The 218,034-nt window shown below is 65.5% G+C and carries 188 protein-coding genes and 3 pseudogenes (1 of these 191 cut by a window edge); 104 read left to right on the top strand and 87 right to left on the bottom strand.

The window, feature by feature from the left end; all coding sequences use genetic code 11:
• The 4 genes in view from GUI70_RS03440 to GUI70_RS03455 are tightly spaced (each overlapping or abutting the next) and all read left to right on the top strand, a layout consistent with a single transcriptional unit that may run on beyond the window.
• A protein-coding gene (locus tag GUI70_RS03440) for a branched-chain amino acid ABC transporter permease (RefSeq protein ID WP_161880912.1) crosses the window boundary here: on the top strand, positions 1-504 show its 3' portion. 381 nt of this gene lie to the left of the window's left edge; only the last 504 of its 885 coding nucleotides appear in the window; its start codon lies off the left edge, out of view; the stop codon is at positions 502-504.
• A complete protein-coding gene (locus tag GUI70_RS03445) occupies positions 501-1,508 on the top strand; it encodes a branched-chain amino acid ABC transporter permease (protein ID WP_161880913.1) in 1,008 nt (335 codons plus the stop codon). Before GUI70_RS03440 ends, GUI70_RS03445 begins: the two co-directional genes overlap by 4 nt.
• Entirely contained in the window at positions 1,505-2,263 is a 759-nt protein-coding gene (locus GUI70_RS03450) for an ABC transporter ATP-binding protein (RefSeq protein ID WP_161880914.1), read from the top strand. Before GUI70_RS03445 ends, GUI70_RS03450 begins: the two co-directional genes overlap by 4 nt.
• Positions 2,256-3,008, top strand: a complete 753-nt coding sequence (locus GUI70_RS03455; protein WP_161880915.1) for an ABC transporter ATP-binding protein — start codon at positions 2,256-2,258, stop codon at positions 3,006-3,008. Before GUI70_RS03450 ends, GUI70_RS03455 begins: the two co-directional genes overlap by 8 nt.
• Positions 3,009-3,114: 106 nt before the next feature.
• Here GUI70_RS03455 and GUI70_RS03460 read toward each other — a convergent pair whose 3' ends face one another.
• Positions 3,115-5,496, bottom strand: a complete 2,382-nt coding sequence (locus tag GUI70_RS03460; RefSeq protein WP_161880916.1) for a sensor domain-containing protein — start codon at positions 5,494-5,496, stop codon at positions 3,115-3,117.
• A 157-nt stretch (positions 5,497-5,653) separates the two neighbouring features.
• A complete protein-coding gene (locus GUI70_RS03465; RefSeq protein ID WP_202630387.1) occupies positions 5,654-7,138 on the bottom strand; it encodes an NADP-dependent isocitrate dehydrogenase in 1,485 nt (494 codons plus the stop codon).
• Between the two features lie 153 nt (positions 7,139-7,291).
• Here GUI70_RS03465 and GUI70_RS03470 point away from each other — a divergent pair, with 153 nt between their 5' ends.
• Positions 7,292-7,606 carry a helix-turn-helix transcriptional regulator gene (locus GUI70_RS03470; protein ID WP_161880917.1) on the top strand — a complete coding sequence of 105 codons (315 nt, stop codon included), beginning with the start codon at positions 7,292-7,294 and terminating at the stop codon, positions 7,604-7,606.
• A gap of 110 nt (positions 7,607-7,716) precedes the next feature.
• Here the strand turns inward: GUI70_RS03470 and GUI70_RS03475 are convergent, their stop codons facing one another.
• Genes GUI70_RS03475 through GUI70_RS03490 form a run of 4 tightly spaced genes read right to left on the bottom strand, consistent with a single transcriptional unit; the run spans position 7,717 to position 12,314 of the window.
• The gene (locus GUI70_RS03475; protein ID WP_237724671.1) at positions 7,717-9,138 is read right to left on the bottom strand and encodes a hypothetical protein; all 1,422 of its coding nucleotides are present in this window, start codon (positions 9,136-9,138) and stop codon (positions 7,717-7,719) included.
• Entirely contained in the window at positions 9,135-9,830 is a 696-nt protein-coding gene (locus tag GUI70_RS03480) for a VWA domain-containing protein (protein ID WP_161880918.1), read from the bottom strand. The genes GUI70_RS03475 and GUI70_RS03480 overlap by 4 nt, the downstream gene beginning before the upstream one ends.
• 13 nt (positions 9,831-9,843) lie before the next feature.
• Positions 9,844-11,955 carry a transglycosylase domain-containing protein gene (locus GUI70_RS03485; protein ID WP_237724672.1) on the bottom strand — a complete coding sequence of 704 codons (2,112 nt, stop codon included), beginning with the start codon at positions 11,953-11,955 and terminating at the stop codon, positions 9,844-9,846.
• On the bottom strand, positions 11,952-12,314 hold the full coding sequence (locus tag GUI70_RS03490) for a hypothetical protein (protein WP_161880919.1): 363 nt from the start codon (positions 12,312-12,314) through the stop codon (positions 11,952-11,954). The genes GUI70_RS03485 and GUI70_RS03490 overlap by 4 nt, the downstream gene beginning before the upstream one ends.
• Positions 12,315-12,614: 300 nt before the next feature.
• On the opposite strand from GUI70_RS03490, the gene GUI70_RS03495 reads away from it, so the two are divergent.
• The 10 genes from GUI70_RS03495 (at position 12,615) to GUI70_RS03540 (ending at position 26,172) form a co-directional block, all read left to right on the top strand.
• Entirely contained in the window at positions 12,615-13,598 is a 984-nt protein-coding gene (locus tag GUI70_RS03495) for an ABC transporter permease (RefSeq protein ID WP_161880920.1), read from the top strand.
• 58 nt (positions 13,599-13,656) lie between these two features.
• The gene (locus GUI70_RS03500; RefSeq protein WP_161880921.1) at positions 13,657-15,606 is read left to right on the top strand and encodes a dipeptide/oligopeptide/nickel ABC transporter permease/ATP-binding protein; all 1,950 of its coding nucleotides are present in this window, start codon (positions 13,657-13,659) and stop codon (positions 15,604-15,606) included.
• A complete protein-coding gene (locus GUI70_RS03505) occupies positions 15,587-16,645 on the top strand; it encodes an ABC transporter ATP-binding protein (RefSeq protein ID WP_161880922.1) in 1,059 nt (352 codons plus the stop codon). Before GUI70_RS03500 ends, GUI70_RS03505 begins: the two co-directional genes overlap by 20 nt.
• An 84-nt stretch (positions 16,646-16,729) precedes the next feature.
• Positions 16,730-19,216, top strand: a complete 2,487-nt coding sequence (locus GUI70_RS03510) for a glycoside hydrolase family 3 C-terminal domain-containing protein (RefSeq protein WP_161880923.1) — start codon at positions 16,730-16,732, stop codon at positions 19,214-19,216.
• Between the two features lie 187 nt (positions 19,217-19,403).
• A complete protein-coding gene (locus tag GUI70_RS03515) occupies positions 19,404-20,435 on the top strand; it encodes a LacI family DNA-binding transcriptional regulator (protein ID WP_161880924.1) in 1,032 nt (343 codons plus the stop codon).
• A 47-nt stretch (positions 20,436-20,482) separates the two neighbouring features.
• Complete coding sequence (locus GUI70_RS03520) at positions 20,483-22,126, top strand: ABC transporter substrate-binding protein (protein WP_161880925.1); 1,644 nt, start codon at positions 20,483-20,485, stop codon at positions 22,124-22,126.
• 141 nt (positions 22,127-22,267) lie between these two features.
• On the top strand, positions 22,268-23,566 hold the full coding sequence (locus GUI70_RS03525) for a family 4 glycosyl hydrolase (RefSeq protein WP_161880926.1): 1,299 nt from the start codon (positions 22,268-22,270) through the stop codon (positions 23,564-23,566).
• A complete protein-coding gene (locus GUI70_RS03530) occupies positions 23,560-24,255 on the top strand; it encodes a glucosamine-6-phosphate deaminase (RefSeq protein ID WP_161880927.1) in 696 nt (231 codons plus the stop codon). Before GUI70_RS03525 ends, GUI70_RS03530 begins: the two co-directional genes overlap by 7 nt.
• Positions 24,252-25,274 carry an N-acetylglucosamine kinase gene (locus GUI70_RS03535; protein WP_237724673.1) on the top strand — a complete coding sequence of 341 codons (1,023 nt, stop codon included), beginning with the start codon at positions 24,252-24,254 and terminating at the stop codon, positions 25,272-25,274. Before GUI70_RS03530 ends, GUI70_RS03535 begins: the two co-directional genes overlap by 4 nt.
• 49 nt (positions 25,275-25,323) lie before the next feature.
• A complete protein-coding gene (locus tag GUI70_RS03540; RefSeq protein WP_161880928.1) occupies positions 25,324-26,172 on the top strand; it encodes an MOSC domain-containing protein in 849 nt (282 codons plus the stop codon).
• Between the two features lie 19 nt (positions 26,173-26,191).
• On the opposite strand, the pseudogene GUI70_RS23930 reads toward GUI70_RS03540, so the two are convergent.
• The 5 genes and pseudogenes from GUI70_RS23930 to GUI70_RS03560 all read right to left on the bottom strand — a co-directional run bounded on the left by GUI70_RS23930 (position 26,192) and on the right by GUI70_RS03560 (position 28,517).
• Positions 26,192-27,103 (bottom strand): annotated as a pseudogene (locus GUI70_RS23930) (nicotinate-nucleotide--dimethylbenzimidazole phosphoribosyltransferase).
• A 48-nt stretch (positions 27,104-27,151) separates the two neighbouring features.
• Positions 27,152-27,325 (bottom strand): adenosylcobinamide-GDP ribazoletransferase, encoded by a 174-nt coding sequence (locus GUI70_RS24205; RefSeq protein WP_237724674.1) that lies wholly within the window; start codon positions 27,323-27,325, stop codon positions 27,152-27,154.
• Entirely contained in the window at positions 27,301-27,573 is a 273-nt protein-coding gene (locus GUI70_RS24210) for an adenosylcobinamide-GDP ribazoletransferase (protein ID WP_237724675.1), read from the bottom strand. Before GUI70_RS24210 ends, GUI70_RS24205 begins: the two co-directional genes overlap by 25 nt.
• Positions 27,574-27,601: 28 nt before the next feature.
• Positions 27,602-27,769, bottom strand: a complete 168-nt coding sequence (locus tag GUI70_RS03555) for a hypothetical protein (RefSeq protein ID WP_161880930.1) — start codon at positions 27,767-27,769, stop codon at positions 27,602-27,604.
• A 115-nt stretch (positions 27,770-27,884) separates the two neighbouring features.
• Positions 27,885-28,517, bottom strand: a complete 633-nt coding sequence (locus tag GUI70_RS03560) for a ParA family protein (RefSeq protein ID WP_161880931.1) — start codon at positions 28,515-28,517, stop codon at positions 27,885-27,887.
• Positions 28,518-28,931: 414 nt separating this feature from the next.
• Here GUI70_RS03560 and GUI70_RS03565 point away from each other — a divergent pair, with 414 nt between their 5' ends.
• The 4 genes from GUI70_RS03565 to GUI70_RS03580 all read left to right on the top strand — a co-directional run bounded on the left by GUI70_RS03565 (position 28,932) and on the right by GUI70_RS03580 (position 31,286).
• Positions 28,932-29,471: a redoxin domain-containing protein gene (locus GUI70_RS03565; RefSeq protein WP_161880932.1), complete on the top strand. Its 540-nt coding sequence runs from the start codon at positions 28,932-28,934 to the stop codon at positions 29,469-29,471.
• A gap of 178 nt (positions 29,472-29,649) precedes the next feature.
• A complete protein-coding gene (locus tag GUI70_RS03570; RefSeq protein ID WP_161880933.1) occupies positions 29,650-30,078 on the top strand; it encodes a hypothetical protein in 429 nt (142 codons plus the stop codon).
• Between the two features lie 74 nt (positions 30,079-30,152).
• Positions 30,153-30,545 carry a thioredoxin family protein gene (locus tag GUI70_RS03575; protein WP_161880934.1) on the top strand — a complete coding sequence of 131 codons (393 nt, stop codon included), beginning with the start codon at positions 30,153-30,155 and terminating at the stop codon, positions 30,543-30,545.
• The gene (locus GUI70_RS03580; RefSeq protein WP_161880935.1) at positions 30,546-31,286 is read left to right on the top strand and encodes a cytochrome c biogenesis CcdA family protein; all 741 of its coding nucleotides are present in this window, start codon (positions 30,546-30,548) and stop codon (positions 31,284-31,286) included. It abuts the gene before it with no gap.
• A gap of 712 nt (positions 31,287-31,998) precedes the next feature.
• On the opposite strand, the gene GUI70_RS03585 is transcribed toward GUI70_RS03580, so the two are convergent.
• From GUI70_RS03585 to GUI70_RS03600, 4 genes are all read right to left on the bottom strand, one after another.
• Positions 31,999-32,409, bottom strand: a complete 411-nt coding sequence (locus GUI70_RS03585) for a hypothetical protein (protein WP_161880936.1) — start codon at positions 32,407-32,409, stop codon at positions 31,999-32,001.
• Positions 32,410-32,516: 107 nt separating this feature from the next.
• Positions 32,517-32,819 (bottom strand): hexameric tyrosine-coordinated heme protein, encoded by a 303-nt coding sequence (locus GUI70_RS03590; protein ID WP_161880937.1) that lies wholly within the window; start codon positions 32,817-32,819, stop codon positions 32,517-32,519.
• A gap of 48 nt (positions 32,820-32,867) precedes the next feature.
• On the bottom strand, positions 32,868-33,632 hold the full coding sequence (locus GUI70_RS03595) for an alpha/beta fold hydrolase (protein WP_161880938.1): 765 nt from the start codon (positions 33,630-33,632) through the stop codon (positions 32,868-32,870).
• A 51-nt stretch (positions 33,633-33,683) separates the two neighbouring features.
• Positions 33,684-34,181, bottom strand: a complete 498-nt coding sequence (locus GUI70_RS03600; RefSeq protein ID WP_161880939.1) for an alpha/beta fold hydrolase — start codon at positions 34,179-34,181, stop codon at positions 33,684-33,686.
• 170 nt (positions 34,182-34,351) lie between these two features.
• Between GUI70_RS03600 and GUI70_RS03605 the strand changes: the two genes are divergently transcribed.
• Positions 34,352-35,335 carry an IS4 family transposase gene (locus tag GUI70_RS03605; RefSeq protein ID WP_161880940.1) on the top strand — a complete coding sequence of 328 codons (984 nt, stop codon included), beginning with the start codon at positions 34,352-34,354 and terminating at the stop codon, positions 35,333-35,335.
• On the opposite strand, the gene GUI70_RS03610 is transcribed toward GUI70_RS03605, so the two are convergent.
• The 3 genes from GUI70_RS03610 to GUI70_RS03620 form a co-directional block, all read right to left on the bottom strand.
• Positions 35,332-35,682: an esterase/lipase family protein gene (locus tag GUI70_RS03610; protein ID WP_161880941.1), complete on the bottom strand. Its 351-nt coding sequence runs from the start codon at positions 35,680-35,682 to the stop codon at positions 35,332-35,334. The two genes, GUI70_RS03605 and GUI70_RS03610, sit on opposite strands and share 4 nt — an antisense overlap.
• A 30-nt stretch (positions 35,683-35,712) precedes the next feature.
• A complete protein-coding gene (locus tag GUI70_RS03615) occupies positions 35,713-36,423 on the bottom strand; it encodes an alpha/beta hydrolase (protein WP_161880942.1) in 711 nt (236 codons plus the stop codon).
• Between the two features lie 122 nt (positions 36,424-36,545).
• Positions 36,546-36,995 carry a carboxymuconolactone decarboxylase family protein gene (locus GUI70_RS03620; RefSeq protein WP_202630388.1) on the bottom strand — a complete coding sequence of 150 codons (450 nt, stop codon included), beginning with the start codon at positions 36,993-36,995 and terminating at the stop codon, positions 36,546-36,548.
• A gap of 188 nt (positions 36,996-37,183) precedes the next feature.
• On the opposite strand from GUI70_RS03620, the gene GUI70_RS03625 reads away from it, so the two are divergent.
• The 12 genes from GUI70_RS03625 to GUI70_RS03680 all read left to right on the top strand — a co-directional run bounded on the left by GUI70_RS03625 (position 37,184) and on the right by GUI70_RS03680 (position 58,687).
• Complete coding sequence (locus GUI70_RS03625; RefSeq protein ID WP_161880944.1) at positions 37,184-39,931, top strand: ATP-binding protein; 2,748 nt, start codon at positions 37,184-37,186, stop codon at positions 39,929-39,931.
• A 56-nt stretch (positions 39,932-39,987) separates the two neighbouring features.
• Complete coding sequence (locus GUI70_RS03630; RefSeq protein WP_161880945.1) at positions 39,988-41,334, top strand: LysR family substrate-binding domain-containing protein; 1,347 nt, start codon at positions 39,988-39,990, stop codon at positions 41,332-41,334.
• Between the two features lie 140 nt (positions 41,335-41,474).
• Entirely contained in the window at positions 41,475-42,068 is a 594-nt protein-coding gene (locus GUI70_RS03635) for a hypothetical protein (protein WP_161880946.1), read from the top strand.
• A complete protein-coding gene (locus GUI70_RS03640) occupies positions 42,040-42,417 on the top strand; it encodes a luciferase domain-containing protein (protein ID WP_161880947.1) in 378 nt (125 codons plus the stop codon). Before GUI70_RS03635 ends, GUI70_RS03640 begins: the two co-directional genes overlap by 29 nt.
• A gap of 57 nt (positions 42,418-42,474) precedes the next feature.
• Positions 42,475-43,074 carry an NADPH-dependent FMN reductase gene (locus tag GUI70_RS03645; RefSeq protein WP_161880948.1) on the top strand — a complete coding sequence of 200 codons (600 nt, stop codon included), beginning with the start codon at positions 42,475-42,477 and terminating at the stop codon, positions 43,072-43,074.
• Between the two features lie 243 nt (positions 43,075-43,317).
• Positions 43,318-43,476 carry a hypothetical protein gene (locus tag GUI70_RS03650; RefSeq protein WP_161880949.1) on the top strand — a complete coding sequence of 53 codons (159 nt, stop codon included), beginning with the start codon at positions 43,318-43,320 and terminating at the stop codon, positions 43,474-43,476.
• Between the two features lie 263 nt (positions 43,477-43,739).
• A complete protein-coding gene (locus GUI70_RS03655) occupies positions 43,740-44,612 on the top strand; it encodes an alkaline phosphatase family protein (protein ID WP_161880950.1) in 873 nt (290 codons plus the stop codon).
• A gap of 621 nt (positions 44,613-45,233) precedes the next feature.
• Positions 45,234-46,724, top strand: coding sequence for a hypothetical protein (locus GUI70_RS03660; protein WP_161880951.1), 1,491 nt, complete (start codon positions 45,234-45,236; stop codon positions 46,722-46,724).
• A gap of 44 nt (positions 46,725-46,768) precedes the next feature.
• Positions 46,769-52,231 carry a PKD domain-containing protein gene (locus GUI70_RS03665; protein WP_161880952.1) on the top strand — a complete coding sequence of 1,821 codons (5,463 nt, stop codon included), beginning with the start codon at positions 46,769-46,771 and terminating at the stop codon, positions 52,229-52,231.
• A gap of 54 nt (positions 52,232-52,285) precedes the next feature.
• Complete coding sequence (locus GUI70_RS03670) at positions 52,286-54,286, top strand: fibronectin type III domain-containing protein (protein WP_161880953.1); 2,001 nt, start codon at positions 52,286-52,288, stop codon at positions 54,284-54,286.
• Positions 54,287-54,402: 116 nt separating this feature from the next.
• Positions 54,403-57,960 carry an ATP-binding protein gene (locus GUI70_RS03675; protein ID WP_161880954.1) on the top strand — a complete coding sequence of 1,186 codons (3,558 nt, stop codon included), beginning with the start codon at positions 54,403-54,405 and terminating at the stop codon, positions 57,958-57,960.
• A gap of 277 nt (positions 57,961-58,237) precedes the next feature.
• Positions 58,238-58,687 (top strand): globin family protein, encoded by a 450-nt coding sequence (locus GUI70_RS03680; RefSeq protein ID WP_161880955.1) that lies wholly within the window; start codon positions 58,238-58,240, stop codon positions 58,685-58,687.
• A gap of 469 nt (positions 58,688-59,156) precedes the next feature.
• On the opposite strand, the gene GUI70_RS03685 is transcribed toward GUI70_RS03680, so the two are convergent.
• The gene (locus GUI70_RS03685) at positions 59,157-60,830 is read right to left on the bottom strand and encodes a sensor histidine kinase (RefSeq protein WP_161880956.1); all 1,674 of its coding nucleotides are present in this window, start codon (positions 60,828-60,830) and stop codon (positions 59,157-59,159) included.
• Positions 60,831-61,248: 418 nt separating this feature from the next.
• Between GUI70_RS03685 and GUI70_RS24215 the strand changes: the two genes are divergently transcribed.
• Positions 61,249-61,416, top strand: coding sequence for a hypothetical protein (locus GUI70_RS24215; protein WP_237724676.1), 168 nt, complete (start codon positions 61,249-61,251; stop codon positions 61,414-61,416).
• 94 nt (positions 61,417-61,510) lie between these two features.
• Here GUI70_RS24215 and GUI70_RS03690 read toward each other — a convergent pair whose 3' ends face one another.
• Positions 61,511-62,896 carry a serine hydrolase domain-containing protein gene (locus tag GUI70_RS03690; RefSeq protein WP_161880957.1) on the bottom strand — a complete coding sequence of 462 codons (1,386 nt, stop codon included), beginning with the start codon at positions 62,894-62,896 and terminating at the stop codon, positions 61,511-61,513.
• A 317-nt stretch (positions 62,897-63,213) separates the two neighbouring features.
• Here GUI70_RS03690 and GUI70_RS03695 point away from each other — a divergent pair, with 317 nt between their 5' ends.
• The 3 genes from GUI70_RS03695 to GUI70_RS03710 all read left to right on the top strand — a co-directional run bounded on the left by GUI70_RS03695 (position 63,214) and on the right by GUI70_RS03710 (position 67,936).
• A complete protein-coding gene (locus tag GUI70_RS03695) occupies positions 63,214-64,206 on the top strand; it encodes an asparaginase (protein WP_161880958.1) in 993 nt (330 codons plus the stop codon).
• A 358-nt stretch (positions 64,207-64,564) separates the two neighbouring features.
• Complete coding sequence (locus GUI70_RS03700) at positions 64,565-66,181, top strand: NAD(P)/FAD-dependent oxidoreductase (RefSeq protein WP_161880959.1); 1,617 nt, start codon at positions 64,565-64,567, stop codon at positions 66,179-66,181.
• Between the two features lie 789 nt (positions 66,182-66,970).
• Positions 66,971-67,936 carry an ArsR/SmtB family transcription factor gene (locus GUI70_RS03710; protein WP_161880961.1) on the top strand — a complete coding sequence of 322 codons (966 nt, stop codon included), beginning with the start codon at positions 66,971-66,973 and terminating at the stop codon, positions 67,934-67,936.
• Between the two features lie 37 nt (positions 67,937-67,973).
• On the opposite strand, the gene GUI70_RS03715 is transcribed toward GUI70_RS03710, so the two are convergent.
• Positions 67,974-69,830: a glycoside hydrolase family 2 TIM barrel-domain containing protein gene (locus tag GUI70_RS03715; protein ID WP_161880962.1), complete on the bottom strand. Its 1,857-nt coding sequence runs from the start codon at positions 69,828-69,830 to the stop codon at positions 67,974-67,976.
• 448 nt (positions 69,831-70,278) lie between these two features.
• On the opposite strand from GUI70_RS03715, the gene GUI70_RS03720 reads away from it, so the two are divergent.
• From GUI70_RS03720 to GUI70_RS03740, 5 genes are all read left to right on the top strand, one after another.
• On the top strand, positions 70,279-71,607 hold the full coding sequence (locus tag GUI70_RS03720) for an ABC transporter substrate-binding protein (protein WP_161880963.1): 1,329 nt from the start codon (positions 70,279-70,281) through the stop codon (positions 71,605-71,607).
• 116 nt (positions 71,608-71,723) lie between these two features.
• Positions 71,724-72,665: a carbohydrate ABC transporter permease gene (locus GUI70_RS03725; protein WP_161880964.1), complete on the top strand. Its 942-nt coding sequence runs from the start codon at positions 71,724-71,726 to the stop codon at positions 72,663-72,665.
• A gap of 2 nt (positions 72,666-72,667) precedes the next feature.
• Positions 72,668-73,534 carry a carbohydrate ABC transporter permease gene (locus tag GUI70_RS03730; protein WP_161880965.1) on the top strand — a complete coding sequence of 289 codons (867 nt, stop codon included), beginning with the start codon at positions 72,668-72,670 and terminating at the stop codon, positions 73,532-73,534.
• Between the two features lie 2 nt (positions 73,535-73,536).
• The gene (locus GUI70_RS03735; RefSeq protein ID WP_161880966.1) at positions 73,537-74,553 is read left to right on the top strand and encodes a glycoside hydrolase family 43 protein; all 1,017 of its coding nucleotides are present in this window, start codon (positions 73,537-73,539) and stop codon (positions 74,551-74,553) included.
• Positions 74,550-75,473 carry a glycoside hydrolase family 43 protein gene (locus GUI70_RS03740; RefSeq protein WP_161880967.1) on the top strand — a complete coding sequence of 308 codons (924 nt, stop codon included), beginning with the start codon at positions 74,550-74,552 and terminating at the stop codon, positions 75,471-75,473. Before GUI70_RS03735 ends, GUI70_RS03740 begins: the two co-directional genes overlap by 4 nt.
• Positions 75,474-76,449: 976 nt before the next feature.
• On the opposite strand, the gene GUI70_RS03745 is transcribed toward GUI70_RS03740, so the two are convergent.
• The 3 genes from GUI70_RS03745 to GUI70_RS03755 are packed head-to-tail and all read right to left on the bottom strand — an operon-like array spanning position 76,450 to position 79,377.
• Positions 76,450-77,559 (bottom strand): amidohydrolase family protein, encoded by a 1,110-nt coding sequence (locus tag GUI70_RS03745; protein ID WP_161880968.1) that lies wholly within the window; start codon positions 77,557-77,559, stop codon positions 76,450-76,452.
• Positions 77,560-77,590: 31 nt separating this feature from the next.
• Entirely contained in the window at positions 77,591-78,904 is a 1,314-nt protein-coding gene (locus tag GUI70_RS03750; RefSeq protein WP_161880969.1) for a glutamine synthetase family protein, read from the bottom strand.
• Positions 78,901-79,377 carry an Lrp/AsnC family transcriptional regulator gene (locus tag GUI70_RS03755; protein ID WP_237724677.1) on the bottom strand — a complete coding sequence of 159 codons (477 nt, stop codon included), beginning with the start codon at positions 79,375-79,377 and terminating at the stop codon, positions 78,901-78,903. The genes GUI70_RS03750 and GUI70_RS03755 overlap by 4 nt, the downstream gene beginning before the upstream one ends.
• 165 nt (positions 79,378-79,542) lie before the next feature.
• On the opposite strand from GUI70_RS03755, the gene GUI70_RS03760 reads away from it, so the two are divergent.
• The 7 genes from GUI70_RS03760 to GUI70_RS03790 all read left to right on the top strand — a co-directional run bounded on the left by GUI70_RS03760 (position 79,543) and on the right by GUI70_RS03790 (position 88,773).
• A complete protein-coding gene (locus GUI70_RS03760; RefSeq protein WP_161880971.1) occupies positions 79,543-80,454 on the top strand; it encodes a proline iminopeptidase-family hydrolase in 912 nt (303 codons plus the stop codon).
• A gap of 55 nt (positions 80,455-80,509) precedes the next feature.
• Positions 80,510-81,418 (top strand): ABC transporter permease, encoded by a 909-nt coding sequence (locus GUI70_RS03765; RefSeq protein ID WP_237724678.1) that lies wholly within the window; start codon positions 80,510-80,512, stop codon positions 81,416-81,418.
• Positions 81,419-82,339: an ABC transporter permease gene (locus GUI70_RS03770; RefSeq protein ID WP_161880972.1), complete on the top strand. Its 921-nt coding sequence runs from the start codon at positions 81,419-81,421 to the stop codon at positions 82,337-82,339.
• Positions 82,340-82,375: 36 nt separating this feature from the next.
• The gene (locus GUI70_RS03775; RefSeq protein WP_161880973.1) at positions 82,376-83,953 is read left to right on the top strand and encodes an ABC transporter substrate-binding protein; all 1,578 of its coding nucleotides are present in this window, start codon (positions 82,376-82,378) and stop codon (positions 83,951-83,953) included.
• A 43-nt stretch (positions 83,954-83,996) separates the two neighbouring features.
• Positions 83,997-85,571, top strand: coding sequence for an ABC transporter substrate-binding protein (locus GUI70_RS03780; protein ID WP_161880974.1), 1,575 nt, complete (start codon positions 83,997-83,999; stop codon positions 85,569-85,571).
• Positions 85,572-85,725: 154 nt separating this feature from the next.
• Positions 85,726-86,802, top strand: coding sequence for a M42 family metallopeptidase (locus GUI70_RS03785; RefSeq protein ID WP_237724679.1), 1,077 nt, complete (start codon positions 85,726-85,728; stop codon positions 86,800-86,802).
• Positions 86,803-86,823: 21 nt separating this feature from the next.
• On the top strand, positions 86,824-88,773 hold the full coding sequence (locus GUI70_RS03790) for a S9 family peptidase (RefSeq protein WP_161880976.1): 1,950 nt from the start codon (positions 86,824-86,826) through the stop codon (positions 88,771-88,773).
• Positions 88,774-88,835: 62 nt separating this feature from the next.
• On the opposite strand, the gene GUI70_RS03795 is transcribed toward GUI70_RS03790, so the two are convergent.
• The 3 genes from GUI70_RS03795 to GUI70_RS03805 all read right to left on the bottom strand — a co-directional run bounded on the left by GUI70_RS03795 (position 88,836) and on the right by GUI70_RS03805 (position 92,722).
• The gene (locus tag GUI70_RS03795; protein ID WP_161880977.1) at positions 88,836-89,945 is read right to left on the bottom strand and encodes an oxidoreductase; all 1,110 of its coding nucleotides are present in this window, start codon (positions 89,943-89,945) and stop codon (positions 88,836-88,838) included.
• 105 nt (positions 89,946-90,050) lie between these two features.
• Positions 90,051-91,565: a SulP family inorganic anion transporter gene (locus tag GUI70_RS03800; protein ID WP_161880978.1), complete on the bottom strand. Its 1,515-nt coding sequence runs from the start codon at positions 91,563-91,565 to the stop codon at positions 90,051-90,053.
• 239 nt (positions 91,566-91,804) lie between these two features.
• Entirely contained in the window at positions 91,805-92,722 is a 918-nt protein-coding gene (locus GUI70_RS03805) for an aldo/keto reductase (RefSeq protein WP_161880979.1), read from the bottom strand.
• A 206-nt stretch (positions 92,723-92,928) separates the two neighbouring features.
• Between GUI70_RS03805 and GUI70_RS03810 the strand changes: the two genes are divergently transcribed.
• A complete protein-coding gene (locus GUI70_RS03810; protein ID WP_161880980.1) occupies positions 92,929-96,084 on the top strand; it encodes an alpha-mannosidase in 3,156 nt (1,051 codons plus the stop codon).
• Positions 96,085-96,133: 49 nt separating this feature from the next.
• Positions 96,134-96,679, top strand: a complete 546-nt coding sequence (locus GUI70_RS03815) for a hypothetical protein (protein ID WP_161880981.1) — start codon at positions 96,134-96,136, stop codon at positions 96,677-96,679.
• A gap of 583 nt (positions 96,680-97,262) precedes the next feature.
• Here GUI70_RS03815 and GUI70_RS25135 read toward each other — a convergent pair.
• Positions 97,263-97,478, bottom strand: coding sequence for a response regulator transcription factor (locus GUI70_RS25135; RefSeq protein WP_306468257.1), 216 nt, complete (start codon positions 97,476-97,478; stop codon positions 97,263-97,265).
• Positions 97,435-97,926: a response regulator gene (locus GUI70_RS03820; protein ID WP_306468258.1), complete on the bottom strand. Its 492-nt coding sequence runs from the start codon at positions 97,924-97,926 to the stop codon at positions 97,435-97,437. Before GUI70_RS03820 ends, GUI70_RS25135 begins: the two co-directional genes overlap by 44 nt.
• Positions 97,927-98,000: 74 nt before the next feature.
• On the opposite strand from GUI70_RS03820, the gene GUI70_RS24220 reads away from it, so the two are divergent.
• Complete coding sequence (locus GUI70_RS24220; RefSeq protein WP_237724680.1) at positions 98,001-98,618, top strand: histidine kinase; 618 nt, start codon at positions 98,001-98,003, stop codon at positions 98,616-98,618.
• Positions 98,573-98,977, top strand: coding sequence for a universal stress protein (locus tag GUI70_RS24225; RefSeq protein ID WP_237724681.1), 405 nt, complete (start codon positions 98,573-98,575; stop codon positions 98,975-98,977). The genes GUI70_RS24220 and GUI70_RS24225 overlap by 46 nt, the downstream gene beginning before the upstream one ends.
• 6 nt (positions 98,978-98,983) lie before the next feature.
• Here the strand turns inward: GUI70_RS24225 and GUI70_RS03830 are convergent, their stop codons facing one another.
• Genes GUI70_RS03830 through GUI70_RS03845 form a run of 4 tightly spaced genes read right to left on the bottom strand, consistent with a single transcriptional unit; the run spans position 98,984 to position 103,295 of the window.
• On the bottom strand, positions 98,984-100,120 hold the full coding sequence (locus tag GUI70_RS03830; protein WP_202630389.1) for an NAD(P)/FAD-dependent oxidoreductase: 1,137 nt from the start codon (positions 100,118-100,120) through the stop codon (positions 98,984-98,986).
• On the bottom strand, positions 100,117-100,938 hold the full coding sequence (locus tag GUI70_RS03835) for an SDR family NAD(P)-dependent oxidoreductase (RefSeq protein ID WP_161880982.1): 822 nt from the start codon (positions 100,936-100,938) through the stop codon (positions 100,117-100,119). The genes GUI70_RS03830 and GUI70_RS03835 overlap by 4 nt, the downstream gene beginning before the upstream one ends.
• On the bottom strand, positions 100,935-102,500 hold the full coding sequence (pxpB, locus tag GUI70_RS03840; RefSeq protein ID WP_161880983.1) for a 5-oxoprolinase subunit PxpB: 1,566 nt from the start codon (positions 102,498-102,500) through the stop codon (positions 100,935-100,937). Before pxpB ends, GUI70_RS03835 begins: the two co-directional genes overlap by 4 nt.
• Entirely contained in the window at positions 102,501-103,295 is a 795-nt protein-coding gene (locus GUI70_RS03845) for a LamB/YcsF family protein (protein ID WP_161880984.1), read from the bottom strand.
• An 85-nt stretch (positions 103,296-103,380) separates the two neighbouring features.
• On the opposite strand from GUI70_RS03845, the gene GUI70_RS03850 reads away from it, so the two are divergent.
• Both GUI70_RS03850 and GUI70_RS03855 read left to right on the top strand, forming a co-directional pair.
• Entirely contained in the window at positions 103,381-106,095 is a 2,715-nt protein-coding gene (locus GUI70_RS03850) for a GAF domain-containing protein (protein WP_161880985.1), read from the top strand.
• A 441-nt stretch (positions 106,096-106,536) separates the two neighbouring features.
• The gene (locus tag GUI70_RS03855) at positions 106,537-107,913 is read left to right on the top strand and encodes a nucleobase:cation symporter-2 family protein (protein WP_161880986.1); all 1,377 of its coding nucleotides are present in this window, start codon (positions 106,537-106,539) and stop codon (positions 107,911-107,913) included.
• Positions 107,914-108,019: 106 nt separating this feature from the next.
• Here the strand turns inward: GUI70_RS03855 and GUI70_RS03860 are convergent, their stop codons facing one another.
• From GUI70_RS03860 to GUI70_RS03870, 3 genes are all read right to left on the bottom strand, one after another.
• Positions 108,020-109,369 carry a 3-oxoacid CoA-transferase gene (locus GUI70_RS03860; protein WP_161880987.1) on the bottom strand — a complete coding sequence of 450 codons (1,350 nt, stop codon included), beginning with the start codon at positions 109,367-109,369 and terminating at the stop codon, positions 108,020-108,022.
• Entirely contained in the window at positions 109,366-110,643 is a 1,278-nt protein-coding gene (locus GUI70_RS03865; RefSeq protein ID WP_161880988.1) for a thiolase family protein, read from the bottom strand. The genes GUI70_RS03860 and GUI70_RS03865 overlap by 4 nt, the downstream gene beginning before the upstream one ends.
• Before the next feature lie 250 nt (positions 110,644-110,893).
• Complete coding sequence (locus GUI70_RS03870; RefSeq protein WP_161880989.1) at positions 110,894-112,189, bottom strand: beta-N-acetylglucosaminidase domain-containing protein; 1,296 nt, start codon at positions 112,187-112,189, stop codon at positions 110,894-110,896.
• A gap of 162 nt (positions 112,190-112,351) precedes the next feature.
• Between GUI70_RS03870 and GUI70_RS03875 the strand changes: the two genes are divergently transcribed.
• Positions 112,352-113,512, top strand: coding sequence for an acyl-CoA dehydrogenase family protein (locus tag GUI70_RS03875; RefSeq protein ID WP_161880990.1), 1,161 nt, complete (start codon positions 112,352-112,354; stop codon positions 113,510-113,512).
• Positions 113,513-113,522: 10 nt separating this feature from the next.
• Here GUI70_RS03875 and GUI70_RS03880 read toward each other — a convergent pair whose 3' ends face one another.
• The 5 genes from GUI70_RS03880 to gcl form a co-directional block, all read right to left on the bottom strand.
• Complete coding sequence (locus GUI70_RS03880; RefSeq protein WP_237724682.1) at positions 113,523-114,329, bottom strand: IclR family transcriptional regulator; 807 nt, start codon at positions 114,327-114,329, stop codon at positions 113,523-113,525.
• Positions 114,330-114,475: 146 nt separating this feature from the next.
• A complete protein-coding gene (locus GUI70_RS03885) occupies positions 114,476-115,750 on the bottom strand; it encodes a glycerate kinase type-2 family protein (protein WP_161880991.1) in 1,275 nt (424 codons plus the stop codon).
• Between the two features lies 1 nt (position 115,751).
• The gene (locus tag GUI70_RS03890) at positions 115,752-116,663 is read right to left on the bottom strand and encodes a 2-hydroxy-3-oxopropionate reductase (RefSeq protein WP_161880992.1); all 912 of its coding nucleotides are present in this window, start codon (positions 116,661-116,663) and stop codon (positions 115,752-115,754) included.
• Entirely contained in the window at positions 116,660-117,475 is an 816-nt protein-coding gene (hyi, locus tag GUI70_RS03895; protein WP_161880993.1) for a hydroxypyruvate isomerase, read from the bottom strand. Before hyi ends, GUI70_RS03890 begins: the two co-directional genes overlap by 4 nt.
• Before the next feature lie 96 nt (positions 117,476-117,571).
• On the bottom strand, positions 117,572-119,350 hold the full coding sequence (gene gcl / locus GUI70_RS03900; protein ID WP_161880994.1) for a glyoxylate carboligase: 1,779 nt from the start codon (positions 119,348-119,350) through the stop codon (positions 117,572-117,574).
• Between the two features lie 340 nt (positions 119,351-119,690).
• Here gcl and GUI70_RS03905 point away from each other — a divergent pair, with 340 nt between their 5' ends.
• Genes GUI70_RS03905 through GUI70_RS03915 form a run of 3 tightly spaced genes read left to right on the top strand, consistent with a single transcriptional unit; the run spans position 119,691 to position 123,614 of the window.
• Positions 119,691-120,986, top strand: coding sequence for an allantoate amidohydrolase (locus GUI70_RS03905; RefSeq protein ID WP_161880995.1), 1,296 nt, complete (start codon positions 119,691-119,693; stop codon positions 120,984-120,986).
• Between the two features lie 59 nt (positions 120,987-121,045).
• The gene (gene allE, locus GUI70_RS03910) at positions 121,046-121,819 is read left to right on the top strand and encodes a (S)-ureidoglycine aminohydrolase (RefSeq protein ID WP_161880996.1); all 774 of its coding nucleotides are present in this window, start codon (positions 121,046-121,048) and stop codon (positions 121,817-121,819) included.
• A gap of 37 nt (positions 121,820-121,856) precedes the next feature.
• On the top strand, positions 121,857-123,614 hold the full coding sequence (locus tag GUI70_RS03915; RefSeq protein ID WP_161880997.1) for an NAD-dependent malic enzyme: 1,758 nt from the start codon (positions 121,857-121,859) through the stop codon (positions 123,612-123,614).
• A gap of 81 nt (positions 123,615-123,695) precedes the next feature.
• Here GUI70_RS03915 and GUI70_RS03920 read toward each other — a convergent pair whose 3' ends face one another.
• The 6 genes from GUI70_RS03920 to GUI70_RS03945 all read right to left on the bottom strand — a co-directional run bounded on the left by GUI70_RS03920 (position 123,696) and on the right by GUI70_RS03945 (position 130,654).
• Positions 123,696-124,295, bottom strand: a complete 600-nt coding sequence (locus GUI70_RS03920; protein ID WP_202630390.1) for a hypothetical protein — start codon at positions 124,293-124,295, stop codon at positions 123,696-123,698.
• A gap of 11 nt (positions 124,296-124,306) precedes the next feature.
• Positions 124,307-125,170 (bottom strand): CapA family protein, encoded by an 864-nt coding sequence (locus tag GUI70_RS03925; RefSeq protein WP_161880998.1) that lies wholly within the window; start codon positions 125,168-125,170, stop codon positions 124,307-124,309.
• Between the two features lie 2 nt (positions 125,171-125,172).
• Complete coding sequence (locus tag GUI70_RS03930; RefSeq protein ID WP_161880999.1) at positions 125,173-127,233, bottom strand: DUF3160 domain-containing protein; 2,061 nt, start codon at positions 127,231-127,233, stop codon at positions 125,173-125,175.
• A gap of 72 nt (positions 127,234-127,305) precedes the next feature.
• On the bottom strand, positions 127,306-128,556 hold the full coding sequence (locus tag GUI70_RS03935) for a M24 family metallopeptidase (protein ID WP_161881000.1): 1,251 nt from the start codon (positions 128,554-128,556) through the stop codon (positions 127,306-127,308).
• A gap of 43 nt (positions 128,557-128,599) precedes the next feature.
• Positions 128,600-129,388: an IclR family transcriptional regulator gene (locus tag GUI70_RS03940; RefSeq protein WP_161881001.1), complete on the bottom strand. Its 789-nt coding sequence runs from the start codon at positions 129,386-129,388 to the stop codon at positions 128,600-128,602.
• A 69-nt stretch (positions 129,389-129,457) separates the two neighbouring features.
• Entirely contained in the window at positions 129,458-130,654 is a 1,197-nt protein-coding gene (locus GUI70_RS03945) for a hypothetical protein (protein ID WP_161881002.1), read from the bottom strand.
• 286 nt (positions 130,655-130,940) lie between these two features.
• Here GUI70_RS03945 and GUI70_RS03950 point away from each other — a divergent pair, with 286 nt between their 5' ends.
• The 13 genes from GUI70_RS03950 to GUI70_RS04010 all read left to right on the top strand — a co-directional run bounded on the left by GUI70_RS03950 (position 130,941) and on the right by GUI70_RS04010 (position 144,060).
• Positions 130,941-132,476: a peptide ABC transporter substrate-binding protein gene (locus tag GUI70_RS03950; RefSeq protein ID WP_161881003.1), complete on the top strand. Its 1,536-nt coding sequence runs from the start codon at positions 130,941-130,943 to the stop codon at positions 132,474-132,476.
• A 66-nt stretch (positions 132,477-132,542) separates the two neighbouring features.
• Entirely contained in the window at positions 132,543-133,496 is a 954-nt protein-coding gene (locus GUI70_RS03955) for an ABC transporter permease (RefSeq protein WP_161881004.1), read from the top strand.
• Complete coding sequence (opp4C, locus tag GUI70_RS03960; protein ID WP_161881005.1) at positions 133,489-134,376, top strand: oligopeptide ABC transporter permease; 888 nt, start codon at positions 133,489-133,491, stop codon at positions 134,374-134,376. Before GUI70_RS03955 ends, opp4C begins: the two co-directional genes overlap by 8 nt.
• A gap of 23 nt (positions 134,377-134,399) precedes the next feature.
• Positions 134,400-135,479 carry a ketopantoate reductase family protein gene (locus tag GUI70_RS03965; RefSeq protein ID WP_161881006.1) on the top strand — a complete coding sequence of 360 codons (1,080 nt, stop codon included), beginning with the start codon at positions 134,400-134,402 and terminating at the stop codon, positions 135,477-135,479.
• Positions 135,476-136,600 carry a Gfo/Idh/MocA family protein gene (locus tag GUI70_RS03970; RefSeq protein ID WP_161881007.1) on the top strand — a complete coding sequence of 375 codons (1,125 nt, stop codon included), beginning with the start codon at positions 135,476-135,478 and terminating at the stop codon, positions 136,598-136,600. The genes GUI70_RS03965 and GUI70_RS03970 overlap by 4 nt, the downstream gene beginning before the upstream one ends.
• Positions 136,597-138,213, top strand: coding sequence for a DUF885 family protein (locus tag GUI70_RS03975; protein ID WP_237724683.1), 1,617 nt, complete (start codon positions 136,597-136,599; stop codon positions 138,211-138,213). Before GUI70_RS03970 ends, GUI70_RS03975 begins: the two co-directional genes overlap by 4 nt.
• On the top strand, positions 138,210-138,902 hold the full coding sequence (locus tag GUI70_RS03980) for an RraA family protein (protein ID WP_161881009.1): 693 nt from the start codon (positions 138,210-138,212) through the stop codon (positions 138,900-138,902). The genes GUI70_RS03975 and GUI70_RS03980 overlap by 4 nt, the downstream gene beginning before the upstream one ends.
• A 117-nt stretch (positions 138,903-139,019) precedes the next feature.
• Positions 139,020-139,808 carry an SDR family oxidoreductase gene (locus GUI70_RS03985; RefSeq protein ID WP_161881010.1) on the top strand — a complete coding sequence of 263 codons (789 nt, stop codon included), beginning with the start codon at positions 139,020-139,022 and terminating at the stop codon, positions 139,806-139,808.
• Positions 139,805-140,887 carry an aminopeptidase gene (locus tag GUI70_RS03990; RefSeq protein WP_161881011.1) on the top strand — a complete coding sequence of 361 codons (1,083 nt, stop codon included), beginning with the start codon at positions 139,805-139,807 and terminating at the stop codon, positions 140,885-140,887. The genes GUI70_RS03985 and GUI70_RS03990 overlap by 4 nt, the downstream gene beginning before the upstream one ends.
• Before the next feature lie 456 nt (positions 140,888-141,343).
• Positions 141,344-141,589, top strand: coding sequence for a 50S ribosomal protein L28 (rpmB, locus tag GUI70_RS03995; protein ID WP_161881012.1), 246 nt, complete (start codon positions 141,344-141,346; stop codon positions 141,587-141,589).
• The gene (locus GUI70_RS04000) at positions 141,586-142,437 is read left to right on the top strand and encodes a metal ABC transporter solute-binding protein, Zn/Mn family (protein WP_202630391.1); all 852 of its coding nucleotides are present in this window, start codon (positions 141,586-141,588) and stop codon (positions 142,435-142,437) included. Before rpmB ends, GUI70_RS04000 begins: the two co-directional genes overlap by 4 nt.
• Positions 142,438-142,448: 11 nt before the next feature.
• Positions 142,449-143,261 (top strand): metal ABC transporter ATP-binding protein, encoded by an 813-nt coding sequence (locus GUI70_RS04005; protein ID WP_237724694.1) that lies wholly within the window; start codon positions 142,449-142,451, stop codon positions 143,259-143,261.
• Positions 143,230-144,060, top strand: coding sequence for a metal ABC transporter permease (locus GUI70_RS04010; protein ID WP_202630393.1), 831 nt, complete (start codon positions 143,230-143,232; stop codon positions 144,058-144,060). Before GUI70_RS04005 ends, GUI70_RS04010 begins: the two co-directional genes overlap by 32 nt.
• 198 nt (positions 144,061-144,258) lie before the next feature.
• Here the strand turns inward: GUI70_RS04010 and GUI70_RS04015 are convergent, their stop codons facing one another.
• The 3 genes from GUI70_RS04015 to paaZ form a co-directional block, all read right to left on the bottom strand.
• Positions 144,259-145,080: an enoyl-CoA hydratase/isomerase family protein gene (locus tag GUI70_RS04015; protein ID WP_161881013.1), complete on the bottom strand. Its 822-nt coding sequence runs from the start codon at positions 145,078-145,080 to the stop codon at positions 144,259-144,261.
• Positions 145,077-146,357 carry an AMP-binding protein gene (locus GUI70_RS04020; protein ID WP_161881087.1) on the bottom strand — a complete coding sequence of 427 codons (1,281 nt, stop codon included), beginning with the start codon at positions 146,355-146,357 and terminating at the stop codon, positions 145,077-145,079. The genes GUI70_RS04015 and GUI70_RS04020 overlap by 4 nt, the downstream gene beginning before the upstream one ends.
• A gap of 67 nt (positions 146,358-146,424) precedes the next feature.
• Complete coding sequence (paaZ, locus tag GUI70_RS04025) at positions 146,425-148,503, bottom strand: phenylacetic acid degradation bifunctional protein PaaZ (RefSeq protein WP_161881014.1); 2,079 nt, start codon at positions 148,501-148,503, stop codon at positions 146,425-146,427.
• 63 nt (positions 148,504-148,566) lie between these two features.
• Between paaZ and GUI70_RS04030 the strand changes: the two genes are divergently transcribed.
• Complete coding sequence (locus GUI70_RS04030) at positions 148,567-149,136, top strand: YdeI/OmpD-associated family protein (protein ID WP_497747226.1); 570 nt, start codon at positions 148,567-148,569, stop codon at positions 149,134-149,136.
• Positions 149,137-149,295: 159 nt separating this feature from the next.
• On the opposite strand, the gene allB is transcribed toward GUI70_RS04030, so the two are convergent.
• The 7 genes from allB to urtA form a co-directional block, all read right to left on the bottom strand.
• Positions 149,296-150,657 carry an allantoinase AllB gene (gene allB, locus GUI70_RS04035; protein WP_161881015.1) on the bottom strand — a complete coding sequence of 454 codons (1,362 nt, stop codon included), beginning with the start codon at positions 150,655-150,657 and terminating at the stop codon, positions 149,296-149,298.
• Between the two features lie 99 nt (positions 150,658-150,756).
• The gene (locus tag GUI70_RS04040) at positions 150,757-152,292 is read right to left on the bottom strand and encodes an NCS1 family nucleobase:cation symporter-1 (protein ID WP_237724685.1); all 1,536 of its coding nucleotides are present in this window, start codon (positions 152,290-152,292) and stop codon (positions 150,757-150,759) included.
• Between the two features lie 93 nt (positions 152,293-152,385).
• Positions 152,386-153,090, bottom strand: a complete 705-nt coding sequence (urtE, locus tag GUI70_RS04045; RefSeq protein WP_161881016.1) for an urea ABC transporter ATP-binding subunit UrtE — start codon at positions 153,088-153,090, stop codon at positions 152,386-152,388.
• Positions 153,077-153,832, bottom strand: coding sequence for an urea ABC transporter ATP-binding protein UrtD (urtD, locus tag GUI70_RS04050; RefSeq protein WP_161881090.1), 756 nt, complete (start codon positions 153,830-153,832; stop codon positions 153,077-153,079). Before urtD ends, urtE begins: the two co-directional genes overlap by 14 nt.
• A 1-nt stretch (position 153,833) precedes the next feature.
• Positions 153,834-154,901, bottom strand: a complete 1,068-nt coding sequence (gene urtC, locus GUI70_RS04055) for an urea ABC transporter permease subunit UrtC (RefSeq protein ID WP_161881017.1) — start codon at positions 154,899-154,901, stop codon at positions 153,834-153,836.
• Positions 154,898-155,803 (bottom strand): urea ABC transporter permease subunit UrtB, encoded by a 906-nt coding sequence (gene urtB / locus GUI70_RS04060; protein WP_161881018.1) that lies wholly within the window; start codon positions 155,801-155,803, stop codon positions 154,898-154,900. Before urtB ends, urtC begins: the two co-directional genes overlap by 4 nt.
• Positions 155,804-155,937: 134 nt before the next feature.
• The gene (gene urtA, locus GUI70_RS04065) at positions 155,938-157,131 is read right to left on the bottom strand and encodes an urea ABC transporter substrate-binding protein (protein ID WP_161881019.1); all 1,194 of its coding nucleotides are present in this window, start codon (positions 157,129-157,131) and stop codon (positions 155,938-155,940) included.
• A gap of 241 nt (positions 157,132-157,372) precedes the next feature.
• Between urtA and GUI70_RS04070 the strand changes: the two genes are divergently transcribed.
• Genes GUI70_RS04070 through GUI70_RS04105 form a run of 8 tightly spaced genes read left to right on the top strand, consistent with a single transcriptional unit; the run spans position 157,373 to position 163,475 of the window.
• The gene (locus tag GUI70_RS04070; RefSeq protein WP_161881020.1) at positions 157,373-158,053 is read left to right on the top strand and encodes an urease subunit gamma; all 681 of its coding nucleotides are present in this window, start codon (positions 157,373-157,375) and stop codon (positions 158,051-158,053) included.
• Positions 158,050-159,756: an urease subunit alpha gene (gene ureC, locus GUI70_RS04075; protein WP_161881021.1), complete on the top strand. Its 1,707-nt coding sequence runs from the start codon at positions 158,050-158,052 to the stop codon at positions 159,754-159,756. Before GUI70_RS04070 ends, ureC begins: the two co-directional genes overlap by 4 nt.
• Before the next feature lie 10 nt (positions 159,757-159,766).
• Positions 159,767-160,168 (top strand): hydrogenase maturation nickel metallochaperone HypA/HybF, encoded by a 402-nt coding sequence (locus tag GUI70_RS04080; protein ID WP_161881022.1) that lies wholly within the window; start codon positions 159,767-159,769, stop codon positions 160,166-160,168.
• Positions 160,165-160,833: a hydrogenase nickel incorporation protein HypB gene (gene hypB, locus GUI70_RS04085; RefSeq protein WP_161881023.1), complete on the top strand. Its 669-nt coding sequence runs from the start codon at positions 160,165-160,167 to the stop codon at positions 160,831-160,833. Before GUI70_RS04080 ends, hypB begins: the two co-directional genes overlap by 4 nt.
• A 53-nt stretch (positions 160,834-160,886) precedes the next feature.
• Positions 160,887-161,294 (top strand): urease accessory protein UreE, encoded by a 408-nt coding sequence (locus GUI70_RS04090; protein WP_237724686.1) that lies wholly within the window; start codon positions 160,887-160,889, stop codon positions 161,292-161,294.
• Positions 161,291-161,935: an urease accessory protein UreF gene (locus GUI70_RS04095; protein WP_161881025.1), complete on the top strand. Its 645-nt coding sequence runs from the start codon at positions 161,291-161,293 to the stop codon at positions 161,933-161,935. Before GUI70_RS04090 ends, GUI70_RS04095 begins: the two co-directional genes overlap by 4 nt.
• A gap of 29 nt (positions 161,936-161,964) precedes the next feature.
• On the top strand, positions 161,965-162,660 hold the full coding sequence (gene ureG / locus GUI70_RS04100) for an urease accessory protein UreG (protein ID WP_161881026.1): 696 nt from the start codon (positions 161,965-161,967) through the stop codon (positions 162,658-162,660).
• Positions 162,657-163,475, top strand: coding sequence for an urease accessory protein UreD (locus GUI70_RS04105; RefSeq protein ID WP_237724687.1), 819 nt, complete (start codon positions 162,657-162,659; stop codon positions 163,473-163,475). The genes ureG and GUI70_RS04105 overlap by 4 nt, the downstream gene beginning before the upstream one ends.
• 44 nt (positions 163,476-163,519) lie before the next feature.
• Here the strand turns inward: GUI70_RS04105 and paaD are convergent, their stop codons facing one another.
• From paaD to GUI70_RS04135, 6 genes are all read right to left on the bottom strand, one after another.
• Positions 163,520-164,011, bottom strand: coding sequence for a 1,2-phenylacetyl-CoA epoxidase subunit PaaD (paaD, locus tag GUI70_RS04110; protein WP_161881027.1), 492 nt, complete (start codon positions 164,009-164,011; stop codon positions 163,520-163,522).
• Between the two features lie 11 nt (positions 164,012-164,022).
• On the bottom strand, positions 164,023-164,781 hold the full coding sequence (paaC, locus tag GUI70_RS04115; protein ID WP_161881028.1) for a 1,2-phenylacetyl-CoA epoxidase subunit PaaC: 759 nt from the start codon (positions 164,779-164,781) through the stop codon (positions 164,023-164,025).
• Positions 164,774-165,364, bottom strand: coding sequence for a phenylacetic acid degradation protein (locus tag GUI70_RS04120; RefSeq protein ID WP_161881029.1), 591 nt, complete (start codon positions 165,362-165,364; stop codon positions 164,774-164,776). Before GUI70_RS04120 ends, paaC begins: the two co-directional genes overlap by 8 nt.
• Positions 165,364-166,326, bottom strand: coding sequence for a 1,2-phenylacetyl-CoA epoxidase subunit PaaA (gene paaA / locus GUI70_RS04125; protein WP_161881030.1), 963 nt, complete (start codon positions 166,324-166,326; stop codon positions 165,364-165,366). The genes GUI70_RS04120 and paaA overlap by 1 nt, the downstream gene beginning before the upstream one ends.
• A gap of 110 nt (positions 166,327-166,436) precedes the next feature.
• A complete protein-coding gene (locus tag GUI70_RS04130; RefSeq protein ID WP_161881031.1) occupies positions 166,437-167,447 on the bottom strand; it encodes an amidohydrolase family protein in 1,011 nt (336 codons plus the stop codon).
• 12 nt (positions 167,448-167,459) lie between these two features.
• Positions 167,460-168,200, bottom strand: a complete 741-nt coding sequence (locus GUI70_RS04135; protein WP_161881032.1) for a sugar phosphate isomerase/epimerase family protein — start codon at positions 168,198-168,200, stop codon at positions 167,460-167,462.
• 198 nt (positions 168,201-168,398) lie between these two features.
• On the opposite strand from GUI70_RS04135, the gene GUI70_RS04140 reads away from it, so the two are divergent.
• Together GUI70_RS04140 and GUI70_RS04145 are read left to right on the top strand one after the other, a co-directional pair.
• Positions 168,399-169,406, top strand: coding sequence for a LacI family DNA-binding transcriptional regulator (locus GUI70_RS04140; protein WP_237724688.1), 1,008 nt, complete (start codon positions 168,399-168,401; stop codon positions 169,404-169,406).
• A complete protein-coding gene (locus GUI70_RS04145; RefSeq protein ID WP_161881033.1) occupies positions 169,403-170,533 on the top strand; it encodes a Gfo/Idh/MocA family protein in 1,131 nt (376 codons plus the stop codon). Before GUI70_RS04140 ends, GUI70_RS04145 begins: the two co-directional genes overlap by 4 nt.
• A gap of 13 nt (positions 170,534-170,546) precedes the next feature.
• Here GUI70_RS04145 and GUI70_RS04150 read toward each other — a convergent pair whose 3' ends face one another.
• Together GUI70_RS04150 and GUI70_RS04155 are read right to left on the bottom strand one after the other, a co-directional pair.
• On the bottom strand, positions 170,547-171,401 hold the full coding sequence (locus GUI70_RS04150; RefSeq protein ID WP_161881034.1) for an adenylyltransferase/cytidyltransferase family protein: 855 nt from the start codon (positions 171,399-171,401) through the stop codon (positions 170,547-170,549).
• Positions 171,402-171,413: 12 nt separating this feature from the next.
• Complete coding sequence (locus GUI70_RS04155) at positions 171,414-172,856, bottom strand: nicotinate phosphoribosyltransferase (RefSeq protein ID WP_161881035.1); 1,443 nt, start codon at positions 172,854-172,856, stop codon at positions 171,414-171,416.
• Positions 172,857-172,909: 53 nt separating this feature from the next.
• On the opposite strand from GUI70_RS04155, the gene nadE reads away from it, so the two are divergent.
• Positions 172,910-173,737 carry an NAD(+) synthase gene (gene nadE / locus GUI70_RS04160; protein WP_161881036.1) on the top strand — a complete coding sequence of 276 codons (828 nt, stop codon included), beginning with the start codon at positions 172,910-172,912 and terminating at the stop codon, positions 173,735-173,737.
• A gap of 25 nt (positions 173,738-173,762) precedes the next feature.
• Here the strand turns inward: nadE and GUI70_RS04165 are convergent, their stop codons facing one another.
• Positions 173,763-174,788: a Gfo/Idh/MocA family protein gene (locus tag GUI70_RS04165; RefSeq protein ID WP_161881037.1), complete on the bottom strand. Its 1,026-nt coding sequence runs from the start codon at positions 174,786-174,788 to the stop codon at positions 173,763-173,765.
• Positions 174,785-175,537, bottom strand: coding sequence for a ThuA domain-containing protein (locus tag GUI70_RS04170; protein ID WP_161881038.1), 753 nt, complete (start codon positions 175,535-175,537; stop codon positions 174,785-174,787). The genes GUI70_RS04165 and GUI70_RS04170 overlap by 4 nt, the downstream gene beginning before the upstream one ends.
• A 321-nt stretch (positions 175,538-175,858) precedes the next feature.
• Between GUI70_RS04170 and GUI70_RS04175 the strand changes: the two genes are divergently transcribed.
• The 11 genes from GUI70_RS04175 (at position 175,859) to GUI70_RS04225 (ending at position 185,046) form a co-directional block, all read left to right on the top strand.
• Positions 175,859-176,767: a carbohydrate ABC transporter permease gene (locus GUI70_RS04175; protein WP_237724689.1), complete on the top strand. Its 909-nt coding sequence runs from the start codon at positions 175,859-175,861 to the stop codon at positions 176,765-176,767.
• Positions 176,764-177,624, top strand: coding sequence for a carbohydrate ABC transporter permease (locus tag GUI70_RS04180; protein ID WP_161881039.1), 861 nt, complete (start codon positions 176,764-176,766; stop codon positions 177,622-177,624). Before GUI70_RS04175 ends, GUI70_RS04180 begins: the two co-directional genes overlap by 4 nt.
• An 83-nt stretch (positions 177,625-177,707) precedes the next feature.
• Complete coding sequence (locus GUI70_RS04185) at positions 177,708-179,009, top strand: ABC transporter substrate-binding protein (RefSeq protein ID WP_161881040.1); 1,302 nt, start codon at positions 177,708-177,710, stop codon at positions 179,007-179,009.
• Between the two features lie 86 nt (positions 179,010-179,095).
• The gene (locus tag GUI70_RS04190; protein WP_161881041.1) at positions 179,096-179,425 is read left to right on the top strand and encodes a hypothetical protein; all 330 of its coding nucleotides are present in this window, start codon (positions 179,096-179,098) and stop codon (positions 179,423-179,425) included.
• Between the two features lie 728 nt (positions 179,426-180,153).
• Positions 180,154-180,843 carry a type 1 periplasmic-binding domain-containing protein gene (locus GUI70_RS26050; protein WP_161881042.1) on the top strand — a complete coding sequence of 230 codons (690 nt, stop codon included), beginning with the start codon at positions 180,154-180,156 and terminating at the stop codon, positions 180,841-180,843.
• A gap of 1 nt (position 180,844) precedes the next feature.
• Positions 180,845-181,204: a cupin domain-containing protein gene (locus GUI70_RS04200; RefSeq protein ID WP_161881043.1), complete on the top strand. Its 360-nt coding sequence runs from the start codon at positions 180,845-180,847 to the stop codon at positions 181,202-181,204.
• A gap of 2 nt (positions 181,205-181,206) precedes the next feature.
• Entirely contained in the window at positions 181,207-182,130 is a 924-nt protein-coding gene (locus tag GUI70_RS04205) for an SMP-30/gluconolactonase/LRE family protein (RefSeq protein WP_161881044.1), read from the top strand.
• Positions 182,127-183,005: an NAD(P)-dependent oxidoreductase gene (locus GUI70_RS04210; protein WP_202630394.1), complete on the top strand. Its 879-nt coding sequence runs from the start codon at positions 182,127-182,129 to the stop codon at positions 183,003-183,005. Before GUI70_RS04205 ends, GUI70_RS04210 begins: the two co-directional genes overlap by 4 nt.
• Before the next feature lie 70 nt (positions 183,006-183,075).
• A complete protein-coding gene (locus GUI70_RS24240) occupies positions 183,076-183,537 on the top strand; it encodes an aldo/keto reductase (RefSeq protein ID WP_272952805.1) in 462 nt (153 codons plus the stop codon).
• Positions 183,443-183,646: a hypothetical protein gene (locus GUI70_RS04220; RefSeq protein ID WP_237724692.1), complete on the top strand. Its 204-nt coding sequence runs from the start codon at positions 183,443-183,445 to the stop codon at positions 183,644-183,646. The genes GUI70_RS24240 and GUI70_RS04220 overlap by 95 nt, the downstream gene beginning before the upstream one ends.
• Positions 183,643-185,046 carry an NAD-dependent succinate-semialdehyde dehydrogenase gene (locus GUI70_RS04225; RefSeq protein WP_161881046.1) on the top strand — a complete coding sequence of 468 codons (1,404 nt, stop codon included), beginning with the start codon at positions 183,643-183,645 and terminating at the stop codon, positions 185,044-185,046. Before GUI70_RS04220 ends, GUI70_RS04225 begins: the two co-directional genes overlap by 4 nt.
• Before the next feature lie 74 nt (positions 185,047-185,120).
• Here GUI70_RS04225 and GUI70_RS04230 read toward each other — a convergent pair whose 3' ends face one another.
• From GUI70_RS04230 to GUI70_RS04285, 12 genes are all read right to left on the bottom strand, one after another.
• The gene (locus GUI70_RS04230) at positions 185,121-185,633 is read right to left on the bottom strand and encodes a YciE/YciF ferroxidase family protein (RefSeq protein ID WP_161881047.1); all 513 of its coding nucleotides are present in this window, start codon (positions 185,631-185,633) and stop codon (positions 185,121-185,123) included.
• A 322-nt stretch (positions 185,634-185,955) separates the two neighbouring features.
• Positions 185,956-187,041 (bottom strand): zinc-dependent alcohol dehydrogenase, encoded by a 1,086-nt coding sequence (locus GUI70_RS04235; protein WP_202630395.1) that lies wholly within the window; start codon positions 187,039-187,041, stop codon positions 185,956-185,958.
• A gap of 322 nt (positions 187,042-187,363) precedes the next feature.
• Positions 187,364-188,215, bottom strand: a complete 852-nt coding sequence (gene iolB, locus GUI70_RS04240; RefSeq protein WP_161881048.1) for a 5-deoxy-glucuronate isomerase — start codon at positions 188,213-188,215, stop codon at positions 187,364-187,366.
• Positions 188,212-189,252: an inositol 2-dehydrogenase gene (gene iolG, locus GUI70_RS04245; protein ID WP_161881049.1), complete on the bottom strand. Its 1,041-nt coding sequence runs from the start codon at positions 189,250-189,252 to the stop codon at positions 188,212-188,214. Before iolG ends, iolB begins: the two co-directional genes overlap by 4 nt.
• 173 nt (positions 189,253-189,425) lie before the next feature.
• Positions 189,426-190,433 (bottom strand): 5-dehydro-2-deoxygluconokinase, encoded by a 1,008-nt coding sequence (gene iolC, locus GUI70_RS04250; protein ID WP_202630396.1) that lies wholly within the window; start codon positions 190,431-190,433, stop codon positions 189,426-189,428.
• A complete protein-coding gene (locus tag GUI70_RS04255; RefSeq protein ID WP_161881050.1) occupies positions 190,430-191,377 on the bottom strand; it encodes a TIM barrel protein in 948 nt (315 codons plus the stop codon). Before GUI70_RS04255 ends, iolC begins: the two co-directional genes overlap by 4 nt.
• A complete protein-coding gene (gene iolD, locus GUI70_RS04260; protein WP_161881051.1) occupies positions 191,374-193,308 on the bottom strand; it encodes a 3D-(3,5/4)-trihydroxycyclohexane-1,2-dione acylhydrolase (decyclizing) in 1,935 nt (644 codons plus the stop codon). Before iolD ends, GUI70_RS04255 begins: the two co-directional genes overlap by 4 nt.
• A complete protein-coding gene (locus GUI70_RS04265; RefSeq protein ID WP_161881052.1) occupies positions 193,305-193,448 on the bottom strand; it encodes a hypothetical protein in 144 nt (47 codons plus the stop codon). The genes iolD and GUI70_RS04265 overlap by 4 nt, the downstream gene beginning before the upstream one ends.
• 43 nt (positions 193,449-193,491) lie before the next feature.
• The gene (locus GUI70_RS04270) at positions 193,492-194,784 is read right to left on the bottom strand and encodes a hypothetical protein (protein WP_161881053.1); all 1,293 of its coding nucleotides are present in this window, start codon (positions 194,782-194,784) and stop codon (positions 193,492-193,494) included.
• Positions 194,785-194,855: 71 nt separating this feature from the next.
• Positions 194,856-195,017, bottom strand: coding sequence for a hypothetical protein (locus tag GUI70_RS04275; protein ID WP_161881054.1), 162 nt, complete (start codon positions 195,015-195,017; stop codon positions 194,856-194,858).
• A gap of 13 nt (positions 195,018-195,030) precedes the next feature.
• Positions 195,031-195,765 (bottom strand): hypothetical protein, encoded by a 735-nt coding sequence (locus GUI70_RS04280; protein ID WP_161881055.1) that lies wholly within the window; start codon positions 195,763-195,765, stop codon positions 195,031-195,033.
• A gap of 56 nt (positions 195,766-195,821) precedes the next feature.
• A complete protein-coding gene (locus tag GUI70_RS04285; protein WP_161881056.1) occupies positions 195,822-197,063 on the bottom strand; it encodes a virginiamycin B lyase family protein in 1,242 nt (413 codons plus the stop codon).
• Between the two features lie 317 nt (positions 197,064-197,380).
• Between GUI70_RS04285 and GUI70_RS04290 the strand changes: the two genes are divergently transcribed.
• The 3 genes from GUI70_RS04290 (at position 197,381) to GUI70_RS04300 (ending at position 199,501) form a co-directional block, all read left to right on the top strand.
• The gene (locus GUI70_RS04290; RefSeq protein WP_161881057.1) at positions 197,381-197,572 is read left to right on the top strand and encodes a hypothetical protein; all 192 of its coding nucleotides are present in this window, start codon (positions 197,381-197,383) and stop codon (positions 197,570-197,572) included.
• 20 nt (positions 197,573-197,592) lie between these two features.
• Positions 197,593-198,159 (top strand): hypothetical protein, encoded by a 567-nt coding sequence (locus GUI70_RS04295; RefSeq protein ID WP_161881058.1) that lies wholly within the window; start codon positions 197,593-197,595, stop codon positions 198,157-198,159.
• Between the two features lie 109 nt (positions 198,160-198,268).
• Positions 198,269-199,501 (top strand): hypothetical protein, encoded by a 1,233-nt coding sequence (locus GUI70_RS04300; RefSeq protein WP_161881059.1) that lies wholly within the window; start codon positions 198,269-198,271, stop codon positions 199,499-199,501.
• A 76-nt stretch (positions 199,502-199,577) separates the two neighbouring features.
• Here the strand turns inward: GUI70_RS04300 and GUI70_RS04305 are convergent, their stop codons facing one another.
• The 7 genes and pseudogenes from GUI70_RS04305 to GUI70_RS04335 all read right to left on the bottom strand — a co-directional run bounded on the left by GUI70_RS04305 (position 199,578) and on the right by GUI70_RS04335 (position 209,577).
• Positions 199,578-202,766, bottom strand: a complete 3,189-nt coding sequence (locus GUI70_RS04305; protein ID WP_161881060.1) for an ATP-binding protein — start codon at positions 202,764-202,766, stop codon at positions 199,578-199,580.
• Positions 202,767-203,042: 276 nt separating this feature from the next.
• A complete protein-coding gene (locus GUI70_RS04310; RefSeq protein ID WP_161881061.1) occupies positions 203,043-204,086 on the bottom strand; it encodes a M42 family metallopeptidase in 1,044 nt (347 codons plus the stop codon).
• A 512-nt stretch (positions 204,087-204,598) separates the two neighbouring features.
• Positions 204,599-204,731 (bottom strand): annotated as a pseudogene (locus GUI70_RS04315) (IS6 family transposase); the annotation flags it as partial.
• Between the two features lie 60 nt (positions 204,732-204,791).
• Positions 204,792-206,078 (bottom strand): beta-ketoacyl-ACP synthase II, encoded by a 1,287-nt coding sequence (gene fabF, locus GUI70_RS04320; RefSeq protein ID WP_161881062.1) that lies wholly within the window; start codon positions 206,076-206,078, stop codon positions 204,792-204,794.
• Between the two features lie 119 nt (positions 206,079-206,197).
• A complete protein-coding gene (locus GUI70_RS04325; protein ID WP_161881063.1) occupies positions 206,198-206,416 on the bottom strand; it encodes a hypothetical protein in 219 nt (72 codons plus the stop codon).
• An 803-nt stretch (positions 206,417-207,219) separates the two neighbouring features.
• Positions 207,220-208,632 carry an MFS transporter gene (locus GUI70_RS04330; RefSeq protein WP_161881064.1) on the bottom strand — a complete coding sequence of 471 codons (1,413 nt, stop codon included), beginning with the start codon at positions 208,630-208,632 and terminating at the stop codon, positions 207,220-207,222.
• Positions 208,633-208,878: 246 nt separating this feature from the next.
• Positions 208,879-209,577 carry an SDR family oxidoreductase gene (locus GUI70_RS04335; protein WP_161881065.1) on the bottom strand — a complete coding sequence of 233 codons (699 nt, stop codon included), beginning with the start codon at positions 209,575-209,577 and terminating at the stop codon, positions 208,879-208,881.
• 168 nt (positions 209,578-209,745) lie between these two features.
• Here GUI70_RS04335 and GUI70_RS04340 point away from each other — a divergent pair, with 168 nt between their 5' ends.
• Genes GUI70_RS04340 through GUI70_RS04350 form a run of 3 tightly spaced genes read left to right on the top strand, consistent with a single transcriptional unit; the run spans position 209,746 to position 212,796 of the window.
• Positions 209,746-210,300 (top strand): TetR/AcrR family transcriptional regulator, encoded by a 555-nt coding sequence (locus tag GUI70_RS04340; RefSeq protein ID WP_161881066.1) that lies wholly within the window; start codon positions 209,746-209,748, stop codon positions 210,298-210,300.
• Between the two features lie 43 nt (positions 210,301-210,343).
• Positions 210,344-211,117: an alpha/beta fold hydrolase gene (locus tag GUI70_RS04345; protein WP_161881067.1), complete on the top strand. Its 774-nt coding sequence runs from the start codon at positions 210,344-210,346 to the stop codon at positions 211,115-211,117.
• Positions 211,111-212,796, top strand: a complete 1,686-nt coding sequence (locus GUI70_RS04350; RefSeq protein WP_161881068.1) for a glycerol-3-phosphate acyltransferase — start codon at positions 211,111-211,113, stop codon at positions 212,794-212,796. The genes GUI70_RS04345 and GUI70_RS04350 overlap by 7 nt, the downstream gene beginning before the upstream one ends.
• 1,154 nt (positions 212,797-213,950) lie before the next feature.
• Here the strand turns inward: GUI70_RS04350 and GUI70_RS04355 are convergent.
• The gene (locus tag GUI70_RS04355; RefSeq protein ID WP_161881069.1) at positions 213,951-214,559 is read right to left on the bottom strand and encodes a hypothetical protein; all 609 of its coding nucleotides are present in this window, start codon (positions 214,557-214,559) and stop codon (positions 213,951-213,953) included.
• Positions 214,560-214,630: 71 nt separating this feature from the next.
• On the opposite strand from GUI70_RS04355, the pseudogene GUI70_RS04360 reads away from it, so the two are divergent.
• The 4 genes and pseudogenes from GUI70_RS04360 to GUI70_RS04375 all read left to right on the top strand — a co-directional run.
• A pseudogene (locus tag GUI70_RS04360) lies at positions 214,631-215,342 on the top strand (IS6 family transposase).
• Between the two features lie 32 nt (positions 215,343-215,374).
• Positions 215,375-216,955: a diguanylate cyclase gene (locus GUI70_RS04365; RefSeq protein WP_161881070.1), complete on the top strand. Its 1,581-nt coding sequence runs from the start codon at positions 215,375-215,377 to the stop codon at positions 216,953-216,955.
• 46 nt (positions 216,956-217,001) lie between these two features.
• Complete coding sequence (locus tag GUI70_RS04370) at positions 217,002-217,301, top strand: helix-turn-helix domain-containing protein (protein ID WP_272952803.1); 300 nt, start codon at positions 217,002-217,004, stop codon at positions 217,299-217,301.
• A 364-nt stretch (positions 217,302-217,665) separates the two neighbouring features.
• On the top strand, positions 217,666-218,034 hold a 369-nt coding region (locus tag GUI70_RS04375), incomplete at its 3' end, for an acetylxylan esterase (RefSeq protein WP_161881072.1).

A 218,034-nucleotide genomic window follows, 5' to 3' on the forward strand; every position in this document is an offset into this window, starting at 1 on the left:
GCCTACGCCACCCAGACCTTCAAGCTGGGCGGCGTGCAGATCAGCTTGCCGCTACTGGTGGCCGGGCTGGGCACCCTGCTGGCCATCGGCCTGCTCAATCTGTTCCTGTACCGCACCGAGTTGGGCCGGGCCGTGCGCGCCACCGCTCAGAACCCGCTGGGGGCCGAGCTTCAGGGCGTCAACACCACCTGGGTGCAGGCCGTCGTGTTCGGGCTGGGGGTGGCCTTCGCAGTGGTGGCGGGCGTGCTGCTGCTGCCCCTGCTCTACGCCTTCCCGACGGTGGGCGAGAACTACACCCTCAAGGCCTTCGTGGTCACGGTGCTGGGCGGCCTGGGCAATTTGCCAGGGGCCATCGTGGGCGGCCTGATCCTGGGCATCATCGAGTCGCTGGGCGCGTACTACCTCAGCAACAATTACCGCGACGCCTACGGCCTGGTGGTCTTTCTGGCCGTGCTGCTGCTGCGGCCCGAGGGCCTGTTCGGGCGCACGGTGAAACGGGTATGACGGCGGCTGCGGTCACTTCCCGCCCCCGTGCCCTCACCTACGGCAACGTCTGGCTGAGCGCCGTGTTGCTGGGTGTCATGGCCCTCTACCCCTTCGTGTTCGGCAAGAGCCTCAACTTCGGGGTCAGCACGCTGCTGCTGGCGGGCTTTGCCATGAGCTGGAACATTCTGGGTGGTTGGGCCGGGCAACTCAGCCTGGGCCACGCCGCGCTGCTGGGCATCGGGGCTTATACGGTGACGCTGTTCGCCATTCCCGAGCGTGCTCCGGCCTGGCTGGGGCTGGCCGGTCCCGTCGCGCCGTGGTGGGGTGCTCTCATCGGCATGGCGCTGGCCGCGCTGCTGGCGCTCGTGTGGGGAAGGCTCACCTTCGGCTTACGTGGCAGCTACTTCACCCTGTCGAGCATCGCCGTCGCCCTGATTATCCGGCTGGTGGTCATCAACGAGGACTTCGGCGGCGGTGCCGAAGGGCTGTTCATGCCGGATTTGCCCAAGCTGTTCGGCCTCGATCTGTTTGACCGCCACGTCGAGTACGGCCTGGCCTTCACCTTCGTGGCCCTAACCCTATTGGTGACCCACCTCCTGCGCCGCTCGCGGCTCGGCTACGCCCTCCAAGCGGTCCGTGAGGACGAGGACGGCGCGCGGGCGCTCGGCATCGATCCCACCCGCATGAAGCTGGCGGCCTTCGTTCTCTCGGCGGTGCTAACCGCGCTGGGCGGCTCGATCTACGCCATTTACCTTCAGGCGTTTGAGCCACATACCCTGCTGGAACTGCCGCTGAGCGTGCAGATCGCCTTGATGGCCATCATCGGTGGGCGCAGCAGCATCCAGGGGCCAATTCTGGGCGCGCTGCTGCTGGCGGTGTTCGGTGAAGTCTTCAGAAACGTGTTCGCCAACGCCAATCTGCTGATCTACGGCGTGCTGATCCTGGCGGTCACATTATTTGCCCCTGACGGCTTATCGGGCCTGTTCAAGCGCCGGGGCAGCAAGCTGGGGACCAACCGGTGACGGCTCCCACTGCCCACTCAGGGTCTGCCCAGAGCGCAACGCCCCTCTTCGAGGCCCAGAACGTCAGCGTCACCTTCGGCGGTCTCAAGGCTGTGCAGAACATCAGTCTGACGCTGCGTCCCGGCGAAATCCTGGGTTTGATCGGGCCGAACGGAGCCGGAAAAACCACCCTGTTCAACGCCCTGACCGGCTTCGTGACGCCCAGCAGCGGGCGGGTGCTGCTGTCGGGGCGCGATATCACCAGGCTCCAGCCGCAGGCCCGTGCCCGGCTCGGCATGGCCCGTACCTTTCAGGTCGAGCGACCCTTCGAGGACCTCAGCGTGCTGGAAAACGTGCTGGTGGCGGCTTTCCTCCACCACTCCGGCAAAAAGGCCGAGGACAAGGCCTACGCCGTGCTGGAGCGCGTCGGCCTCTCGGACCGGGCGGCCCAGCCCGCCGCGGAACTCAATTTGGCCCGCCGCCGCCGCCTGGAACTGGCCAAGGTGCTGGCGCTCGAACCCCGCGTGCTGTTTCTGGACGAATCGATTGCCGGACTCAACCCACCTGCCCAGGCCGAGATGGTGGGCCTCATCCGCGAACTGGCCGACTCGGGGCTGGGCATCGTGATGGTCGAGCACATCATGCACGTGATCATGGGCCTCTCGAACCACATCATCTGCATGGCCTTCGGTGAGCTGCTGGCCGAGGGCGATCCGCTGACCGTTGCCAACCATCCCGACGTGATCCGGGCCTACCTGGGAGAAGACGATGACTGAGCGGACGAAGGTGGCCCAGCCCGTGTCCGGCGACGCTGAGGTGCTGAGCGTGCGCGACCTGGACGTGGCCTACGGCGAGGTGCAGGTGGTGTTCGGCGTCTCGCTGCACGTGGCCAAGGGCGAACTCGTCGGACTGGTGGGCGGCAACGGCAGCGGCAAGAGCACCATCCTGCGGGTCTTGTCGGGCATGCTCAGGGCGCGGGGCGGCGCAGCCCAGTACCGCGACCACAACCTCAACGGTGTGCCGCCCTACCGGATCACCGAGCTGGGCGTGGCGCACGTGCCGATGGGCCGCCAGCTGTTCGGGCAGATGACGGTGGAGGAAAATCTGCTGATGGGCGCGTACCTGCCGCGCACCCGCGAGCGGCGGCCCCAGAACCTTCAGCGCGTCTACGACTTCTTTCCGCGCCTCAAGGAAAAACGGGCCAGCCCGGCGGCGGCCCTCTCCGGCGGTGAGCAGCAGATGGTCGCCATTGGCCGGGCGCTGATGAGCGAGCCGGAAGTGCTCCTGATGGACGAGCCGAGCCTGGGCCTCGCACCGCTGGTGGTCAAGGAAGTGATGCGGGTGATCGGCTCGCTGCGCCAGCTCGGCCTGACCGTGCTGCTGGTTGAGCAGAACGTGCGGCAGGTGCTCAAGGTGACCGACCGAGCCTACGTCCTCGAACTCGGGTCGCTGGTGCGTGAGGGGCCGAGTGCCGACCTTCTCGACGATCCTGAGATTCGGCGGGCCTACCTGGGCGTCTGATTTCGGCGCAGCTTTGGGCGTGACCCGGTCAGGGCAACTTGGCCGGGTCACGCTGTATGGGTTGAACTGCTTGAACTCCGGTCTCGTGAGCAGCCCTCAAATGCTGTCAGGAGCTGTCTGTTGGGTCCATGTATTGTCCGGGCTGCCCCCCAAAGTGCCAGGTCATGGCCCGGTCCAGCGGCATCGGTGCGGCGAAGAAGTAGCCCTGGAGCAAATCGCAACCCAGATCGACAAGCAGGTCGCGCTGCTGGGCCGTCTCGACACCTTCGGCGACCACCTGAAGCCCCAGCTCATGCGCCAGCGCGATGGTCGAGCGCACGATGGCCAGATTTTTTTGCCCGAATGTTTCCAGGCCCAGGCCCTGAATGAAGGCGCGGTCGATTTTGAGAATGTCCAGTGGAAAGCGGTTCAGGTAAGCCAGGCTCGAATACCCGGTGCCGAAATCGTCGAGGGCCAGTTGCACGCCCAAAGCGGCGAGCTGTTCGAGCACGTCGACCACGCCCCGGCCCGAGTTCATCAACACATTCTCGGTCAGTTCGAGTTCCAGCAGTGATGCGGGCAGGCCACTGATCTGCAAGGCGCTGAGCACATCACCAACGAAACGCGGCGATTCGAACTGCCGCGCCGAGACGTTGACGCCGATGCGCACCGGGCCGCCAGGCCACGCCGCCGCCCGCTGACAGGCTTCTTGCAGCACCCAGCGTCCGAGGTCGAGAATCAGGTCGCTCTGTTCGGCCAGCCCGATGAAAACCTGCGGCGAGACGGCTCCCCGCTCCGGGTGCCTCCAGCGCAGCAGCGCTTCCATGCCGTGCAGGCTGCCGGAACGGGCCTCGACCAGCGGCTGAAACGCCAGCGAGAGCTGCCGGTCTGCGAACGCCTGGCGCAACTCGGTCTCGAGCGTCAGGGCCGTCAGCTCCACGGCGTACTCCTCGGCGTCGTAGCGGCGAACCGTTTGCCCGAGCTGTTTGGCCCGGTAAACGGCGTGTTCGGCTTGCTGGAGAATGGCCTCGGCGGGCGTGTCTGGCTCAGCCTCAGGCGCGACCCCGATGGCGCCGCCCAGGTGAAGCGTCTCGCTGCGCAGCGCCAGGGGTTTGTTGATTGACGCGCTCAGATCGGCGACGACCTGCTCCGCCGCGTGCGCCGGGACCAGCAGCGCAAAACTGTTGCCGCCCACCCGCGCTACGCCGATGCTGCCCGGCAGATCGGTTTCGAGTCGGCGGGCCATAGCCACCAGCAGAGCGTCGCCTGCCGCGTGGCCGTGGCGGTTGTTGATCATTCTGAACTGTTTGAGATCAGCCATGATCACCGTCTGGTGCGGATTGCCCATCAGCGCTCGGTCCAGCGCCCGGACGAACGCGCTGCGGTTCATGAGTCCGGTCAGAGGATCGCTGTAGGCCAGGTGTTCGAGCTGCTGGAGGTGCAGATCGCGCTCGATGACCATGCCCGCCAGCCCAGCCAGATGGTCCAGGACCGCCCGGCCCTCGTCCGAATCTCCCGCTGGCGGCAGCTCAAGTTCGAGTGCGCCGACGAGGGTGGTCCCGGCCAGAATCGGTGATCTCAGGCCTGCTGCGGGGGACCCGTGCGGCGCGTCTTCGCCGAGTCGCAGCGTCGACCGGGCCTGCGGGAAATGCTCGCGCAGGCCCGTCAGCAGCTGCTGCAAGACAACCGGAAGCGACACGCCCTGGGCCGAGAGGTGCAGCACCTCGGCCTGACGGTCACTCAGGGTCATCTGACGGCGGCGCTCGGTGTCGTCGCGGCCGTAGCCGATCATCCGCTCCAGATGCCCGTCTACACCGAAGACCGGCAGGTAATGGCGTTGATGATAGCGCAGTTGCCCCTGGGGGTCGCGCATGGTTTCTTCCCAGCTGACCCGGCAGCGGCAGCGGGCCGCCTCGGCAAAGTGCCGCTGCCGGGCAGCGGCCACTTGAAGATCGTGACCGCGCCAGCGGCAGTATTCCTCGTCGGTCAGCCCGATGATGCCACGGCGCACCTCGGGATTGCCGACGGCCGCCGGGTTGACGTAAACGTAGCGGCCCCGGTGGTCGAGCACGGCCACCTGATACGGCAGGTCTTCGAGCACCACCTGATAAAACTGATGCTGCTCGGCCAGCGCCCGGCGCGCCTGCACCTCCTCAGTGACGTCGCGCGCCACCACCAGAAATCCGCCCACCGCCGGATCGCCGACGAAGTCCTGCCAGTTGACTTCCAGGTGCCGCCAGGTGCCGTCCTGGTGCCGAATCTGGTAGTGCCGCTGGTCGGGCCTGGGCGGTGCGGCGAGGTCGAGCTTCACCTCTGCGGCGTGCGGCGTAAGAAACTGCTCCACCGGCTGACCGATCAGCGACTCGGGTCGGTAGCCGAAGAGGTGCTGGACACTCTCGCTGGCGTAGAGAATTTTCCCATCGGGACCGATAATCACGACGAGGTCGCTGATCATCGCCATGACGCTACGCGAGATCTTTTCGAGGGTGTCCTGGTGCGCCGCCGTCACGGGCACCGCCCACCGGTTGGCCTGGGGCCGCACCCGGGCACGCGGCGGCAGACTCCAGTCGGGGACATGAGGAGAGTATAAAGAGAGCTTCTCTCCGGCTTCTTACGGACGGATACTTCTGGGTTTTGGCGCTCAGGCTGTCCGGCACTGATTTGACTTACTGGCCCTGCCCCAGCGAGTAGCCTGGCACGCCGTCGAAGGTGTAGAGGTGCTCAGTCTTGATGAAGTCCAGCCCCTTGTCGTGAACGCGGATCAGTAGGGCCAGCAGATCGCCGTGCGTCACTGGGGTGTCGGACTGAAAGCGGCAGCGCCAGTGATCGGACTTGAACGTTTCGGGCAGGCCGCCGGGCCAGACCTTGACGCCCCGGTTGGTGATCATCTTCAGCGGGATGTCGCGCAGTTGCGCTTCCTGCAAGGTGGCGGCCAGCACCTCGGGGTCGCGCGCCGAATCGGTCCACTCGAAGAAGACATCGGTACCGACGAGCTGCTTGTCGATGTGGGCTGGCGTGGAGGGCTTGCGGACGGGCATGGCCCTCGCTTTCACGTCTGCCTTGACAGCAGGTAGATGCTGCGGCGTGCGGCCCAGGCGCTCTATGACTGCGTCGGCAAAAGCGTGGGTACCCAGCACTTCCTTCGTGTGCGGACCGGTGATGTCGCGGGTGTGCAGGCCGTCTTCGAGCGCACACAGTAGGGCGTTCTGAATCCTGGCGGCCACCGCGTGCTGGCCCAGGTGCTCCAGCATCAGCGCCGCCGCCGAGATCAGACCGCCGGGGTTGGCCGCGTCCTGCCCGGCCAGGTCGGGGGCCGAGCCGTGAATGGCCTCGAACATGGCGAAGCTCTCGCCGATGTTGGCGCTGCCCGCCAGCCCCACCGAACCGGCCACCTCGGCGGCCACGTCCGAGAGGATGTCGCCGTAGAGGTTGAGGGTCACGATCACGTCGTACTGCTCGGGCCTGGCCGCCACCCGCGCCGTGCCGATGTCGATGATCTGGTGCTCGGCTTTAATCTCGGGGTACTCGTCGCTGATCTCGTCGAAGACCGTATGAAAGAGCCCGTCACACATCTTCATGATGTTGTCTTTACTCAGCGCCGTGACTTTGCTGCGGTGATTCGCACGGGCGTACTCGAAGGCGTAGCGCACGATCTTCTCGCAGCCGGGGCGGGTGATCAGTTTGAGGCACTGCATCACCTCGCGGGTCTGGCGGTGCTCGATGCCCGCGTACAGATCTTCCTCGTTCTCGCGGATGATGACCAGATTCATCTCGGGGTGGTGGGTCGGTACATACGGCGCGTAGGCGCGGCAGGGGCGCACGTTGGCGTACAGGCCCAGCGTCTTGCGCAGCGTCACGTTCAAGCTCTTGTAGCCGCCGCCCTGCGGGGTCGTGATCGGCGCTTTAAGCAGCACCCCGGTCCGGCGCAAGCTGTCCCAGGCGTCGGGCGCGAAGCCGGAGGTGAAGCCCTCCCTGTACAGCGCCTCGCCCATGCGGACTTCATGCGGCGCAACGGGCGCGCCCGCCGCTTCCAGAATGCTCAGCGTGGCTGCCATGATCTCCGGGCCGATGCCGTCGCCATACACAACGGAAACGGGAATGGAGGCGGGCGGGGTGTCGGTCATCTGGACAGGTTGTTCGGTGGTGAGCATGGCAGTCTCCTGGGGTTGAAGCAGTAATATACGAACTACGTTTCGCATATTAAAGTTCGTATATCAGGAACGCAAGTATGTCCCGTTCGCTCCCGGTGCGGAGATCCGGCCCTGTTCCTCCCGCTTCCTCGGCTACACTCGGCTCAACACACCATGACCCCGCCTCCATCACCGCATGAACCCTCGTGGACCTTCTTGTCGAACCACAGCCGCGTGCTGCTGTGCCTCAGCCGCCACCCCGACGCCACGCTGCGTCAGGTCGCCCTGGAGGTGGGCATCACCGAGCGCGCCGTGCAGCGCATCGTGCGTGACCTGGAAGACGCCGGAATCCTGATTCGCCAGCGCGTGGGCCGCCGCAACACCTACAAGATCGAGGCCAACCGCCCGTTGCGCCACCCGCTCGACGCCCACCGCAATGTCCAGGCGCTGCTGGACCTGATGCTCACGACAGAGGAGCCGAAAGGCTGATTCCAGTTGCTTAATCGAAAAATAGAAGGGGAGGTTCCTAGGTTCCCAGCTTTCTATTTTTCTGGGCGGTTGATGTCCAGTTGAAGCGGCTTCGTGGCCCGACCGGCGGCTCAGCGCCCTGTCTGCATGAACAATCCGGCCAGCCCGCGCCGCGCCTGCGGAAAGCGGGCCTGTTGCACGTCCTGCGCCAGCGTTTCGAGCTGCTTTTGCAGGGCGCGGGCACCCGTCACGGCGGCGCTGCTCAGCTCGGTGATCTGGCTGTCGCGCTCCTGCTCCCACCAGCCCAGCACCCGCTCGTTGAGCTTGGCGTGGCGCGGACTGCTGATGTCGCGCGGCGGCTGAATGCGGTCGCGCACGTCTTCAAGGAGGGCGGGCAACTCGGTGGCGCGGGCGACCTCGGCGAGCTGGCCACTGGCCTTGAGCTGCGCGACCCGGCCCAGCAGGCGCTCGGCTTCGAGCTGCTGGTGGGCGCGGTTGCGGCCCTGAATCAGCGCGGCCCCGATGGCCATGCTGACCAGCGCCACCGTGAAGGCCAGCAGCGACCAGTGCTGCGGGGTGATCGGCACGTCACTGCCCGCCACCGAGAGGTCTTGCAGGGTGCTGCTCTGGGCGGCGTTGGCGGCGAGCTGCTGTGTGACGCGCAGAATGCCGTCCCAGTTGAGATACCCCTCCACGCACAGGTACAGGGTCCCCACCAGCCCGATGGCGGCAATGCGCCCCGCCGCCCCGGCCCGCGTCCGGCTGAGTTTGGTGCGGTAGGTCAGTTCCTCGATCAACCACAGCAGCAGCACGCTGAACATCACCCCGGCGCTCAGGGCGATGATAGTCATGTACAGCAGGCTGTCGGGGTTGAACAGCAGATTGATGCTGATGCCACTGATCAGGCCCACGAAGAACTTGCTGAACACCGCGAAAAACGAGAAGGCCCGGGCGCTGAACGACTTCTCGGGTTCGGGGCGGTAGGGCACACTCTCGGCGGCCAGCGAACCCAGCGCCGCCTGCATGTACAGATCGTCGGCGTTGCGGACTTGTGGACTCAGGCCCTGACTGGTGAGCAGCTCAAATCGCCGCTCGCTGGCCCGCTCGGCGGCCTCGCTGGCCTGGGTGTAGGCCCGCTCGCTGGCGCTGCTGGCGTCGTTCATGAATTTCAGGTGCTCCTCCTGGCGCGACCACGACTGCCGCACACCCACCCCGGTCTCGGCCAGGGCGCGGGTCAAGGCCGCGTGCGTCACGGCGTAGTCGATCTCGTACTGGCGCACGCCCAGATCAAGCACGCGGGCCCGCCTGAGCAGCTCCGAGCGCTGCGCCTCGCCCTCAATGAACTGGATGTCGCGCTGGATGTCGCCGAGGTAGGCGGCCAGCTCGTGCGGCGGCAGCACCGGGAGAAACTGCTCGGCGCTCAGCGGCTGAGGCGTGGGGAGCGCGGCCAGGTGTGACTGATCGGGCGCCGAAGTTGTTTCCGGCTCGAACACCATATTCAGCGGACCGTAGGGCGGTGAGAGTTCGGTGTCGGGCGTTTCAGGTGTGGTCATTTGCGGTCCGCCTTCACGGCGGCGGCGAAGGTCGGGTAGACGTTGGCGAGGTCGTAGGCCCCGGCCAGAATGACCCGCTGATCATTCGCCGATTTGCCGAGCTGGGTGGTGAAGGTGTCACGGATGCTGCTGCCCGCTGCGTCGGCCTCGGGGCTGAGGCCCGCGACGAACACGGTGGCGGTGCTGCGGCCCAGCAATTTACTGAAGATGCCCGGCAGGGCCGCGCGCTGAGGGTCGTCGAGGAGCGCACCGTCGGTGAAGTACACCACCACTTCCCGGGCATCCTTGGTGCGTTGCCCCGCTGTGAGCGCGGCGCTGAAACCCGCCGTGATGGCGCTGCCCTTGCCCTTGCACGGCGTGGTGAGGGCGTTGGAGTAGCGCAGGATGTCACTTTTGCCCATCCGCGCGCCGCCAGCGCCCTGGTACTTGAAGTCGGCCACCGTCTTGACGCCGCTGCACACTTGCAGCAATGTCACCGTGTCGCCGCTGCGAACCTGATTGAGCAGCACGTTCTGGGCGATCAGCCGGGCCTGCGGTGCGTACTGGAAGGCCGGATTCTTGCTGCTGCCAGTCATGTCCACCGCGATGATGACGTGCAGCGGCGGCGAGCTGAGACCGAGCACCGAAGCTGCTGTGAGCGGAGTGGGCGTCAGCACGGAAGCGAGCAGGGGAAGCAGAAGGGGGCTGGACATCGGGGTGGTCTCCTTAATTGGGGGCAGTGGGGACGGGATTTTGCAGAATGACGCCCGGTGCGGGCACGGCAGCGCCGTCAGTGCGCGTGAGTCCGGCAGGCATCGGCAGGGTGGTCAGGGTGTGCGGCAACTGGCGCAGGAATCCGATCTCACGGCAGGCGGCCTGCTGGCGGTAGAGGTCGGTGGGCACTGCCGAGACGCCGCCGGGATCGCCCAGCCAGACGCCCATGGCGTACTCCGGCGTGACCCCGGCGCACCAGGTGTCGTTCACGTCGTCGCTGGTGCCGGACTTCGCGCCGAGCTGCACCGCGCTGCCGACGAGGCCGGAAAAAAACGAGGGACGCAGGAACTTGAGGTGCGAGGCGTCGCCCGACACCCCGCCGGTCAGCATGTCGAAGGTCTGGTAGGCCACCCGAGGGTCCCACAGCGGCGTACAGGTGGTGTCCGGCAGTGCCAGGCGTCGCCCAGAACTGTCGTAGACCGCTGCCAGCAGGTGCGGACGGCACAGCATCCCGCCGTTGGCGAAGCTGGCATACGCGCCCGCGACTTGCAGCGGCGACGCCTGCCAGGTCCCCAGCGCCGGGCTGGAGCGGTTGCCGGAGTCGGCGGTGTAGCCTGCGGCCCGCAGCACCTGTTCGAGCGGCTGCTGGGTTTGCAGGCCCACCTGCACCGCCACGGTGTTGAGCGAGCGGGTATCGGCCTCGCGGATGGTCACGGACTGGTTGAGGAAGGTGTTGGTGCTGTTACCGATGGCCTGCCCGTAATAGCTGGTCGACTGATCACGAAACCGGCTGAGCTGGGTCAGGCTGCCCGCCCCGCGCCCGAAGGCCGCCGAGTAGAGCAGCGGCTTGACGGTGCTGGCGACGCTGCGCCGGGCCGAGGCGGCCCACTGCGCTCCGGCGTCGCCGCTGAGGTTGCCTCCGGTGCTGCTGGCCAGCGCCAGGATGCCGCCGTCGGCGACATTCACCACCGCCGCGCCCTCACCCACGTTGGCGCGGTTCCGAGTCACGCGGTCGTTGAGGTCGCGCTGGGCCTGGGCGTCGATGGTCAGGGTGACAGTGGCGGCGCGGGCAGGCGAGATGCCGCTTTGCTGCAACTCGCGCTTGACCAGGGCCTGAAGGGTCCAGGCCGGGTCGGGGTCGCTGCGGTAATCGGGGTTGCGGCTGGCCCGCGCCACCATCAGCCCCGCGCCGCTTCCAGCGTACTCGACGCGCCACAAACTCGGTTGCACCGGCTCCGAGACGGCCTGCTGGTACTGGTCGTCGGTGATCAGCTGATGCTGGTGCAAGATGCCCAGCGTCAACAGTTGCTGCTGGCGCATATATCGGAATTTCTCGGTGGCGTCGGTCAGGGGGGTCTGCTCGCTCACCAGGTAGGTGCCGGGACGCGGCAGCAGGCCGACCAGAAAAGCGCTCTGGGCCAGGCTGAGATCGCTGGCCCGGACCCCGAAGATGATGCGGGCCGCGTCGTGAATGCCCCGGCGCTGCCCGATGCCCAGCCAGGGCAGGCTGTTGACACTCATGTCGAGCACCTCGGCTTTGCTGTAGTGCAGACTCAACAGCGGCGCGAGCACGTACTCGGTGGCCTTGCGCAGCAGGCCCGCCACGTCGCGGCTCAGGCCTGTGCGGCTGGTGTCGTAGTCGAAATACCCGGCCAGCACGTTGTTCTTGAGCAGCTGCATGGTGATGGTGCTCCCCCCGGCGCGGCTGAGCATTGATTTCGGAATGCGCCCCAGGTCGATGCCGGGGTGGCTAAAGTAGCGCACGTCCTCCTTGGCGACGTAGGCCAACAAGAAGCCCTGCGACACCTGCGAAAGCGGCAGCGTCAGGCTCTCGCGGCAGCGCACCGGGTTGCTGGGCTGGCGCGCGGCCTGCACGTCGTCGCAGTGGTCAATGACGCCCAGGTCCAGTCCCTTGTTGTCGAGCACCCGGATCGGTTCGATCTGCTCGCGCAAGTTCCAGGTGCGCGGCAACGCGCCGGTGAAGACGGCCCCGGCCAGCCCGGTCAGCAGCGTCAGGAGGGTCAGCAGGCCCACTGTCGCGAAGACGAGGCGCACGGCCAGCCACAGCCGGTTCGGGCGGCTCGGCGCGGCGAACGGCAGCGAGGCCTGACCGGGAGCGCTCAACGCGGCAAATCCGCAAGGTGGCTGGCCGCCGCCGTGAACTGGCTTTCACGGTTGAGCTGATTGAAGGCGGCAGACCCGCCGATAACCCCCACCACCAGTACGCCCAGCACCGCCAGCAAGCTGAGGGCAAGCTGGACCCGACTGGCCGCTGGACGCGCGGCCCGGCCGGGTGGGGCGGGCGGGTGCAACCTGGGTGCGGTCTGACCCAGCGAGCGGCTGGACGGGGACTTGAATGGGGACGGATTCAGCAGCGGCGGGTGCCGCCGGGGTCCGTTCTGGGCGCGGCGCTGGAAGGGAGGCCAGTTCAGGCCGCCCAGCAGCCCGCTGGTGTAGGGTTTCGGCTTCCGGACAAACCGCATACCCGACAGTCTAGAGAAGCGTTTCTGAGTTTCGCGTCCGCCTTTCTGATGAAGTTCCCATAAAGGCCGGGTCACGCGCTCAGCTTCACCGCAGCGGGGTCTTGTTGATCAGCGTACAGTCGAACACTGTTCCGAATGCGCGGCCAGGCGGCGATGACGCCGAGGTCAGCGCTTCCGGCGGCGCACGGGTTATGCTGCTGAGCGTTCACCCCCAAAGTCAGGCCACAGCTCCCGCTCTTCTCCTGCTTCCGTTCCGGTTTCTGGCCGGGTTCCGCTGACCTTCTCTTCGCCGGAGGCTTCATGAACTACCTGCTGCGCAAGTTCGGTTTGCTGCTCTTTACCCTGTGGATTGCGGCGACCCTCAACTTCATTTTGCCGCGCCTGGTGCCGGGCGACCCGGTGGGCGCGATGATGGCCAAGTACCAGGGCCAGCTCACCCCGGCTGCCGCCGACGCCCTGCGGGTGGCCTACGGTCTCAACGATCAAGGCAGTATGAGTCACCAGTACTTCATTTATCTGGGCAAGTTGCTGCGCGGCGATTTCGGCCTCTCGATCAGCCAGTTTCCCACCCCGGTCATCGACGTGATCGCGCTGGCAGCACCCTGGACGATCGGTCTGATCGGCGTGACCACCATCATCTCGTTTCTGCTCGGGAGCGGGTTGGGCCTCTACAGCGCCTGGAAGCGCGGCAGCCCACTGGCCGACTGGATGCCGCCGGTGGCGCTGTTTCTCAACTCGATGCCCTACTTCTGGTTCGCGCTGCTGCTGCTCTACCTGTTCGCGCTCAAGTCCAGCGTGTTTCCGCTCAGCGGCAATCTCGATCCGTTTATCGGCGAGGCGTGGACCGCCAAATGGTGGAGTTCGATGCTGAGGCACGCCGCCCTGCCCGCGCTGACCATCATCGTGACGGCGGCGGGCGGCTGGCTGATCACCATGCGCAACAACGTGATGGGCGTGATGGGCGAGGACTACCTGGCCTTCGCCCGCGCCAAGGGGTTGAGCGAGGGCCGCATCGTCAACCGCTACGTGCTCAAGAATGCCCTGCTGCCCAGCCTGACCTCGTTCGGCATGGCGCTGGGCTTCGTGGTGGGCGGATCGATTCTGGTCGAGACGGTGTTTTCTTATCCGGGGTTGGGCTTTTACCTCTACAGCGCGGTGGCCGCCGTGGACTATCCGCTGATGCAGGCCATCTTCCTGATCATCGCCGCCGCCGTACTGATCGCCAATTTCATCGTGGACATGCTGTATGCCGTGCTCGACCCGCGCGTGAGGGACGGCAAGTGAACAGCAAGCAGCACAAAACCAATCGGCACGCCACCAATCAAGACAGGAGGACCGCACCATGACCGCCATCCCGATTGCCCGTCTGACCCCACTGGCCTGGCTGCGGGCCGGTCCGCTCGGCGTGATCTGGCGCTCGCCGCGCGCCACCACCGGGGCCGTCATCATCCTGCTGATCGCCGTGCTGGCGCTGCTCGCGCCGCTAATTTCCAGTTACGACCCCAGCAGCGGCGCCTTCACGCCGTGGATCAAGCCGGGTGTGGGGCACCTGCTCGGCACCACCGCGCTGGGCCAGGACATCTTCACCCAGATGCTCTACGGCGCGCGCCTGACCCTGCTCATCGGCATCGCCTCCGGCCTGATCTCCACCGCTATCGGCACGGCGCTGGGCCTGACCGCCGCGTACTACGGGGGCCGCACCGGAGAGGTCATCAACACCGTCACCAATATCTTTCTGGTGCTGCCGGGGCTGCCGCTGCTGATCATCGTCAGCGCTTTTCTGCGCGGCGGCGGCGTGTGGGCCATCATCCTGGTGATCTCATTGACCGGCTGGGCCTGGGGTGCGCGGGTGCTGAGGTCGCAGGCGCTAACCCTGCGTAACCGCGATTTTATTCACGCCGCCGTCTCCACCGGGGAAAGCCCGGCACGCATCATCTTCAAGGAAATGCTGCCGAACTTAGCAGGTATCATCGCCGCCAACTTCTTCGGCACCGCTCTCTACGCTGTGCTGTCCGAGGCGGCGCTGTCGTTTATCGGCATCGGTGACGTTTCGAAAGTCACCTGGGGCACCATGCTCTACTGGGCGCAGGCCAAGAACGCCCTGCTGCAAGGGGCGTGGTGGTGGGTGGGCGCGCCGGGTCTGGGCATCGCCGTTCTGGGCATGGCCTTCGCCTTCCTGAATTTCGGCGTCGATGAGATCAGCAACCCGCGCTCCAACCATGCGGGCAAGGCGACCAGGGTGCTGCGGCGCAAGTCGGTGCCGAAGGTGGTGGACGCCGCCGGGTTGCCGTTGATGTCCATCCAGCACCTCGACGCCGGGTACGTGACGCCTAGCGGCCCGGTGCGGGCGGTGCGCGACGTGTCGCTGGACGTGGCCCCTGGTGAGTTTCTGGGGCTGGCGGGCGAGTCGGGCTGCGGCAAGAGCACCCTGGCTTTCGCCGCCACCCGCCTGCTCGACGCACCCGGCGCGGTGTTCGGCGGCGAGGCACGGCTCGCGGGCCAGGACCTGCTCTCACTGACGCCTGAGGAGCTGCGCCGTACCCGCTGGAAGGACTACAGCCTGGTGTTTCAGGCGTCCATGAACATTCTCAACCCGGTCATCAAGGTGCGCGAGCAGGTCTACGACGCCATGCAGGCGCACGGCGTTCACGACAAGACCAAGCTGGAGGCCCGCGCCCGCGAGCTGTTCGAACTCGTTGGCATTCGCCCGGATTACTTGGACGCCTTCCCGCACCAGCTCTCCGGCGGCATGAAGCAGCGCGTCGTCATCGCCATCGCGCTGGCCCTGGAGCCCAAGCTGGTGGTCATGGACGAGCCGACCACCGCGCTCGACGTGGTCGTGCAGCGCCAGATTCTGCAGGAAATCGACCAGGTGCGCCGGCGGCTGGGCATCAGCATCATCTTCATCACCCACGACCTGAGCTTGTTGGTCGAGATGAGTGACCGCATCGCCATCATGTACGCGGGCGAGGTGGTGGAAGAAGCGCCGGCGCAGCAGATCTACACCGCGCCCAAGCACCCCTACACCCAGCGCCTGATGACCGCCTTCCCGCCGCTGTCGGGCGCACGCGAGCGGCGCGAGGGCATTCCGGGCCGCCCGCCCTCACTGGCCCAGGAGATTGTCGGCTGTCCCTTTTACGAGCGCTGCGCGGTGCATCTCCCCGGAACGTGCGACGTGAAAAAGCCCGCCAACGTGGAAGTTGAGCCGGGCCACCGGGTCGCCTGCTTCTTGCAGTCGCCCGCCGTCAAGCCCGCCGTGTATCAGGAGGAACATGACCTCGCCAGCGACTGACGCCACAGCCCGCTCTCCCCAGGCAACCAGTCTTCCGGCGCTGGAACTCGGCGGCCTCACCAAGGTGTTCGTGGTGGGGCGCGGCGGCAAGAAGGTCACGGCCGTCAACAATGTCTCACTGCACATCGGGCGCGGCGAGGTGCTGGCACTGGTGGGTGAATCCGGCTCGGGCAAGAGCACCATCGCCCGCCTCATTGCCCACCTGCACGAACCCAGCAGCGGCAGCATGAAGCTCAGCGGGCAGGTGGTGCCCAACAACCTGCGCGGCGCGGCGCTGACCAAGTTTCGCAAGCACGTCCAGATGATCTTTCAGGACCCCTACGGCAGTCTCAACGGGTTGAACACCATCGGCTACATCCTGTCGCGCCCGCTGGTCATTCACGGCATCGCCAGGGGCAAGGACATTCCGGCGCAGGTCAACACGCTGCTGGAGCGCGTGGGCCTCGCGCCCGGCGCGACCTGGGCAGCCAAGAAGCCGCACGAGCTGTCGGGCGGTCAGCGTCAGCGCGTGGTGATCGCCCGCGCGCTGGCGGCCCGGCCCGAACTGATTCTGGCCGACGAGCCGACCTCGGCGCTCGACGTGTCGATCCGGCTCGACATCATGAACCTGCTGCTCGACCTCAAGGACCAGGAGGGGCTGAGCATGCTGTTCATCACCCACGATCTGGCCGGAGCGCGCTACATGGCCGACCGGGTCTCGGTGATGTATACCGGCTACATCGTGGAAATTGGGCCGTCGGATCAGGTCATCGATGCGCCCCAGCACCCCTACACCCAGCTGCTCAGGAGTGCCGCACCCAAGCCTGACGAGGCCATGCGGCCCGAACGGGTGGAAGCGCGCGGCGAAGTGCCGGACCTCTCCAACCTGCCGCCCGGCTGCCCCTTCGAGCCGCGTTGCCCTCAGGCCCGCGCCGCCTGCCGCGAGGGATTGCCGAGAATGTACGACGTGGGGCCGGGGCATCAGGCCCGCTGCATCCTGCATGACCCGGCGCTGGCCCAGCAACCTCTGCTGCACCCCGAGCGCGCGCCCACCGTCTGAGGGTTCTGTATGCTCCGCATCCAGCCGTCTTTCCTGGCGGCTGAATTCATTTCACCGCTCCCGATTCATTCTCCGAGGCCATTCATGACCGGTACATCCACTGCTGTTTCCCAAACGCCCGACCTGGACACTCTTCTCGATCAGCTCACCTTAGAGGAGCAGATCAGCTTGCTGGCTGGTGCCGACTTCTGGCGCACCGTGCCCATTGAGCGGCTCAACATTCCCGCCCTGAAAGTCAGTGATGGACCCGCCGGAGCGCGGGGCGGCGGGGCACTGGTGGGCGGCACACCCACGGCGGCGTTTCCGGTGGGCATCGCGCTGGGCGCGAGCTGGAACGTGGAACTGCTGCGCGAGGTGGGCGCCGCGCTGGCCCTTGAGGCGCAGGACAAGGGCGCGGGCGTGCTGCTGGCCCCCACCATCAATCTGTTCCGGTCAACCCTGAATGGCCGCAACTTCGAGAGCTACGCCGAGGACCCTTACCTGACCGGCCAGCTGGCGAGCGCCTACGTGCGCGGTTTGCAATCGGCGGGCGTGGCGGCCACCGTCAAGCACTTCGTCGGCAACGAGTCCGAATACCAGCGCAACTCCATCAGCTCCGACATTCCCGAACGCGCGCTGCGCGAACTCTACCTGCGCCCCTTCGAGATGGTGGTCAAGGACGCCCGGCCCTGGGCCGTCATGAGCAGCTACAACAAGGTCAACGGTACCTACGTCAGTGAGTCTCCGCGCCTCCTGACCGACATTCTGCGCGGCGAGTGGGGCTTCGACGGCCTGATCATGTCCGACTGGGGCGGAACCTACAGCTCCGGTCAGTCGCTGCGTGCGGGCCTCGATCTGGAAATGCCGGGGCCGAGCCGCGCCCGCACGGATCTGCTGGAGGAAGCGCGGACTGATCCGGCCACCCGTCAGGCCGTGCGCGAGTCGGTAAAACGGCTGCTGCACCTCATCGAGCGCACCGGCACCTTCGCTCAGCCGCGCGACGTGTCGAACGCTGCCGAGAAGGGCGAGGAACATCCGGAGACCCGCGCCCTGATTCGCCGCGCCGGAGCCGAGGGTGCGGTCTTGCTGAAAAACGAGGGCGGTCTGTTGCCGCTGCCCGCGGGCGCAACCGTCGCCGTGATCGGCCCCAACGCCGCGCAGGGAAGGGTTATGGGCGGCGGCAGCGCCCAGATGCAGGCCCACCGTCAGGTGTCGCCGCTGGATGGCCTGCGTGCCGCGCTGGGCGCAGACCGGGTGACGTACGCGCTGGGCTGCCGCAACGACCGCTTCTTGCCCGCGCTGGACCTGCCGGTTCAGGTGGATTACCTCGGCCCGGAGAATCAGGTCATCGCCAGCGAGACGAGGCGGGGCAGCGAGGTGATGTGGATGTCGTTTCCGGAGGGTGTGGACGGCGACGACTTCCGCGCCCGCCTGAGCCTGACGCTGAACATCCCTGAGGACGGCGAGTATGAGCTGAGCCTCTACAGTGCGGGGCTGAGCCGCCTGACCGTGGACGGCGCAGCAGTGATCGACAACTGGACGAACTGGCAAGCGGGCAGCACCTACTTCGCTTTTGGCAGCGACGAGCTGCGGGCGTCCCGGCACCTGAAGGCCGGAGCGCACCAGGCGGTCATCGAGTTTGTGCCCAAGAGCGTGCGGGGCAGTGTGGCTCCCTTCAGCGCCGTACGGCTGGGTTTTCAGACGCCGCTGCCGGAGAGTGCTCTTGCCGACGCGGCCCGGCTGGCGGCGCAGGCCGACTACGCCGTCGTTTGCGTCGGTACCAGCGGCGAGTGGGAAACCGAGGGCGTCGACCGCTGGGGCCTCGATCTGCCGGGTCAGCAAGATGAACTGGTGAGTACGGTGCGGGCTGCCAACCCGCGCACCGTCGTGCTGCTCCAGACTGGCGGTCCGGTGCTGATGCCCTGGCTCGGCACCGTGTCTGCCGTCTTGCAAGGCTGGTTTCCCGGTCAGGAAGCCGGGCACGCGCTGGCCGACGTGCTGACCGGGCAGGCCGATCCCGGGGGCCGGTTGCCGCAGATCTTCCCCGCCCGCCTCTCCGATGATCCGACCCACCCCGAAACGCCCGACCTCCAGTATCCCGGCGAGAGCGGCCATGTGGCGTACACCGAAGGGCTGTTCATCGGCTACCGCCATGCGGACCGGGCGGGGCTGACGCCGCTGTTTCCCTTCGGGTTTGGCCTCAGCTACACGACCTTTGAACTCTCGGACGCCCGGCTCAGCGCCGCCGAGATTGAGCCGGACGACCACCTCGAAATCAGCTTGACGGTTCGCAACACGGGGAAGCGCGCCGGGTCGGCGGTGGTGCAGCTTTACGTCCGTGACCTGGAGAGCGAGCTGGAGCGCCCCGACAAGGAACTTAAGGGCTTTGCCAAGGTGGGGCTGGCGCCGGGTGAGGCGCGCAGGGTGACCCTGCCGCTCGACATGCGCTCGCTGGCTTATTTCGACGAGGCCCGCCGCGCCTGGGTGGCTGACGCGGGCGACTTCGAGGCGTGCCTGGGCCGCAGCAGTGCCGACCTGCCGATCAAGCTGGCGTTCCGGCTGAAGAGCGAGTGGAGCGCCGCCGGGGTCTGAGAGGGGGCGCCTTCAGGACTGCATTCCAGACTCCAGACTCCGGCTTGACTTTCCAGGACCGGTATTCTAGGCTGGCCTCACTTCCCTATGTAACGTTTTCAGCAGCATGGTCCGCTGGACCTCTTTGCGTTCTGCTCTCGTCATTTCGTCTTCTCCCGCGCTGAGGTGGGCCGATGCCCGAGTTCCGATGACCAGGTCCAAGCCGCTCGGTTCGCCCGCGCTGACCTCCCCGGCGGTCCCGCTGCGGGCCGCCGGCATCCGCGAGGTGGCCCGGCAGGCGGGGGTCTCGATTGCCACGGTGTCGCGGGCGCTGGGCGGCGGCGGCGCCGTCAGTCCGCAGACCCGTGAGCGGGTGCTGGAGCAGGCCACCGCGCTCGGTTACGAGCCGAGTCCGCTGGGACGCAATCTGGTGCGTGGGCGCAGCGATCTGCTGGGCCTGATCGTGCCGAACGTTTCGTTTCCGCTGTACGGCGAGATGATCCGCGCGGTGGAAGACGTGCTCAGCCGCCACGGCATGAGCATTCTGCTGGCCTCCAGCCACGACGATGCGGCCACCGAGCGCAGCGCGGCCCAGCACATCATGCGCCATGCCGTGGACGGCGGCATCGTCATCAATTCGCGTCTGGGCGCGGCCCTGCCGGTGCGGCAGCGGCTCGGCTGGGTACAAGTCGCGTCCGAGGTGCCGGGGTTGCCCAACCGGGTCGAACTCGACAACGAGGCCGGGGGCGATGTGGCCGCCCACGAGTTGCTGGCGACCCGTCGCCGCCGTCTGGCCTTCGTGGGCGCACCGGGCCGCGAGAGCCAGGAGCGCGAGCGCGGCTTTGCCCGCACCCTGGCGGCGGCGGGCCTGACCTACCGCCGCTTCGAGGGCGATTACTCCGAATTGTCGGGCCTGCAGGCGGGCGAGACGCTGTTCGCCGGGCCTGATGAATGGCCCGACGGCGTGTTCGCGGCGGGCGATTTGATGGCGGCGGGCGTCCTGCGCGCCCTGCACCAGCGTGGTCTCAAGGTGCCGCAGCAGGTCGCCGTCATCGGTTTTGACGACGCCGTGATCGCCTCGCTGCTCTACCCGCGTCTCACCAGTATCCGCCAGCCCGCTTACCCGATGGGTGTAGCGGCGGTCGAGCTGGCGCTGCGGCTCATCGGTGGCCAGAGCGCCGAGCCGGTGATGTTCACGCCCGAACTGGTGCGGCGCGAGTCCACCGGCCCGCCCGACTGACTCACGCCCGCTCTACGCGCAGTCCACTCTTCTCCCGGAGGATTTCCATGAACAGAAACATGAAAACGCTCGCCAAGTTCGCCCTGATCCTGACGGCTGCCCTGGGCAGCGCCGCCCACGCCCAGGACCCCAAGAGCACCTTCACGGTGGTGCGCAGCGACCAGTGGGGCGCGCAGAACTTCAACCCCTTCACGCCCGGCAGCCAGCACCTCCTGCCCACCAACTCGGCCATCTACGAGACGCTGTTTTTCGTCAACAGCATCAACGGCAAGGTGACTCCGGTGCTGGGCACCAAGTACGCCTGGAGCAGCGACAACAAGACGCTGACCGTGTCCACCCGTCCCGGCGTCAAGTGGTCGGACGGCAAGGCCTTCGATTCGAGCGACGTGGTCTTTACCTTCAACTACATCAAGAAGTACCCGGTGCTCGACCTCACCGGCATCTGGAAAAACGGCCTGGACAATGTGAAGGCCCCCAACGCCACCACGGTGGTCTTTACCTTCAACAAGCCCAACACGCCCACCTTTCCCTTCATCGCCAACACGCCCATCGTGCCAGAGCATCTGTGGGCCTCCCAGACCAGTCCGGCCACCTTTACCAATGCCAAGCCGGTGGGCACCGGGCCGTTCGTCTTCGACAGCTACAGCCAGCAAGCGCTGCGGGTGCTGAAAAACCCCAACTACTGGCTGCCGGGCCGCCCCTACGTGGACGCGGTGGTGTGGCTTTCGACCAACAGCAACGATGCCGCCCTCTTCAAGCTGATCAAGGGTGACGCCGACTACGGCTACGTGGGCATCTCCGACCCCATCGCCTACGTCAAGCAGAACAAGAACACCTCCTACTGGTGGCCCACCAACAACAGCAATTTCTTGTACTTCAACACCACCAAGGCCCCCTTCAACGACGTGGCCTTCCGGCGGGCCATCGCCGGAGCCATCGACACCAAGGAAGTGGCCCTGAAGGCCTATGCGGGCGCGGTTCCGGCGTCCGAACCCAGCGCCATCATTCCGGCGCAGCAGGCCAAGTGGATGCCGAGCACGGCCAAGAGCATGGAAGTCAAGTACGACCCGGCGGCCGCCGACGCGGCCCTCACGGCGGCGGGCTACAAGAAGAATGCCCAGGGCGTGCGCCTCGGCAAGGACGGCAAGGCGCTGCCCAACTACCGCATTCTGGTGGGCGCGGGCTGGACCGACTACATCACCATGGCGCAGGTCATTGGGGACAACCTCAAGAAGCTCGGCATCAACACCCAGATCGACCAGCAGCAGTGGGCGGGCTACTCGGGCAGCATGCAGTCGGCCACCTACGACATGGGCATCAGCTGGGGCTGGGGCAACGGCTCGACCCCCTATTACCTGTTCTACCAGTCGTTCGCCCCTGAGCTGAGTGCCCCGGCAGGCAAGACGGCGCCCAGCAATCTGTCGCGCTACACCAACCCGGCCATCACCCAGGCGCTGCAGACGTTCCGCTCGACCAGCGACGCTTCGGCCCAGAAAAAAGCCGTCACGACGATGGTCAACACCGTCCTCAAAGACATGCCCTGGGTGCCGCTGACCGACCGGGTGCAGTTTGCCCTCTTCAACACCAGCCGATTCACCGGCTTCCCCAGCGCCCAGAATCCCTACAACGACGCCAGCCCCGACGACGGCACCGGCGCACGGTTGATGTACCTCAACGTCAAGCCCAAGTAAACAACCTCCGAGAGAACCGCCCAGCCCTGCCCCGTGCGGGCGGGCGGTTCTTAGTGTTCCAGGTTGGGCCGAGTCCCACTCGCCCTGTGCAAAAATGTAACGTTTACATTCCTCCCTGCTTCTCTCCAAAGGACAGCTTCTATGGCCCAGGTCAAACTCGCTTACATCGGCGGCGGCAGCACCCGCGCGCCCGGTACCGTCGCCTCGTTCATCCGTCAGGCCGCTAATTTTGCGGGCTCGGAAATCGTGCTGCAAGATCTCGATCCGGAAAAGCTCGATCTGGTTTGCTGCCTCTCGCGCAAGATGGCCGAGGCGCAGGGAGCCGACCTCAAGATCACGGCCACCACCGACCGGCTGCGGGCGCTGGACGGCTGCGACGGCGTGCTGTCGAGCTACCGCCCCGGCGGCTTCGCGGCGCGCTACCAAGATGAGCGCATTCCGCTCTCGCACGGTGTGGTGGGGCAGGAAACCCAGGGCGCGGGCGGATTCTTCATGGCGCTGCGGGCCATTCACGTGGCGCGTGGGCTGGTGGCCGACATGGAACGGGTCTGCCCCGACGCCACGCTGTTCAATTATACCAACCCCGTCAACATCGTCGCCCAGGCCGTGGCCGACCACTCGCCCATCAAGGTGGTGTCGCTGTGCGAGGGGCCGATTGTCTTCCCGCGCGAGATCGCCGAACTCGCTGGACTCGATCCCAATAAGGTGAGTGCCGTGATGCTCGGCCTCAATCACGCCTGCTGGAGCGCCCAGGACGACAGCGGCGGAGCCACTTACGACGGCCAGCCGATCATTCCGATGCTGGCCCGGAAGCTCGAAGAGGGCATCGCCGACGACTGGGCACGGCGCTGGATCACGCTGGCGGTCCAGATGAACAGCCTGCCCGCCTCCTATATGAAGTACTACTACTTCGAGCGGGAGATGCTGACCGAGTTGCAGACCAAGCCGACCACCCGCGCCCAGGACATCCTGGCGGATGTGCCGAGTTACTGGCAGCACTACCGAGAACAGCTCGACGCCGCGAATCCAGTGCTGGAACCGGCCCTCTCGCGCGGCGGCATCTTCGAGCTGGAAGTGGCGGTGGACGTGATGGACGCCGTGTTCAACGACAAGAATGAGATCTGGCCGACCAACGTGGTCAATGCCGGGGCCATCCGCGACTTTCCCGACTCGCGGGTGGTGGAGGTGCCGTGTCTGGTCAATGCCCAGGGGGTGCGGCCCATCGCGGGTGACCGGGTCCCGCCGGGCGTGCGCGGTCTGCTCTCGGCGCTTGGCGAGTACCAGCAGCTCGCTGCCGATGCCGCCTGGGACGGCAACCGTCAGGACGCGGTGCGAGCACTCATCAGCAACCCGCTGGTGCGGACGCTGCCGCTGGCCCAGACGCTCTACGACGAGCTGGCGCAGGCCCACCGCGACCACCTGCCGGAGCGGCTGTGGTAGCGTCCGTCACACTCAACGTTCAACCGGATTCGCACTCGCTGGCGCGGGCCGCTGCCGATTTCATCTGCGCTCAGGTGGTGGCCAGGCCCGATTTGAGTATTCTGGTCGCCACCGGCAACACCCCGATGCCGACCTACAGCGAACTGGCGCGGCGGGCCCAAGCGGGCGAGGCCGACTTCAGCCGGGTCACGGCCGTGCAGCTCGACGAGTACCTGGGCGTGCCGGAAGACGACCCGCGCAGCTTGTGGGCCTGGATGAAGCGCTCCTTCGTGGAGCCGCTGGGTACCGGGCGCACCGTCAGGCTGGACGACCCGGCCCAGTTCGAGAGCGAGATCAGCGAACTCGGCGGCATCGATCTGGCGATTCTGGGACTGGGGCCGAACGGACACCTGGGCTTCAACGAGCCGCCCAGCCCGCCGGATGCGCCGACCCGCCGACTCGCCTTGATGCCCGCGAGCCTGGAGAGCAACCGCGCTTACTGGGGCGACTTGCCGGTACCGACGCAGGCGGTCACGGCGGGTATGAACGTCATTCTGGCCGCCCGGCAAACGCTGCTGTTGGTCAGCGGCGCGCACAAACGCACGGTGCTGCGGGCTGCGCTGGAGGAACCCGAGACGCCCGATCTGCCCGCCTCGCTGCTGCGCCGCACGGCCCCCACCGTGATTGCGGACGCGGCGGCCTGGACGTGACCGACCCGGCATCCACCCGCCCGACGCCGGAGCTAATTTCAGGGGGATTGGTGCTGGGTATTGACGCGGGCAACACCAAGACCATCGCCCTGATCGCCGACACGTCCGGCAGGGTGCTGGGCTCGGGCCGCGCCGGGCCGAGCAACATTTACGTGGAACCGGAGCGTGCCCTGAGCGCCCTGGAGAACGCGGTGGGGGCCGCCAGGGCCAGCGCCGGGCTGAACGACACCCCGCTGTCCGCCGTGACCCTCAGCGCTGCCGGGGCTGACTGGCCCGAGGATTTTCAGGTGCTGGAGGCTGCGCTGGGCCGCTGGCAGTGGGCCGCCCGCACCCAGGTCGTCAACGACGCGGTGGGGGCGTTGCGGGCCGGGTCGCTCGGCGGTCTGGGGGTGGCGGTGGTCTGCGGCACCAGTGCGGGCACTGCCGCCCGCAGCCCGGCGGGACGGCTGTGGCACAGCAGTTACTGGCAGGAACCCGAGGGCGCGGAAGACCTCGCCCGCCAGGCCCTGCGCGCCGTCTACCGCACCGAACTCGGCATCACGCCGCCCACCAGCCTGACAGCGCGCCTGCTGGCGCATTTCGGGTGCGCCAGCGTGGAGGCGCTGCTGCATGCCTTCACCGCCCGCGACCGGCCCGCCCCGGCCCACCTGGGCCGCCTGGCCCGGCTGCTGCTCGATGAAGCTGGTGCGGGCGACCCGGTCAGCATTCAACTCGTGCAGCGCCACGGCGAGGCGTTGGGCGACTACGCGCTGGCGGCGGCCCGGCAGGTCGGGCTGGACGACGGCTACCTGCTGGTCACCTCCGGCGGCGTGATGCGTCACCCCTCTCCCCTGCTGCGCCAATCGCTGCTGGCGCGCGTCCACCTTGTTCACCCGCGGGTCACCTGGCAGGCCAGCCGCCACGAGCCGGTGTTCGGGGCACTGCTGCTGGCGCTCGAACTGGCCGGGCAGATCATCGGTCCCCAGCAGTTTCAACGCTTAGAAGAAACCTGCCCGGACGAAGCCCTGTTTCTGACCTGAAGACGATCTCCTTATTCGTTCTCTGCCCCCCTCCAAAAGGATGCCTGCCTTGATACCGACCCCGCTGGACCGCCTGACGCTGAGTGCTCTCTACATCTACCCGATCAAATCGGCAGGCGGCGTCTCGCTGCCCGCCTCCGACCTGGGGCCGACGGGCCTCACCCATGACCGCCGCTGGATGGTCGTGGACGCGGCAGGGCGGCCCGTGACCCAGCGCGAGCAGCCCCGCCTGAAGGTGGTGGAGGTGACACTGGGCATGGACAGCTTGCAAGTCAATGCGCCGCAGATGCCTGCCCTTCAGGTGCCGTTCGCGCCGCAGGGCGAGGCGCGGGCTGTGGACATGTGGGGTCAGCCGCTGCGCGGCGTCTGCGTGGAGGCAGCGGCGAACTGGTTCAGCACCTTTCTGGACGGCGACTTCGGTCTGGTCTGGATGCCGGCGGACGTGGAGCGCTTTCAGCCGGACGGACGCCCCTACCGCTCGCAGATCAGCTTCGTGGACGGCAATCCCTTTCATCTGATCACCGAGGCGTCGCTGGCCGACATCGATGCCCAGGTCAGCCGAGAGGTCGGCGCTGCCGAGATGCGGCCCAATCTGGTCATCAGCGGCGGCAGGGCCTACCAGGAGGATTTTTGGCGGCGCATCCGGGTGGGCGAGGTGGCCTTCGAGGTGGTCGAGAGCTGCGCGCGCTGCGCCGTCATCAACGTGACGGCTTCGGGGGAGCGCAGCGCCGAGCCGCTACGGACCCTGGCCCGCACCCGGCTGCGTAACCAGGCGGTGCCGTTTGGACAGCATCTGGTGCAGGACGCCCCGCCTGCCCAGCGCTTCGGGCATCTGCGGGTCGGTGACGTGCTGGAGGTGCTGGAAGTCGGCTCCACGCCCACCCCGATGTACGAATAAGCGAGATTCGTCCGGCTGTTTACCCCGCGCCGTCCGGCACCCTGGCCTCCTCGAAGGTCAGCATCTCGCGCAGCGTGGCCGCCGCCTTCAGCATCGGCGCGGCTAGTACGCTCCCGCTGCCCTCGCCCAGCTGCGAACAGAAAGCCGCGCAGATTGGGGGCGAGGGCCACACCACCAGCGCCGCCGATCCCGCCACGAAGCCGTCCACGATCACGGCTCGGCGCAGCGCCGCCGCCTGAAGCATCATGCCCAGCATGGCCGCGATCTCGTAGCTGCCCAGACCGGCCAGCGCGCCCAGCGGGTCGCTGACAACCTAGGCTTTGTGAATCAGACCAGCGTCGTCGATGCCGGTGCCGCGCCCGGTGACCTGCGCGGCCTCCAGACCGAGCAGCCGGGCAGTGAGGGGGCTGGCCGCCGTGGTGTTGGCGCTGCCCATCTCGCCGGGAAGCAGGTGGTCGGCCCCGGCGTCAATGGCCCGGCGGGCGGCAGCTGCGTCTGCCAAAATCAACTCGGCGGTTTCCTCCCGCGTCATAGCGCTCTCGGGCCGTAACTTACGGCTGCCGAGTCTGACGGCGGCGCGGATCAGGGCCGGATGGTCGGGCAATTCGGCGGCCACGCTCACGTCCATCACGTACACCCGCGCGCCAACGCTGCGGGTCAGGGCATTGGCGGCGCCGCCGGGTCCGGCAGGCGTGGACAGCAGGAAATTGCCGACCATCGCGGCCGTGACCGCCTGTGGAAAGGCGCTGACGCCCTCGGCGGCCACCCCGTGATCGCTCGCCGTCACGATGACGGCCACGCCCTGCGGATCGGGCCTGGGCGTGCCGAAGATGCCAGAGAGCCGCACCGAGAAGGCTTCGAGGTGGCCCAGCGCGCCGGGCGGTTTGGTGAGCCGGGCCTGGCGTTGGCTGGTGGCCGGGGAGCGGTTCATAGGCACCAGCAGCCTCAGCCGCGCCGCCACCGGGGTGACGAGCAGCGGCTAGGCGTTGTGCAGCTCCTGCAGCAACGAGAAGCGAATCAGCAGGGCGGTGACGCCGCTGGCCAGTCCCAAAGCGTCCACGTGAATCTCGCCCAGAATCTTCAGGCTCTCGGCGGTCGACTTCATGACGAACAGGGCGTCGGTGGTGTTCACCAGACCGTCGGAATGCAGCATCCCATCCCGGTAACGGCCAGCCAAGTGTCCACTCCCAGTGCCGCTCCCATGTCGGACGGCAGGTGCAGCCAATGCCCCAGCAGCCCCACTCGCGCCACCACCCCGCCCACCGCGTGGCCTGCCAGCGGATAAAAGCCGCTGGCCCGCGTGAATCCGCCTTCACGGACCTCTCCGATGTGTGGCAGCGGTAGGGTGGTCAGGGAGGTGAGCGCCAGATGGGCTGCCCGCCCGAGGTCTCTGCTCAGCAAGTGGGGATGTCCAGCCTCAAGTTCAGGGTCAAGGTTGGGCGCTCATCCGTTCCAGGTACTGTGTGAGCGCCTCGTCCACCACGTCCTTGATCTTGCGGCCCGCCATGCCCGCATACGCCTTGACCCGCCGCTTGGTCTGCGTCCGCACCTCGGTGCCCAGGGCCTCCCAGGGTTCCTCGGCAGGCGGTTCGGGCAAGACAGAGATTTCTAGCCTCCTAGTTTCCTCAATTTCTCGCTTATTGTTTTCCTCGAAAACTTGATTCGTTACGTCACCGAGTCGGCCCAGCGCGCTGAATTTCCCCTTCGCGGTATTAGTCAAGCTGCAACACCTCCTGACCCATCAGTTCGTAGTCCATTGCCACCAGCTTGGCGTAGCGGTCGGCCTTCACGTCACGCACGTACACGCCCTCGTCAGCGGCCTTGCCGATGGCGGCGGCGCGGCGGATCATGGTCTCGAATACCGGAATACCCTGCTCCTTGAGGGCATATTTCAGGTTGGCTCCGTCGAGGCTCGGTGCACTGGGCACATCGGTGATCAGGACACGGTAGTTGTGGACCTGCTGCTCGATCAGCGGCTCGAGTGTACGCACCAGCCCCTTGCTGCTGACGCCCTCGGGCTTGCACGGCACGATCAGCAGGCGGCTTTGCTCGGCGAGCTGTACCAAGGCGTCGCGGTCCTCGCCGCCTTTGGTATCGAGAACGACATAGGTGTAGGGCGCGACCAACGAGGCGTCGTTCTCAAAGTCCTCGTAGGCGTGGGCGTCGAAGCGCCAACCACCGTACCCACTCTGGCCGCCGAACCAGTCGAGAGCGCTGCGGAGTTCCTCGTCGGCGTCGAGCAGAACCGTCGGCCCGCGTTTGCCGAGGTATTGGGCCAGATGCAGGGCGGTAGTGGTCTTGCCGACCCCTCCCTTCTTGGCGGCGATCGTAAAGACGTGTGGCATTCCGACAGCATAGCAAGAAACCTGGAAAGATAGGCAGAAAGCGAGTTTCCCATCTTCCTAGAAGTCGAATTCATTCTCTAAATTTCTAAGTCGCAAGAAAAATATTTTTCTAGATTCTAAGAAAATTGATTTTCTACCCGTGTTGATAACACTCGTAAGAGTCTGACACGTTATCAGCTGGAAACAACGAAGATAGGGAAATAGAAATCTGCATATCTAGTCTTCTCATAATCTAGAAAAATTTTTACCTCGACAGCTGGATATTGAGAAAACTTTAAAGGGATAAAAATAATTCCTGATTTAACCTATTTCCTAGAAAAATTATTTTCTAGCTTTCTAGCAAGTTCCAAGACCGGTCGGAGCGGACTGAACTTTCCAGTGAGGCAATGCGTACCTTTGTGTAGGAGGCTTCTCATGACGACACGTCAATTGTTCGCGGCCCTGCTGCTGGCCACACTGGGGCTGGGCGCCCAGGCCAGCGCGGTGGGAGTGGGGCAGACGCCACCGAAGCTCCAAGGCGGTCCCTGGCTCAACACGCCGACGCCGGGTGGCTACAGCTTGGAGGGCCTGCATGGTCAGGTGGTGCTGGTCAATTTCTGGGTCTACTCGTGCATCAACTGCCACAACAGTCTGCCGACCCTCAGCGACTGGTACGGTAGATACCATTCGAAGGGCCTGGAAATCGTCGGTATTCACACGCCCGAGTTCGAGTCCGACAAGCCACTGCAAAACGTCAAAGACGCGCTGCTTCAGGACAAAGTCGTCTGGCCGGTGATACAGGACAATAACATGACGAACTGGCGGGCCTGGGACAACCATTACTGGCCCGCCTTCTACCTGATCGATCGTCAAGGCAAACTGCGGGCGGTGTACAGTGGCGAGATCTCCAGCCGCTACCCGCAGGCGATTCCGAAACTGGAAGCGACCATCAAGGCGCTGCTGGCCGAGAAGTGAGACGGACTGTGCTCAATTCCGAACCCTCCGGGCAAGTGCTGGATGGTTCTAGAGACCGTCTCAAACGGACGCGTCTCGGCACGCCACGCCTCTCCTGCGGAGCTTTGCACGTCCTGTATAGGTCCTGTCCACTTGTCGGAGTTCACTGGTGCGATCAATGGGTTCAAGCGAAGTCCGTATGAAAAGCGGGTTCAGTGCTCTGACGGGCCTCGCATTTCTGGTGGGCGGGGTCCGGGCGGTGGAGTCCGGCACCGCCTTACCTGTGACCATCCTGAAGGTGGAATTCAAGGCGGTGCCGGGCCTGATCTACAACAGACTGGGCGATTCGGTGCTCAATGTGAGCAGTCCGGCGGGTACCCAGAGTGTCAAGCTGAGCGGCACCCCCTATCCAGCAGACCGGCAGTACTGGGCGCAGCTCGTTCCGGTGCGACTCAAGCTCTCCCTGCCCACCGGGTCCTACAGCGTGATGCTGAGGGCCAAACTCTTCGTCTGCGACAAACGCAGGGGCCTGTGCAGCGTGCAGACGCGCGAGCAGCGCTTTCAGGTGAGTGCAGGCCGAGTCAACCGGGTCACACTGACTGCTCCGACGCTGCCCCTGAACCCCTGAGTCGAACAGACTGCACTCCGTTGTGCCCGCCAAGTGCCATCTTCTTCTGCCCACTTTCTTTGAGGTGACCTGAGATGAACAAAATCTTGCTGTCCTCCCTGATCCTGATAGCCGCTGCCGTCCCCGCCGCGCCGGCTGCGGCTGTCAAACCCAGCGGGTATGAGCCCTACACCCAGGCCGCCTTCGACGCCGCCGCAGGCCAGCAGCGTGTGCTGTTCTTCCACGCGACCTGGTGTCCCAACTGCAAGGCGGCCAACGCCGACATCACGGCCAACCTGGCCACGCTGCCCAAAAACATCGTGATCTTCAAGACCGACTACGACAGGGAAGTGGCGCTCAAGAAGAAGTACGGCATCACTGCCCAGCACACCTTCGTTCTGGTGAACGCGCAAGGCAACGCCGTTCGTAAGTGGGCCGGGGGCGGCCTCAAGCAGATCGTCGCCAACGTGACCAAAGCCAGCGAGTAAATGCTGCTGCTGCTGCTCGCCTTTCTGGGCGGTGTGCTGACGGTGGCCTCGCCCTGCGTGCTGCCGGTGCTGCCAGTGCTGCTCTCCGGCGCGGTGGGTGGGCGGGCGCGGCCCGGTGGGATCATCCTCGGCTTCATCGGCAGCTTCGTGCTGATCACGCTGTTTCTGGCGAGCGTCGTGGGGGCGCTGAATCTCAGCCCCGACGCGCTGCGCTGGGTGGCAGTAGCGCTGCTGTTCGTGTTTGGCCTGACGCTGGCCGTGCCCGCCGTACAGCGGCGCTTCGAGCTGCTGGCCGCCCACGCCGTGCCGCAGCGCCGGGGCACCCCGAGTGATGGCTTTCTCGGTGGGCTGATGGTTGGCGCGACCCTGGGGCTGGTCTGGACCCCCTGCGTCGGCCCGATTCTGGCGAGTGTGACGACCCTGGCCCTCAGCAACGCGGTGAGCGCTTTTGCTGCACTGGTCACGCTGGCCTACGCGCTGGGCGTGGCTGTGCCGATGCTGGCGATCATGCGCGGCGGACGTGCACTGCTGACCCGAATTCCAGCGCTGATGAACAACCTCTCCGGCATTCAGCGGGCCTTTGGGGCAGTGCTGGCCCTGTTCGCGGTGGGGATGGCGTTCGGGTTGGACAGAGCTGCTCAGACCTTCATTGTGGACCGGGTGCCGTATGTCCAGAACCTGACCTTTCTGGAGAATTCAGCCAAAGTGCAGCAGCAGCTCGACAAAGACCTGTCCCAGTGATTACGGACGCCGACTTGAACTGTCTCAGAGAACCGACGAATTCCGACCAAGCGGGCAGGCGTCCTCAAGGGCGTCCGCTGCGCCCAAGAAGCGCGCAGGCCCCGTACAGGTGCCGCTCATGACAAAATACAGAAAGGTCAGAGCGCTTTCCCGGATGTTGCGGAATGGAGCGAAATCCGTGACCGACTTTGACAGTCGGATACGCTTAGTCAGCGTGGGCACCGGCTAAAACAGTCAGAAGGATCGATGACTAAGTGTGCTTTGGCCCAGTCATCCGTTTGGGAAACTGCTTTAAGCGCTGACCTCAAGCCGCACCTAATAGTGATCGGTGGGAAAACCGTCGATCACTATTAGGTGCGGTCCGAGCTGTGTTTTTGCACCGTCTTGGCCGATACGGATTGCGTTCAAGTCCGAAACATCCGGGAAAGCGCTCTGACCTTTCTGCATCTCGTCGTGAACGGATCGTGGGCGTGAGGAGTGCCCGGATGGTGCGTGTCTGAGTTGCGGGGGGAGACAGGACGGTACGGGGTCGAATCGGTCCGAACGCAATCAGCGCAGCAATGACAGTGGCGGTAGGCCGCAACTTGGCCCTCTGCCAATACGGCAGGCGGTTGGTCGGGCCGGTCGGATCAAGCTGGGCGGCAGGATGCCGTCTGAAACACTGAATCTCAAGGGGTCCGGCATGGAACGCAGACTGACTTTCGCGGGACGCTTATTCCAGCTCCTCGATCACCGACGGCCCGAAGTAGCGCAGAAGACTAGCCCCGGCCCGCTGGTAGGCAGTCAGGGCGGCGCTATACACGGGACTCTGATGCGGAAGCTGTGTTGCCACCAGGAAGAGACCTGCCGCCACCGCTTCCTCGTACTGGCGCAGTTCCTCACGCTCGTCGGTCAGGAACTGGGTCCAGCGGACAAAATGGCCCAGCAGCCCATGGCGGCTGCCGTCGTCGTCCAGCCAGCGCAGGCCCGCGTTGCCGCATAGCACGCCCAGATCGCCCTCCTGAAGCTTCAGGGCCAGCAGGTCATTCAGTAAGCCCTGCACGGTGTCCGCGCCGTCAACCATACCGACGAGCCGGTTGCTGGGATAGAACGCGAAATGCTCACGGTTGAACTTGACGGTCATCAGTCTTCCCCCTGGGGGCCTGCCAGAAAGAGCAGGCTTGTGACAGGTTCACCCTGAATTCAAACCCGGAGACAGGTTCACGTCCTGCCCCCGGCGTGAAGTCCGGCTTAGCCCTGCGCTGTGGAGGTGGCCGGACGCCAGTAGTGGTTCGCGGCGGCGATGGTGGCGAATTCCAGTGCCACGGTGTGGGTGATGGCGATCAGGTCGGCGGCGTTGGTGGAGTAGCCGGGCCGGAGCAGCTCACGCACCTTCGTGTCCGGCTGGGTGAACTTGATGACCAGTTGGGCCATGCGGACGGCCAGCAGACGGCCCTCGTCAGGGGTGGCGGTGATCAGGCTGTTGCCGGGAATAAGTTGGGGGGCGGCGGGCACAACTGCGGCGTCGGGCTGGGTATGTTCGGCAGTGGTCATGGTGGATGCTCCTGTGGGCAGTAGGGGAGGGGCGAGAGGGGCGGGAACCTATTTTCCGCTGGCGACACCGACGGCCGCTGCCTCGATCACATCCGCGACGTCCTGGGGATGCGAGATGTAGGTGGCGTGGCTGCCCTTGATCTCGGTGACCACCGACTTGGCGCGGGCGTACATGGTCCGCTGGATGGACGGATTGATGCTCTTGTCGTCGCTGCTCAGCACGGCCCAACTGGGTTTGGTGTTCCAGGCGGCCTGCGTGAGCGGCGCACCCAGCGCCTTGATGGACACCGGAATCTGCGAGGCCGCGAGAAAGGCCGCCTGCTCGCCGCTCAGGTCGGCCGCGAAGCCCGCGTGGAACTTGGCCGCGTCGTAGGACGAGAACCCGGCGGCGTCCGGTGGCAGGATGCCGTTTTCCGGAGCGGGCGGCTCGGAGACGGCCCACTTCAGGGCCGACTCGCCCACATCGGGCTGGAAGGCCGAGACGTAGACCAGTCCCGCGACGTTGGGAGCTGTCCCTGCCTGGGTGATGACGGCCCCGCCGTAGGAATGGCCCACCAGAATCACCGGGCCGTCCTGCTGCGCCAGGGCACGGTTCACGGCGGCCACGTCGTCGTCGAGTGAGGTCAGCGGATTTTGTACCACGGTCACGTGGTAGCCATCTGCGCTGAGGATACGGTAGACCCCGGCCCAGCCGGAGGCGTCGGCATAGGCGCCGTGAACCAGCACGACGTTCTTGATTGTTCCGGCAGGGGCGGCCAGTGCAGAGGACAGCAGGGCGATCAGGGTCAGGGCGGCCAGAGGAGAGCAGTTCATGGGAAACCTCCTGAGAAGACAAGTGGGTCTTTGGGCTGGGCGTGCTGAAGATCAATGTGCCTGCGCGGCCTCAACTGCCCTGGCCTCCGGACCCAGCCCCTGTTCCGAGAGCCAGGTCAACACGCGTTCGGCCACATCCTGCCAGCCGTGATCGATAACCAGTGCATGTCCGCGTCCCTGAAACGTCTCCAGATTCGTCACCGCCAGCGAGTCGCGGTAAAGCCGGAAAGCCGCCCGCGTCGCCACGTCCGGCGCGGTGTGGTCGGCGGTGCCGGAAATCAGCAGCAGCGGTCCACGCGCGTCGTTGTGGGTGTTGACCTTCGATTCGGCGTGCGGGTTGAAGTTGGCGACGGCCACCTCGAACAGCGGGCGGGCTGGAGAGGGAATCGTCCAGCGGTCGAACAGGGCATCGGATTCGCTCTGCTCCAGCGCGTTGCCGAAGCTGAACTTGAATTCCTTGCCCGTCAGCGCCACCGCCCGCGAGATGTTGGCGGGATTGCCCAGGGCAGGCAACCCGGAGCGCAACTCGGCCAGCGGCAGCGGTAGCACGCCCCTGAGTAGGGGACAGTTTGGGTGGGATAAAAGGCTAGAGCAACTCTGGGATGGTGTTTCTGTCGATGAAAACACGCCCGAGCTGCTCGCCTCATTCTACGGTTCTCGCCCACCTCGCCAAGTACCCCTGGGGCTTACGTGCCCCGAGTCTGACGCTCTTGGCAGCCTTGATCCTCGCGCTGGTGCAGCGCGAGGACGTCCGGCTCACCAAGTTGGCTGCCCACCTGCCTGGGAAGGCTCTCCACAGCAGCAAGGTGAAGCAATTGCACCGCTTTTTCAAGAACATCCGGTTGTCCGAGGACGTGCTCGCGCGGTTCGTCCTGATCTTTGCCGATCCCATGGAGCGCCTTTGGCTGGTCATTGACCGGACGAACTGGCGTTTGGGCAAGATCGAAATCAACATCCTGCTCGTCGCCGTGATCCTCAATGGACAGGCCCTGCCGTTGATGTGGACGCTGCTCCCCCATGGGGGGAGCAGCAGTTCAACCGTCCGCAATGCGCTGATGGAGCGCGTGTTGCAGGTGCTGCCGGCGAAGCGGATCGCGGGACTCCTGGGAGACCGCGAATTCATTGGAAAGAAGTGGTTCAGCAGCCTCAACAAGGCAAAGGTGGCGCCGTGCATTCGTCTGAAGGGCAACACCAAGGTGGGCGGGATGCCCGTTTGGGCGCTGTTCAAGGGCATTCCTGCAGGGGGGGTCTTCTGGTGGTACCGACCGCTGATGGTGTACGGCGTCCCGCTTCGCGTGTGCGCCGTGCGGGATACGCACGGCCATGTGCTGTACGTCGCGACCCTGGAGCACGGCCGACACGCGCTGGAAACGTATTCCAAGCGGTGGAGTATTGAGTGCCTCTTCAAGCACTGGAAAGGGTCGGGCTTTGATCTGGAAGCCACGCATTTGAGCCACCCTGAACGGTTAAGCACCCTTCTCGCCCTCGCCACGCTGACCTCTGTGTGGGCCTGGAGGGTCGGAGAAGCTGAACACGAGCGAGCACCGATCCCGGTGCTCGCTCACGGACGCCTGGCCCTCTCGGTCGTGCGGTATGGGCTGAATACCTTGAAATCAGCGCTCATCAATTTGCTGTGGACACCATCTGAGATGTTGTTTGTCCAACACTTTCTTACCTGTGCCAGCAAACTGTCCCCTACTTAGAGCACGCCCTTGATCTGGGCCGGGTCAATCGCGACGCCCGCGATGCCCACGTCCTCACCCAGCAGCTTCTCGGCGATCAACCCGCCGAACGAGTGCCCGATCAGGATGGGCTTGGACGGCAATGAAGCAGCCACCTCTCGGAAATGCTCCACCACCGTTTTCAGGTTCTGGTTGGCGACCCGCTCGGGCTGCGCCCTGGCCTCCTCGACGGTGCTGGGTTCGTCGGGCCAGCCGGGGGCGACAGGTTCGTAGCCACGTGACCGGAAGAGGTCCACCCAGGGCTGCCAACTGCTGCGGTGCAGCCACAAGCCGTGAATAAAAAGAACGGGCGTTCTGAATGCGGTCATATGAGCCTCCTGGCGGAGTGGAACTGGAAATCAATGGAGGGCGGCGAGGGCCTTGAGAATGAACACGGTTACGGTTTCCGGCTGGCTCAGGAGAACGGCGTGTGAGGCGGCCACTTCCTCTGAGATTGCGCCCATGCGTCTGGCGGCGGCGCGCTGTATGTCGGGGTCAACCAGCTGGTCCTCGGTGGTGATCAGCACCCACGAGGGCAGCGACGTCCAGGCGGGTTCCACGGCCAGCGGCTCGGTGAGCGCAGCCGCGGCGATGGGCCGCTGACTGACGGCCAGCACATCCTGGCGGTGACGGGGCAAATCGGCGGCGAAGATGGCCCCGAAGCGGGTCGGTGGAATCAGCAGCTCAGCCGTTGCGCCCGAGGTGTCCGGCGTCCACGCCAGCGCAGCGGGCCAGGCGGCCACCGCCGCCGAGATGCTCTGACCCCGCTCCAGGCCGTAGGAGGAAACGAAGACCAGCCCCCGGGCATTCGTAACCCGGCCTCCCGCGTGGGTGATCACCGCTCCGCCGTAAGCGTGGCCCACCAACAGCACAGGGGCGGCGATCTGACGAACGGTGCGGGCGAGCGCCTCGCCGTCGTGGTGCACGCCCTTCAGGGGGTTGGCCGCAACCCACACGGCGACCCCGGCCCGCTGGAGCCGGTCGGTGACGGCAGCCCAGCTCGAACCGTCTGTGAAGGCCCCGTGAACCAGCACGGCGCTCAGCGCTTCACCCACGCGGCTTGCTGTCATGCCCGGCCACTCCTCCTCCTTTGCGCCGGGTGGGGTTGGTGTCTGCTGCCCCGCGCTCCTGAAGCCTGTGCCAGCGGGCGTGTCCTGGGCGTGTCCCTCGAACCCGGCAGCGGTTTCACGGCTCAGCCCTCGGCGTCCCGGCGTTTCGGTTGGCGGCTGGTGGCGATGGCCAGCCGGTTCCAGCCGTTGATGTCGATGACCGCGCCGAGAAGCTGAACGATCTCCTGGTCGCTGAACAGCCCTTTGAGCTGAGCGGAGTGTTCGTCGCTGCCCTTGTCCGTCGGGATTCGGGTGACGTGTTCGGCGAATCTCAGCGCGGCCTGCTCAGTCGGCGTGAACAGTTCGGTCTCCCACCACGCTGCCAGCACGTCCAGCCGCTGTTGCGATTCACCGTCCCGGCGGGCCTCCTGGCAGTGCAGATCGAGGCAGTACGCGCAGCCGTTGATCTGTGAAACCCGGATGTCGATCAGGTGCAGCAGGCGGGGATCGAGGGCCGTTTTGCGCACGTAGGTGTGAAGGCTCCCCAGGGCCTGGCCGATGCCCGGCTCGATGCGGACATAATCAATCGGCACGCCCATCGTCTATCGCCTCCTTCGAATGATCAGGGATCGCGGCTGAGGCAAGGCCCACGGCGGGCTGGGCGCGGTCTGGACGGTTCATGGCTGGCTCCTTGCTGAGGCGGGCGCGGGTGGTCAGAAGGTGGTTAAGGGGTCGCCTGCGCTCTCGCCTGTCAACCTGAACCTGGGGGCGTGTCCTGGGCGTGTCCGCTGCCCATGCCCTACCGGACGCCGGATTAAGCTGGGGGGTGTATCTCCGGACGCTGGGGAAACTCGAACTTCAGGGCGCGGCCTACTCGCGGCCCAAGTCGCTGCTGCTGCTGTGCTACCTGGCCCTGGAAGGAGCGCGTGACCGTCACCACCTGAGCCAGGTGCTGTTCGGTCAGGCCCAGGACCCGCACGGTAGCCTGCGCAGTACCCTGCGGCGGCTGAAGCAGGAAGCGCCGGGCAGCTTAGACCTGGACGGGGATTTCGTGCAGACGGCCCTGAGCTGCGACGCCAGGGAACTGCTGACCCGGCTGGAGGCGGGCAAACTGGCGCCGGGCGTAGCACTCTACAGCGGGCCTTTTCTGGCGGGCCTGCACAGTGCCGACTGGGGCGTGGAGCTCGAAGAGTGGGTGTACTCGACCCGCGAGTACCTGGCCTCGCGGGTTCGCAGCGCCCTGCTGGTCCTGGCTGAGGGGCAGGCCGCCAGCGGCAGGTTCGGCCCGGCGGCGGGGCTGGCCGAATCGGCCCTGAACCTGGACGGCGCCCCTGAACCCGAAGCCGAGACCTTCAAGCGGCTGGACTGTCTGCTGGTGGCCGGGCACAGCGCCCTGGTGGCGCGTTTGCGCCAGCGGGCCGGGGAGTTCGGCCTGGAGCTGCGTCACACGGTCGAGGACGCCCGCCAGTCGTTGCGGGCCAGCGCCGCCGTGGACCATCTGGGCACCGGCGGGCGTCTGCCGGAGCGGGCCACGGCGTTCGTGGGCCGGAGCGTGGAGCGCGGCGAGATCGTCCGGGCACTGGCCCGCCCCGAGGTTCGTCTGCTGACCCTGGTCGGCCCCGGCGGCATCGGCAAGACCCGGCTTGCCCTGGAAGTGGCCCGCACCGTTCAGGCGCATCAGGCGGTGGCTTTCGCCTCGCTGGAGCCGGTGGCGGCGCTGCGCGACCTGCCGCGCGTGATCGCCCAGGCGGCGGGCCTGAATCTGCCGGGCGACCAACCGCCGCTGCCCGCGCTGCAGGCCTGCTTGCAAGGGCCGCCGCTGCTACTCATCCTCGACGGCGTCGAGCATCTGCTGGGCGGCGCTGAGCAGTTGCAGACGCTTCTTCAGGGCTGCCCCAACCTGACGCTGCTGCTGACCTCACGCGAGCGGCTGAACCTCGACGAGGAGTGGGTGCTGACCATCGGCGGCCTGAACCTGCCGCCGCCGGGCGCGTCCACGGCACAGATCCGGGACGCGGACGCGGTGGACCTCTTCGTGCTGCGGGCCAGGCGGGCCTCACTGGCCTTTGCGCCGGGTGAAGCCGACTGGGCGGTGATCGTGCAGATCGCTGAGCTGGTCGGCGGATCGCCGCTGGGGGTCGAGCTGGCCGCCGCCTGGATCCGGCTGATGCCGCTGAGTGAAATCGCCCGCGAAACGCAGCGCAGTCTGGACTTTCTTCAAGCGGAAGGCCCCAGCGTGCCCCGGCGGCACCAGAGTGTGCGGGCGGTCTTCGAGCAGACCTGGGCGCGGCTCAGCGAGGGTGATCAGGCCGTGATGGCGCGGCTCTCGGTGTTCCACGGCGGCTTTACCCGCGAGGCGGCAGGCGAGGTGGCGGGGGCCACCCTGCCGGTGCTGGCCCGACTGCTCGACAAGTCTTTGATCCGCGTGATGGGTGCGGGCCGCTACGATCTGCACGCCCTGATCTTGCAATTTACCCGTGAGCGCCTGCGGCAAGACCTGCAGGACGAGCGCCGCGCCCAGCTCGCCCACGCCGGGTTTTACCGGACGCTGACCCAGCAGGCCAACGCGGCCTTTCTGAGCTTGCAGGGCGAGAAGCCGTGGATGGAGCGCCTCACGCTGGAACTCGACAACCTGCGCGTGGTGCTGAATGCCTGGCTCGAATGGGGTGAGCCGGAAGACGTCTTGTGCTGCGCGGCCCGGCTGCGGGTCTACTGGGGCCGAACGGGCCGGGCGCGGGAAGGCCGCCGCTGGCTGTCGCTGGGGCTGGCGGCCGGGCAGGACATCCCTCCCGAGGTCCGGGAACAGGCGCTCGCGGTTCAGGGCGAGCTGGCGATGGACATGGGCGACTACGCTGAAGCCCGGCGACTGCTCGAAGCGTCCCTGGCGCTGCGCGATCAGCTCGGCCTGGCCTCGCCGATCACCTGGCTGCACCTCGGCAACGTCGCCATGCGCTCAGGTGAACTGCCCACCGCCCGCCGCTGGTATGAGCAGGCGCTGACTGTCTTCCGGACCACCAATGAACAGCACGGCCTGGCTTCGAGCCTCAACAATCTCGGCAGGCTGATGCTTCTGGGGGGTGATCTTGCCGGAGCACAGGCGGCCTACGAGCAGTCGCTGCGCCACAAGCTCGAAATCGGTGGCGACATCGACGGGCTGCTCAAAAACCTCGGCGACCTCTCCCGCCAGCGCGGGGAGTTCGGGGCCGCCCGGAGCTATTTTGTCCGCGCGCTGGGTGGGCTACTGGAGCGCGGCTCCTCCCTGCTGATTCCGGACGTGCTCGAGGGCCTCGGACGCCTGGCCCTCGATCTGGGGCAGGGCCACCGGGGCATCGTGCTGCTGGGCGCGGCCACCGCCCTCGAGGAGCGCCTGGGCCGCCGCATCTCGCTGGACGCCGCTCACCTCGAGCAGTGCCGGGCGCTGGGCCTGGCAGCAAATTGCCAGGCCGCCGGGTTCGAGGTCGCCTGGACGACGGGACGGACGATGACGTTGGAGCAGGCCGTGTCCTGGGTCCAGGGCAACACGAATTGAAATTCAGGACACGATTAAAAATGAGCTGATCAGCGTCGGCGCTACCATAGGGTGTGGTGTTACAGACGCTCGGGAAACTGGAGTTGCGGGGGGGGAGCTGCTCACGTCCCAAGTCGCTGCTGCTGCTCAGTTATCTGGTGATGGAAGGACCCCAGGAGCGCCGCGTTCTCGCCGATCTGTTCTTCGGGCAGACCCGAAACCGCCTCGGCAGCCTGCGAACCACCCTGCAACGTCTGCGCCGCGAGGCCCCCGGAGCCGTGGTAGACGATGCGGGCCGCCTGCGCTCGGCGCTGCCCTGCGACGCCAGGTCGCTGCTGGGACTGCTGGATTCCGGCGATCTGGTCGGGGCGACCCGTGCGTACACCGGCGCGTTTCTGGCGGGAATCTACCGGCCCGACTGGAATGCCCACCTCGAACAGTGGGTGGACAACCGGCGTGAACAGATCGCCCGGCGGGTGCGCGGCGCGTTGCTGGATCTGGCCGAGGGCGCGGCGGCGCAGGGCGATTTCGCTGAGGCAGCCCAGCTGGCGGAGCGGGCCTGCTGGCTTCTCGGCGCACCGCTGCCCAGCCCGGAAGAAGCCGAGCGCTTGCTGCTGCTGCTCACGGCGGGTCAGAGCGCCCGGCTCGGCCAGTTCAAGCGGCCTGTGCCTACTGGTCCTGATTGGACGGTGGCCGAAGCGCAGCGGGCACTGGTCACGCGCTTGCACGAGCGGCCGCAGGCGAGCTGGGCCGCCTGGCCCACGTCTGCGGCTGGCCCGGAAACTGGAACGCTGGTGCTGGGCATCAACGGATTTCTCAATCATCCCCTGGTGCCACAGGCGCTTTCACGTTACGCCGCGCAGTATCCGCAGGCCAGGCTCTCGTTTCGTGAACTCTTCAGCAGCGCTCAGATCGAAGCGCTGACCCAGGGCACGCTCGATGTGGCCTTCGTGACCCTGCCCATCGAGAATGATCAAATCGCCTGGGAGCTGATCTGGCGCGAAGCCTACATCGCCCTGCTGCCTGCCCGGCATCCGCTGGCCCGGCGGCGCGAGGTGCCGCTCTCGGCACTGGCCGACGAGCCGCTGATCATGCACCCGCGCCGGGTTCATCCCCCGCTGTTTGAGCATGTGCTGGGCTTGCTGAGGAACAACGGCATCGTGCCGCCGCGCCTCCTGGAGGGAGCCATGCCCCAGACCCGCAACCAGTTCGTGGCGGGGGGCTTCGGGTACACCCTGGCGCTGCCCTCGTGGCCCGCTGAGCTGCCCGGCCTGGTCCGGCGGCCCATCCGCTACGCCCTCCACCAGCAGCCGATGGTCATGGACGGCGCGGTCGCCTGGCACCGCAGCCGCCTGTCTGCGCCCGCTGCTGCCTTCGTTGAGATCGTGCTGGCGCTGCGAACGGCGAGACCCTCTTCTCCCTGAAGCGGGGCGGGGAAACACTGCCCTCACCAGCAGACACGCTCAGGACACGGGGCCGCTGACATCCTCGTTTCAGCGCCGACCAATCGGGGTCGGAAGCGTGACCGTTGGCCCCACCTGCCGCACTTTTGCCGGAGGTTGAGATGAACCCGTCGCCGCTTCAGTTTCGCGCCCCCACTTCGCCGGGCAGATCGTCGGTCGGCTGCCCGTCACCGGAACCCTGGAGCGTCCGGGTCGGTCTGACCGACGATCTGCACCTCGTGGCCCGGGTGCAGGCTGAGGCGTATCTGTACCTGGACGTTCGCGGTGAGGCCGCCCGCCGACTCACGGCGCTGTGTGAACCCGGCGCGGCGCTGTTCGTGCTGGAGGGTGCTCACCGCTCACCGCTGGCCTTCGCCGTGCGGCGTGGCCAAGCCGCCTGCCCTGGCTCGGTGGTTTCGGTGGCGGCCTTGATTCCGCTCACGCCGGGCATGTTCGTGCGGGCGGCCTCACGGCTGCTGCGCTGCGCCGAAACGGTTCGGGGTGAGGCCGGTGGAGGCCGCCTCGTCGTGGACTTTCCCGAGCTGATTCTGGGAAGAGGCCGTTCTCCGAGCGCCGATCGGGAAGACGTTCCGGACAGCACCCTTGCCAGCACGCGGCTGCCGGACTGGCCCGGCGCGTTCACGGCGGCCCCGCTCGCCACCCCCTGGAGCGACCCGGAGGAAGACCATGCATTCGCACCCTACCGGACCGTGTGACGGGGCGCTCATAAGCTTGCGCGAGCGGATCGCCGCCCTGGAGGGGGTGCAGATCAGGCCCTATGCCCACGGTCAGGAAGGCGTGTTTCACCGGGACACGCTGATCGGGCATCTGCACCGCAGCGGTGTGGTCGGGATCGCCTGCGGCGGCGCACTGCGAGATGAGCTGATCGGCCGGGGACAGGCCCGCGTCCACCACGACGACCCGGACGCGCCGTGGATTGTCCTGACCCTCGACCACGCTGCCGACCTGAACCTGGCGGTGAGGCTGCTGCAGGAATTCTGGCTGGCCCACTGTGCCCGCAGCAGCCTCACCGCATGGCCCGTGCCGACCGAGCGTCCGGCCTGACCCCTTCCAGATGCTCTGGCGCTGCCCGAACTGGGAGTGCTTCAAAGGAGACATGACATGCCCCAGCCTGATTCCATCCGCATTCTCGGCGTCGCGGGGAGCCTGCGGCGCGCTTCATTCAACCGCGCTCTGCTGGCTGCTGCAGGGGAGCTGTGCCCCGACGGCGTGACGCTCGACCTCTTCGATCTCGCGCCGCTGCCACTGTACGACCAGGACCTCGATACCGAGGACGCTCCGCCCGCCGTTCAGGCGTTCCGGGACGCGCTGTGGGCCGCCGACGCCCTGCTGATCTCCACGCCCGAATACAACCACGGCGTTCCCGGCGTCCTCAAGAATGCGCTTGACTGGGCGCCGCGCCCGCCCCAGCATCAGCCGCTGAGCGGCCTGCCGGTGGCGGTCATGGGGGCCAGTCCGTACACCTGGGGCACCGCCCGCGCCCAAGCGCATCTGCGGCAGACCCTGGTGTTCCCGAGCGCCCTGGTCCTGTCTCAACCCGAGGTGCTCGTGGCCAACGCCGCTGGCAAATTCGACGCCGGGGGCCACCTCACCGACGACGCCACCCGAACCTTTGTTCACGAACTGCTGGTGGCGCTGGCCGTCTGGACCCGCCGGGTGGGCCGTCCCAGACGGGAGTCCGGGCCGTTGACCCACGCCTGAAGACCCACGTTCGCCTGCTCATCTCTGCTTTTCGGACATCTCCCAGATCGCGGCGGGGCTCAGCCAGCTGGCCGCCGATGCCGTAGGGGCGTACCTCAAGATCAGGAGCGACCGCTGACACCTGTTGGAGCCGCACCTTCGCGATCATCACCTGATGTTCGGCGAGCAGGCCGGGCAGCTGCTTGCCAGCGGGTGCGCCGTCTGAGCCGTACCCCACGCGCTCGACGGGTCACATTCCGCGTCTTGCAGCGGGTCACCGACGCCGCGGAATTCGTGGCCGCGCTCGACAGGCTGATTGGTCTGCTGGCTGAACATCAGAGGACGGCAGCCCGGCAGCGCGAGGTCCATCCGGTCTGTGACACCCAGCATGACGATGCCACGGTCAGTCTGCTGGAGGGGTGATGCTCCAACAGATCCTTCAGTCGCGCCTTCAACATGACCGTGCGGCGCGGCAAATTCATGGCGGTGGTGGGACCGACTGACTGCGGCACATTCATCACCCTCGGTTCGATCACCGGGCTGGCCCAGCCCACTTCGGGCGAGGTAAAACACTTCGGCTCCCCGGTTCACGGCATCAACCCGCGCCAAGGCGCAGGCGCTCGCCCACGGCTGGCTCAAGTCCTGAGCCACGCGCCGCTCTCATGCCCAGCCTCCACACTACGGGGGTGAAGCTTTTCCTTGCGCTGCTCACGCTTCTGAGCACGGCTCCGGCCACTGCGGTGAGCGCCGCGCCCACCCCACATGTTTTTCTGCTCGTTCTCGAAAATCACAGCTACAACCAGGTTATCGGCAACCCCAACCTGACCACCTTCAACGCCCTGATCAAGCGGGGCGCGCTGGCCCGGCATTACACCGGCGTGGCCCATCCCAGCTTGCCAAATTATGTTGCCCTGATCGCGGGCAGCACCCTGAAGCTGCACGGTGACGACCCCGCCCAGTCGTTCGCCGGGCCGACGCTGGCCTCGCAGCTGGAGGCCGAGGGGCTGAGCTGGAAAGGGTACATGCAGGGCCTGCCCATTGCCGGTTCCAGCGTGCCGTATGCGGGCGTGTATGCCAAGAAGCACAATCCGTTCATGCTGAATGCCGACATCGCCAACGACCCCACGCGGGCCGCCCATGTCGTGCCGTTTGAGCAGTTGCAAAGTGATCTGAAGGCTGGACACGCGCCCAACTTCGCGCTGCTGGTGCCGGACCTGTGCCATGACCTGCACGGTGATCTGCGCTGTCTGGGACGCGCCAATGTGGAGCGGCTGGGCGACGCTTTCCTCAAGACCTGGGCAGACCGGATCATGACTTCCAGCATCTGGACGCCGGGTGCGGCACTGATCGTCACTTTCGACGAGGGCGAGGACGCACAGGGCGGTGGGGGCCGGGTGCCCACCCTGATCCTGACCCCGGACGGGCAGCCGGGCATGGTGAGTGACCAGCCTTACAACCACTATTCGCTGCTGCGGAGCATAGAGGATCATCTCGGTGTGCCGCCGCTGAGGGAAGCGGCCCATGCTGCGCCTATGACCGACTTGTGGCCTTTCCACTGAAGATTGGGAGCTCTGTGAAACCGGATGGCTCATCGGACTTCCGCCGAAGGTCACGCGGCAGCAGCATTCGGGTGGTCGCACCGGACCGCGATGGAATTCACAGGTAAGGCAAAGGGCTGATCTCCAGCTGCGCAACACTGGGTCACCCTCAGCCCGGTCTTGAGATTGTCAAAGTGACTGGTAACGGCTCCGAACCCGTTGGTAGGGCTCTCCATATGGCCAGGAGACGCCAGCGGTTACGCAGCGGTTACGCAGCGGTTACGGTCCAGTTTCTAAGGTCAGTGCAGGAGGAACATTCTATGCACTGCACACTGCTTTGGACCGCCTCTAGCACTCACACCGCCTCGCTCGCACAGTTGTGAACATCCATCAGGCCACGGGTGCAGCCAGTCGCCGCAGTCTCCAGCGCTCTGTTTTATACCGGCCTGGTCGTGCCTGGCTCCAGCCTCAAGCCGCTTTTTCGGGACAGCGGGAACGCGCAGGGTCACGAACGGATGACGCTGAGCGTCTCGGGAAGGTGAACTTAGGAGCAGAAAATATAAACTGCCGGTCACAGCAAGACGGTGGGCTGCCGCTGCACAGTGGAGACAGAACTGCCCTCGTCATGTCGGCGGGCCGCGTATGACGGCCCGGCGACAGCGTGGGCGGTTGCGGGGAGGCCTGGGCCTGCTGCTGGCCTGCGCTCTGGGCAGTGCGGCGCAGGCGGAGGGCAACTTTCAGGTGAGGTACTTTCTGCCTGCCACGCCTTTATGGAACGGCCTGAGCTTCGACGCCGACTGGAGTGGCGAAGCGCTTGGCGGCCAACTTTCTGCCAGCGCCGCCTGGGCCGGGCCGGAACAACAGCGGTTCAGCGTGACCTCCACCCAGGGGCAGCGGACGTTCTACACTCAGTACGACGCCTCACGGACGCTGACCACCGCGTCACGCACGGCGGTGCTGCTGGCCCAGCAAGGTTTTACGGCACCCACACGGGGGCTTCGCAGCCTCACCTCGACGCTGGTGTATACCGACGGCGACTCGTCGGGCACCACTTACCGGGTGGTGAGCGGCGATCTGGCGGCCAGTGGGGCGTTCTCACCGACCTGGACGTGGACAGCGGGCACGGGGAGTACCCTCACCGACGTCAACGCCGATGTGGGCGGGGGCACTGCTTTCAGTTCGCGCACCCTGGCGGCGCGGGCCAGGGTGTCGGTAGCCGGGCAGTTCGGGGGACCGAAGCCGGGCAATGTCACGGTGGGGGCCAGTGCCGACCACACCGAAACGCTGCGGCTCTCGCTGGGGAAGGTGGCCCCAGCCAGCACCCGTTACGGCCTCAACGCCAGCGGCAGCGCCAGCCTGAGCGCCACTGAGAAGCTCTCGGCCACGGCGCGGCTGGACAACGAGGGCAGTTATTCGCTGGACACGGGCCTGAGCACCACCCGACTTCAGAACTGGACGGGCGACGCCGGAATCAACGTGGGGGGCCGGGCCGATTTCGGGGTGAAAGCGACCACCCCCGCCACCCTGGCCTGGCGGACCAGCATCAGCCGGGCGGGTCAGCCGTGGTCTGGAAAGCTGGGCTACAGCGGGAACGCTGGAGCCTCGGCGACGCACGCCCTGGAGTTCAGTGTGGCCTACGCGCCGCCACCAGTAACTCCAGGTCCGGATTCAGCGGGCACAACGCCGCCTGTCACGGCAACCCTGAGTGTGCAGGCCGGGGCGGGCGTAGCGTGGCAGCGGCAACCGGGCGTTTCGCCGGGCGGTGAGGTCACTCAGGACTGGCGCGTCAGCTACCGCTCCAGCGTAGGTCTGAACCTGAGCAATCAGACGTGGAACAGCCAGCTTCAATTCTCGCTCAGCGCCGCTCCCTTACCGGAGGCCGACGGAACGCAGCGGCTGGGCATAGGGGGCAGCTTGAGCGGCACCGTCGGTTACAAACGCGATCCGCTGACCCTGAGCCTGAGCAGCAACCTGAACTATGTTCCCTCCGGCACCGAGCGCTGGACTGGGGACATCGGTGCACAGGCGCTCTACAAGGTTTCAGGGCCGCTTCAGCTGTCGGGCAATCTGCGCTTCCGGCCCGGCACCGTCAACGCGTATCAGGCAGGCGTCGGCCTGCGCTTCAACTTTTAATGGGCGGGCCAGCAGGTGCTGGGTCCGTAGAAGGGAGGTCATTGATGAACGTTCTTATCCGGCTGCTCAGTCTTGTGGCAGCGTTACTCTGTCTGGCGGGGCTGGCCTCGGCCCAGGCCAGGGAAACCCTGATTCTGTCTCCACCCTCGGTCAGCGTGGGAGAACCCGTGAGTGCCAATGTGAGCGCTCCCAGAGGAGAAATTCTCTGGGGGGACGGCGTGTCGAGTCCAGCAACGAGCCTGACGGTCACTCACGTCTACACGGCGGCAGGAGACTACACCGTTCAGTGGTTGTGCGGCGGCTCCCTGGCCGGGCCATGTGCGCGCGCGACCGTCAAGGTCACCCCCGCATTGCCTACCCTGAACGTGACCCCCACCGCCGTCCTGGTGAATGAGAAAGTCACGGCAACGCTGACGAATTTCCAGCCCAGGGACAGTCTGGACTGGGGCGACGGCTCGGTGACTCCAGCAGGCGCCACCCTCCCTCACGTTTACAGCAAGGCGGGAACCTTCGCTGTGAAGCTGCTGCGGGCCGGACAGCCTGTTGCCGGCGTTGCGCCGGTTCCTGTGGTGGTCAGTCTGCCTACCACGACCCTCAGTGTCGCTCCCAATGCCGTGCTGGTGGGGGAGAACGTCACCGCTACTCTGACGAATGTCCAGCCGGGCGATCAGCTCGACTGGAGTGACGGCAGTGTGGTGCCAGCCGCGGCCAGCTTGACCCATACTTACAGCAAGGCGGGAACCTTCGCTGTGAAGCTGCTGCGGGCTGGACAGCCTGTTGCCGGTGTTGCGCCGGTTCCTGTGGTGGTCAGTCTGCCTACCACGACCCTCAGCGTCGCTCCCAATGCCGTGCTGGTGGGGGAGAACGTCACCGCTACTCTGACGAATGTCCAGCCGGGCGATCAGCTCGACTGGGGGGATAATTCGGTGGTCTCCGCAGTGTCCGGTCTCGATCACAGCTACAGCAATGCGGGGAGCTATCTCGTTCGCCTGCTCCGGGGCGGCGCACCGCTGGGGAGCGTTGCGCCCGTTCCTGTCACCGTCACGGTGCCGCCTGTCGTTTGCTCGGTGGACGTCCTGACCGATCTTCCCCTCCGCTGGAAGCCGGTGCAGCTCAAAGTCGACGGTCTGAGCACAGGCACGGCCTACACCCTGAACTGGGGTGACGGCACGGTGGTTTCTGGCGTGTCGCAGGCCACCACCACGCCCGGCGACGGGTCCAAGCAAAACGTCCAGCAACACACCTATGCCAAGGCGGCCAGTTTCGTCGTGCAGGTCAAGGTGGGCAATGCGCCGCCGTGTGTGCAGCCGATCACCGTGGGCGCGGGCCCGGTTCCGCTGGCCGTAGACCCGAACGACCCGGCAGTCGATCAGACGGTGACCCTCAGCGTGGGTGACGTGCCGACTGGAACCGCTCTGAAAGTGGAATGGGGCGACGGCAGTGTTCAGACCCTCGACGTGACGGGCAGCGGCGCGGCAACTTCCCCGCTGGGAACACACGCCTACGTCAAGGACAGCACCTTCATCATCAAGGTCAGTCTGGCGCAGACGGGTGAGCCGCTCGGGATTCTGCCTGTGGTGGTCGGCGTGCCGCTGCCCACCCTCTCGGTGATCCCGGCCCGCGCCGGAACGCCCAGCACCATCAGCGTGGGCAATCTCCAGAGTTATCCGCAGTACGTCTACACGCTCGATTTCGGCGACGGCACACCCAAACAGAGTGTCAAGACCAATGCCGATGTGCCGCATATCTTTGCCGTCAGCGGGGTGTACACCGTCAAGCTGACCATCAAGGCAGATCAGGCCTCCGAACGAACGGTGGTGGTGGTCGCCGTGATCGACGCCGCCGTGGGGATCGACGGGTTCAGCACCGAGGTCCGGCCCCAGGCAGGAGCCGCCGTTCCCGCTCCCACCCCTGCCGAAGTGCAGATCGGCACGCCCACGGATTCGGTAGCACTGCTCAATGTGACCGGCAGCGGCAGCGTGAATTTGCGCTGGACCTGGACGCCGCTGAACGTGGCAAACCAGTCTGAGGGCCAGCCGCTGACCCTGGAAACCCGGCAGGTGCTGCTGAAAGCGGGTCAGAACAGTGTCTCGCTGAAAATGCCCACCGGCAAGAGCGGGCGCTACCTGCTGCGCGTCGAGGTGCTGGGCGTGACCGGCGACAGCAAGGCCATCTTCCCCGGCCAGATCAGCCTTCAAACCGTCAATCTGACCGAACCCGGCCTGCCCAAGTTCCTGGTGGTGGGCGAGGGCGAGGATCAGTTCAAGTTCAAGATTCTCGGTGCGCCCAAACCGCAAAGCGGCCCGCTGTTCAATCCCAACGACTTCTGGCCCACCCTCCAGGTGGCCGATGACTCGCCGTTGCTGATCGGCCTGACGCCGGTGGCACTGCAACCCATTCATGCCCAGAGTCTCAAGGTCAAGGTGGACGGCGACACCGCCTACCTGGTCTCGGGCAGCTTCGAGGGCGTCACACAGCCGATTGAGCTCGATACTGGCCCGGTCTCGTTCGTGTACACCGAGTTTCCTGCCTTCGCGCCGATGCGGCTCAAGGTGCAGCAGATCGTGTTTTCGCCTTCAGGAGCGGTGCTGAGTCAGGCCGTCGTCACCTCGCCGGATTTCTCGCAGTCGAAGGTGTTCAAATACCTGCCCCCTCTCCTGGAGAAGCAGCTCCCCGGGCCCCGGCCTGAAGAGGTCATGCAGCTGATGATCAATCAGGTTTTCGCTCCCGTCTTTGACGTGAGTCTGAACCCGGCGGGCATGCCCATTGCGGTCCCGGCTCCCCAGCCGTTTGGCACGCAGCTTCACTCCATCCAGCAGGGGCAACTGCCTACCGGCACCGGCATGGGCATTGGCTACGCCACCCAGCAAGGCCAGACCCTGCTCGACCAGGCGGCCCAGCAGGGCGTCTACACAGGCGACGGAACTGCCGCTCAGGCGCGGCATGCGCCCATCCTGACCGTGGCAGGGCCGAAGACCGTCGAGCAGCTTCAAGAAATTCTGGGGGCCGGTCAAACCGACTTCCTGATCTTCCCACAGCTGTACCTCAGCAACAACGGCGATGTAGTGTCGGCGCGGATGGTTGACGGCAAGAGCGTGGCCTCGTTCCCGACAACGCCCGGTGCCATTTACCAAAACGGCGTGTTGCAACTGGGCGATTCCGGCGTTGCCATGAAGGCCCAGGGCCCCCAGACGGCTTACCTGGACCTGAGCAGCTCACGCAGTGTGGAGCCGGACAGCTACGTCGCCGGGCAAAAGTCGGGCGGCACACCCAAAGCGCCGACCCCGCCGATTTCTGCTGGGCAGGTTGATCCCAACGCTGTGACCGAATTTAACCAGGGAACTGTGCTGGGCCTGACGTCCGCGCCGTCTCAGGCCGAACTGCTGCGCCAGACCTACGGCGGCGCGCCCAGTGCAGTGCAGGTGCCCGACGTGGGGCCGCAGTGGCAGGGACTGCTGTGGCTTTCCAATCAGGTCACCATCGACACCGTGGCGCAGTACGACGCCACCAAAGGCGACGCCGAGCCGACCGCAGGCCAGAGCCTGTCGGTGGAACTGGTGAAAAAAGTCCCGGTCAGCTACGGCACACGCGGCTGGAACCTCAACATCGAAGGGCGGGACGGCAAGGTGGCTGCCGGCAAGACCGAACTGACCGGCGGCATTCCCTACGACGCCCGTGAAATCGTGGTCGTGATGGTCAAGACCAACCTGATTCGCAGCCTGACCACCGGAGCATTCGGGCCACTGCCCTTCGTGGGCGGCGGCAAGCTGACCGGCACCTGGGACATCGTCAACAAGAAAGTGGATCTGGACAAAACCGGCCTGACGCGCGCCTACGGCCCCGACGGCAGCTTCACCGCCAAGGACGTGAAGGGAAGCGTCAACTCGGCAGGCGTCCTGACCTTCACCCTCCTGGGCAACACCTTCGATCTTGCCCGCGTCGGTGACGGCCTGACCCTCAACTGCTCGAAAGTCATGATTGACGGTGGACTGGTTCAGTTGCCCTACAGCACCTGCAACTCGATTCAGGGCCAGAACCGCAAAGTGGCGGGCAACCCCATCACCTTCGACAGCCTGAAGTTCTCCAGCGAAGGCAAGCTGATCTTCGCGGGTCTGGCGGCGCTGGGCAATGCCGACGAGAACGGCAAGAACGTCACCGCCACGGCACGCTTCGTGCTGAGCGCCGATGCCCAGAAGTACAGCCTGAAGCTGAGTGTGGACGATACCCAGCAGCAGGTCAGTTCGACGGCAGACCATGAGGTCAACGTCACCCTCAAGGGCAGCGAGAATGATCTGACGGGTGTGGGCGCACAGGCCTTCGGTGCCGGCCCGGCGGGCAGCGCAACGCATGAGATCAGCTTCGACAGCGGCACGGTGGGGGTCAGCGACAAGCTGTCCATGCAGGTCAAGGGCGTGTTCGGGCACAAGGGCACCAAGAGCTACTGGTATCTGCTGGCGACCGGCAAGGCCGCCGACGGTATTCCGCTGTCCATCATCACCATCTACCAGATCACCGGCGGACTGGCCTACAACATGCAGTGGGGCAAGGGCCAGATCTACTTCAGTGACCTCGACAAGCGCCCCAATGACGCCGCAGGACTGCACCTGACGGCAGGCGTGGTGGCCTCATTTACCGGTGTGGACGACAAGACCCTGCACGCGGCCATCATCGCGGAAATCGGCACCAGCCCGCTGCAACTGCGCTTCGGTGGCGACGGCTACCTGCTGACCGGGGGCGTCAGTGCGGACTCCGGCTATTTCGGTGGCGGCCATCCCCAGGCCCGCTTTGCCGGAACGCTCAACAAGGACGGCCTGTTCGTCGATCTGTGCGTGGGGCCAGCCGAAGTGGAGACCCTGAAGTGCTCGGACCTCAAGCCGCTGTCGGTAGCGGACGGTGTGGTCACCATTCAAGGCTCAGCCAGCATCGAACTGTCCAAGACTCCGCACATCTACATCGGCACCTTCCGGCCCAAGAGCCAGATCGGTAATGCTTACTGCAACCCGACGCTTGACACCGCCTGCGCCGCGCTGTACCGGACTGGACGCGTGTCGGCCACGGTAGACCTGAAGATCTTCAAGGCCACCATCGACGGGTACGTGATGTTCGGCATTCTGGATGGCCGCGCCCCTAAATTCGTGCAGCCCGGCTCACTCGGCCTGGCGGCTGGGGCGTCTATCGAGGAGATCTTCCACGCTGGAGACAGCGGCAGCTTGGGGCTGTGCGACTACTCCTGGAGCTTCGACGCCCGGCTGTTTGCCGCTGTGGACGGCGCGATCCTGGTGTATCCCGATCCCAAGATTCACGGTCATGTGGGGCTGTACGCCGGAGCCTCGGTCAGCGCCTACGGCTGCGGTATCGGCGGTTCCCTGAGCGCCTCGCTCTCCCTGGACGCCGACTTCGAGGTGGGCAAACACGGTTGGGTGGAAGGTGAGGTGGGCGTCGAGATCCATCTCCCCATCATCCCTGACATCAGTTTCTCCAAAAACGTCCACCTGGACATCTACTGAGCCTGCCGGGCCGCCGGGGAATGAGATCACCCGGCGGCCCACACAAGGAGTGCCATGAAAACCCTGATCCACTGCGAACCGCGCGTTGCCGTTCGTGCATTGAATCCCTCACGTCTCCTGGCCATGTCACTTCTCTTGCTGGGCGCCGTCAACGCCCAGATCCTCACCGGACCGAAGGGCAGCCTCGCCCCCGACCCGACCAAGACCGGCGTGGCGGCCCTGCCCCAGCCCGGCGGCGCACTGCTGCGCTGGACCTTGCCCGGCAACCAGTTGCCCGACGCCTACCGCCTGACTCGCGAGGGCGGCGGCAGCAACATCACCCGCGAGGTGCCCGGCATCGCCCCCAAAGCCGACGCCGTCAAAAACGACTGGGTCACCGCCCAGCAGTACGACTTCCTGAAAGCCAAGTTCGCCGCCCCGGTCAGCGATCCGTTCGAGAAGCTGGGCCTGCAACTCCAAACGCTGACCAGTCCTGGCATCGCCCGCACCCTCAACCTGCTCATCACCGAAACGGGCCTCAAGGACGGTACCCGGTACAGCTACCGCGTCGTGGCCCTGCGCGGCGGCAAGGAAACCCTGGTCGGTACCGCCACCGTGATTCCCGGGGCGCCGCCGGCCGTGCCGCCGCCGGGCAAGCTGAGTGCCGCGCCGGAACGCACCCGCGTCACCGTGGCCTGGCAGCGCGCCGGCGGGCAGGTCATGGCCTACCGCGTCTACCGCTCTGAGAACGGCGCGGCGGCGCAACTGCTGCAACCCTCGCCCTACTTTCCCACCACCGACCCTGCCCAGCCGGACCGCGTGACCTTCAAAGACGACGCCCTGCCCCTCAAGCCCAAGACCAAATACAGCTATCAGGTGGCCGCCCTGGATCTGTTCGGACGCGAGAGTGCCAGAACGGCGGTGCTGGTGGCCGACACGGGCGACGCCGAACCGTTCCCGCGTGCCAGCCTGGTGGAACCTGTCATTACCTTCAGCGCGGACGGGCGCGGCCGCGTCAAGCTGAGCTGGAACGCCGTCAAGGACCCCCGTATCCTGGGTCTGGTGGTGTACCGGGGCCGCTCGCCCGAGACCCTCAAACCGCTGGGTGAGGTGGCGGCGGGCAGCAGCACATACACCGACACGGGCATCGAGGAAGCCAAGAGCTACGTGTACGGCCTGGGCTACAAGCTGGCCGCTGGCGCCACCGGGCCGCTGAGCATCCGGGGAGCGCAGCCGCTCAATCCCGCCATGCCTGCGCCGCCCACTGGACTGAGCGCCAAACTGGAAGACGCCAACACGCTGATCCTGAGCTGGAAACCCGCAACGGGGCAGCCCATCGGGTACCTGGTGGTGCGTGGTGCGGCGACCGACACACCCAGCGAGCAATTGGTGAGCGTCACGCCGCGCCCCATCAGCGCCACGACCCTCAAACTGCGGCTGGACGCTTCGCCCGGCACGGGGATGAGTTTCCGGGTGATCACGGTCAGTGCTTCGGGGATCAGTGGCAAACCGGGCGAGCCGGTGGCCGTCGTCACGCCGCGCCTCGGCGGCGACGCGCCCACATTGACGGGCGTGGAAGCACAGAACAGCGCCCTGAAAGTGACCTGGACATATTCGGGCGCTGTTCCGGCCCAGGTGGAGGTCTTCCGCCAGAACCCGAAGGGCGATCTGGTGCTGGTGGCCCGGTTGCCCGGCGCGACAAAAGCGTTCACCGACCGCAATGTGGCGGCTCCCTTCGCCTACGCTTACTTAGTGGCGGCGCTGGACGCCAAGGGCAAGCGCAGCGATCCGTCCAATGTGGCCGGGGGCGTGCCGCTCAATATCACGGCCACGCCGCAGGTGCAGGCCCTGAGTGTGAGTGCGGGCAGCGGGGGTGCGGTATTGAGCTGGAAAGCAGACCAGGGCGCGGCTTCCTATGCGGTGTACCGCATCCGGGGTGGCCGGCAGGCGCGCCTGAGTGTGGTCACCTCAGCGAAGTACACCGACGCGCAGGCCAGGACGGGAGACGTCTACCGGGTCGTTTCCCTGGAGGGCAGCGGTATTCAGGGCGAGGAGGCCACCATCACCTTCAAATAGCCCAGGCAAAACCAATGGGGGGCAGCGAGACGATGAGGTCCGCTGCCTTGCGTATTGACGATCAAGGGTTGCGCCTCGCCCTCTGCGTCTCTGCCCCATAATGAGGTGAGGTTCAGATGAACGGAGGACAACTCGACATCCGGTTGCTGGGTGTTCCCAGCGTCAAGCTGGGGAGCCTGGATTGTACGCCTGCGGTGCGCAAGGGCATGGCACTGCTGGCGTACCTGGCCCTGGAAGGGCCGACCAACCGATATCAGTTGGCTGATCTGCTGTGGAGCGACCTCGATGAAAGTGGCGCGCGGCGAAACCTGCGTCAGGAACTGTGGCGCTTGCAGCACTCATCCCTGGCGCCCTGGATCGAGGCCCAGTCCGGCAGCGTCGCCCTGATCTCAGACTTCCAGACTGATGTCGCCGAGTTCCAGCGGCACCTGGCGGCAGCTGACCTTCCAGCGGCACTCAAGCTCTACCGTGGTTCATTGATGGCCCGCTTCGAGCTGAGCGGAGCCGGTGGCTTTGAAGACTGGCTGGACCAACGCCGTGAAGCCCTCAGCAGCGTCTGGAGGGACGCTCTCAACCGTCACGGTGCGCAGCTCGAACGCCACGGAGACGTACGGGGCGCGCTGGGCATTCAACTTCAGTTGCTCCAGGAAGACGAATTCCAGGAGGTCCATCAGCGCGAGGCCATGCGGCTGCATCTGCTGCTGGGTGAGCATCTTGAAGGGCTCAGGCGGTATGAACGCTATGCCCGCCTCCTTGACGATGAACTGGGACTGAAGCCCTTGCCGGAAACCCAGGCGCTCGCCCGCACCTTTCACGACACCGCTGCGTTCAGTCCGCACCCCTCACCTCAAGTCTCCCCGGTTCCACAAGCGCTGAGCCTGCCACTGATCGGACGCAGTGCTGAATGGAACGCGCTCCAACACTCTACTGCAGCACTCACACTCGTAACGGGTGAGCCGGGCGTCGGTAAAACCCGGCTCACCGAAGCGTTCGCTGCGACTTTCGGAGCACAGCTTCATCTGCGTGCCTACGAAGTCTCTCTGGCCACGCCACTTTATCCAGCCGCTGAGGCCCTGAGAACTGCACTAAATACCCCGAGGATGGCGGAGCGGCTCGCCACGCTCGATCCACTCTGGCGAGCCGAGGCCGCCCGACTGGTTCCGGAACTGGCTCCCTTCCCCCCAGCGTCCCTCCAGGCTGACGGACGCGCCCGGTTTCTGAGTGGGGTTGCTCAGACGCTGAGCTGGGCGACTGGTCCGCAAGGCGTGCTGGTGTTCGACGATTTGCACTGGGCCGATCCGATGACCCTGGAACTGCTGCTGCACCTGGTGCGCCAACCCCCAGAGCAGCGCCCGCACCTGATGGCCACGGCGCGCACCCAGGAACTGGCTGAACAGGTCACCCTCCTGGCGGCGCTGACGACGCTGGAACGGGAAGGCAAGCTGCTCCGGGTGGTCCTCGGCGGCCTGACTTCACCCGACGTCCTGACCCTGATCCAGACGCTCTCGGGCAGCGGAGCCGGTCAGCACTTCGCGGCGCGGCTCTCCGAAGCCACAGCAGGCAACCCCTTGTACCTGCTCGAGAGCTTGCGGCATCTGTTCGAGGTGGGCGTGCTCACCCAGGGTCCAAACGGTCAATGGAGCACGCCATTCGACGCGTCCACAACTGATTACGCTGAACTGCCTTTGCCGGCCAGTATTCGTGACGCCATCATGCAGCGCGCCAGCCACTATGGACCCGCAGCGCGCCGCTTGCTGGAAGCAGCCAGCCTGTCGGACGCGGGCTTTGAGCTGCATGATCTTGCCCCGGCACTGTCGCTCTCCGAATGGGAAGCGGTCGAGACCTTGGAGCGCTTGTTGATGGGAGGGCTGATCGTGCGGCTGAGCGCTGAGAGCTACAGCTTCTCGCACGATCTGGTGCGCCGGGTCATCTTGCTAGAACTCGGCCCGGAGCGCCGACGCCTGATTCACCGGCGGCTGGCCGAGCGGCTGGAAAGCACCGGAGCGGCGGCCAGCCGCGTCGCCCGGCACCTCGAAGAAGCGGGTCAACACGCACAGGCTGCGCCGTGGCGGATCAAGGCGGCGCAGGATGCTGCGCGCGTCTATGCCCACAGCGAGGCCTTGACGCACTATGAACTGGCCCTGAGCGATGGTGTCAGCGACTTGAGCGCATTTCACCTTCACCTGGAACGTGAAACGTTGCTCCGGTTGTTGGGTGACTCAGGCCAGCGCAGCGCGGTCATCCAGACCCTGACCGCTCTGGCCACGTCGCTGAATGAACCGCTCCTCGCCCTTGAGGGCCAGCTCAGACAGCTGGCGCTGCTCAATGACCTGTTTCACTTTGCTGAGGCCGCCCAACTCGCTCAAGGGTTGCTGAGTCACCCGGCCCTGCAGCCAGTCACACTCGGACGGGTCCTGTCCAGCGGCGCTGAAGCCTTGCTGCGTCTTGATGAGATCGAGCAGGCAGAAACCTGGTATGACCGCGTCATTGCACTGGAGGACGCTGTCCCTGCAGCGCTGAGAGCAGATGCACATTCCGGCCGCAGGGTCTGCGCCGTGATCCGTGGGAATTTTGTGCTGGCTCAAGCGCACAACGTGGCCAGTCTGGAAGGTTACCGAGCAGCAGGCGACCGGGGCGGTGAGGCCAGCGCACTCAATGGTGTTGGACGCGTCGCCGTCATGCTTGGAGAGTATACCGACGCGCAAAGCGCCTTTGAACAAGCACTTCATATTGCTGAAACGATAGGGGACCGCTACCGGATGCTCCTCGCGGTGTATTCGATGATGTGGATGGAGTCGCAGCGCGGTCACTTTCAGCGCTGCCTAGAGCTCTACACGGCTGCCTTCGAGCTCAATGCAGGGATTCGGAATCGCGGCTGCGCTCTGGGACTTGAAATCTACCGTGCACGTGCGCTCCAGCATGCCGGCGCACTTGGGGAAGGTCTGGCAGCCGCAGTCGCTGCGGTTGCTGGTGCCGAACGCGACGGCTCGAAGGAGATGCTGCTGGTCGCGCAGCGGTATGAAGCGCTGACGAGGTTGGCCCTTGGCGACGTCGAGGGTGCCGAGCGGCGATTTCAAAGCGCCCTGAGCAGTATTCCTGGTGATCACCTGCGCTTGCAGGCCCCGGTACTCGAAACTGGACTGGCCCGGTGCGCGCTGGAACGCGGTGACCTTCAGACGGCCCTGCTCCACCTTGATCGGGCCGTGGAGTTCAAGCAGCCGATGTACTTTACGGAACAGCGTGATCTGGAGTTGACGTCGGCAAGCGCGAAGTTGCGCCTGGGAGAGACGCAGCCTGCGCTGGACATCACAGCCCAGCCCAGCGGAGTGGTTCATTTACAGGCGCGGTCATGGGTTTTGAAACTTGAGGCCTTCCGCATGGTCGGTGCACTGACGCCTGCAATTCTTCAGGAAGCGCAGACCTGGCTCGAGACCACTGAAGTTCCAGCAGTTGAAGGTCTTGAGTTGCGTCTGATGCTTGCGCACGCCTTTGAAGGGCTCGGTCGGTCTATTGAGGCGACTCAGGCACGCCGCAAAGCAGACGCACAGATGAGGATGCTGGAAGCGACGCTCGAACCGCATCCGGAATGGCGACGGCGGTTCCTCGAAAAATATGTTCGGCTGAGCGAGGCCGAGCCGAACGTGAAACCCGGCACCCCGCTTCAGAAAGGTTAAAACCATTGATTTTTGATCGTCTGGTTCCTGCTGGGGTAGGCCTGGTTCTGGGGTCTGTGAAGAGTCTGTATCTTCCACGCCCGGTGCGGTGACGCAGCGGTTACGGCCTGCTGCCTAGAGTCAGCGTCGGAGGAATCAACATGCCACAACAACTCAGCCCATGGATGCTCAAGCCAGTTCTCACCAAAGCAGGACCCCGCACCGGGCATCCGTTCACTGTCACATTCCAGATCAGCCGCTTTATCTCCAACCGCAAAACCAACCGCAGCGTGCGACCATGAACGCCCGTCAAGTTCAGCTGGTGCAGCATTCGTTCGCGCAGGTGCAGCCGATCGCCGAAGTGGCCAGCGACCTGTTCTATGCCCGGTTGTTTGAGCTCGATCCTGCCCTCAAGCCCCTCTTCCGGGGGAATATGCAGGCGCAGGGTCACAAGTTGATGATGATGCTGGGCGTGGCGGTGGCCAACCTCAACAAGCCCGAGGTGGTCATGCCTGCCCTGCAGCGGCTCGGTGAACGCCACGCGGGGTACGGGGTGACCGAGGCGCACTACGTCACCGTGGGCGAGGCGTTGCTGTGGACGCTGGAACAAGGGCTGGGCGAGGCGTTCACGGCGGAAGTCCGGCTGGCCTGGGAAGCGGTGTACCTGCTGGTGGCCGAGACGATGCAGCAGGCTGCCCGGCGTATGACTACACCTGAAGCGTCCCCAGTTCGCAGCTCCCTCACCTGAGTTGAACCTCACTGAAAGAGCGCCACATCCAGTTGTAGGTGTGGCGCTCTTTCAGTGCGTAAAGAACTCCTGAGTTTCGGGATGTTCCAGCAGGCCACGGATTTTCAGGAGCCGCTCCAGGTGGGGGAGCATGTTGAGGCAGCCGCCCTATTTTTTCAGTTCCACAAAGGCCGGGTGATCGTAGTGCGTGCTATGACCGCTAGTAGGAAAATCAAACGTCAAAACGATAAAACACTGTATCAGCGCTAGACTTTTTTTTTGCGTTGTCTCCTTGAGTTGTCTCTGCGTTCAAGAAGACGGCCAAACACGAGATGCTCGACCGTGTGGTTGCAGCGCCAGAAGTCGCCGAAGTTCGCGGTCAAGTGGAGGAAGCAAACTCCGCCCCGCTCAGCGAGATCGCCCGGCAGCGCCACCGATCAACCCAAAATCCGCCGCTTGACCCACCCACACTCGCTCGGGATTGAGCGCATCAACGGGCGACATCAGGCCAGTCACTTGCTGCTTTGGGGAGGATGAAGCCGAAGGTCGCGCCTTGATCTATCTGACCATCGGCAGTCATCGCGCCGCCGTGCCGGGCTATAATTCGCCGGGCATTGGCGAGACTGACCCCAGCCCCCTCGAAGTCCTCCTGACGGTGGAGGCGCTGGAAGACAGTGAACAGCTTGTCTCTGTAGCGCGGATCGAAACCCACCCCGTTGTCACGCACGAAGACGGCCCAGGTCTGCTCACGGTCCTCAGCCCAGACCTCGATCACTGCCTCTTCACGTGGCCGGGTATACTTCACGGCGTTGTTCAGCAGGGTCCCCACCACCCGGCGCAGCAAAGCGGCGTCGCCCATGACCACCGGTAACTTGGCGATCTGCCAAGTGATCTGGCGCGAGGGTTCGGCAACCCCGATCTCCTGACGGGCTGCGTTGAGCAGACGGTTCAGATCGACCCGCTCGGCCTCAAGCGGCTGGCGCGAGGTGCGCGCGAGATCAAGCATGCCGTCAATCAGTTGGTTGAGGTTGATGGCAGCCGTTTGCACCACGTTGAAGTACCGCTGGGTCCCCGCATCCAGCGTCTCGGGCAGAGAACGCCGCAGCAGTGCGCCGAAGCTGACGATGTGGCGCACCGGGGTACGCAGATCGTGTGAGACTGAGTAGGCGAAGGCTTCGAGTTCCTCGTTTGCTGCCTGAAGCATGTCGCGCTGAGCGATCAGTTGCCGGGCTTGCTCGGCGCGCTCCAGAGCCAGGCCCAGGCCGTGACCGACGGACTCGATGATGGCCCGCTCCTCTGACGACCAGTTGGACCGATCAACCCCCGTGGCGAACAGGGCATACGGTTGGCCCTGGCGGAAGTAGGGCGTGATGCTCAGGGCACTGGCGTATCCCACCGACTGCCGCCGGGCCTGATCGTGCTCAGCGAAGGCTGTTCGGCATTGCTCCAGGGCCTGCATGATCAAGGGAGATTCCAGTGGTAGGCCGGGTCGCCGAAGCGCCTGAACTGCCGGTGGCGTGTTGCTAGAGAACATCAGCGGATACGCTTTGTCCCCCTGCAGGAGGTAGAACCCGCTCATGGCTCCGCTGATCACTTCCCGCAGCACATCCGATGCGGCCTTGGCCAGCACCTCGAAGTCGGTGCTGCTCGCGACGTTCGTGGTAAAGCGCACGAAGGCGAACAGGGCCTGCTCGTTGTGGGTGGCCTGAAGGCCGAGCATCTCGGCTTGAGTTCGCAGACGGGCTTCACTTTCCTGGAGCAGGAATTCTGCTGTTTTGCGGGCAGTGATGTCGCGCGAGATCGCCAGCAACTTGGTGATGGTGCCGCCCGGGTCGCGGATCGGCGAGATCCGGACCTCCCACCACTTGGGCGTTCCAGCAAACGTCTGGGCCGGACCCTCGAAGATCGAGGCTTCCCCTGCTCTGGCCGCTTCAAGGGCGCGTTCGACCTGAAGGCGAGCCTCACCTTTCCAGAAGGTTGGCCAGTGTTGATGCTGACAGAGGCTGAAGTCGTCAATCTCCATGGTCACCATCCCGCCGACATTCATCGAGATCAGGTGGGCATCGAGATCGAGTACTTTGATGCAGTCCGTGCTGACGTCAATGATGTTCTGGAGCTGACTCAACCCCAACTGGTCGTCCTGATCAGGGTGTGGGGCCGTCATAAGGCACAAAAGGCCGCAGCGTTCAGCAAGCCTGTAAGAACGGGCGACCATAGACACCGGCCAGTGTGCAGAGCAGCAACCATGCTCCAAGATAAGTCAGTCAGTCTGAGCCTGTGTTGAAGAAACGCTGGTTGTAACGGGCCGTTAATGAATGCGGCGCAGTGCTTGACGTTCTCCTTCAAGCTCGTTGGGATACGCAAGCCGCACAGGGCTCTGGCAAGTTGTCCCAAAAGGGTGATTCAGGGCCGATCGATCAGAAAGCGCCAATCTGGTCCTATAGGGCACAACCCGGACAAGTTCGGGCGCTGGAGCTACAACTCCGCCTACCACCTCGGCGAACTCAGTCACGCGGTGCTGGGTGAGGCCTTCAACCCTGGAAGGCCCAAAAGAGCCTACGGTCACTGGCGGGGCGTGCTGTTTGCCCAGACGAGTCCGCGTCTTGCGGCCACCGGTCTGGGTGCACTTGCTGCCCTGGCGCAGCGGGTCACGTGCTCCCTCAAGGCTGATGGGCAGCGTGACGGTCGTAGAGTACGGCCTGATCGCGCTGGGAGCGGCAACGCACACGAGCGAGCTGCTCAAGGTCTAGGGAAAATGGAAGGTGAACGCGCCGCCGGCGTCAGTTGGCATCTTCACATCACCGATCGCAGAACCTTAATAAGGTTATCCACTCATGTCACCACTCAGGCCAGCGGGTCGAGGCCCACCCGCTGCCGGTACGCTGTGATGGGCCAGGCCCGCCCCCCACCCTGGCGTACCCACTCTATGTCGCTTGCCGCTGTGCGCTGAAAACGGAACGGCTCACCGACCGCACCGAAGCCGGCCTCAGGTTCGGGCATTAGTGTATCGGCGTCGACCACGCTCAATTCCGTGGCACTCATGGCAGGGTCGCCCTGCGGCGTCAGCGACACCAGGCGGCCTCCCAGATTGACCACGTCGAACGCGCCCCAGTTGGTGGCAAAACGGCCGGTGAAGGTGTCCAGATCAAAGCCCGGCGCGTCGGCGGTCTTCTGCTGCGGCGCGTTCACCGCCAGATCAATCAGCTTGATGAGGTTCGTCGCCCATTCGGTCGCAGGGCCACCCAGGCAATTCGTGAGAACCGATACGGCCAGACCCGATTCCGGGTCGAGCCATGACTGTGTGGTGTGTCCGGGAAAGCCGCCCGAATGGCCCACGACTGTGCGGCCCCCGATCTCCTCGACGAAGAAGCCCAGCCCGTACCAGCGCGTCACAGGTCGCCGGATCTCGGATTCCCTGCGCTGCATCAGGCGTTTGGACGCGTCGGTGAGCAGCCCGTCGCGTCCCAGTGCGTGCGCGGCCAGGTAGGCCGTGACATCCGCCGCCGTGCCGTAAAAACCTGTGGCCGCCGCCATTGCCCGCGTGTCCGAGGACGGGAGCACCCAACGGGTATCGTTACCTGCCAACCGCCCGCTGTGCCCGGCTGCGAGCTCGGGCTCACGCTCTGGCGGCAATTCTGGTCCCAGGTTGGTCAGCGCGAGCGGCCCAGTGATGTGGGCCGCGATGTAGTCCTCATACGTCTGGCCGCTGGCTGCCTCGATGATCAGGCCCAGCAGCGAATAGCCCATGTTCGAGTACTTGAAGAACTGATTCGGCAAGAACACGGCCTCTGTCCGGCACAGGGAGATCAAGGTGTCACGGTCGGGGAAATCGTGGAGCTGCTGCCAGTAGTCGCTGTCGGCTCCATCGCGGTTGATGCCGGACTGGTGGCCCAGCAGTGCCCGCACAGTCAATCCCGCTGCGGGTGATCCGGCCAGTTCGGGTAGCCAGTGGCCTGCCAGGTCGTCCAGACGCAGCGTTCCGGCCTCGGCCAGTTGGAAGATGGCTGTTGCGGTGAAGGTCTTGGAATGGGAAGCGATCCGGAAGAGGTGCTGCGGGGTGAGCTGTTGCCCGGTGGCCTCGCTGACCACGCCCAGTGCAAACGACGCTGCCAGCTCGCCGCCTACCCGCACCGCCACCTGCACGCCCGGTACGCGCGCCAGATCCCGCTGGTATTCCAGCCACGACTGGAGGTAGGGGGCCAGGTTGCGGACGGTGTCGAGAAGAGGCATGAGCTGAGAGTAGCGCTTGAGGCCCAAACCAGGTGCCCGAGCGCATGGTGTGCGCTAACCTTACTCAGGAAGCCTTGAGAAAAACAGCGGCAGACCAGCGCACCAAGACATTGAAGAAGATTGTCTGGACCATGCCCTTGTGCCCTGAGCGCCTTCGTGGAAGCGAAGGGACTTGGCGTGTGATCCTGCCTGAAGGTTCACTACACGACCGGTCTCGTGACGGTCTGTCCAGCCAAGTCACAAACCTGGATCATCTTCAAATGCAAATCAGGACTGGTCGGACTTGATCTCAGAGGCTGGGCGGTAGGCTATGGGCCATGACGAATACCGCTGTCGGCCAGGTCATCTACACGCGGGGCGAGCACCCCGAAAGCCAACATGATGTGCACGTTGCCGTGGTGGACGCCCAGGGCCGCCTCCTGGCCCACTGCGGAGACGCCGAACTGCTGACGTTTCCGCGCAGTAGCAGCAAGCCGGTGCAGGCCCTGCCGCTCGCTCTGGCGGCTCCCGAACTGCCACTGGACGAACTGGCTATCGCCTGCGCCAGCCACGCCGGAACACCCCAGCACCTGGCGGTGGTGGAGCGTTTGCTGGCCCGCTCTGGGAGCAGCGTGGCCGACCTGCGCTGCGGCACGCACCCGCCGTTTGATGCGGATGTGGCTGCCGACCTCATCCGGCGCGGCCAACGGCCCACGCCGCTGCACCACAACTGTTCCGGCAAACACGCCGGGATGCTGCTGGCCTGCACCCTCTTGGGCTGGACGCGTGAAGGCTATACCGAGTCAGACCACCCTTTGCAACGCCGCATCCGGGAGCTGCACGCCGAGTTGGCTGGCCTTTCGCTGGACGAGGTGCGTGTTGGCACTGATGGGTGTAGCGTTCCAGCTTTCGCGCTGCCCCTCAGCAGCGCAGCGCGGCTCTTCGCCCGGTTAGCGGCTCCCGGCGGTGAGTCCGCAGCGGGACTGGAGCGCATCTTCCAGGCGATGCGGGCACACCCCTTCTTGATCGCCGGTCCTGGGCGGCTCGACACCACCCTGATGCCGCTGGTGCCGGGTCTGGCCGCCAAGATGGGAGCCGAAGCGTTCTACGGGCTGGCCTTGCGTCAGACACCACGTGGGCCGTTGGGCGTCGCCTTCAAGGTGATCGACGGCGGTGAACGGGCCAGGGCTCCTCTTGCCCTGGCGCTTCTGGACGCGCTGGGATTGCCGCTGACCGAAGAGCTGAGTGCCCTGGCTCCCAGCCAGCAGTTCAACTGGGCGGGCCGGGAAGTCGGCCAGGTGCAGGTGCGCCTCCCGCTCATCTGGGCCTGAGCCGACGCGGCAACCTGGAGGTGATACCCAGCAGCGGGTTCTGTCAAGTGAAGTGCCTGGCGATTCTTGCCACTGTAGTCCTGTACGTTCACAGCGAATCCCAAGCAATTGAGATTGCTCAAGACCTGACAAAGTGGATATGAGGGCAGATAAGCCTCGGTCAACATCAAGTTCGAGAAAGCTCATGCTTCGTGTTCCACACAGAACCTAGTTCAGTCGACAGAACTGGGCCTGAGTCCATGGTGTGCTGGATGCTTAAATTCATTATAGGATGATGAAGACTACAAATGGGAGGAAAGATGCAGCCAGAGGAGCAGATGGTTTCGACGGGGGGTCATCGTGCCGTTGAGGTGACGCGGTGAGCCGCACGCCTCTCTTCCGAGCCGTGCAGCAGATGATGACGCTGGCACGTCAGGCCGAGCAGCGCCGGGTCAGCACCGCCGAGGCCCTGGAGCGCCGCGAGGAAGCCCAAGCCGCTCAGGTCTCCCGACGGGCCCTCCTGCGGGCGGGCGCGGTCGGCGCCGCATATCTGGCATTGAATCAGGCGGCTCCCACCTTGGCAGGAGGGGCGGGCGGACGGCGGCCGGATGGCGCACCTGTGGCGATTATCGGCGCAGGTGTGGCGGGACTGGTTGTGGCCTACCGCCTGCACCGAGCAGGTATCCCGTATCAAATTTATGAAGCGTCAGGACGACCCGGGGGGCGCATGTCCACTCTGCGTGGGCATTTTCCCAAGCCAGTCGAACTCGGCGGTGAGTTTATTGACAGTGGCCACACCCACATCCGAGCACTGGCCCGTGAGTTGCGGCTACCGCTGATTGACCTCCCGCAGAGTGATATTGGGCGAATCGAGCAGTGGTACGACATCGGTGGGCGGCACTACAGCCAACGGCAGGCCATTGACGCTTTCCGTCCCCTGACGCAGCGTATTGATGCCGATTACGCCAGTTTGGGCGACAGCGTGGATTACCGCACGCCACACAAAGGACTGCAGTTGGACCGCCTGTCGATCCGTGAATACCTGGAGCAGATCGGCGCGTCGGGCTGGATGCTGACGCTTCTGGACGTGGCCTACAACATTGAATTCGGTCTTGAAACCTCAGAGCAGAGCAGCCTCAATTTCCTGACCCTGGTGGGCACCGAGCCGAAGCGTTTTGATCTCTTCGGCGAGAGTGATGAGCGTTACGCTGTGGCTGGAGGCAACGACCGCATTCCCCTGGCCCTGGCGCGGGTGGTGGGAGAGCAGGTGAATTACAACACCCGCTTGGAAGCGGCCCAGCAGCGCAGCGACGGTCAGTACGTGCTGACGGTCAATGCTGGCGGTACGCGCCGCACGGTGGTGGCCCCGCAGGTGGTCTTGGCGCTGCCGTTTACCATGCTGCGGCAAGTTGACTTGAGCACGCTGCCTCTGCCAGCGGTCAAACGCCGGGCCATCGCGGAACTCGGCTATGGGACGAACGCCAAGTTGATCGCCGGGTTCAGGCAGAGAATCTGGCGCGATGAGTTCAAGTCGAGTGGTGAAGTCTTTACGGATCAATTCTGGCAAAATACCTGGGAGAGCAGTCGGGGAACGCCGGGAGACGGTGGGAACCTGACCAATTTTCTGGGTGGAAAGCGGGGACTTGAGATCGCCAGCGGCACCCCCGAATCCCAAACGGCCCGCTGGCTGGGGGAGATGAACCGGATCTTTCCCGGCCTGGTGGCTGCGCGATCAGGGGCCGCCCCGGTTCGAGCGGATTGGCCGAATAATCCGTATGTACGGGCCTCGTACGCCAGTTACCGCGTGGGGCAATGGACGAGTATCGGCGGGGCGGAGGGCGAGGCAGTGGGCCACTTGCACTTTTGCGGTGAACATACGTCCTCAGAGGCGCAGGGCTATATGGAAGGCGGGGTGGAAAGTGGCGAGCGGGTCGCGAAAGAACTGCTCTCGTCTCGCCGGGCATTGCGGAGCGTCAGCCGTGTCGCCTGGTCCTAAGCAAGGTGAAATGCCTTCCTGACCCGGGAGACCACCTCCCTGACATGTTGCAGTTCAGAACTTAAGGCAAAAAAGCGCGTCCTGAACGGTCTTTCTCTGGTTTATCGGTTGTGCCTTGACCGGATCAGGGGAGGCTGGCCTGCCGTGACTGACCCGCAACCCTCCCACCACCGTTTTTCGATGACGGTCATCCAGCATGACCGGAAACTCTATCGCCGCTTTGCCCTGAGCTCTCGCGACTTCCAAGAATTGCTGCACCTGCACGGCATTGGGGCCAGTATCGGCGTGAACGGATGCCCATGAGGACGCCCCTCCTTCACGAGACCCTCCGCGAAGGGTACATCTACCATTCGGACTTCTCTTCACCGAAGAACTGCGCCCCCGAGAACCCCGTCGGAGTGTGTAGCGTTCGCCACTGGTTATGGCAGGCCGTGGACAAGCACGGGTTCGTGCTCGACATTTCACCGGTATACCGAGGCAACAAAGACCTTCCTGGCTCAGCTGCTGGGGAAATACGATGTCCCAGAGATCATTCATGCCGACCAACTCAGGCGTTACGGAACCGTGATCCGAGGGCTCTCGAGCCTGGCGGACGTCGACCACCAGCACGTGCCGCTGTGACTATTTTCCGGATGATTTCTCCTTCCCTATCAATGGCCAGAGTCCGGGGGCTGAACGGCAGACGTTCTGGAAGTCTCAACCGCACCTGTCGCCTATCTCGATTATTCTGTAAACACTGAAGGCTTGGGGGGTTGAGTCCCCTGAAGCCGGACCGACCAAAGGAGTGACATGCCCGCATCTGGAAGCCGCAGCCTGAGTCTGGAGGGCGAGAGTGCCCTGCCGGTTCTCAAGGCGCTGGCGAACGAGACCCGACTGCTGATTCTCAGCTTGCTGACCCACAACGCCATGAATGTCTCGGAACTCGCCGCAGCGCTCGGTCTCCCACATTCCACGGTCAATTTCAACCTCAACCAGCTGGTTCACGTTGGCCTGATCACCGTCGAGTACGAACCGGGCACGCGCGGCTCCCAGAAGCTGTGTTCGCGCCGGTACGACGAGGTGGAATTCAGGATGCCCGGCGCGGCGGTGGAGGCCCAGGCTGATCAGGTGACGATCACCATGCCGATCGGAAATTACTCGCATGTGGAGGCCCAGCCGACCTGCGGCCTCGCTTCGGAGACCAATATCATCGGCATGCTGGACGATCCGCGCTCCTTTTACGAGCCCGAACACGTCTACGCCCAGCTGCTGTGGTTCGGCGGCAGTGGCCACCTCGATTACGTGTTTCCCAACAACCTGCCCTACGGCGCTGCGCCGACCCAGTTTGACCTCAGCATGGAGATCTGCTCGGAAGCGCCGCAGTACGACCCGGAGTGGCCCTCGGACATCACGCTATGGATCAACGGCACCGAGGTGGGCACCTGGACCAGTCCTGGCGACTTCGGGGGCACGCGGGCGCGGCTCACGCCTGCGTGGTGGAACGACGACCAGACCTCACACGGCCTGCTCAAGCACTGGAGCGTGCGTGAGGACGGGGCCTTCATTGACGGTGAGAAGCTGTCCGGGGTCAGCTTGCCGGAGTTGCAGTTGACCGGCAGCCACCACATCCGGGTGCGGCTGGGCGTCAAGCCCGACGCCCGCAACTGCGCGGGGCTGAATTTGTTCGGACGGCGCTTCGGCAATTACGAACAGGACCTGGTGATGCGCATCAATTATGCTTTTCCAAACCATGCCCGCACAGTCAAGGTGCGCTGAGCCGCCGGTCCCCGCGTGACGGTCGGGGACGGCAGCCTCACTTCAAGGTTTGAGAATCACCGGACGTGGCCTGCGCTTCCCGCTCACGCCAGCGCTCCGCATAGCCCAGCGGATGCAGGTCAGGATCACGGTCGATGTCCCAGGCATGGCGTGGTCCCCGGGTGGCCTGCGCCAGCCGGGCAAGATCCGCCTTTGGCTCACGGGTCTCGGTCAGCAGACCATTTTTTTCCTGAAAGGTGTCGGTGAGCTGGGTGTAGCAAAACCCTGCCAGGCCCTCACACTCATGCACGGCGGCCAGCAACTGCTCGTACAGTTCCAGAAACGCCGCGCTGTCGCCCGCCCGGTGGTAGCCCCAGCCCCGCTCGTCTTCCAAGCTGTAGGCGACGCCCCCGAATTCGCTGAGAATGGCCGGCTTGCCTGCGGCGCTGAAGTCGTCGAGCAGCAGGCGACGTCCGAAAGGCTGTGCCAGCACGCGTGCCAGAGCCTCCAGTGTGCCGTAGCGCTGGGTCAGCACGGCGGGGTCGTGGGCATAGTCGTGGATGCCCAGCAGATCGGTCGCCACATGCTCCCAGCCGTCGTTGCCAATCACCAGGCGGGTCGGGTCCAGGGTACGGGTCAGGTGATAGAGCGCCCGCACGTAATCGCGGTGAACCGGGTTGGTCGGCAAATCCGGCACGCCCCAGCTCTCGTTGAACGGCACCCACGCCACGATGCACGGATGCGAAGCGTCGCGGCGGATCACCTCTAGCCACTCGCGGGTCAATCTCTCGACGGCCTCCGGCGTAAAGCGGTATGGGCTGGGCATCTCCTCCCACACCAGCAGACCCAGCACGTCGCACCAGTACAGCCAGCGGGGGTTTTCGACCTTCTGGTGCTTTCTGGCTCCGTTGAAGCCCAGCCGCTTGGTCAGTTCCACATCGCGGCGCAACTCTTCGTCGGTTGCCGTCATCAGTCCCTGCGGCCAGTAGCCCTGGTCCAGCACCATCTTGGGGGTGTACGCCTGGCCGTTGAGAACGAAGCGCTGTCCGTCGGTGCCGACTGAGCGCAGGGCCGTATAACTCTGCACCTGATCGACGACCCGTTCGCCGTCGAGCAGTTCGACGGTCGCCTGAATAAGCTGGGGATGCTCGGGACTCCACAGCAAGTCGTTGCGGGCGTCGTCAATGCCGGGGTCAGGAATGGAGATGCGGCGGCTGAGGTCACGGCCGGTGAACTTGTAGGTGTCGTCGGCCAGCTCACGTCCCTGGGCGTGCAGGCGCACGCGCACTTTCAGCCCGGCAATCAGCGGGCCGCTCAGGTGCAAGTCGAGCCCCAGTTCCCAGCGGTCCAGCCAGGGCGTCCAGCGCAGGGTCTCCAGATGGGTCTGCGGCAGCCATTCGAGCCACACGCTCTGCCAGATGCCGGTGGTGCGCTGATACCAGATCAGGTGCGGTTCGGCCTGCCAGTCCTGTTTGCCACGGGGCTGGGCCAGTTCATGTGGATCGTCCTCGGCACGCACCACCAGCCAGGTTGTGCTGTCCTCGCCGAGCGACTCGGTGATGTCCACGGTGAAGGGGGTATGTCCCCCTTCATGCTGACCGACGAGGCGGCCCCCCGCCCACACCTGCGCGCTGTAGTCAATTGCTCCGAAATGCACCAGCAGACGCCCCGTCCGTTCATGGACCCCCACGGAAAGCTGACGGGCGTACCACGCCACCGGATGAAAACCAGTGTCATGAACGCCGCTGAGCACGCTCTCCGGGGCATAGGGCACCGTGATGGTCCGGTCAAAGATCACGTCTATGGGCTGTTGCCAGTGGGACAAGTCGTCGTGGGCAAACTGCCACTCACCGTCGAGACTGCGCCAAGTTGGGCGCTGGAGCTGGGGCCGGGGATGCGTCGGTGGGATAGTCATGAGGTCTCCAGGGCCGTCCGGCTCCAGGGCAAGGTGTCACAAGATAAGTTGATTACTTTCGAATTCTGCCGTCATTAGAATAGTCAATTATTCGCAGAATGCAATCTCACCCGGCGGGGCTGGTGGCGCAGACTCGGCGGCGAGAAACGGTTCCGCGAAAGCTATAAACCTGCTTCCCGACGCAAGAGCCCGGTATACCAGGCTGACTCTCTCCAAGTTGAAACAAGAAAGTCTCCAAAAAAACTGCACCATTCGCACGAAAAGTGAAAGTCGCGACTTTCATCGTTCTTTCTTGAAAGGATTGACGGGTATTTCACCGTAGTGTAGTGTAGGAGGCGCACATCACTTAAGAGCATCTCGGGCCGCCAGCGCGGCAACGTTCAGGATACCCACGTCTCGGAAGCGCTGCTTCTGGAGGGTGGTTTCCGCTTATTGGAGGCTAGATTTCATGTCCGCACCCCTGTCCCGCTTGATCCTGCTGAGCGCCGCCGTGAGTCTTGCCACGCTCTCCAACCCGGCCAGTGCCCAGGCCTATTCCGGCCCCAAAGTCACCCTCACCTTTCTGCACGGCTTTACCGGTGCAGACCGCCCAGTAATGGAAGGGCTGATCAAGAAGTACAACGACACCCACCCCAACGTGCAGGTGCGCGGTCAGGCACAGCCCTGGGGCACTACCTGGCAGCAGCTCCCGACGCTGGTCGCTTCGGGCAAGGCCCCTGACGTCGTGGTGATCAACGAAGATCAGATCACCGGCTTCGTGGCGCGCGGTGCAGTGTCTCCGCTCACCCCGGCTGAGCTGAAGGCGGCGGGCATCAACAAAACCAATTTCTTCGGTCCGCTGTTTGCCACGGCGGATTACAAGAATCAGGCCTACGGAGTGCCGATCTCCAGCGTCGCCTACGTGATGTTCTATAACAAGGACCTGATGAAAAAGGCGGGGCTGGACCCCAGCAAGCCGCCGCGTACCCGTGCCGAATTCCTGAAAGCTGCCCTGGCCTGCACCGTGGACAAGAGTGGCAAGAAGGCGGGCGAGGCGGGCTTTGATCCCAAGAATCTCGACACCTGGGGCGTCAGCCTGTACAACAACTGGGTCGGCTCGCGGGCGGCCTACGCGGCCATTCTCCAGAACGGCGGCCAGCTGGTTGACAAGGATCAGAACGCAGCCTTCAACTCGCCGCAGGCCGTCAGCGCCGTGCAGTTCTTGGTCGATCTGGTGCAAAAACAGCATGTGGCCCGTCCCAACAGCACCGAGGAAGCTGAGCTGGCGGCTTTCAGCCAGGGCAAGGTGTGCATGTTCCCCAGCGGTCAGTGGTACCTCGACCGCTTCGAGACCCAGAAGATGAACTTCGGGGTGACCTTCTTTCCGCGCGTGGGCGGGAGCGTCAAGGACGCCGCCTGGGGCGGCTCCAGCCACCTGACGTTGCCCAAGCAGCCGTCCGGTTACGACGCCAACAAACGCAAGGCTGCGCTGGACTTCATGGCCTGGATAAGCCAGCCTGCCCAGAACCTGACCTGGACGAGCACCGGCAGTCTGCCCACCCAGGGCGCCGTCGCCCAGAACCCCGCCTTTGAAAAAACCTCCATCAGCGGCATCTTCGACCGCTTGGGAAGCGTCTACGCCACCAGCGGCTATCCCTGGGTCGGCCAGGTGATGGGGCCGTTCGATCAAGCGTGGGAGGCCGCATATCTGGGCAAGAAGACTGTTTCACAGGCCCTGAGCGACGGTGTGAAGGAATCTAACAAGCAGATCGAGCAGGCCCGAAAGAACTTCCAGTAATGTCGGTCCGGTAGTGCCATTGGCGGCCCGGTCCCTTCTCCTCTGGTCTTCCGAGGTGAGGCGGGCCGGGCCGCTCTCGTCAGGTTCGTTTACCCCCACACGCGAGGTACTTTGCCATGACCGTGACCCAGGCGCATCCCCGCACCGACACCGCCCCGGCCCCCAGGCCGCGTCGCCGCCTCGTGCTGGAACCCTACCTGTATCTGCTGCCTCACGCGCTGTTGTTTTTCCTGTTCACGGTGTATCCCATCGGCTATGGCCTCTACATCAGCGTGCACCGCTGGGATCTGCTCAATCCGGTCAAAGCGTTCGTGGGAAGCGAGTTTTACCGCAACCTGTTTACGCCCGGCACTCCGCAGGCCGATTTCTTCTGGCACACCTTGTGGAACACCACCTTTTTCACCATCGTCAGCGTGCCGCTGCTGCTCGCGGCGGCGCTGGGATTGGCGTTGCTGCTGCACCGGCCCATCTTCGGGCGGGCGTTTTTCCGGGCGGTGTTCTTCATGCCCGGCATCCTGACGGTCTCGGTGATGGGCATCTTGTGGCGCTGGATGTTCGACAACCAGATCGGCCTGGTCAACGCTGCGCGGGACGTGCTGCTGAATGCCCAGCCCATCCCCTGGCTCTCCACCGAGGGACTGGCCTGGGTCCCGATTGTGGTCGGCACCGTGTGGTGGACACTGGGCTTCAACATGACGCTGTACCTGGCCGCGCTGGGCAACGTGCCACTGAGTTTGTACGAGGCCGCCTCGCTCGACGGCGCGACGCCGTGGCAGAGTTTCCGCTTCATCACCCTGCCGCTGCTGGCCCCAGTCACGCTGTTCGTCTTCGTCACCACCGCACTGGCCTCGTTCCAGCTGTTCGGGCAGTCTCTGGTGATCACTGGCGGCGGGCCGAGCCGCTCGACCCAGAGCGTCATTCAGTACATCACCGAAGAGGGGTTCTCCAACTCGCAGTACTCCAGCGCCACCGCGATGGGCTTTGCCTTCGGGCTGATCATGCTGATCTTCACCGCCGGGCAGTTCAGCATCATGGCGCGTGACGTGAAGGGGAACTGACCATGACGAATCTCGCTCCTCCCCCTGTCCAGTCCGTACGCCGCCGCCGGATGCCGCGCGATCTTCCACGTTTCGTGCTGCTGTGCGTGCTGTCGGTAATTTTCCTGGCGCCGGTGTACTGGATGCTCTCCACCTCACTCAAGTCCGAGGCCGACGCCATCTCTCTGCCGGTGCAGTGGATTCCCACGCATCCGACCTTCGACAACTACCGCGAAATCCTGACCTCCCCCGACGGCAATATCCTGCGCTGGACCGGCAACTCGCTGTATGTGGCGCTGGCCTTTACCGTGCTGCATGTCGCTCTGTGTGCCCTGACCGCCTACCCGCTGGCCCGCATGCGCTTTCCGGGGCGCAACGGCTGGTTCTGGCTGATCTTGTCGAGCATGATGATTCCCGGCATCGTTACCTTGATTCCCACCTACATCATGATGCTCAACTTCGGCTGGATCAATTCGTACCACGCCCTGATCTGGCCGGGGCTGAGCGGTGTTTTCGGGGTCTTTTTGTTGCGCCAGTTCTTTGTCGGCATTCCGCGCGAACTGGAAGAGGCCGCGCGACTTGACGGCGCAAATAGTCTGCTGATCCTCTGGCGGATCATTCTGCCGCTGAGTATTCCGGCACTGGCGACCCTGGCGGTGTTCGCCTTCATGGGATCGTGGAACAACTTTTTGTGGCCGCTGTACACCGTCACCGACGTGGACAAGATGACGCTGCCGGTGGGCATCACAACGTTCTCGCAGCGTTACGTGACCGAGTACGGCAAGTTGATGGCAGCCACCACCCTCGCGGCGGTCCCCGCGCTGATCGCCTACCTGATCGCGCAGCGTTTTCTGGAAGCGGGCCTGTCCACCACCGGCCTCAAGGAGTAGCGATGCTGCGTTCACGACTTCTGCTGAGTCTCACTGTTTTGCTGTTTTCCACACCGTCCCAGGCGGGGGGAGGCGGTCCGCCGCCGACTGGAAGGGCCACCACTGCCACCTTCCGCAATCCGGTCCTTGACGAGAACTTCCCCGACCCCTTCATCCTGCACATCGGCCGCACCTACCACGCCTACGCCACCAACAGTGCCAACGCCAATGTGCCGCACGCCGTCAGCCGTGATCTGGTCCACTGGGAGATCCAGGGCGACGCCATGCCGGTGCTGCCGCCGTGGGTCCGGGGCGGACGCACCTGGGCCCCCGAGGTCAGCCAGGTCGGAACGACCTTCGTGTTGTACTTCACGGCCCAGGACGATGCCAGTGGCCGGCAGTGCGTCGGCGCGGCGACGGCGACCTCCCCGGCGGGACCGTTCAGAGACCTGTCCACCAAGGCGCTGGTCTGCCAGCTCGGTGAGGGCGGCAGCATCGATGCCAGCCCCTTTCAGGACGCCGACGGGAAGCGCTACTTGCTGTGGAAGAACGACGGCAACTGCTGCAACCAGGCGACCAATCTCTATGTGCAGCTGCTCAGTGCCGACGGCCTGAAATTGACTGGCAAGGCCAGCACCCTGATCCAGAATTTCCAGCTCTGGGAAGGCAACGTGATCGAGGCCCCCACGCTTCACCGGGCGGGCGGCGTGTATTACCTGCTGTACTCCGCCGGGCCGTACGACAGTGACCGGTATGCGGTGGGCTACGCCACGGCCCCGCGCGTGACCGGCCCTTACAAGAAGGCTGCGGAAAATCCGATTCTGGTCAGCAAAGGGGAAGTGGCTGGGCCGGGCCACCAGACGGTGGTGACCGACGGTGCGGGCCGCACCTGGCTGGCTTACCACGCCTGGACGGCTGGGCGGACCTCGGACGCCGTGGGGGGCTACCGCAGCTTGCGCCTGGACCCGGTGACCTTCTCGGGTGGCAGGGTCAAGGTGGCAGGACCGACCCTGACACCGCAGCGGGCACCCACGCCGTGAGCCGCCCGTCTGTGTCCAGTGCCCTGCCGTCCGGTCCCCTGTACCCCGGCGACTTTGCCGATCCTTTCGTAATGCAGGCGGGCGGCACGTATTACGCTTACGGCACCGGCCTGCACGGCGAGGTGGGGGGACGGGCCTTTGAAGTGCTGTCCTCGCCGGACCTGCTGAACTGGACTTCGCACGGCGGCGTGCTGGAGCCGCTGGGACCGGAGCGCCTGGATTACTGGGCACCGGAGGTCGCGCTCCAGAATCAGACGTTTTACCTGTATTACTCGGCAGGTCACGGCGATCAGGGCCACCACCTGAGGGTCGCAGCAGCGACGCATCCGCTCGGCCCATTTAAAGATTTGGGCCTGAACCTGACGCCAAGCGAGCCGTTCGCCATCGATCCCCATCCCTTCCAGGCCCCGGACGGAACGTGGTGGCTATATTACGCGCGCGACGATCTGGACGGTGAGCGGCCCGGTACTGTGCTGGCGGTGGCCCCGCTGCACGACATGACCCGGTTGGGCGAGGCGCGGACCATTCTGCGGGCCAGCGGCGACTGGCAACGCTATCAGCAAGACCGCCCGATGTACGGCGGCGTCCACGACTGGCACACCCTGGAAGGTCCCTTCGTGCTGTGGCGAAACGGACAGTTTCACCTGCTGTATTCGGGTGGAGCCTGGATTAACGAGACCTACGGGGTTGGACATGCGGTGGCCGATCACCCGCTCGGTCCCTGGACCGAACCCGTTGAAGGCGCGAATGTCCTGCGGACGGCTGGAACGCTGATCGGCCCCGGCCACGCCAGCGTCACTGCGCTCAATGGTCAGGACATCCTGGTGTTCCACGCCTGGGACGCTCAGCACACCCGCAGGCAACTACATGCCGCTCCCCTGCGCTGGGAGGATGGGCGACCCAGCGTATCGGTGCCTTGACAGCGAGTGGGCAAGCGGTGCCAGCAGGTGGGAGCGCCGACACGCCCCAATGCGCCCACCTCACCGGCCCTCGAAACGATCCCAGACCTGTCGTCTGATTCGGCGGACACGTCTTGTCAGAACCATGCCACCGGACGAGCGCTATACAGAGTTGGTGCCTCCTCACCAGAGGGTCTGAAATGAGCAGAATAGGTAGAGTCGTAAGGGAATCTCCGACGACTCTTACCCGAACTGCAAAAAACTTGAAGCTCAGCTGGCCGAAGTGCTCGCTGAACTTCAGGAGATCCCGAACCTGGCGGACGCTAATCACCAGCAGGTGATCTCCACGACACGCTGCAACAACGTTATTAGGCATTAGGCAGCGGACGGGCCTCTACGGGAGGAGTGGCGTCCCTATGAGCGTTCGTTCACGACGAAAATGCCGCTCTGCTTAAGACGGGGGTCCGTTATGCCAGCAGCGAATATCGACAGGCTCTGGAGCGCCTCCAGACACTTCAGAGTCTGAGCCGAAGGGGACAAGGCGGTGATGGGGAGCTTCTTTACCACCCTCAAGCTGAGGCTTAATCTTCATTGAGCACAGGGAACCCGCACTGACACACGAGACCCGGTCTTCGAATGGATTGAGATTTTTGACAATCGCTAGCGTCGCCATTCCAGCCTGAGGTACTGCTCATCTGCTCGATTTAAGGAATACCGCTCCGCCCTGAATTGATGCTCCACCCAAGTTTCGCAATATCAGAAGCAGTATGACAGACGGACGTGGAGTGTCGTTGTGCTTGGCCTGCGAATCCTGGTGCGATCGATCAGCCGAGAACCTGATGACGATGACAAGGAGGTGCTGATCCTGCTCAAGTTCTTAGAGCTGTCTCACACGGCTTGAGAAAACTGTCGGAAACTGAGGAATCTCTTCGCCAACAAAGTCGATTGGGGCGACGATACGGAACAGGTTCCAGCACATTTTCGCAAAATCGGAATCTCAGCGGGCGTACAGCTCGTTGGCGTTATGCCACAGGATGCGCTCGGCGGCCCACTGGCTCTCGGCGGAACTCAGGTCGCCGTCCTCGACCGTCTGCCGCAGAGCCTGTCCCAGACTGCGCCGCGCCCAGCGGGCGGCCAGCCAGTAAAGCTCAGGTGTGCGCTGGGCGTCACTGCTGATCAATACCTTGCTGACCGGCGAGAGGTGCAGCGCTTCACGGAACGCCCCGCGCATAGACGCCACGCTGGTGTAGGGAACGGTCAGGCCCAGGTCCAGATGCACGCCCCGGTAGACGCTTGCCAGATACCCTGCCTCGCGCACATACGGGTAGCAGTGCAGCAGCACCACCTTCAAGTCCGCGAGTTCGGGTCGCTCGATCACGCTGCGCAGGTGCAGCGGATTGGCCAGCCGCATATCAAGGTCCGGGTCGCCGTAGCCGGTGTGAAACTGCACCGGTAACCTGAGTTCGGCGGCGATACGGAGTCCGAGCAGCAGGGCCGCGTCGAGCAGCGATTTTTCATTAAGCTGCCCACCCTCACGCCTGGCCCGCTCGAAGCTGCGCTCCTGCTCTGGTACGCTGCTCGACGCGATGTCCAGACCGGTGCGGTAGGCGATGATGCTCTTGAACCCGGCGGCGCTCTGCCCCGCTTCTCGCAGAATACCGTCCAGAGCGCTCAGCAGTGATTCTGACGTGTCGTGGTGCGCCAGCAGCTTCTCGAGTTCGTTCTCGATGCGCACCACCCGCCGAACCGGCAGCGGCAAGCGCGCCCGGCTTTCCTCGACGCTCCACAGCCGCTCAGGCCAGAAGCCGTCGTCGATCAGCAGGTGTTGAATATTGGCCTGGCTTAGCAGTTCGGCGCACAGCTCGGCGTAATCGTGGCGCAGGCGCGTGTCGGTGATCGCCTCGGCGGTCGGCTCGCAGCCGTAGAGTTCGCCCAGATCGCGCATGCTGCGCCGAAAAAATAGCGTGTCCTGGGCGAAGCGCTGCTGAATGACCGGATCGTAAGCTTCGGTAAAGTAGGCCCCTAACGGGGCGGCTCGCCACAGCGCTTCGTGGTACAGGGCGTGAGCGTGGTGATCGTAGAAGGGAATGTGTTCGAGGGTGTCCATGTCGTTACCTTTCGGCGCCATACCGTTCGGCTCAGTACCGTTCAGCCAGGAGCCGCACTTCTTCGGGAAGGCCCAGGTCTTTGAGGGCCGCCCACTCGGCACGGCGCACCGCCAGAAAGGTCCTGGCCCGCTCGCTTCCCAGGGCGCTGAGCAGCACCTCGTCTTGTTCCAGGGCAGCAATGGCCCCGGCCAGCGACGACGGCAGCGCTTCAATGCCCAGCGCCGAGCGCTTCTGATCGCTCAGCCGTCCGGGATCGAAGTCCGCTTCCGGCGGGAGCGGCAGGTCGCGCTCCAGGCCGTCGAGGCCGACGGCGATCAGTGCTCCGAGCGCCAGATACGGATTGGCGCTGGCGTCGGCCGCCTTGAGTTCAAACCGGCTCGCGCCCGCTGTTCCCCGGCTGACCCGCACGGCGGCTTCGCGGTTGGCGTAGCCCCAGCTGCGGTACGCTCCGGCCCAGGCGTGCGGGCGAATGCGGCGGTAGGAATTGACACTGGGAATGCTCAGCGCACACAGCGCCGGGAGGTGGACCAGCACGCCCGCGATAAAAGCCTGCCCCAGCGCCGAGAGACCGCTGCTGTGTGCGGCATCTCCGGTGACGTTGCGCTCTCCTTGCCACAAGCTGAGGTTGATATGGCAGCCACTCCCCGCCGCGTGCTCAAAGACCTTGGGCAAAAAGCTGGCGACGTGCCCGTGTTGCAACGCCACGCCACGCACCGTTTCGCGGAAGATCAGCTGGTTGTCAACGCTGCCCAGCGCGTCGGTGTAGCGCACCGCGAGTTCCTGCTGGCCCGGCCCGGCTTCGGGGTAATACACTTCCGGCTCCAGCCCCTGGGCTTCGAGGGCCGAGGTCAGGTCGTGAATGAAGGCGCGGTGCAGGTTCATGCTGCCAGTGGCAGCGTACACGCTGCGGTCGGCGGGTTCGAGTCCGCCCCCGACGCGGCGCAGCAGATAAAACTCGTTCTCGAAGGCCGACTGCACCGCGAGGCCGCGCCCGGCAAGCCGCTCGATCTGCTGGCGCAAAAAGTCGCGTGGACAGTGCGCCCAGGGCTTACCACCGATCATCAAATCGCCGATGACCTGCGCCTCGCCGGGCGCAAAGGGCAGGTCTCGCAGGGTAGACCAGTCGGGGATCAGCTGCGCTTCGCCGACCGGGCCGAGACCGGAGTCCGGCACCACGTTGTCTTCCATCACCGGAATCGCCAGTTGGGCCTGAGAAATTGCCACCGAGACGCTGCCGCCGGGCCTCACCCGCACCGCCCGCGCCCGGATGACGTTGGCGTTGTCGCACCACAGCACCCGCAGGTAGCGCACGCCGGACGCGTCGAGATCACTGAGCTGGCTCATGCGTTGCCCAGCGGCAGCTCGCCGCCTTCCTTGAGTTCCTGAAGCACGATGCAGGTCTCGGCGCGTTCGATGGCCTGCTGCTGGGTCGAAAGGCGGTGTAGAAAGTCGCGCAGCGCCACATGATCCCTCACGGCCACCTTGATGATGGCGTCGCTGCTGCCGGTGACGGTGTAGCACTCCAGGATTTCCGGCAGCGCCTGAATGCAGCGCTGCAATTCCGCCAGATTGTCGGGCTGAAGGTTGCCCCGGAACGTCACCTTGAGAATGCACAGCAAATCGAGGCCGAGCTTGCTGCGGTCGAGCACCGCCGTCACTTTCTTGATGTACCCGCCCTGGCGCAGGTGCTTGAGCCGCTTGTGGACCCCGGTGGCCGAGAGCCCCACTCGCTGGGCGAGGTCGGCGTGGCTGGTCGAGGCGTCGTCTTGCAGCAGGGTCAGCAGGGTGCGGTCGATTTCGTCGAGCTGAGATGACACTGGCCTAGACAACATCATTTTCTCAATCCCCCTTTCGGATGTATGAAATTCTCTCAGATTGACGATACAGTAAATTTGAGTTACTCTCCAATCGAGTCCGGTGAATTCTCCTCTACTCGGGAGAATATCTGCCGTGCCGCCCTTTACGGGTGCCAGGAGCTGCCTATGACCGCATCCACCACAGATGAAGTTCGGCACATTACCGTTGACGGCCAGTATCAGGTGTATACCCGGCGGGTCGGCCACGGCCCGATCACGCTGCTGCTGCTGCACGGCGGCCCCGGCTGCACCCACGAATATTTCGAGAGTTTCGAGGCGTTTCTCTCGCCGCACGAGTACACCTTCTACTATTACGATCAGCTCGGCTCGTTTTATTCGGATCAGCCCGACGATCCCAGTTTGTGGACGGTGGAGCGCTTCCGGGAAGAAGTCGAGCAGGTGCGCTCGGTGCTCGGTCTGGAGTCGTTTTACCTATTCGGCAATTCCTGGGGCGGCATGCTGGCCATTGAGTACGCCCTCAAGTACCCGCAGCACCTGCGCGGCCTGATCGTCAGCAACATGACGGCCAGCATCGCCTCGTACACCGAGTACATCAACGAGCTGCGCGGGCGGATGGCCCCTGAAGAAGTGGCGACCATGAAGCGTCACGAGGCGGCAGGCACACTCGGAGACCCGGGATACCAGATTCTCCTGACGCGGCTCTACGAGCAGCATATCTGCAGGGTGGTGCCGTGGCCCGAGCCGGTGCAGCGGATGTTCGGCCACCTGGCCGAGCCGGTCTACAACACCATGCAGGGGCCAAACGAATTTGTCGTGACCGGCAACTTCAAGGACTGGAACCGCTGGGACGATCTGCAAGGCATCCACGTACCGACGCTGCTGTCGGTGGGCCGCCACGACACCATGCGCCCCGCCGACATCGAAGAAATGGGCCGCCGGATGCCAAACAGCCGGGTGTCGATCTGCGAGAACGGCAGTCACCTGAGCATGTGGGACGATCAGGACACCTATTTCACGGCGCTCAAGACCTTCCTTGGCGACGTTGAGTCCGGGCAGTTTGCGCCCTTGTCCGAGTGAATGTCCGGGCTGAATGCCGCCCTCCTTGCTGCTTTGAGGTTGAGTGAGGTCCACCGTGAACGCTGACGCTCCAAGCCTGTCCAGGTCACAACTCAAGCCCCGCAACGCATCGTCGGCCGCCTGGGGGCGCTTCCGCCGGCAGCCGGGCGCAGTGGTGGGACTGCTGATCACTGCCCTGCTGATTGTCATTTGTGTCTTCGCACCCTGGCTGGCCCCCCATGATCCGGCGGTGCAGTACCCGAATGGCCTCTCGGAACTCGGCGCACCGCTGCCGCCGACCCACATGTTCTGGTTCGGCACCGACGCGCTGGGCCGCGACCTCTACAGCCGCCTGATCTTCGGCACCCGCACCTCGCTGCTGATCGCGGTGCTCTCCAATCTGATCGCCACTTCTATTGCGCTGGTCCTCGGCACGCTGGCCGGGTACTTCGGTGGGCTGGCCGACACCCTGATCATGCGGCTCACCGACGTGCTGATCAGCTTCCCAGTGTTGCTCCTGGCCGCGTTTCTGGCCGCCGTGCTGCGTCCCGGCATCGGCGTGATCATCGCGGTGATCGGCGGGGTGGGGTGGTTTTATCTGGCGCGGGTGATTCGGGCCGAGCTGCTCTCGGTGCGGCGGCGTGAGTACGTCGAGGCGGCCCGTGCTCTGGGAGCCAGCGACGCCCGCATTATTTTCCGGCATGCCCTGCCGCAGATTCTCGGTCAGGTGCTGGTCTACAGCACCCTGAATTTCTCGACCACCGTGCTGTTCGTCGCGGCCCTCTCGTACGTCGGCATCGGGGTGCAGCCGCCAACGCCCGACTGGGGCAACATGATCGCGGACGGTTCGCAGTACCTGACGGTCAGTCCCTGGCTGGTCATTTTCCCCGGCATCTTCCTGGGCCTCTCGGTGCTGAGTTTCAATTTGCTCGGTGACGGCCTGCGAGACGCGCTCGATGTTAAGAGCGGAAAGAAGGCGATCTGAATGCTGACGTTTCTGATGCGCCGTGTGGCCTGGAGCGTGGTGGTGCTGCTGTTCGCCTCGCTGCTGACCTTTTTCATCGGCTACAAGGTTCCGGCCAACCCGGCCCGGATGATCGCTGGCCCCAACGCCACCGCAGAGACGGTCCGCAGCATCTCGCACCAGCTCGGCCTCGATCAGCCGTTCTACGTGCAGTACGGGCGCTTCCTCGGCCACGCGGCTCAGGGCGATCTGGGCCGCTCGTACAAGACTGAGCAGCAGGTGCTGCCCACTATCTTGCAGCGCTTTCCCTACACCCTGGCTTTGGCGCTGGGCGGGCTGGCCTTCGAGGTGTTGATCGGCGCATCGGTGGGTCTCTTGGCGGCGGGCACCAAACTGCGGGCCGTGGACGGGCTGGCGAGCACCTTCGTGCTGCTGACCCTGGCAGTGCCGTCGTTCTGGCTGGGCATCATCCTTCTCTACGTGTTCGGCTTCAAGTATCCGATCTTGCCGCTCGGCGGGGCGGAAGCCGGGCCGATCAGTCTGCTGCTCCCGGCCCTGACGCTGGGGCTCTCGGGGGCCGGGTACTACGCCCGGATGGGCCGGGCCAGCTTGCTCGAAGTGATGGGTGAGGATTACATCCGCACTGCCCGCGCCAAGGGCGTCTCGCCGGGCCGGGTGATGCTCAAGCACGCCTTCAAGAACGCCCTGCGCCCGTTGATCACCATGACGGCGCTCGACCTCGGGGTGCTGCTCGGCGGCGCGCTGATTATCGAGCAGGTTTTTGGCTGGCCCGGCATCGGCACGCTGGCGTGGCAGGCGGTGCAGAACATCGATCTGCCGATGATCATGGGCACGGTGTTGTTTTCCGCGCTGTGCATCGTTGTGGCGAACATCCTCGTGGACGTGGTGTACAGCTGGGTCGACCCGCGCATCACGGTCTAACGGCCGCTCAGCCTTCCCCACTCGAAAGGAGTTTCCATGATTAAGACCGCTGTTCTGTCTGCCCTCGGCCTGAGCCTTTCTCTATCGTTGGGTTCCGCGCTGGCGGCCAGCACCGTTACGGTGAGTTACCCGTCGGATTTCCAGAGTCTCGACCCAGCCATCGGCTACGACGTTCAGAACTGGCCGGTGGAGCACGCCCTGTTCGTCACGCTGCTGACCTACGACAAGGGCACCAACCTGAGGCCCTGGGCCGCCACCGATCTGGGCCAGATCAGCAAGGACAACAAGACCTACACCTTCCATCTCAGGAAGGGCATTGCGTTTCAGGACGGCGAGCCGACCGACGCCGCTGCTTTCAAGTACGCCTTCGAGCGGGTACTCGACCCCAAGACCAAGTCGCCGCAAGGCGGAACCGGCGGTTGGTTCGGCAATCTGGTGGGGGCCGCCGACTTCGTGAGCGGCAAGGCCAAGAACGTTAGCGGCATCAAGGTGATTGACCCCTCCACCATCCAGTTTCAGCTGATCAAGCCCGACCGCACCTTCCTCAACGTGTTGGCCACTCCGTTCGCCTCGGCGGTACCTCGCAAGGCCGTGGAAAAGTGGGGCAGCGATTTCTCACACCATGTGGTTGCCAACGGTCCGTTTCTGCTCGACTCGTGGGTGCCCGGACAGAAAGTGGTGCTGGTCAAGAATCCCACTTATTTCGACAAGGCGAACGCCGCTCAGATCGACCGCATCGAGTTCTCGCTGGGCCTCAGCGAACAGGTGGCCCTGCTGCGTGCCCAGCGCGGTCAGGTGGACGTGCTCGGGAACGGCATTCCCTCGGCGCAGTTTGCCGCCGTCACCTCCAACCCGCAGTACAAGTCTTACGTCAAGAGCCTGGTGCAGGTCGGCACCGAGTACGTGTTCATGAACACCCAGAAGGCTCCCTTCAACAACAAACTGGTGCGCCAGGCGGTCAGCCTCGCCATCGACAAGGCCCGCATGGTGCAGCTCGTCAACGGACGCGGCAAGACCACCGGGCAGATTCTGCCGCCCGGGATGCCCGGCTACGACGCCTCCATTCCGGTCGGCACCCAGGACGTCGCCAAAGCCACGGCGCTCCTCAAACAGGCCGGTTACGTCGCTTCCCAGACGTTGACGCTGATCACCACCGCCGACGAGCCGGGTCCCAAGCTGGCCCAGGCGGTGCAGCAGCAGCTCGCGGCCATCGGGATGAAGGTCGACATCAAGGCGCTGCCGGGGGCCGAGTACATTAACACCATCACCACGCCGGGCGCGACCAGCATCGGCATCTCGGCCTGGTTTCAGGACTACCCCGATCCCTCGGATTTCCTCGACGTGCTGTTCGAGGCGGCCTACATCCAGCCCGGCGGCTTCAACCTCTCGGCTTACAAGAACCCGGCGGTCGATCAGCAACTTCAGGCACTGCGCGGCCAGCCGCTCAAACAGGCGCTGCCCGGTTACCAGAAAGCCCAGAAGCAGATCCTGGCCGATATCCCCTGGGTGCCGCTCTACAACACCGTTCAGTACAACTTCATCAACCCGCGTCTGACCAATACCGACCTGCATCCGGTCTGGAACTACGTGTATCAGGATTGGAAAGTCAAATAAGCCGTTCCTCCAGCCCTCCGCCTGTCTCGTTCTAGGAGTTTTCATGAAACGTATGTTGCTGGGTGCTTTTTCGCTGACCCTTGCCCTCGCCGCCAGCCCTGCCCTCGCCGCCAAGAACGTCACGGTCGCCTACTCGTCGGACATGCACACCCTCGACCCGGCCATCGGCGACGACGTTCAGAACTGGCCGGTGGAGCACGCCCTATTCGTCACGCTGCTGACCTACCGCGACGGCACGACGCTGGTGCCCTGGGCCGCCACCGATTTGGGTCAGGTCAGCAAGGACGGCAAGACCTACACCTTTCACCTCAAGAAAGGCATTGTGTTTCAGGACGGCGAACCGACCGACGCCGCCGCCTTCAAATACGCCATCGAGCGGATTCTGGATCCCAAGAGCAAGTCGCCTCAGAGCGGCAAGGCAGGCTGGTTCGGCAATCTGGTGGGGGCTGCCGACTTCGTGGACGGCAAGGCCAAAGACGTCAGCGGCATCAAGACGCCCGATCCGTACACCATCAGTTTTCAGCTGATCAAGGCTGACCGGACCTTCCTGAACTACCTGGCGACGCCGTTCGGCTCGGCAGTGGACCGCAAGGCCGCCGAGAAGTGGGGCAGCGACTACTCGCACCATGTCGTCGCCAACGGCCCGTTCGTGCTCAAGTCGTGGGTGCCGGGACAGGAAATGGTGCTGGCCAGAAACCCCACCTACTTCGACAAGGCCAATGCCGCCAAGCTTGACGAGGTGCATATTCTGCTGAGCCTCAACGATCAGGTGGCCCTGCTGCGTGCCCAGCGCAGCGGCGTGGACGTGCTCGGCAATGGGGTGCCGACCGCGCAGTTCGCCTCGATCGTGCAGAGTCCCCAGTACAAGAGCTACGTCCATAGCGCGGGGCAGATCGGCGTGGATTACCTCTACATGAACACCCAGAAGGCTCCCTTCGATAACAAGCTGGTGCGCGAGGCGGTCAGCCACGCCATCGACAAGAAGCGCATCCTGCAACTCGTCAACGGGCGCGGCAAGGTCGCCAATCAGGTGATTCCGCTGGGTCTGGCGGGCAACGACCCGACCGTCAAGGACGTGAGCTACGACCCAGCCAAGGCCAAGGCGTTGATGGCCCAGGCGGGCTTCAAGAACGGCGTGAGCACCACCCTGCTGACCCTCACCGACGAGGCGTTTACCAAGATCGCCCAGGCGGTGCAGCAGCAACTTGCCGTGATCGGCATCAAGGCCACCATCAAGTCGCTGCCGCAGGCCGAGTGGATCAACACCATGACCACCCCCGGCACGACGGCCATCGGACTCTCCGGCTGGTTTCAGGCGTATCCGGACGCCTCGGATTTCCTGCCGATTTTGTTCAAGTCCAGCCAGTACGCGCCGGGCAGCTGGAACCTCTCGGGGTACAAGAACAAGGCCGTGGACACGCTGCTCGACCAGGCCCAGGGCGTCAACCTGGGGGCCAGCGTGACGCTTTACCAGAAGGCCCAAAAGATGATTCTGGCGGATTACCCGTGGGTGCCGCTGTACTACCCGGTCGTCTACGACTTCGTCAACCCCAAGATTCAGAATTTCAGCCACCACCCGGTGTGGGGCTTTGTCTATCAGGACTGGAACCTGAAGTAAATCGCAGCATGAAGCGCCGATCTGCTCAGTGGAAGCTGGGTCGGTCGGTGATTGCTGAGCGCTGCTCTATGGCCGCACCATGACCTCTCAACTTCGCCACACGAGGATAAGATCGATGACTGATTCCACACCCAACCCTGCTCTCACTTCGGTGATGAACCACCTCCGCGCCTTGGTCGAGGCCACCGGCCCCAGCGGGTCTGAGGAAGATGTCGTGCAACGGGTGGTCAAGGCGGCCCGCCCCTACGCCGACAGCCTCGATGTGGACGCCTTCGGGAACGTGATCGCCGTGCGCCGCGCCGAGGGCGACAAGGCCCGGCGCTGCATCATCTCGGCGCATATGGACGAGGTGGGTTTCCGGGTCTACAAAATCGGGGCCGACGGATTCCTGCGGCTGGAGAAGGTCGGCGGCTTCGATGACCGCATTCTTCTGGCGCAGCGCGTCTGGATTCGCACCGAGAGCGGTGAGCGGCTGCTGGGGGTAATCGGCTGCAAAAGCGCTCACCTGCTGGCCGACGGGGACCGCTCCAGCGTCGTGCCCTACGCCAGCCTCTACGTGGACATCGGCGCGCGCAGCCAGCAGGAGGTGCTGGACATGGGCGTGGCCGTTGGCGATCCGGTGGGCTTCGTCGGCAGCCTGAGCGAACTGGGGCGCGGTACGGGCCGCTACACGGCGCACGCCCTCGATGACCGGGCCGGGTGCGCGGTGCTGCTGACCCTGCTCGAACGCTTTCACGAAACGCCGCCCCCGGTCACTTTGGTGGTTGTCTTCTCGGTGCAGGAAGAAGTCGGTCTGCGCGGTGTGGAAGCGCTGGCCCGTCACCTTCAGGGCGACGTGGCGCTGGCCCTCGACATGACCGCCGCCGACGATACGCCGGAATTCGGCGATTCGCATCTGCGGCTGGGCGCTGGCCCTACCGTCAAGGTCATGGATTTCTCGACCCAGGCGCATCCGGCCATCCGCCGGGGCCTGCTTGCTGCGGCCCACAAGCAGAATCTGCCAGTGCAGCGCGAAGTGCTCAAGGGCATCGGCACCGACGCCGGGGCCTTGCAGTACCTCGGGCAAGGTGTGGCGACCGGGGCCGTGTCGGTGACCAACCGCTACACACACAGCCCCGTCGAGGTGCTGGACAGCCGTGACCTGGAAGGAGCCGTGAGTCTGCTGGAAGGCTTTCTGCACGATCTCCCCGACCTGGACCTGCGCTTCGTGGCGCTGAATGACGAAGCGTAAAGTGGCTCTCTGGAGGCTGACATGAATGAAGATCACCGGGCTGTCTTGCCTTACGGCGCATGGCCTTCGGCCATCACCGCCGACGTCATCACGGCTGGCAGTGTGGGGCTGGGCGGCGTCACGGTGGACGGGCCGGACGTGTACTGGATAGAGAGCCGTGCCCATGAAGGCGGACGCAGCCTGCTGGTGCGTCTCACGCCGGACGGAGCAGTCAGCGACGTGACGCCGCCGCCATTCAATGTCCGCAGCCGGGTTCACGAGTACGGTGGGCGCTGCCACGCCGTGCAGGGCGGCACAGTTTATTTCAGCCACTTCGCCGACGACCGCCTGTACAGGCAGGAATCTGCCCAGGCACCGGAGCCGATCACCCCGGAGCTTCAAGTGCGTTATGCCGATCTCGAACTCGATCCGGCACGGGGCTGCCTCGTCGCGGTGCGTGAGGACCACCGGGAAGCGCAGCAGGAAGCCCGTAACGAACTGGTGGCGCTGGCTCTCGGTGGTCCCAATGCCGAGGGCGGCGTGGTCCTGGCAAGCGGGGCGGACTTCTACGCCGTGCCGCGCCTGAGTCCCGACGGCTCCCAGCTGGCCTGGGTCGAGTGGAACCATCCGAACATGCCCTGGGACGAAACACGCTTGATGCTGGGGCAGGTCGCGGCAGACGGGTCGCTGCTCGACGTGCGTCAGGTCGCGGGCGGGCCGGGCGAGTCGGCCCAGGAGCCGCGCTGGTCGCCCGGCGGTGTGCTGCATTTCGTCTCGGACCGCAGCGGCTGGTGGAACCTCTACCGCCTGAATCCTGAACCGGAAGCCCTGTACCCACTGGACGCAGAATTCAGCGGCCCGCAGTGGCAGTTCGGTTCCTCGACCTACGTCTTTCTGGCCGATGAGCAACTCATCTGCGCCTATCACCAGGGTGGCCGGACCCAGCTGGCGAGCCTGGATCGCGGTGGGTCCGGCTGGCAGCTCACGGCGCTCGACACGCCCTTTACGGCTGCTTCCGATCTGCGGGTTCAGGGGCAGCAGGTGGTGCTCAAAGCGGGAGCGCCCGACCGTGCGCCGTGCATCGTCCGGTTGAGCGCTGACGGCGACAGCGAGATTTTACGAGAATCCTCGACTTTTCCCCTGCCGCCTGACGAGGTGAGCGTGCCGGAGGCCATCGCGTTTCCCACCGAGGGCGGCAAAACGGCCCACGCCTTTTTCTATCCGCCCCGCAACGCTGGCGTGCGCGGGCCACAGGGCGAGCAACCACCACTGCTGGTGATGAGTCACGGTGGGCCGACCGGGGCCACCGAAGCGGTGCTCGATCCCTCGGTGCAGTTCTGGACCAGCCGGGGCATTGGGGTGCTGGACGTAAATTACGGCGGGTCCACCGGGTTCGGGCGCGAGTACCGTCAGCGGCTGAATGGCGAGTGGGGCGTGGTGGACGTGCAGGACTGCGTGAACGCGGCACGTTTCGTGGCCGGGCGCGGCGACGCCGACCCGCAGCGCCTGGCCATCACCGGAGGCAGCGCAGGCGGCTACACCACCCTCTGCGCGCTGACGTTCTCAGAGGTCTTCGCCGCCGGGGCCAGCCATTACGGCGTGAGTGACGCCGAGGCGCTGGCGCAGGACACCCACAAGTTCGAGAGCCGCTACATGGACAGCATGATCGGCCCCTATCCCCAGGAGAAGGCCTGCTATCAGGCGCGCTCGCCGATTCACTTTACCGAGCGGCTCAAACGCCCGGTGGTGTTTTTCCAGGGCCTCGACGATAAAGTGGTACTGCCAGATCAGGCGCGCAAGATGTTCGAGGCGGTGCGCTCACGCGGCCTGATCACGGCGCTGGTGGAATTCGCTGGCGAGGGGCACGGGTTTCGCCGGGCCGAGAACGTCAAGCGGGCGCTGGAAGGCGAACTGGAGTTTTACGGTCAGGTGTTCGGGTTCACGCCAGCGGACATCACGCCCGGTCTGGAAATCATGAATCTGCCCGGCTGACACGAGCGGAGAGGCAGCAGAGAACAGAAGTGCCGAGCAGCCTCGGGTACAGCGCCGTGCCCTCAGAGGTCAAACTGAACGCCGCTCAATTCTTCGGAAACCTGCCACAGCCGCTGGGCATCGCTCTCGTTGTGTGAACGGGCATTCGACTCGACCTGCTCCGGCGCGCCGCCCAGTTCGGCCAGTCCGGAAGGACCGAAGTACTGCCCACCCCGAACCTGCGGCGCGGTGGCCGCATACAGGGTCGGCAGCGCCCCCATCGCCTGGGTCTGGGCGAACAGGCGGTTGGCGAGTTGCATGCCCCCGCCCTCACCTTGCAGGCCCGTTGCCGCGTAGCCTGGATGGGCTGCCACCGCCAGCGTTGACTCGTTCGCCGCCGCCAATTTGCGCTGCAATTCGTAGATGAACAGCAGATTGGCGAGTTTGCTCTGCCCGTACGCCTGCCAGGCGTTGTAGGTCCGGTGACGCCAGTTGAGATCAGCGAAATCGAGGTGCCCGAAGCGGTGCGCGGTGCTGCTGACGCTGACGACGCGTGCGCCGGGCGTCGCGTTGAGCAGGGGCATGAGCTGTGCTGTCAGCGCGAAGTGCGCCAGATGGTTGACGCCGAACTGCACTTCGAAACCCTGCTCAGTCTGGCCCTGCGGCGGCACCATGATGCCGGCGTTGTTGATTAGCAGATCAAGGCGCTGGTACTTGGTCTTGAACTGGTCTGCAAACGAGCGCACCGAATTCAGGTCGCCCAGATCAAGTTCCATGACGGTGACACTTCCGGCAGGCTGAAGTGCCCGGATGGCCTCGGCGGCCCGGTTGGCCTTCTGGGCGCTTCGGCAGGCCATGATGACGGTTGCGCCGCGCTGGGCCAGTGCCCGCGCGGTCTCGTAACCCAGGCCGCTGTTGGCCCCGGTGACAATGGCAATCCTGCCGGACTGGTCGGGAATGTCGGCCTCGCTCCAGTCACTCTTCTGACGGCCCGCAGCAAAATAGGCCAGCGGGCCGACGAAGTTGACAAACAGCGCGGCCCGCCAGACGACCTTGCGGCCGTGGAGTCGGGCTTCCGGGCGCCCGCTCAGGTCCGTCCAGGCAGCGGCGAACAGTCCCGCCTGGACAGTTCCTGCGGCGACGATGGCGGCTTTCTGGGCGGTGGTGAGTGAGTTCCAGGTGGGGAAGGGCATGGGTGTTCTCCTCGTGGTGGGGGACAGGCAGGGGGCTGAATGCTTCGCCGGGGACCAGACGCTGAGCTGAACGGTGGCAGGTGAGGTCACAAACCGGATGGGGGATCAGTGCTCCGGTTCGCGTCCCAGTGCGCCGGGTTTGTCGTAAACGGCCAGTCGCTCGATCAGCGTGGCCGAGGCTTCGTTCAAGCCTACCAGCACCACTTCGCGGTCCAGCCACCGGTACTTGAGCATCACCTTGTCGAGCGCGCCCACCGCCGAGCCGTCCCAGAAATGGGCATCGGTCAGGTCGATGACGACGCGGCGGGCCGAATGCGTGAAGTCGAACTGATGCACGAAGTCGTGGGTGCTGACAAAAAAGAGCTGACCGCGCACGGTGTAGGTTCGGCTGCCGTCTGCCGAGTCGGTTACCGTGACGCTGGAGAGCTGCGAGATCTTGCGGGCAAAGAACAAAGCGCTGAGAATGACGCCGACCAGCACGCCCAGCGCCAGGTCGCGGGTCAGCACTGTGACGGCCACGGTGGTGAGCATCACGATGGTCTCGCCTTTCGGAAACACCGTCAGGGTTCTGAGGCTCTGCCAGTCGAAGGTGCCCACGCTGACCACGATCATCACGGCGACCAGCGCGGCCATCGGAATCTGAACGAGCAGCGGCTGGAGCACCAGGATCAGCAGCAGCAAAAACGCCCCGGCCACGAAGGTCGAGAGCCGCCCGCGCCCGCCGTTGCCCACGTTGATCATGCTCTGGCCGATCATGGCGCAGCCTGCCATCCCGCCGAAAAAGCCGGTGATAATGTTGGCGACGCCCTGCCCGCGCGCCTCCACGTTCTTGTTGCTGGTCGTTTCGGTGCGCTCGTCGACGAGCTGGGCAGTCAGCAGGCTTTCGAGCAGGCCCACCAGCGAGAGCGTCAGCGCCACCGGAAAGATGATCCCCAGAGTGTGGAGCGTCAGCGGCACCTGCGGCAGTGAGAATGGCGGCAGGGCGCTGGGCAGGGTGCCGATGTCACCCACCGTCCGCACGTCGGCGTGGGTGTAGACCGAGATCAGGGTCAGCACCACGATGGCGACGAGGGCGCTGGGGACGGCCCTGAAGACGCGCGGCAGCAGGAAGATGATGGCGAGTCCGGCGGCCACCATCGCGTACATCTGCCAGCCCGCACCCACGAACTGCGGCAACTGCGCCGAGAAAATCAGGATCGCCAGCGCGTTGACAAACCCCACCATGACACTGCGCGGCACGAACTTGAGATACCGCGCGAGCCTGGCCCAGCCGAACAGCACTTGCAGACCGCCGGTCAGGATGGTGGTGGCAAACAGGTACGGTAACCCGTGGTCGCGTACCAGCCCAGTCATCAGCAGGGCCATCGCCCCGGTCGCCGCACTGATCATGGCGGGCCGCCCGCCGATGAAGGCGATGACCATCGCGATGATGAACGAGGCGTACAACCCCACCTTGGGATCGACGCCCGCGATAATCGAGAAGGCGATGGCCTCGGGAATCAGGGCCAGCGCCACCACGATGCCCGCCAGCACGTCCCGGCGAGGATTCATGAACCATTCGCGGCGGTACTGCTGGAAGTCGAAGCGGGGCGGAGCGGCGGAGTCGGGTCTTGCAGTCATGGATGCACCTCGCGGGGTGCCGTGACAACCGGCCAGAGAAAAAGCCGTCGCCGAAACGTGGCGGGCGGTCAGCAGTCGGTTATCGTCAGGGGCGTCACTCGCGGGCAGGTTGGGGACCTGAATACCGGCAGACGCCGCACCTGCGGCCCGTGCAGTCTGACAGACCGGGCCGGCGCATGGCAAGTCGGCTCTTTCTTTCCGCCCATTGGCCTACCCACCTGGGCGCGACTGCACCGCGCTCAGGGCAGCACGTACCCCGCTGCGGTAGCGATCCCGTACCACTCCTCGCGGGTCAGGTCGACCTCGCTGGCCTTCACGCAGTCGGTGAGGCGCTGCGAATTCATGGTGCCAGTGACGGGCTGCATCTTCGCCGGGTGACGCAGCAGCCAGGCCAGGGCGATGGTCGTGTTACTGACCGCGTACTTACCCGCCACCTCGTCGATTTTCTTGTTGAGTTCCGGGAACTTGGGGTTGTCCAGAAAAACACCCTCGAAGAAACCGAACTGAAACGGCGACCAGGGCTGAATGGTGATGTCGTGCAGGCGGCAGTAATCCAGGATGCCGCCGTCGCGGTCGATGGCCTCGGCGTTTTCCATGTTCACGTTCCAGCCCCAGGTGATCATGCTGGCGTTGGTGATGCTGAGCTGGAGCTGGTTGGCGACCAGCGGCTGCTGGACATACTTCTTGAGCAGATCGATCTGGCGCGGGTGCTGGTTCGAGACGCCGAAGTGCCGCACCTTGCCCTCTTTTTCGAGCTGATCGAAGGCGGCGGCGACTTCCTCCGGCTCGACCAGCGCGTCGGGGCGGTGCAGTAGCAGCACGTCGAGGTAATCGGTCTTGAGGCGCTTGAGGCTGCCGTCCACCGAGGCCAGGATGTGCTCTTTGGAAAAGTCGAAGGTGCCGGGGCGGATGCCGCACTTGGACTGCAAGATCATCTTCTCGCGCAGCGAGCTGTTCATGCCCACCACGTCGGCAAAAATAGTCTCGCACTGGCCGCCGCCGTAGACATCGGCGTGGTCGAAGAAATTTGCACCCACATCGAGTGAGGTCTGCACGAAGCGCTCGGCTTCGGCCCGCTCGATGCTGTCGATGCGCATGCAGCCGACAGCCACCACTGGCACGTCGAGGTCACTGGTTCCAAGTTTGATGGTTCGCATGATGGTGTTGCCTCCTTGAAGGTGGGCCGCGCAAAGTCAGGCCCATGAAAAACGTTTTCGTTGTCAGGGTAGGGCAGATCGCGGTAGCCGTGCACGAAGGCCAAGAAGCGGTGAACGCGCGGGCGCAGAGGAGGTCGTGCCGGGCGTGGCAAAATCAGGCGTTTCCTGTCCTGCCCGGCCCCGACGCTTTCCCGGAGGTTCTCCCAGTGACCCACGCCCTCACGACCGCCCAGACGCTCGCCCGACTCGCCAAACGCCTCAACGAACTGGGGGCCTGGCGCGACGCCCGGCGGCAGACGCTCACCTCCGGCGAATTTTTCGCGCGTGGCGCTGGGCAGGCCCAGCCCATCCTGGTGGGCGACGCCTGGCCCAGCCGCGACTTTCCAGTGACGCTGCGCTTCCGGGCGGAAGTTCCTGCGGCATGGTCGGGGCCGCTGGCGCTGCGCTTCGACGTGGGCGGCGAGGGTCTGCTGAGCGTGAACGGGGCGCAAATCGGCGGCCTCAACCCCTACCACCACGAGTACCGCCTGGGCGCGGAAGCTGCCATCGGCGGGGTGCTCGACGTCGAGATTCAGGCCAGTCCCAAGGACCTGTTTGGCCGCCCGGCCTACCGCCCAGTGCTGAAGGTGGCCTGTCTGGTGCAGCCGGACGAGGAGGTCCGTACCCTGCACGGCGACCTCGCGGCGGCGCTGGGCGCGGCCCGGCAACTGCTGGCGCGGGGGCAGCCCGATCTGGCCGATCAGCTTGTGGGCGCGCTGGACGAAGTGTTCCGGCAAGTGCCGATCGAGCGCGGGGGCAGCGCCGCTTACCTGGCCCGTGCGGTGCAGCAGCCCGACCAGGCTGCCGAGATCGCGTCGATCTGGGACGAGTGGGACTTTGCCAGAGAGGACCTTCCGGCGTTCCCCGACGAGCTGCGCCCGGCGCTGCGGCAGGCCAGGGCTTTCTGGCAGCAGCGTCTTGCAGGGCTGCTGGAGCGCTTCCCACCTCTCGGCGCGCTGAGCCTCACTGGCCACGCCCACATCGACCTGGCCTGGCTGTGGCCGCTCTCGGAAACCCGCCGCAAGGCTGTTCGCACTTTCTCCTCAGTGCTCAGCCTGATGGAGCAGTACCCCGACTTCACCTTCAACCAGTCCAGCGCTCAGCTCTACCGCTTCATGGAGGAGGACGCCCCCGAGCTGTTCGATCGCATCCGCCAGCGGGTCGCTGAGGGCCGCTGGGACGTGGTCGGCGGCATGTGGGTCGAACCCGACGGCAACCTGATCTCGGGCGAGTCGTGGGCGCGGCAACTGCTCTACGGCCAGCGCTACTTCCGGGAGAAGTTCGGCCAGACGGCCCGCGTCTGCTGGCTGCCCGACACCTTCGGGTACGCCGCCAACCTGCCGCAACTGCTGAACCTGGCGCAGATGCCTTACTTCTTCACGACCAAACTCACCTGGAACGAGACCAACACCTTTCCCCACGATCTCTACCAGTGGGAGGGACTGGACGGCAGCCGGGTCGTCGCCCACAGCTTCTTCAACCCCGACCCGGCGATGGGCTACAACGGCGATATCGCGCCCACCGACACCTTGCAGACCTGGCAGAACTTCCGGGGCAAGCGCACCCACACCGAGAGCCTGCTGAGTTTCGGCTACGGCGACGGCGGCGGCGGCCCCACCGCCGAGATGCTGGAGCGCTACGCCCGTCTTCAGGCGTTCCCCGGTTTGCCCCGGCTGCGGATGCGGCGGGTGGCCGACTTCTACGGCGATATTGAATGGGGCGCACTGCCCATCTGGTGGGGCGAGCAGTACTTGGAACTGCACCGGGGCACCTACACCGCCCAGGCCCGCGTCAAAGCCCTCAACCGCCGCCTGGAACATACCCTGACCGAGGCCGAAAGTGCCTGCGCCCTGGCCCAGCGCCTCGCCGGGCAAAGTTACCCGCGCACGGCACTCGGAGCGCTGTGGGAAATTTTGCTCAGAAACCAGTTTCACGACATTCTTCCGGGATCGGGTGTCAGGGCCGTGTACGACGTGGCCCACCAGGAACTCGGCGCGGCGCTGGAGGACGCGCGGCAGTGGCGCGGGCAGGCACTCCAGGTGCTCAGTGACGTGGTGGGCGGCCCCGGCCAGATGGTCGTCTGGAACCTGTCGTCCGATGACCGGCGCCTGCGGGCGGTGCTCAGCGCCGAATCTGGTCTGGCAGCCTCGTACACGGTAGCGGGCCAGCCCGTGCAGGGCGAACAGCTGGACGGAGTGCTGACCCTGCACGGCAACGTGACGGTGCCGGGCCTGGGCTACCTGCGGGTGGACGTGGGAAACACGGACGACCCCCAACCGTCCAGCCCGCCGTTTGCCGACGACCTGACACTCGAAAACACTCAGCTGCGGGCCGTGATCGGCGAGGACGGAACCGTCGCCTCGCTGATTCACAAGGGGTCGGGCCGGGAACTGCTCTCGGGGCGCGGCAACCAGCTGTGGGCCTACGTCGATCTGGCCCGTGAGTGGGACGCCTGGGAACTCGACGCCGCCTACGCTCAGGAGGGCCAGGAACTGCTGGCCGAGGCCCGCCCCGAACGGCTGCCCGGCACGCTCAGCCAGCGCATCCGGGTGCGGCGCAGGCACGGCCAGAGCAGCATCACCCAGATCTACGAACTCTCAGCCGGCAGCGCCCGGCTCGACATTCACACCGAGGTCGATTGGCAGGGCCGACACACCCTGCTGCGGACACTGTCCCCGGTGGCGGTCCGCAGCGCCCACGCCACTTTCGAGACTGCCTTCGGCAGCGTGACCCGCACCACCCACACGAACACGAGCTGGGACGCGGCGCAGTTCGAGGTGCCGGGCCACCGCTGGGCTGATCTCAGTGACGGCGCGGCGGGGCTGGGCCTGCTCACCGACAGCAAGTACGGCTATTCGTGCAAGGGCAATCTGCTTGGCCTGAGCCTGCTGCGCGCTCCGGTGTTCCCCGACCCCACCGCCGACGAGGGCCAGCACCGCTTCAGCTACGCCCTCTACCCGCACGCCGGCGACTGGCGAAATGGCACCGTCCGGGAAGCCCACGACCTCAACGCGCCGCTGCTGGCCTGCCGCAGCGAGGGCGCAGCAGGGGAGAGGGTGCAGGTGGGGACGGCTGTCTCGGTGCGGCTGCTCGGGTTGCCTCCGGGCCTGCGCCTGAGCGCCCTCAAGCTGGCCGAGGACAGCGATGCTCTGCTGCTGCGTGTCTACGAGGCGCACGGGCAGAGCGCGGCGCTCGACCTTGAAGATGAACTGGGCGTGCGCGACTGGCGCGCCGTCAATCTGCTCGAAGAACCGCTGCCCGGCGGCGAGCGCCCCCAACCGGTCACGGCTTACCAGGTCGTCACGCTGCTCGAACAGCTTTGAGCGGGTGCGGAGGCTTGTGCGGCCTGGACGCAGGCTCTAGCCTCTGGGCATGAACCGCTTTCTTCTGGCCCCGGCCCGTCGCTCGCTCGGCGCATTGACCCTCGCGGCACTGGGCTTGCTGCCGCTGGCCGCCGCTGAGCGGGTCAGGGTGCCCGGTACCGATCTGAGCATCGATCTACCCGTTGGCTTTATCGCTATGCCGCCGGATGTCGTCGCCAGTAAGTATGCCCGCACCACCACGCCGCCAACCCAGGTCTACTCCACGCCCGGCCCGCACTGGGAAGTGAATATCGCCTTTGCCATGAGAGATGTCCGGCTGCCCGACGGCGACCTGAACCCGACCCGTACCGCGCTGGAAGGCCCGCTGAAAAACGTGCCGGGCTTTCGCTGGGTCAAGCACGACGTGGAAACTGTCGCCGGGCGCGAGTGGATCGTGCTGCAATTCTGGGTCAACGGCCTCGACACCCCGATCTACAACGATCTGCGGGTCACCCGTCAAGGCGACAAGACGCTGCTGGTGACAGCCAATGTGACGAAGGCGCTCTACGGACCGTACGCTGCCCGCCTCGGCGCGGCCATGCAGAGCCTGAAGTAGAGCAAAGTCAGGGCGTTCGCCGTTAAGCTGAAGTCCGACTCACATAGATTCCATTTGTTGCGTATGGAACTTGGAAAAGAACCGATTCCCCTACTCCGCGTCCGGAACCCGTTCTCCTCCTTCTTCCATTGGTCAGACTGAATGGTTCTTTGGAAACGATTTAATCCGGATTCGTATCACTTCCCAAAAACGACGGCCAGCGTGACGCACAGTGTGAGGAGTGCCTCCAGCATCAGCTCCGGGTAGCTCACCCCGCGCGAGTCAGCGGGTAGGTTTCCACGACGAGTGCTCCGAAGGGAAGTGGGCCGAGTGCTTCGGGGATCGAGGAGTATACCGCCGATGATGCGCCGGGTCAGCGGCAAGCGCACTCGGTCAGGTGGCCAGCCGACCTGGCCGGAAGGCCACTGGATGCAGCCACCACGTCCGGCGCAGAATGACCGGCACGGCTGGAGCTCCTCCTCCCCGCCGTGCACCGTGGACTGCTCGTCCAGGCAGTGATGGCCTTCGGCAAGGTGGGTTTCGGGTTGTGGCCCGACACCGCGGCCCGCGCCCACTGCCGCTCTCCACCCAGACCCGCGTGACACTAGAACAGCCCCTGGCGCAGCGCCTTGACTGCCGCCTGGGTGCGGTCGGTGGCGCTGACCTTGTGCAGGATGTCCCGAATGTGGAACTTGACGGTGCTGACGCTGATGCCGAGCTGCGCGGCGATCTCCTTGTTGCTCTGGCCGTCAGCGATGCAGCGCAGCACCTCGGTCTCACGCTCGGTGAGCGGCGAGGCGCTCGGCGTGGGCGCGCACACTGCCGAGAATGTGGTGGGCGATCTGCGGATCAAGGTAGGCGCTGCCCGAGGCCGCCGCCCAGATCGCCAGCGGCAGCAGTTCTGGCTCGGCGCTCTTGAGGCAGTAGGTGTCGGCTGCGCTGCCCATGGCCGCCAGTACCTCGCCCCTGAGATTGTGGGCCGTCAGCATGACCACCCGCAGCGCCGGGTACAGCCGCTTGATGCGCGCCGCCGTCTCGATGCCGTCGATGCCCGGCAAGCCGATGTCGAGCACCACCACGTCCGGCACTTCGCCCCCCATTCCGGCGTTTGCGCCGCGTGCCGCCAGCACCTCCAGCGCTTCCTCGCCACTTCTGGCCTCGCCAACGACCCGCAGTTCCGGCTCGAAGTTGATGGCGACCCGCAGGCCGTCACGGGTAAAGGCGTGGTCCTCGACCAGCAGCACCCGAATGGTGCTCGGTTCCTTCACGCGGGCACCACTGATAGCCGCAGGGTAAAGACCGTGCGGGCGTTCTGGGTGCGGCTGTAGCGCACGCTGCCGCCGTGGGCCTCGACGATCTGGCAGGTCAGATACAGGTTCAGGCCGCTGCTGCCCTGATCGGTCTATTGGAAACGCATGGCCGGGCCGGAACCATTCAGGCCGCCGAGGGGTTGCCGCTGTTTGCCTGCCGCGAGGTGGTGCGTGGCGGCGCGCTGCTGGGCGAGCTGGACGTGGACGGCCTGCTGGTGCGCCGCCCGCAACTGGTGATGGTCGACGGGCTGGCGCACACCAACGCCCCCGGTGAGGCGCGCGAGAAACGCTGGCAGGACGCCGAGGTGCTGCTGGCAGCGGGCATCGACGTGATCAGCACGCTGAATGTGCAGCATCTGGAGAGCCTGCACGACACGGTGGCGCGCCTCACCGGGGTGCGGGTGCGCGAGCGGCTGCCCGACCACGTGCTGGAAGAGGCCGACGAACTCGTCCTGATCGACGTGACGCCCGACGACTTGCAGGCGCGGCTGTGGGCGGGCAAGGTCTATGCCCCCGACAAGGTCGATCAGACCATCAGCCGTTTCTTTTCGAGCGCCAACCTGGGGCCCTGCGTGAGCTGGCGCTGCGGCAGATTGCCGACGCGGTGGAAGTGGAACCGGGCGGCCTGCCGGGCGTTCACGAGCGGGTGATGGTGGCCTGCGCCCCGGAGGAGCGTGCCGCGCGGCTGATCCGGCGGGCCGGGCGGCCGGCCGAGCGCCTCAAGGCCGAACTCTACGTGGTCACGGTGTGCCCCGAGCGCCTGAGCAGCGAGCAGTCGCGCTTCATGGACCGCGCGCGCACGCTCACGCAGGTGATGGGCGGCACCTTCACGGTGCTCGAAGAACCCGGCGGTGTGGCGCAGGTGTTGGCCCGCTTTGCCCGCGAGCACCACATCACCCAGATGGTGGTGGGCGAATCGAGCCGCTCGCGCTGGCAACTGCTGCGCGGGGACATCATTGGCCACCTGATGCGCGAAACCCGCAACGTGTACGTGATCAGCCGCGACTGAGCTGGATCAGACCTGCAAATCCAGCTTCCGTAACGCCGGTGTGTCGAAGCGTTCGATCCCCAGCGGCGAGACATCGATAAACGGTTCCTCGCCCGCCGCCATCTGGGCCATGACCCGGCCAATGGCGGCGGCCTGCATCACGCCGTGGCCAGAAAAACCGCAGGCGTTGAGCCAGCCTGGCGCGCTCGGCATCCATCCCACCACCGGAAACTGGTCGGGGGTGAGTTCGTAGTAGCCCCACCAGCTCGCCTTGCGGTCGAGCGTCGCGGCCTCCAGCCAGGGCCATCTCTCCAGCGCCAGCATCAGGGTGGGGTCCAGCCAGTCCCAGTTCAGGCCCTCCCGCCAGCCGGTGTCCGAGGGGTCGGCCCGCCCGAAGATCAGCCGTTCGCCCTCCGAGCGCATATACACGCCGCTGGTGAGGTCGAAGGTCATCGGCACCGGTCTGGGCAGATTGATCGGCCCCGTCGAAAAGACCATTCGGCGGGCAGGCTGCACCGGGATGTCCAGCCCGGCCAGCCGTCCGATGTCGCCCGACCATGCCCCGGCGGCGTTGAGCAGTTGCGGGGCCTCGAAGGTGCCTGTCGCCGCCGTGACCCGCCAGAGGCCGCGCGCTTGCTCGATGCCGGTCACCGGCGTGTCGAGCAGCACCCGCGCTCCGGCCTCGCGTGCCCGCCGCACGTATTCGTGGTTCAGGCTGTGGGCGTCCACCTTGCCGTCGGTGGGACAAAAGCTGCACCCGCCCAGGCCAGCGGTGTCGAAGTCGGCATATTGCTGGGCTTCCTGCGGCGTGAGGGCCTCGGATGGAATGCCCAGGCCCTGCTGCAAGGCGACGGCTTCCTGGTGTGCCGCCCAACCTGCCTCGGGAATCAGCATCAGGTAGCCCTCGGGACGGTAGCCCGATTCGGGCATGGCAGCGTATTCGGCGATGCTCTCACGCGACAGCAGGATGTTGGTGGCGCTGTTGAACTGCGCCCGCACCCCCGCCACGCTCCGGCCCGTCGAGCCGCTGGCCGGGTGGTGTTGTTCCAGCACGATGACGTTCAGGCCAAGCTGGGCCAGCCGCCAGGCACTCGCCGCGCCGATGATCCCGGCCCCGATGACGATGATGTCGGCACTCTGGACGGCAGACGTCTGGACGCTCACGCGAGATCGGCCTCGATCACTGGAAAGCCCGACACCGGGTAGGTATCCACGTTGGCCGAGCGCTGCTGCACCAGCACGCCGCCGTCCACGCTGATGAACTGCCCGGTGATGTAGGCGGCGTCGTCCGAGGCCAGAAACAGCGCTGCCCCGGTCATGTCCTCGGCCACGCCGTAACGGCCCAGCGGCACGGTTGTTTCGCGTTCGCGCAGTTCGGCGTCGGTCAGGCCGTACGTATTGATGAAGCCCGGCACCACCCCGCACACCCGCACGCCGTAGGGTGCGAGGTCGAGCGCCATCGAGCGGGTCATGGCCTCGATACCGCCCTTGGTCGCGTCGTAGGCCACGTTGCCCCGGTGGGCGCGGGTCGCGCCGCCCGAGGAGGTGGTCAGGATGACGCCGCGCCGCCGCCGCGCCATGATGCCCGCCGCCCGGTGTGAGCAGAGAAACACGCTTTTGAGATTGACCTTCTGGATGCGGTCCCACCAGGCCTCATCGGCGTCGAGAAAGTGCCGGGTGGTGTCGATCAGGCCCGCGTTGTTGTACAGCACATCCACGTAACCGAATTCAGTTTCGACTTCGGCGAACATGGACTCCACCTGTGCGGCGTCCGAGACGTCGGCAGGTACGGCCAGCGCGGTGCCGCCCGCCGCCTTGATCTCGTCCACGACGGCCTGCACCATCTCCGGTTTGATGTCGTTGACGGCCACCTTCGCGCCCTCGGCAGCGAAGCGCAGGGCCACCGCACGCCCGATGCCGCCGCCTGCGCCGGTGATGAGAACTGTCTTGCCGTTGAAGCGCTGCTGGTTGGGTGGGGTCATAAGGGATTCTCCTGTAAATGGGCATGCAGAAACCAGGGCCGAGCCCAGTCCTGAGGCGTGCCGGAGAGGTCGGGCCTGAATGAGACGAGCTGGCCGGGCCGCAACTGTGCTGCCAGCCGCAGGTCATGCGGGTGAACGACGGCCGGCTTGTGGTAGCCGCCGATGCGTCCCCGGTCCGCGAGCAGGATGATCGGCTCTCCGGCAGGCGTGACCTGCACCGCACCCGGTGGGGTGGCCTCGCTGATGATCTGTCCGCCCGGCACCTCTGGCCCGCCCAGGCGCAGGCCCATGCGGTCCGAGCCGGTCACGCGGTAGGGGGCGCTGCCCAGGGCGGCCAGGGCCTCGCGCGTCGCTTGCGGGCCGGGCAGCAGCCGCAGAGTCACCTGTGCGGGCAGCTCCAGCGGCAGGTTGGCGAAACCGGGGAGCGCACTTTGTTGCGCCGCCACGCCCAGCACGTCGCCCGCCGCCAGGGGTCGTCCGACGCGGCCAATCAGATCGGTGCTGCAACTGCCCAGAAACGGCAGACTTTCGAAGCCGCCCGCCACCGCCAGATATGCCCGCGCACCCTGCTGGCTGGACTCGAAGCGCAGTGTTTCGCCCGCTCGCAGCCGGAAACCCTGCTGCATCGGATATCCGACCGGCCGCATGCCGAACCCGGCCACGCCCACCACCACGTCTCGCAGGGCGCTCAGCACCGGGCCTTTGAGGGTCAGTTCCAGCAACGGCGCGTCCGGCGCGTTGCCGACCAGCCCGTTGGCGAAGCGAGCTGAGCGGGCATCCAGTGGGCCGCTGCGGGCCAGGCCCACCTGCGCCTGCCCCGAGCGCCCACCGTCCATCAGCAGGTCGAGCAGGCCGGGCCGCTCCACCCTAAGGGCGGGCCAGCGGGGTTCTTCGGGCCAGAGGTCGCGCACGGCGGGCAGCGGCGGCGTCTCGCCTTCGCCCGGTACGAAACGCACCTTGTCGCCCGGCGAGATCAGAAACGGCGCGGCGCGGTTGGGGTCATACACCGTGCCGAGTGCCGTGCCGAGCAGGTTCCAGCCGCCCGGCGAGGGCAGCGGATACACGCAGCTCTGGGCGTTGGCGATGGCGACGGCATTGAACGGCACCTGCGCGCGCGGCGTCGAGCGGCGCGGCAGCCGCAGCACCTCCGGTACCTCGCCCAGAAAGGGAAAGCCCGGCGTGAAGCCCACCGCGTAGACGTGGTAATCGGGAGCCGAGTGTAGGCGAATAACCTCGGCCTGACTCAGGCCGGTGCGCTCGGCCACGTCGGGGAGATCGGGGCCGTCGTAGCGCACCGGAATCTCGATGGTCCGTCCCGCCGGGTCAGCGCTGCCGGTGGTTCGCAGATGCCGCGCCGCCCAGGCCCGCACCGCCGCGCCGTCCACGAGTGCCGCGTCGTATTCCACGAACAGATTGACGTAACTGGGACTCAGATCGGTGACGCCCGGCAGCAGATCGGCTTGCAGCGCCCGGTGAACGGCGTGCAGGCGGGCGTTCTGGCTCACGTCGAGCTGTTCGGAGAACTGGATGTAAAAGCCGCTGGGCGTGCTGGGCCGCCGCATTCAGCTCAGCCGGGGCTGAACGAAGGAACGAACCTCGACGCCCGCTGCCGCCAGGGCTTCCCGCACGGCGCGGGCGATCTGCACGGCGTTGGGGTTGTCGCCGTGAATGCACAGGCTGTCGACCTCGAACGGACTGTTCTGAGTAAAGGCAAAGTAGCCCCCGTCAATCGCCTCGATCCTCCCCTCCGTCGCCATCATCACGGCGCGGCGGGCGGCCTCGGCAGGGTCGTGAATGCTGGAACCCGGCATCGAGCGCGGTGCGAGGCGGCCATCACTCAGGTAAGCGCGTTCGGGAAAGGTCTCCAGCACCACCGGCACCCCCAGCGCGCGGGCCTGGTGCTCCAGCTCGGTGGCGGGCAGCACCAGCAGTGGCAGCGCCGGGTTGAAGTCGCGGGTGGCCTGGGCAATCGCCTGAGCGGTCGGCGCGTGTGTCCAGGCGCGTGTGGAGAGTGCGCCGTGCGCTTTGACGTGCTGCAAATCCAGCCCGGCAGCCCCCGCCATGCCCGCGAGTGCTGAAATCTGATAGAGCGTGTCGGCGTAGACCTGATCCGGCGCGGCCTCCAGAATGCGCCGCCCGAAGCCCGGCAGATCGGGATAACTGGGGTGCGCCCCGATGCCCAGGTGGTGCTGCCCGGCCAGCACGAGGGTGCGCTGCATGGTGAGGGGATCGCCCGCATGGAAGCCGCAGGCGACGTTCACGCTGCTCAGCAGGGAAAACAGGGCCGCGTCGTCGCCCATGATCCAGGCTCCGTAAGACTCGCCCGCGTCGGCGTTGAGGTCTATGCTGCGCGTCATGCGCTCAGGCTAGCCCAAAACGGCAGCCGGAACTAACGTTCGGAGATGAAGCCGTGCGTAAGCCAAGCGCTTGAGCGGAGCACGGGTGATCAGCGAAACTGAAGGGGTCATCAAGGAGTTCACCATTTCCCCCACCCTGCCCCCTTCCCTCGACCTTCAACTGCTCCGCCAGGCACTCGACGCCAGCGCGGTGGGCGTGGCGGTGACCGACGCTACCTTGCCCGACAACCCGCTGGTGTACGTCAACCCGGCCTTCGAGCGCCTCAGCGGCTACCGCTTTAGCGAGATCATCGGGCGCAACTGCCGGTTCCTGCAAGGTCAGGACCGCGATCAAGCAGCCAGATACGCTCTCAGACAGGCTGTCGAGCAGCGCCGCAGCGTGACGGTGGTGCTGCGAAACTACCGCGCGGACGGCGCGCTCTTCTACAACGAGCTGACAATCAGTCCGGTGCATGATGTCAGCGGCCAGCTCACCCACTTCGTCGGGTTCCAGAACGACGTGACGGCCCGTGAGGAGGGCGCGGCGCTGATGCGACGCTTGATGCAGCTTACGCAGGCGCTTGCCGCCGTGGGCCATCAGGCGGGCGTGTTCGAGATCATCTTGCAAGACGCCCTAGAGGCCCTCTCCGGTGTGGCCGGAGCTGTGCTGCTGGTCGAGGGCGCTCGGCTGCGCGTCGCGGCCCGGCGTGGCCCGGCGCAGGAGGCGGGGGTGTGGCAGGCCGCCGCCCTGGACGAGAGCGGTCCGGCGGCAGATGCCCTGCGCCTGGGCCAGCCGCTCTTTTTCAGGGCCAGCGGCGAACTCGTGTCGGCCTATCCGGACCTGGAAGCGCGCACAGGCGGCCTGGCTGCCGTCGCCAGCGCCGTGTTGCCGATGGTGGAGGCCGGGCGGCCCCTGGGCGTCATCGTGCTCGATTTCAGCGAACCGTACGACTTCTCGGCAAGCGAGCAGGCCTTTTTGCAGACCCTGGCGGCCCAGTGTGCCGTCACCCTGGAGCGCGCCCGGCTCTCGGATGACCTCGAGCGGCAGGTCGAGCAGCGCAGCGCCGAACTCGGCGCGTTCGTGCGCTTCAGCGAGGCGGCCAGCAGCGAGGACGACGTGCTGGTGCTGGCCCAGCGGGCGGTGGACGTGCTGGGCGTGCTGTTTACGCAGGCCACCAGCGGCTACTACGCGCTGGACGAAGGCCAGTGGAAGCTGCGCGTCTACAGCCCGGATCTGGTCGCCCAGCGCGACGTGCTGACCGGATTGCAGGCCGGGGTGCCGCTCGACATCCCAGTGTTCGAGGAGGCGCTGCGCAGTGGCCAGGCCGTCTTCGTGGACGCCTGGAACCCCATGACGGCCGGAACTTCTCAGGCGCAGGCTTACCAGTCCGTGGCCACCTACCCGCTGACGCTGGACGGCCAGCCGCTCGCCGTGTTCGGCATCGGCCTCAAAGACACCGCGCGGTGGAGCGCCCAGGGCCGGGCCACTTTTCAAGCGGTGGGGCGCAGCCTGAATCTGGCGATCGAGCGGACCGAGGCGGCCCGGCGGCTCGGCGCGCAGAACGCCGAACTCACGGCCCGCACGCGGGCGCTGGAGGGCTTCGCCGAGCTGACCCGCGACCTCAGCGCGGCGGGCGAGGCCACCACCCTGATCCAGTCGGCCCTGGCGATGGCGCTCTCGCTGCTGCCGCCAGGCTACGCCGCGTTCTGGGAGCGCCAGGGCGAACGGTGGCAGGCCAGTGTGCAGGTGGGCGACGTGGGCGACGCGGACCTGCAAGCGGTGATCAGTGCCGGACTGCCCACTGATGCGACGCCGACCCTCGACACCCCCGCCCGCACCCGGCAGCCGTATTACCAGGACGTGTACCTGCAGGGCCTCGACACCCCGGCGGAAATTGTCAGCCACGTCAACGCGGTGGCGACCCTGCCGGTGCTGGTCGGAGACGAGGTGGTGGGCCTCTTCAACGTGCCGCTGTTTGATACCCGCTTCTGGAGCGCCGCCGACAAGGCCGTGCTCGAATCCACTGTTCGTAGCCTGGGCCTGGCCCTGGAGCGCGCCGGGCAGACCCGTCAGCTCACCGCCCAGCGCGACCTGCTCGAAACCCGCACCCAGGCGCTTCAGGCGTCCAACGAGGAGCTCGAAGCTTTCACCTATTCGGTCTCGCACGATCTGCGTACCCCCGTGCGCCACATCATCAGCTTCGGGTCGCTGCTGCGCCGGGCGCTGCCGCAGCCGCTGGACGCCAAGGCCGAGCGCTACTTCGGGGTGGTGGAGGAAGCGGCCGCCCGGCTGAGTCAGCTCATCGACGGCATGCTGGAAGTCTCGCGCACCTCCCGGCAGGTGCTGGCCACCGAGAGTGTGGACCTGAACCGCTTGTTCGAGGTGGAGCGCGCCGAGCTGGAGCGCCAGAACGGACTGATGACTGGACAGGTGGAGTGGCAGGTGGCCGAGTTGCCGCAGGTGACGGGCGATAGCGGCCTGCTGCGCCGGGTCGTCCGGGCCTTCCTCGACAACGCCCTCAAGTTCAGCCGCGCGCGCGTTCCGGCACGCATCGAGGTGTGGGCCGAGGACCGGGGAGCGACCTGGGCGGTGTTCGTGCGCGACAACGGGGTGGGCTTCGATCCACGCTACCGCCACAAACTGTTTTCGATGTTTCAGCGGCTGCACCACCAGGACGAGTTCGGCGGTGTCGGCGTGAGCCTCGCCAACGCCCGGCGCGTCATCACCCGGCACGGCGGCGCGGTCCTGGCCGAGGGTCAGCCTGATGGGGGCGCGACCTTCGGGTTCGTGCTGCCTAAAAGTAAAGTCTCCGCGAATTAGCGCATTGGTCGAAGCTGCCCTGACTTGTGGGGAAACGGCTTCACGCAGGTCTGTCCAGCCCTCTGTTCTCCAACATCGGGAGAGGATGACATAGGGGCGTTGGACCGCGTCAACGGGTGTCATTATTCGCCGTTCATCTGCAATTTGGTTCTCAGTGGCCTGACAAACCGCAGAGGCTGGAGCCGCCCGCACTGGCCGCTTGAGCGCTCTCCTGCGGCCGCCCCGCTGTTGGGGCTTTCCCAGTCATACACCGCGATTGGCCTTAAACGCTTGTCTTAAATTTTATTAGATGAAAATTAATCTCATCTGTTGACATCGCCTGAATCGGCCTTTACGATGGGTTTACATATTACATAGATGGCTAAACAATTTGAACCTGCCGGGAATCCGGTCCGTTTCTTTGAATGTGAATATTCTCACATTTATTCCAAGGAGGTCTGCATGGTTCAGTCAACCCCCGTCCGTTCCGTTCATCCGGTAGACGAAATTCTGCCGGGAGGCCGTCTGGTGGCGTTCGGCCTACAACACGTACTGAGCATGTACGCGGGCATCATCGCCGTGCCGCTGGTGCTGGCCAGTGCGCTCGGCCTCCCCGCCGACCAGGTCATCCGCATCGTGAACGCCAGCTTCTTCATGTGCGGCGTCGCCACCCTGATCCAGACCCTCGGCTTCGCAGGCTTCGGCGCGCGGCTGCCACTGGTGCAGGGCACCACCTTCGCATCGGTGGCCACCATGATCCTGATCGGCAAGGAGAGCGGCCTGCCCGGCATCTACGGGGCCGTGATCGTCGCGGGCCTGTTCACGGTGCTGGCCGCTCCATACTTCTCGCGGCTACTCAAATTCTTTCCGCCGGTCGTCACTGGCACGGTCATCACCATCATCGGCATTTCACTGATGCCGGTGGCGATCAAATGGGCGGGTGGCGGCGTGCCCGGCACGCCCACCTTCGGCGATCCGGCCAGCCTGGGCCTGGCGATGTTCACCTTGCTGTTCGTGCTGCTGGTCACCCGCTTTGGCCGGGGTATCTGGAGCCGCACGGCCATCTTGCTGGGTCTGGTGTTCGGCACGGTGGTCGCCACCCTGATCGGCAAGGCGAGTTTTGCCACCGTGGGCAGCGCCGCCGTTTTCGGCTTCACGCCGCCGCTATTTTTCGGCACGCCGATTTTCGCGCTGGTGCCGATTCTGTCGATGGTGCTGGTAATGCTGGTCGTGATGGTCGAGACCACCGCCGATCTGCTGGCCATCGGGGAAATCGTCGAGAAGCCGGTGGACTCGGCGGTGGTGGCGCGCGGCCTCAGGGCCGACGGCCTCTCGACGGCGCTGGGCGGGTTGTTCAACGTCTTTCCCTTCACCGCGTTCGCCCAGAACGTCGGGCTGGTGCGCTTCACCGGCATCAAGAGCCGCTTCGTGGTGGCGGTGGCGGGCGTCATCCTGATGCTGATGGGCTTTTTTCCCAAGCTGGGCGCGCTGGTCGCCTCGATTCCGCTGCCGGTGCTGGGCGGCGCGGGCCTGGTGCTGTTCGGCTCGGTGGCCGCGTCCGGCATCCAGACCCTGACCCGCGTCAACCTGGCTGACAACCGCAACCTCACCATCGTGGCCGTCAGCATCGGCCTGGGCGTCATTCCGTCCACCGTGCCGACCCTTTACGAAAAGCTGCCGAGCTGGGCCGGACTGTTTCTGGAAAGTGGCATCACCGCTGCTGCCATCAGCGCCATCCTGCTCAATGTGCTGTTCAATCTGATCGGCACGGGCCGCGAGCGCCGCTCACCCACCGCCGATGTGGCCAGCCACATGCCGGAAGCGGGCGACCTGCACTGAGGCAAGTCAGCGGCTGACCTGATTACCTGCGCCGCGCCTGGACCGTTGACTTCCAAAAAGGGGAGAGAACGGTCCAGGCGCAGTTTTTATTCAGGAGTGCGTTTCCTCAGCCGCCGGGAGGTTCGTTGAAGGCGGCTCCGGTGGTGGCCCGTACCCCTTCGAGCGTCGCGCCGGGCATCAGGCCCGTCAAGGTCAGTCTGCCCTGCGGAAACTCGAACACCGCCTTGTCGGTGATGATCATGTCCACCGCGCCGCGCGCTGTCAGCGGCAGGGTGCAGGCTTCCACGATTTTCGGAGTGCCGTCGGGGTCGGTGTGGGTCATGGTCACGATCAGTCGCTTCGCGCCGCTGGCCAGGTCCATCGCGCCGCCCACCCCCAGCAGCGGTTTGCCCGGCACCGCCCAGTTGGCCAGGTTGCCCTGCCCATCGACCTGGAGGCCGCCCATCACCGCCACGTCCACGTGCCCGCCCCGGATCATGCCGAAACTCTCGGCACTGTCGAAATAACTCGCGCCCGGCAACGCGGTGACCGGAATCTTGCCCGCATTGACCGGATACTCCATCGCGCCGCCACCTTCGGGGGCCGGGCCGACGCCCAGCATGCCATTCTCGCTGTGCAGGTTGATGTTCATCTCCGGTGTGATCAGGTCGGCCACCAGCGTCGGAATGCCGATGCCCAGGTTCACCACGTCGCCGCTGTGGAGTTCTTGCAAAGCGCGGCGGGCCATGTTCATCCTGGCTTCGTCCACCTTCCTGGCGCCGCCCTTCACGTCGGCGCTGCTGCCGAGGTGCTCGAGGGTCAGGGTGGCCTGCACCAGATAATCCACGTACAGGCCCGGCGTGTGCACGTATTCCGGTGCGATCGCGCCCACCTCGACGATCTCCTCGACCTCAGCGATCACCAGCTTGGCCGCTGTGGCGATGGCCTTGTTGAAATTCTGCTCGGTCAGGCGGTACTGCAAGTTCCCGGCGGTGTCGGCCCGCCAGGCACGCACGAAGGCCACGTCGCCGTGAATGGCCGGCACGAACACCATCTCCTGACCATTCAGGGTGCGGGTCTCGGCGTCCCCGGCAATCAATGTTCCGGCGGCGGTGGGCGTGTAGAAGCCGCCCAGTCCGGCTCCCCCGGCGCGGATAGCCTCGGCCAGGGTGCCCTGCGGCAGCAAGGTCGCGTTGAGCCAGCCTTCCTGGTGGGCCTGCACCACTTCGCGGTTGCTGGTGAAGTAGCTGCCGACAGCACGGCTGATCTGACGGTTGCGCAGCATGCGGCCCCCACTCAGGCCCGGCTCGGAGACGTTGTTGGCGACGTAGGTGATGTTGTTGGTGGGCAACTCGGCCAGGGCGTGGACCAGCGTGACCGGGTTACCGGTCATGCCGAAGCCGCCGACCAGCAAGGTGTCGCCGGAATTGACGAAAGCGGCAGCTTCGCTCGCGGAGATGACCGGGACTGTCTTCACGCCTCCACCCGCTCGATGATCGCCGCCTCGCCCTGCCCGACGCCCACGCACAGGGCTGCCAGGCCGTAGCGTCCTCCCGTGCGCGCCAACTCGTGCGTGAGGGCCACGATCAACCGCGCCCCACTCATGCCCAGCGGGTGGCCCAGCGCAATCGCGCCGCCGTTGACGTTGGTCTTTTCCGGGTCCAGACCCAATTCGCGGATGCAGGCGATAGCCTGGGCTGCGAACGCCTCGTTCAGCTCGACCAGATCAAGGTCGGCGGTGTTCAGTCCTGTGCGCTCCAGCACCTTGCGCGTCGCCGGAACCGGTCCCAGTCCCATCACCCGGGCCTCCACGCCAGCCGCCGCGCCGCCCAGCCAGCGGGCCAGCGGTCGGATGCCCAGTTCGCGCGCCTTGCCGGCACTCATCAGCACCAACGCCGCCGCGCCGTCGTTCAGGCCGCTCGCGTTGCCTGCTGTCACTGTCCCGCCCTTGCGAAAGGCGGGGTTGAGACTGCCCATGGTCGCCTCGTCCGTGGCCAGAACGTAGTGGTTACCGGATTTCGTCATGCGCGGATGTTCGTCGGTGTCAAACAGGGTCACGCCCTTTCTCCCCTTGACCGCCACTGGCACGATCTGGCGCTCGAAGCGCCCGGCATTGATGGCGGTCACCGCCCGCCGCTGCGACTCCAGCGCGAAGGTGTCCTGAGCCTCGCGTGTGATCTCGCCACCCGCGTAGACTCCCTCGCGGCTGCGTTCCACGATATTCTCGGCGGTTTCGCCCATCGCTTCCAGTGGAAAGAGTTCCTGCATGGCCGGGTTGGGGTAGCGCCAGCCGAGCGTGGTGTCGTAGGCCGTGACGTTGCCGTTGCCGAACGCCTGCGGAGACTTGGGCAGGCTCAGCGGCGCGCGGGTCATACTCTCGACGCCGCCGACCACGTACACGTCACCGTCACCGTTGCGGATGGCACGGGCCGCTGTGTTCACCGCCGCCAGGCCCGACGCACACAAGCGGTTGACGGTCAGACCCGCCACCGTGTCGGGCAGTCCGGCCAGCAGGGCGGCCATGCGGGCCACGTTACGGTTGTCCTCGCCGGCCTGGTTGGCGCAGCCGAGAATCACTTCCTCGATTTCGGCGGCGGGCACACCGCTGCGCGACACGGCCTCACGGATGACGAGGGCGGCCAGGTCGTCGGGCCGTACAGAGGAGAGCGCACCCCGGATCGCTCCGATGGGCGTGCGGACGGCGGCGACGATCACCACGTCGCGGGCTGACAGATCGGTTGCTGAGGCCATGAAGTCTCCTGAAGGTGCAAGGGTGCGGTCGGGGGCCGAACCGGTCGCCCCGAAGGTGCAGGTGGTCGAGCGCCTGCCCAAGTACGTCGCTGGTCATGCCGAGTGTACGAGATTCGGTCCCATCGGCCCAGCTTGGTGGGTCGCCGTTCGGGCCGGGTCTGGATGTGCCGCAGGGGTCAGCGGCCCGGCGTGCTCAGGAATGCGCCCAGTTCTGGAAGGGGAGAGAAAGGCGGGCAGGTCCCATCCACCCTCAGGGCTGTTGCTCGGGCACTTCGGTGGGCAGCTGGCGGCTCCGGCCCAGGTCCAGCAACTTGTCGGCCAGGCCGCCCCGGTAAGGCCAGTTCCGATCCGGCTCCGCCGCTTCTCCCAGTAGGCGGGTCAGCTCCTCGCTCAGGTCCACCAGGTACGGGTGCAAATCGAACAGCAACTCGCGGTTGTGGCCGCGTTCCAGCGCGCCCAGGATGCGCCGGTAAGCGCGGCGGGCGGCCTGGAGCGCCGCGCTGGTTTCGGGCGTGGGCGCGGCAGTATGAGCCTGGGCCTCCGTCAGCAGCGCTCCGGCACGCGGTCCCAGACGGTGGGGCAGGTAGAGGGTGTCGGCCAGCAGTTGCAAATCGGCCAGTGTTACTGCATCTGGGGTCGCCTCTTGTGAAGCCACGCCGCCGAAGGTAGGGAGCCAGGCCGCGAGCGCCCGCTCCCCCGACGCCTCGGCGCTCCAGGTGCTCTGCGCCGCCGCGTAGTCGGCCAGGCTGTGCAGGCCCGGAAAGTTCGGCTCGAAGGGGGTGTTGGGGTTCGACAAGATGCCCGATACCTCGCCGCGCAGGGCCAGCGGTCTGCCGCCGTAGGGGCCCAGGTGCAGGCGGTGAATGGTGTAGTCGCTGACGTGCAGATTGTCCCAGATCAGCGGCTTGCGCCCGATGACTCCGGCCAGTTCGCGCACCGATTCGGCGCTGATCTGCGGCGAGACGATCAGCGGCCCGGTCCACAGAATCTCGACGCCGCTGTCCAGGCGGGCGAGTTCACGCAGGTAGGGCGAGGTTGTGACTGAGGGTGTGGCCATCTCGCCGCAGTACTCGGTGGGGCAAAACAAAAACAGCCCCTGGGTGCCCCGCGCTTTGAGCTGAGCACGCACAAAATGCGTCGTCTCCACCTGCTCGGCAGCCTGGGCGGCCCGGTCAGGCTGGTTGGGAATATCGTCGAACAGCAGGGCGAAGTCGCGCAGGCCCGCCGCCGCCAGCGAGTCGAACTTGGCGGCCAGCGCGGCCCGGTCCGCGTCGCTGGCCCAATCGAGATCGAGGCCGGGAGCCAGCGCGTACACGAAGCGCACGCCCCGCGCTGTTGCCGCCGCGTTCAATTCACTCAGCGCCGCCGCCTCGGCCGGCGGGTACGGCGCACGCCAGCGGGCACGGTGGTAGAGGTCGTCCTTGGGAGCGTAGAGATAAGTGTTCATGCTCCAGTCCTGCATCCAGCCCAGCAGCCGCTCACGCTGCGGTCCGGTCCAGGGACGGCCATAAAAGCCCTCGATGACGCCCAGTAGAAATTCGCTCATGGCCTTCAGCCTACGGGTAGAAAGTGGGCCGCCGCAAGAAGTGGTCCCGGCGAACGGGTTCGCGCCTGCGTTCACGGGCCGCCCGGTGTTCTAAACTTGAACCCAGTCAAACCAACCGGGTCAACCAGAGTTCCCGCTTTCCCCGACCTCAAGGAGCCATTCATGCTGGACTATTTTCAGGCCCGCGCCCTGCTGGGCCACGACGAACAACTGGTGATGCAGAGCGTGCGCGCTTATGTGGACGGCCAGTTGATGCCGCAGATCGCCGACTGGTGGGACGCCGAAGCCCTGCCGGTGCGCGAGGTGATGCGGGGATTCGGCGCTCAGGGCCTGCTCGGCCCGACCGTACCGGAAGAATACGGCGGCTCGGAGGCCAGCTACAGCGCTTACGGCGCGATGATGTACGAGCTGGAACGCTGCGACAGCGGCCTCAGGAGCGCGGCCAGCGTGCAGGGCAGCTTGGTGATGCACCCGATCAACGCTTACGGCTCGGAGGAGCACAAACGGCAGTACCTACCGGGCCTGGCGTCCGGCGAACTGATCGGCTGTTTCGGCCTGACCGAACCCGACGGCGGCTCCGACCCTGCTGCCATGCGCACCCGCGCCCGCAAGGACGGGGGTGACTACGTTCTCAGCGGCAACAAGATGTGGATTACCAACAGCCCCGTGGCCGATCTGGCGGTGGTATGGGCCAAGGACGACGAGGGCCTGGTGCGCGGTTTCATCGTGCCGCGCGGCACCAAAGGCTTCTCGACGCCCAAGATTCAGCGCAAGATGAGTTTGCGGGCCAGTGTCACCGGCGAGATCGTGCTGGACGACTGCCGCATTCCGGCGGAAAATATGCTGCCTGGCTCCGGCGGCCTCAAAAGCCCGCTGGGTTGCCTCACCTCGGCCCGCTTCGGCATCGCCTGGGGCGCAATGGGGGCGCTGGAAGCGGTGTACCAGACGGCACTGGACTACACCACCTCCCGCACGACCTTTGGCAAGCCGATTGCCAGCCGCCAGCTGGTGCAGGACAAGCTGGTGCGCCTCGCCACCGATCACTCGGCGGGCCTGCTGATGGCCGTGCGCCTGGGACAGCTCAAGGACGGCGGCCAGATGACTTTCGGGCAGGTGTCGGTCGCCAAGCGCAACAACGTGCGGGTCGCGCTGCAAGGTGCCCGGCTGGCCCGCGAGCTGCTGGGCGGCAACGGGATCACCACCGAGTATCCGGTGATTCGCCACATGCTCAACCTGGAAACGGTGGATACCTACGAGGGCACCCACGACATCCACACCCTGATCGTGGGCCGTGATCTGACTGGTCTCAACGCCCTGGGGTAATGCTGCCCGGCTAGGTGTTTGGCCCCACGCCCAGCCGGGCGGCCACCTGCCCGGCGGCCTGGGTGAGCCGCTCGGCCACCTGCTCGACGTGGGCCTGGTTGAAGCGCGAGGTCGGTGCAGACAGACTCAGCGAGGCGGCCACCTGCCCGCTCTGGTCGCGCACCGGCACGGCCACGCAGCGCACGCCCAGTTCGCGCTCCTCGTCGTCGAGGCTGTAGCCTGCCGCCCGCACCTTGCCCAGTTCCTGCAGGAAGGCGGGCAGGGTGGAGATTGAGTGCGGCGTATAGGCCGGATACGGTCCGCTGCCGAGCTTCTGTCGCACCTCCTCCTCGCTACGCCAGGCCAGCAAAATCTTGCCGACGCCCGAGCAGTGCAGCGGTGCGTTGTCACCGACGCGGGCGAACATCCTCACCAGCTGGCGGCCCTCCACCTGATCGATGTAGATGGCCTCGTCGCCGTACAGTACGGCCAGATTCACCGTCTCGTTGAGATCGCCCACCAGCCGCTCCATCTCCGGGTGCGCCACCCCGATCAGGTTGTTGCGCTCAGAGAAGGCCAGCCCCACCTGATAAGCCCGCAGCCCGATACTGAACAGGCCCGACTGCGATTCCCAGCTCACGAAGCCCTGCTGGCGCAAGGTTTCCAGCAAGCGGTAGGTGGTGCTGACCGACAGTCCCACCTGCTTGGCGATCTCTGTGAGCGGCGCTTTTCTGAGTTCCTTGAGTGCCAGCAAAATGAGCAGCCCGCGCTCCAGGGTACGCACACTGCTGGTCTCGCCGCTGCGGGTGCGGCCCGGTTTCTGTCTCGGCGTGGTCACGGACAGAGCCAACTGAAATGGGGCCGAGTGGAGCGGTGGGCAGTGGGCATGGGCAATCTCCTGGGTGAATGGAAGGGTGAGGTATTTTGTACGCTGAAATTCCTTTCCATTCTATAGGAGAAGCCGGGCTGGCATCCGTCTGCTCCTCACTCGACCCAGATGGCCCGGAAATCGTTGAGGTTGTGGCCGCTGGGGCCGGTCACCAGGGCGTCGCCGAGCTGGGCGAAGAAGGTGCCGGAATCGTTGCGGGCCAGAAAAGCGCGGGGGTCGAGCCCGGCGGCCCACGCCCGTTGCCAGGAATCCGGCGTCAGGAACGCGCCCGCCGCGTCGCTGTGGCCGTCGATGCCGTCCGAGCCTGCCGACAGTGCCCAGACTCCGCGCTCGCCGAGGGCGGCGAGCAGCCACAGGGCGAACTCCTGGTTGCGCCCGCCGCGCCCGTCGCCGCGCACCGTCACGGTGGCCTCGCCGCCGGAGAGCAGCACGATAGGCCCGGCAAAGGGCGTGCCGTACTGCCGGATGCTCTGCACCAGCGAGGCGTGAACTCCCGCCAGGTCACGGGCCTCACCGCCAAAGGTGTCGGACAGGATGATGGCCTGCGCTCCGCGTGCGGCCAGCGCCGCCTGGGCGGCTTCCAGCAGCACCCGGTTCGAGCCGATGACGGTGTTCTCTACGTGGGGCAGCTCGCCCGGCTTGGGCGTCTCGGGGTGCTCGCCGCGTGTACCCGCCGCCAGGTGTGCCCGCGCTTCGGGGGCCGAGACGCCGTAGCGTTCCAGTACCGATAGCGCTTCCCCGAAGGTCGTGGAGTCGGGCACGCTGGGGCCGCTGGCGATCACCGAGGGGTCATCGCCGATCACGTCGGAGATGATCAGGGCGCGGACCTGGGCGCGGGTGGCTGCCGCCAGCCGCCCGCCCTTGGTGCGCGACAGGTGCTTGCGAACAGTGTTGATCTCCTCGATGGTCGCGCCCGCCCGCAGCAGCGCTCCGGTCAGCGCCTGCTTCTGATCGAGGGTGATGCCCCAGGGAGCGCTCAGCAGGGCGCTGCCGCCGCCTGAGACGAGCAGCAGCAGCCTTGATTCCGGCGGCAGGGCGCTCACGTGGGCCAGTGCCCGCTCGGCGGCCTGAACGCTGCGCCCGTCCGGCACCGGATGGGCACCCGGCAACACCTCCGCGCCGGGTGGGGCGCTCAGATCGGGGGTGCCACTCGGCGGCACGGCCAGCCCCGGCATGCCCGGATAGGCTTCCAGCGCCGCGCGCAGCATCGGCAGCGCCGCCTTGCCGAAAGCCAGCACGAAGTCGGGGCGCGGGCCCTTCAGGTACGGGGCTAGCAGTCGGGCGGGCGACACCGCCGCCAGCGCGGCGCGGTAGCTGTAGTCCAGCAGCGCCCGGCGGTCTGCACTGTGCTGCGCTGGGTCGGCGGGCATCTCAGTCCAGCCCGGCGAGTCTGGCGTAGAGTGCCGCGAGGCCCGAGTGGTCAAAGTCGCCCATGCCCTGCGCGATCATGCTGGTCATCAGCTCGGCGGCCCCGGCGGTGGCGGGCAGCGGCACGGCCTGCTCGCGGCCCGCTTCCAGCGCCAGGCGCAGGTCCTTGCGGTGCAGGTTGATGCGGAAGCCCGGCTTGAAGTTGCCGTCGAGAATGCGCTGCCCGTGCAGATCAAGGATGCGGCTCTGGGCCAGCCCGCCCAGCAGCGCCTGACGCACCTTCGCGCCGTCCACGCCACTCTTGCGGGCCAGCGTCAGCGCCTCGGCCACTGCCTGAATGCTCAGCGCCACCACGATCTGGTTGCAGATCTTGGTGACCTGCCCCGCGCCGGGACCACCGATATGCACCAATGTTTTGCCGACCGTCTCGAACACCGGACGCGCCCGCTCGAAGGCCGCCTCGTCGCCGCCCACCATGATGCTGAGCGTGGCCTGCTCCGCGCCGACCTGCCCACCCGAGACCGGGGCGTCGAGGGCAGCCACCTCTTTTTTCTCCAGCGCCTCGGCGATCTTGCGGGCGGAGGCGGGCGCGATGCTGCTCATGTCGATGTACAAACTGCCCGATCTCAGTCCCTCAATGGCGCCGTTCTCGCCCAGCACGACCTCCTCGACCTGCGGGCTGTCGGGCAGCATGGTGATGACGATGTCGCTCTGCTCGGCCACCTCGCGGGGGCTGCGGGCCACGCTGGCACCCTGAGCGGCGAGCGTCCGCTCGGGCTCGGGGCTGCGGTTGTGGACGGTCAGCGGGTATCCGGCCTTGAGCAGATGACCGGCCATCGGCAGGCCCATGATGCCCAGCCCGATAAAGCCGATGCGCGGTTTGCCGGAGGGGTTGGATGCAGAATCGGCGGTCATTTCAGAACTCCTTGGGAAGCGGACTGGCCCAGCGCCTTCATCCAGGCCAGCGACGAGACGGTGTCGCCCTGCGGGACGTATTCCAGGCCCACGTGGCCCGAATAGCCGCCCTCGTCCAGCGCCGCGAGCACCAGCGGGTAGTTGATTTCCCCGGTGCCCGGCTGGTGACGGCCCGGCACGTCGGCCAGCTGCACATGGCCGATCTGCGGCTGCAAACGCCGGAAGGTATCGAGCAGCTGACCCTCGGTGCGCTGCTGGTGGTAGAGGTCGTACTGAATTTTGATGTTCGGCTCGCCCACCTCGGCGATCAGCGCCGCCGCCTGACCAGGCGTGCGCAAAAAGAAGCCGGGAATGTCGTGCGGGTTGATCGGCTCGATCAGCAGCGTCACGCCTGCCTGTGCCAGCTGACGGGCGGCGTAGCGCAGATTCTCGACCAGCACGCGCCGCGCTTCATCGGCGTCGGCCCCGGGAGGCAGTTTGCCCACCAGACAGTTGACCAGCGGCACCGGCCCGCCGTTTCGCAGTGCCTCCACATAGACGAGGGCGCGCGCCACGCCCTCCCGGAACTCCTGCTGGCGCTCGGGCAGCACCGCGATGCCGCGCTCACCCGCGTCCCAGTCACCGGCGGGCAGGTTGAACAGCACCTGCCTGAGCCCTTGCTCGGCCAGTTGCCCGCGCAGATCCTCGGGAGCGTAAGGATAGGGAAACAGATACTCGACGGCCTCGAATCCGGCCCGGCGGGCGGCGGCGAAGCGCTCCAGAAACGGCACTTCCTGAAACAGCATGGTGAGGTTGGCGGCAAAGCGGGTCATGTGGGCCTCCAAGGATGGGGTGGGGGTGGGCATCATGGTAGCGCCCCCAATAAATCTATTTTTCTTATTTCCTAGAAAATAATTTTCTCAGAAAACTTAGTCGAGCAACCCGATAGCAGTGGGAGCGTCCTCGTGGGCATTCTCGGCCAGCGCCTCGAACTCGGTGACATTGTTGATCTCGGTGCCCATGCTGATGTTGGTCACACGTTCCAGAATCACTTCCACCACCACCGGCACGCGGTGCTCGTGCATCAAATCGCGGGCCTTCTCGAAGGCAGGCAGAATCTCGTCGGGGTGGGTGACGCGCAGCGCCTTGCAGCCGAGACCCTCCACCACTTTAAGGTGATCGACGCCGTAACCCTGCAACTCCGGCGAGTTGATGTTGTCGAAGGCCAGCTGCACCTGATAGTCCATCTCGAAGCCGCGCTGCGACTGGCGAATCAGGCCCAGGTAGGAATTGTTGACCAGCACCTGCAGGTAGGGCAAATTGAACTGCGCCCCCACCGCCAGCTCCTCGATCATGAACTGAAAGTCGTAGTCGCCGCTGAGTGCCACCACCTCGGCCTCGGGGCGGGCGGCGGCCACGCCCAGCGCGGCGGGCACCGTCCAACCCAGCGGTCCGGCCTGCCCGGCGTTGATCCAGTGGCGCGGCTGGTACACGTGCAGAAACTGTCCGCCCGCGATCTGCGAGAGGCCGATGGTCGTCACGTACACGGTGTCCTTGCCGAAGGCGCGGTTCATTTCCTCGTAGACGCGCTGCGGCTTGATCGGGACGTTGTCGTAGTGGGTCTTGCGCAGCAAAGTGGTCTTGCGCTCGCGGCATTCTCCGGCCCAGACGCTGCGGTCCGGCAGCTTGCCCTGGGCTTTCCACTCCCTGGCGACTTCCACGAACAGCTTCAGCGCGGCCCCGGCGTCACTGACGATGCCGAAGTCCGGCCCGAAGACGCGCCCGATCTGGGTGGGTTCGATGTCCACGTGGACGAACTTGCGCCCCTCGGTGTAGACGTCCAGCCCGCCGGTGTGGCGGTTGGCCCAGCGGTTGCCGATGCCCAGCACAAAGTCCGAGGCCAGCAGGGTGGCGTTGCCGTAGCGCTGCGAGGTCTGGAGGCCCACCATGCCCGCCATCAGAGGGTGGTCGTCAGGGATGGTGCCCCAGCCCATCAAGGTGGGAATCACGGGCACGCCCGTTACCTCAGCAAATTCCTGAAGCAGCGCCGAGGCGTCCGCATTGACGACACCGCCGCCCGAGACGATCAGGGGCCGCTCGGCTGCTGTGAGCATGCCCAGCGCCTTCTCGATCTGGGCGCGGGTGGCAGCGGGCTTGTACACGGAGAGCGGTGCGTAGGTCTCAGGATCGAACTCGATCTCGGCCATCTGCACGTCGAACGGCAGATCGATATGCACCGGGCCGGGTCTGCCCGAGCGCATCACATGGAAGGCCTGCTGGAACACCATCGGCACCTGGGCCGGTTCGCGCACCGTGACGGCCCACTTGGTCACCGGCTTGGCGATGCTCTCGATGTCGACGGCCTGGAAATCCTCTTTGTAGAGTCGGGCGCGCGGGGCCTGCCCGGTGATGCACAGAATCGGCATGCTGTCGGCGATGGCGGCGTACAGCCCGGTGATCATGTCAGTTCCGGCGGGGCCGCTGGTGCCGATGCACACCCCGATGTTGCCTGCCACGGCCCGGGTGTAGCCGTCGGCCATGTGTGAGGCCCCCTCGACGTGGCGCGCCAGGATGTGCTTGACCCCCCCGATCTTGCGCAGTGCGGCGTAGAGCGGGTTGATGGCCGCTCCCGGCACCCCGAACGCAGTGTCCACCCCTTCCAAACGCAGCACGTGCACAGCCGCTTCCGCAGCAGTCATTTTGGGCATCTCCATTTCCTCCTTGAAAGGAGCCTAAGCGCCCGATCGCTATTTGTCAATCCGTAGAAGTAATTTTTACAGAATAGAAATCAGAAGTGATTGAGACAGTTGGTCACAGCCATGAGGGGCGACGAAGGATGAGCCTGGATTGGCGGACGTTGTAGGGGGCTATTTCCACACATCAAAAATTAAATCCGTTCTTTGACAAATGAGGGCCGAATATGTTAAATCATGCTTACCGCTGCCGTACCCTGGTATTCGCCCTACCTTCTTGCAGGAGACTCCTTGTGACCCGATCCCGTGCCCACCTGCCGACGCCCCGAGCGCTACCTGCCGGGGACCGCGCCGTATGACTCCTGCCGAACGCGAGCGGACCTCCACCGCCCGGATCGCCACTGTACAAATCAAAACTGGCCAGATCGACTGGGCCGCCCTGACCGACCGCGTTCTGGCCTGCTGCGCCGACATCGCCGCCTGCACCGAGGTGCCTGGCCAAATCACCCGCACCTTTCTGTGCGCGCCGATGCGGGACGTGCATGCCCGACTGGGGAGCTGGGCCGCCGAACTGAACCTGGAAACCCAGGTAGACGCGGGCGGCAACTGGCGGGCCGTGCGCCGCAGCGCCGATGCGGCGGCCCCCACCCTCATCATCGCCTCGCACCTTGACAGCGTGCCCAACGCCGGGGCTTACGACGGCGTGCTGGGCGTGGTGCTGGGACTGGCCCTGCTCGAAGCGCAGGGTGCGGTCCCACTGCCCTACCACGTCGAACTGGTGGGCTTTTCCGAGGAAGAGGGCGTGCGCTTCAGCGTGCCATTTATTGGCAGCCGCGCTTTGATCGGCACGGCTGACGTGCTGCTCGACCTTGCCGACACCCAGGGGCAGACAGTGGCGCAGGCCATCACCGCCTACGGCCTCGACCCTGCCGAGCTGGACGCGGCCCGTTTCGTGGGTGAGGTACTGGGCTACTTCGAGATTCACATCGAGCAGGGGCCGGTGCTGGAGGCCGAGGGCCGCGCTGCCGCGCCGGTCAGCGCCATCGCCGGGCAGGCGCGGCTCAATCTCAGCCTGACTGGCAAGGCCAACCACGCCGGAACCACCCCGATGGGCCTGCGCCGTGATGCCCTCACCGGCGCGAGCGAGCTGGTGCTGGCCGCCGAAGAACTGGCCCGCCAGACCCCCGGCCTGGTCGCCACCATTGGGTCTATGCACGTGCTGCCCGGCGCGAGCAACGTCATTCCCGGCGAGGTGCAGTTCACGCTCGACGTTCGCCACGCTGAGGACGCAGTGCGTATGGAGGCCCTCAGCAAGCTGCTGAAGCGGGCCGAACAGATCGCCACTGAGCGCAGCTTGACCTTCGCCAGCGAACTGCGTATGGAGGAGCGGGCCACCCCGATGGACCCTGGCCTCGGCGCACTGCTGGCGGCCGCGCTGGAAGCCGAGGGCCGCCCCGCTGCGCCGTTGGTAAGTGGGGCTGGACATGACGCCATGCTGGTGGGGCAATTCTGGCCCGCCGTGATGCTGTTCGTGCGCAGTCCCGGCGGGTTGAGCCACCACCCCGACGAGACGGTGCTGCCGGGCGACGTGGAAGTGGCCCTCAAGGTGGGCACCCGCTTCCTGCGCCTGCTGGCCGATCAAGGCCGCTGACCCGCACCCCGCCCCGGCCCTCGAGCCTCCCCAGCACCCCCACCCAGGAGACACACGCCATGACCAACCGCCCCAACTTGCAGCAACTCGGCCAGACCCGCAGTGTCGTGGACCCGAATTTCGCGCTGATCACCCCCGAAACCTTCATCCGGACGCAGGTGGCCGGGTGGACCAACACCACCTGTGTGGTTCACATCGCCCCGGTGATGGGCCTGGGCGCGCGCTTCTCGCAGTACACCGCTGAGATGCAGCCGGGGGCCAAGGCCGTCGCCCCGCCCAGCGGAATTCAGCGCTTCGTCTTTGTGCTGGAGGGTGAACTGGAAGTCAGCGTCGGCGGTGAGACGCGGCGATTGGGCGAATACGACTACGTATACCTGCCTGCCGATACCGAGAACACCCTGCACGCGGCCGGAACTGCCCGCGTCAGCGTGTTCGAGAAGCGCTTCGCAGCGCACGCTCGGGGCCTCCCCAGTCCCCAGGTGGTGTTTGGTAACGAGCGTCAGGTGGCCGGGTTCGAGTTCGAGGGCGACCCCGGTTTGATTGCCCGCAAGTTACTGCCCGACGAGGCGCAGTTCGACTTCATCGTGACCACCATGAGCTACGCGCCCGGCGCGACGCTGCCCTACGTGGAGGTTCACTACATGGAACACGGGCTGCTGATGCTGGAAGGTGAGGGCCTCTACCGCCTGGGCGAGCGCTACCTGCCGGTGACGACCGGCGACGTGATCTGGATGGGCGCGCACTGCCCGCAGTGGTACGGCGCGCTGGGCAAGACCTGGAGCAAGTACCTGCTCTACAAGGACATGAACCGTCAGGTGCTGGATCTCAAATAACGGGCCTTGAGCTCACCCGCGCCGAACAGGAGAAGACATGACTACCCAGCCCACTGAGTCCCAACCTTCCGCAACCCAGCCACTCAGCACCCACTACGATGTGCGCCGCGACGCTGCCGGACACCGTTACCTGGCTCCTTTTGTTCACGGCTTCGACCTTACCCGCATTCCGCTGCTCAACAAGGGCACGGCCTTCACCGAGGCCGAGCGCGAGGTGCTGGGTCTCGACGGGTTGATTCCGCCGCAGGTGGATACCCTCGACACCCTGACCAAGCGGGTTTACCGCGATTACCTCAAGGTGATGGAGCCGCTCGACAAGCACGTGTTCCTGCGCAACCTGCAAGACCGCAATGAGGTGCTGTTTTACTCGCTGCTGAGCAGCCATGTCGAGGAGATGCTGCCCATCGTCTACACCCCCACAGTCGGCTTGGCGGTGCAGGAATTCAGCCGCATCTACCGGGTGCCGCGCGGCCTGATGCTCTCGACGCGCACCATCGCCCGCGTGAATCAGGCGCTCGCCAACGTGCCGCTCAACGACGTGCGGATCATCGTCGCCACCGATTCGAGCGCCATCCTGGGCATCGGCGACCAGGGCTTCGGCGGCATGGGCATTTCCATCGGTAAGCTCAGTCTCTACGTGGTCGCAGGCGGCGTCGGCCCCGACAAGACCTTGCCCGTCGAGCTGGGCGTGGGTACGGGCCGCCAGGACCTGATTGACGACCCGGATTACCTGGGCGTGCGCCACCCGCGTCTGACCGGCGGTGAGTACGACGCTTTTCTCGACGCTTTCGTGGAGGGCGTCAAGGCCCGCTACCCCAAGGCCATCATCCAGTGGGAGGATTTCTCCAAGGACACTGCCTTCCGGGTGCTGGAGCGCTACCGCAAAGCGGTGCCGAGCTTCAACGACGACATTCAGGGCACCGGAGCGGTCACGCTGGCGGGCGTCCTGCGCGCCTGCGCCGTCAAGGGCGAGCGGCTGCGCGATCAGGTGGTCGTGATTCACGGCGCGGGCGCAGGCGGCGCGGGCGTGGCCACCGCCATCCGCGAGGGCATGCGGCGTGAGGGCCTGACGCCGGACGAGGTGATCCGGCGCGTGCTGGTGCTCGATTCGCGCGGCTTGTTGACCGATGATCGCCAGCTCGAAGACTACAAGCGCCCGCTGGCCACGCCGAAAGCGGTCACCGAGGGCTGGACCGGCACCGACCTGCTCAGCGTGGTGAAGGAGGCCGGGGCCACCGTGCTGCTGGGTCTCAGCGGCCAGGGCGGTATCTTCAGCGAGGCCGTGGTGCGGGCGGTGCAGGCCAACGCACCTCGGCCCATCGTGTTCCCGCTGTCCAATCCCACCGCCAACTGCGAGGCGCTGCCCTCGGACGTGCTGAAGTGGACGGCCGGCCAGGCACTGGTCGCCACCGGCAGCCCCTTTGACCCGGTCAGGCTTGGCGAGCAGACCTACGCCATCGGCCAGGGCAACAACGCCTTCATCTTCCCCGGCCTGGGCTTCGGCGCGGTGCTGTCGGGCGCGCGCGAGATCACTGACGAGATGGTACTGGAAGCGGCCTACGCCCTGACCGACTACAGCGCCGCCGCGTACCCAGATCGGTTGTATCCGCCGGTGAGTGAGCTGCCCACCGCCAGCATTCAGGTGGCGGTGCGGGTCATTGAGCAGGCGCTCCGTGAAGGCGTGGCCCAGGAAGCGGACCTGGCCGGGCTGGACCGGGTGGCCCTGACCAAGCTGGTGCGCGACAAGTTCTGGCGGCCCGAGTACCTGCCGTTCCGCCTTCCCGAACAAAACTGAGCGCGCAGGATTGATCACGGAGGGCAGACCTCCTGTACTTTTTCAGTGGCCCCACCAGCGAATCAAGGCTGGTGGGGCGCTTTATCGTGCAGCGACCCGGCCGGTCGCCTCCTCGGTGGCCAGTTGCCGTGCTTGGAGCGGCCAGCGTTGCTCCAAGCGCAGCCCGAAGCCGGTCCATCGCCACAGACTCAGGTTCCGGCTGAGTGCTCCAGGGCCGCGCGGGTAGGTTGTTTCCAGCGTGGCCAGGCGGCCATCCGGCAGCGCGCTCAGGGCCATGACCGGCTGGTAGAGGGGACTGCCGACCCAGCGTTCCCGGTAGCGCCCACCGCCGAGCGGCGTCAGCACGGCGATCTGGGCGCTCAGACCTGCCGCGTCGTGGTTGCCGAGTACAGGCGATGGCAGCGTGAGCCAGCGCCGGGTGGGCCAGTCTTTCCAGGGTCGCCACACCGCCAGCACGCAGTCGGGCTGTCCGTCGCCGGTCACGTCGGCGTATGTGGCGTCCAGCACGCGCCACTTGGGTGGCAGTCGCAGCGCTGGGCAGGGCCGGTTCAGCCGCACCTGCCCGGCGGGCGTGAGCTGGCCCCGGCTGTTGACCGCCTGCCAGGACGCCGCGCCGCCCCCGGCCAGGGCGGGCAGCAAGCTTGAGAGTAGGCCCAGGGCCAGCAGACCGGCCCCGCTCATGTTCCACCACCTCACAAAGCGCACCGGGGCAAGTCCAGCCGCGCCAGAGCAACCTCCGCTTCCTCACCGTGGGCCAGCTCGGTCTGCCCGGCCCGGTAGCGGGTGGGCACCGCGCAGGCGGCGTGCAGATGGTCGAGCCGCAGGCGCACCACCGCCCCGATGCGGGCGCTCGGAAACGGCTGGTCGAGCAGCAGGTTGCCCAGGCTGTAGAGAATCAGCGTGCGGCCCAGCAGTTCGTGGCCTTGCAGAACGTGCGGGCCGCTCCCGATCACCAGTGTGGCTCCGGCCCCGGCCAGTTGCCGGGCCAGTCGGCGCTGGCGCTCGGTGATCGGCCCATACTCGCCGCCCCAGTGAACGCCGACCACCACGTAGCGGGCCTGGGTCGCCGCCCGGCGCAGGGCCACCAGGGGCGGCGGGGTCAGGCCGTCGTCAAAAAAAGCCAGCCAGGCGACCTGGCGACCCGCGACCCGGCTGAACTGCGGCGTGCGGGTGACGGGCAGCAGGTGGTGTCGCCGCAGCATCTGGCGACTTTGCCGCTGCCCGGTCGTACCCCCGTCGAGGGCGTGGTTGTTCTCGGTGCCCAGCTGGGTCAGGGTGCGCAGGCTGCCCACCCGCGCCGGACTGGCCCGCAGATCAAACCCCCTGGTCTGGGCCGGGGCCGTCGTGAGCGGCGATTCCAGATTGGCGTAGCTGGCCTCGGCCCGCAGCGCTGCCGCGACGGCGCGCAGGGGATCGCCGGGCCGAACAGTCCTGGCCAGGCTGATATCGCCCGCCAGCGCCAGCGTCGGGGCGGTCGGGCGGACGGGTGCCGCCGGGCCGGTTGCGGCGGCCAGCCCGGCACACAGGATCAGCCGGGAAAGCTGCCGCCCGCGCACCGCTAGCGCACCACCACGCCGCTGAGCCAGGGGTGGTTGGTGGGCCGCTGGCCCGCTTTCAGGCGGGCCCGCCACGCCTCGTCAGTCAGCCGCTGGGCCAGCGGCACGGTAAATTCGTACTGTGAATACACGCCGCCGCGCGCGATCTGGGTGCCGCCCCGGCCATCCGGCACCAGCGCGTAGAGTTCCTGAACCGTGCCGGTGGCTTCTTCGAGCACTTGGCCGCCGCCCGCATCGGTGGCGATATCGGCGACCACCCCGGCGAAGGGCGTTTCGCTGAACTGCGGGGTGCCGCTGTCCTCGCCGCCCTCCGGATCGGTGCTGGCGGTGGTGAGTTCTTCGAGCCAGCCGCCGTAGAAGTGAATCCGGTCGTAGTCGTCACGGCTGATCTTGCCGCCGGAAAGCTGGCGCTGACTGACCGACTGGAGGAAGGTGAGGGTGCTGTCCAGGCTGGCCAGGTTGCTGGCGGTGCGCTCCGACAACACGCCCTGGGCCTTGAGCACCGCTCTGGTCTGCTGTTCGAGCTTGAGCAGGCGTGCCCAGAGTGCCAGATTCGGCTCGACGTAGCCGCGCGGGTGCTCCGGTTCCTCGCCGCCGCCCATCTCGGCCATGACCTGCTTGGCATAGAGCAGCGTGTCGTGGCGCAGTTCGGTCCACGATCCCAGCGCGGTGAGCAGTTCCTTGCGGCTCCAGGCGGGTGTGCGCATGAAGGCCGGAAAGCGCCCATCGCGCGCTTCGGGCTTGGCCAGCGCTGCCAGGGTATACACCCAACCGCTGTAGAGGTTGGCGTTCCAGTCGGCGGGCGTCAGTGCTGAGAACTGCTGCGTCACCTTGCCGAGCTGTGTGCCGAAGTTCCTGAACTTGAAGTCCCCTGCCCGCTGCAACTCGTTGCGGGCCGCCGCGCTGCCGAGGGCGGCCATCAGGTCCAGGCCGCGCGGCAGCGTTCTGGGGCTGTCTATGTCCCCGACCTCGCGGTAGACGAGCTGCTGCAGGGCCGCGCCGTCGAGGGTGAAGCGCTGACCCATCAAGCGCCAGCCCAGCGTCTCGCGCTGGCGCACCGCCGCGCCCTCGCCGGGCCGGGCCACCACAAACACGCTGTTGACACGCGGCGCAGGCAACTGCGCCAGCGCCGTCTGAAGCGCTGCGAGCCGGGCCGGGTCCGATAAGCCGCGGATATCCGGCCCTAGAGTCTGCTTGATCACGGCGGCGTACTGGGTAAAGTTCAGGTCGTCGCTCGCGCCGATCAGCAAGGTGGTCGGCTGATAAATCCGGTTCCAGAGCTTGCTGGCGGCGGCGTCCTGGCCCAGCAGCCGGGTCAGCAGCGCGGCGGTGCGGGTTTCGCTGGCGTCTGCGACCCGCAGGTTGATGCGCCCCAGCCAAGTCATCGCCTGGAAGTACTGCCTCAGCGCGGCGCTGCGGGTGTAGTGGCCCCTGGGCACGTACTGTGAGTAATCCTCGGTGAAATCCGGCGCGGTGAAGATGGGTGAGGGACCGACACCCTGATGCGCCGCGATCTGCTTGAGTTGCGCCGTGACCATGCCGCGCACGGCGGCGGGCGGCTGGGCTGCCGGGTCGATCAGTCGCTGGGCCACCGCCAGATACGCCAGTGCCTGAAGCGAGTTGGCAGCCAGCGGCGTGCCCGAGAGGGCCTGGGCCTGCGCCTGCGCTTGCGGAACCAGCCGGGCCAGCATCGCTCTCAGGCTGGGGGCCAGGCTCTCGCGCTCCAGATCGCGCAGCAGCTTGTCGAACACCAGATGGTAGATGTGCAGCGCCGAGTCGGTGGTCACGAAGACGGGCTGCTCGGCGTAGCGGGTGGCCTCGTAGAGCTGGTGAAACTGCCGCCACTGCTGCTGGTCGGCGGGCGAGATGACAAAGCCCTGGCGCGTGAGGGCCGTTCGCTGGGCCGCGCTCAGCCCCGGCAGGCCCTGGTCCTTGTCGCCGCCCAGTAGCGCCCGGTTGCTGACGCCCTTAAGGCTGAACGGCAGCCTGTAGCTGGCAGCCTGAACTGGAAGGCCGGTCAGCAGCATGAGCGGAATCGCAGCGGCCTTCAGGAATCTCACCATCGTTCAAGTATAGGCAGTTCGAAGGCTGGGGGCGCAGCGAAGTCGGCGCGGCGAACCGGGCCGCCGGGTGGGTCAGCCCGGCGCCCCGGCCACCACCAGCGCTTCCAGCTCACGCGGGTAGAGGCTCAGGCGCTCGTTGCCGCTGGACGTGACCACCAGCGTATCCGAGTGGCGAAATCCGGCGAACTGAGGCACGTAGAGGCCCGGCTCCACTGAAAACACCATGCCGGGCTCGATGACGGTGTGGTCGTCCAGGTCCAGAAACGGGTGCTCGTGGCCTTCCATTCCGAAAGCGTGCCCGGTGTGATGGCGCACCAGATGGTCCATGCCCAGCTCGTTACGAATGAAGCGCCGCACGTCAGTCTCGACCTCGGCACAGGTGCGGCCCGGTCTGAGGGCGTCGAAACCGCGTTGCTGGGCCGCGAGCATCGCCTCAAAATACTTGACAAATTCCGGCCCCGGCTCACCGACGATCATGGTGCGCTCCAGCTCGGATTCGTAGCCGCCCACCACGCCGTAAGCGCCAGTCACCAGCACGTCGCCCGCCGCCACCGCGCCCGCTTCGTGCAGGCCGTGCGGGTGGGCGGTGTTGCTGCCGCGAATGAACATGGCGTTGGCCGGGAGGCCCTCGCGCGACTTGGGCACGTAGCGCCCGCCCAGCTCGGAGAGCATCTCGCGGGTGGCCTGCAAGCTGGCGGTGTGCGACACCAGCAGCTCCTCAGCCCCCACCTGAATCTGCTGCTGCATCAGTCGGTGGGCATAATCGCCCCAGCGGCAAGCCTCGGTCATCAGGGCGATCTCGGCCCCGCTCTTGATCATCCGCAGGTCGTCGACCAGGGCCACATCTGCCGTGACCGGCTGCCCCAGCACCGCGCTCAGGTTCGGTCCCCGGTAGCCCCAGTGGTGCCCGTAGCCCTCCAGATCAGCGGCCAGCGGCTTGCCCAGCACGCCCAGCCGTCCCAGCAGTTCGCGCAGAAACGTCAGGGGGTGCTTTCCGGAGCCGCCGCCGGGGTACTCGGGATAGCTGGCCGAGTCGTCGAGCGGCGGTCCCTGCTGTTCAAAATGACTGAGTTCGAGCTGCGGCAGCAGGGCGGCCAGGGTGCCGTCCGCCGTCAGCACCAGGGCGATGGGCCGCTCGGTGGGGGAGAAGAAGAAGCCGGAAAGGTACGCGACCCGCGTCGGCCCGAACACGCACATGGCGTCCAGCCCGCGCGCTTGCAGCAGCGCGCAGAGCTTTTCGCGGCGCAGTCGGTACTCGTCGGCGCTGATTTCGAGTCTGGAGAGGGCCCCAGAGAAGGCTGGCGGTGGCGCTGAATCGGGCATGATGCTCACTCCTTCAGATGGGAAGCCGAGGGGAGGGGGAAACTCAGTCGCTGCCGATCGGCTCGGCACTCATCGGCTGACGAATGAGTTCGTTGGCGCATCTCGAAGCCATCCCCATGACGGCCTGGCTGACTTCCGGCACTCGCACGCGGCTCAGGCGGCTGGTCGGCCCGGCCACCCCGATGGCGGCGATGACCTTGCCCGCGCCGTTGAAGACGCCTGCCGACAAGCAGCGCACGCCCACCTCGCGCTCCTCATCGTCGAGCGCGTACCCCTGTTCTCTGACGCGGCGCAGTTCCATCAGCAGCGCGTCCTCGTCGGTAATCGTGTGCGGCGTGCGGGCCGGCAGCCCCGACTTGCGGATGATCTCGTCGAGGCGGGCGGGCGGCAGGTCAGCCAGAAAGACCTTGCCCACATCTGAGCAGTGCAGCGGCGCGATGCTACCGGGGGTGGTGAACATCCTGACCATACTGAACGGCTCGACCTGGCTGAGGTACATGGCGCTGGTGCCGTAGAGCTGAGCGATGTGGGCGGTTTCGCCGGTCAGCTCGACGAGCTCTTGCAGGTAGGGCCGCACCCGCCGCACCAGGTCGTAGCGCAGGTGCAGCGCACTGCTGATGTCCACAATCTCGGGGCCGATGTCGTAGCGCTTGGTCTGCGGGTCCTGAAACACGTAGTTCTTGACTGTCAGGGTCTGAAGAATGCGGTGGATGGTGCTGGGCGCGAGGTTCATGGCCTGCGACAGCTCAGCGATGCTCAGGGATTTATTGGCCGCCACGATGGTGTTGACGATGTCGAGGGCACGCTCGACGCTCTGGACATTCTCGCTCATGAAGGCTCACTCACAACAGCCCGCGCGCAGAGAAGACTCGTGTTGGATTCGAGGCATGGTCTGGAAAGCTTACGCGCCGAACATCTTCAGGCTGCGGGGTGACTGCATCTGGCCGTAGAGCGTTTCGATGAAGGCGGGCCAATCGGCTTCGCTGACGTGCTCGCGCACCTCACGTACCGCCTCGTTACCGAACCAGTACGAGGCGATAAACGGTCCCCGGAACGGATAGCTGGCGAAGCGGATGCGGCCCTCGATCCAGGGTTTCTGGCCGAATGACATGCGTTCCAGAAAATCCGTGATCCGCCCCTCGTCCCAGCCCTCGCCCATCTGATACCACGCGGCGCTGGTCGCGCTGGCGCTGCGAATCCGGCGCAGCTGCTGGTGAATGGCGTCGTTCTCGTCATCCAGCCAGTCAATCAGTTCCACGCCCTGATCGCCGATGCCTTCCTGCACGCAGCCGGTGACGGCGTTGGCCGTGCACAGCAGCACGTCCATGGTGCTCTCGCCGCTCTGCGCCTTGTCACGGGTGTACAGCAGCTGGGTGGAGTGGCCGGGAAATACCTCGTGGCACACCAGATGCTTGAGGGCCGAGCGGGTAAAGCTCAGATCGACATTGAGGTCCATCTGGCCCAGGTTGAAATTGCAGCGGGCAGTGTAGGGCACGTCCCGCAGGGCATTGAGCTGCATGGTGTAGTCGCCCGTCGGGTAAATGCGGGCGTCGGTGCGGCGCTGGGCCTCGGCCATGAGTTCCTTGAAGACGGGTTCGAGTTGCGCCGAGTCGAGGGTGCGCTCGGCTTCCCAGCGGTGAATCCGCTCGGCGAGGGGACCGTGCTGGATGCCCGCTTGTCCCAGCAGGGCCTCGAGCTGGCCGTGCATGGCGCTGAGTTCCTCGTCCGAGATCGGAGCGGCGGGCACGCCGACCAGCCCTTCGAGCTTCTCGCGGAAACTCAGCACCTCGCCCTCGAACAGCCGGGCCGCCGTCTTGAGGGAGCGCAGCATGTCGGTCAGGAAGGTGCGGCGCATGCCCTGCGGATAGGGCCTGAGCAGTTCCTCCAACTGCCCCAACTCGGTCTGAACAGCGTCCCAGTCGTTCAGGGCCAGCGGCGGCACCAGATCGTTGCCCAGGTAGATTGGTACCAGCCCTTCGCTGTCGAGAACGCCGTGCCCGCGCGAGAGTCGCCGCTCGAGATGGTCCATACCAATGGTGAGGGCGGTAAGCCGCTGGCCGAGCAACGCATCATCAACAGTCCTGTCCTGGTTCTGCATGTTGTTCCTCCTGGAATGGACCTCATCATTCCGCCAAATGGAACTTCAAGTCAAGAGGCGGTTCCGCAGGGTGGAAGAAAACGACTGTGGCTATCTTGACTTTCTCAAGCAGTCTGCCTAAACTGCTCTCTAAACCTTTCCCCAATATACGGTTTTTTGAGCGTTCTGGCCGCACTTCTCTCTCAGCAACGGAGGTAGGACGATGGGTAATCAGAAGCAGTTCGGGTATTCCGTCAGACAGAAAAGCGCCCGCTTGGCGTTCGCCACTTTCATTCTACTGGGTGGAATGAGTCTGGCCCAGCAGCGGGGCGGCACCCTGACGGTGGGGCTGAGTTACGACATCGACACCCTCAACGTTTACTCCACCGGCTACCTGGGCGATGTGCAGGCCACCGTGGCCGAGGGACTGCTCGCGCCCAACGAGAAGGCCAAGTACGTGCCGGTGCTGGCGACCACCGTGCCGACCATCAAGAACGGCGGCATCAAGGTGGCCGCCGACAACAAGAGCATGGTCATCACCTACAAGCTGCGCCCGAACGTCAAGTGGTCGGATGGCCAGCCGTTTACCTCGGCTGACGTGAAGTTCACCTGGGACGCGGTCAAAGACCCCAAATTCATCGCCGAGTCCAAAGACGGCACCGAGGACATCGCCTCGATCGACACGCCCAATCCGCTGACTGTGGTGGTCAATTACAAACGGGTGGCTCCCGACTTTGCCAGCACGCTGTTTACCTTCGGCATTCTGCCCAAGCACACCCTGGAAGGCAAAGACCTCAACACCGACAACTACAACCAGATGCCGCTGGGCACCGGTCCCTTCAAGGTCACGCAGTACGTCAAGGGACAGTACGTGGTGCTGGAGCGCAACCCGTACTACTGGCGCAAGGACAAGGCCGGCGTGCAGCTGCCGTACCTCGACAAGATGATCTTCAAGATCATTCCTGACAGCAACACCCTGGTGACGCAGCTCAAGTCCGGCGAGATTCAGATGGCCACCAGCGTGCCGTATTCGCAGGTGCCGCAACTCGCCAGCCAGTCCGGCCTGAGCATCGTCAAGAATCCGGTGCTGTCCTGGCAACACCTCGACTTCAACCTCAAAGGCCCGGCGGCCTTCCGTGACGTCAATGTGCGCAAGGCCTTTGCCTACGCCCTGGACAAGTCCACCGTCTCCAAGGCACTGGGCGGTTACCCGGTGCCGATCAACACAGTGGTCGTGCCGGTCTTCTCGTACAGCAACAAGAACGTGCCGAAGTACCCCTACGACCTCGCCAAGGCCAAGCAACTGCTCGACGCCGCCGGCTACAAGCCCGGCGCGGACGGCATCCGGGTCAAGGACGGCGTGCGCATGAGTTACAACATCATGGTGCAGGCGGGGCGCTCCACTGACGAGGACGCCGAACAGGTCATCATCGCCCAGATGAAGGCGCTGGGGGTCGAACTCAAGCCCGACAACAAGTCCGGCGTGGCTTTCCGCGACGCGCGCTACAAGGGCGGCTACGATCTGTTCTACAGCGGCTGGATCACCTCGGCTGACCCCTCCTACAGTGTCTTCTTCGGGAGCAAAGGCCCCAACAACGGCCAGGGCTACAGCAATCCCAAAATCGACGCGCTGCTCGCCACGGCCGACAGCACGCTCGACCCCACGGTGAGAACCAAGGCCCTGCGCGACTTCCAGACGCTGCTGATGCAGGACCTGCCCAGCATTCCCGTCGCCACCAACCCGTCGATCATCGTGGTCACGGATAAGCTCGGCGGCTTCGTGTCCAACCCCACCAACATGACCAATTTCGTCAACACCAGCGGCTGGTACTTGAAGAAGTGAGTCTACCGGCCCCGACTGCCGCTGACACAGGGTACCGGGGCCTTCTTATTGCGCCGGGAGAATGCCATGAGTTTGACGTACGTATTTAAGCGCCTGCTAGGGATGCTGCCACTGCTGCTGGGCGTGTCGTTGATTCTCTTCGGCGTGCTGCACCTCGCGCCGGGTGGCCCGCTGGACGTGTATGCCGACAATCCTTCGGTGACGCAGGAAGCCCTGGAGCAGATGAAACGCGCCTTCGGGCTGGATCAGCCGATTCCGGTGCAGTACGTCAAATGGGTCGGGGCCTTTGTCCAGGGCGAGTGGGGATTTTCCATCCGCACTGCGCAACCGGTGGTCGAAGAAGTGCTCGCGCGCCTGCCGGCCACCCTGATGCTGGGCGGCAGCGCCTTCGTGCTGGCCCTGATCATCGCTGTTCCGCTGGGCGTTCTCAGCGCCACCCGGCGGTACTCGGGGGTGGATTACCTCATCACGCTGCTGTCGTTTCTGGGCATCAGCACCCCGGTCTTCTGGCTGGCCCTGATGCTGCAACTGCTCTTCTCGGTGCAGTGGCGGGTGCTGCCCTCGGCCGGGATGCAGACCATCGGAGACGGCTCTTTTCTGGACGTGCTGCGCCACATGCTGCTGCCCACCTTTATCCTGGCGTTCGCCTCGGTGGCGGGCTGGAGCCGGTACATGCGGGCCAGCATGGTGGAGGTCCTGAACCAGGACTACGTGCGCACGGCACGCGCCAAGGGCGTCTCCAACCGCCGGGTCACCTACGCCCACGCCTTTCGCAACGCCTTGATTCCGGTAGTCACGGTGGTGGCGCTCGATTTCGCCTCGATCATCTCCGGCGCGGTCATTACCGAAACGATCTTCGCCTGGCCGGGGGTGGGGCGGCTGTTTATCGACTCGATGAACGGGCGCGACTATCCGGTGCTGATGGCCTTACTCATGGTCGGCTCATTCGCGCTGATTCTCAGCAACCTGCTGGCCGACCTGGCCTACAGCCTCATCGACCCCAGGATTCGCTATGACTGATACCCTGCCCACCCTGAGTGCGGGCCGCCGGGCGCGGCGCGAGGGCTTCTGGCCCACCCTGATCCGGCGTTTTTTGAAGCACAAGCTGGCCGTCACCGGGCTGATCATGCTGACGCTGCTGGCGTTGCTGGCGCTCTTTGCTCCACTGCTGACGCCCTACACCTTCGACGGCCAGGACCTGAGCATCATTGGACAGCCGCAGCCGCCGAGTGCCGCCCACTGGATGGGCACCGACCAACTGGGCCGCGACGCTTTTACGCGGGTCTTGTACGGCGCGCGGATTTCCCTGATGGTGGGGCTGTTCAGTGCCCTGCTCGCCACCAGTCTCGGCACCCTGATCGGGGCACTGTCGGGCTACTACCGGGGCTGGATCGACACCACCCTGATGCGCCTGACCGACGTGGTGCTGTGCATTCCGCTGCTGCCGCTGATCATTTTGCTCTCGGGCATTCTGCGGCCCAGCGTGACGCTCCTCATCTGCATCATCGGCGGGTTGAGCTGGATGGGCACGGCCCGGCTGGTGCGCGGCCAGTTCCTGACCCTGCGCGAGCGCGAGTTCGTGGAAGCGTCGCGTGCCCTGGGCGGCCGCGACAACCGGGTGATGTTTCGCCACATTCTGCCGAACGCCATCGGCCCGATCATCGTCTCCACCACCCTGTCGGTGGGCGGCGCGATCATGCTGGAGAGTGCCCTGTCGTTTCTGGGCCTCGGCGTGCAGCCGCCGACGCCGACCTGGGGCAATCTGCTCAACTACGCCAGCCAGTGGTTGACGGCCGCGCCGTGGCTGGCCCTCTTTCCAGGACTGATGATCCTGCTCACGGTGCTGTCGGTCAATTTTCTGGGCGACGGCCTGAGAGACGCGTTCGATCCACGCAACTGAACATTCACGCTTAAGGAGACAAGATGAAGATCACCATTCTGGGCGCGGGAGCCATCGGCGGCCTCGCCGGGGCCTATATGTCAAAAGCCGGTTACGACGTGACGCTGGTCGACCGCTGGGCCGAGCACATCGACGCCATCAAGAAGAACGGCATCACGGTGGACGGCGTGCGCGGTGATTTGCACTTCGACGTCAAGGCCCTTCATCCGAGTGAACTCACCGGCCCGCTGGAAGCGGTGCTGATCGCCACCAAGAGCCAGCACACCCTGGAAGCGCTGGAAAGCGTGCTGCCGCTGTTCGGCCCCGATACCTTCGTGGTGTCGTACCAGAACGGCTTCAACGAGCACGACATCGCCGCCAAGCTGACCGAGGCGGGGCTGGGCGGCCTGGAGCGGGTCATCGGCTCGATTCCCAACTACGGTGGGGCGCTGGTCGATCCCGGTTACCTGGAGTTTGTCCACGAGGGAGCCATTCAACTCGGCGAGATGACCGGCGAGCGCACCCCGCGCCTTCAGGAATTGGCGAAGATGCTCTCGGCGCTGACCGAGGTGCAGCTCAGCGACAACATCTGGGGCCAGATCTGGGCCAAGGAGGTCTACAGCGCCCAAGTGGTGTTCAGTGCCCTGGTCAACGCGCCGATCCGTGAAACGCTGGGCGTGGAGCGCTACGCCAGAATCGCGGGCGCGGTGGTGCGCGAGGCACTGGAAATCGCCGAGGCCAACGGCATCACGGTGGAAGCGTTTGATTTCTTCGACCCGGCCAACTACAAACCGCAGACGCCCGCCGAGACCCAGAAGCTGATCGACAACATCAACCATGCGGTCTGGCTGCTCAAGAAGGACCAGAAGCCCGACGCCCACCAGTTCAAGAAGAAGGGCAGCGGCATCTGGTGGGACATCGTGTACCGCAACCGGCCCTCCGAGGTGCGCTCCAGCAACGGCAAACTGGTGGACTACGCCGCCAGGGTCGGGGCCGATTCCCGCCTGAACGCCAAGCTCTGCGAGATGATCTACGAGATTGAGGGCGGCCAGCGGCCCCTCGGATTTGAAAATTACGACGAGCTGGAAGCGTATGTCGCCTCCATCGGCAAGGCGCTGCCATGAGCGGCCAGAAACGATTGGGGGTCGGCGTCATCGGGGCGCATGCCTGGGCCGAGAAAGCCCACCTGCCGGGGTACGCGGCGTATGACCGCGCTGATTTGGTGGCGATCTGCGACACCGTGCCGGAACGGGCGCAGGCCATGGCCGAGCTGTTTGGCATCCGCAAGATCTACACCGACGCCCAGGAACTCATCAACGACCCCGAGGTGCAGATGGTGGATGTCTGCACGCCCACCGACACCCACCTGCCGCTGAGTCTGGCGGCCATCGTTGCTGGCAAGCACGTCATTTCCGAGAAGCCGCTGGCGCACGACGCCAAGGACGCCTTCGCCGCCGCCGCGCTCGCTCAGGAAAAGGGTGTGCGCACCAAGCTGGGTTTTACCTTCCGTTACTCGCCCGCGATCCGCCAGATCAAGACCTGGGTGGACGACGGCACGCTGGGCGAGATCTTCCACGTTCACGGCTTGGAGCAGAACTCGCAGTTTCTGGATCCGACCTATCCGCTGCGTCAGGTGTCTCAGGACGCCGACTGGTCGCAGCTGATTCCCTCGTCCATCGTGGGCTACGGCTCGCACCTGCTCGATCTGGTGCGCTGGTGCGCGGGCGAGTACAAGAGTGTGATCGGCAGCCTGCACAACTACGTGCCGGAACGCATTGTGCGCGGCTACGAGGGCATGCAGCGCATTCCAGTCGAGGACGGCGCGGTGGCCCTGGCTGAGTTCGCCAGCGGAGCGCAGGGGATGCTTCAGACCTCGTATATCGCGGTGGGCAACTATCCCGGTGTGGAGCTGCGGATCTACGGCAGCAAGGGTGCGGCGGTGGCCCGGCTGGTGGAGGAAAACGGGATTGCCGAGACGCTCCACTTCGCCACGCCCGACGCGGTGGAATTCCGCGAGATTGACCTGCCCGACACGGCCTATCCGCCCGGCACCACCCTGCACACGCCCTGGCCGGAGCTGTACTACCGCAATCTGATCCGCTTCTGGGTGGACGAGATTCTGGATGACCTGCCCGGCGAATGCACCTTCTACGACGGAGCCAAGAGCCAGGAAACGGTCAACGCCATCGTGCAGTCGTTCCGCGAGCGGCGCTGGGTGGACTTGCCGAAGGTCACGGCGCAGTGAGCCAGACGGACGGGTGGGTGGAGCGCTACCTCGCCCTGCACGCCCGGTTTCGCCCGGTGGACGCCTCGTTCATGGGCCTGCCGGGCTACAGCGATGGCTTGCCCCCGGTGGGTGCGGCGGCGCTGGAGCAGGAAAAAACTGAACTGGAAGCGCTTTTGCAGGAAGTGGAGGGCTCCAAACAGGAACCGGACACGGCAGGTGAGCGGCTGGACTTGTGGCTGCTGCGCGCTCAATTGCGTGTCACGCTGCGGGAAGCGCAGCAGCGGCCCCGTCAGCACAACCCGGCCTTCTACACGGGCGAGGCGGCCTTCGGGATCATCAGTCTGCTGTTGCCGAACGAACGCCCGACGAATACGGACACTGTTGCGGCTCGGCTGAAGGCCATTCCCGAATTTCTGGCGACAGGACTGAAAACGCTGGAAGCACTCAACCTCCCCGCCGACTGGGTGGGGCGTGCCCAGAAAGAGGCGGAGGCGCTGGAAGCCTTACTCCTGCGCGGTTTGTCCAAACACCCTGACTATCAGGCCGAGTGGCAAGCCCCCGCCGCCCACGCTGCCGCCGCCGTGCAGGCCTTTGCCGCAGCCCTGAAGGCGGGTGACGCCGACCCGGCCTGCGGGCGCGACCACCTGGAATTTCTGATGCGCGAGGCCCACGCCCTACCGTTCTCGGCGGCAGAAGCAGAGGGACGGGCGCAGGCGGCGTTCGAGACGCTGGGTGCGGAACTCGCAAAGATGGCCCGCCAGCTTGACCCGGCGAAAAGCTGGCAACAGCAGCTCACCGATCTGGAGCAGCAGCACCCCGCGCTGGCCGACGTGCAACGCACTTATCAGGACTGGAACGCCCGCGCCCTGGCTGCCGCCGAAGGGCTGGTCACGCCCGCCCGCGAGTACGGCCTGTCCTACGAGTTTTTGCCGGAATGGGCCTGGGAAGCGGCGGGAGCGCTGTATTTCCTGTTCTACCGCTCGCCGCCCGCCGAGCATCCCGGAGACGGCAGCCGCTACTGGATTTTTCCGCCCGGTGCGGACACGGCGGCCTACCTGCGCGGCCAGAACATTCCGTTCATCAAGGCCGTTCACGCTGTTCACCACGGCAGCATCGGCCACCACACCCAGAACGCGCGGGCGCGGCGAGCAGCGTCGAGGCTCGCCCAACTCGGCGGCACCGACTGCGCCAGCGGCATCGCCTTTCTGAGTGCGGGCACGCTGGTGGAAGGCTGGGCCTGCTACGCCGAAGACCTGCTGCTGGAAACGCCCGGTTTTTACACACCCCAGGAAGAATTGCTGCTCAAGCAGTTCGAGTTCCGCAACGCCGCCTGCTGCCTGGCCGACATCCGCCTGCACACTGGGCAGTGGACCCTGGAGCAGATGCGGGCCTTTTACCGGGACGAGGTGGGTTTCGCGCCGGGCCGCGTCTGGGCCGAAACGACCCGCAACAGCATTTACCCGGCCACCCGGCTGATGTACTGGCTGGGCACCCAGGTCATCAAGGAGTTGCGCGCCGAGCTTGGCCTCGCGCCGCAAGAATTTCACGATCAACTTCTCTCGTACGGCTGCGCCCCCATCACCCTGATCGCTCAGGAGCTGCGCCGCCTCAAGGCTATAGGAGCCGCATGACCCAGCAACCCCTCACTCAAGAGAAAAGAGCCGAACTGCGCGAACGCTACCTCAAGGTCGATACTGCCAACGTGGCCGACGTGCTGGACGAACTCGGCCACCCGGATTACGGCCTGGCCAGCAGCTTCTGGCCGATCAAGGAGTCGCAGAACAAGCTGGCGGGCTGGGCCTACACTGTGCGCGGGCAGATGACGCCCTACCCCGGCACCGGAGACCCCGAGAAGATGAAGGCGGTGGCGGGCCTGAAAGACGGCGAAATCAGCGTCTGGAGCGGCGGTGGGGCGTCGGGTGTCTGCTTTTTCGGTGAGCTGATCGCGCTGGGGATGCAGCACCGGGGCTGCGTCGGGTCGCTCATCGACGGGGGTATCCGCGACATCGAATGGATCGCCAAGATGAATTTCCCGGTGTTTACCCAGTACCGCTCGCCGGTGCAGTCCATCGGGCGCTGGCAGGTCAACGCCTGGCAGGTGCCGGTCTACCTGCCCGGAGCCACTGCTGAGCGGGTCATGGTGCGGCCCGGTGACTTCATCCTGGCCGACGTGGACGGCGTGATCATGGTGCCGCAGGAGCTGGCCGAAACGGTGCTCGACCGGGCCGAGGCCCTGACCCGGAAGGAAGTCTCCATCCGCGAGGACCTCGGCAAGGGCATGAGCCTGCCCGAGGTGCTGGAAAAGTACGGGCACGTTTGAAGCATTGATCAGCTGAAGGGACGGGCGGGAGCAATCTGGCCCCGGCCTTAAACTGAAACGCCCACCACCGGAGAGCACCATTCTCTTCCCACCTCATGCCCCAATACCGGAGATCACATGGATTTACAACTCAAAGGAAAGACAGCGCTCGTGACCGCCGCCAGTGCGGGCCTCGGTTACGCGACGGCGTCGGCGCTCTCGGCAGAAGGGGCGCGGGTGGCAATCTGCTCACGCGACTTGGAGCGTGCTCAGGACGCCGCCAAAAAAATCCAGGCGGCGAGCGGCCACGAAGTGCTGGCCTTCGCCGCCGATGTCGCCAGCGAGGCCGATCTGACCCGGCTGTTCGGTGAAGTCAGCGAGGCGCTCGGAAAGCTCGACATTCTGGTCTGCAACGCTGGCGGGCCGCCCGCAGGCAACTTCTCGGCGCTCAGCGAGGCGCAGTGGGTCACCGGCTTTCAACTCACCCTGATGAGTGTGGTGCGCAGCGTGCGGCTGGCGCGTCCCCTCATGCAGGCGGCGGGTGGCGGGCGCATCTTGACCATTCTGAGCAGCAGCGTCAAGAAGCCGATCGACAACCTGACCTTATCGAACACTTTCCGGCCCGCCGTACAGGGGCTGTGCAAGAGCCTCTCGCTGGAACTGGCCGACGACAACATTCAGGTCAATGGGCTGGCTCCGGGCCGCATCGAAACTGGGCGAATCAACCAGCTCGACGACGCGATGGCCGCCAAGCAGGGCAAGAGCCGGGCCGAGATTCGCGCCGCGTCGGAGGCACAGATTCCGATGAAGCGCCTGGGGCAGCCGGAAGAATTCGGGCGGGTGGCGGCATTTTTGTGCTCGCCTGCCGCCGAGTACGTCAACGGCAGCGTGCTGCTCGTCGACGGGGGAGCCATGACCAGCTTATGAGTGACACAACCTATGATCCGCAGGCGCATGCCCGCCTCCTCGTCGATTACTGCATCGCCGCCCAGCCCGGCGAGCGGGTGCTGGTCCAAACGACCACGCTGGCCTTACCGCTGGTGGAAGAACTCCACAAGTTGCTGCTCCAGCGCGGCGCGACGCCCCTGATCCGGCTGGAGTACCCGACCCAGCTCGACGATTTCTACCGCCTCGCGCCCGATGCACTGCTCGACACCACCGAGGCGCTGCTGCTCTCTGAAGTGGAGAGCATCGACGCCTCCATCCGCCTCCTGACGCCCTCCGCGCCTGGAGAGGGCCTGGACGCGCAGCGGGTGGCCCGGCACCGCAAGGCGCTGAATCCGGTGGCCCGCGCTCGTGCCCAGCGGAGATGGAACCTGAGTCTGTATCCCACCGCCTACGGTGCCGAGGCTGCCAGGATGAGCCTCGCCGACTACGAGGCGTTCGTGTCCAGTGCCATGTTCCTCGATACCCCCGATCCGGTGGCGAAGTGGGGCGAGATCCGTGAATTGCAGGCGCACCTGATCGAGAAGCTCTCGCGGGCCAGTGAAGTGCGGATCGTCGGCGACGAAACCGACCTGACCCTCAGCATTCAGGGGCGCGGCTGGGTCAACAGCGACGGCAAGCGCAATATGCCCTCGGGCGAGGTGTTCACCGGCCCCATCGAGACCAGCGCCAACGGCCAGATTCTGTTCGATCTGCCGAGTTTGTATGGTGGGGCCGCCGTGCGCAACGTGCGCCTGACGTTCAAGGACGGCCAGGTCGTGGACGCCCGCGCCGATGAGGGCGAGGACGTCGTGCTGGCCGCGCTGGAAACCGACGGCGGCGCGAAGTGGCTCGGCGAACTCGGCATCGGCAGCAACGCCGGAATCCAGATTCCCAGCCAGAACATCCTCTTCGACGAGAAAATCGGCGGCACGGTGCATCTGGCGCTGGGCAACAGTTACCCGGAGACTGGCGGCACCAACGTCTCGGCGCTGCACTGGGACCTGATCAAGGACCTGCGTCAGGGCGGCCAGATTCTGCTCGACGGCGAGGTCTTTCAGGATACCGGGCGCTTCGTCTAACGCCGGATTGCCGAGGTGTGCGCTGCGTTCCGATACGGATTCCCCCCTCTTTTTCTGAATGACAACCGATCAGCCGCGCTGCGTCTCAGGCAGCGCGGCATTTTTTGGCTGCACTCCTGGGGCCGGTCACGTTACCGGACCAGGGTGCAGTCCTTCGTCAGGTCACAGCGGGTACTGGACTCAGACTTGATATTGATATAGCATTCTCAATATGACTGTGTCCGAGGCATCACATGGGGTCATCCGACGCCAGCACCTGCAGTCTGGTTGGGCAGCCGGGTCTCTACCTGATTTATACCAGCGACCTCGGCTGACGTTCCCAGCCTTCTGTGCCGTGGCGAGACCGGGGCTTCGCCAGGACGAATTTTACCAAGTCGGGCCACAGCCTGAGCGGTTCGTTACTTCGTTCTGAGTGCAACAACATGGGTCTCTGAATCAATCAAAAGGAGCCGGATCATGAGCAGAATCTGCGCCGTAACAGGAAAGAAAAATAAGGTGGTCAACAGCGTGACGCGCCGGGGCAAGGCGCGGGCAGCGGGCGGGGTGGGCCGCAAGGTCACCGGCGTCAGCAAGCGGGTGCAGAAGGTCAACCTGCAAAAAAAGCGCGTTGTCGTGGGCAGCGAGGTGCAGACGGTCCGGCTGTCGGCCAGGGCACTCAGATCCGTGAGCGCGGGTAAGATCAAAGGCATGGCCCTGGTATGAAGCGTCTGATGTTGCTGGGCCTGCTGGCCAGTGGTCTGGTCAGCGCCGCGCCGCTCAACATCGTCGCCGCCGAGAACTTCTACGGCGACGTGGCCCGGCAGATCGGCGGTGAGGGCGTGACCGTCACCAGCATCCTGAGCAGTCCGAGCCAGGATCCGCACCTGTTCGAGGCCAGCCCCAGCACGGCGCGGGCGATTTCCGGCGCGGACATCGTGGTCTACAGCGGCATCGACTATGACCCCTGGATGGATAAGCTGCTGAGCGCCAGCAAGAACGCCAAACGCCGGGTGCTGGTGGTGGCCGCGCTGACCGGCAAGAAAGTCGGCGACAACCCCCACGTCTGGTACGACCCGGCGACCATGCCCATCTATGCCAGAGCACTGCGGACCGAACTGATCAGGCGCGATCCCACTCACAAGGGGCAGTACGATGCCAACCTCAAGCGCTTTCTGGCGGCCATGACCACAGTCAGCAGTAAGGTCGCCAGCCTGCGTGCCAAATACGCTGGGACACCCGTGACCGCCAGCGAGCCGGTGTTCGGCTACCTGTCCGACGCCCTGGGTTTCAAGATGCAGAACCTGCGCTTTCAGCTGAGCGTGATGAACGAGGCCGAGCCCAGCGCCGTGCAGACCGGAGCCATCAACGACGATCTGCGGAGCGGCAAGGTCAAACTTTTCTTTTACAATACCCAGGTGACCGATCCGCTGACCGAGAAACTCAGGAGCCTAGCCAAGCAGGGCGGCGTATCGGTGGTGGGCGTGACCGAGACGGCCCCGCCGGGTCTGACGTATGTGCCCTGGATGCTCTCGCAACTGAAGACCATCCAAGCGGCGCTGGCAAAGAAGTAAGGTTGTCTGACGTGGCGGTGTTGGAACTCAGAGACGTGATGATCGGGCGAGGCAGGCGGGCCGTGCTCAGCGGCGTCAATGCGGCTGTCCAGCCGGGCGAGTTCATCGGCGTGTTCGGCCCCAACGGTGCGGGCAAGAGCACCCTGTTCGCCACCTTGCTGGGCCTGCTGCCGGTGATGCAGGGTGAGCTGTCGGTGCTGGGCCAGCCGGTGCGGCGCGGCAACGCCCTGATCGGCTTCATGCCGCAGCACCGCGTGCAGGCGCTGGAAGTGCGGCTGAGCGGCTGGGATTTTGTCGCCAGCGCTTACCAGGGCCAGCGCTGGGGTCTGCCGCTGCTGGGCCGTGCCGGAAGAGAAGCGGTGCAGGACGCCCTGGCAACGGTGGGCGCAGAAGCCTTAGCGCGCCGTCCGCTGGGGAGTCTGTCGGGCGGCGAGCGTCAGCGGCTGCTGCTGGCCCAAGCCATTCTGGGGCGGCCTCGCCTGCTGCTGCTCGACGAACCGCTGATCAGCCTCGATCCGCGCTACCAGCAGGCGGTGGTGGAACTGGTGGCGCGGGTGCAGCACGAGCGCAATCTCACCGTGCTGATGAGCGCCCATGAACTCAATCCGCTGCTCGGCACCATGAACCGGGTGATGTACCTGGGCGGCGGTCAGGCGGCGCTGGGGACGGTGGCCGAGGTCATCACCGGGCCGGTCCTCTCGAAGCTCTACAGCGCCCCCATCGAAGTCATTCGCCACGGCCAGCGCATTTTCGTGGTCAACGGCCTGACCAACAGTTCCCAGGAGGCACCCCATGACGCTGATCGTCACGATGCTCTCGTATGACTTTATGCGCTCGGCCTTCGCGGCGGGGCTGGTGGTGTCGCTGGTCGCCGCCTGCGTGGGCTACTTTCTGGTGCTCAGAAACCTGACCTTCGCCGGGCACGCCCTCTCGCACGTGGGCTTTGCCGGGGCCACCGGCGCGGTGCTGCTGGGCCTCAGCCCCCTGGGCGGGCTGCTGCTGGCCACGCTGCTGGGCGGCGTCGGCATGGGCCTGCTGGGTGAGCGGCTGCGGGGCCGTGACGTGGCGGTGGGCGTCATTCTGACCCTCTCGCTGGGTCTGGGCACGCTGTTTTTGCACTTCTACACCCAGTTCGCCACCCAGGCCAACGCCCTGCTGTTCGGCAACGTGCTGGGGGTCAGTCCGGCCACCCTGCATTCGCTGCTGTGGCTGGCCGCCGTCTGTCTGGCGGGGCTGGCCCTGATCGCCCGGCCACTGCTGTTCGCCTCGCTGGAGCCGGAACTGGCCGAGGCACGCGGCGTGTCGCTCAGGCTGATCAGCGTGCTGTTTTTGATGATCGTGGCGATAGCGGTGGCCGAGAGCGTGCAAGTGGTGGGGATTCTGCTGGTCTTTGCGCTGATGGTCGGCCCGGCCGCCGCCGCCGGACGGCTGACCGGCAAGCTGTGGTGGGGCCTGGGTCTGACCGTGGTGCTGGCGATGCTCGAAACGACGCTGGGCATCGTGCTGGCCTACGTCACCGACTGGCCCACCAGTTTCTGGATCAGTGCCCTGAGCGCCGGAGTGTATCTGCTGAGCCTCGGTGCGGGCCGCCTCGGTGCGGGCCGAGCCAGCCCGGCAAGTTAGAGCAGTTGACGAAGAAGATTCCTCTCTTTTCGTGAATGACCTGCAAGGGTGGGTGGGAGTGGGAAGGAGCACCGTCGTGAACGGACTGTCATCGTGAGCAGCACCCGTATGGGAGGAGGAGTCCCATACGGGTGCTGCTGTGCCCAAGACTGTGGCGTTGAATCGGCGTTTTCCCAGGCAACATAACGGACAAATGCTCTAAACGTCGGGGTCGTCGGTGAAGTTCGGTGGGCGTTTTTCGCGCCGCGCTGCTGCGCCCTCGCGCACGTCCGGCCCAGCGAAACCCATGAATTCCAGTGCCAGCGAGGCGTCGAAACTCGGCCCGGCCATCCGCAGCCAGTTGTTGAGCGCGTACTTGGTCCAGCGAATGGCGCTCTGACTGCCTTTGCTGAGCCGGTTGGCGATCTCAAAGGCTTTGGGCAGCAGCTCGTCTTCCGGCACGCAGAGGCTGACCAGTCCGATGCGCTCAGCCTCCTCGCCGCCGACGCTCTCGCCCAGCAGCAGGTGGTATTTGGCCTTGTTCATGCCGCACAGCAGCGGCCAGATGATCGCCGCGTGGTCGCCCGCCGCCACGCCCAGGTTGACGTGACCGTCGAGCAGGCGGGCGCTCGGCGAAGCGAGACTGATATCGGACAGCAGCGCAATCGCCAGCCCAGCGCCCACGCAGGGACCGTGAATGGCGCTCACGACCGGCTTGGAGCAGTTGATGATGTTGTAGACCAGATCGCGAGCTTCCTTCCAGACCCGCGTGCGCGTCTCCCACGACTCGGCCATGTCTTCCACCAGTCCCAGGTCGCCGCCCGACGAGAAGGCCCGCCCCGCGCCACGCACCAGCACCACCCGCACGTCCGCGTCGGCGTCCACCACGCGCCAGAGGTTGGCCAGTTCGCGGTGCATGTTGGCGTCCGCCGAGTTGAGCGTCTTCGGATTCGACAGGATCAGTTCCAGCAGGCCGCCCTCGTGGGCCGCGAAACCCAGCGAGGGAAACTGGGCCTGGTAGGTGTCAAGCGCGGGAATCACCGCGCGCCCCGCAAATCCAGCACCCGCTTGAGCTTGCCGCCCTCGCTGCGCGGCAAGCTGCCGTCTTCGCACAGTTCGCAGGTCACGCTCACGCCGATCTGGGCCTTGATCCGCTGAACGACCTCGCGACCCAACGCGCCGTCTGTGCGCCCGCTTTCCACCTTCAGCAGCAGCTCGTCCATGATTCCCGTGCGTGACAGCACCAGCTGATAGTGCGGGCGCAGCTCGGCGAACTGCCCGAACACCGCCTCGATCTGGCTGGGATAGACGTTGACGCCGCGCAGGATGATCATGTCGTCGCTGCGGCCCTGGATGAAGTCCATCCGGCGCATGGTGCGGCCCGTCGCGTTGTCGGCAGGCAGCAATCTGGTGATGTCCCCGGTCCAGTAGCGCAACACCGGCATGGCGGTGCGGGTCATGCTGGTCAGCACCAGCACGCCGAATTCACCGTCCGGCAACACCTCGCCCGTGTCAGGGCCGACGATTTCCGGATAAAAGTGGTCTTCCCACAGGTAGCTGCCCTGCTGTTCGTGCACGTCCTCGTTGGAGACGCCGGGGCCGATAATTTCTGACAGGCCGTAGATGTTGGTGGCCTTCACGCCCAGCCGCGTTTCCACTTCCCGCCGCATGGTGTCCGACCAGGGTTCCGCGCCCAGCACGGCGTACCGGAGGCTGAGGCTTTCGGGTGTGTGGCCGCGCCGCCTCAGCGCTTCGGCCAGCACCAGCGCGTAGCTCGGCGTGCAGGCGATCACCTCCGGCCCGAAGTCCTCGATCAGTTGCACCTGCTTGTCGGTGTTGCCGCCGGAAATCGGCACCACGCCCAGGCCCAGTCGCTCGCCGCCCGCGTGGGTACCCAGGCCCCCCGTGAACAGGCCGTAGCCGTAGGCATTGTGAAACAGCATGCCGGGCCGCGCTCCCGCCGCGTACAGGCTGCGGGCCACCACTTCCGCGAACACGTCCAGATCGTTTCGGTCGTAGCCGACGACGGTGGCCTTGCCGGTGGTGCCGCTGCTGGCATGAATGCGGCGCAGCTCGCTTCGGGGCACCGAGAACAGGCCGAACGGGTAGCTGTCGCGCAGATCGCTCTTGCGGGTGAAGGGAAAGCGGTGAAGGTCGCCCAGCGTTTTCAGCTCGTCCGGCGTGACGCCCACCTCAGCGAACTTGGTGCGGTAGGCGGGCACGCGTTCGCTGAGGCGCTGTACGGTGGCCTGAAGACGCTCAAGTTGCAGGGCGCGGAGCTGAGCCAGCGGCATGGCCTCGGCAGTGGGGTTGAACATGCTTGATGGGGTCATGCCTGGGCCTCGGGTCGGGAGCGTCGGGTTGAAAAGACCCCATGATTCTTGCTCAACGCTGCTCCTCGCTCCGCGCCACCAAAGTCAGAATGCTGTAGGTCGCCACCAGCACGTCGTTCTGGTTGGTCACGTCCACATGCCACTTGACGACCCCGGTGGGCGTCTCACCCTCGCGCGTTTCCTTGGCGCTTTTGCTCTGCACCGTCAGGCGGGCACGGATGGTGTCGCCAAAGCCGACGGGTTCGGTGAAGCGCAATCCTTCCAGGCCGTAATTCGCCAGCACCGGCCCCATGCCGGGGTCGACGAAGAGGCCCGCCGCCGCCGACAGCACCAGGTAGCCGTGCGCCACCCGTTTGCCGAACAGACTGTCCTTGGCCGCGATCTCGTCGGTGTGGGCGTAGAACCTGTCTCCGCTCAGGCCCGCGAAGGCGCTCACGTCCGACTCGGTGATGGTGCGGCGCGGAGTGAGCAGGCTGTCGCCCACCTTCAGCTCGTCGAAGTTCTTTCGGAACGGGTGGACTCCGTCGTCGGTGACGGCGGCCCCGCGCACGTACTCGCCGGTGATGGCCGTCAGGGTGGTGGGGTCGGCCTGAATGGCGGTGCGGATCAGGTAGTGCTTGACCGCCCGCAGCCCGCCGAGTTCCTCGCCGCCGCCCGCTCTACCGGGGCCGCCGTGCTTGAGCTGCGGTAGGGGAGAGCCGTGTCCGGTGGACTCCTTGGCGTCGTCGCGGTTGAGAATCAGAATGCGCCCGTGCGTGGAAGCCATGCCGAAAAACAGCTCGCGGGCTTCGGGGCGGTCATGGGTGACGATGCTGGCGGCTAAGCTCCCGCGCCCCAGGCGGGCGAGTTCGGCAGCCTCGTCCAGATTGGCGTAGGGCATCAGCGTGGCGACCGGGCCGAACGCCTCCAGCTCGTGGGCGGCGCTGTTGGTCAGGGGCTGGTCGGCCAGCAGCAGGGTGGGGGCCATGAACGCGCCGCTGTCCCAGTCGCCGCCCAGAAGCTCGGGATGCTCATCACCGATCAGGACTTTAGATTCGGCCTTGAGCTGGCGCAAGACCTCGGCCACATCGTCGCGCTGAGACGCGCCCACCAATGGCCCCATGCGAACGTCCTCGCGGCTGGGGTCGCCCATGGTGACGCCTTGCAAGCGCTCGCTGATGGCTGCCGTCACGTCTTCCACGCGCTCACGCGGCACGATCACGCGGCGAATGGCGGTGCATTTCTGCCCCGCCTTGCTGGTCATTTCATTGACCACCTCGCGCACGAACAGGGCAAACTCAGGTGCATCTGGCGTCACCGTCTGGCCCAGCACGATGCAGTTGAGGCTGTCGGCCTCGGTGTTGAACGGCACGCTGCGGCGCACGATGTTCGGATGCACCTTCAGTTTGCTGGCGGTGGCCGCCGAGCCGGTGAAGGTCACGGTGTCCTGCTCCCGGAGGTGGTCGAACAGGTCGCCGGTCGAGCCGCAGATGAGTTGCAGGGCACCTTCCGGCAGCAGGCCCGACTCGTGAATGGCCCGCACCACCGCCTCGGTCACGTAGGCCGTCTGCGAGGCAGGCTTGACGATGGCCGGAACACCCGCGATCAGGTTGGGGGCGATCTTTTCCAGCATGCCCCACACCGGGAAGTTGAAGGCGTTGATATGCACGGCCACGCCCTCGCGCGGCACCAGCACGTGGCGGCCTATGAAGCTGCCGCCCCTGCCGAGCAGATTGATGTCGTCTTCCAGCACGAATTTCTGAGCGGGAAGGTCGCGGCGGGCCATGCTGGAATAGCTGAACAGCGTGCCGATGCCGCCGTCGACGTCGACGAGGTTGTCGCGCCGGGTGGCTCCGGTGAGGTGCGAGAGGGCATTGAACTCGGCCTTGCGCTCGGTCAGGTAGGCCGCCAGTGAGCGCAGCCGCCGCGCCCGCTCGTGAAAATCTAGCTTGCGGAGGTTGCGCCCACCGATGTCGCGCCCGTACTTGAGGGCCGCCGCGAAGTCCACGCCGTCCGAGGAGACGTAGGCGATGGGCTGACCGTAAGCGGCGTCGCGGATTTCCTGCCCGCCCGTAGAGGCGTGCCATTGCCCCTGAATGAGTGAGGCGACTTGAATGGGACGGGGGAGGGTTGGGGATTGGGCTGGGGTCATGGGATGTCCTTTGCAGAGGAGGCGTTAAACTCAACTATGGCTGGCCCTCCTCCACATCTCAAAATGGTGAGCGCGGCGAACCGGGCGCAGTGGCGGGCATGGTTGGAGGCAAATCACGCCTTGGAGGCCGGCGTCATTTTGGTATCCTATAAAATGAGCAGTGGGATGCCCAGCGTGACTTGGCCGGAAGCGGTGCGCGAGGCGCTGTGTTTTGGCTGGATCGACACCACCCGTTATACGCTGGACGCCGCGAGGTATCAACAAGTCTTCGTGCCGCGCCGGAAGGGAAGCGGTTGGTCGCAGCTCAACAAAAGGTATATAGAAGAATTGACCGCTGCCGGACTGATGACGCCCGCTGGACAAGCCAAAATTGACCTGGCCCAGCGTGATGGCTCATGGGCACGGCTAGAAGTGAGCGAATCGTTGCACATTCCCAGCGATTTGCAGACGGCGCTGGAGGCCAGCGCCGAGGCCGCCCAGCATTTCGAGGCGTTTCCGGCCTCTATCAGAAAATATATTTTGCACTGGATTGCTGAAGCCAAGCGGCCCGCGACCCGCCAACAGCGCATCGCTCTGACTGTTGAGAAGGCCGCCCAGAATATCCGTGTCCGTGGCGAGCGGCCTCCCCGCTGACTTCATTCTTTGCACCGCTTTGCTCCCAACGCAGTTGCCAGGCCCCAGGCGCGAGGAGTGGGTGCAGTTTCTCGCGTTCAGAACAGAGCACCACCCGGAGTGTCTGTTCAGATAGCCCCGGCCTGCCTCAAGAGTTCAGTCATACGTCGCCGCACAGCGTCAGGAAACAGGCCGCAGCCACTCGCCTCTTACGTTGTCCAGCACCGCTCCATCCGCATAGAGCGCTCGCCCGCGCAACCAGGCCCGCTCCACCTTGCCCACCAACTCGCGCCCGATGAACGGCGACCAGGGGTGACGCGACTTGAGGGCCGATTCCTGCAGTGTCCAAACCGCCTGCGGGTCAACGAGGACAAGGTCGGCGTCCAGACCCACTTGAATGGCTCCCTTACGGCTGGAGAGTCCGGCGATCCGGGCAGGATTCTGACAGGCGTGGCGCGCGACGAGTTGCGCGGCGTCCTCCACACTCAGGCCGCGCCGCTGCGCCTCGGTCAGCATGAGCGGAAGGGTCAGTTGCCCGCCGTTGATCCCACCCCAGCTTTGCCAGATGTTGCCCTCTTTCAACTCGGAGGGACACGGTGAATGGTCGCTCGCCAGCGTGTCGATCTGTCCGGTCAGCAGCAGTTCCCACAATCCGTCCACGTCGGCCTGACTTCGCAGTGGCGGAGCGCATTTGGCGACGTTGCCCAGGCGCAAGAAATCCTGATCGGTCAGGATCAGGTGGTGGGCGCAGACTTCGTAGGTGACCTGCTGGCCGCCTTCCCGCGCTTCCACGATCAAGCGGGCCGCCTCCGGCAAGCTGACGTGGACGATGTGCAAGCGGCAGTCAGCAGCGCGTGCCAATCTCAGCACCCGCGCCACCGCTTCCACCTCGCTGACGGGTGGGTGGGCGTCGAGCCAGGCTGGCGTATCGCTGCGCCCCGCCGCCTGCAAGTCACCCATCAGTGTGTGAATGAGGTCGCTATTCTCGGCGTGAACCAGGAGGGGCAATCCGGCAGCGGCCAGCGCCTGCATCCCGGTGAATAGGACCCCGTCGGACGCGGCGGGAAAGGTCGGGTCGCCGGTCTCGTACATGAACGCCTTGAAGCCCGTCACGCCGCCCGCGATCAGGTCGGAAAGGTCGGCGCGGTTATCGCGAATCAGCCCGCCCCACAGCCCGAAATCCACACGGGAATGCGCCTGGGCGGCGGCCAATTTCAGCGCCAACCCTCGCGCTGTCGTGGTGGCGGGCACGGCATTGAGCGGCATCTCGACAACGGTGGTGACGCCACCTGCCGCCGCTGCCGCCGAGCCGTGCGCCCAGCCTTCCCAGTCGGTGCGGCCCGGTTCGTTGAAATGAACGTGCAAATCCACCAGCCCCGGCAGCAGCAGTTTGCCGCCCGCGTCCACCTCTTGCCGGGCGGGTTGTGCCGGGCCGATATGCACGACCTTGCCGCCCAGCACACTCACCGAGCCGCGCACCACGCCCTGCGGGGTGACGATGCGGGCATTGGTCACACACAGATCATTCACGGTCAGAGGCATCTCTCCATTGTGCAGTTCCAGGACAACGGCGCTGGAGCCTGGGGCTGTCAGCGCCGCTGTCATTTGCAGTTTGGCGTCGTTCAGATCAGAACCCGGCCCTCAGTCTGTCCCACCCTGCGTCCTGCCGCCCGCGTCAATCAGTGAATTCGGCGTCAGGTTCAGCGGGGCCTTGATCCGCCCGGCGGCGTACTCGGCCCGTTCCGGCGCGGAGGTCAGCCAGTAGACAACTGCGCCCAGCGCGACCCCGGTAAACCAGGCGAAGTTCGCCAGCGCGTGCAGCCCCGGAATGAAGGCGATGAACAGGCCCACCACCACGGCGGGAACGAGCGCCACCACGGCGGGCATGTTCCAGCCGTTGGTAAACCAGTAGCGGCTGCGCGAGTCGGCCACGTACAGGCTGTCCACGTCGATCTGCTGCTTCTTGACCAGATAGAAGTCCACCAGCAGGATGCCGAAGAGCGGCCCGATAAACGTCGCCAGCACGTCCAGCGTGTAGTGGATGACTGCCGGATTGTTGAACAGGTTCCAGGGCGTGATGAAGATGGCGGCGACAGCGGCGATAAAGCCCCCGGTGCGCCAGCTGATGCGCTTGGGATTGACGTTGGAGAAGTCGAAGGCGGGTGAAACGAAGTTGGCGACAATGTTGATGCCGATGGTGGCGGTGATGAAGGTGAATGCGCCCAGTACGGCGGCGAAGCTGTTGTCGATCAGCGACACCGTTTCAATCGGGTCGGTGATCAGCTTTCCGAATACCGGCAGCGTGCCGGACGTCGTGACCACCGTGACCACGCTGAAGGCCAGAATATTGACCGGCAACCCCCAGAAGTTGCCTTTTCTGACCTCGCCGTACGACTTGCCGTAGCGGGAGAAGTCGCCGAAATTCAGCATCGGGCCGCTGAAGTACGACACGACCAGCGCGGTAGCCGTCAGCATCGGGAAGAGCACGCCCAGACCGGTGTATTTGACCGCGCTGAGATTGAAGCTGATCTTTCCGCCTGCCCGCACCACGATGTAGATCATCAGGAGAAACATCACGATGTAGACGGCGGGGCCAGCGAAGTCGATGAACTTCTTGATAGCGTTCATGCCGAACCAGAACACGAAGGCCTGCAACGCCCACATGATCAGGAAGCCGATCCAGCCGAGGGTGGACAATCCCAGAAACGAGGTCTCGGCCAGCGGCTGAGCGCCGGGAAAGAAGCGCAGGATCAGCAGCACCAAGGCTGAGGAGGCCAGGTACGTCTGCACGCCGTACCAGGCCACCGCGATCAAGCCGCGAATGATGGCCGGCACATTGGCCCCCAGCACCCCGAACGGCATCCGGCAGGCCACCGGGTACGGCACGCCCGCCTGCTGGCTGGGTTTGGCGATCAGGTTGCACATGAAGTACAGAATGAACACGCCCGCCAGGAGCGACACGAACACCTGCCAGCTGTTGAGGCCCAGCGCAAACAGGCTTCCGGCAAACACGTAGCCGCCCACCGAATGCACGTCGCTCATCCAGAAGGCGAAGATGTTGTACCAGTTCCAGGTCTGGGGCCGCAGCGGGGCAAGGTCTTCGTTGTAGAGGCGGTCACTGTACTCCGCGGGCAGCGTGGAAACGTGGGGCGGGGCCATCTGGGGAACGGTGGTCATGCGGGGCCTCCTGAGTCAAGACAACGAAGAGTGAACGTGGGGCCGACTTGAGACGGGCGCTGCCAAGGCTGGCCCGCTGCCTCCAGAACGCTGCTACACCCCCAGGTACCGCTGAACAGCCTGGGTCGCCGTGTCTGCCGTCAGCCCGGTTTCCACTACCCGGCCCTTTTGCATCACGTAATACCTGTCGGCGAAGGCCCAGGCAAAGTCCAGGTACTGCTCGACCAGCAGCACGGCCACCCGCAGCTCCCAGCGGACGCGCAGCAGCGCCCGCTCGATGTCCTGCACGATGCTCGGCTGAATGCCCTCGGTGGGTTCGTCGAGCAGCAGGTAGCGCGGCTGGGTGACGAGCGCCCGGCCGATGGCGACCTGCTGCTGCTGCCCGCCCGACAGGTTCCCGGCCTTGCGCCCGGCCATGTCGTGCAGAATCGGAAAGAGGTCGTAGATCAGCGCCGGAATTTCACGCTTGGCTGTTTCGCGCCCCCCCAGCGCGGGCAGGCCCATCAGCAGGTTCTCGTGAACCGTCAGGTGCGAGAACAACCCCCGGCCCTGCGGTACATACGCCAGCCCGGCGCGGGCGCGGGTGAAGGCGGGATCATGCTCCACCTGCTCGCCGTCGAGTCGCACGCCGCCCCCCGACACCGGATGCAGCCCGGTGATGGTGCGCAGCAAGGTGGTTTTGCCCACCCCGTTGCGCCCGATCAGGGTCACGGCCTCGGCGTCCTTGATCTCCAGATTCACGTCCCACAGCACCTGGCTCTGGCCGTAGGCGGCGCTGACGTTCTCAAGCTTGAGCATGTGGGGTCTCCTTCGGGCGGCCCAGGTAAATCTCCATCACGTCGGCGTCGGCCCTCAAGGTGGCCAGGTCGCCCTCGCGGAACACCTGCCCCTGATGCAAGACGGTGATCGGCGCGTCCAGCAGTTCCACGAAGGCCATGTCGTGGTCGATCACCAGGACGGTGTGTTTGCCCGCCAGCGCGCGAATCAGTTCGGCGGTCTGGGCGGTCTCCTGGGCGGTCATTCCGGCGGTGGGTTCGTCGAGCAGCAGCAGTTGCGGGTCGGCGGCCACCACCATGCCGATTTCCAGCCACTGCTTTTCGCCGTGAGCCAGCAGCGCGGCTAGCATCCCGGCCTTGCCTTGCAGGCCGGTGAGACTCAGCAGTTCGTCCACCCTGGCCCGTTCGGAGGCTGCCGCACCGAGCTTGAAGCTGGCAAGCACGCCCTTGCCGCGCTTGCAGGCCACCAGCAGGTTCTCGCGTACGCTCAGGCCGTCGAGCACGCCGGGAGCCTGGAACTTGCGGCAGATGCCCAGGGTGGCGATCTTGTATTCCGGCAAGCGGGTGATGGACTGGCCCAGGTAGCGCACGTCGCCGCTGACGGGCCGCACCTTGCCGATGATGGTGTCGAGCAACGTGGATTTGCCCGCGCCGTTGGGGCCGATCAGCACCCGCAGGCTGCCCTTTTCCACCGTCAGGCTGAGGTTCTGGATGGCCTTGAAGCCGTCAAAGCTGACGGTGACGCCCTGAACGTCCAGCAGCATTTCAGGCAATGTCGGTCACCTCCTTGACTTCGCGCCGCACGGACGGCACGGTCCGCCTGACGCGGCGGTGATTCAAGAGCCCGGCCACGCCCTGCGGCAGCACCAGCACCACCAGCACGAACAGCCCGCCCATCACGTACAGCCAGGCGTCGGGCGCGGCGCTGGAAATCTTGTCCTTGGCGAGGTTGCCGAGGATCAGGCCACCCACTGCCCCGATAAGGCTGGACCGCCCGCCCAGCGCCACCCAGACGACAAGTTCGATGCTGAAGGTCACGCCGATCATGGCTGGGGAAATGGTGCCCAGATGCAGCGTATACAGTGCCCCGCTGACGCCCGACAGCAGTCCGCCCAGCGCGAAGGCGGCGATCTTGTAGGCGGCGGGATTGTAGCCCAGGAAGCGCACCCGGTTCTCGTTGTCCTTGATGGCGGTCAGGATGGCCCCGAAATGGGTTCTCAGCAGCAGGGCCGTCGCCGCCAGGCACAGCCCGAGAATCAGCAGCGTGACCCAGTAGAGGCCGCGCGCCACGCTCTCACCGCGCAAATTGATGCCCAGAAACATCTGAAAGTCGGTGATGCCGTTGGTGCCGCTGGTCAATCCCTGCGAGCCGTTGAGCCAGGTGACGAAAGCGAGCACAAGTGCCTGCGTGATGATGGAGACGTACACACCCGTGATGCGCCGCCGGAACATCAGCCAGGCGATCAGACCCGCCGCTGCCGCTGGCAAGATCAGCACCATCAAGAGGGCAAACGGAGCGCTGACAAACGGCTTCCAGAACCAGGGCAGCGCTTCGACGCCATTGTAGACCATGAAGTCGGGCAGCTCACCCTTGGCCGTTGCCATCAGTTTCAGGTGCATGGCGAGCGCGTAGCCGCCCAGCCCGAAGAAGAGTCCCTGCCCCAGGCTGAGAATCCCGCCTCTCCCCCAGACCACGCAAATGCCGATGGCGGCGATGCTCAGCGCCAGCACCCGCCCCAGCAGGGTCAGCGAATACGCGCCGAGGTAGAGCGGGGCGAAGATCAGTGCCAGGGCCGCGACGCCGATGAGCACAGTCTGTGCTGAGCGGTTCACGTTTCCTCCAGCGCCCGTGACTGCGTCGGGAACAGCCCCTTGGGCTTCCACTGGAGGAAGACCACCACCAGAATCAGCATGATCGACTGCGCCAGGCTGGAACTGGTCAGTCCCTCGGCCAGCGCGGTGGTAAAGCCCAGCAGCAGTGCCGCCGCGCCTGCGCCCAGCACGCTGCCCACGCCGCCCACGACGACGACCAGGAAGGCATTGACGATATACGCCGCGCCCACCGTCGGATTGACCGGCGAGAGCAGGGCCAGCCCCACCCCCGCCACGCCCGCGATGCCCGCGCCCAGCGCAAAGACGAGCATGTCCAGCCGCCGGGTATTGACGCCCAGTGAGGCCGCCACCTCGCGGTTCTGGTTGACGGCCCGGACGTGCATCCCGAACGGACTGCGGTTGAGGAGCCACCACATTCCGCCCAGCACCAGCGCCGAGAGGACAATCACGAACAACCGGACGTGGGGAAAAGTCAGCCCGTCCAGCACGCCGCCGTGAACGACCACCGCGCCGCTCAGCCAGGCCGGAGCCGTCACGGGCACGCCGGTACTGCCGAAAATCTGCCGTGCGGCCTGCTGCAAGATCAAGCTGATGCCCCAGGTGGCGAGCAGGGTGTCCAGCGGCCTGCCGTAAAGCCGCCGGATCACCGTGAATTCCAGGAGTGCCCCCAGCAGCGCCGTGCCGACGAACGCCAGTGGAAAGGCCAGCCACAGAAAGCCCGGCCCCATCAGCTTGGCGGCGATGAAGGTCAGGTAGCCGCCGATCATCAGGAACTCGCCGTGCGCCATGTTGATGACGCGCATCAGCCCGAAGCTGAGCGCCAGCCCCAATGCGGTCAGCAGCAGCAAGCTGGCGACGGACAGGCCGGTAAAGAGTTGGCCGGAGAGAAAGACGGGGTCCATATGGGTGGCTCCTTTGGAGGCGCAAAGCGCAGGCTGGCTTCGCGCTTTGCGCCCTCTGCTTCGCAGCTTTTCAAGTCCCCAGCACTCGTCACTTCCGCGACTCGCTTCTCCGAAGAGAGGGGGAGCTCAAAGTTTTACGGGCAGGTTTTGCCCGGAAAGGCCAGCTTGTCATAGGGCTGCGGAGCCACCACACCCTTGCTCTGACTGATGACCTTGAACTGCCCGCCCGCGCCGGACATGCCGGTGTAGACGGCCTGGGTCAGGCTGCCGTTGGCATCCACCGTGATCTTGCCCAGCGGACTGTCCATGCTGATGCCCACGATGGCCTTGCGCACCGCCATCGGGTCAAAGCTCTTGGCCTTTTCCACGGCGGCTTTCCACAGGTACACGTCCATGTAGGCGTGCGCCATCGGGTCGGTGATGGCGGTGTTCTTGCCGTACTTTTTCTGGTAAGCGGCCACGAACTTCTTGTTGGCAGCGTTCGGCAGGCTCTGGAAGTAGTTCCAGGTGGCGTACTGCCCAGTCAGCAGCGCCGGGCCGATGCTCTGGGCTTCCTGCTCGGCGATGGAGAAGCTGATCACAGGGAGTGTCTTGGCCGAGTAGCCCGCCGCCTGATACTGCTTGAAGAACGACACGTTGGAGTCGCCGTTGAGGGTGTTGATGATCACGTCGGGTTTGGCCGCCTTGATCTTGTTGATGACCGAGCTGAACTCGGTGCCGCCCAGTGGAACGTATTCCTCACCGGCCAGCGTACCTTTCATGTCGGTGATGTGCTTTTTCAGAATCAGGTTGGCGGTGCGTGGATACACGTAATCGGAACCGAGCAAGAAGATGGTTTTGTATCCCTTGCCCATGGCCCAGTCCAGCGCCGGAAGCGCTTGCTGGTTGGGCTGCGCGCCGGTGTAGACGATGTTGGGGCTGCACTCGTTGCCCTCAAACTGCACCGGGTAGAAGAGCAGGCCGCCATTTTTCTCGAAGACCGGCAGCATGGACTTGCGGCTGGCACTGGTCCACCCACCGAATACGGCGGCGACCTTGTCCTGCGTCAGCAACTTCTCGGCCTTGGTGGCGAAGGTGGGCCAGTCGGAGGCTCCGTCTTCCTTGACCACCATTATTTTCTTGCCCATCACGCCGCTCCCGGCATTGATCTCGTCGACCGCGAGCTGTGCGGCGTTGGCCACCGTGATTTCCGAGATGGACATGGTGCCGGTCAGTGAGTGCAGGATGCCGACCTTGATGGTGTCCTGGGCCAGGGCCGCGCCGCCGAGGACGCCCAGCGTGAGCAGCAGGGTGAGGTGACGCTTGCGGGCGTGAATGTCTTTCTTCATGTGTTCCCCCAGGTGTTGGTCTGGAACAAGGTGCAGGGAAAGGAGACTTCTCTCTTCCGCTTGGCTCCCATTCTTGCATCTTGTCAAAAAATTTCTTAACAAGATGCACAGACAGGCTGAGCTTAGGTGAGAAAGTCCTCCTTGCCAAGCCACTTGTTTAGAAAGGTGAGAGCAAGCCGCATTGCCCGCGCTAAGCTGACGGTCATGCCAGCCCTATTCGCCGCCCTGTAAGGAGAACCCTGTGCAACTCACCGAACGCGAGCGCGACAAACTGCTCATCTTCACGGCTGCCGAAGTGGCCCGGCGGCGCAGGGCACGCGGCCTGAAACTCAACCACCCCGAAGCGGTCGCCTACATCACTGCCGAAGTGCTCGAAGGCATCCGCGACGGGCGCAGCGTGGCCGAACTGATGGGCTGGGGCGCGACGATCCTGAGCGTGGACGACGTGATGGACGGCGTGCCGGAGCTGATTCACGACATTCAGGTGGAGGGCACCTTTCCCGACGGCACCAAGTTGGTGACCATTCACGACCCCATTCGCGGCGGGACGTCTCGGCGGGTGGCGGGCGCGTACTTACTGGAGGCTGGAGAAATCGAGCTGAACGCGGGCCGCCCTGTGACCGCGCTGATGGTCGCCAACACCGCCGACCGACCGATTCAGGTGGGCAGTCATTTTCACTTTTTTGAGGTGAACGCCGCGCTGAGCTTTGACCGCGCCGCCGCGTATGGGCAGCGGCTGGGCATTCCCGCTGGAACCGCCGTGCGCTTTGAACCCGGTGAGGAGAGAGAAGTGGAAGTCGTTCCGCTGGGCGGCAGCCGAATGGTCTACGGGATGAACAATCTGGTGGGTGGTAAGCTGGATGCGGAACGGGAAGCGGCTCTGGAACGGGCTCGGGCGGCTGGCTTCGGGGGAGTAAAGTGAAAATTTCCCGCCGCCAGTACGCCGACCTCTACGGCCCCACCACCGGCGACCGCATCCGGCTGGGCGACACCGACCTGCTGATCGAAATCGAGCGCGACCTGACCACTTACGGCGAGGAGGTCAAGTTCGGCGGCGGCAAGGTCATCCGCGACGGCCTGGGCCAGAGCAGCACCGCCACACGGCGCGACCCGAACGTTCCGGATCTGGTGATCACCAACGCCGTCATTCTGGATCACTGGGGCGTTATCAAGGCCGATGTGGGCGTCAAGAACGGGCGCATCACGGCCATCGGCAAGGCGGGCAATCCGGGTATTCAGGACGGGGTGTCGCCGGGTCTGACCATCGGGGCCAGCACCGAGATCATCGCCGGAGAAGGCCACATCCTGACGGCGGGCGGCGTGGACAGCCACATCCACTTCATCGCGCCGCAGCAGTGCTGGACGGCGCTGGAGTCGGGCGTCACCACCATGTTGGGCGGCGGCACCGGGCCGACAGCCGGGACGAGCGCCACCACCTGCACCCCCGGCGAGTGGCATATCCACCGGATGCTGGAAAGTCTGGCCGGATTGCCGCTCAATTTCGGCTTGTTGGGCAAGGGCAATGCCAGCACCAGGGAGCCGCTCGCCGAGCAGATTCGGGCCGGAGCTTTGGGCCTCAAGCTGCACGAGGACTGGGGCACGACCCCGGCAGCGATTGACGCGGCCCTCAGTGTGGCCGACGGGTACGACGTGCAGGTGGCAATCCACACCGACACCCTCAACGAATCCGGCTTCGTGGAGGATTCTATTCGGGCCTTTGCCGGGCGCACCATCCACACCTACCACACCGAAGGCGCGGGCGGCGGCCACGCGCCGGACATCATCCGGGTGGCGGGGCTGCCCAATGTCTTGCCCAGCAGCACCAACCCCACCATGCCGTTTACTGTCAACACCATCCACGAGCACCTGGACATGCTGATGGTCTGTCACCACCTCTCGCCGCGCATTCCCGAAGATGTCAGTTTTGCCGAGTCGCGCATCCGCCCCGAAACGATTGCCGCTGAGGACGTGCTGCACGATATGGGTGTGTTCTCGATGATGAGTAGCGACTCGCAGGCGATGGGCCGGGTGGGTGAGGTGATCACCCGCACCTGGCAAACCGCCCACAAGATGAAAGTGCAGCGCGGCGCACTGGCCTCTGACACACGGGCAGATAATTTCCGCGCCCGACGCTACGTCGCCAAGTACACCATCAACCCGGCCATTGCGCACGGCATCTCTCATGAGGTGGGCAGCGTGGAAATCGGCAAACTGGCCGATCTGGTGTTGTGGACACCGGCCTTCTTCGGGGCCAAGACCGCCATGATCATCAAGGGCGGCCTGGTGGTGGCTGCGCAGATGGGCGACGCCAACGCCAGCATTCCGACGCCGCAGCCGGTCTACCCGCGCCCGATGTTCGCCGCCTTCGGAGGCGGTCCGGACGCGACCTGCCTGCATTTCGTCTCGGGGGTGAGCTTACAGGAGGGCAACCTGCCGGAAGTGGGCCGCCGGTATTCCGCCGTCGAAAACACCCGCAACATCGGTAAGAAAGACATGGTCCTGAATGACGCCGCGCCGCAGATTGACGTGAATCCGGAAACCTACGAGGTGCGGGTGGACGGTCAACTGGTGACCTGCGAGCCGCTGGATGCGGTGCCGTTGGGGCAGAAGTATTTTCTGTTCTGAGGGCGGCTGAATGCACGAAGCCTCCATCGCCCTCTCCCTGGTTGAGGTCGTCCAGGACGTGTTGCGCGAGAATGGCGGCACACGCGTCAGCGCCCTGACCGTTCGCCTCGGCCAGTGGTCAGCGGTGGTGCCCGAAGCCCTGCACGCTGCCTTTCCCGCCGCTGCCCAGGGCACGCCGCTTCAGGGCGCACACCTGAGCATCGTGCGGGTGCCCGGCGTGGGCGAGTGCTCCCAGCACGGCCCGGTGACATTAGAACTCACGCGCGGCCTGCGCTGCCCGGTGTGCGGCGCACCGACGCCGAGGCTACTTCAGGGCGACGAATTGGAGCTGGACGAAGTGGAAATCGTGCCGTCCATTCTCGCCGCTGAACTCTCCAGAACCAGGCCAGCCATGGCCGAGGAAGAACCATGACCATCAATGAACCTGCTCCCCGCATCGTGACCGTTCGCCAGAACATTCTCAAAGCCAATGACCACACCGCCGCCGAGAACCGCCGGATGTTTGAGGCGGCGGGTGTGCGGGCCATTAACCTGGCGAGCAGTCCCGGCGCGGGCAAAACGGCGCTGCTGGAGCGTACCCTGAGGGATCTGGCCGCAGCGGTGCGCATGGCCGTTGCGGTGGGCGACCTCGCCACCGACAACGACGCCGCCCGGCTGCGGCAGTGGGGCGCTCAGGCGGAGCAGATCGTGACCGGCACCATCTGTCATCTGGACGCCAGCATGGTGCAGCACGTCTTGCCGCGCTTTGAGTTGCCGGATCTGGACGTGCTGTTTCTGGAAAACGTAGGTAATCTGGTGTGCCCCAGCAGCTACGATCTGGGTGAGGCCGCCCGCGCCGTGCTGATCTCTACCACCGAGGGCGAGGACAAGCCGCTCAAATACCCGACCATGTTCAACACTGCCGACGTCGTGGTAATCACCAAAATGGACATTGCCGAAGCGGTGGAATTCGACCTGGCCCTGTGCCGCGAGAACATCGACCGGGCGCGTCCGGGCGTGCCGGTGATCGAGCTGAGCAGCAAGAAAGGAACGGGACTGGAGGCGTGGTACTCGTTCGTGCGGGGCGAGCACCCTTGACTCGCCTGACGGGATTACGCCGCCCTGTCCTGCCGGGGGGAGCCGACGGGCCGATGAGCGAAGCTGCGGATGCCCCAACCGTTCTCGTGCCCATGACCGCCGTGGACCGCCGCCGGGTTCGCCGCCGCCTGATCGCCCCGGACAGTACGGAGTTGTTGCTGGCCTTCCCGACTGGCACGGTGCTGGTGCCCGGCAGCTTGCTGGCTGAACTGGGCGGCACGGCCTACATCGTGGCCGCCGCGCCGGAAGACGTGGCCGCCGTCACGCCGCGCACGCTGCGCGAGGCCGCCGCCGTCGCGCACGCGATCGGCAATCTGCACCGCGATTTCATCCCGGACGGCGAGGTGTTCCTGGCGCTCTGGGACGCTCCGCTGGAATGGTTGCTGACCCGGCTGGGCGTGCCGTTCGCGCGCCAGACCCGGCCCTTTCACGGGCGCAGCAGCTGGGAACACGAAACATGAACCTCCGCCTGCTGCAACTGGCCGACTCCGCCTTTCCCAGCGGCGCGTACGCTTTCAGTGACGGCCTGGAAACGCTGACGGTGCGCGGCGAGGTCCGCACGGCAGCGGAGTTGAAAGCTTTTTTATGCGGCCAACTCGCCCACGGCTGGGGCCAGCAGGACGCGCCCGCCTGCGCCCTGGCCTGGACAGGCATGCTCAGAGCCGCGCCGGATGAACTCGACGCCCTACTGGACGATCTCAAGCTGGTGCGTGGGCCGCGTGAGGCCAGCTTGCGCGTCGGAGCCAACCTGCGCCGGGCCGCCCTCTCGCTGTGGCCGGAAGAACTTTCGACCTTGCCGCCCACCCGCCACCACGCCCCCACCTTCGGCGCGGTGGCCGCCGCACTGGGTGCGTCTCAGGCCGACACCGTCACGGCGTATGTGAGTTCCTGGCTGCTGGGGCGGGTGGCCGCCGCCACCAAACTGATGAAACTCGGCGGCCTGGACGCGCAGCGGGCCGCGCGGCAGGCCGGGGATGCGGCGCAGGACTGCATTCAGCACGCGCTGAGGGCCACCGTCAGCGACCTGGGCGGTTTCTCCCCACTGCTGGACATCGCGGCGGCGGAGCAGCCTGGCCTGGACAGTCGGCTGTTTCAGACGTGAGGCCCGCCGGAATGCGCCAGACTGGAGCCATGTCTCCCGAAACGCCCAGCCACCTCCCGCTCAAGATCGGCGTCGGAGGGCCGGTCGGCTCCGGCAAAACCGCGCTGCTCGAAGTGCTGTGCCGCGAGTTGCGTGGCCGCTACGACCTGGCTGTGATCACCAACGACATTTACACCTTTGAGGACCAGCGCATCCTGACCGCTGCCGCCGCGCTGAGTCCTGAGCGCATCCGGGGCGTGCAGACCGGCGGCTGCCCGCACACCGCCATCCGCGAGGACACGTCGCTGAATCAGGAAGCGGTGGAAGCCTTGCAAAGCGAGTTTCCCGGTCTGGACCTGATCTTCATCGAATCGGGCGGCGACAATCTGGCGTCCTCGTTTTCGCCGGAACTAGTGGACGCCTGGCTGTTCGTGCTGGACGTGTCGGGCGGCGAGAAGGTACCGCGCAAGGGTGGGCCGGGCGTGCGGTACTCCGACCTGCTGATCATCAACAAAATAGACCTCGCACCCAATGTGGGGGCCGATCTGCGCGTGATGGACGCCGACGCCAGGGCGCAGCGCAGCGTGCTTCATCAATCCGGGCGGAGTGAACCTGGGCCAGAACAAATCAGACCGTTCATCTTCACCGATCTCAAGCGTGGCCTGGGGGTGCGGGACGTGATCGCCTGGATCGAGCACGATCTGCTGTTCAAGCCGGTTGCGCCGCCGCGCATCGGACTGGTTTGATTCCCGCTGCGGCGGCCAGCCTGGGGCAGCAGACCCGCACCGGGGCGCTGCACCTCACCTTCGAGCGGCGGGCCGCACAGACCGTTCTGGTGGGCGAGTTTCAGAAAGCGCCGCTGATGATCGTTCGGCCCTTTGCCTTGCCGTGCGGCACCCTCAGCGTGTTCGTGGTCAATCCCACCGGCGGCCTGCTGGGCGGCGACCACAACGATATTCAGATCTCGGTGGGACCGGGAGCCAGGGTGCTGGTCCTGACCCAGTCTGCCACCCGCGTTCAGCCCTCGGCGTCGGGCACGGCGGCCACCCAGACAGTGCAGTTGGCTGTCGCTGCTGGTGGACGGCTGGAATACTACCCCGAGCGCGTTCTTCCTTTCGCCGGAAGCCGCTTGGTTCAAAGCCTGCGGGCGAGCCTGGAACCCGGCGCGGAACTGGGCCTGACCGAAACCCTGGCGTCCGGACGCGTTCTGTCGGGCGAGCGGCTCAAGTTTGCCGAGTACCGCAGCCGCACAGAAGTCTGGTGCGGGCCGCAGCGCCTTTACCTGGATCAGTGGCGGCTCTCTCCCAGTCCGCAGACCCGCGCTCCGGGAATCTGGGGTGAGTTGGACTACGCGGCGTCGGGCGTGTTCGTCGGGCCGGGCACCATTCAGGACTGGCCCGCCGAACTTGGAAGGCTCGCCAGCGGCCTCACGGCAAGCGGCGCGGTCTGGCTCCGGGCAGCGGCAGCCCGAGGCCCACTGCTGGACGCCGATCTGGGCGCGGCGCGGCAAGCCCTCCGGCAGCAGCTTTTCGGAGCGTCGCCCCTTCAGATCCGGCGCTGAGTGGGCCCGCAGATCCCGTCAACTCAAGCGTCGAATCCCGGTACTTACACCGACTTCATGCCTTCGAACGGTTCTTTGCACGCGTTGCACACGTACATCCGCTTGCACAGCGCCGAGCCGAACGAGGCGGTCATACGGGTGTCGAACGAGCCGCAGCGCGGGCAGCTTACCGGACTCAGTTCCAGCGTCACGAAGGGGTCACTCTCTCCGGCGATACCAGGCGGCGCAATGCCGTACTGTTCCAGCTTGGCGCGGGCGGGCGCGGTAATGTCGTCGGTGCTCCACGGCGGGCTGATGACAGTCTCCACGCGGATGGTTTCGAAGCCCAGCGGTGCAACGGCTCTTTCGATGTCCTGCCGGATGACATGCAGGGCGGGGCAGCCGGAGAAGGTGGGCGTGAATTTCACGGTGGCCCGCCCGCCCTCAATCTCCACGCCGCGCACCATGCCCATCTCCACGATGTTGACCACCGGAATTTCCGGGTCGGTGACGCTGATGAGGGCGTCCCAGACGGCGCTCTCGGCGGCCGTGTTCATGGATGAGGTGCTTACCACGCCGTCATCTCGGCGTACTGGCGGTTGACACCCTGAAACTCGGCCAGCAGCAGGGCGAGGTGCTCGGTGTGCGTGCCGCGTGCCACCGGCTCGGCACCAGGCGGGGTCAGGCCGCAGCGGGTCAGGTGGGCCGTCACCAGCGGAAGCCAGCGGGCTTTGATTTGTGTGGGGTCGGGCAGCAAGCCAGCTTCAATGCCTGCCTGCTCGCCCTCCAGCGGCTCGAACAGGCCCAGCGCGTACGGCCAGACGGCCTGCAGCGCGGCGCGGGTGCGCCGCTCACTTTCCGGTGTGCCCAGAGCCAAGCGCTCCACCCAGGCCGCCGTATGCTGAAGGTGGAACCGCTCCTCGCGTAGGGCCAGCGCCGCCGCCTGGGCCAGCGGTGTGTGCGTGCTGGCCTTCGCCGCGTCCTGCCACAACGCCTCATAGGCGTCGAACAGGTACTGCCGCACCATCGTGAAAGCCCAGTCGCCTTTGGGCAGTTCAGTCAGGGCCGAATTGCGAAACTCGTCGGGGCCGCGCCGGAAGGCCAGCCCATCGGGGTCGGAGCCGTCCAGCGTTTTGCGGAGGTCCAGCCAGCCCATCGCGTGCCCCAGTTCGTCCTGCGCGATGTTTGCCAGCGCGATGTCCTCTTCCAGAATCGGTGCGTGCCCGGTCCACTCGGCGTCGCGGTGCGAGAGCAGCAGCTCATCATCGGCCAGCACGGTCAGGCGCAGGATCAGGGCCTGGGTCTGTTCGGAAGTCAGGTCAGTCATGTTTCACCCTGGGGTTGCGCTCGCTGACATGTTTGCCCACCACGCCGTAAGCGCTCTGCTGCTTGTAGGTCTTGTCTTTAGCGGGAGCGAACCAGCTCTCCACCGTCTCGGCGTCTTCAGGGCTGCCCACGAACGCCGACACCGGAATCACCCACCACGCCAGAAGTTCGTCACCAAACTGGCTTCGAGCGGCCTCCAGCGCGGCCTGCGGGCATGCCGCCTCCAGCATGCCGAGTTCGTCCACGAAGGTCATGCTGCGCTTGTGGGTCTTCTTGCCGAAAATGCGGTACGACTGAACCTCGCCGCTGTGACCGGGCAACGTCTGTCCGTTCTCCAGTTCTTCACGGGTCACGGAGAAGATGTCCTGCTCGCGCACCGCCCACAGGCTCACCGCTGCCGGCCGCCGGGCGAACACACTGCGGGCCGTCAGCAGGGCATGGTCGGGGTCGGTGGCGTGAACGCTGCCCACCGCCTGATGCACCTTGCCGGCCGTGTCCTGCTTGAAAATTTCCCAGCGCGGCCACTGGGTATCAGGGGCTTGAGCATCCTGAGATTGGGCACTGTGAACATCCACGCCGTTCATTAGTCCGCCGCCTGCGCCCGCTGCCTCTCCCCGTACGCCAGCATCGCCTCGCGCACCCAGGCCCCGTCGTCGTGTGCGGCGTTGCGGGTGGCCAGTCGCTCCTTGTTCAGGCCCATCTGGCCCTTCACCACCGCCCAGAACTCATCCCAGTTGATCGGCCCGTGAATCCAGTTGCCGTCCGCGTCCTGGTGCAAGTCGGCGTCGGGCAGGGTCAGGCCGAGTTCCAGCAATTCCGGCACGTGCTCGTTGAGGTACTCCTGGCGCACCTGATCGTTGCTCTTGGTCTTGATGCCCCAGTTGCTCATCACACCGCTGTTGGTGCTGTCCTTGTCGTGCGGCCCCAGCATCATCACGCTCGGCCACCACCAGCGGGTCAGGGCGTCCTGGGCCAGCGCCCGCTGCTCGGGGGTGCCCTGCGCATACTGCACGATCATTTCCTTGCCCTGCTTGTGGTGAAAGGTCTCCTCCGAGCAGATGCGGACCATCGCCCGCGAGTAAGGGCCGTAGCTGCACCCGGCCAGCATGGTCTGGTTCTTGATGGCCGCGCCGTCCACCAGCCAGCCGATCATGCCCACGTCGGCCCAGCTCTCGGTCGGGTAGTTGAAGATGCTGGAATACTTGGCCTTGCCGCTCAGCAGGGCGTCCACCAGTTCCTCCCGCGCCGCGCCCAGCGTTTCGGCGGCGTGGTAGAGGTACTGCCCGTGCCCGGCCTCGTCCTGCACCTTGGCCATCAGAATCAGCTTGCGGCGCAGGCTCGGCGCGCGGCTGATCCACTCGCCTTCCGGCAGCATCCCGACCACCTCGCTGTGCGCGTGCTGCGAGATCATCCGGATCAGCTGGCGGCGGTACTCGGCGGGCATCCAGTCGCCCGGCTCGATCTTCTCGCCCCGGACGATGCGGGCCTCGAAAGCGGCGTGCTGCTCAGCGGTTTCGGCAGCCTGGGTCTTTAGGGTCGCGGTCATGGCATTCCTCCTGCGGAACGAGAGCGAAGACTGAACTAACGTTTGTTAGGCTCAGTATACACCACAGCAAATCCAAGTTCAATTGCATTCCCTTGCTGCTTCACCCTTCTCTACCTCGCCATCTTGAGCAGCCGCTTGATGTTGCCCGCGAAGAGCTGCTTCAGTTCCCCGCCCTTGATGCCCACACTCCAGGCCGCCCGCAATTGATCCTCGACGTACTGCCGGGCCAGGCCGCGCGGAAACGAGGCGCTGTCCGTACCGAACACGATGCGCTCCGGGCCGATGGTTTCGTAGAATCGCCGGTAGAGGTCTTCCAGGCTGAGGCGCTGGTCCATCCAGCGCGTCCACTCGTTGTTGCCGCTGGTGTCCACAACCACATTTGGGCAAGCCCAGGCCAGTTGCAGCGCTTCCCGGACGTAGCCGCAGCCGAAGTGGGGCACGATGAAGGTCACGTCGGGAAAGCCCTTGGCCACGTCGTGCAAGGTCAGCGGGTCAATGCTGGGGCCATTGCCGACCCCACCCGCGCCGCCCAGGATGCCGAAGTGGATCAGCACCGGGACCTGCAAGTCCTCGGCAGCCTGCCACAGCGGGTAAAATTGCCGGTCGTCAATGCGCTGGCGCAGGCTGGTGGCGAACATCTTGTAGCCGCTCAGCCCCAGCTCCGTCACCGCCCGGCGCAGTTCGGGTCCGGCTTGCGGGTGGCCCGGCTCGTGGTGCGCCAGACCGTGAAAGCGCGCATCGGCAGCGCACACCTGCGCCAGTCGTTCGTTACCGCCGCCGGTGACCCACAGGATTCCGCCGACGTGGTGCCGGTCCAGCTCCGCGCTCCAGCGCCGGGCCACCTCGGCAGGGTCGTTGCCGTCCGCGCCCGGGAAGGGAAAGCTGTAGCCGCGCCACCACTCCTTCTGAAGTTCGGCATTGCGGGCGTTGATCTGATCGAATTTGGCTTGCCCGAACCTCTGCCCGTACCACGCACCGAACTGACCGTGATCGCTGTAGAGCGGCGGTTGCCCCAGCGGGCTGAGGTCCAGCGCCCCCGGCTGCCAGCCCACTGGAAAGTGGGCGTGGGCGTCGAACACCTCGGTCAGCCAGGGGGAAACAGGGTCAGCACTGGCGGTCATGGTCAGCTGAGTCTAGCCCTCCAACTCCTTGAGGTACTTCAAGCTGGTCGTGAGGCTACTCACGCCGTCACTCTGGTCTTGCTCGTAGAACACCGTCGCGCCCGCCGGGATGGCGGCCAGCACGCTCTCCAGCGGCACCTCGCCGGCCCCCAGCTCGACGGTGCGCCAGCCCTCACCCTCGCGGCGCAGGTCCTTGAGGTGCACCAGCGGGGTGCGGGGGGCGTAGCGCCGCAGATAGGCAGCCGGGTCGTGGCCCGCCGCGTAGGCCCAGGCACTGTCGAGTTCGAGACTGAGGCTGGGAGCGCGCTCCAGCAGCATGTCCAGAATCGGCTGGCCGCCTGCCTGCCCGCTCAGCTCGTGGTCGTGATTATGGTAGCTGAGGGTGATGCCCTCAGCGGCGAAACGCTGGGCCAGCGGCTCCAGACGCGCTGCCAGGTCGAACCACACCTGCTCGTCGTCGCTGCGAAAGTACGGGTAAGCCACCTGACTGATACCCGCCGCCTTCAGAAAGGCGATCTGGTTGTCGGTGTCGTGTTCCAGCGCCTCTCCGGGAATGTGGGCGCTAACCGCCTGAAGCCCCCGCTGACTGAGGGCGGCTTTGAGGTCTGTGCCACTGAGGCCGCCGTACTCACCGGCCAGCTCAACCTGGCGCACGCCGCTGGCGGCCACCGCGTCCAGGGTGCCGCCGAAATCGCGGGTGAGGTCGTTTCGCAGGGTGTACAGGGCCAGGCCAACAGCAGGGATCGGGGTCATGGGCAGTCCTCCAGAGAAAAAGTTGAGCGGCGGGGGTTGACGGGTTGATTTTACCGGTATAATTTAGCGGCAAATCCCCGCTTTGTAAATCTGTCCAGTCCGCCACTCAGTCTGCCGCGCCCTCTTGCCCCCGGAGTCACTGCCATTTCACCCGACGACCTGCCCAAGTTCAGCGCTCTTCCCAACTTCAAAGGCAGCGTGACGATTGCCGACGTGGCGCGTGCGGCGGGCGTCTCAAAGATGACCGTCTCGAACGTGACGAGCGGGCGGGTCGGCGTGCGGCCCGAGACCCGCGCCCGCGTGCTGGCCGCCATCGAGCACAGCGGCTACCAGGTCAACCCGCTGGCGCGCGCCCTGGCGGGAGGCAGAAGCCGCCTGATCGGCATCACCGTGCCGAGCCTGAGCTGGCCTTACGTGGGCGAGATCGTGCAGGGGGCCAGCCAGGCGGCGGAGGCGGCGGGCCTCGATCTGGCCGTATTTACCTGGCCCAGCGGTCAGCCGCTGCCCGACGGTCTGGCGCTACTGCGTCACCTCACCGGAGGGCTGCTGAGCATTCTGCCGCCGGACCTCGAAGACGAATCCATCTGGCCGCGCTCGGCCCCGTCGCCGCCGCAGGTCAGCGTGGGCGGGCCGGGGCGCTACCAGTTGCTGGTCGACAACTACGGCGGAGCGCGGCAGGCGGCAGCGTACCTGGCCGATCTGGGCCACACCCGTATCGCCCACATCGTGGGGGCCACCGACACTGCCCCACACGACGCTGCCGAGCGCCTGCGCGGCTACCGCGACGAGTTGCACTCTCGTGGGCTGGCCCTGCCGGACGCCTACGTGTCGCCCGGCACCTACCACGAGCGCAGCGGTCTGGACGCGGCCCAGGCGCTGCTGCGGCTGCCCGACCCCCCCACCGCCATCTTCGCCGCCAACGACGCGATGGCGGTGGGGGCCGTTCACGCCGCCCAGGACCTGGGGCTGCGGGTGCCGCACGACCTCAGCGTGGTGGGCTTCGACGATCTGCCCTCGGCCCGCGCCGTGCGGCCCAACCTCACCACCGTCCGCCAACCGCTGCGCGACCTGGGCCGCCTGGGCGTGCTGTGGCTGGGCGCACTGGCACGCGGCGAGCAGCCGTCCAGTCCCCATATCCTGCCCACCGAACTGGTGGTCCGCGAATCGAGCGGCCCCGGTCCATCCCGCTTCAAAGGAGTGTTATGACCCAACAACCTACGACCCAGCAGCCCACGACCCAGCAACCCCCCAAGATCGGCATCATCGGCACCGGCAACATCAGTGCGGCCTACCTCAACATCGCCCGCGAGCTGGGCGTGTTCGAGGTGGCAGCCATCACCGACCTCGACATGGCGCGTGCCGAGAAGCAGGCCGCCGAGCACGGCACCCAGGCGCTGGATCTGGATTCGTTGCTGGCCCACCCCGACATCGTGGCGGTGGTCAATCTGACGCCGCCCGCCGCGCACGCCCAGGTTTCGCTCTCCATTCTGGCGGCGGGTAAGCACGTCTACAGCGAAAAACCGCTGGCCGTCGAGCGTGCGGACGGGCAGGCCATCTTGCGCGCTGCCCAGGAGCGCGGGCTGCGGGTCGGCTGCGCGCCCGACACCTTCCTCGGTGCAGGCTTGCAGACAGCACGTGAACTGCTTGACGCGGGCCGTATCGGACGCCCGGTGGCGGCCACGGCCTTCATGATGGGCAGCGGGCCGGAAGCCTGGCACCCCAACCCCGACTTCTTCTACCAGCGCGGCGCGGGGCCGTTGTTCGACATGGGACCGTATTACCTCACGGCGCTGATCAACATGCTCGGTGGCGTCAGCAAGGTCAGCGGCAGCGCCATCAAGGCCCTGGAGCAGCGGACCATCGGCAGCGGCGAGCGTCAGGGTCAGGGTATTCAGGTGAACACGCCCACCCACGTCACTGCCCAGCTCACCTTCGAGGGCGGCGCGGCGGCCACCCTGATCACCAGCTTCGACACGCCCGCCAGCGATCTGCCGCGCATCGAAATCTACGGCACTTCAGGCACCCTCAGCCTGCCCGACCCCAACACTTTCGGCGGGCCGTTGAAAATCCGCTTGGCGGGCGAGCGCGAATGGCAGACCGTCGAGCTGACCCGCCCCTTTCAGGACAACGCGCGCGGCATCGGGCTGGCCGACATGCTCAGTGCGATCAGTTCGGGCAGCCCGCAGCGGGCCAGCGGCGAACTGGCTTACCACGTGCTCGACGTGATGCACACGGTGCTGGAAGCCGCTGAACAGGAGCGCACCCTGCCTCTGGAAAGTCGGGTCGAGCGCCCCGCCGCCCTGAGCGCCCAGCCGGAGTGGCTGAAGAGTTGAAGGGCGGGCCTGTTCAGCTCTCCAGAAGCCGCCGCACGATCACCTGATGGTCCTCAAAGAACTGCCGGGACCGTGAGAGGGCTGCGAGTGAAACCCATTCGCCGCCGCTCGCCTCGCCACGCACCACGTAGGCCGTGGTCGGCAGCGAGAGCGCGCGGGCCGGGTGGTCGAATATCCGCGCGCCCGGCGGCGCGGCCTCGCCCGCGGCCAGCAGCCTTCCTGGCAGGGCCAGCAGCCCGCGCCCGATCACCGCACGGCGGCGCTGCAAACGAAGCTGGTCTTCCTGCAAATCGAGCACCAGCAGTTCGCGCCGCGTCTGGCCGTCCCAGGCCGCCCGCTCTACCAGGATGGCCTGCTGCTCGGCCCGTAGCCGGGCAAAGACGGGCGTGCGCCGCCAGCGCTGCAAGAAGCGGCTGACCGGTTCGGGAACGTCCGTCACCGGCTGGCCCGCGAAGTAAGCCGCCCGCAGCTGCGTGGCATTGAGCTGGCCCGTGATGGGCGAAGGCTCGCGGGGCCATTCGGGAAACCACTGGAGGTAGTGACTGGAGGCGTCCTTCTCGAAGCCGACCAGCACCGGCTCCTCCTGACCCACTGCCCGCCGCACCCGGGCCGCCCAGCGCTCGGCATCGAACTCGTCGGGGAGAAAGGAAAAGCGCACCCGGCTCGGTGCCGTACCCTGCTGCTGCAAGGCGGCTACGATCAGGCGCTGTCGCTCGGCGGGCGTCCAGGGGTTCTTGCTGCTGCGGGCCAGATTGGCGCTGCCCAGCAGTACATGCAGCGAGGTGTGACGCTCCAGCGCCGATTGCATACTTGCCAGGTGGCCATCGTGCGGCGGCTGAAAGCGCCCGATGTAGACGGCGGTGCCCACTGGCCGCCCCGCCTACAGCCCGTGAAGCTGCCGCAGCGCTTCGCTGAGCTGATCTCGCCGCTGTTCGAGCCCGGCGCTGAGGGCCACCCGGTAGAGGTGCGGATTGAGCAGCCGCCGCGTGCCGTCCGGCAGGGCGGCGAGTTCGCCTTGGGCCCGGTGCTGAATCTGGAGCAGGGTGCCTGGCGGCCGCGTGCGCTGTCCACCCTCATGCACCACCCGGCGCGGGTCGCTCCAGGTCAGCTCAGGTAAGCGCAGGCGGCGCAGCGGGTTGCTGGGGTCGCTCACCGGCTGGCCCACTTGGGGGGGGTCCTCGTCCGCCGCCGCAATCACGTCCAGTGCCAGGCGGCCCGCCGCGTCGAGGCCGCGCCAGACCCGCTTGGGGCCGGGCAGGCTGGCCTTGCCGGGGTCGCCGGTCAGCTTCATGCGGTCCTGGCCGCCCAGCGCCACCAGTTTGTAGACGCCGCCCAGCGCGCCGCCGCCCTCGCCCCCCCCAGTGGCGAGCTGAGTGCCGACGCCGTACACGTCCACCTGACCCCCGCCTTTGATCACCGACTCGATCACGAATTCCGAGAGGTCGTTGCTGGCGACCACCTGGACCTCATGAAAGCCCGCCGCGTCGAGGCGCTCGCGCACGCGGGCCGACAGGTAGGCCAGATCACCGCTGTCGAGCCGCACGCCGCGCAACCCGTGCCCCTGGGCGCGCAGTTCGCCCGCCACCGTCAGGGCGTTGGGCAGACCGCTCTCCAGCGTGTCGTAGGTGTCGAGCAGCAGCGTGGTGGTGTCCGGGTACAGCTCAGCGTAGGCGCGAAAAGCGGCCAGCTCGGTGCCGAAGCTCGCTACCCAGGCGTGGGCATGCGTGCCGGTGGCGGGAATGCCGTACAGGGCGGCAGCCTGCACGTTGCTGGTGCCTGCCGCGCCGCCCACGAAGGCCGCCCGAGACGCGCTCAGCGCGCCGTCCGGTCCCTGTGCCCGGCGCGCGCCGAACTCCACCACACTCGCCTGTGCGCCAGCCGCGTACACGCAGCGGGCCGCCTTCGTGGCGATCAGGGTCTGGAAGTTGAGGACATTGAGCAGCGCGGTCTCGACGAGCTGCGCTTCCCACAGCGGTCCCTCGACGGTCAGCAGTGGCTCGCCGGGAAACACCACCCGCCCCTCCTCGAAGGCCGTGACCCGGCACGAGAAGCGCCAGTCGTTGAGGGCGGCCAGGAAGTCGGGCCTGAACACCTTCAGGGCCGCCAGATCGCTGAGATCGGCCTCGCTGAAGTGCAGACCGCTCAGGTAGTCCAGCGCCGGTTCCAGTCCGGCCCACACGGCGTAGCCGCCCCGGTAGGGGTTGCGGCGGTACGACAGATCGAAGGTGGCTGTCTGCCGGTGCATGTCCTGCACGAAGTAGCCCTGCATCATGGTGAGCTGGTACAAATCGGTCAGCAGCGGGCTGAGAGGAGGAGCGGTCATACCTTGCCGAGCATACTCGCTGGGGGCGGGCAGCGCGGTGGCATACTCGCGGCATGACCGAACCCGCTTCCGATTCCAGCCTGCGCCAGCAGATTCGCGCCGAACTCTCGGTGCAGCCCGTCATCGACCCCGAGCGCGAGGTGCGCCGCCGGGTGGACTTTCTGGTTAGCTACCTCGAATCCACGCCCGCCCAGGGCTTCATTCTGGGCATCAGCGGCGGCCAGGACAGCACCCTGGCCGGGCGGCTATGCCAGCTGGCTGCCGAGCAGTTGCGGGCGCGCGGCCGGGCTGCGACCTTCTGGGCGGTGCGCCTTCCCTACGGGGTGCAGGCCGACGAGGCCGATGCCCAGACCGCCCTGGCTTTCATTGCGCCGGACGAATGCCTGAGCGTCAACATCAAATCGGGCAGCGACGCGGCGGCCCAGGCCTGCGCCGAGAGTCTGGGGCAGCCGCTGAGCGATTTCGTGCGCGGCAACGTCAAGGCGCGGCTGCGGATGGTCAGCCAGTACGCGCTGGCCGGACAGCTCAGCGCGTTAGTGGTCGGCACCGATCACGCGGCGGAGGCAGTAACGGGCTTCTTTACCAAGTACGGCGACGGCGGCGTGGACCTGACCCCGCTGACCGGCCTGACCAAGCGCCAGGGCGCAGCCCTCCTTCAGCACCTCGGCGCGCCGGAGAGTACCTGGCGCAAAGTGCCCACCGCCGATCTGGAAGACGACCGCCCCGGCCTCAGCGATGAGGTGGCCCTGGGCCTGACCTACACCCAGATCGACGCTTACCTCGAAGGCAGCGAAGTGAGTGACGAGACGGCCCGGCGGCTGGAGGCCCTGTACCTCGCCACCCGTCACAAGCGCGCCGTGCCCGCGACCCCATTCAGTTGAATCAGGCGTTCCGTTGAAGTCCGGCTCAGACGCCCACCGACATTCCGCTGCGGGCGCTCTCGTAGCCGCCCAGCACCAGCCGCACGCTCTCGCGGCCATCCTCGCCGGTACAGACGATGGGCGCGCCCTCGGTGATACTCCTGACGAACGCCTGCACGCTACGGTGGTGGGCGATGGCTGAATTTTCCAGACCCGCAAAGTTGTACCAGGTCTCGTCGGTCTGCCCCCAGCTGCCGCTGCCTAAGCTGCGGCTGACGAAGCGCAGCCGGGGATCGCCCAGGCGGTTGCTGCACTCCAGTGCGCCCTCGCTGCCGTAGACGGCGAAGCTCTCCTCCCAGCCGGTGGCGGTCCAGGCGTTCTCCACGCTGCCCAGCGCCCCGCTCTCGAATTCCAGGCTGGCGACGCTGGTGTCTTCCACCTCGATGTCGAATTTCAAAGTACCCATACGTGCGAAGATGCTGCGCACGTCGCCGCCGAAGTGCCGGGCCAGGTCCATCATGTGACAGCCGTTGTCGAGTAGGGTGCCGCCGCCGCTGGCCTGCAAGCTGCCGAAGGCCCCGCGTACTTCCTCGGCCCCGCCCCAGTCGTGGGCCTGGCGCAGCCGCATGAACGTCACGCGCCCGATGCGGCCCTCGTCAATCAGCCGCTTGGCGGTCTGGACGGCGGGGTTCGAGCGCAGGTGGTGGTTGGTCTGCAAGATGGCCCCACTCTCCCGCGCCGCTGCGATCATTTCGTCGCAGGCGGCCAGATCGAGCGACAGTGGCTTCTCGCACAGGACGTGAATGCCGCGCCGGAGGGCCGCCAGCGCGGCGGGCGCGTGGTAGGCGTTGGGAGTGCAGATGCTCAGCGCCTGAATATCCTCGCGCTCCAGCATCTCCTCGAAGCTGAGGTAGCCGCGTGCATTCCACTCGGTCTCACGCCGCGAGCGGGTGCCCTCGCTGGGATCGGCGAAGGCCACGACGTTCGCCCCGGCCAGCTGGTAGCCCTCGAAGTGCCGCAGCGAGATGGCCCCGGCCCCGATGATGGCGGCGTTGAGCAGCGGCCCGGTCAAGATTGGGTCTCCGGCAACTGCTCCAGAGGGATGGGCCGGTGGCCGAATGAACGCGGCGCGCTGGCCGTCGGTCTGGCCCAGTGGGCGGCGTTGGCGATGACCTGCTGAATGGCCGGGTGGTGGTAGGTCGGGTAGGTCTCGTGGCCGGGGCGGAAGTAAAAGATCTTGCCGCTGCCGCGCGTGAAGGTGCAGCCGCTCCTGAACACCTCGCCGCCGGAAAACCAGCTCACGAACACCAGCTCGTCGGGCGCGGGGATGTCGAAGTGCTCGCCGTACATCTCCTCAGCCTCCAGCTCGATGTACTCGCCCACATCCTGGGCGATGGGGTGCGCCGGGTTGACGACCCACAGCCGCTCCTTGTCGTTGCCCTCGCGCCACTTGAGGTCGCAGCCGGTGCCCATCAGCAGCTTGAAGACTTTGCTGAAGTGCCCGGAGTGCAGCACGATGAGCCCCATGCCGCCCAGCACACGGGTCACCACTTTGGCGGCCACCTCGTCGGACACGTCGGCGTGCGCCTTGTGGCCCCACCACACCAGTACGTCGGTGTTGTCCAGCACCTCGTCCGTCAGGCCGTGCTGCGGCTCGTCGAGCGTGGCGGTCTGGACTCCGGTAAAGCCGTGCGCCCGCAGGCCGTCAGCGATGACCTGGTGAATGCCCTGCGGATACACGGCGCTGACTTTGGGATTCTCTTTTTCGTGGCGGTACTCGTTCCAGACGGTGAGGCGCAGATCACGCTGTGGTTGGGTCATGACGCTGCTGAATCTAGCGCCTCGCCGGGCCGGGTGCAGCAGTTGGATAGAGGAGAGGGAACGCGGCGGACCCGGCGGGCCCGCTGGCCTCATGATAGAGAAGCGGGTAGGGTGTCTTGGTCTGCGGCCCAGTCACTCAGCGGCCTGGCAGCGACCTGGCCACGTTGACCCTCTTCAGCCCCGCTCTACGCTGAGGCTGTCTTCTCCCACCACAGTTCGGTTCTACCCAAGGCCACTTCCGTTCTCGCCGTTTTTCTGGAGGTTTCTGATGACATCTGCCCTGACGCCCCCACCGCCCGGACCTTCGATTCACGGAGTCGCGTGACCGCCCGCGCCCGAACACTGCCCGCCAGTGGGTACGCCAGAGTGTCGTGGTGGCTGTTCGTGCCCACCCTGCTGCCGGTCATCGTACTGTCGGTCTGGCCGCTGCTCCAGGGCGTCTATCTGGGGTTCACCGATTACACCCTGGGCGCAGACAGCCGCAAATTTGTCTGGTTTGGCAACTTCGCCAAAATGTTCTCGGATCGTCAGTTCTGGAGCTCGTTTCAGATCGGGGCCATCTGGACGGTGACGGTCACGGCGGGGGTGATCGTGCTGGGCATGGGGCTGGCGCTGCTGCTCAACGCCCGCTTGCCGGGTCAGGCGGTGGCGCGCGTGCTGGTGCTGATTCCCTGGGCCATTCCGCCGGTCATCAAGGGCATGATCTGGCGGCTGATCTACCACCCGACCAGCGGCTTTCTCAACGGCTTTCTGCTGTCGGTGGGCGTGCTCAAGTCGCCCATCGACTGGCTGGGCAGCTTTACCTGGGCCTTGCCCGCCGTGATCGTGGTGGGCATCTGGACTGGGCTGCCGCAGGCGACGGTGGTGCTACTGGCGGGGTTGCAAACCATTCCTGACGAACTGAAGGAAGCGGCGGCGCTCGACGGGGCGTCCAGCGGCCAGCAGTTTCGCTACGTGACCCTGCCGCTGATGATGCCGGTCCTGCTGGCCGTCACGGCGCTGGAATTCATGTGGAACTTCAATTCCTTCGGTCTGGTCTACACCCTCACCGAGGGCGGGCCTGCCGGAACGACCCGCCTGCCGATGCTGTTCGCTTACGAGGAAGCCTTCCGATACGGCAACATCGCCTACGCCTCGGCGCTGGGCCTGGTGATCGTGCTCATCATCGGTCTGGTGCTGCTCTACAGCGTCCGCAGTCAGTTTCTGACGGCCACCAAGGCGGCGCAATGACCGCTGTGCCAGCGCTTCGTCCGCGCAAGTCCAGGTTCTCACCCGCCCGACTTCTGATGTCGCTGCTGCTATGGGGCTTTGTCGCGTTTCTGGCGTTCCCGGTACTGTGGCTACTCTCCACTGCTTTCAAGTCCAGCGCCGAACTATTCACGGTCTCGGGCTTCTGGCCCAAGTCGCCCACCCTCGGCAACTTCGTGGAGGCCGTCACCGACCTGGGTGTGCTGCAAAGCGCCTTCAATACCTTCAAGGTCAGTATCGTCTCAGCGGCCCTGACGCTAGCGGTGGCCACCCCGGCGTCTTACGCGCTGGCGCGGCGGCCCAGCGGCATCAACAAAGCAGTGATGATCTGGATTCTGGTGACCCAGACCTTCCCGGTGATCCTGATCATGGTGCCGCTGTTTCTGATTCTGGCCCGCCTGGGGCTGGTCAACACCCACCTGGGCCTGATTCTGGTGTACGTGGTCTGGAGCCTGCCGTTCGTGCTGTGGATGCTGCAAGGTTACATTGCGGGCATTCCGGTGGAACTGGAAGAAGCGGCAGCGGTGGACGGCGCGACGCCGTTTCAGGCCATTCGCCACATCCTGGTGCCGCTGATGCTGCCCGCCCTGGTCGCCACCGGTTTGTATGCGTTCATCAACGCCTGGAACGAATTTTTCTTCGCGCTGGTGCTGCTCAAGTCACCGGAGCTGCTCACCATTCAGGTCAATCTGTCGCGGCTGCGCGGCGTCGAAGGGCTGGCCCGCTGGGGTCCGCTGGCGGCGGGCAGCGTGCTGGCGACCATTCCAACGTTGATTTTGTTCGCCTTCATGCAGCGCCGCCTCGTCTCGGGCCTGCTGGCTGGCGGCGTCAAAGCCTGAGTTGGAAAGCTTAAGCTAAGATGAACCCCGACCGTCTTTCTCCGTTGCACGCCAACCCTTCACGTTCAAAGCGAGGCATCGTCATGAATCCATCCAAAAAGTCCGCCCTGCTTAGCGCCGCTCTGCTCGTGACCCTGGCCCCCAGTGTCTCAGCGCAGGCGAGCGCTCCGGTTAAGCTGCGCTTCGTCAGCCTGGCGTGGCAGACCCAGGCCATCGCCGCCGTCAAGACCGCTGTGGCCGGGTGCAACGCCCAGAGCAAGAGCTATCAGGTCGATTATCAGCAGGTGTCGTGGGATTCCATTCAGGACTACCTCACCACCTCCTTCGAGGCCAAGAACGTGCCGGACGTATTTCACTACGAGTCCACGCCGGTGATGGAATTCGGCATGCGCGGCTACCTCACTGACCTCTCCAAAATGGTGCCCGCCGAGATGAAAAAGGACGTGGCCAGGGGAGCCTGGGACACTGTGACTGCCGACAACGGCAACATCTACGGCGTGCCGTTTTTGTGGGAATCGCTGATCACGCTCTACAACAAAGACCTCTTCAAGGCGGCGGGGATCCGGGTGCCGACGGTGGCCAAACCCTGGTCCTGGGCCGAGTTTCAGCAGGCGTCCAAGAAGCTGACGATCGACAAGAACGGTGACGGTACGCCGGACCAGTACGGCTCGGCCTTCGGGCTACGCGCGCCCACCAACCGGATTCTGAATCTGGCGCTGGGCTTCGGCGGCAACTACTTTTACAAGAGCGGCAACAAGTACGTCGTCAAGGTGGGCGATAAGGAAAAGGCGCTGCTCAAGATCCTGATGGACATGCACTACGCCGAAAGATCGGCGTCCCCCGACGGCCTGACTGCCCAGAGTCCCGAACTGTTCGCGGGCTTTTTCTCCGGCAAGTTCGCCATGCTGCCGGGCATCGGGGTGTGGGCACGCCAGACCATCGCCGAGAGCGGTCCCAAGAATTTCAACTGGGGCGTGCTGCCGCCCATCAAGGCCACCAGTCAGGCGCAGGGATCGGCCACCCAGACGCTGAGCATTCCGGCAGCCTCGGCGCACAAGAAAGAAGCCATGCAGTTCATCAACTGCCTGACCAACCGCACCAACGACGGCAAGCTGGCGGCGGGCGACTGGCTCTTTCCCACCCGCACCTCGTCTTTGAAAGGCTCCTACTTTCAGTCCGCCGACAACGGCTGGAAAGTCGCCTCCGAGTCGGCCAAGTACCTGACGATGGCTCCCTTTCAGGAAGTCAACGGCTTTACCGAGGTGAAAAGTAAGGTGCTGACCCCGATTTTCCAGCAGTTGCTGGCTAACCGCATCACGCTCGATGACGCGGCCAAGCAGATTGAGCAGCAGGGCAATGAGGTGCTGGCGAAGTACTACAAATAGATCTCGGCTTCTCTATTCGGTGGCGCAACGGGTGAACAGAGCTGACCCGGTGATGGGTGAAGTAGGGGGCCTGTCACTGTGCTTTCTTGAGCCGCATTGCCTCCAGCGTGCCGGAGATGGTCAGCTCGTCCGCACCTGTACGTGGAACAGCCTGGAGATTTTTGCAGTTCCATATCGAATCCGATTTGTTTCGTGGTCGGATGAAACCGTCTGCGGGAAACGATCTACTTGAGTCGGTACCCGTCATGACTGCAAAAGTGGAGATAAGTTGGAAAAGCGAGATCCTGTCATCCAGCCAATCCAAGGTCTTGCTTTCCCACTCTGCTGGCACGATAGTTCATCTCATTTTCATGTCGCAGGTATTTTATAAAGATTGTCGCCAATCGTTTCAATCCAGGCGCAGCGCCGCCCTGTGAAGTCCCGGTCTCTCTCAGGAGCACCATAAACAATCAGATTTCCGATCCTCTGGAACAGTCCGCCTCAGAAGTCGCTCAGCCACTCCAGAACTCCTACCAGCCCCCACTCTCACGCCACTGGGCAAGTGGTCGGCCCTGACCCTGGCGCAGAGCGTGCCGATCGTGGTGGGCAGTCACTACAACCCGTTTACGAACACATGGTCTAAATAACAGCTTGACCTTCTCGTCTCCCCGCACCTGGTGATGCAGTCACTTGGTGTCGGCGTCAGTGCCAAGGCGTGCAGAGCGTAGATTGATCACGGCCCGTACAGACCCCAGCGGGTGGATCGGGTCAGCTTCCAAGTTCGCTCTCTGAGCTGTGCCAGTGGGTCGCTGCGGAAGCGCTGGAGACGGCCCTATTTTTGCTAGGACCTGTCAGCAATCCGCCGTCCCAGAGATAGGCAGCAAATTCCTCCCGTGAGTTCTTGGCACCCGGTGAATGGCACGCTTATGACTTGGGACACGCACACGCTCACGTGATCACAATATAAAAACGACTTTCATCCAGAAATAACAAAGCGGTCAGGCTGCTGAAGGTACGGCGTGCGAAGCACTGGGCAACGGCGTCCGGCGTCCCTCAAAGCATTCTCTGGAGACTAGCGTTTTTTATAGGTAATGTGGCGGCGAAAGATCGGGTCAAGCGTTTTGTAGCTGATCTTCAACCCGGTAGCGGTTTCCAGCAGGTCCGCATGCGCTTGCAAAGTCACGTCCCGGTGGGTCTCGAGCTGCGTCAGGAGCTGCTGCGCATGGAGAGCCGTCACCGTGCGGTGCCGACCCGTCGGTTTGGCAACAACGTGCAGGGTATTCTGGCGGTGCCGTTTCAGATAGCTCTTGACGGTATCGACATGGACAGTGCCTACGCCATAGCGCTCGCTAAAAGTGACGCGATGGCGAAAATCATCAAGTCGTGCAAGGGCTGCACCGTGCTGGAAACCCGCGTGCAGTCGCTGGGGATCGCCACCAAGGACATGCCCACCGTGACCGCCAGCCTGCTGCAAAAGTACGGTGCGAAGTGGAATTATTCGCTGGGCATCAACGACCTGTACTTCGACGGGATGCTGCCCGCCCTGACCGCCGCCGGTATCAATCCCACCGGCCAGCTCTCCAACAGCTCGGCGGGTGACGGCAGCCAGAGTGCCTATCAGCGCATCCGCACTGGTCAGTATCAGGACGCCACCATCCCGGAGCCGGTCAACTTGCAGGGCTGGCAACTCATTGACGAACTCAACCGCGCCTTCGCGGGCCAGAAACCCAGCGGCTTCAGCATCCCGGTGCATATCGTCACCAAGGCCAATATCGCCTATGACGGCGGGGCCAAGGACAGCTTCGATCCGCAGAACGGCTACAAGACCCAGTACCGCAAGATCTGGGGCAAGTAAGGTGAGCGGCCCCGAACCTGTGGATTTGCTCGCTCTGGCGGCAGCCCAGGCTCGGGGGCCGTACAACCACATCTTCATGGCAGGGTCCGGTCACCGCGCCCGCCTGACCCTGACCACTGCGCCCGGCCCCTGGCACCATCATCCCAACACGCCCGAAACATTCATGGTGCTGCAGGGCGTGCTGGTGCTGGAATTCAGGGATGGGTCAGCAGTGCGCCTGCCAGCCGGTTCGGCCCTGACGGTGCCCACCCATGTCAGCCACCGCTCTATGCCGGAAGGTGGCAGCGGACGGGCCGTGAGCGTGAGTCTGGAAGTCCAGAACCAGCAAGTTATTCTGGAGATTGAAGAAGAGGAGAACTGATCTTGGACGCACCCGAAACGAGAATAGAAATCGCTGACGAGCGCCTCATACCGCTGCTCAGAGAGGGAGCTGTGCTGGAGTGCCTCTGGACCGGGGCCACCTGGTGTGAGGGGCCAGTGTACCTGCCGGATGGCCGTCTGGTCTGGAGCGACATTCCCGGCAACCGCCTGCTGGTCTGGCAGGAAGGTGAAGCGGTGCGGGAGTATCTCGAGCCCTCGCACTTTCAGAACGGCCATGTCCTGGACGCGGGGGGCCGCATCGTCGGCTGCTCGCACGGCGAACGTGCCATCGTCCGGCAGGAACACGACGGAAGCTGGAAAGTGCTGGTCGGTGAGTATCAAGGCAAGCGCCTCAACAGCCCAAACGATGTGGTGGTGGCCAAAGGCGGCAGCATCTGGTTCACCGATCCGCCCTACGGCCTGATTCAGCCGCACGAGGGCTACGGCGGCACCCAGGAGCAGCCAGGCCAGGAGGTCTACCGCTTCGACCCAGATACCGGCGATATTCGGGTGCTGGTGCGCGGGATGATCTGCCCCAACGGACTGGCCTTCAGCCCCGACGAAACGGTGCTATACGTGGGCGACACGGCGGGGACGCACACTGGCGAGCGGTACTGGCCCGAAGCCCACCACCACATCATGGCCTACGACCTCGTCAACGGTGAGGCGACGAACGCCCGCCTGTTTGCCGAAGTCTCACCGGGCTTTCCTGACGGCTTTCGGGTGGACGTTTACGGCAATGTCTGGACCAGCAGCGGCAGCGGCGTGCAAGTTTACGCGCCGGACCGTACCCGGCTGGGCGAGATCAGCGTGCCGGAAGTGATCGGCAACCTGACGTTTGGCGGCCCCAATGGAACGACGCTTTTTATTGTGGCCAGCAGCAGCCTCTACCGCATGGAGGTGAACGTGCGCGGCGCGACGGCGTGAGCGCTCCATCCGGTACCACATTGAAAGTGGCCTTCATCGGCACCGGGCTGATGGGCCGCCCGATGGTGCGGTGCTTGCTGGGCGGTGGCGTATCGGTGACCGTCTTCAACCGCTCGCCGGGACCGCTGGAAGAGCTGGAAAAACTGGGCGCAACGAAGGCCAGGAACCCAGCGGAAGCGGTGCGGCAAGCCGAGGTGGTCATCACCATGCTGCCCAACGGCGACGTGGTGGGCGATGTGCTGCGCAGCGGCGTGCTGGATGCGGCGCGGCCCGGCACGCTCTTTATCGACATGAGCAGCATTCACCCGGCGCTGGCCCGTGAACATGCGGCGCTGATCGCCGCCGAAGATTGTCAGTCGCTGGACGCCCCGGTCAGCGGCGGCACAGTGGGTGCGGAGGCCGGAACGCTGGCGATCATGGCGGGTGGTGACGAAGCTGATTTCGGGCGGGCCGCGCCGCTCTTGGCGCTGATGGGCCGTCCCACGCTGGTCGGCCCGCACGGAGCCGGGCAACTCTGCAAGCTGGTCAATCAGGCGATCGTGGCCGTGACCATTGGCGCGGTCGCCGAGGGCCTGAGCCTCGCCAGAGCGGGCGGCGCAGACCCGGTGCGGGTGCGTGAGGCCATCCTGGGCGGCTTCGCCCAGAGCCGCATCCTGGAATTGCACGGCCAGCGCATGAACGAGCGCCGTTTCGAGCCGGGAGGCACCATCACCAACCAGGTCAAGGACCTCGACGCCGTACTGGACGTGGCGGCGCGTTCAGGGATCACGCTACCGCTGAGTCAGCGCGTTCACGAACTCTTCGGATCGATGCTGGAGGCCGGTGAGGGCGGCCTGGATCACAGCGCCCTGATTCTGGAACTCGAGCGGCTCTGATACGGACTCTGGTTGAATCGGTTCATAGAACCAGCAAAATACGACCAATGGGAGTGGGAGAAATACGCCCATCGAGGAAACCCTGGAAGCCCTCAACGACCTGGTGAGAATGGGCAAGATGCGCTACATCGGGGCCAGCACCATGTACTCCTGGCAGTTCGTCAAGATCGTCTACACCTCGCGGCTGCGCGGCTGGAGCGAGTTTGTCAGCATGCAGTGTCAGCTCAACGCCGCCTACCGCGAGGAGGAGCGCGAGATGATTCCGTTTTGCCCGCTGGCACGCGGCCTACTCAGCGGTGCACCCCAATCGCTTCGCAACACCACCGATCACTTCAACGCCGATCAGTCCGGCGACCAGATCAGCTTTGACATCGCCGCCGCCGTGGGGCGTCATCTCCAGCCAGGTGGCCCTGAACTGGGTCACGAACCGCCCCGGCGTGACGAGTACACTGGTGGGCGTGGAAACGGCGGCGCAGCTCGACGAGCAGATCGCCGCCCTCGACCTTCAGCTCACCCCCGCCGAGGAACTTGAACTCAACCGGCTGTACACGCCCTCGGATGTGATCAACGACCACAACGTCAACCGCATTCCGCGCATGGTTCGCCCGCCCCCGGCGGCGCAAGAAGAGGTCAACGCATGACTGTCACCGAGAAGCCCAGCACTGCCGCCACCTTCGACCTCGTCAGCCCTTCGAGCGGCCAGGTCATCGCCCAGGTGCCGGACCAGACCGTGCAAGACGCCCGCAACGCCGTGGAGCGCAGCGTCAAAGCCTACGCTTCCTGGCGTCAGACCAGCGTGTACGAGCGCTCGGTCCTGCTCAGGAGGTTCAACGACCTGATGCTGCGCGACGTGGACGAGATCGCGCGCCTGATCGCCTCCGAGATGGGCAAACCCATCACCGAGGCGGCAGGCGAGGTCAAATACGCCGCGTCCTTCCTGGAGTGGTACGCCGAGGAAGCCAAGCGGGTCTACGGCACGGTGGTGCCGAGTCAGAACGTCCACAAGCAACTGATCGTCACGCACGAACCGGTCGGCCCGGTCTACGCGGTGACGCCCTGGAACTTCCCAGCGGCGATGGCGACCCGCAAAATCGGCCCAGCGCTGGCGGCGGGCTGCACCATCATCCTCAAGGCCGCCGAGCAGTCGCCGCTGACCGCCCTGAAGATGGCCGAATTGTGGACCGAGGCGGGTGGGCCGGCCGACACCTTCATCGTGCTGACCACCTCCGATCCGGTGCCGACCACCAAAGTCATGATGGATGACGCCCGTATCCGCAAAATCACCTTCACTGGCAGCACCGAAGTCGGGCGGCTGCTGGCCCAGCAGGCTGCACCGACCTTGAAACGGGTGTCGCTGGAACTCGGCGGCCACGCGCCGTACCTGATCTTCGACGACGCCGACCTCGATCAGGCGGTGGCCGATGTACTGGCCTGCAAGTTCCGCAACGCCGGACAGACCTGCGTGTGCGTCAACCGGGTGTATGTGCAGCGCGGTGTTGCCGAAGAGTTTACCCGCAAGCTCAGCGAGGCCGCCGCTCGGCTCAAGGTGGGCGACCCGCTGGACGCCTCCACCCAGATCGGGCCGCTGGTGGATCAGCAGGGCCTGGACAAAGTCAAGCGCCACGTGGAAGATGCGCTGAGCAAAGGAGCGACGGCAGTGACGGGCGGCGAGGCCACCGGCGGGCTTTACTTTGCGCCCACCGTGCTGAGTCAGATTACCCCCGACATGCTGATCATGCAGGAGGAAACCTTCGGCCCGGTGGCGCCAGTGATCGCTTTCGACACCGAAGAGGAAGCGGTGGCGGCGGCGAACAACACCGAGTTCGGGCTGGCGGCTTATCTGTGGACCACCAATCTGGCGCGCGCTTTCCGGGTCAGCGCGGCGCTGGAGTACGGCATCATCGGGCTGAACGACCCGATTCCCAGTACGGCCCAGGCTCCCTTCGGCGGCGTCAAGCAAAGTGGCTACGGCCGCGAGGGTGGGCTGTGGGGCATTCAGGAGTACCTCAGCGTCAAGTATCTGAGCATCAACGTGAAGTGATCTGACGGTCAACGGAACGGCCAACACCCCGCCTTCCAGCTCAGGCGGGGTGTTGGCGTAAAGCTGCACCCACTTCAGGCCGAAGCGGCTTCCACGTTGATCTGCTTGGAGAGCTGGGTCAACTTCTGGTCGGTGTCCTTTTCCTCCTGCTCGCTGGCTGCCAGCAGATCGGCGTGCTGACCGAAGCCCAGCACCTCCGCGTAGGTGCGGACCGTGCCGTACCCAGCGATCTCGTAGTGCTCGACCCGCTGCCCGGAGGCGATCAACCCCGCATCCTTGACGGCAGGTACGGCTTTCTCCTTGATCATGTCGCTGCCCTCGGCCACCAGGCCCTGCATGGCCTTACAGGTGTGTCCGCCGGGAGTCTCGCCCAGATCGGCGAAGATGCTCTCCAGGCGCTGCAACTGCTGCTGCGTCTGTCCCAGGTGCTCCATGAACCCCTGTTTGAGTTCCGGTGTGCTGGCCGCCTCGGCCATTTTCGGCAGCGCCTCGGTGAGCTGCGTTTCTGCCGAGTACAGATCGCGCAGCTGCTCAACGTAGAGATCTTTGAGGTCTTTCATCTTCATGCCCAGTCCGAATAGTGCCATGTCGTCCTCCCAGGCGTTGGTGCCTGTCCCGAGTCTGACGAACGGCTATGGCTGGGCTATAGGAAAGCCGTGAACAGGTATTTAACCGGCTTTGGGGTGGGCTTGAAGATGAAGATGGGCGCGGAGGGTGGGAACGCTCAGTCAGCTTCCCTACCCTCACACTCGATCACCCACCGAGTAGAGCCGAGCTGGAGGCCAACTTGACCGTGCCGAGCCCCAGTGAGCGGCCCAACACCTCGGCGTTCCGATTGGCTCCGGCAAGGTCACCTTCTAGAAAGTCAGACGTTCAGATTCGGCGCTGGGAGCACTGGGGAAATGGCCTTCAGGGAAGTTGCGGCTCCAGCACCACCTTGATGGCCTGATCCCGGTAGTCGGCCAGCATCTCGAAGGCCTGACGCACCTGTGAGAGCGGCAGGGTGTGGGTCACGATGGCATTCACGTCGATGCGCCCGCTGCGCACATACTCGATGGCCCGCGGGTAGATATCGCCCATCCGCCGCGAGAGCTTGATGGTCAGCCCCTTGCGGCGCACCTGCGAGCCGGTCAGCGTGAACTCGTCGCCGTCGGGAATGCCCACCAGCACCACCTTGCCGCCGATGCGCACCGCCTCAGTGGCGTGGCGCGGGCCGAGCGGGCTGGTCGTCGCCTCGATGACCACGTCCGCCCCGCGCGTGGGCGTGTCGTTCACGGAAGCCAGGTAACTCGGCACGTCGGCAAACACCGCCGTCGCACCGAGTTCGCGCGCCTTCTCGCGGCGGTATTCGAGCGGGTCGATGACCGCCAGTCTGAGTGCGCCGCTGATCCGGGCCAGCATCAGCACGTACAGCCCGATGGTGCCCGCGCCCAGAATCGCCAGGTGACTGCCGGGCCGCAGCTTGGCGAGGTCGAGCGCATGCATCGCCACGCCGAGCGGTTCGAGCAGGGCCGCCTGGGTGGCGGTGAAGCCCTGGGGCATGGCGTAGACCGTGCTGAGCGGCACCGAGATGTACTCGGCCATCGCCCCTGGGTGCGGCGGCGCGCCGACGAAAATCATGTTGGGGCACAGGTGAGGGTTGCCCTCGTGGCACCAGAAGCAGTGGCCGCACGGCTGGGCCGGATCGACGGCGACCAGGGTGCCGTCTGCGAGGCCGTAGTCGGCCCCGCTGCCCTCAGCCACCACGCCCGCGAACTCGTGGCCCGGGGTGAAGGCTGCACTCACCACGGCTGAGCCGATCTTGCCTTCGTGCCAGTAGTGCAGGTCCGAGCCGCAGACGCTGTTGGCCTGTACCTGGATCAGCACCTCGCCGGGTTTGGGCCGGGGTTTGTCGATCTGGCCGTACTCGATGTGGTGCGCCCCACGCATGATCGCGGCGGCCATCGGCTGGGGCGGGGCGCTCGGAAGGTCGGCGGACAGGTCCTGGGTGGTCACCGGAAAACTCCTCTGGGGGTGAGAGAGGGAGAGATGTGAACGTTCACAACAGGGTCAAGTCTACACGGCCAGTGGGTGCGGAAGGTGTGGCCAGCTTTCAGGAGCGTGGGCAAGGGAAGGGCCAGTCCTGACGAGAATGCGTGCCTCCCTGCCCGCACTGGGGCCTGCACAAAATCCTGATTGATTTGTCAGCCTGCTTCATCCGATTGGAGCCGGTCTTGAAGTCGCTCAGCTTGAGACATCGAGACGGCGGCGACGGTGCATGGAGAGCAGCACAGCCCCAGGTGCGCCGACAGACCGGAGTTCTGACCTGCCGGTCTGGTCAATCCTGGGCTGATTTGTCCTGAACTGGCAACTCCTGGATGGGTAAATGCATTGCCCGGCCTGACCAGTCCTGGCGCATCCAGGCCCACTGCGCCTCGTCCAGCGGCGGCGTGCTGCGCTGCTCGCCTACAGCCTCACCCGCCATGAAGTTGAGGTAGTAGACGTTGCTGCCCGGTGCGGCGGCCACCGGGTGATAGCCGCGTGGCGAGAGGATCACATCGCCGTCGCGGGCCAGCAGCAGTTCGTCGAGGCCGTCTTCCGGCGAGTAGTTGCGGTGAACGGCCCAGCCTTCCGGCGGCTGAATGCGGTAGTGATAGGTTTCCTCGATATACAAGCTGCCGAGTTGCCCGTCGTGGCGGTGCGGGGGCCAGCCGCTCCAGTTGCCGCTGGGGGTATAGACCTCGTAAAGCAGCAGGCGCTCAGCAGGCAGGTCCGGTCCCAGGATGTGCGAGACCTGCCGGGTGGCGTTGGCTCCGCCGCGCAGCTCAACACGCATTTCCCTGGGCCCGAACAGCCGCAGCGGCAGCTGGCCTTCCGCTGGAGCGCCGCCGTGCGCGAAGGTACTGTCCGCCTGGGCCGTGATGACAAACGCCGTGCCGGGCGGCAGGTAGACGACGTGGGGCAGCTCGGTGAAGACGCTCTCCCGCTTCAGCTCGAAGCGCTGACCGCCCGCCTCCAGCGTGAAGTGTCCAGCCTGCGGCACAACGGCCATTTCCAGGCCCCGCGTGTTGCTGCTGAAGGTTTCGCCCGCCCTGAGCTGACGCACGCCGAACGACAGGTAGCGCCAGCCTGCCGTCTCAGGCGTCACGCCAAGGTCGCCGAGGGGGCCAGGCTTGAGGTGATGGCTCACGCGTGTTGTCCGTCGGCTTGCACCTCGGCCACCTTCACCGCCCGGCCCTCGCGCAGACTCCGCGTACAGGCCAGCGCCAGTCGAAGCGATTCCACCGCATCGAACACTCCCGGCTGCGGCGGTGCTCCGGCCTGCAATGCGGCGACGAAGGCCCCAATCTCGGCGCGGTAGGCGTCCTTGAAACGGTCCATGAAAAAGTGGTAATGGTCCATCTGTACGCCCTGGGCGTAGCTCAGCAGCGGCGTCTTGGGGGTGGCGTCCAGCACGAACTTGCCGCCGGAGCCGAAAACCTCGGTGCGCACGTCGTAGCCGTAGACGGCCCGGCGCGAATTCTGTACCACGCCCTGCGCGCCGCCCACGAATTTCAGCAGCACGGTGGTCGTATCGGCGTCGCCCATATCGGCGATGGCCGGATCGATTTTGGCGTCGCCGATCGCCAGCACTTCCTCCACCTCGCCGACCAGAAAGCGGGCGATGTCGAGGTCGTGGATGGCTTGATCGAGGAAAATGCCGCCCGACACCTTCAAGTAGTCCAGCGGCGGTGGGGCCGGGTCACGTCCGGTGGCGGCGAACTGCTCGATGGTGCCGAGTTCACCCGCCAGAATGCGCTGCTTCGCCTGCGCGAACCCCGCGTCGAAGCGGCGCTGGAAACCGATCTGAAAGGCCACGCCGCATTCCTCGACCACCCGCATAACACGCTCGGTCTCGCCCAGGTCGGCGGCCACCGGCTTCTCGCAGAAGATGGCCTTGCCCGCCCGCGCCGCCGCCTCGATCAGCGCCGCGTGGGTGCTGGTGGGCGTCACGATGATGACGGCTTGCACCTGCGGGTCGTGAATGGCGTCGAGCGGATCGGCGTAGACGGTTGCAGCGCGGGTGAGCTGGGCCAGGCGGGCGGCGGCCTCGGGCAGCGGGTCGGCCACCGCCATCACCTGCGCTTGTGGCAAGCTGGCCAGCGCCTGGCCGTGCTCGAGACCCATGCGGCCCGCGCCGAGCACGGCAAAGCGGATGGGGGCGGTGGGGGAGGGAGGATTGGTCATGTGGGGGCGACTCCTTGTGGAATTGGTCGGCTTAGTGGGCAAGGTTGAGTGGGTGGGTACGGCGGTCAGGCGCAATGCCGTTTCAGGGCCAGTGTACGGGTTGACAGACAGGCCACCTGAACGAAGTGCCCGCGCTCTTGTGGTGGGCCTCAGGTCTGAGCGGGGTCACCGCTTCACCCTCCGTCCATCAGCGCCTGCACCTCGTCCCAGGTGGGGGTGAAGTTGGCGCAGCCGATGCGCGTGACCACGATGGCTCCGCAGGCGTTGCCCAGCCGGGCGCTCTGCGCCCAGTCCATGCCGCGCAGGCGGCCCGTGATGAGGCCCGCCGCGAAGGCGTCGCCTGCGCCCAGCACGCTCAGCACCTCCACGGCAAAGCCGGGCACGGGGATCGGTGCCTCATTCTGGCGGTGAACCGTGCAGCCGCGTTCTCCCTCCTTGACCACCACCACCGGCGCGTCCTCCAGCAGGGCAGCGGTATTGGCGGCCACGTCGCCGCGAATCTCCGGAGCGGTGACCATGCTGTGGCGGATGACCACGTCCGCCGGGTCTCGCAGCCGGGCCGCGTTGATCTCCTCTTCGGTGCCGAGAATCACGTCCACGTCGCGCAGCACGCTGCGGATGCTCAGGCCATAGCCGAGGGGGTCCGGCCACTGGTCGGCCCGGAAATCGAGGTCGAAGTAAACCGTGACGCCTGCCTCGTGTGCCCGCCGCGCCGCGCTGAGGGTCGCCGAGCGGCTGGGGTCTCTCGCCAGGGCCGAGCCGTTGATGACCAGTGCGCGGGCCGCTTCGATCGGCGCGTCCTGAATATCTTTGATGCTGAGCTGAATGTCGGCGGCGTTCTCGCGGTAAAAGGTGATCGGAAATCTGTCGGGCGGCTGAATGCCCAGCAGCACGGCGCTGGTACGGGTGCCGGGCTTGCGCGAAATGAAGCGCGTCTCGACCCCCTCGCGCTCCAGCCCCTTCAGGAGAAAATCTCCGACCTGATCCTCACCCACCGCCGTCAGCAGCGCCGCCCGCACGCCCAGTCGACTCGCCCCCACCGCAATGTTCAGCGGGCTGCCGCCCAGATACGCTCCGAAGCGGGTGATGTCGGCGAAGGCCGCGCCGATGTCGTCGGAATAGAGGTCGAGGCTGCTGCGGCCCAGGGTGAACAGTTCGGCGGGAAGCGGCTCAGCGGTCAAAGCGCCGTTCCTTCAACACTTGATGGCGTCAGTCCGTCCAGATAGATCCGGTTGGCCCGCGCACTCACCAGCGGCTCGCCCATGCCCGGCAGCACGTCCTGCTCCACCGTGATCCAGCCCCGGTAGCCGGTCTGCTCCAGTTCGCCCAGCACCGCCGGGAACGGCACCGCGCCGCGCCCCAGCTCGCAGAAGACGCCCGCGCCCACCGCCTGCTGGTAGTGGAGGGCACCCTGGCGGGCCTGGGCTGCCACCTCGGCGCTCATGTCCTTGAAGTGCACGTACCAGACACGTTCGCGGAACTGCTTGAGGCCGTCCAGTACCGTCTGCGGATCGCTGCCGCCACTGCCGTAGAGAAAATGCCCGGTGTCGAACACCAGTCCGATCAGTTCGGGGTCGGTATGCTTCAGGAATTTGGCGATTTCAGCGGGCGTTTCCACATAACCGCCGCAGTGATGATGAAATACGGTTCGCAGTCCGGTTTCCGCTTTCACCGCGCGGGCGATGCGCTCTGCTCCGGCGCTGAAGATTTGCCAGTCCGCCGCGTCCAGGCCCAGTTCCGGCTTGATTCGTCCGGCGTGCTGCGCCCTTGCCGGGTCGCGGCTGTGCTCGTCGGCCAGCACCACCAGCGGCGTCCAGTCGGGGTCGCCCAGATCGGCCACCGCCGCCAGTTGCCGCGCCACCCGCAGCACCCGCATCTCGCCCTCGGCGTGGGCGCTCTCGTCACGCAGGTACACGCCCTCGTAAGCGCCCAGCATGGTCAGATGGCGCCGACTCAGCGCTTCGCGCAATTCGGTCACATCCGTCGGGAAGTAGCCGTAATCACCCAGCTCGGTGCCCCGGTAACCCGCCTGCACCAGCTCGTCGAGCATCCGCGCCGCCGGAACCCCCTCGCCGAAGCCTTCGATGGTGCCCCACGAGCACGGGGCGTTGCCGAATTGAATCATTTGACCTCCGGCGCTACGGTCTCAACCTGGGTGGAGCTGAAGTAAGGAACCTGCTGAACCACCTTCTCCTGGTAATTCTGGCGGGCCGCCTGCACGCCTGGCTGCCCTGAGACCTCGGCAATCGGCACGTCCCACCAGCTCTCGAAGCCCGGCACCCGCTCGCGCAGATTCACCGGCACGACGATCACGTGGACGCCGCCCTGCCCGGCGTGGTCCAGCGCTGCCCTCAGTTCAGTCAGACTGCCCGCCAGTACGCTCTGAGCGCCCAGCCCCTGCGCCTGCTTGACGAAGTCGAGCGCCACCACCTCGCCGTCGGTGCGCCCGGTGCGCGAATCGCGGCGGCGCAGCTCGTTGTTGAACGGCTCGGTGCCGCATTCCATTTGCAACCCGCGAATGCTCATGTAGGCGCGGTTGTCGACGAGCACGATGGTCAGGTTCAGGTTCTCCATCACCGCCGTCACGATCTCGCTGTTCATCATCAGGTACGAGCCGTCGCCGACCATCACGACCACCCGCCGCTCCGGCTCGGCCAGCGCCACGCCCAGGCCCGCCGGAATCTCATAGCCCATGCAGGAAAAGCCGTACTCGACGTGGTACGCCTTGCTGTCGGTGGGCCGCCACAGCCGCAGCAAATCGCCCGGCAAGCTGCCCGCCGCGCAGATGACGGTGGTGTTTGCGCCGGTCGCCTCGTTCACGACGCCGATGACTGCGCCCTGAGACGGCGGCGAGCTGCCGGTGTCGGCTCGCTGCTGATCCACCAGCGCATGCCATTCAGCGATCAGCGCTCGGTTTGTCGCTCTCTGTTCGTCTGAAAGTCCCCTCCAGCCTGCCAGTGCTTCGCTCAGGGCGGTGATGCCCTCGCGGGCGTCGGCGACGAGGCTCAGCGCGCCCAGCTTGGCGGCGTCCATCGCCACCACGTTCAGCCCGATGAATTTCACGTCCGGATGCTGAAAAGCCGTTTTGCTGGCGGTCACGAAATCGCCTAGCCGGGTGCCGATGGCCAGTACCACGTCGGCGTCGCGGGCCAGCCGGTTGGCGGCGCTTCCGCCGATGGAGCCGACGGGTCCAGCGTTCTGCGGATGGTCCCAGCTGAGCGCGCCCTTGCCTGCCTGCGACTCCACCACCGGGATGCCGTGGCGCTGTGCCAGCTCGGCCAGCGCCTGCTCCGCTGCCGAGTAGATGACGCCGCCGCCCGCCACGATCAGCGGGCGCTCAGCGGCCCGCAACAGGGCGGCGGCCTGCCGGATCAGCTCCGTTTCCGGCGGCGGGCGGCGGATGTGCCAGGTTCGCGGCTCGAAGAAACCCGCGGGCCAGTCGTAGGCTTCTGTCTGCACGTCTTCCGGCAAGCTGAGCACCACCGCGCCCGTCTCGGCGGGGTCGGTCAGCACCCGCAGGGCTTCGGGCAAAGCCGAGAGCAACTGCTCAGGCCGCGAAATCCGGGTGTAGAACTTGCTGACGGGCCGGAAGCAGTCGTTGACGCTGACGTCGTGCTGGCTGGGGTGTTCGAGCTGCTGCAAGACCGGGTCAGGGAGACGGTTGGCGAAATAATCACTGGGGAGCAGCAGCACCGGCAGGCGGTTGACCGTCGCCAGCGCCGCGCCGGTCAGCATGTTGGTGCTGCCGGGGCCGATGCTGGCGGTGCAGGCGTAGGTGGCGAGGCGGTTGTTGTGCCGGGCGAAGGCGGACGCCGTGTGCACCATCGACTGCTCGTTTTGCGGGTGGTAGGTGGGGAGGTCGAGTTCGCCGCCGTACTCCTCGAGCGCCTGCCCCAGCCCCGCCACATTGCCGTGTCCGAAGATGCCCCAGATGGCCGGAATCAAGCGTTGGCGCTGGCCACCGCGCTCGCTGTACTGCACCGCCAGCACCTTGATCAGCGCCTGCGCGACGGTCAGGCGCTGGGTGGGGCGGGAGTGGAGATGGCCCGCCGTCATGCCGCTTCCTTTGCAAACAATTCGCTCAAAGTGTCCTCCCTGAATTTTGCCACCTGCACCGCCTCGCCGCTCACCAGCGCGCCGTGCGGAGTGGGAGAGCGGGCTTCGGCAGCCCGCTCCCACGTTGCAAAGGTGGTCATCCCGGCAGCATACCCTCTGGGCCTGCTCAGCGGGCCTGCGCCGTCAGTTCAGCTCCCTGGCCGAGATGCCCAGCCGCTGCATCAGGGTATTGCCCGGCGTGGCCACGAAGCCGGTGGGATCGAAGGTGGCGGTTTCCGGCAGGGGGCGCTCGCCCGGTGGTGGGCAGTCACCGTTCAGCACGCAGGTCGCGTACTCCAAGGCTCCCCGCTGGCGCAACTGGTGATCGACCAGCCAGCCCAGGCCCTCGCCCTGCAGCGCTCCCTGAATGCCGTCACGGTAATGGCCCAGGTCCGTGAAGTCGGCGATGGCCTGCTCGCTGGGGCGCGCCGTCGCCCGGCCATACAGTTCGCGGTATTCCTGCACGCGGTCGCACTGCTCTTTGGCCACCTCGGCGCGCGCCCGCCAGGTGGCCAGGTCCGCTCCGAACTGAAAGACGGCGTGCATCAGCTGCGGGCCGCCGGGTGCCGAGGCGAACGGCTGGCCGAAGCGCACGGCGTCCGACGGCACGGTAAAGCCCCGGTCTTGCAGTTCCAGCGTCTCGCCGGGGTGCGGACCGCTCAGGCGCAGGGTGGCAAAACGCCACACCGGCAGGCGCGCGCCGCCTTCCCCGATCAGCAGATCCTGGCCGGGTCGGTCATCGTAGGTCGTCTCGGCGCGGTAGCCGCCGCTCTCGAACAGGGTGATGCGGCCCCGCCCGTCACGCACCAGGCGGTAAGGAGCCACCCGGATCACGTCCAGCACTGTGCGTGCGTAGGTGCTGGGCAGAGCGCGGGCGTAAAATCCCTCGCCCGCCGCTGTCCACGCTCCTGACGGAATCGCCCGGCTGCCCGCGCCGGTCGGGGCCGCCCCCGGGAGCACCGCCAGGCGTTCCAGCGCGGCGAAATCCTGTTGTGGCCGGGCCAGCTGCGCCCGGAGCTGCCCGTAGAAGTTCAGGGCGTTTTGCACCGGGGCAGGCAAGCTGGCCGTGAGCGCCGGAAGCGACACGAACGACAGGGCGATGTCTTCGGGCGTCATCAGAGGCGCGACGCGAACCTGAAAATCCAGCGGATAATCGCTGAACCGTGTTCCCGCCTCGGTGCCCCAGATCAGCGTCTGCACGTCGATCTGGGAAATTGCCGGAAACTGGGCCGAGCGCTGCAAGATGCCCCGGATGGTGGCGGCCCGGTCACCCCGTAGGGGAGCCAGCGGATAGCCTGCGCCGCTGCTCGGCCCGTAAGTTCCGGCATGCAGGCAGTAACTCTGGAGAGTAAAGCGGTAGAAACCGGGAGCCAGCGTGAAGCTGTGCTGGATTTGCGGGGACGTGTCGCCCTGCCAGGCGTCGAGCCAGTTCGCCACCGGAAAGGCGTCCGCGATGCCGGTGCTGACGGCGCTGCCCGGCGTGAAGGGCAGATCGGGCAGCGCCGTGTTCAGGGGGGGAGCGCGACCGGCAGTCGGGGCAGGGGCAAGCTGGGCAGGCCGGGCAGGTGGAATTGTGCCAGCTTAACTTGTGCCGTGTGGGACTGTGCCTGGGCGCGGTCCGCCAGGCCCAGGGTGACCAGCAGCAGCAGCGGCAAAAATCGCAGCTTCATGGTGTCTCCCGCTCTACTTGCGGCAGGTCAGATTGACCCGGAAGGTGGGGGTGGGGGTGCTGTAGGCCAGGCCCTCGTTTTTGGCCAGAACCGTCGAGAGCACAGACAGAATCAGTTTGGTCGGTCGGTTGGCCTTGAACGCGTCCCATTTGTCTAGCGGCGCATCGGTATAGAAATTGGCCGCGCCGCTGATGACCCCGCCGGGCGGGACCCGTTTGCCGAAGGTGTAGTAAAAGCCGTCGCCACTGAGGTTGCCCGCGTTCTGGCCGTCCTGGCGGATCAGGTACACGCCTTTGCCGAAAGCGTCGAAGGAGATGGTCGGCGAGATGTCTTTCTGGGTCCCGTTGCGAAATTCCAGGTTCACCGCCCAGCCGGGTGTGCCGCCGGTCTCGCTGCGCACCAGCGGTTCGGCGCTGATCACCCTGAACCGCCACAAACCGTTGAAGAGTGTTTCGCCCAGGCAGCCCTCGGTGGCGCTGCGTTGGTTGGCTCCACCCGGAGCGGCGGTAGGAGTACCCTGGGCCTGGGCTGAAGTCAGGCTCAGGGTGCTGCCTGCGGCGCTCGATTTGATGCCCAGCGGGCCGAGGACCGAGAGCGACACGAACGTCTCGCCCTTCACGACGACGGCTTTGGCCGTCACCACCTGGCCGTTGACGACCACGCTGAGTGTCCGCTGAACCGACTGGGCGGCGGCGAGGCTGACCAAACACAGGCCAGCGGTGAGGGCAAAGCGGCGGGTCTTGTTCATGGCACTTCTCCTTATGAAAATGGGGGTGCTGGAAAGGGGAGGGGACGGCGCAGAGGTCAGCGCTTCAGAACGCCGATCTTGCCACCGTCTTCGGTAAACCGTAAATTGCCGTCCGGGCCGCTGATGATGAACCCTGAAAGGGTATCGGTGGCGGGGAGATCGAATTCAGTCACGTCGCCTGCCAGCGTGACGCGCCCGAGCTTGTTGCTGCCAAGTTCGGTAAACCACAGCTGGCCGTCTATGCCGCTGGTGATGCCTTGCGGGTTGCTGCGGGCAGTGGGAATAGAGAATTCGGCGATGCTGCCCGCCGGGGTGATGCGGCCAATCTTGTTACCGGCAGCCTCGGTAAACCACAAATTGCCGTCCGGTCCGTTGACGATGAAGCTGGGGCCGCTGTTGGCGGCGGGGGTGGGAAATTCGGTGATGCTGCCGGTTTTCGTGATGCGCCCGATCTTGCTGGTCCCATACTCGGTGAACCATAAATTGCCGTCCGGGCCGCTGACGATCGAAGACGGCCTGCCTTTCGCGGCCAATGAAAACCCGGTGACGCGGCCTGCCGGGGTGATGCGGCCAATCTTGTTGGAAGCGTGTTCGGTGAACCAGACGTTGCCGTCCTGGCCGCTGGTGATCAAGTACGGGTCGGCGTCGGCGGTCGGAAGATCAAATTCACTCAGGTCGCCTGCCGGGCTGATGCGCCCGATCTTGTGGGCGGCAGCTTCGGTAAACCACAAATTGCCGTCCGGGCCGCTGGTGATGCCGAATGGTCCGCTCGGAAGGGGGAGAGCAAATTCGGTGACGCGGCCTGCCGGAGTGATGCGGCCGATCATGTCACCGCTGGAGCCGCTCCGTTCGGTAAACCACAGGTTGCCGTCCGGGCCGTTGGTGACGCCGCCGAGGTCCTTGTCGGCGCCGGGCAAGGCGTCGTGCCCGAAAGTCAGAAAATGGAAGGTGTCGTTGATGGTGGTCGAACTGCTGCCCGCTGCGCCCGTCACGGTGATATCCACCGGGCCGGTGCTGCTCGCCGGGCTGATGGCGGTGAGGGTAGTGGAACTGATGACCGTGACGCTTCCCGAGAGCGCCGCACCGAACCTGACGCTCATGCCGGGCTCGAAGTTGGATCCGGTGACCGTGACAGCTGTTCCGCCGGACACCAGGCCCAGGTCTGGGCTGACGGACGTAACGGTCGGTGCGCTGGCTGCGGGAGCCGGGGGCGGGCTCGAACAGGCGATGAGCAACACACCCAGCAGTAGCGGAAACGACGAGAACCGTGGAGCAGGATTCGGACGCTCAGGTGTCATGGTACGCTCCGGAGCGCTGCGGCTGGCTCCACTGAATATCTGTTCACTGGGCCATTTGCCGCTGGCCCGCTTGAATCTCCCTGCTTTCATGCTGACCCCCTGGGCACGCTGGCCCGCTGCGAGTGATGCACGCTTCTTGACCTTGCCGAACAAGCTCCGTTGGAGCTGCGGGTCTCGCTTTCCCCGCTTAAGACCGTACGCAGCGCGCCGTGACGTGAGCGTCGCAAGCGGAGAGGGTGGTGGGGCAGCCACTACCAGGTGGGTTGTCACGCTCAAATCATGCTGGCCCCACTAAGCTGCCGGGCGAAGGAGAACGCATGACCTCACAGCCCGGCAACCTGCCCGAGCGCCGAACGGTGGCGGTTCAGCTGCAGATTTCGCCTGCTGGCCCCGGCACGTCGTGGCAGGTGCAGGTGACGACCGAGCGCGGTCTGGCCCGCACCTTCGAGAGCCCCGAAGCTTTGATCACCTTTTTGCTTACTGTTCAGTTCAGTGACGGACTGCGCTGATTTTCCAGGGAGGAACGTTCATGAATCGTTATGCGCTCGTTTCCACTGCTTTCCTGCGCCGTACCCGCTGGCCCGCCGCGCTGCTGGGGGCCTGTCTGGGCGGCGCGGCGCTGGCCGCCTACGATTCCGAAGCGGCTATCAGAACCGTCACGCTGCAGGCGACGACGCTGGGGGCGCAGACCAAACCCCTGGCGTCTTCCCGGCTGGCCGCGCTGCTGCCTGCCCGCTGCGCGGGAGCCGCCGCCACCGCGCCCCGCCAGGCTGCCGCCCACGCCGAGGCCCACTACGGCAGCTTGCAGCTGAGTCTCGACGACTTCGGGGCCAATGCCATGAACACAGTCATGGGCGCGGCGCAGTTTCTGGGCTTGTCCGCTGCCGATCGGCAGAGCGAACTGGTTCAATCGATCAGCGGCGCGGTGGGTTACACGACCTACGATCCGCAGCGCCGCCTGGCCCAGACGCGGGTGTGGCTGGATGGCCGTTTCGTCGTGCAGATCATTCAGACTTCGGCGACCTCGCACGCCGCCGTGGACGCCTGCTTGAAGTTGATCCGGCTGTCGGCCCTGCCAGTGCGCCGAGTGCCGTGAGCAGCGCGGGTTGTGCTGGGAGAATGACTGTATTGCTGAAGGTCTACCGCCTGGGACAGCAAGCTGCAAAACCGACCCGCCGCACCTGGCCTGATTGGAGACTGGACCGATGATCCGAGACACCGCCCACGACACCGCTGCCGCCTGCCAACCCGGCCTGCTTGCCTTTCACTTCTGCAAGTCAGCGCCGGCGCGATTTCGCTCGCTGACGCTGACCTGCGCCCTGAGCGGCCTGCTGGTGTGGTCGGCGCAGGCGGCTTCCAGCGTCCCCTTCGATCTGACCGCGTTGCAAAGTGCGGTTCGGGCCAGCGTGCTGCCGCCCAGCCGACCGCCTACCCGCTTCACGGTGTTTGAATTGGCCGCCTTCTTGCCGCACGAATTCGCGGGGAACGCTTTGCAAGAAACGTTCAGTACGCCCATGGATGAGGAGGTGGCCGTCGCCCACTACAAATCCAAAAATGGCGGGAGCGCGGACATCCGGCTGCTGGACTTCTTTCGGAAGGGCAAGTCGGCGCTGGAAGGCGTGCTGGAGGAAACGCGCGGACTGTCGGCCAGCATCGGGATGGCCGACAAGCAGGGGCCGCTGAGCGTGCGGCTCACGTCGTACGGTCCCGGCCTGGTGGTGGTCGAGCAGACCCAGCGTCAGGCGTCGGGGCCTGCTGAAACGAGCGTCGTCAACGTCTTCGTGGCGGGCCGCTACGAATTTGAAGTCAGTGTCTTCGAGCGGGGGGCGGGGGGTCATTCGCTCGGCTGGGCGCGCGACGCCGCAAAGCACGCGGCCCTCGACATCCTCGCCCACGCTCCGGGTCCTGAAGGTCCTCCCGGCGACTCGCTCGACGTCAGCATCGAGCGGACCCTGAAGATCTTGCGCACTCAGGTTCCCCGGCGTCCGTCCGCTTTCCTGAGCGCCGGGAAACTCAAAGCGCTCCTGCCGTCCAAAGTCGGCACGGCCACCTGCACCCTCGTCCACGCTCCCGAAATGCTGGCCGCCGGGCAGGCGAGTGTGAATTGCCTCACCGCAGATGGCCGCCAAATCGGCGGTATCTATATAGAAGACGCAGCCCGGCGCTCGGGTCCGTGGCCTTCGAGCCTGCTCGAACCGGATGACGGGCCGCCCTCTTTTCTGCCTGACGGTGGAGAACTCTACATCCCGCACGGATCGGGCGTGATCCAACCGGCGCGGCATGTGGTGGGGTTGACCTGGGGGTTCGTTGCCGGAGGGCAGCTGGTCGAACGGGCGCTGTTCAGCGTGGAGGGACGGGTGGTTTATGATCTGTTCGCGTACAACGCCGCCGACCTTCAGCGTCTGATGGCTGCCGTCCTGGCGCTGCCCCGACCCTGAAACGGTACCGGCGCTGCCCGGAGTGGTGCGGACCGCCGTGCTTTCTTATAGACCGCGAACTTGGTGGTCGTCCGGGTCAGGGAAACCCTTCCGGGACGCCTTTGTGCTCAAGCAAAGCCGCGCACTCGGGCAGCGCCAGCAGGGCGGCGCGCAGGCCGGGGTCGCCCAAGCGGGCGGCCAGGGCGCGGATCTCCGAGGCGGCCAGCTGCTTGCGCCGGACCGCCTCACCGCGCTGCCCGGCAGCCATCAGGGCCTGCACCAGGGCATGGTGGATAAAAAACGGCAGGCCTTCACGCAGCACCCCCCGGGTTTCGAGCAGCGCCGCCGCCGCCTGGGCGTCTCGCAGTGCCGCTTGCGGCTGATTGGAGTTCAGCTGGGCCGCGCTGCGCGCGACGAGCGCCGAGATCTGATCGGAAACCGCGCCGGTGGTGTGTGCCGCTGCCAGGGCGGTGTCCGCCGCCGGGATGGCCTGCGCGAACTGCTGATCGGCGACCAGCAGCGCCGCGTGCTGCGACAGGCAGTGACTCTCCAGCCGCAGGCTGCCCAGGGCCTGGGCGATCAGCCGGGCCTGTTCGAGGTCGCGCGCGGCCTGGCCGAGCTGCCCCAGGCCCTGCAGCGCGCACACCCGGGTGGTCAGTACGAAGCCTTCGAGCTGGCGGTACTCGCCGCGCTGAATCAGCACCAGCGCCTCGTCGAGATCCGTGAGCGCTCGAGCGAACTGGCCATAGAGATTGTTCAGGGTGGCGCGGTTGTTGAGTAGCCGGGCCGCCATGTACCCGCCCGCCCCGCGCGCCGTCAGGGCCAGCCCCTCGTTGTAGGCGCGCAGGGCACCCTCGGGGTCGAGCAGGGTGTCGCGCACGATGCCCAGCCAGTTGAGGGCCCCCATCAGGGCGGGCGGATCGAGTCGCCGCGCCACCCGCGCAGCCTCCTCAGCGCATTTCAGCGCCTGGGGGAAGTCTTCGAGGTAATAGGCGGCCTCGGCCAGGCACAGTTCGGCCTGGTAGGTGCCCCGGTCGCTGCCTGCCCGGCGCAGCAGCTCGCTGGCTTCGCGCGCCAGTGCGCCCGCCTGAACCGGCTGGCCCGCGAGCGACTGCACCCGCGAGCGCCCCAGCACCACCAGTCCCCGGTCGAGGTCACTGGTTGCCAACCGGGCAGCTTCGTTCAGGCTCTCGGTTTGCACCGTGTGCTCGCCCAGGGTATCGGCCAGGTTCGCGCGCTCGATCAGCCAGGCGGCCCGGCGTTCGTCGCTGCCCGGCAGCGCCTCCAGCGCCCGGTTGAGCAGGGTCAGGGCGCTGCGGGCGTCGTAGCGCTCGGCGGCTTGCCGGGCCGCCTGACGCCACCACGCGGCGGCAGCCGCCGGGGTGTCGGTGAGCAGCTGGGCGATGGCCAGCGCGTCGCCGCCCTGGGCCATCAGGTTCTCGGCCAGTCGGCGGCGCAGCAACCCGGCGCGCTGCGGGCTCAGGGCTCCCTGAAGGGCGCGGCGGATCAGCGCGTGGGCAAAGCGGTAGGCCTGCCCTGCAGAGATCAGCAGGCCGGCTTCCTCGGCGCGCTCGAAAGCGGCCAAGGCGCTCCATTCATCCAGGGCGGTTGCTCCGATGAGTTCGCGCAGGGTAAAGGGTTCGTCGATCAAGCTGGCGGCGTCCAGCAGCCGCCGCGCTTCAGCGCCCAGCCGGTCGGCGCGCGCAGTGATGGCTGCCCCCACCGAGGCTGCCATCGGCAGCTCGGCGTAGTCGCTGGTGACCTCGTCGTAGGCGGTCTGCCACTGCCCGCCGCGCACCGTGATCACGCCGCTTTCGAGCAGGCCGCGCAGCGTCTGGACCACGAAGAGTGGGTTGCCGTCGGTTACGGCGTGCAGGCGCTGCGAGAAGAGTTCGCCCGACGACGTTCCGGACAGGGTACGCACCAGGCTCAGCAAATCGGCTTCGCTCAAAGCGCTCAGGTGCTCGGTGGTCAGGACCCCGGCGTGTGCCCAGGCCTCAAGGGCAGCCTGCGCAGCCTGGGCCGTGCTGAGTTCGCTGGGACGGGCGGTCAGCAGCAGCAGGACCGGGTAATTGCTGACCAGCCGGGCGCAGACTTCCAGGGTGGTGTCGTCGAACCACTGGACGTCGTCGAGAATCAAGCTGCCTCCCGGCCCGGCGCTGAGGGCAAGGGCATGGGTCAGCGCGGCCAGAAAGCGGGGGCGGCCTGCGGGCAAGGTGTCGGCGGGCAAGCGCACGCTGCTCAGTTCCGGCAGCAACCGGGCCAGTTCACCGCGCCAGGGTTCTTCCAGCTGGTCGAGGCGGCCTGCTTTCAAGCTCTGGCGCAAGGCTCCTTCCAGCGGAGCCAGCGGTGTGGCGCGCGCCAGCTCGGTGCCGTGCAGGGTCAGCGCGCCGCCCCGCAGGGCCGCGAGTTCGTCGGCGAGCCGGGTTTTGCCCACGCCGGATTCGCCGATCAGCAGCACCACGCCGCTCTCCAGCGGGCGCAGCCGCTTCAGCGCCGCTTCGCGTCCGGTCAGTGGCAACAGGCCTCGGTCCAGCTGCCGCTGCGGCTCGGCGCTCGTCGGCGCGGTTCGTCCCAGGCCTTCCCGGATGGCGCGGGCCAGCGCCGCCGTTTCCGGCAAAGGCTCCAGTTCCAAATCGCGGGCCAGCGCCGCCTGGCAGCGTGCGTAGCGGCTCAGCGCCTGGTCGCGCTCTCCCAGACGGGCGTGCAGGCGCATGACCTCGCGGCAGGCTTCCTCGTTGAGTTCATCCTGGCCGAGCAGGGTCAGCCAGCTGTGCAGGGCCGCGCGCAGATCGCCCGCCGCCTCCAGCGCTGCCGCGTGGCTGCGCAGCCCCTCGGCGCGCCGGGCCTCCAGACCTTCTCGCCGGGCCCGCAGCCACTCCTCGAAGGAAGGTCCCCCGGACGCTCCGGCCAGCAGTTCGCCCCGGTAGAGGCGCTCGGCTCCTGTGACGTCTCCGGCGCGCAGCAGCCGCTCGTAGTGCTCGACGTCGCAGGGCAGGCCCCGGTAGCTGACCTGGCGTTTGCTGACCTCCAGCACCTCGGCGGCGGGTGAGCGGCCCAGGCGGTAAAGTTCCGCGCGCAAATTGCCGCGCGCCTGCTCTTCTCCGGCGTCGTCCCACAGCAGGTTGGCGAGGGTGCCCCGGTCTGCCGGGCCGTCGAGCGCCAGGTAAGCGAGTAACCACAGCCCCTTGCGGGTCGGCAGGTGGATCGGCGTGCCGCCCAGCTGCGCCTGGGGCACCCCCAGCAGCCGCAGCTCAAGCGCGGTGGATGAAGGCTGCGGCTCCACGGCTGGCCTTACCTGTTCACCGGAGCGGCGCCTGAACCGGGCCGCGCCTGCTCTGACCAGCCACCAGTGAGCGCGCAGAGCGGGGGCTCGCGACCTGACGTTCTGGCGACCCGGCTGACCGGCGATGGTTGCATCGTTTCCCCCTGAGGCTCCTCGCACGAAGGTCGCCCGCTCCGGTTCGCCGGGCGGTGAGCGGTCCCCGGCCGGGCCGTTCAACTTGATTTTAAAGAGTCAGCGTCCGGTGAGCGCAACAGGGATGCGGCGTCGAACTGGTCTTCAGCGTAAATAAGCCAGCAACAGCGCGACGCCCGCTTCCAGGTCGCTGATGTGCACCGCCTCGGTGACGCTGTGGATGTAGCGGGTCGGCAAGCTCAGGGTCAGGGTCGGCACGCCTTCCCGGCTGAGCTGGATGGCCCCGCCGTCGGTGCCGCCGAGGGACAGGACTTCGAGCTGATAGGCGACGCCCTCGCGCTCGGCCAGATCCACGAACTCGTCGACCAGCCAGCGGGTGCTGATCATGCTGCTGTCGTAGACCTTGATGCCGATGCCATCGCCCATCCGGGTCACGGCCTCGTCGGCCTCAACGCCCGGCGTATCGACGGCCAGGGTCACGTCCAGCCCGATGCCGATGGTGGGCTGCACCGCGTAGGCGGCGGTGGACGCGCCCCGCAGGCCGACTTCCTCCTGGGTACTGAAGACGGCGTAGACGTCGTGGCGCGGCGCTTGCTGGAGCTGACGCAGCACTTCGAGCTGCATGAAGACGCTCGCGCGGTCATCCATCGCTTTGCCGACGATGAGCTGCCCCATCCGTCTGGCCCGCTGGTCGAGCGTGACCATGTCGCCGACGCGTACCTGCTGGCGTACTTCGGGTCCGCTCAGGCCCAGGTCCACGAAGAAAGACTTGAGTTCCGGTACCTTGGCGCGGTCCTCGGGACTGGAGATGTGAATGGGGCGGCCCCCCGGCGTGAGCACGCCTGGCAACGCCGCCTCGCGGGTCTGCACCGTGACGTTGCGGGCAAACAGATTGCGCGGATCGAAGCCGCCCAGTGCCTGTACCCGCAGAAAGCCCCGCTCGTCGATATGCCGCACCAGGAATCCGATCTCGTCCATGTGGGCGCTCAGCATGACCCGCTCGCGCACTTCGCCTTCCTGCGGTTCGCGCCCCGCCCGGAAGGCGATCAGGTTGCCCATGGCGTCGGTGCGGACCTCGTCGGCCAGCCCGCTCAATTCACGCTTGACGTATTCGCGCACGGCGTCTTCGCGTCCCGGAACACCGTTGAGGTTGGAGAGTTCAAGCAGTCGGTCAAGGTTGAGATTCATAGCTCCAGTCTAGTCAAAGATGGACGCATGGAAGCGGGGGCCGGGGCGAGTGGGTGTCGTTCCGTAGGCAATATCACCACAAGGGAGCTTTCGCCTCGATTGACTTGAACGGTTCTGGCAAGTTAACCAGACGTCATGTGGAACATGTGTCCAGACTTTCCCACACTCGAAGTCAAGTGCAGGCAATCCCCCTTCAATTGCCTTAACTATTACGTCAGAAAACGTATTGCTCACCGTTTATTCGCCATGTACTTATAAAAATAAAGTGACATGAGTCACAAGACACTCAACTTGCCAGAACCCACTGACCTGCAGGAATCTGGGGATCCGGCATTTCGGAATACGCCGATCTGTGGGCGAAGCAAAACCCCGGCTGCAACAGCTGATGACGGCTGCCGCTCTCGAGGTGATCCGCAGCGCGGATCACCTCGCTGGCTGCCCAAGGGCAACCACCTGTGTGACAGCTTTTGAACGCATCCTTTCTCCCGCCGCCTGAGTAAGCCAGCGGTATCGAACTTAATGGACCATTCGCGAAGAGTTTCGTGACTGACCTGGATGCCGCGCTGATGTAGCAATTCCTGGACGCCCCGATCGCTCAGGGGAAAGCGGTGGTACAGCTTCCTGGGCGTGCTGGATGATCGCCATCGGAAACCGGTGGCGGCAGGGCGTTCCTTCGATCACGGTGGTCAGCCTATCCCAATCTGATTAAGGCAACACAACGCCTGTTGGGGCGCGAAACACCAGGGCGGCGGTATGTCCGCCGAACGCGAACGAGTTCGACAGGGCATGCCGGACACGGTGCTCACGCGCCTGATTGGGCACGAAGTCCAGCATCAGTTCCGGATCCGGCTCATGCAGGTTGATGGTCGGCGGGACGAGGCCTGAAGCGATGGCCTGCACGGTAGCGATGGCCTCTATGGCCCCCGAGGCGCCCAGGCTGTGCCCGGTCATGCTCTTGGTGCTCGAAATGAGCAGGTGTGGGGCGTGTCCACCGAAAACCTCCCGTATGGCAAGCACTTCGGCCCGGTCTCCAGCGGGAGTTGAGGTGGCGTGCGCGTTGAGGTAATCAATCACCTCCGGGACAACACCGGCATCTTTCAACGCCCGGCGCATCGCCTGGGCCGCTCCACGTCCCTGGGGGTGGGGATTGGCGATGTGATGTGCGTCCGTCGCTCGCCCGAACCCCATGACCTCAGCGTAGATCCGCGCCGACCTCGCCTGGGCGTGCTCCAGGACCTCCAGCACCAGCACACCCGCTCCTTCCGAGAGGACGAAGCCGTTTCGGCCTGCAGAGAATGGACGACTCGCTGCTTCAGGCATGTCATTGTTTGTGGACAAGGCTTTCATTACGGCGAACGCACTGACACCCAAGGGCGTCACCAGGGCATCCGCGCCTCCCGCGAGGATCACGTCGGCCTCACCGTACTGGATCAGCCGCAATGCCGTGCCGATAGCGTCTGCACCTGTGATGCAGGCTGTAGCGGAGGCCGTACTGGGACCTTGCAAGCCGTACCGGATGGCGACGTGCGCCGTCGCGGCATTTGCCATGAGCATCGGGATGAAAAAGGGACTGACCCGGGACAGGCCGCGCTCGAAGGCCACCCTGCTCTGGGCCTCCCAGGTCTCCATCCCGCCAATGGAACTGCCGATCACGACGCCGGCCCGTTCAGGATCAAGGATCGTTGGATCCAGGTGGGCATCCTCGAGGGCCAGGTCTGCCGCGACAAGAGCGAGTTGCGCGAACCGGTCAAGGCGCTTTCCTTCTCGGGGATCGATCCAGCGCGTCAGGTTTACGTCCACCTCACCCGCAATCTGCACGGGCAGCTCAGAAGCATCAAACCGGGTAATCCGGCGCACGCCACTGTGTCCACAGCGCTGAGCGTCATGGAAGGCAGAAGCACCCACGCCAATAGGGGTGACGGGACCGAGGCCCGTGATGACCACGCGCCGCCGAGGAGGCTGCCCCGCAGGTATCTCCAGGTCAGAACGCATCATCTTGAGTCTGTGCAGAGGAGGAGACGGAGCGGTGCCGGGCCACAGGGCAACGGACTCGACCCGTTTCAAGCTGGGCTGCGGGACGGGCGGTGAGGAACAAAGACATACGGCTCCTTTCAGAGATTCAGATGGATGAAGGCTGAGATGGCTTCGTCGGTCGCCCAGTCCACGGCCGCATCCAGCAGTACCTGAGGAATGGGACCCAGCGTTGCCCCGTCCCCGGACAAGAACATCCCGCTCTCCTCTACGACAGCGACCTCGATCTGGTCGTTCAGGAAAGTGGTTCGGGCCTGCCACTGCCTCTCCCCCAGCCAGGTGAAGGCAAAGTGACCCATGAGCAGGGCACCTGCGCAGCGCGTCAAAATCTGAACCGAAACCGAGGTGGCGTACAGCGGGACTGGCCGCCCGGAAGCGAGCAGAGTGGCGTGTTCCCGCAGCCCCTCAGCCTGGGAAGCCCATGCGCTGGGGGAAGGCTCTCCATGAGGGCCGCACTGCGCTGGCCTGAAGGTGACGGCCGCCGTCAGGGGAAGAAGCCGTGTGTTGGGTATGGACATCATCCAATCCTTATGGGCAGCGAACGATAAAGCCGTCTTGGCGTCATGCTTCTTGCCCTGCGCATCACAAGGGCGTGATTTGCAGCGGCAGAGTGGGAGGGCTTGCGAACCAAGGCGTTAAGTTCACGGTAGGGGTATTCGCTGCAAGTCGGGTTGGACGTCGGGTAAAAGGGTTCATTCCAATCCTTTTCAGATCAGTCAGTCTATTTTTTAGGCAAACAGCTCAGGTGTGTAGAGAAGCGAACGTCCTTTGGAGGTGCAGAACCCGACGGGGTTCCCTAGAGCCCAGATGTTCAGCGCCCTGCGGATCGAACGGGGGGTGATCGTCGGGAATCGGCGCCGGTGGAGTTTCGGCTCGGTCATAGGGATCAGCTGACCTCACCGTTTAACCGGCGTTCGTTCCTCAACCTTGAGTTGACGCTCCACCAGGTCCAGACAGAGCGTGCACCTCAGGAGAGATACGGTACCAACGGCCTGGGAAAGCGCTCGGTTGATTCGGGTGAGGTAAGCCAGGACCGTTTTCCTTGTGCTTCATGTACTTAGACGGCGCCCAGTCAGCAGGTCAATGACGTCAGTAGGGTTTGTTACTCAACCGTGTCGCTTAAGCTGCTGGGCCGGGTGTCCACCGAGAGACACAGCAGGGCGGTGATCATGCACAGCACCGCCTCCCAGCCGAAAACGGTTCTGAACGCCGGGAGTTGCGGCGACGTGCTCCCCAGAAGAGCCACCGTCACGGCCACCCCAAGGACGGTGCCGATCTGACGAACGGCCTGATTGATCGCACTCCCCACCCCGAAGCGGGCTGGATTCAACCGGGAGACAGCGGCCGCCGACAGCGACGGCAACACCATGCCGGTGCCAAGACCGGTGAGCAGCAATGCGGGCAGCCAGTGAGTGAGATACGCCGGCGTGAGGCCAGGCACCAGCAGGGTCCACACCGCGCCCGCCGCGAACACCAGACTCCCGCCGACCAGGAGGGATCGGTGGCCCAGCTGGGCGGCCAGCCGTCCCGAAACCACGGCGGTCGGAATGACCAGCAGCGGGCCAGGGAGGACGGCGACGCCCGCCGCCGCCAGAGAGAGGTGCCAGATCCCGGACATGAATAGGAAGTACGAGAAGAACATCATAGAAAAGGCCATACCGAAGCTCATCGTGGCCAGATTCACGAAACGGTAGGTGGGATTGTCGAAGAGCGTGAGATCGATCGCCGGAGCTGGGACCCGCCGCGCCCAGGCGACGAACCCGATAAGGGTGAGGATGCCCCCGATCAAGGAGCCCAGTACCGTTGCTGAGAGCCAACCCAGCTCTTCCGAGCGCACCAGCCCCAGGGCGACGGCCCCCACGCCGACCATCAGCAGCAGGATGCCGACCACGTCCAGACGAGCTAGGGTGCCTTCTGGGGGGGTGGACTTCAGAAGACGGCTTGCACCCCACACCGAAATGACGCCCAACGGCAGGTTCAGGTAAAACGCCCAGGGCCAGCCGCCCAGTTCGATCAGCCATGAGCCGACGCTTGGCCCCACCGCCGCCCCCAGGGCGCTGACCGCCCCCCAGAGACTGACGGCCACGGCGCGGCGCTCGGGGGGAAAGGCGCCCAGCACGACGGCCAGCGACGCAGGCAACAGCGCTGCTGCCCCGACAGCCTGCAGGGCACGGAAGACGATCAGGACCCAGACCTGACCGGACAACCCGCAGCCCAGCGAAGCGGCGAGGAAGATCACCAGACCAATCAGGAACATACGCTTACGGCCGTACAGATCGGCGAAGCGGCCAGCCGGGACGAGCAGGACGGCGTAGACGACGGTGTACGCGTTGAGGATCCAGGAGAGATCGCTGGCCTGGGCCCCCGAAAAGTCTCGGGACAGAACGGGGAAGGCGGCGTACAGCACGGTGGCGTCAATGGAGATCAGCAGTACGGCAATGCTGGCCGTCAGAAAGATCGGCCAGGGGGATGGGCTGATCTGGAGAGTCGGCTGGCCGGACGCACGCTGGGTCACGAGGATCCCTCTGGCGCCATGGTCGACCCCATGTGGACCTGAGGGGTGAGTGCATGAGCACCTGGGCGGAAAGAAGCGTTGGTTCTTATGGTGCTGGGCATGGATGGGGTCATGGGGCCTCCTTGGGGGCAACGTCATCAGCCTTCTCTCGGTTGTCTCCCTCTAACTGCTTGTATCTACTGAGGGTAAAACCATGAGGATGGCCTGTAAAAACAGCAGCAGGCGCAGCTTCGGCGGACCTGAGATTTAAAAATAGGCGGTAGGGGTGGCAGAAAGTCCCGCGCGAACCTGCCGCGCGACCGTGTCGGCCAGAACCTCGGGCAGTCCTGCTTCCAGACCTAGGAGGGCTTGACGCACGACCTCTTCCGGTGCCGTTTTCTCTGCCGTCACGCCGCGCGCCATGTCGGTGTCGATATACCCGACGTGCAGACCGGTGACCTGGGTTCCCTGGGCCTGCAATTCGTGGCGCAGGCCGTTGATCAGCGACCAGGCCGCCGCTTTGGACATGCTGTAGGTGGCTGCTCCGGGGATACTGATCCAACTCAGGACGGACAGCACGTTCAGGATCGCGCCACCTCCGTTCTGAGCCAACACCGGTGCAAAAGCCTGACTGAGCTGCAGTGGCCCCAGCACGTTTGTCTGAAATTCACGCTGAGCGGCTTGCGCGCTGCTGGCCTGCAGGAGACGTTCGCCTTGCGGATCCGAGATTCCGGCGTTGTTGATGAGCAGGGTCACGTCAGGGCACTGCTGGGCGGCCGCTGCGATGTCTGCTGCTGAGGTCACGTCCAGCTGAACCACCTCCACGCTAGGGATCTGGATACTGAAGGTGTCACGGGCTGCGGCATAAACCTTCCGGGTCCCGCGCGTGAGCAGTGCCTGAACGAAGGCAAGGCCAAGGCCGCGGTTGGCTCCGGTGACGAGAGCAACGGAATTTTCAAATTGCACGATGGGTCTCCTGGGGTACCGCGAAAGTTATCCGATCTCGAGGGACAGCCCCTGATTCAGTTTAGATGATGTAACTCATCTATAAATAGATTATACTTATTATCTAAACGGAGTCGACGGGCGCCTGCACCGAGCAGGCTTCCCACCACGCGATCCACAGGAGTATCCATGCCCAGAGTATCCAGAGCCCAAGCCGCCCAAAACCGGGAACGCACCGTCGAGGCCGCCGCCGAGTTGTTCCGTGAGCGCGGCGTCGATCATGTCAGCGTGCAGGACATCATGGCCGCTGTTGGCCTTACCCACGGCGGCTTCTACCGTCAGTTCGAGTCGAAAGAAGCGCTGCTGCCAGAAGCGGCCCGCCATGCCTACGACCGCATGGCCGCCCGGCTGAGCAATCTCGATGCCCAGGCCGTTGACCACACCGCCGCGCAGCGCCAGTACATCCAGCGATACCTTTCGGCGGCCCACCGTGACCATCCGGGGCAGGGATGTCCCATCGCCGGGCTGATTCAAGACATCACCCGCACCGACAGCACAGAGACCCGCGATCTGCTGACGGAGCGTGTATCTGATCTGGGCAAATGGCTCAATCAAGACGGACGCGATGGCCTGGTCACGGCCTGCACCCTCATCGGCGCGTTGTTGGTGGCGCGCGCCGCCGGTTCACCGCTATCCGATCAGGTGCTCGAACGGGTCACTGCCGCATTGACCGCCGCCGAATGAAGGCCCCTCGAGACGGCCTCGCCATCAGGCGCAGAGGCCTGACATGACGACGTCCCCCCACCTCACCGCGCTGCTGGGCCTCACGCAGCCGCGCCGCGGACCAGCCTCTGACCTGCCCGCTGTGCTTGGACACACTGCCGAGCGCCTCCTGTTGCCCTTCGAGGGAGAACACCTCACGGTCTGGCGCTGGGGAAATGCCCGTCGGCGGGTGCTGCTCATCCACGGTTGGGAGGACGATTCCAGGCTCTGGCAGGCCTGGGTGGGCGCCTACCTCGCCCGGGGCGTGCAGGTGCTGAGTCTGGACCTGCCTGCCCACGGGCACTCGACCGGCACGACCACCACGGTGGTGCAGTGTGGCCGCGCCGTAGCCGAAGTGGCCGCACAGCTCGGTTCTCTGGATCAGGCCGTCGGACATTCCATGGGATCGGCGGCGCTGCTGAGTGCGTTCCAGCGAGGACTGCAGGTGGCCCACAGCGTGCATATCGCCGGTCCCAGTGTGCTTACCCACGTCGTGCACGGTGCGGCACAGCATGCCAACCTGAGCCCGGCGGATACAGCCACCTTTGTAGGCGAATTCGAACACCTGATCGGGAGCCCCACCACGGACTGGGACATCGGCGCCTTGGCCAGCGGCCTTTGCCATCCAGGGCTGATCGCTCACGACCCGGCCGACCGGCGAGTCCCCTTTGCTGAATCTGTGGAGTTGCATGTCCATTGGCCACGCAGCATCCTCCTCCCGCTGGAAGACACTGGTCATCGGCGCATCGTCGACTCAGCCGAGCTCCAACAACGCGCCCTGGAGGCCTTTCCATGGTAAATCTCCTGGTTCTGAGCCTCTCAATTGTCCTGCTGTCTTTCGTGGCGGGTGGTTTTCCCGTCGGCCAGGCCGTGTTGGCCCGTGTGGGGCTCGTTGCCTGCCTGAACAGCGCCCATAACCTCGGAATCTCAAACCTCCTGTTCCGAGCGGGTTCCGGCATCAAGGGTCTTCGCGTCGTGCTGGCAGCAAGCCTGCCGGACGTTCTCAAGGGCTTCTTGACTGTCCTGCTGACCTCCACCCTGGGCCTGCCCGCCGTGACGATCACAGCAGGACTGGCCGCTTACCTCGGTCACTTGTACGCACCACGCGTTCTCTATGGACCGACCCCGCGCGGACGCGGCATGCTTACGCTCTTGGGCATCTTCCTGGCCCTCGCCGTCAGCGGCACGCTTCCCGTATGGGCCGCTCTGCTGCCGGTGATGGTGTGTTTGGCCGTCCTGGCAGTCTGGCGTTTCACCAGCGTGGCGACGGCCGCCGGACTACTGACCTTCACGTTGATCACCGCAGCTCTCCCGCTCGGCCCCACGGTGGCCCTGATCCTGCTGCTGACGGCCACATGGCGGCTCAAGGAGCAGCTCGGACGCGTTCTGGACGGTACGGAGCCCCAGTTTGGCGCGGCCGTGCCTCTGGCAGGCCGACGCCCCGATGAGGTCGTGACGGCCTTCATGATTCACCCTCTAACGCTGGAACACCTCTGGCAAGCGCCCCGACTCGCCTGGTCGCGTTCCCTGATCGAACGCGGCTTTATTCCCAACCGTCTTCTCCAGCACCTGCTCCGGCGCGTCCGCCCCATGAAGGTCGGGGAAATCACTGGAATTCGCACGCCAGACGGCGTAAGCATTCGCTGCTTCCTGATCTCCTGCCCACTGCTTCCGGAGGTGTTCAAAGAAGACCCATCGCTGGCCACACGCCGGGCTATCCAGGGTGCGCGCCTCGCTCAAGAACTCGGTGCGGAGGTCTTCGGTTTGGGCTCCTTCTGGTCGGTGGTCGGCAACAAGGGTACAGATGTGCAAGCTGCCGTCCCAGGCATCACCGTCACCAACGGCGGTGCCTTTACCGCAGGTACTGTTCAGACGGCCATTCCCGTGATTTTGGAGCATTTCAAGTCCCAGGGAAAGGCATTGAATCAGGTCACGGCCGCTGTGGTTGGGGCCAACGGCGTGGTGGCATTCGGCATTGCCCGAACCATCGCGCCTGAGGTGCAGAAGATCATTATGATCGGGCGTGACCTGGGACGGCTGGAGCGCAGCGCCAACACCCTGCGCCGCGCCGTGAGAACGGTAGAGATCACGACCAGCACCTCGTACGACGCCCTGCAGGAGGCTGACTTGATCTTTTCAGCTACCAGCGACCCTGAAGCCGTTCTCTTCCCTCAACATGTCAAGAGCGGCACTTGGATCTTCGATGAGGGTCGTCCGGCCGACGTACACGAGAGTGTTCATTCCGTACCCGGCGTGCGCATCATCCCTGGTGGTGTGGTGCGCCCCCCAGGGGCTATGGTCAGCCGGGTTGATCTGCAATTCGGTGAGGGGCAACTTCCGGCATGCCTGGCGGAGACATTGATCATCGCCGCGACCGGCGAGTATCAGCGGCAGAGTTTGGGGGCCCGAACACTCACGGACAATATTCACTTCTTCGTGCGTGAAGCTCAACGCTTAGGCTTTGACGTGATGAATTGACCCAGTTGTCAGGGACAGTTCTGGCAACTTAAGGCGCGTGGAGGGCGAGCTCTGACTACCCTTCAAAACGCAGCATGAGGGCCGCCAAGCTTCGCCAGGATGAGGGCGAGAGGTGCAAGAGGAGGTCCTGAAGATGGGGGTTGAGAGGCTGATAGTGGATTCGTACACCCAAGTGATGACCTCGACACGCTCGACGGGTTCTGGCAACTTAACGGCAATAGGCAAAGAGACCGTTTCCATGCGCGTGAGCACAGATGACGCAAGCGGCGGACCTCATGTTGAGACAACAATGCCCAGGCAGCCCAGTTCCCGTTCGGCGCTGAAGTCTTCGTGGGGGAGCTTCAGGACCAGGGCTAGCACGGGTTGCAGAAGTACCACGTGTTCGAACACCTGCTCAAGCCGTGGCTGAGCGAGGAAGGCAAGGCCTAGCTCGTCGAGCAGCTCAGGGCAGCCAAACCAGAATGAGAGCTCTCCTCCTCAAAAAGAAAAGAGGAGGAAAGCTCTTAGCCAGGATGCGATTCGCCTGGGCAGGGTAGGGCGTGAGCCGTTCTCAGTTCATGAGGGGCACCGGCAGATCAGGCCACACAGCCCCACCGACACAACTGCGCACACTAACTCATGACTTTTCCGAAGCAGACCCTTCAGGTGGGTGTGGTGACGATGTTCATCCTCGGAGGAACATCCGCCTCGGCGGCACCACAGGTGATGACAGCTTCGTTGGGCGAAAATTCTCTGATTCGGTTGATGACTCACAGCCTTTAGAGGTAGATTCGGAAAACTCGCCGCAAGCTCAGCAATGAATGCGCGACTATAACGCCAAGTTCTACCCACAATAAATTCTGCTGAAAAACTCCCACCGTCATTCGTTATGGTGTACCCAAAGAACTCTCCACAGGCTGAGGGGGCTATGGAGAACACGTGTAGTGCCCCCGCCTGGTGCGCGACAGACCGGGGCTTTTTGTTGTGCGCCGTCCATGTCGCTCTTTGTGACCTGGAAGGACGGCGCGGTCGTGAAGAAGTCGTGGACTTCCCCTAAGCTTGATCAGCGCAACCCTTCTGACTCCGCCGAGCATCGCACGCCGGCGACGTCGAGATCAGCCGGGAAAACAGCGGCCTCATCGTGCGGGAGATCGGCGCTGGGTTGCCGACTCGAACTAACCGGTTGGGAGACCGTGCGCTCGCAGATAAGCGGAGAACTCCTGGGGTGTACGAACCCTGAAGTTCAGGACAGCATCGTAAACCTCATAGCCACCCACTTGGTAAGGGTAGCTGGGGCGCTTGTGCCAGAGGTACTTGATGCGCAGGATGGCCAGACGGTTCTCAGGGGTCAGGCGCTCGAGGATAGACCGGCTGTAACTCTCATGGTCATGCCGTCCAACCGCAGTCCAGAAGGTGAAGTCCAACTTCCAGACCACCCCAGGGGTGCGCTCATACCGGGCGATGAAATAATGACGGCTGTCCTCTGGCCGCTCCAAGTCAGGCCCGTGATCGTTCAGGTACTCCAGCGCGCGTAAGCTTGGTGTCTCGAGGAGCGGCTTGAGGCTCTCGAACGCCTGGCTGGAAGGGAGGCCGGGACTGTGCACCACGAAATCCAGATCCCGCCACACCATAAGGCCCATCACGGAACTCCCAATCTGTACTGCCTCGCCGACCGTGCCGAGCATTGGCAGCAAGCCGAGTTCCCGGACGAGGATCACGGCCTCAGCCTCCAAGCGATCCGCGTGCCCGATCAGGAAGTCATCGCTGATTTCAGCGTCGATCATCAGGACAGAGTCTAGCTGACGTGTTGCGCCGGTTGTGTTGCCTTCACTGGGTTGGTGTCGGCTGACCCGCCATGACCGACCCGAAACCCGATCGCCACCGTTTCCCCATGACCATCATCCAGCACGCTGTTTGGCTGTATCACCGCTTTCCCCTGAGCGATCGGGATGTCCAAGAATTACTTCATCAGCGCGGGATCATCATCAGTCACGGAACCCTACGCGAGTGGTGTATCAAGTTCGGACACCCTCTTCGCTGAAGACCTGCGCCACCGCGAACCCCAACGGGGTTCGCGGTGGCACCTGGACGAGCTGTGTACGAGCGTGGATGGCGTCCGACACTGGTGATGGAGGGCTATGGACGAGTACGGCTTCGTGTTCGACATTTTTCTTCAGAGGCACCGAGACACTGAAGCTGCGAAGCCCTTCTTGATCTGGCTGCTGGGGGAACACGATATCCAAGAGATCATTCATACAGATCAGCTCCGTCGCTACGGAGCCGCGATCCGGGAACTCCCTAGACTGGCTGACGTCGACCACCAGCAGGTGATCTCAACCGCCCAGTGCAACAACGTGATTGAGCAAGAACATCGCTGTATACGACGTCAGGAGCAAAGTCAACAGGAATTTAAAAGGAGAAAACGAGCGCATGAATTTCTGAGTCTCCACTCCCGGGTCACCAACCTGCACCATCATTCCCGAACCAGCGTTCCCGCAGCCACCCGAAGAAAAAACCAGAAAAAAGCGTTCCAGACGTGGTCAACGGTCGCGACAGGGGTAGTCTGAATCTCATACCGCTCCTGCCCTCAGTCTGCCGGATGTTCGCTGAGCGCGCGGACGGAACGCGTTTCCCAGTTGAAGAGACCACCTCGGCGGTGGTGGTCCGGGGGCAACGGCTGTTCACCTCGGTGCTCCGGGACGTCACCGCCCGAATCGAGACGGAACAGACGCTGCTCGAGAGCGAAGCGCGCTTCAGGACCACGTTCGAACAGGCGGCCGTCGGCATCGCGCACGTGGGCCTCGACGGGCGTTGGCAGAGTGTCAATCAACGGCTGTGTGACATCGTCGGGTACTCGCGGGAGGAACTGCTGACCCTGTCCTTCCCGGAGATGACCTACGAAGACGACCTGGAGGAAGACCTGAACTTCGCTGATCAGCTCCGGTCCGGGACCATCCGCACCTATTCGATGCGGAAACGCTACTACCGCAAGGGTGGCGGTCTGGTCTGGGTGAACATAACCGGCTCGCTGATGCGCGACAGCAACGGTGAAGCGCAGTACTTCATCAAGGTGGTCGAGGACATCACGGATATCAAGCAGGCAGAAGTTGCCCTCCAGGCGGCCCGTGACGACCTGGAACGCCGCGTCGAAGAGCGGACCACCGAGCTTCAGCAGCTCAGCGAGGAACTGCAGGTCCAGGTACAGGAACTCGAGCTGCGCACCGGTGAATCCAAGGTCCTCAGCGAGATGAGCGAGATGTTGCAGGCGTGTTTCACCTTCCACGAAGTCGAGCAGGTGGTCGCCCAGCATGTTGCCCAGCTGTTCCCCGGTGTACCGGGGAAGCTCTACGGGTATGGCGCTTCAAAGAATGGCCTGGAGGAACTGGTGGCCTGGAACGGCGCATCGTCGAGCACCTTCCTGTTCGGACCGGAGGAGTGCTGGGGACTGAGACGAGGGCGGCTGTTCGCTTCAGTGGGCGGTGGACTGAGCTGTCAGCATCACCGGGCCACCGGAGCGACGCTGTGTGTGCCGATGTTGGCGCAAGGTGAAACGGTCGGCCTGTTGTACCTGGAAGGAAGTGAAGCGGGCTTCTCGAAACGGCAGGAACGCCTGGCCCAGACGGTGGCGGAGACGGTGGCGCTGGCGATGGTCAACCTGCGACTGCGCGAGACGCTGCGGCAGCAGTCGATTCGTGATCCGCTGACCGGGCTGTTCAACAGACGCTACCTGGAAGAGACGTTCGAGCGTGAGTTGCGGCGGGCGCAGCGCAAAGGCGAGTGTATCGGAATCATCATGCTCGACGTCGACCGCTTCAAGCTGTTCAACGACACGCACGGACACGAGGCGGGAGACGCGCTGCTCAAGGCGCTGGGGGAGGTGCTCAAGGGGAGCGTCCGGGCGGAGGATGTGGCCTGCCGGTACGGCGGTGAGGAGTTCACGCTGCTGCTGACCGGAGCCACCCAGCAGCAGACCTTCGCCCGGGCTGAGCAGGTACGGGAAGCGGTTGCTAGCTTGAGTGTCACGAGTCAGGGAAAGGTCCTGGAGGGTGTGAGCGCTTCGATGGGCGTGGCCGCATTTCCACAGCATGGGCGGGAACTCGCAGAGCTGCTACGGGCCGCCGACCTGGCGTTGTACCGAGCGAAACGTGAGGGCCGCAACCGCGTCATCAACGCAGACTAGTACAGCGTCAATCGATCAGGGTAGGTGTAGAGCGGTATCCTGAAGGATGAAACGGTATCGGTTTCTACTCACGCCAGAAGACCAGAGCACCCTTCAGACATTCGTAGATACCGGCACTCGCAGTGTCCAGGCCCTTGTTCGTGCTCGGATCTTGCTGCTGGCCGATGAACATGGTGAAGCGCGCAATGACGCCCGTATTGCCCGCACGCTTGCCATTAGCACCAAGACCGTCGAAGAAAATCGGAGACGTTACGTTGAGGACGGCCTCCAGGCTGTCCTCAACCGCAGACCCCGCAAGGACAAGGGCGTCCCGGTCAAAGTTGATGCCACGCCGTCAGGTCGCTGATAGGGCGCCTGGGCCACCAACACGCCGCGACTCGGCAGGACGTACATCCGGTCAGCTGCGACCGTGCCCAGGGTGCAGACGAGCTGCGGGCGCTCGGCTTTGCAGTTCGGATCGTTGACAGCCAGATTGACGCCGGTGAGCGTGAGCTTGACGGCCTCTTGGATGACCAAAGTTGCCAGCAGGCTTGTTGGCTGGAGTGGGAATGACGAACCAAGCGTCCCACGGCTTGGATCAACATACATAGTTGCCAGAACCGGGGTTCATCTGAGGCCCGCACTTCCCATTGCGCTGCGGGCGCTGGATACTGACTTCTATGACTGTTCTTGTTCTGAGCCAGCCCATGAGTCAGCCGGGATGATGCGCCGTGCAGTTTGACTTCTCTCTGGCTGAGCTTGAGGGCTACCAGCCTGCCGAGGCGGCACCCGCCGACTTCGGCGCGTTCTGGGACGCCACGCTTGAGGCGGCCCGTGCTTTTCCTTTGAACGCCCGTTTCGAACCGGTTGCGACGTTGCTGCGTTCGGTTGAGGCCTACGACCTGAGCTTCGCTGGCTATGGTGGGGCGACCGTTCGCGGTTGGCTGCTGCTCCCTGCGGGCACACGAGCGCCGCTGCCCTGCGTGGTGGAATACCTCGGTTACGGCGGAGGCCGGGGACTGCCGACCGACTGGTTGCTGTGGCCGTCGGCGGGCTACGCCTGTGTGGTCATGGATACCCGCGGTCAGGGCAGCGCGTGG

Origin of the sequence: Deinococcus alpinitundrae (assembly GCF_009982895.1) — a bacterium.
Taxonomy (GTDB): domain Bacteria; phylum Deinococcota; class Deinococci; order Deinococcales; family Deinococcaceae; genus Deinococcus; species Deinococcus alpinitundrae.

Excerpts from the sequence above, each read along its gene's own strand:
- GUI70_RS03445 (WP_161880913.1), top strand. The coding sequence starts at position 501 with ATGACGGCGGCTGCGGTCACTTCCCGCCCCCGTGCCCTCACCTACGGC.
- GUI70_RS03455 (WP_161880915.1), top strand. The coding sequence starts at position 2,256 with ATGACTGAGCGGACGAAGGTGGCCCAGCCCGTGTCCGGCGACGCTGAG.
- GUI70_RS03465 (WP_202630387.1), bottom strand. The coding sequence starts at position 7,138 with ATGCTCACCACCGAACAACCTGTCCAGATGACCGACACCCCGCCCGCC.
- GUI70_RS03470 (WP_161880917.1), top strand. The coding sequence starts at position 7,292 with ATGACCCCGCCTCCATCACCGCATGAACCCTCGTGGACCTTCTTGTCG.
- GUI70_RS03475 (WP_237724671.1), bottom strand. The coding sequence starts at position 9,138 with ATGACCACACCTGAAACGCCCGACACCGAACTCTCACCGCCCTACGGT.
- GUI70_RS03480 (WP_161880918.1), bottom strand. The coding sequence starts at position 9,830 with ATGTCCAGCCCCCTTCTGCTTCCCCTGCTCGCTTCCGTGCTGACGCCC.
- GUI70_RS03490 (WP_161880919.1), bottom strand. The coding sequence starts at position 12,314 with ATGCGGTTTGTCCGGAAGCCGAAACCCTACACCAGCGGGCTGCTGGGC.
- GUI70_RS03495 (WP_161880920.1), top strand. The coding sequence starts at position 12,615 with ATGAACTACCTGCTGCGCAAGTTCGGTTTGCTGCTCTTTACCCTGTGG.
- GUI70_RS03500 (WP_161880921.1), top strand. The coding sequence starts at position 13,657 with ATGACCGCCATCCCGATTGCCCGTCTGACCCCACTGGCCTGGCTGCGG.
- GUI70_RS03505 (WP_161880922.1), top strand. The coding sequence starts at position 15,587 with ATGACCTCGCCAGCGACTGACGCCACAGCCCGCTCTCCCCAGGCAACC.
- GUI70_RS03510 (WP_161880923.1), top strand. The coding sequence starts at position 16,730 with ATGACCGGTACATCCACTGCTGTTTCCCAAACGCCCGACCTGGACACT.
- GUI70_RS03515 (WP_161880924.1), top strand. The coding sequence starts at position 19,404 with ATGACCAGGTCCAAGCCGCTCGGTTCGCCCGCGCTGACCTCCCCGGCG.
- GUI70_RS03520 (WP_161880925.1), top strand. The coding sequence starts at position 20,483 with ATGAACAGAAACATGAAAACGCTCGCCAAGTTCGCCCTGATCCTGACG.
- GUI70_RS03525 (WP_161880926.1), top strand. The coding sequence starts at position 22,268 with ATGGCCCAGGTCAAACTCGCTTACATCGGCGGCGGCAGCACCCGCGCG.
- GUI70_RS24205 (WP_237724674.1), bottom strand. The coding sequence starts at position 27,325 with ATGCTGCATTCCGACGGTCTGGTGAACACCACCGACGCCCTGTTCGTC.
- GUI70_RS03560 (WP_161880931.1), bottom strand. The coding sequence starts at position 28,517 with ATGCCACACGTCTTTACGATCGCCGCCAAGAAGGGAGGGGTCGGCAAG.
- GUI70_RS03565 (WP_161880932.1), top strand. The coding sequence starts at position 28,932 with ATGACGACACGTCAATTGTTCGCGGCCCTGCTGCTGGCCACACTGGGG.
- GUI70_RS03570 (WP_161880933.1), top strand. The coding sequence starts at position 29,650 with ATGAAAAGCGGGTTCAGTGCTCTGACGGGCCTCGCATTTCTGGTGGGC.
- GUI70_RS03575 (WP_161880934.1), top strand. The coding sequence starts at position 30,153 with ATGAACAAAATCTTGCTGTCCTCCCTGATCCTGATAGCCGCTGCCGTC.
- GUI70_RS03580 (WP_161880935.1), top strand. The coding sequence starts at position 30,546 with ATGCTGCTGCTGCTGCTCGCCTTTCTGGGCGGTGTGCTGACGGTGGCC.
- GUI70_RS03585 (WP_161880936.1), bottom strand. The coding sequence starts at position 32,409 with ATGACCGTCAAGTTCAACCGTGAGCATTTCGCGTTCTATCCCAGCAAC.
- GUI70_RS03590 (WP_161880937.1), bottom strand. The coding sequence starts at position 32,819 with ATGACCACTGCCGAACATACCCAGCCCGACGCCGCAGTTGTGCCCGCC.
- GUI70_RS03595 (WP_161880938.1), bottom strand. The coding sequence starts at position 33,632 with ATGAACTGCTCTCCTCTGGCCGCCCTGACCCTGATCGCCCTGCTGTCC.
- GUI70_RS03610 (WP_161880941.1), bottom strand. The coding sequence starts at position 35,682 with ATGACCGCATTCAGAACGCCCGTTCTTTTTATTCACGGCTTGTGGCTG.
- GUI70_RS03615 (WP_161880942.1), bottom strand. The coding sequence starts at position 36,423 with ATGACAGCAAGCCGCGTGGGTGAAGCGCTGAGCGCCGTGCTGGTTCAC.
- GUI70_RS03635 (WP_161880946.1), top strand. The coding sequence starts at position 41,475 with ATGAACCCGTCGCCGCTTCAGTTTCGCGCCCCCACTTCGCCGGGCAGA.
- GUI70_RS03640 (WP_161880947.1), top strand. The coding sequence starts at position 42,040 with ATGCATTCGCACCCTACCGGACCGTGTGACGGGGCGCTCATAAGCTTG.
- GUI70_RS03645 (WP_161880948.1), top strand. The coding sequence starts at position 42,475 with ATGCCCCAGCCTGATTCCATCCGCATTCTCGGCGTCGCGGGGAGCCTG.
- GUI70_RS03660 (WP_161880951.1), top strand. The coding sequence starts at position 45,234 with ATGACGGCCCGGCGACAGCGTGGGCGGTTGCGGGGAGGCCTGGGCCTG.
- GUI70_RS03665 (WP_161880952.1), top strand. The coding sequence starts at position 46,769 with ATGAACGTTCTTATCCGGCTGCTCAGTCTTGTGGCAGCGTTACTCTGT.
- GUI70_RS03670 (WP_161880953.1), top strand. The coding sequence starts at position 52,286 with ATGAAAACCCTGATCCACTGCGAACCGCGCGTTGCCGTTCGTGCATTG.
- GUI70_RS03675 (WP_161880954.1), top strand. The coding sequence starts at position 54,403 with ATGAACGGAGGACAACTCGACATCCGGTTGCTGGGTGTTCCCAGCGTC.
- GUI70_RS03680 (WP_161880955.1), top strand. The coding sequence starts at position 58,238 with ATGAACGCCCGTCAAGTTCAGCTGGTGCAGCATTCGTTCGCGCAGGTG.
- GUI70_RS03685 (WP_161880956.1), bottom strand. The coding sequence starts at position 60,830 with ATGACGGCCCCACACCCTGATCAGGACGACCAGTTGGGGTTGAGTCAG.
- GUI70_RS03690 (WP_161880957.1), bottom strand. The coding sequence starts at position 62,896 with ATGCCTCTTCTCGACACCGTCCGCAACCTGGCCCCCTACCTCCAGTCG.
- GUI70_RS03695 (WP_161880958.1), top strand. The coding sequence starts at position 63,214 with ATGACGAATACCGCTGTCGGCCAGGTCATCTACACGCGGGGCGAGCAC.
- GUI70_RS03710 (WP_161880961.1), top strand. The coding sequence starts at position 66,971 with ATGCCCGCATCTGGAAGCCGCAGCCTGAGTCTGGAGGGCGAGAGTGCC.
- GUI70_RS03715 (WP_161880962.1), bottom strand. The coding sequence starts at position 69,830 with ATGACTATCCCACCGACGCATCCCCGGCCCCAGCTCCAGCGCCCAACT.
- GUI70_RS03720 (WP_161880963.1), top strand. The coding sequence starts at position 70,279 with ATGTCCGCACCCCTGTCCCGCTTGATCCTGCTGAGCGCCGCCGTGAGT.
- GUI70_RS03725 (WP_161880964.1), top strand. The coding sequence starts at position 71,724 with ATGACCGTGACCCAGGCGCATCCCCGCACCGACACCGCCCCGGCCCCC.
- GUI70_RS03730 (WP_161880965.1), top strand. The coding sequence starts at position 72,668 with ATGACGAATCTCGCTCCTCCCCCTGTCCAGTCCGTACGCCGCCGCCGG.
- GUI70_RS03735 (WP_161880966.1), top strand. The coding sequence starts at position 73,537 with ATGCTGCGTTCACGACTTCTGCTGAGTCTCACTGTTTTGCTGTTTTCC.
- GUI70_RS03745 (WP_161880968.1), bottom strand. The coding sequence starts at position 77,559 with ATGGACACCCTCGAACACATTCCCTTCTACGATCACCACGCTCACGCC.
- GUI70_RS03750 (WP_161880969.1), bottom strand. The coding sequence starts at position 78,904 with ATGAGCCAGCTCAGTGATCTCGACGCGTCCGGCGTGCGCTACCTGCGG.
- GUI70_RS03760 (WP_161880971.1), top strand. The coding sequence starts at position 79,543 with ATGACCGCATCCACCACAGATGAAGTTCGGCACATTACCGTTGACGGC.
- GUI70_RS03770 (WP_161880972.1), top strand. The coding sequence starts at position 81,419 with ATGCTGACGTTTCTGATGCGCCGTGTGGCCTGGAGCGTGGTGGTGCTG.
- GUI70_RS03775 (WP_161880973.1), top strand. The coding sequence starts at position 82,376 with ATGATTAAGACCGCTGTTCTGTCTGCCCTCGGCCTGAGCCTTTCTCTA.
- GUI70_RS03780 (WP_161880974.1), top strand. The coding sequence starts at position 83,997 with ATGAAACGTATGTTGCTGGGTGCTTTTTCGCTGACCCTTGCCCTCGCC.
- GUI70_RS03785 (WP_237724679.1), top strand. The coding sequence starts at position 85,726 with ATGAACCACCTCCGCGCCTTGGTCGAGGCCACCGGCCCCAGCGGGTCT.
- GUI70_RS03790 (WP_161880976.1), top strand. The coding sequence starts at position 86,824 with ATGAATGAAGATCACCGGGCTGTCTTGCCTTACGGCGCATGGCCTTCG.
- GUI70_RS03795 (WP_161880977.1), bottom strand. The coding sequence starts at position 89,945 with ATGCCCTTCCCCACCTGGAACTCACTCACCACCGCCCAGAAAGCCGCC.
- GUI70_RS03800 (WP_161880978.1), bottom strand. The coding sequence starts at position 91,565 with ATGACTGCAAGACCCGACTCCGCCGCTCCGCCCCGCTTCGACTTCCAG.
- GUI70_RS03805 (WP_161880979.1), bottom strand. The coding sequence starts at position 92,722 with ATGCGAACCATCAAACTTGGAACCAGTGACCTCGACGTGCCAGTGGTG.
- GUI70_RS03815 (WP_161880981.1), top strand. The coding sequence starts at position 96,134 with ATGAACCGCTTTCTTCTGGCCCCGGCCCGTCGCTCGCTCGGCGCATTG.
- GUI70_RS03835 (WP_161880982.1), bottom strand. The coding sequence starts at position 100,938 with ATGACCCCACCCAACCAGCAGCGCTTCAACGGCAAGACAGTTCTCATC.
- pxpB (WP_161880983.1), bottom strand. The coding sequence starts at position 102,500 with ATGCGGCGGCCCAGCACGCCCAGCGGCTTTTACATCCAGTTCTCCGAA.
- GUI70_RS03845 (WP_161880984.1), bottom strand. The coding sequence starts at position 103,295 with ATGACGCGCAGCATAGACCTCAACGCCGACGCGGGCGAGTCTTACGGA.
- GUI70_RS03855 (WP_161880986.1), top strand. The coding sequence starts at position 106,537 with ATGGTTCAGTCAACCCCCGTCCGTTCCGTTCATCCGGTAGACGAAATT.
- GUI70_RS03865 (WP_161880988.1), bottom strand. The coding sequence starts at position 110,643 with ATGGCCTCAGCAACCGATCTGTCAGCCCGCGACGTGGTGATCGTCGCC.
- GUI70_RS03870 (WP_161880989.1), bottom strand. The coding sequence starts at position 112,189 with ATGAGCGAATTTCTACTGGGCGTCATCGAGGGCTTTTATGGCCGTCCC.
- GUI70_RS03875 (WP_161880990.1), top strand. The coding sequence starts at position 112,352 with ATGCTGGACTATTTTCAGGCCCGCGCCCTGCTGGGCCACGACGAACAA.
- GUI70_RS03885 (WP_161880991.1), bottom strand. The coding sequence starts at position 115,750 with ATGCCCGCCGACCCAGCGCAGCACAGTGCAGACCGCCGGGCGCTGCTG.
- GUI70_RS03890 (WP_161880992.1), bottom strand. The coding sequence starts at position 116,663 with ATGACCGCCGATTCTGCATCCAACCCCTCCGGCAAACCGCGCATCGGC.
- hyi (WP_161880993.1), bottom strand. The coding sequence starts at position 117,475 with ATGACCCGCTTTGCCGCCAACCTCACCATGCTGTTTCAGGAAGTGCCG.
- gcl (WP_161880994.1), bottom strand. The coding sequence starts at position 119,350 with ATGCCCAAAATGACTGCTGCGGAAGCGGCTGTGCACGTGCTGCGTTTG.
- GUI70_RS03905 (WP_161880995.1), top strand. The coding sequence starts at position 119,691 with ATGACTCCTGCCGAACGCGAGCGGACCTCCACCGCCCGGATCGCCACT.
- allE (WP_161880996.1), top strand. The coding sequence starts at position 121,046 with ATGACCAACCGCCCCAACTTGCAGCAACTCGGCCAGACCCGCAGTGTC.
- GUI70_RS03915 (WP_161880997.1), top strand. The coding sequence starts at position 121,857 with ATGACTACCCAGCCCACTGAGTCCCAACCTTCCGCAACCCAGCCACTC.
- GUI70_RS03920 (WP_202630390.1), bottom strand. The coding sequence starts at position 124,295 with ATGAGCGGGGCCGGTCTGCTGGCCCTGGGCCTACTCTCAAGCTTGCTG.
- GUI70_RS03930 (WP_161880999.1), bottom strand. The coding sequence starts at position 127,233 with ATGGTGAGATTCCTGAAGGCCGCTGCGATTCCGCTCATGCTGCTGACC.
- GUI70_RS03935 (WP_161881000.1), bottom strand. The coding sequence starts at position 128,556 with ATGCCCGATTCAGCGCCACCGCCAGCCTTCTCTGGGGCCCTCTCCAGA.
- GUI70_RS03940 (WP_161881001.1), bottom strand. The coding sequence starts at position 129,388 with ATGAGCGAGAATGTCCAGAGCGTCGAGCGTGCCCTCGACATCGTCAAC.
- GUI70_RS03945 (WP_161881002.1), bottom strand. The coding sequence starts at position 130,654 with ATGCAGAACCAGGACAGGACTGTTGATGATGCGTTGCTCGGCCAGCGG.
- GUI70_RS03950 (WP_161881003.1), top strand. The coding sequence starts at position 130,941 with ATGAGTCTGGCCCAGCAGCGGGGCGGCACCCTGACGGTGGGGCTGAGT.
- GUI70_RS03955 (WP_161881004.1), top strand. The coding sequence starts at position 132,543 with ATGAGTTTGACGTACGTATTTAAGCGCCTGCTAGGGATGCTGCCACTG.
- opp4C (WP_161881005.1), top strand. The coding sequence starts at position 133,489 with ATGACTGATACCCTGCCCACCCTGAGTGCGGGCCGCCGGGCGCGGCGC.
- GUI70_RS03965 (WP_161881006.1), top strand. The coding sequence starts at position 134,400 with ATGAAGATCACCATTCTGGGCGCGGGAGCCATCGGCGGCCTCGCCGGG.
- GUI70_RS03970 (WP_161881007.1), top strand. The coding sequence starts at position 135,476 with ATGAGCGGCCAGAAACGATTGGGGGTCGGCGTCATCGGGGCGCATGCC.
- GUI70_RS03980 (WP_161881009.1), top strand. The coding sequence starts at position 138,210 with ATGACCCAGCAACCCCTCACTCAAGAGAAAAGAGCCGAACTGCGCGAA.
- GUI70_RS03985 (WP_161881010.1), top strand. The coding sequence starts at position 139,020 with ATGGATTTACAACTCAAAGGAAAGACAGCGCTCGTGACCGCCGCCAGT.
- GUI70_RS03990 (WP_161881011.1), top strand. The coding sequence starts at position 139,805 with ATGAGTGACACAACCTATGATCCGCAGGCGCATGCCCGCCTCCTCGTC.
- rpmB (WP_161881012.1), top strand. The coding sequence starts at position 141,344 with ATGAGCAGAATCTGCGCCGTAACAGGAAAGAAAAATAAGGTGGTCAAC.
- GUI70_RS04000 (WP_202630391.1), top strand. The coding sequence starts at position 141,586 with ATGAAGCGTCTGATGTTGCTGGGCCTGCTGGCCAGTGGTCTGGTCAGC.
- GUI70_RS04010 (WP_202630393.1), top strand. The coding sequence starts at position 143,230 with ATGACGCTGATCGTCACGATGCTCTCGTATGACTTTATGCGCTCGGCC.
- GUI70_RS04020 (WP_161881087.1), bottom strand. The coding sequence starts at position 146,357 with ATGTTCAACCCCACTGCCGAGGCCATGCCGCTGGCTCAGCTCCGCGCC.
- paaZ (WP_161881014.1), bottom strand. The coding sequence starts at position 148,503 with ATGACCCCAGCCCAATCCCCAACCCTCCCCCGTCCCATTCAAGTCGCC.
- GUI70_RS04030 (WP_497747226.1), top strand. The coding sequence starts at position 148,567 with ATGGTGAGCGCGGCGAACCGGGCGCAGTGGCGGGCATGGTTGGAGGCA.
- allB (WP_161881015.1), bottom strand. The coding sequence starts at position 150,657 with ATGCCTCTGACCGTGAATGATCTGTGTGTGACCAATGCCCGCATCGTC.
- GUI70_RS04040 (WP_237724685.1), bottom strand. The coding sequence starts at position 152,292 with ATGACCACCGTTCCCCAGATGGCCCCGCCCCACGTTTCCACGCTGCCC.
- urtE (WP_161881016.1), bottom strand. The coding sequence starts at position 153,090 with ATGCTCAAGCTTGAGAACGTCAGCGCCGCCTACGGCCAGAGCCAGGTG.
- urtD (WP_161881090.1), bottom strand. The coding sequence starts at position 153,832 with ATGCTGCTGGACGTTCAGGGCGTCACCGTCAGCTTTGACGGCTTCAAG.
- urtB (WP_161881018.1), bottom strand. The coding sequence starts at position 155,803 with ATGGACCCCGTCTTTCTCTCCGGCCAACTCTTTACCGGCCTGTCCGTC.
- urtA (WP_161881019.1), bottom strand. The coding sequence starts at position 157,131 with ATGAAGAAAGACATTCACGCCCGCAAGCGTCACCTCACCCTGCTGCTC.
- GUI70_RS04080 (WP_161881022.1), top strand. The coding sequence starts at position 159,767 with ATGCACGAAGCCTCCATCGCCCTCTCCCTGGTTGAGGTCGTCCAGGAC.
- hypB (WP_161881023.1), top strand. The coding sequence starts at position 160,165 with ATGACCATCAATGAACCTGCTCCCCGCATCGTGACCGTTCGCCAGAAC.
- GUI70_RS04090 (WP_237724686.1), top strand. The coding sequence starts at position 160,887 with ATGAGCGAAGCTGCGGATGCCCCAACCGTTCTCGTGCCCATGACCGCC.
- GUI70_RS04095 (WP_161881025.1), top strand. The coding sequence starts at position 161,291 with ATGAACCTCCGCCTGCTGCAACTGGCCGACTCCGCCTTTCCCAGCGGC.
- ureG (WP_161881026.1), top strand. The coding sequence starts at position 161,965 with ATGTCTCCCGAAACGCCCAGCCACCTCCCGCTCAAGATCGGCGTCGGA.
- paaD (WP_161881027.1), bottom strand. The coding sequence starts at position 164,011 with ATGAACACGGCCGCCGAGAGCGCCGTCTGGGACGCCCTCATCAGCGTC.
- paaC (WP_161881028.1), bottom strand. The coding sequence starts at position 164,781 with ATGACTGACCTGACTTCCGAACAGACCCAGGCCCTGATCCTGCGCCTG.
- GUI70_RS04120 (WP_161881029.1), bottom strand. The coding sequence starts at position 165,364 with ATGAACGGCGTGGATGTTCACAGTGCCCAATCTCAGGATGCTCAAGCC.
- paaA (WP_161881030.1), bottom strand. The coding sequence starts at position 166,326 with ATGACCGCGACCCTAAAGACCCAGGCTGCCGAAACCGCTGAGCAGCAC.
- GUI70_RS04130 (WP_161881031.1), bottom strand. The coding sequence starts at position 167,447 with ATGACCGCCAGTGCTGACCCTGTTTCCCCCTGGCTGACCGAGGTGTTC.
- GUI70_RS04135 (WP_161881032.1), bottom strand. The coding sequence starts at position 168,200 with ATGACCCCGATCCCTGCTGTTGGCCTGGCCCTGTACACCCTGCGAAAC.
- GUI70_RS04145 (WP_161881033.1), top strand. The coding sequence starts at position 169,403 with ATGACCCAACAACCTACGACCCAGCAGCCCACGACCCAGCAACCCCCC.
- GUI70_RS04155 (WP_161881035.1), bottom strand. The coding sequence starts at position 172,856 with ATGACCGCTCCTCCTCTCAGCCCGCTGCTGACCGATTTGTACCAGCTC.
- nadE (WP_161881036.1), top strand. The coding sequence starts at position 172,910 with ATGACCGAACCCGCTTCCGATTCCAGCCTGCGCCAGCAGATTCGCGCC.
- GUI70_RS04170 (WP_161881038.1), bottom strand. The coding sequence starts at position 175,537 with ATGACCCAACCACAGCGTGATCTGCGCCTCACCGTCTGGAACGAGTAC.
- GUI70_RS04180 (WP_161881039.1), top strand. The coding sequence starts at position 176,764 with ATGACCGCTGTGCCAGCGCTTCGTCCGCGCAAGTCCAGGTTCTCACCC.
- GUI70_RS04185 (WP_161881040.1), top strand. The coding sequence starts at position 177,708 with ATGAATCCATCCAAAAAGTCCGCCCTGCTTAGCGCCGCTCTGCTCGTG.
- GUI70_RS26050 (WP_161881042.1), top strand. The coding sequence starts at position 180,154 with ATGCGCTTGCAAAGTCACGTCCCGGTGGGTCTCGAGCTGCGTCAGGAG.
- GUI70_RS04225 (WP_161881046.1), top strand. The coding sequence starts at position 183,643 with ATGACTGTCACCGAGAAGCCCAGCACTGCCGCCACCTTCGACCTCGTC.
- GUI70_RS04230 (WP_161881047.1), bottom strand. The coding sequence starts at position 185,633 with ATGGCACTATTCGGACTGGGCATGAAGATGAAAGACCTCAAAGATCTC.
- iolG (WP_161881049.1), bottom strand. The coding sequence starts at position 189,252 with ATGACCAATCCTCCCTCCCCCACCGCCCCCATCCGCTTTGCCGTGCTC.
- GUI70_RS04255 (WP_161881050.1), bottom strand. The coding sequence starts at position 191,377 with ATGATTCAATTCGGCAACGCCCCGTGCTCGTGGGGCACCATCGAAGGC.
- iolD (WP_161881051.1), bottom strand. The coding sequence starts at position 193,308 with ATGACGGCGGGCCATCTCCACTCCCGCCCCACCCAGCGCCTGACCGTC.
- GUI70_RS04265 (WP_161881052.1), bottom strand. The coding sequence starts at position 193,448 with ATGACCACCTTTGCAACGTGGGAGCGGGCTGCCGAAGCCCGCTCTCCC.
- GUI70_RS04275 (WP_161881054.1), bottom strand. The coding sequence starts at position 195,017 with ATGAAGCTGCGATTTTTGCCGCTGCTGCTGCTGGTCACCCTGGGCCTG.
- GUI70_RS04280 (WP_161881055.1), bottom strand. The coding sequence starts at position 195,765 with ATGAACAAGACCCGCCGCTTTGCCCTCACCGCTGGCCTGTGTTTGGTC.
- GUI70_RS04285 (WP_161881056.1), bottom strand. The coding sequence starts at position 197,063 with ATGACACCTGAGCGTCCGAATCCTGCTCCACGGTTCTCGTCGTTTCCG.
- GUI70_RS04290 (WP_161881057.1), top strand. The coding sequence starts at position 197,381 with ATGACCTCACAGCCCGGCAACCTGCCCGAGCGCCGAACGGTGGCGGTT.
- GUI70_RS04295 (WP_161881058.1), top strand. The coding sequence starts at position 197,593 with ATGAATCGTTATGCGCTCGTTTCCACTGCTTTCCTGCGCCGTACCCGC.
- GUI70_RS04300 (WP_161881059.1), top strand. The coding sequence starts at position 198,269 with ATGATCCGAGACACCGCCCACGACACCGCTGCCGCCTGCCAACCCGGC.
- GUI70_RS04310 (WP_161881061.1), bottom strand. The coding sequence starts at position 204,086 with ATGAATCTCAACCTTGACCGACTGCTTGAACTCTCCAACCTCAACGGT.
- fabF (WP_161881062.1), bottom strand. The coding sequence starts at position 206,078 with ATGCGTTCTGACCTGGAGATACCTGCGGGGCAGCCTCCTCGGCGGCGC.
- GUI70_RS04325 (WP_161881063.1), bottom strand. The coding sequence starts at position 206,416 with ATGGGTCACTTTGCCTTCACCTGGCTGGGGGAGAGGCAGTGGCAGGCC.
- GUI70_RS04340 (WP_161881066.1), top strand. The coding sequence starts at position 209,746 with ATGCCCAGAGTATCCAGAGCCCAAGCCGCCCAAAACCGGGAACGCACC.
- GUI70_RS04345 (WP_161881067.1), top strand. The coding sequence starts at position 210,344 with ATGACGACGTCCCCCCACCTCACCGCGCTGCTGGGCCTCACGCAGCCG.
- GUI70_RS04350 (WP_161881068.1), top strand. The coding sequence starts at position 211,111 with ATGGTAAATCTCCTGGTTCTGAGCCTCTCAATTGTCCTGCTGTCTTTC.
- GUI70_RS04355 (WP_161881069.1), bottom strand. The coding sequence starts at position 214,559 with ATGATCGACGCTGAAATCAGCGATGACTTCCTGATCGGGCACGCGGAT.
- GUI70_RS04365 (WP_161881070.1), top strand. The coding sequence starts at position 215,375 with ATGTTCGCTGAGCGCGCGGACGGAACGCGTTTCCCAGTTGAAGAGACC.
- GUI70_RS04370 (WP_272952803.1), top strand. The coding sequence starts at position 217,002 with ATGAAACGGTATCGGTTTCTACTCACGCCAGAAGACCAGAGCACCCTT.